Annotated in this window: 189 protein-coding genes, 1 tRNA gene, 2 pseudogenes and 1 riboswitch (2 of these 193 only partly in view); of the genes and pseudogenes, 105 read left to right on the top strand and 87 right to left on the bottom strand. The window is 70.9% G+C overall.

The features are described 5' to 3' along the window. Positions 1–563, top strand: the 3' portion of a protein-coding gene (locus tag M8C17_RS18325) for a S8 family serine peptidase (protein WP_252417713.1). The gene continues 3,166 nt to the left of window position 1, outside the view; the window shows 563 of its 3,729 coding nt (coding positions 3,167–3,729); its start codon lies off the left edge, out of view; it ends in the stop codon at positions 561–563. A 51-nt stretch (positions 564–614) separates the two neighbouring features. Here the strand turns inward: M8C17_RS18325 and M8C17_RS18320 are convergent, their stop codons facing one another. Beyond that, positions 615–1,634 (bottom strand): helix-turn-helix domain-containing protein, encoded by a 1,020-nt coding sequence (locus tag M8C17_RS18320; protein WP_252417712.1) that lies wholly within the window; start codon positions 1,632–1,634, stop codon positions 615–617. A 90-nt stretch (positions 1,635–1,724) separates the two neighbouring features. Here M8C17_RS18320 and recN point away from each other — a divergent pair, with 90 nt between their 5' ends. The 9 genes from recN to M8C17_RS18275 all read left to right on the top strand — a co-directional run bounded on the left by recN (position 1,725) and on the right by M8C17_RS18275 (position 14,517). After that, the gene (recN, locus tag M8C17_RS18315; RefSeq protein WP_252417711.1) at positions 1,725–3,482 is read left to right on the top strand and encodes a DNA repair protein RecN; all 1,758 of its coding nucleotides are present in this window, start codon (positions 1,725–1,727) and stop codon (positions 3,480–3,482) included. Between the two features lie 119 nt (positions 3,483–3,601). Beyond that, the gene (gene steA, locus M8C17_RS18310) at positions 3,602–4,780 is read left to right on the top strand and encodes a putative cytokinetic ring protein SteA (RefSeq protein ID WP_252417710.1); all 1,179 of its coding nucleotides are present in this window, start codon (positions 3,602–3,604) and stop codon (positions 4,778–4,780) included. A gap of 27 nt (positions 4,781–4,807) precedes the next feature. Beyond that, positions 4,808–5,749, top strand: coding sequence for a copper transporter (locus M8C17_RS18305; protein ID WP_252417709.1), 942 nt, complete (start codon positions 4,808–4,810; stop codon positions 5,747–5,749). 43 nt (positions 5,750–5,792) lie between these two features. After that, positions 5,793–6,659, top strand: a complete 867-nt coding sequence (locus M8C17_RS18300; protein WP_252417708.1) for a hypothetical protein — start codon at positions 5,793–5,795, stop codon at positions 6,657–6,659. A gap of 1 nt (position 6,660) precedes the next feature. Further along, positions 6,661–8,352: a murein biosynthesis integral membrane protein MurJ gene (gene murJ, locus M8C17_RS18295; RefSeq protein ID WP_252417707.1), complete on the top strand. Its 1,692-nt coding sequence runs from the start codon at positions 6,661–6,663 to the stop codon at positions 8,350–8,352. Next, entirely contained in the window at positions 8,349–9,524 is a 1,176-nt protein-coding gene (locus M8C17_RS18290) for a glycosyltransferase family 4 protein (protein WP_252417706.1), read from the top strand. Before murJ ends, M8C17_RS18290 begins: the two co-directional genes overlap by 4 nt. Beyond that, on the top strand, positions 9,524–11,920 hold the full coding sequence (locus tag M8C17_RS18285; RefSeq protein ID WP_252417705.1) for a hypothetical protein: 2,397 nt from the start codon (positions 9,524–9,526) through the stop codon (positions 11,918–11,920). The genes M8C17_RS18290 and M8C17_RS18285 overlap by 1 nt, the downstream gene beginning before the upstream one ends. Positions 11,921–12,083: 163 nt before the next feature. Beyond that, on the top strand, positions 12,084–13,835 hold the full coding sequence (locus M8C17_RS18280; RefSeq protein ID WP_252417704.1) for a CTP synthase: 1,752 nt from the start codon (positions 12,084–12,086) through the stop codon (positions 13,833–13,835). Positions 13,836–13,911: 76 nt separating this feature from the next. Beyond that, entirely contained in the window at positions 13,912–14,517 is a 606-nt protein-coding gene (locus M8C17_RS18275; protein ID WP_252417703.1) for an NUDIX hydrolase, read from the top strand. 89 nt (positions 14,518–14,606) lie between these two features. Here M8C17_RS18275 and M8C17_RS18270 read toward each other — a convergent pair whose 3' ends face one another. Then, a complete protein-coding gene (locus tag M8C17_RS18270; protein WP_252417702.1) occupies positions 14,607–14,864 on the bottom strand; it encodes a TM2 domain-containing protein in 258 nt (85 codons plus the stop codon). 293 nt (positions 14,865–15,157) lie between these two features. Between M8C17_RS18270 and ald the strand changes: the two genes are divergently transcribed. The 9 genes from ald (at position 15,158) to M8C17_RS18225 (ending at position 24,745) form a co-directional block, all read left to right on the top strand. Beyond that, complete coding sequence (gene ald, locus M8C17_RS18265; protein ID WP_252417701.1) at positions 15,158–16,273, top strand: alanine dehydrogenase; 1,116 nt, start codon at positions 15,158–15,160, stop codon at positions 16,271–16,273. Positions 16,274–16,293: 20 nt separating this feature from the next. Beyond that, positions 16,294–17,277 (top strand): site-specific tyrosine recombinase XerD, encoded by a 984-nt coding sequence (locus tag M8C17_RS18260; RefSeq protein WP_252417727.1) that lies wholly within the window; start codon positions 16,294–16,296, stop codon positions 17,275–17,277. Positions 17,278–17,458: 181 nt separating this feature from the next. Further along, a complete protein-coding gene (locus tag M8C17_RS18255) occupies positions 17,459–18,382 on the top strand; it encodes a ParA family protein (protein WP_088990243.1) in 924 nt (307 codons plus the stop codon). Between the two features lie 41 nt (positions 18,383–18,423). Then, positions 18,424–19,425 (top strand): ScpA family protein, encoded by a 1,002-nt coding sequence (locus tag M8C17_RS18250; RefSeq protein WP_252417700.1) that lies wholly within the window; start codon positions 18,424–18,426, stop codon positions 19,423–19,425. After that, a complete protein-coding gene (scpB, locus tag M8C17_RS18245) occupies positions 19,418–20,329 on the top strand; it encodes an SMC-Scp complex subunit ScpB (protein ID WP_252417699.1) in 912 nt (303 codons plus the stop codon). The genes M8C17_RS18250 and scpB overlap by 8 nt, the downstream gene beginning before the upstream one ends. Continuing rightward, positions 20,316–21,086, top strand: a complete 771-nt coding sequence (locus M8C17_RS18240; RefSeq protein ID WP_252417698.1) for a pseudouridine synthase — start codon at positions 20,316–20,318, stop codon at positions 21,084–21,086. The genes scpB and M8C17_RS18240 overlap by 14 nt, the downstream gene beginning before the upstream one ends. A 164-nt stretch (positions 21,087–21,250) precedes the next feature. Continuing rightward, on the top strand, positions 21,251–21,988 hold the full coding sequence (locus M8C17_RS18235) for a hypothetical protein (protein WP_252417697.1): 738 nt from the start codon (positions 21,251–21,253) through the stop codon (positions 21,986–21,988). Then, the gene (locus tag M8C17_RS18230) at positions 21,985–23,031 is read left to right on the top strand and encodes a Gfo/Idh/MocA family protein (RefSeq protein ID WP_252417696.1); all 1,047 of its coding nucleotides are present in this window, start codon (positions 21,985–21,987) and stop codon (positions 23,029–23,031) included. The genes M8C17_RS18235 and M8C17_RS18230 overlap by 4 nt, the downstream gene beginning before the upstream one ends. Then, positions 23,012–24,745: a DegT/DnrJ/EryC1/StrS family aminotransferase gene (locus tag M8C17_RS18225; RefSeq protein ID WP_252417695.1), complete on the top strand. Its 1,734-nt coding sequence runs from the start codon at positions 23,012–23,014 to the stop codon at positions 24,743–24,745. Before M8C17_RS18230 ends, M8C17_RS18225 begins: the two co-directional genes overlap by 20 nt. Here M8C17_RS18225 and M8C17_RS18220 read toward each other — a convergent pair. Next, the gene (locus tag M8C17_RS18220; protein ID WP_252417694.1) at positions 24,742–25,422 is read right to left on the bottom strand and encodes a hypothetical protein; all 681 of its coding nucleotides are present in this window, start codon (positions 25,420–25,422) and stop codon (positions 24,742–24,744) included. The genes M8C17_RS18225 and M8C17_RS18220 overlap by 4 nt on opposite strands. Before the next feature lie 58 nt (positions 25,423–25,480). After that, positions 25,481–26,044, bottom strand: coding sequence for an AAA family ATPase (locus M8C17_RS18215; protein WP_252417693.1), 564 nt, complete (start codon positions 26,042–26,044; stop codon positions 25,481–25,483). A 249-nt stretch (positions 26,045–26,293) separates the two neighbouring features. On the opposite strand from M8C17_RS18215, the gene der reads away from it, so the two are divergent. Then, on the top strand, positions 26,294–27,697 hold the full coding sequence (gene der, locus M8C17_RS18210) for a ribosome biogenesis GTPase Der (protein WP_252417692.1): 1,404 nt from the start codon (positions 26,294–26,296) through the stop codon (positions 27,695–27,697). A gap of 198 nt (positions 27,698–27,895) precedes the next feature. Then, positions 27,896–27,969: transfer RNA gene (locus tag M8C17_RS18205), tRNA-Pro, on the top strand. A gap of 448 nt (positions 27,970–28,417) precedes the next feature. Here the strand turns inward: M8C17_RS18205 and M8C17_RS18200 are convergent. The 3 genes from M8C17_RS18200 to M8C17_RS18190 all read right to left on the bottom strand — a co-directional run bounded on the left by M8C17_RS18200 (position 28,418) and on the right by M8C17_RS18190 (position 32,705). Beyond that, positions 28,418–29,110 carry a hypothetical protein gene (locus tag M8C17_RS18200; protein WP_252417691.1) on the bottom strand — a complete coding sequence of 231 codons (693 nt, stop codon included), beginning with the start codon at positions 29,108–29,110 and terminating at the stop codon, positions 28,418–28,420. Between the two features lie 192 nt (positions 29,111–29,302). Next, the gene (locus M8C17_RS18195; RefSeq protein WP_252417729.1) at positions 29,303–29,575 is read right to left on the bottom strand and encodes a hypothetical protein; all 273 of its coding nucleotides are present in this window, start codon (positions 29,573–29,575) and stop codon (positions 29,303–29,305) included. Positions 29,576–30,185: 610 nt separating this feature from the next. Continuing rightward, the gene (locus tag M8C17_RS18190; RefSeq protein WP_252417690.1) at positions 30,186–32,705 is read right to left on the bottom strand and encodes a S8 family serine peptidase; all 2,520 of its coding nucleotides are present in this window, start codon (positions 32,703–32,705) and stop codon (positions 30,186–30,188) included. 347 nt (positions 32,706–33,052) lie between these two features. Between M8C17_RS18190 and M8C17_RS18185 the strand changes: the two genes are divergently transcribed. After that, positions 33,053–33,220 (top strand): hypothetical protein, encoded by a 168-nt coding sequence (locus M8C17_RS18185; RefSeq protein WP_252417689.1) that lies wholly within the window; start codon positions 33,053–33,055, stop codon positions 33,218–33,220. 400 nt (positions 33,221–33,620) lie between these two features. Beyond that, entirely contained in the window at positions 33,621–36,053 is a 2,433-nt protein-coding gene (locus M8C17_RS18180; RefSeq protein ID WP_252417688.1) for a M14 family metallopeptidase, read from the top strand. 806 nt (positions 36,054–36,859) lie between these two features. On the opposite strand, the gene M8C17_RS31905 is transcribed toward M8C17_RS18180, so the two are convergent. Next, complete coding sequence (locus M8C17_RS31905; RefSeq protein WP_256482890.1) at positions 36,860–36,994, bottom strand: hypothetical protein; 135 nt, start codon at positions 36,992–36,994, stop codon at positions 36,860–36,862. Positions 36,995–38,268: 1,274 nt separating this feature from the next. Between M8C17_RS31905 and M8C17_RS18175 the strand changes: the two genes are divergently transcribed. Then, positions 38,269–39,312 carry a LacI family DNA-binding transcriptional regulator gene (locus M8C17_RS18175; RefSeq protein ID WP_252417687.1) on the top strand — a complete coding sequence of 348 codons (1,044 nt, stop codon included), beginning with the start codon at positions 38,269–38,271 and terminating at the stop codon, positions 39,310–39,312. Positions 39,313–39,355: 43 nt separating this feature from the next. Here M8C17_RS18175 and M8C17_RS18170 read toward each other — a convergent pair whose 3' ends face one another. After that, complete coding sequence (locus M8C17_RS18170) at positions 39,356–40,381, bottom strand: LacI family DNA-binding transcriptional regulator (RefSeq protein WP_374558620.1); 1,026 nt, start codon at positions 40,379–40,381, stop codon at positions 39,356–39,358. Positions 40,382–40,548: 167 nt separating this feature from the next. Then, positions 40,549–40,740 (bottom strand): hypothetical protein, encoded by a 192-nt coding sequence (locus M8C17_RS18165; RefSeq protein ID WP_252417685.1) that lies wholly within the window; start codon positions 40,738–40,740, stop codon positions 40,549–40,551. A 153-nt stretch (positions 40,741–40,893) separates the two neighbouring features. Here M8C17_RS18165 and M8C17_RS18160 point away from each other — a divergent pair, with 153 nt between their 5' ends. The 10 genes from M8C17_RS18160 to M8C17_RS18115 all read left to right on the top strand — a co-directional run bounded on the left by M8C17_RS18160 (position 40,894) and on the right by M8C17_RS18115 (position 60,636). Next, positions 40,894–42,135 carry a sugar ABC transporter substrate-binding protein gene (locus tag M8C17_RS18160; protein ID WP_252417684.1) on the top strand — a complete coding sequence of 414 codons (1,242 nt, stop codon included), beginning with the start codon at positions 40,894–40,896 and terminating at the stop codon, positions 42,133–42,135. A gap of 106 nt (positions 42,136–42,241) precedes the next feature. Beyond that, positions 42,242–43,159 (top strand): carbohydrate ABC transporter permease, encoded by a 918-nt coding sequence (locus M8C17_RS18155; protein WP_252417683.1) that lies wholly within the window; start codon positions 42,242–42,244, stop codon positions 43,157–43,159. Between the two features lie 5 nt (positions 43,160–43,164). Next, positions 43,165–44,076 (top strand): carbohydrate ABC transporter permease, encoded by a 912-nt coding sequence (locus M8C17_RS18150; protein WP_252417682.1) that lies wholly within the window; start codon positions 43,165–43,167, stop codon positions 44,074–44,076. 2 nt (positions 44,077–44,078) lie between these two features. Further along, the gene (locus tag M8C17_RS18145; RefSeq protein ID WP_252417681.1) at positions 44,079–46,001 is read left to right on the top strand and encodes a glycoside hydrolase family 127 protein; all 1,923 of its coding nucleotides are present in this window, start codon (positions 44,079–44,081) and stop codon (positions 45,999–46,001) included. Between the two features lie 94 nt (positions 46,002–46,095). Continuing rightward, positions 46,096–50,835, top strand: coding sequence for a discoidin domain-containing protein (locus M8C17_RS18140; RefSeq protein ID WP_252417680.1), 4,740 nt, complete (start codon positions 46,096–46,098; stop codon positions 50,833–50,835). 68 nt (positions 50,836–50,903) lie between these two features. Next, entirely contained in the window at positions 50,904–54,089 is a 3,186-nt protein-coding gene (locus M8C17_RS18135; RefSeq protein ID WP_308209452.1) for a family 43 glycosylhydrolase, read from the top strand. Positions 54,090–54,113: 24 nt separating this feature from the next. Beyond that, positions 54,114–54,746 (top strand): hypothetical protein, encoded by a 633-nt coding sequence (locus M8C17_RS18130; protein ID WP_252417679.1) that lies wholly within the window; start codon positions 54,114–54,116, stop codon positions 54,744–54,746. A 65-nt stretch (positions 54,747–54,811) separates the two neighbouring features. Next, positions 54,812–55,873, top strand: coding sequence for a DUF916 domain-containing protein (locus M8C17_RS18125; RefSeq protein ID WP_252417678.1), 1,062 nt, complete (start codon positions 54,812–54,814; stop codon positions 55,871–55,873). 26 nt (positions 55,874–55,899) lie between these two features. Then, complete coding sequence (locus tag M8C17_RS18120) at positions 55,900–59,298, top strand: beta-L-arabinofuranosidase domain-containing protein (protein WP_252417677.1); 3,399 nt, start codon at positions 55,900–55,902, stop codon at positions 59,296–59,298. Between the two features lie 309 nt (positions 59,299–59,607). Next, a complete protein-coding gene (locus M8C17_RS18115; RefSeq protein WP_252417676.1) occupies positions 59,608–60,636 on the top strand; it encodes a LacI family DNA-binding transcriptional regulator in 1,029 nt (342 codons plus the stop codon). A gap of 154 nt (positions 60,637–60,790) precedes the next feature. Here the strand turns inward: M8C17_RS18115 and M8C17_RS18110 are convergent, their stop codons facing one another. Beyond that, the gene (locus tag M8C17_RS18110) at positions 60,791–62,035 is read right to left on the bottom strand and encodes a sorbosone dehydrogenase family protein (RefSeq protein ID WP_252417675.1); all 1,245 of its coding nucleotides are present in this window, start codon (positions 62,033–62,035) and stop codon (positions 60,791–60,793) included. Between the two features lie 444 nt (positions 62,036–62,479). Here M8C17_RS18110 and M8C17_RS18105 point away from each other — a divergent pair, with 444 nt between their 5' ends. Then, entirely contained in the window at positions 62,480–63,061 is a 582-nt protein-coding gene (locus tag M8C17_RS18105) for a hypothetical protein (RefSeq protein WP_252417674.1), read from the top strand. A gap of 266 nt (positions 63,062–63,327) precedes the next feature. After that, a complete protein-coding gene (locus tag M8C17_RS18100) occupies positions 63,328–63,942 on the top strand; it encodes a lytic polysaccharide monooxygenase (RefSeq protein WP_252417673.1) in 615 nt (204 codons plus the stop codon). 107 nt (positions 63,943–64,049) lie between these two features. On the opposite strand, the gene M8C17_RS18095 is transcribed toward M8C17_RS18100, so the two are convergent. Beyond that, positions 64,050–66,233 (bottom strand): UvrD-helicase domain-containing protein, encoded by a 2,184-nt coding sequence (locus M8C17_RS18095; RefSeq protein WP_252417672.1) that lies wholly within the window; start codon positions 66,231–66,233, stop codon positions 64,050–64,052. A gap of 400 nt (positions 66,234–66,633) precedes the next feature. Between M8C17_RS18095 and M8C17_RS18090 the strand changes: the two genes are divergently transcribed. Next, positions 66,634–68,022 carry an alkaline phosphatase PhoX gene (locus M8C17_RS18090; protein WP_252417671.1) on the top strand — a complete coding sequence of 463 codons (1,389 nt, stop codon included), beginning with the start codon at positions 66,634–66,636 and terminating at the stop codon, positions 68,020–68,022. A gap of 72 nt (positions 68,023–68,094) precedes the next feature. Further along, positions 68,095–68,250 carry a hypothetical protein gene (locus tag M8C17_RS18085; RefSeq protein ID WP_252417670.1) on the top strand — a complete coding sequence of 52 codons (156 nt, stop codon included), beginning with the start codon at positions 68,095–68,097 and terminating at the stop codon, positions 68,248–68,250. Positions 68,251–68,386: 136 nt separating this feature from the next. Here the strand turns inward: M8C17_RS18085 and M8C17_RS18080 are convergent, their stop codons facing one another. Beyond that, entirely contained in the window at positions 68,387–68,959 is a 573-nt protein-coding gene (locus M8C17_RS18080; RefSeq protein ID WP_252417669.1) for a peptidoglycan-binding protein, read from the bottom strand. Positions 68,960–69,253: 294 nt separating this feature from the next. Between M8C17_RS18080 and M8C17_RS18075 the strand changes: the two genes are divergently transcribed. The 3 genes from M8C17_RS18075 (at position 69,254) to M8C17_RS18065 (ending at position 75,334) form a co-directional block, all read left to right on the top strand. Further along, complete coding sequence (locus M8C17_RS18075; protein WP_252417668.1) at positions 69,254–72,007, top strand: BTAD domain-containing putative transcriptional regulator; 2,754 nt, start codon at positions 69,254–69,256, stop codon at positions 72,005–72,007. 239 nt (positions 72,008–72,246) lie between these two features. Continuing rightward, a complete protein-coding gene (locus M8C17_RS32175) occupies positions 72,247–74,775 on the top strand; it encodes a PKD domain-containing protein (RefSeq protein ID WP_252417667.1) in 2,529 nt (842 codons plus the stop codon). A gap of 118 nt (positions 74,776–74,893) precedes the next feature. After that, positions 74,894–75,334, top strand: coding sequence for a hypothetical protein (locus M8C17_RS18065; RefSeq protein WP_252417666.1), 441 nt, complete (start codon positions 74,894–74,896; stop codon positions 75,332–75,334). Between the two features lie 40 nt (positions 75,335–75,374). Here M8C17_RS18065 and M8C17_RS18060 read toward each other — a convergent pair whose 3' ends face one another. Further along, positions 75,375–75,884: a DM13 domain-containing protein gene (locus M8C17_RS18060; protein WP_252417725.1), complete on the bottom strand. Its 510-nt coding sequence runs from the start codon at positions 75,882–75,884 to the stop codon at positions 75,375–75,377. A gap of 432 nt (positions 75,885–76,316) precedes the next feature. On the opposite strand from M8C17_RS18060, the gene M8C17_RS18055 reads away from it, so the two are divergent. After that, complete coding sequence (locus tag M8C17_RS18055) at positions 76,317–77,027, top strand: alpha/beta fold hydrolase (protein ID WP_252417665.1); 711 nt, start codon at positions 76,317–76,319, stop codon at positions 77,025–77,027. Here the strand turns inward: M8C17_RS18055 and M8C17_RS18050 are convergent. Then, complete coding sequence (locus M8C17_RS18050) at positions 76,993–78,027, bottom strand: hypothetical protein (protein ID WP_252417664.1); 1,035 nt, start codon at positions 78,025–78,027, stop codon at positions 76,993–76,995. The two genes, M8C17_RS18055 and M8C17_RS18050, sit on opposite strands and share 35 nt — an antisense overlap. A gap of 344 nt (positions 78,028–78,371) precedes the next feature. Between M8C17_RS18050 and M8C17_RS18045 the strand changes: the two genes are divergently transcribed. After that, positions 78,372–79,166: an MBL fold metallo-hydrolase gene (locus tag M8C17_RS18045; protein ID WP_252417663.1), complete on the top strand. Its 795-nt coding sequence runs from the start codon at positions 78,372–78,374 to the stop codon at positions 79,164–79,166. A 98-nt stretch (positions 79,167–79,264) separates the two neighbouring features. Here M8C17_RS18045 and M8C17_RS18040 read toward each other — a convergent pair whose 3' ends face one another. The 4 genes from M8C17_RS18040 to M8C17_RS18025 form a co-directional block, all read right to left on the bottom strand. After that, positions 79,265–80,455, bottom strand: coding sequence for an amidohydrolase family protein (locus tag M8C17_RS18040; RefSeq protein WP_252417662.1), 1,191 nt, complete (start codon positions 80,453–80,455; stop codon positions 79,265–79,267). A gap of 93 nt (positions 80,456–80,548) precedes the next feature. Further along, positions 80,549–81,190, bottom strand: a complete 642-nt coding sequence (locus tag M8C17_RS18035; RefSeq protein ID WP_252417661.1) for a GNAT family N-acetyltransferase — start codon at positions 81,188–81,190, stop codon at positions 80,549–80,551. An 87-nt stretch (positions 81,191–81,277) separates the two neighbouring features. Beyond that, positions 81,278–81,619, bottom strand: coding sequence for a hypothetical protein (locus M8C17_RS18030; RefSeq protein ID WP_252417660.1), 342 nt, complete (start codon positions 81,617–81,619; stop codon positions 81,278–81,280). Then, a complete protein-coding gene (locus tag M8C17_RS18025) occupies positions 81,616–82,140 on the bottom strand; it encodes a hypothetical protein (protein WP_252417659.1) in 525 nt (174 codons plus the stop codon). The genes M8C17_RS18030 and M8C17_RS18025 overlap by 4 nt, the downstream gene beginning before the upstream one ends. Positions 82,141–82,622: 482 nt before the next feature. Between M8C17_RS18025 and M8C17_RS18020 the strand changes: the two genes are divergently transcribed. Continuing rightward, positions 82,623–83,099: a hypothetical protein gene (locus M8C17_RS18020; protein WP_252417658.1), complete on the top strand. Its 477-nt coding sequence runs from the start codon at positions 82,623–82,625 to the stop codon at positions 83,097–83,099. Positions 83,100–83,216: 117 nt separating this feature from the next. Here M8C17_RS18020 and M8C17_RS18015 read toward each other — a convergent pair whose 3' ends face one another. Together M8C17_RS18015 and M8C17_RS18010 are read right to left on the bottom strand one after the other, a co-directional pair. Continuing rightward, positions 83,217–84,446, bottom strand: coding sequence for a serine protease (locus M8C17_RS18015; RefSeq protein WP_252417657.1), 1,230 nt, complete (start codon positions 84,444–84,446; stop codon positions 83,217–83,219). A 214-nt stretch (positions 84,447–84,660) separates the two neighbouring features. After that, positions 84,661–86,508: a glycoside hydrolase family 15 protein gene (locus M8C17_RS18010; RefSeq protein WP_252417656.1), complete on the bottom strand. Its 1,848-nt coding sequence runs from the start codon at positions 86,506–86,508 to the stop codon at positions 84,661–84,663. A 168-nt stretch (positions 86,509–86,676) separates the two neighbouring features. On the opposite strand from M8C17_RS18010, the gene M8C17_RS18005 reads away from it, so the two are divergent. The 3 genes from M8C17_RS18005 to M8C17_RS17995 all read left to right on the top strand — a co-directional run bounded on the left by M8C17_RS18005 (position 86,677) and on the right by M8C17_RS17995 (position 89,728). Then, on the top strand, positions 86,677–87,111 hold the full coding sequence (locus M8C17_RS18005) for a glutaredoxin domain-containing protein (RefSeq protein WP_252417655.1): 435 nt from the start codon (positions 86,677–86,679) through the stop codon (positions 87,109–87,111). A 164-nt stretch (positions 87,112–87,275) separates the two neighbouring features. Continuing rightward, entirely contained in the window at positions 87,276–88,715 is a 1,440-nt protein-coding gene (locus M8C17_RS18000; RefSeq protein ID WP_252417654.1) for an APC family permease, read from the top strand. Further along, positions 88,712–89,728, top strand: a complete 1,017-nt coding sequence (locus M8C17_RS17995; protein WP_252417653.1) for an acetamidase/formamidase family protein — start codon at positions 88,712–88,714, stop codon at positions 89,726–89,728. The genes M8C17_RS18000 and M8C17_RS17995 overlap by 4 nt, the downstream gene beginning before the upstream one ends. A 1-nt stretch (position 89,729) precedes the next feature. Here M8C17_RS17995 and M8C17_RS17990 read toward each other — a convergent pair whose 3' ends face one another. Then, positions 89,730–90,227, bottom strand: a complete 498-nt coding sequence (locus tag M8C17_RS17990; RefSeq protein ID WP_252417652.1) for a DUF1877 family protein — start codon at positions 90,225–90,227, stop codon at positions 89,730–89,732. A gap of 122 nt (positions 90,228–90,349) precedes the next feature. Here M8C17_RS17990 and M8C17_RS17985 point away from each other — a divergent pair, with 122 nt between their 5' ends. The 4 genes from M8C17_RS17985 to M8C17_RS17970 all read left to right on the top strand — a co-directional run bounded on the left by M8C17_RS17985 (position 90,350) and on the right by M8C17_RS17970 (position 94,566). After that, complete coding sequence (locus tag M8C17_RS17985) at positions 90,350–90,715, top strand: DNA polymerase ligase N-terminal domain-containing protein (protein ID WP_252417651.1); 366 nt, start codon at positions 90,350–90,352, stop codon at positions 90,713–90,715. A 498-nt stretch (positions 90,716–91,213) separates the two neighbouring features. After that, positions 91,214–91,924 carry a hypothetical protein gene (locus M8C17_RS17980; RefSeq protein ID WP_252417650.1) on the top strand — a complete coding sequence of 237 codons (711 nt, stop codon included), beginning with the start codon at positions 91,214–91,216 and terminating at the stop codon, positions 91,922–91,924. A 571-nt stretch (positions 91,925–92,495) separates the two neighbouring features. Then, on the top strand, positions 92,496–93,209 hold the full coding sequence (locus M8C17_RS17975) for an alpha/beta fold hydrolase (protein ID WP_252417649.1): 714 nt from the start codon (positions 92,496–92,498) through the stop codon (positions 93,207–93,209). 151 nt (positions 93,210–93,360) lie between these two features. Beyond that, a complete protein-coding gene (locus M8C17_RS17970; RefSeq protein ID WP_252417648.1) occupies positions 93,361–94,566 on the top strand; it encodes a MalY/PatB family protein in 1,206 nt (401 codons plus the stop codon). A 62-nt stretch (positions 94,567–94,628) separates the two neighbouring features. On the opposite strand, the gene M8C17_RS17965 is transcribed toward M8C17_RS17970, so the two are convergent. Together M8C17_RS17965 and M8C17_RS17960 are read right to left on the bottom strand one after the other, a co-directional pair. Continuing rightward, positions 94,629–94,859: a hypothetical protein gene (locus tag M8C17_RS17965; protein ID WP_252417647.1), complete on the bottom strand. Its 231-nt coding sequence runs from the start codon at positions 94,857–94,859 to the stop codon at positions 94,629–94,631. A 287-nt stretch (positions 94,860–95,146) separates the two neighbouring features. Then, a pseudogene (locus M8C17_RS17960) lies at positions 95,147–95,548 on the bottom strand (multiprotein-bridging factor 1 family protein); the annotation flags it as partial. Positions 95,549–95,951: 403 nt separating this feature from the next. Between M8C17_RS17960 and M8C17_RS17955 the strand changes: the two are divergent. From M8C17_RS17955 to M8C17_RS17925, 7 genes are all read left to right on the top strand, one after another. Beyond that, positions 95,952–96,770 carry an ABC transporter substrate-binding protein gene (locus M8C17_RS17955; protein WP_252417646.1) on the top strand — a complete coding sequence of 273 codons (819 nt, stop codon included), beginning with the start codon at positions 95,952–95,954 and terminating at the stop codon, positions 96,768–96,770. 79 nt (positions 96,771–96,849) lie between these two features. Beyond that, on the top strand, positions 96,850–97,644 hold the full coding sequence (locus M8C17_RS17950; protein ID WP_252417645.1) for an amino acid ABC transporter permease: 795 nt from the start codon (positions 96,850–96,852) through the stop codon (positions 97,642–97,644). 5 nt (positions 97,645–97,649) lie between these two features. Continuing rightward, a complete protein-coding gene (locus tag M8C17_RS17945; protein ID WP_252417644.1) occupies positions 97,650–98,489 on the top strand; it encodes an amino acid ABC transporter ATP-binding protein in 840 nt (279 codons plus the stop codon). 404 nt (positions 98,490–98,893) lie between these two features. After that, positions 98,894–99,898 carry a multicopper oxidase domain-containing protein gene (locus M8C17_RS17940; RefSeq protein ID WP_252417643.1) on the top strand — a complete coding sequence of 335 codons (1,005 nt, stop codon included), beginning with the start codon at positions 98,894–98,896 and terminating at the stop codon, positions 99,896–99,898. A 24-nt stretch (positions 99,899–99,922) separates the two neighbouring features. After that, the gene (locus M8C17_RS17935; RefSeq protein ID WP_252417642.1) at positions 99,923–103,858 is read left to right on the top strand and encodes a ThuA domain-containing protein; all 3,936 of its coding nucleotides are present in this window, start codon (positions 99,923–99,925) and stop codon (positions 103,856–103,858) included. 8 nt (positions 103,859–103,866) lie between these two features. Further along, the gene (locus M8C17_RS17930) at positions 103,867–105,393 is read left to right on the top strand and encodes an OmpL47-type beta-barrel domain-containing protein (protein ID WP_252417641.1); all 1,527 of its coding nucleotides are present in this window, start codon (positions 103,867–103,869) and stop codon (positions 105,391–105,393) included. 32 nt (positions 105,394–105,425) lie between these two features. Beyond that, the gene (locus tag M8C17_RS17925) at positions 105,426–106,406 is read left to right on the top strand and encodes a hypothetical protein (RefSeq protein ID WP_252417640.1); all 981 of its coding nucleotides are present in this window, start codon (positions 105,426–105,428) and stop codon (positions 106,404–106,406) included. Positions 106,407–106,488: 82 nt separating this feature from the next. Here the strand turns inward: M8C17_RS17925 and M8C17_RS17920 are convergent, their stop codons facing one another. Next, positions 106,489–106,854, bottom strand: a complete 366-nt coding sequence (locus tag M8C17_RS17920; RefSeq protein ID WP_252417639.1) for a hypothetical protein — start codon at positions 106,852–106,854, stop codon at positions 106,489–106,491. A 77-nt stretch (positions 106,855–106,931) separates the two neighbouring features. On the opposite strand from M8C17_RS17920, the gene M8C17_RS17915 reads away from it, so the two are divergent. Beyond that, positions 106,932–107,381, top strand: a complete 450-nt coding sequence (locus M8C17_RS17915; protein WP_252417638.1) for a DUF4878 domain-containing protein — start codon at positions 106,932–106,934, stop codon at positions 107,379–107,381. A gap of 35 nt (positions 107,382–107,416) precedes the next feature. Here M8C17_RS17915 and M8C17_RS17910 read toward each other — a convergent pair whose 3' ends face one another. Continuing rightward, positions 107,417–108,121: an SDR family oxidoreductase gene (locus M8C17_RS17910; RefSeq protein ID WP_252417637.1), complete on the bottom strand. Its 705-nt coding sequence runs from the start codon at positions 108,119–108,121 to the stop codon at positions 107,417–107,419. 110 nt (positions 108,122–108,231) lie between these two features. On the opposite strand from M8C17_RS17910, the gene M8C17_RS17905 reads away from it, so the two are divergent. Further along, positions 108,232–108,633 carry a MerR family transcriptional regulator gene (locus M8C17_RS17905; RefSeq protein ID WP_252417636.1) on the top strand — a complete coding sequence of 134 codons (402 nt, stop codon included), beginning with the start codon at positions 108,232–108,234 and terminating at the stop codon, positions 108,631–108,633. Positions 108,634–108,693: 60 nt separating this feature from the next. Beyond that, the gene (locus M8C17_RS17900) at positions 108,694–109,170 is read left to right on the top strand and encodes an SRPBCC family protein (RefSeq protein WP_252417635.1); all 477 of its coding nucleotides are present in this window, start codon (positions 108,694–108,696) and stop codon (positions 109,168–109,170) included. 95 nt (positions 109,171–109,265) lie between these two features. Here the strand turns inward: M8C17_RS17900 and M8C17_RS17895 are convergent, their stop codons facing one another. Beyond that, positions 109,266–109,976, bottom strand: coding sequence for a DUF4386 domain-containing protein (locus M8C17_RS17895; RefSeq protein ID WP_252417634.1), 711 nt, complete (start codon positions 109,974–109,976; stop codon positions 109,266–109,268). 111 nt (positions 109,977–110,087) lie between these two features. Here M8C17_RS17895 and M8C17_RS17890 point away from each other — a divergent pair, with 111 nt between their 5' ends. Next, positions 110,088–110,777: a TetR/AcrR family transcriptional regulator C-terminal domain-containing protein gene (locus M8C17_RS17890; RefSeq protein WP_252417633.1), complete on the top strand. Its 690-nt coding sequence runs from the start codon at positions 110,088–110,090 to the stop codon at positions 110,775–110,777. 79 nt (positions 110,778–110,856) lie between these two features. Here the strand turns inward: M8C17_RS17890 and M8C17_RS17885 are convergent, their stop codons facing one another. Next, positions 110,857–112,185 carry an alpha/beta hydrolase gene (locus M8C17_RS17885; RefSeq protein WP_252417632.1) on the bottom strand — a complete coding sequence of 443 codons (1,329 nt, stop codon included), beginning with the start codon at positions 112,183–112,185 and terminating at the stop codon, positions 110,857–110,859. Positions 112,186–112,442: 257 nt separating this feature from the next. Between M8C17_RS17885 and M8C17_RS17880 the strand changes: the two genes are divergently transcribed. Further along, entirely contained in the window at positions 112,443–113,819 is a 1,377-nt protein-coding gene (locus M8C17_RS17880; protein WP_252417631.1) for an NAD(P)/FAD-dependent oxidoreductase, read from the top strand. 50 nt (positions 113,820–113,869) lie between these two features. On the opposite strand, the gene M8C17_RS17875 is transcribed toward M8C17_RS17880, so the two are convergent. The 3 genes from M8C17_RS17875 to M8C17_RS17865 form a co-directional block, all read right to left on the bottom strand. Next, positions 113,870–114,346, bottom strand: coding sequence for a heme-degrading domain-containing protein (locus tag M8C17_RS17875; protein ID WP_252417630.1), 477 nt, complete (start codon positions 114,344–114,346; stop codon positions 113,870–113,872). 108 nt (positions 114,347–114,454) lie between these two features. Beyond that, a complete protein-coding gene (locus M8C17_RS17870) occupies positions 114,455–115,915 on the bottom strand; it encodes an SDR family NAD(P)-dependent oxidoreductase (protein WP_252417629.1) in 1,461 nt (486 codons plus the stop codon). 192 nt (positions 115,916–116,107) lie between these two features. After that, the gene (locus M8C17_RS17865; protein WP_252417724.1) at positions 116,108–116,770 is read right to left on the bottom strand and encodes a DUF2470 domain-containing protein; all 663 of its coding nucleotides are present in this window, start codon (positions 116,768–116,770) and stop codon (positions 116,108–116,110) included. A gap of 110 nt (positions 116,771–116,880) precedes the next feature. On the opposite strand from M8C17_RS17865, the gene rpsD reads away from it, so the two are divergent. Next, the gene (gene rpsD / locus M8C17_RS17860; RefSeq protein WP_252417628.1) at positions 116,881–117,489 is read left to right on the top strand and encodes a 30S ribosomal protein S4; all 609 of its coding nucleotides are present in this window, start codon (positions 116,881–116,883) and stop codon (positions 117,487–117,489) included. Between the two features lie 112 nt (positions 117,490–117,601). Here rpsD and M8C17_RS17855 read toward each other — a convergent pair whose 3' ends face one another. Next, the gene (locus M8C17_RS17855; RefSeq protein ID WP_252417627.1) at positions 117,602–119,956 is read right to left on the bottom strand and encodes an AbfB domain-containing protein; all 2,355 of its coding nucleotides are present in this window, start codon (positions 119,954–119,956) and stop codon (positions 117,602–117,604) included. A gap of 247 nt (positions 119,957–120,203) precedes the next feature. Here M8C17_RS17855 and M8C17_RS17850 point away from each other — a divergent pair, with 247 nt between their 5' ends. The 4 genes from M8C17_RS17850 to M8C17_RS17835 all read left to right on the top strand — a co-directional run bounded on the left by M8C17_RS17850 (position 120,204) and on the right by M8C17_RS17835 (position 124,599). Beyond that, a complete protein-coding gene (locus M8C17_RS17850) occupies positions 120,204–121,220 on the top strand; it encodes a LacI family DNA-binding transcriptional regulator (RefSeq protein ID WP_252417626.1) in 1,017 nt (338 codons plus the stop codon). Between the two features lie 88 nt (positions 121,221–121,308). After that, positions 121,309–122,049 carry an N-acetyltransferase gene (locus M8C17_RS17845; RefSeq protein ID WP_252417625.1) on the top strand — a complete coding sequence of 247 codons (741 nt, stop codon included), beginning with the start codon at positions 121,309–121,311 and terminating at the stop codon, positions 122,047–122,049. 193 nt (positions 122,050–122,242) lie between these two features. Further along, a complete protein-coding gene (locus tag M8C17_RS17840; RefSeq protein ID WP_252417624.1) occupies positions 122,243–123,037 on the top strand; it encodes a trypsin-like serine protease in 795 nt (264 codons plus the stop codon). A 131-nt stretch (positions 123,038–123,168) separates the two neighbouring features. Beyond that, complete coding sequence (locus M8C17_RS17835; RefSeq protein ID WP_252417623.1) at positions 123,169–124,599, top strand: NAD(P)/FAD-dependent oxidoreductase; 1,431 nt, start codon at positions 123,169–123,171, stop codon at positions 124,597–124,599. A gap of 14 nt (positions 124,600–124,613) precedes the next feature. Here M8C17_RS17835 and M8C17_RS17830 read toward each other — a convergent pair whose 3' ends face one another. Further along, positions 124,614–126,032, bottom strand: coding sequence for a WGR domain-containing protein (locus M8C17_RS17830; protein WP_252417622.1), 1,419 nt, complete (start codon positions 126,030–126,032; stop codon positions 124,614–124,616). A gap of 160 nt (positions 126,033–126,192) precedes the next feature. On the opposite strand from M8C17_RS17830, the gene M8C17_RS17825 reads away from it, so the two are divergent. The 3 genes from M8C17_RS17825 to M8C17_RS17815 all read left to right on the top strand — a co-directional run bounded on the left by M8C17_RS17825 (position 126,193) and on the right by M8C17_RS17815 (position 129,534). Then, positions 126,193–127,308, top strand: a complete 1,116-nt coding sequence (locus tag M8C17_RS17825) for a hypothetical protein (RefSeq protein ID WP_252417621.1) — start codon at positions 126,193–126,195, stop codon at positions 127,306–127,308. Between the two features lie 143 nt (positions 127,309–127,451). Continuing rightward, positions 127,452–127,670: a hypothetical protein gene (locus M8C17_RS17820; RefSeq protein ID WP_252417620.1), complete on the top strand. Its 219-nt coding sequence runs from the start codon at positions 127,452–127,454 to the stop codon at positions 127,668–127,670. Continuing rightward, a complete protein-coding gene (locus tag M8C17_RS17815) occupies positions 127,660–129,534 on the top strand; it encodes an HEXXH motif domain-containing protein (RefSeq protein ID WP_252417619.1) in 1,875 nt (624 codons plus the stop codon). The genes M8C17_RS17820 and M8C17_RS17815 overlap by 11 nt, the downstream gene beginning before the upstream one ends. A gap of 24 nt (positions 129,535–129,558) precedes the next feature. Here the strand turns inward: M8C17_RS17815 and fxsT are convergent, their stop codons facing one another. The 3 genes from fxsT to M8C17_RS17800 form a co-directional block, all read right to left on the bottom strand. Further along, positions 129,559–133,488 carry an FxSxx-COOH system tetratricopeptide repeat protein gene (gene fxsT, locus M8C17_RS17810; RefSeq protein ID WP_252417618.1) on the bottom strand — a complete coding sequence of 1,310 codons (3,930 nt, stop codon included), beginning with the start codon at positions 133,486–133,488 and terminating at the stop codon, positions 129,559–129,561. A 73-nt stretch (positions 133,489–133,561) separates the two neighbouring features. Then, positions 133,562–134,971, bottom strand: a complete 1,410-nt coding sequence (locus tag M8C17_RS17805) for a hypothetical protein (RefSeq protein WP_252417617.1) — start codon at positions 134,969–134,971, stop codon at positions 133,562–133,564. A 135-nt stretch (positions 134,972–135,106) separates the two neighbouring features. Then, positions 135,107–135,541 (bottom strand): hypothetical protein, encoded by a 435-nt coding sequence (locus tag M8C17_RS17800; protein ID WP_252417616.1) that lies wholly within the window; start codon positions 135,539–135,541, stop codon positions 135,107–135,109. Between the two features lie 287 nt (positions 135,542–135,828). Between M8C17_RS17800 and M8C17_RS17795 the strand changes: the two genes are divergently transcribed. Beyond that, positions 135,829–138,699, top strand: coding sequence for a glycosyl hydrolase (locus M8C17_RS17795; protein ID WP_252417615.1), 2,871 nt, complete (start codon positions 135,829–135,831; stop codon positions 138,697–138,699). Between the two features lie 65 nt (positions 138,700–138,764). Here M8C17_RS17795 and M8C17_RS17790 read toward each other — a convergent pair whose 3' ends face one another. Further along, on the bottom strand, positions 138,765–139,700 hold the full coding sequence (locus M8C17_RS17790; RefSeq protein ID WP_252417614.1) for an SDR family NAD(P)-dependent oxidoreductase: 936 nt from the start codon (positions 139,698–139,700) through the stop codon (positions 138,765–138,767). Between the two features lie 225 nt (positions 139,701–139,925). Between M8C17_RS17790 and M8C17_RS17785 the strand changes: the two genes are divergently transcribed. Continuing rightward, on the top strand, positions 139,926–140,048 hold the full coding sequence (locus tag M8C17_RS17785; RefSeq protein ID WP_074311439.1) for a ribosomal protein bL36: 123 nt from the start codon (positions 139,926–139,928) through the stop codon (positions 140,046–140,048). 5 nt (positions 140,049–140,053) lie between these two features. On the opposite strand, the gene M8C17_RS17780 is transcribed toward M8C17_RS17785, so the two are convergent. The 6 genes from M8C17_RS17780 to M8C17_RS17755 form a co-directional block, all read right to left on the bottom strand. Further along, a complete protein-coding gene (locus tag M8C17_RS17780; protein ID WP_252417613.1) occupies positions 140,054–140,623 on the bottom strand; it encodes a gluconokinase in 570 nt (189 codons plus the stop codon). After that, a complete protein-coding gene (gene manD, locus M8C17_RS17775) occupies positions 140,613–141,842 on the bottom strand; it encodes a D-mannonate dehydratase ManD (protein ID WP_252417612.1) in 1,230 nt (409 codons plus the stop codon). The genes M8C17_RS17780 and manD overlap by 11 nt, the downstream gene beginning before the upstream one ends. A gap of 53 nt (positions 141,843–141,895) precedes the next feature. Continuing rightward, positions 141,896–143,044: a galactonate dehydratase gene (dgoD, locus tag M8C17_RS17770; RefSeq protein WP_252417611.1), complete on the bottom strand. Its 1,149-nt coding sequence runs from the start codon at positions 143,042–143,044 to the stop codon at positions 141,896–141,898. A gap of 6 nt (positions 143,045–143,050) precedes the next feature. After that, positions 143,051–143,866, bottom strand: coding sequence for a carbohydrate ABC transporter permease (locus tag M8C17_RS17765; RefSeq protein WP_252417610.1), 816 nt, complete (start codon positions 143,864–143,866; stop codon positions 143,051–143,053). After that, entirely contained in the window at positions 143,863–144,810 is a 948-nt protein-coding gene (locus tag M8C17_RS17760) for a carbohydrate ABC transporter permease (protein ID WP_252417609.1), read from the bottom strand. The genes M8C17_RS17765 and M8C17_RS17760 overlap by 4 nt, the downstream gene beginning before the upstream one ends. A gap of 72 nt (positions 144,811–144,882) precedes the next feature. Beyond that, on the bottom strand, positions 144,883–146,121 hold the full coding sequence (locus M8C17_RS17755) for a sugar ABC transporter substrate-binding protein (protein WP_252417608.1): 1,239 nt from the start codon (positions 146,119–146,121) through the stop codon (positions 144,883–144,885). Between the two features lie 184 nt (positions 146,122–146,305). Here M8C17_RS17755 and M8C17_RS17750 point away from each other — a divergent pair, with 184 nt between their 5' ends. Both M8C17_RS17750 and M8C17_RS17745 read left to right on the top strand, forming a co-directional pair. Next, on the top strand, positions 146,306–147,070 hold the full coding sequence (locus tag M8C17_RS17750; protein WP_252417607.1) for a FadR/GntR family transcriptional regulator: 765 nt from the start codon (positions 146,306–146,308) through the stop codon (positions 147,068–147,070). Between the two features lie 58 nt (positions 147,071–147,128). Continuing rightward, the gene (locus M8C17_RS17745; RefSeq protein WP_252417606.1) at positions 147,129–147,854 is read left to right on the top strand and encodes an isocitrate lyase/phosphoenolpyruvate mutase family protein; all 726 of its coding nucleotides are present in this window, start codon (positions 147,129–147,131) and stop codon (positions 147,852–147,854) included. Between the two features lie 12 nt (positions 147,855–147,866). Here M8C17_RS17745 and M8C17_RS17740 read toward each other — a convergent pair whose 3' ends face one another. After that, entirely contained in the window at positions 147,867–148,757 is an 891-nt protein-coding gene (locus M8C17_RS17740; protein ID WP_252417605.1) for a DMT family transporter, read from the bottom strand. Positions 148,758–148,785: 28 nt separating this feature from the next. Here M8C17_RS17740 and M8C17_RS17735 point away from each other — a divergent pair, with 28 nt between their 5' ends. Beyond that, entirely contained in the window at positions 148,786–150,198 is a 1,413-nt protein-coding gene (locus M8C17_RS17735; RefSeq protein ID WP_252417604.1) for a PLP-dependent aminotransferase family protein, read from the top strand. Between the two features lie 55 nt (positions 150,199–150,253). On the opposite strand, the gene M8C17_RS17730 is transcribed toward M8C17_RS17735, so the two are convergent. Beyond that, positions 150,254–151,783 carry an MFS transporter gene (locus M8C17_RS17730; protein ID WP_252417603.1) on the bottom strand — a complete coding sequence of 510 codons (1,530 nt, stop codon included), beginning with the start codon at positions 151,781–151,783 and terminating at the stop codon, positions 150,254–150,256. 34 nt (positions 151,784–151,817) lie between these two features. Beyond that, positions 151,818–151,895 (bottom strand): annotated as a pseudogene (locus M8C17_RS17725) (DUF4440 domain-containing protein); the annotation flags it as partial. A gap of 111 nt (positions 151,896–152,006) precedes the next feature. Between M8C17_RS17725 and M8C17_RS17720 the strand changes: the two are divergent. The 4 genes from M8C17_RS17720 to M8C17_RS17705 all read left to right on the top strand — a co-directional run bounded on the left by M8C17_RS17720 (position 152,007) and on the right by M8C17_RS17705 (position 156,842). Continuing rightward, positions 152,007–152,474: a hypothetical protein gene (locus M8C17_RS17720; RefSeq protein WP_252417602.1), complete on the top strand. Its 468-nt coding sequence runs from the start codon at positions 152,007–152,009 to the stop codon at positions 152,472–152,474. A gap of 205 nt (positions 152,475–152,679) precedes the next feature. After that, positions 152,680–152,896: riboswitch (cobalamin riboswitch) on the top strand. Positions 152,897–153,095: 199 nt separating this feature from the next. Further along, positions 153,096–155,414 (top strand): ribonucleoside-diphosphate reductase subunit alpha, encoded by a 2,319-nt coding sequence (locus tag M8C17_RS17715; protein WP_252417723.1) that lies wholly within the window; start codon positions 153,096–153,098, stop codon positions 155,412–155,414. A 38-nt stretch (positions 155,415–155,452) separates the two neighbouring features. Further along, the gene (locus M8C17_RS17710; protein ID WP_252417722.1) at positions 155,453–156,448 is read left to right on the top strand and encodes a ribonucleotide-diphosphate reductase subunit beta; all 996 of its coding nucleotides are present in this window, start codon (positions 155,453–155,455) and stop codon (positions 156,446–156,448) included. A gap of 91 nt (positions 156,449–156,539) precedes the next feature. After that, positions 156,540–156,842 carry a GNAT family N-acetyltransferase gene (locus M8C17_RS17705; protein WP_252417601.1) on the top strand — a complete coding sequence of 101 codons (303 nt, stop codon included), beginning with the start codon at positions 156,540–156,542 and terminating at the stop codon, positions 156,840–156,842. 47 nt (positions 156,843–156,889) lie between these two features. On the opposite strand, the gene M8C17_RS17700 is transcribed toward M8C17_RS17705, so the two are convergent. Then, positions 156,890–157,501, bottom strand: a complete 612-nt coding sequence (locus M8C17_RS17700) for a dihydrofolate reductase family protein (protein ID WP_252417600.1) — start codon at positions 157,499–157,501, stop codon at positions 156,890–156,892. 266 nt (positions 157,502–157,767) lie between these two features. Here M8C17_RS17700 and pdxY point away from each other — a divergent pair, with 266 nt between their 5' ends. Next, positions 157,768–158,619 carry a pyridoxal kinase PdxY gene (gene pdxY / locus M8C17_RS17695; protein WP_252417599.1) on the top strand — a complete coding sequence of 284 codons (852 nt, stop codon included), beginning with the start codon at positions 157,768–157,770 and terminating at the stop codon, positions 158,617–158,619. A gap of 33 nt (positions 158,620–158,652) precedes the next feature. Here pdxY and M8C17_RS17690 read toward each other — a convergent pair whose 3' ends face one another. The 3 genes from M8C17_RS17690 to M8C17_RS17680 all read right to left on the bottom strand — a co-directional run bounded on the left by M8C17_RS17690 (position 158,653) and on the right by M8C17_RS17680 (position 161,674). Continuing rightward, positions 158,653–159,678, bottom strand: a complete 1,026-nt coding sequence (locus M8C17_RS17690; RefSeq protein WP_252417598.1) for a polysaccharide deacetylase family protein — start codon at positions 159,676–159,678, stop codon at positions 158,653–158,655. Positions 159,679–160,007: 329 nt separating this feature from the next. After that, positions 160,008–161,189, bottom strand: a complete 1,182-nt coding sequence (locus M8C17_RS17685) for a DUF418 domain-containing protein (RefSeq protein ID WP_252417597.1) — start codon at positions 161,187–161,189, stop codon at positions 160,008–160,010. Between the two features lie 152 nt (positions 161,190–161,341). Then, positions 161,342–161,674, bottom strand: coding sequence for a putative quinol monooxygenase (locus tag M8C17_RS17680; RefSeq protein ID WP_252417596.1), 333 nt, complete (start codon positions 161,672–161,674; stop codon positions 161,342–161,344). A 204-nt stretch (positions 161,675–161,878) separates the two neighbouring features. Here M8C17_RS17680 and M8C17_RS17675 point away from each other — a divergent pair, with 204 nt between their 5' ends. Then, positions 161,879–162,244 (top strand): hypothetical protein, encoded by a 366-nt coding sequence (locus tag M8C17_RS17675; protein WP_252417595.1) that lies wholly within the window; start codon positions 161,879–161,881, stop codon positions 162,242–162,244. Between the two features lie 107 nt (positions 162,245–162,351). Here the strand turns inward: M8C17_RS17675 and M8C17_RS17670 are convergent, their stop codons facing one another. Together M8C17_RS17670 and M8C17_RS17665 are read right to left on the bottom strand one after the other, a co-directional pair. Further along, positions 162,352–163,278: an acetamidase/formamidase family protein gene (locus M8C17_RS17670; protein WP_252417594.1), complete on the bottom strand. Its 927-nt coding sequence runs from the start codon at positions 163,276–163,278 to the stop codon at positions 162,352–162,354. A 44-nt stretch (positions 163,279–163,322) separates the two neighbouring features. Next, on the bottom strand, positions 163,323–164,078 hold the full coding sequence (locus M8C17_RS17665; protein WP_252417593.1) for an SDR family NAD(P)-dependent oxidoreductase: 756 nt from the start codon (positions 164,076–164,078) through the stop codon (positions 163,323–163,325). A 221-nt stretch (positions 164,079–164,299) separates the two neighbouring features. Here M8C17_RS17665 and M8C17_RS17660 point away from each other — a divergent pair, with 221 nt between their 5' ends. Both M8C17_RS17660 and M8C17_RS17655 read left to right on the top strand, forming a co-directional pair. Beyond that, positions 164,300–166,603, top strand: coding sequence for an LLM class flavin-dependent oxidoreductase (locus M8C17_RS17660; protein WP_252417592.1), 2,304 nt, complete (start codon positions 164,300–164,302; stop codon positions 166,601–166,603). Continuing rightward, entirely contained in the window at positions 166,593–167,672 is a 1,080-nt protein-coding gene (locus M8C17_RS17655; protein ID WP_252417591.1) for an LLM class flavin-dependent oxidoreductase, read from the top strand. The genes M8C17_RS17660 and M8C17_RS17655 overlap by 11 nt, the downstream gene beginning before the upstream one ends. A 90-nt stretch (positions 167,673–167,762) precedes the next feature. Here M8C17_RS17655 and M8C17_RS17650 read toward each other — a convergent pair whose 3' ends face one another. After that, the gene (locus tag M8C17_RS17650; protein ID WP_252417590.1) at positions 167,763–168,290 is read right to left on the bottom strand and encodes a MarR family winged helix-turn-helix transcriptional regulator; all 528 of its coding nucleotides are present in this window, start codon (positions 168,288–168,290) and stop codon (positions 167,763–167,765) included. Between the two features lie 197 nt (positions 168,291–168,487). On the opposite strand from M8C17_RS17650, the gene M8C17_RS17645 reads away from it, so the two are divergent. Then, entirely contained in the window at positions 168,488–170,863 is a 2,376-nt protein-coding gene (locus tag M8C17_RS17645) for an acylase (RefSeq protein ID WP_252417589.1), read from the top strand. A gap of 65 nt (positions 170,864–170,928) precedes the next feature. On the opposite strand, the gene M8C17_RS17640 is transcribed toward M8C17_RS17645, so the two are convergent. The 11 genes from M8C17_RS17640 to M8C17_RS17590 all read right to left on the bottom strand — a co-directional run bounded on the left by M8C17_RS17640 (position 170,929) and on the right by M8C17_RS17590 (position 182,994). Continuing rightward, positions 170,929–171,744: a bifunctional 2-polyprenyl-6-hydroxyphenol methylase/3-demethylubiquinol 3-O-methyltransferase UbiG gene (locus tag M8C17_RS17640; protein ID WP_252417588.1), complete on the bottom strand. Its 816-nt coding sequence runs from the start codon at positions 171,742–171,744 to the stop codon at positions 170,929–170,931. Positions 171,745–171,776: 32 nt separating this feature from the next. Then, complete coding sequence (locus tag M8C17_RS17635; protein ID WP_252417587.1) at positions 171,777–172,550, bottom strand: ABC transporter ATP-binding protein; 774 nt, start codon at positions 172,548–172,550, stop codon at positions 171,777–171,779. After that, positions 172,550–173,293: an ABC transporter ATP-binding protein gene (locus M8C17_RS17630; RefSeq protein ID WP_252417586.1), complete on the bottom strand. Its 744-nt coding sequence runs from the start codon at positions 173,291–173,293 to the stop codon at positions 172,550–172,552. Before M8C17_RS17630 ends, M8C17_RS17635 begins: the two co-directional genes overlap by 1 nt. Further along, entirely contained in the window at positions 173,290–174,318 is a 1,029-nt protein-coding gene (locus M8C17_RS17625) for a branched-chain amino acid ABC transporter permease (RefSeq protein ID WP_252417585.1), read from the bottom strand. Before M8C17_RS17625 ends, M8C17_RS17630 begins: the two co-directional genes overlap by 4 nt. Further along, entirely contained in the window at positions 174,315–175,211 is an 897-nt protein-coding gene (locus tag M8C17_RS17620; protein ID WP_252417584.1) for a branched-chain amino acid ABC transporter permease, read from the bottom strand. The genes M8C17_RS17625 and M8C17_RS17620 overlap by 4 nt, the downstream gene beginning before the upstream one ends. Continuing rightward, the gene (locus tag M8C17_RS17615) at positions 175,208–176,401 is read right to left on the bottom strand and encodes an ABC transporter substrate-binding protein (RefSeq protein WP_252417583.1); all 1,194 of its coding nucleotides are present in this window, start codon (positions 176,399–176,401) and stop codon (positions 175,208–175,210) included. The genes M8C17_RS17620 and M8C17_RS17615 overlap by 4 nt, the downstream gene beginning before the upstream one ends. A gap of 49 nt (positions 176,402–176,450) precedes the next feature. Continuing rightward, positions 176,451–176,855: a roadblock/LC7 domain-containing protein gene (locus tag M8C17_RS17610; protein WP_252417582.1), complete on the bottom strand. Its 405-nt coding sequence runs from the start codon at positions 176,853–176,855 to the stop codon at positions 176,451–176,453. Positions 176,856–176,872: 17 nt separating this feature from the next. Continuing rightward, positions 176,873–179,263: a nitrate- and nitrite sensing domain-containing protein gene (locus M8C17_RS17605; RefSeq protein WP_252417581.1), complete on the bottom strand. Its 2,391-nt coding sequence runs from the start codon at positions 179,261–179,263 to the stop codon at positions 176,873–176,875. Between the two features lie 253 nt (positions 179,264–179,516). Then, positions 179,517–179,996: a helix-turn-helix transcriptional regulator gene (locus M8C17_RS17600; RefSeq protein WP_252417580.1), complete on the bottom strand. Its 480-nt coding sequence runs from the start codon at positions 179,994–179,996 to the stop codon at positions 179,517–179,519. 257 nt (positions 179,997–180,253) lie between these two features. Beyond that, entirely contained in the window at positions 180,254–181,696 is a 1,443-nt protein-coding gene (locus tag M8C17_RS17595) for a cytochrome P450 (RefSeq protein ID WP_252417579.1), read from the bottom strand. A gap of 359 nt (positions 181,697–182,055) precedes the next feature. Next, positions 182,056–182,994 carry an SMP-30/gluconolactonase/LRE family protein gene (locus M8C17_RS17590; RefSeq protein ID WP_252417578.1) on the bottom strand — a complete coding sequence of 313 codons (939 nt, stop codon included), beginning with the start codon at positions 182,992–182,994 and terminating at the stop codon, positions 182,056–182,058. A gap of 232 nt (positions 182,995–183,226) precedes the next feature. Between M8C17_RS17590 and M8C17_RS17585 the strand changes: the two genes are divergently transcribed. Beyond that, positions 183,227–184,306 (top strand): glycoside hydrolase family 19 protein, encoded by a 1,080-nt coding sequence (locus tag M8C17_RS17585; protein ID WP_252417577.1) that lies wholly within the window; start codon positions 183,227–183,229, stop codon positions 184,304–184,306. Positions 184,307–184,436: 130 nt separating this feature from the next. Continuing rightward, complete coding sequence (locus M8C17_RS17580) at positions 184,437–186,101, top strand: glycoside hydrolase family 10 protein (protein WP_252417576.1); 1,665 nt, start codon at positions 184,437–184,439, stop codon at positions 186,099–186,101. A gap of 28 nt (positions 186,102–186,129) precedes the next feature. Here the strand turns inward: M8C17_RS17580 and M8C17_RS32170 are convergent, their stop codons facing one another. Next, on the bottom strand, positions 186,130–187,179 hold the full coding sequence (locus M8C17_RS32170; protein ID WP_252417575.1) for a zinc-dependent alcohol dehydrogenase family protein: 1,050 nt from the start codon (positions 187,177–187,179) through the stop codon (positions 186,130–186,132). Positions 187,180–187,270: 91 nt separating this feature from the next. On the opposite strand from M8C17_RS32170, the gene M8C17_RS17570 reads away from it, so the two are divergent. Then, the gene (locus M8C17_RS17570) at positions 187,271–190,450 is read left to right on the top strand and encodes a BTAD domain-containing putative transcriptional regulator (protein WP_252417574.1); all 3,180 of its coding nucleotides are present in this window, start codon (positions 187,271–187,273) and stop codon (positions 190,448–190,450) included. A 2-nt stretch (positions 190,451–190,452) separates the two neighbouring features. On the opposite strand, the gene M8C17_RS17565 is transcribed toward M8C17_RS17570, so the two are convergent. Together M8C17_RS17565 and M8C17_RS17560 are read right to left on the bottom strand one after the other, a co-directional pair. Further along, entirely contained in the window at positions 190,453–191,280 is an 828-nt protein-coding gene (locus M8C17_RS17565; protein ID WP_252417573.1) for an ABC transporter permease, read from the bottom strand. After that, positions 191,277–192,257 (bottom strand): ATP-binding cassette domain-containing protein, encoded by a 981-nt coding sequence (locus M8C17_RS17560; RefSeq protein WP_252417572.1) that lies wholly within the window; start codon positions 192,255–192,257, stop codon positions 191,277–191,279. Before M8C17_RS17560 ends, M8C17_RS17565 begins: the two co-directional genes overlap by 4 nt. 258 nt (positions 192,258–192,515) lie before the next feature. On the opposite strand from M8C17_RS17560, the gene M8C17_RS17555 reads away from it, so the two are divergent. The 3 genes from M8C17_RS17555 to M8C17_RS17545 all read left to right on the top strand — a co-directional run bounded on the left by M8C17_RS17555 (position 192,516) and on the right by M8C17_RS17545 (position 195,982). Further along, positions 192,516–193,496: an SRPBCC family protein gene (locus tag M8C17_RS17555; RefSeq protein WP_252417571.1), complete on the top strand. Its 981-nt coding sequence runs from the start codon at positions 192,516–192,518 to the stop codon at positions 193,494–193,496. Between the two features lie 7 nt (positions 193,497–193,503). Beyond that, positions 193,504–194,679 carry a zinc-dependent alcohol dehydrogenase gene (locus tag M8C17_RS17550; protein ID WP_252417570.1) on the top strand — a complete coding sequence of 392 codons (1,176 nt, stop codon included), beginning with the start codon at positions 193,504–193,506 and terminating at the stop codon, positions 194,677–194,679. 94 nt (positions 194,680–194,773) lie between these two features. Continuing rightward, complete coding sequence (locus M8C17_RS17545) at positions 194,774–195,982, top strand: low temperature requirement protein A (RefSeq protein ID WP_252417569.1); 1,209 nt, start codon at positions 194,774–194,776, stop codon at positions 195,980–195,982. A 48-nt stretch (positions 195,983–196,030) separates the two neighbouring features. Here M8C17_RS17545 and M8C17_RS32165 read toward each other — a convergent pair whose 3' ends face one another. From M8C17_RS32165 to M8C17_RS17515, 6 genes are all read right to left on the bottom strand, one after another. Further along, positions 196,031–196,765, bottom strand: coding sequence for a cellulose binding domain-containing protein (locus M8C17_RS32165; protein WP_252417568.1), 735 nt, complete (start codon positions 196,763–196,765; stop codon positions 196,031–196,033). Positions 196,766–196,836: 71 nt separating this feature from the next. Further along, positions 196,837–197,217, bottom strand: coding sequence for a DUF742 domain-containing protein (locus M8C17_RS17535; RefSeq protein WP_308209451.1), 381 nt, complete (start codon positions 197,215–197,217; stop codon positions 196,837–196,839). After that, a complete protein-coding gene (locus M8C17_RS17530; RefSeq protein WP_252417567.1) occupies positions 197,195–197,644 on the bottom strand; it encodes a roadblock/LC7 domain-containing protein in 450 nt (149 codons plus the stop codon). Before M8C17_RS17530 ends, M8C17_RS17535 begins: the two co-directional genes overlap by 23 nt. Beyond that, positions 197,641–199,650, bottom strand: coding sequence for a nitrate- and nitrite sensing domain-containing protein (locus M8C17_RS17525; RefSeq protein WP_252417566.1), 2,010 nt, complete (start codon positions 199,648–199,650; stop codon positions 197,641–197,643). The genes M8C17_RS17530 and M8C17_RS17525 overlap by 4 nt, the downstream gene beginning before the upstream one ends. A 40-nt stretch (positions 199,651–199,690) precedes the next feature. Then, positions 199,691–202,258 carry a LuxR C-terminal-related transcriptional regulator gene (locus M8C17_RS17520; RefSeq protein ID WP_252417565.1) on the bottom strand — a complete coding sequence of 856 codons (2,568 nt, stop codon included), beginning with the start codon at positions 202,256–202,258 and terminating at the stop codon, positions 199,691–199,693. A gap of 5 nt (positions 202,259–202,263) precedes the next feature. Beyond that, positions 202,264–203,529, bottom strand: a complete 1,266-nt coding sequence (locus M8C17_RS17515) for an Hsp70 family protein (RefSeq protein ID WP_252417564.1) — start codon at positions 203,527–203,529, stop codon at positions 202,264–202,266. A gap of 298 nt (positions 203,530–203,827) precedes the next feature. On the opposite strand from M8C17_RS17515, the gene M8C17_RS17510 reads away from it, so the two are divergent. From M8C17_RS17510 to M8C17_RS17500, 3 genes are all read left to right on the top strand, one after another. Further along, positions 203,828–204,718 carry an IniB N-terminal domain-containing protein gene (locus M8C17_RS17510; protein WP_252417563.1) on the top strand — a complete coding sequence of 297 codons (891 nt, stop codon included), beginning with the start codon at positions 203,828–203,830 and terminating at the stop codon, positions 204,716–204,718. Positions 204,719–204,833: 115 nt separating this feature from the next. Continuing rightward, positions 204,834–206,690 (top strand): dynamin family protein, encoded by a 1,857-nt coding sequence (locus M8C17_RS17505; RefSeq protein ID WP_252417720.1) that lies wholly within the window; start codon positions 204,834–204,836, stop codon positions 206,688–206,690. After that, on the top strand, positions 206,687–208,147 hold the full coding sequence (locus tag M8C17_RS17500; protein ID WP_252417562.1) for a GTP-binding protein: 1,461 nt from the start codon (positions 206,687–206,689) through the stop codon (positions 208,145–208,147). The genes M8C17_RS17505 and M8C17_RS17500 overlap by 4 nt, the downstream gene beginning before the upstream one ends. Positions 208,148–208,203: 56 nt before the next feature. Here the strand turns inward: M8C17_RS17500 and M8C17_RS17495 are convergent, their stop codons facing one another. From M8C17_RS17495 to M8C17_RS17485, 3 genes are all read right to left on the bottom strand, one after another. Next, positions 208,204–208,557 carry a TraR/DksA C4-type zinc finger protein gene (locus M8C17_RS17495; RefSeq protein ID WP_252417561.1) on the bottom strand — a complete coding sequence of 118 codons (354 nt, stop codon included), beginning with the start codon at positions 208,555–208,557 and terminating at the stop codon, positions 208,204–208,206. 50 nt (positions 208,558–208,607) lie between these two features. After that, the gene (locus M8C17_RS17490; RefSeq protein ID WP_252417560.1) at positions 208,608–209,048 is read right to left on the bottom strand and encodes a hypothetical protein; all 441 of its coding nucleotides are present in this window, start codon (positions 209,046–209,048) and stop codon (positions 208,608–208,610) included. A gap of 154 nt (positions 209,049–209,202) precedes the next feature. Further along, complete coding sequence (locus M8C17_RS17485) at positions 209,203–210,039, bottom strand: alpha/beta fold hydrolase (protein ID WP_252417559.1); 837 nt, start codon at positions 210,037–210,039, stop codon at positions 209,203–209,205. Positions 210,040–210,102: 63 nt separating this feature from the next. Here M8C17_RS17485 and M8C17_RS17480 point away from each other — a divergent pair, with 63 nt between their 5' ends. Further along, positions 210,103–210,804, top strand: a complete 702-nt coding sequence (locus M8C17_RS17480) for a TetR/AcrR family transcriptional regulator (RefSeq protein ID WP_252417558.1) — start codon at positions 210,103–210,105, stop codon at positions 210,802–210,804. 173 nt (positions 210,805–210,977) lie between these two features. Continuing rightward, on the top strand, positions 210,978–211,340 hold the full coding sequence (locus M8C17_RS17475) for a hypothetical protein (protein WP_252417557.1): 363 nt from the start codon (positions 210,978–210,980) through the stop codon (positions 211,338–211,340). A gap of 107 nt (positions 211,341–211,447) precedes the next feature. Here the strand turns inward: M8C17_RS17475 and M8C17_RS17470 are convergent, their stop codons facing one another. Continuing rightward, a complete protein-coding gene (locus M8C17_RS17470) occupies positions 211,448–212,305 on the bottom strand; it encodes an SDR family oxidoreductase (RefSeq protein WP_252417556.1) in 858 nt (285 codons plus the stop codon). 89 nt (positions 212,306–212,394) lie between these two features. On the opposite strand from M8C17_RS17470, the gene M8C17_RS17465 reads away from it, so the two are divergent. Then, the gene (locus tag M8C17_RS17465) at positions 212,395–212,799 is read left to right on the top strand and encodes a helix-turn-helix domain-containing protein (protein WP_252417555.1); all 405 of its coding nucleotides are present in this window, start codon (positions 212,395–212,397) and stop codon (positions 212,797–212,799) included. A 36-nt stretch (positions 212,800–212,835) separates the two neighbouring features. Here M8C17_RS17465 and M8C17_RS17460 read toward each other — a convergent pair whose 3' ends face one another. Then, complete coding sequence (locus M8C17_RS17460; protein ID WP_252417554.1) at positions 212,836–213,474, bottom strand: DUF6624 domain-containing protein; 639 nt, start codon at positions 213,472–213,474, stop codon at positions 212,836–212,838. Positions 213,475–213,553: 79 nt separating this feature from the next. After that, on the bottom strand, positions 213,554–214,516 hold the full coding sequence (locus tag M8C17_RS17455; protein ID WP_252417553.1) for a helix-turn-helix transcriptional regulator: 963 nt from the start codon (positions 214,514–214,516) through the stop codon (positions 213,554–213,556). A gap of 393 nt (positions 214,517–214,909) precedes the next feature. Between M8C17_RS17455 and M8C17_RS17450 the strand changes: the two genes are divergently transcribed. Then, positions 214,910–215,572 carry a hypothetical protein gene (locus tag M8C17_RS17450; RefSeq protein WP_252417552.1) on the top strand — a complete coding sequence of 221 codons (663 nt, stop codon included), beginning with the start codon at positions 214,910–214,912 and terminating at the stop codon, positions 215,570–215,572. A 294-nt stretch (positions 215,573–215,866) separates the two neighbouring features. Further along, positions 215,867–217,375, top strand: coding sequence for a phosphoesterase (locus M8C17_RS17445; protein ID WP_252417551.1), 1,509 nt, complete (start codon positions 215,867–215,869; stop codon positions 217,373–217,375). A 41-nt stretch (positions 217,376–217,416) separates the two neighbouring features. Here the strand turns inward: M8C17_RS17445 and M8C17_RS17440 are convergent, their stop codons facing one another. After that, a complete protein-coding gene (locus M8C17_RS17440) occupies positions 217,417–218,718 on the bottom strand; it encodes an MFS transporter (RefSeq protein WP_252417550.1) in 1,302 nt (433 codons plus the stop codon). A gap of 350 nt (positions 218,719–219,068) precedes the next feature. Here M8C17_RS17440 and M8C17_RS17435 point away from each other — a divergent pair, with 350 nt between their 5' ends. Beyond that, positions 219,069–220,118 carry an aldo/keto reductase gene (locus tag M8C17_RS17435; RefSeq protein WP_252417549.1) on the top strand — a complete coding sequence of 350 codons (1,050 nt, stop codon included), beginning with the start codon at positions 219,069–219,071 and terminating at the stop codon, positions 220,116–220,118. A 16-nt stretch (positions 220,119–220,134) separates the two neighbouring features. Here M8C17_RS17435 and M8C17_RS17430 read toward each other — a convergent pair whose 3' ends face one another. Continuing rightward, the gene (locus M8C17_RS17430; RefSeq protein ID WP_252417548.1) at positions 220,135–220,728 is read right to left on the bottom strand and encodes a MarR family winged helix-turn-helix transcriptional regulator; all 594 of its coding nucleotides are present in this window, start codon (positions 220,726–220,728) and stop codon (positions 220,135–220,137) included. Between the two features lie 114 nt (positions 220,729–220,842). Here M8C17_RS17430 and M8C17_RS17425 point away from each other — a divergent pair, with 114 nt between their 5' ends. The 3 genes from M8C17_RS17425 to M8C17_RS17415 all read left to right on the top strand — a co-directional run bounded on the left by M8C17_RS17425 (position 220,843) and on the right by M8C17_RS17415 (position 224,331). Then, positions 220,843–222,420, top strand: coding sequence for an LLM class flavin-dependent oxidoreductase (locus M8C17_RS17425; RefSeq protein ID WP_252417547.1), 1,578 nt, complete (start codon positions 220,843–220,845; stop codon positions 222,418–222,420). A gap of 61 nt (positions 222,421–222,481) precedes the next feature. Then, the gene (locus tag M8C17_RS17420; protein WP_252417546.1) at positions 222,482–223,078 is read left to right on the top strand and encodes a helix-turn-helix transcriptional regulator; all 597 of its coding nucleotides are present in this window, start codon (positions 222,482–222,484) and stop codon (positions 223,076–223,078) included. Then, positions 223,075–224,331, top strand: a complete 1,257-nt coding sequence (locus M8C17_RS17415; RefSeq protein WP_252417545.1) for an MFS transporter — start codon at positions 223,075–223,077, stop codon at positions 224,329–224,331. Before M8C17_RS17420 ends, M8C17_RS17415 begins: the two co-directional genes overlap by 4 nt. A 23-nt stretch (positions 224,332–224,354) precedes the next feature. Here M8C17_RS17415 and M8C17_RS17410 read toward each other — a convergent pair whose 3' ends face one another. From M8C17_RS17410 to M8C17_RS17395, 4 genes are all read right to left on the bottom strand, one after another. Continuing rightward, positions 224,355–225,050, bottom strand: a complete 696-nt coding sequence (locus tag M8C17_RS17410) for an alpha/beta fold hydrolase (RefSeq protein WP_252417544.1) — start codon at positions 225,048–225,050, stop codon at positions 224,355–224,357. A gap of 39 nt (positions 225,051–225,089) precedes the next feature. Beyond that, entirely contained in the window at positions 225,090–225,470 is a 381-nt protein-coding gene (locus tag M8C17_RS17405) for a VOC family protein (protein WP_252417543.1), read from the bottom strand. A gap of 73 nt (positions 225,471–225,543) precedes the next feature. After that, positions 225,544–226,581: a major royal jelly family protein gene (locus M8C17_RS17400; protein ID WP_252417542.1), complete on the bottom strand. Its 1,038-nt coding sequence runs from the start codon at positions 226,579–226,581 to the stop codon at positions 225,544–225,546. 130 nt (positions 226,582–226,711) lie between these two features. After that, on the bottom strand, positions 226,712–227,134 hold the full coding sequence (locus tag M8C17_RS17395) for an MmcQ/YjbR family DNA-binding protein (RefSeq protein WP_252417541.1): 423 nt from the start codon (positions 227,132–227,134) through the stop codon (positions 226,712–226,714). 132 nt (positions 227,135–227,266) lie between these two features. Here M8C17_RS17395 and M8C17_RS17390 point away from each other — a divergent pair, with 132 nt between their 5' ends. After that, positions 227,267–229,069 (top strand): acyl-CoA dehydrogenase, encoded by a 1,803-nt coding sequence (locus M8C17_RS17390; protein WP_252417540.1) that lies wholly within the window; start codon positions 227,267–227,269, stop codon positions 229,067–229,069. Between the two features lie 21 nt (positions 229,070–229,090). Here M8C17_RS17390 and M8C17_RS17385 read toward each other — a convergent pair whose 3' ends face one another. Both M8C17_RS17385 and M8C17_RS17380 read right to left on the bottom strand, forming a co-directional pair. Beyond that, on the bottom strand, positions 229,091–229,264 hold the full coding sequence (locus M8C17_RS17385) for a hypothetical protein (protein ID WP_252417539.1): 174 nt from the start codon (positions 229,262–229,264) through the stop codon (positions 229,091–229,093). A gap of 130 nt (positions 229,265–229,394) precedes the next feature. Beyond that, the gene (locus M8C17_RS17380) at positions 229,395–230,114 is read right to left on the bottom strand and encodes a spermidine synthase (protein WP_252417538.1); all 720 of its coding nucleotides are present in this window, start codon (positions 230,112–230,114) and stop codon (positions 229,395–229,397) included. A gap of 127 nt (positions 230,115–230,241) precedes the next feature. Between M8C17_RS17380 and eccB the strand changes: the two genes are divergently transcribed. Beyond that, positions 230,242–230,686, top strand: partial view of a type VII secretion protein EccB gene (eccB, locus tag M8C17_RS17375; RefSeq protein ID WP_252417537.1) — the beginning only. It continues 932 nt past the right edge of the window; only the first 445 of its 1,377 coding nucleotides appear in the window; its start codon is at positions 230,242–230,244; its stop codon lies beyond the right edge, outside the window.

The raw sequence follows: 230,686 nt of genomic DNA, 5'->3' as shown, positions 1-230,686 counted from the left end.
ACGGTCACTACGCCCCGGCCGGCGGTAGCGAGGAGCCGGACACCGTGCAGGCCCGGCTCAGCCGCGACGGGAAGCAGATCGCCGACCTCTCCGGCGGTTGGGCACCCGTGCCCACCACGGCGGAATCGGCCCGCTACCGGCTCGACCTGACCACGCAGCGGTCCTCGGAGGAGTGGCGCTACGCCACCCGTACCGACACGGCCTGGCAGTTCACCTCGGCCCGCCCGACCGGGGACGTCGCCCGGCCGCTGTCACTGCTGCAGGTGGACTACCAGGTCCCGGCGGACCTGCGCGGTGAGGTGTCCGGCCGTCGGCCGCACGGGCTGGGGCTGACGCTGCGGCAGCCCGCCGGCGTACCGGCGCCCACCGGCACCAGCCTGACGGTCGAGGTGTCGTTCGACGGCGGGAAGACCTGGCGGTCGACGCCGGTACGCGGCTCGGGGGCCCGGTTCACCGCCGAGGTGCCCGCCGGGCACGGCACGGTGTCGCTGCGGGTGCACGCCCGCGACCGGGCCGGCAACACCGTCGACCAGACCGTGCTCGACGCGTACGGCCTGCGCTGACCTGAGCGGGGCGGGGCGGCCGTGGGCCGTCCCGCCCCGATCGGCTCCAACTCAGATCCAGCCCCGCCGGGCGACCTGGAAGGCCAGCCCGGGCCGGGTGTCCACGCCGGCCGCGGCCATCAGCTCGGCGAGCCGTCGCTGCACGGTCCGCCGGCTCACCCCGAGCTGGGAGGCGATGGACTTGTCCGGTACGCCCGCCACGAACAGCGACAGCAGCCGCGCCTCGTCGGCGTCCGGCTGGTAGCCGTCGCCGGGGCGGTCGTCCGGGTCGGGCCGCCGGCCCTCGGCCAGCGGTACGGAGAGCGGGTCCTCCAGCCGCAGCCGGGTGGCCACCCGCCAGTGGCTCTCGAACAGGGCGAGCAGCGCGTCGAGCAGTTGACTGCGGCCGATCACGGCGGCGCTCGGCTCGCCGCCGTCGCGGTCGGGCACCAGCGGGCAGATCGCGGTGCGAGCGTCCACGATGGCCAGCCGGACCGGCAGCCGGTCCAGGACGCGGGCCTGCTCACCGGCGCCGACGCCCTTGGCCAGGTCGGCCAGCGCGCCCGGCTCCAGCAGCAGGTCCCGCTCGTAGATGGCCCGGTAGCTCACCCCGCGCGCCAGCGCGTCGAACTCCTCGACGTTCTCCGGGCCGGCCATGGCGAGGGGGTTCGCCCGGCAGAACCAGAGCACCTCGGTACGTGCCGCATTCTGCAGATCGCGCAACCGGTCCCGGAGCACCCGGGCACCGGTGATCACCTCGACCAGGTGGTCGACGTGGTGCCGGCGCAGCCCGTACCGGTACTCCTCGGCCAGTTGGGTGACCCGCCGCCGCGCGGCCTCCAGGTCCTCCTGGCGGCGCAGCAGCGTCGCACCGAGGGCGACGTCCGGGGCCGTCGGGCGCAGGGGAGCGTCCGGGTCGGTGTCGGTGGGCTGCACCAGGCCCTTGATCCGTAGGGCTTCGACCTGGGCCACGACCTGCTCGCGCGGCCGGTGCAGCCGGCGGACCAGCTCGTCGATCCGGGCCGTGGTGAGCTGGAGCAGGCAGCGGTAGAGCTCCTCCTCAGCCGGGCTCAGGCCGATCACGTCCAACACGGGGCAGAACTGTACGTCGGCCAGGTGGCGGGCGTACCGCGGCCCGGTCGGCTGGTCAACTGTCGGCCCTCGCGTCTACTGTCGGTTGCTGTGCTGGAAGAGCTGCGCATCACCGGACTGGGCGTCATCGAGGACACCACGCTGCCGTTGACCGGCGGCATGAACGTCATCACCGGCGAGACCGGTGCGGGCAAGACGATGGTCGTCACCGGCCTCGGCCTGCTCTTCGGCGGCCGGGCCGACGCCGGGCGGGTTCGCGCCCAACCCGGCCGTGCCGTGGTGGAGGGGCGGCTGCGCCTCGAAGGTCGCGTCGCGGACACGGTGCACGCGCGGATCATCGACGCCGGCGGCGAGCCCGACGACGACGGCTCGCTGCTGCTGAGCCGCACGGTGACGGTGGAGGGCCGGTCCCGCGCCCATCTCGGTGGCCGGAGCATGCCCGTGTCGATGCTCGGTGAGGTCGGCGAGCACGCGGTGGCCGTGCACGGCCAGTCCGACCAGCTGCGGCTGTTGCGCCCGGCCGAGCAGCGGGCCGCGCTGGACCGCTTCGCCGGCCCGGCGCACGAGAAGCTGCTCGACGCGCTGCGTGAGGCGTACACCGGGTGGCGGCGGGTGGTTGACGACCTGGCCGACCGGCGGCGCAACGCCCGCGAGCGCAACCAGGAGGCCGACCTGCTGCGGCTCGGCCTCGACGAGATCACCCGGGTCGATCCGCAGCCCGGCGAGGATGACGACCTGAAGGCCGAGGCGCAGCGGCTGGAGCACGCCGAGGGGCTGCGGACGGCCGCGCAACTGGCCCAGCAGTGCGTGGCCGGTGGCGCGGAGGTGACCGACGAGACGCCGGACGCGGCGGCGCTGCTCGGCACCGCCCGCCGCACGCTGGAGGCGCAGGCCGGCACCGACCCGGCGTTGGGCGAGCTGGCGGCCCGGCTGGAGGAGGCGGCCACCCTGGTCACCGACGTCTCCGCCGAGCTGTCGACGTACCTGGCGACGCTCGACGCGGACCCGGCCCGGTTGCAGCACCTCTACGAACGGCGGGCCGCGCTGCGCGGGCTGACCCGCAAGTACGCCGACGACGTCGACGGTGTGATCGCGTGGGCCGAGCGGGCCCGCACCCGACTGTCCGACCTGGACACCTCCGACGACCTGCTCGACGAGTTGGAGCGGGAGGGTCAGCGGCTGGCCGTCGAGGTGGCCGACCTTGCCGGTCGGGTGTCGTCGTCGCGGCAGGAGGCGGCGGTCCGCTTCGCCGACCAGGTCACCGTCGAGCTGGCCGGGCTGGCCATGCCGCACGCCCGGATCGAGGTGGCGGTGCTGCCCCGCCCGGTCGGTCGGTCGGAGCCGGCGCTGCCGGTCAACGGCGTCGAGGTGGGTGTCGCCCCGGACGGCGGCGACGAGGTGGAGCTGCGGTTGCTGGCCCACCCGGGCGCGCCGTCGCTGCCGTTGCAGCGGGGTGCCTCCGGCGGTGAGCTGTCCCGGGTGATGCTGGCCATCGAGGTGGTCTTCGCCGGCTCGGGTGGCCCGCCCACGCTGGTCTTCGACGAGGTCGACGCGGGCGTCGGCGGTCAGGCGGCGGTGGAGATCGGCCGGCGGCTGGCCCGGTTGGCCCGCAGCCACCAGGTGTTGGTCGTCACCCACCTGCCGCAGGTGGCCGCCTTCGCCGATCGCCACCTGGTGGTGGCGAAGGACACCGGTGGCGCGGTGACCACCAGCGGGGTGCGCGTGGTGGAGGACACCGAACGGGCCCGGGAGCTGGCGCGGATGCTCGCTGGTTTACCGGACTCCGATCTGGGTATCGCCCACGCCGAGGAGCTTCTCGCCGTGGCGGCGAAGGAAAGGCGCCCGTGACGCCGCGTATTGTGACGGCAAGCACACCGGCCTGTGCCGACGTGTGCTTCCCTGGGTAGGCGGCCCTGCTCAGGCATGTCGCGACAGAAAAGCCTGCCCCACATGCCAGGATGGTCACGATGCGTCTACCCACGTTGCGCCGGAACCGGAGCACGGAGCCGGGCAGAGTCCTCGGCACCGCGCGCCTCGATCGCCGGACAAAACGCCTGGTCGGCCGGCTGCGTCCGGGTGACATCGCGGTCATCGACCATGTCGATCTCGACCGGGTCGCGGCCGACTCGTTGGTCGCCGTCGGTGTCGCGGCGGTGCTCAACGCCAAGCCGTCGGTCTCCGGCCGGTACCCCAACCTCGGCCCCGAGGTGTTGATCGCCGCCGGCATCCCGCTCCTGGACGACCTCGGCGAGGGCGTCTTCGAGCAGATCCGCGAGGGCGACCAGGTCCGCATCGAGGGCAACACGGTCTTCGCCGGTGACGAGCCGGTGGCGCACGGCAGCCTGCAGGACGCCGAGTCGGTCGCCAAGGCGATGGCCGACGCCCGGGAGGGGCTCTCGGTCCAGTTGGAGGCGTTCGCCGCCAACACGATGGACTACCTGCGCCAGGAGCGCGACCTGCTGCTCGACGGCGTGGGCGTGCCGGACATCGAGACCCAGATGCAGGGTCGGCACTGCTTGATCGTGGTGCGGGGCTACGACTACAAGGCCGACCTGGACGTGCTGCGCCCGTACATCCGGGAGTTCAAGCCCGTGCTGATCGGCGTCGACGGCGGCGCCGACGCGCTGGTCGAGGCCGGGTACACCCCCGACATGATCATCGGCGACATGGATTCGGTCAGCGACGACGTGCTGCGGTGCGGCGCCGAGGTGATCGTGCACGCCTACCCGGACGGGCGGGCACCCGGCCTGCCCCGGGTCAACGGCCTCGGCGTCCCGGCGGTGACCTTCCCGGCGGCGGCGACCAGCGAGGACCTGGCCATGCTGCTGGCCGACGAGAAGGGCGCCTCGCTGCTGGTCGCGGTCGGCACCCACGCCACGCTGGTCGAGTTCCTGGACAAGGGTCGGGGCGGGATGGCCTCGACGTTCCTGACCCGGCTGAAGGTCGGCGGCAAACTCGTCGACGCCAAGGGCGTGAGCCGGCTCTACCGGCAGAGCATCTCCGGTTCGTCACTGCTGCTGCTGGTGCTCTCGGCGATCTCCGCGATGGCCTCCGCGGTGGCCGTGTCCACCGTCGGGAAGGCGTACCTGGGCGTGGTCGCCGAATGGTGGGACAATTTCGTGTTCCAGCTGTACCGGCTCTTCTAGTTTCCGACGGATCAAGAGGCTGCAAGCGTGATCAACTTCCGCTACCACGTGGTGTCCCTCACCGCCGTCTTCCTGGCCCTGGCGATCGGCCTGGTCGTCGGAACGGCTGCGCTCAACGGCCCCGTCGCCGACTCTCTCAAGGAGCAGGTCACCGGGCTGCGCAAGGACAACCAGCAGTGGCGCCAGACGGTCAACAACATGGAGAAGCAGCTCGGGCTGGAGGAGGAGTTCGCCGAGGAGATGTCCCAGGTCGTCCTGCCGGGCACCCTCACCGGGCGCCGGGTGCTGGTGCTGAGCCTGCCCAACGGCCGTGACCACACCGAGGGCGTGCTCAAGAAGCTCCAGCTCGCCGGGGCCACCCTCACCGGTCGGGTCGACCTGCAGGACAAGTTCATCAACCCGGACAACAACACCAACCTGCTGGAGCTGGCCGTCACCGCCGCCCGCCCGACCGCGCAGACCACCGGCCTGCCGGGCAACGGGCACGGCGTGGAGACCTCCAGCGCCCTGCTCGCCAGTGTCCTGCTGGACCGGGCGCAGGGCACCGCGCCGGTCAGCGACGCCGACCGGCGGGCGGTGCTCGCCGCGTACAACAACGCCGGCTACCTGACCACCGACGACAACAAGGTCACCGGGTCGGCCGAGGCCGTCGTGGTGGTCAGCGGTCAGCCGTACGTCGACAAGGACTCCGCGAAGCGCGACGAGTCGGTCGTCAAGATCGCCGAGCAGTTCGACCGGACCGGTTCGATCGTGGTCGGCGGCAACGGCTCGGCCGGCGGCAACGTGGTGGCCGTGGTCCGTGGTGACCCGGTGCTGTCCCAGACCATCTCCACCGTCGACAACGCCAACACGGTGCAGGGTCAACTGGTCACCACCCTCGCCCTGGTGCAGCAGCTCACCGAGAAGAAGGCCGGTCAGTACGGCGTCGGCGACAACGCCGCCTCGCTGCTGCCTAGACTGCCCCAGTGAGCGAACGACGTACCCCCGTGTCCGAAACCGACGAGGCAGCGGCGTGAGCGCGCTGGGCCGGCTGCTCATCGCCGGCGCCGGAGCCGCCGCGGCCCGCTACGCCCTGCGCGAGGTGCGCAGCGCCCCGGCCGGGCCCGCGCTGGAGCGCACCAACTTCCGCGGCCGGACGGTGACCCTGGCCGCCGGGCCGGCGCTCGCCGCCGGTGCGGCCGCCGCCGGTGCGTTCGGCGCCACCAGCGCCGCCTCCGGTGGTGCCGCCCTGGTCGCCGGCCTCGGCGCCGGCGGTGTCGGGCTGTACGACGACGTGGTCGGCGGCCGGCCGGAGCAGAAGGCGGCGAAGGGCTTCGCCGGCCACCTCGCCGCCCTGCGTGAGGGCCGGGTCACCGCCGGGCTGGTCAAGGTCGTCGGGGTGGGCGCCGCCGGGCTGGGCGCCGCCGCGCTGCTCGCCGCCGATCCCCGGGTCGCCGCGCACCCGCGCCGCCAGCGCCACCGCGCGTTCGGTCGCGGCGTCGACGTGCTGCTCGGCGCCGGGGTGATCGCCGGCACCGCCAACCTGCTCAACCTGCTCGACCTGCGGCCCGGCCGCGCCCTCAAGTCCGGGCTGCTGCTCGGCGCGCCACTGACCGGCGGCCCGCACGGCGGTATCGCCGCGGGCGCCGTCGGCGCCGCCGCGGGCCTGCTCCGCGACGACCTGGGCGAGGACGTGATGGTCGGCGACAGCGGCGCGAACGCGCTCGGCGCGCTGCTCGGCGTCGCGCTCGCCGCCCGGACCGGCCCGCTCGGCCGGGCGGGGCTGCTGGCCGTGCTCGCCGGTCTCACGGCCGCCAGCGAGAAGGTCAGCTTCACGGCGGTGATCCAGCAGACCCCGGGGCTGCGGGAGCTTGACGCACTGGGCCGGCGCGCCGACTGACGTGACCAGACCGGCACCCCTCGCCGGCGCCGGCCGGCTGGCCGGGGCAGCCGCGCTCATCGCCGTCCTCACCGTGTTCAGCCGGCTCGCCGGCTTCGGCCGTACCGCCGTGTTCACCTGGGTGGTGCAGCAGAGCGACCTCGGCGGCATGTACGTCATCGCGAACACGGTGCCGAACATCGTCTTCGAGATCGTCGCCGGTGGCGCTCTGGCCAGCCTGGTCGTACCGCTGCTGGCCGGTGCGGTCGCGGCCGGCGACCGGCGGGCGGTGGCGGCCACCACCGGCACCCTGCTCACCTGGACGGTGAGCCTGCTGGTGCCCCTCGCCGTGCTCGTCGTCCTGTTCGCCGACCCGATCATCTCGCTGATCAGCGAGGGACGCTCGGCGGCGGAACTCGCCGCCGGTGCCCGGATGCTGCGGGTGTTCGCCCCGCAGTTGCCTCTCTACGGAATCGGCATCGTGCTCACCGGCGTACTCCAGGCGCACCGCCGCTTCGCCTGGCCGGTGATCGCCCCGCTGCTGTCGAGCCTGACCGTGGTCGTCGTCTACCTGGCCTTCGGCGCCAGCGCGGGACGCGGCGCCAGCGTGGCGCAGGTCAGCCGCGGCGGCGAGTTGCTTCTCTCCGCCGGCACCACCCTCGGCGTGGTCGTGCTGTCCCTGTCGTTGCTGATCCCGCTGCGCCGGCTCCGGCTCCGGCCCCGGTTCGGGTACGCCTTCTCCGCCGACGCGCGGGGCCGGATCGGCGGGCTCGCCACAGCCGGCGCGGTGACGGTCGCGGCGCAGCAGGTCGCGCTCCTGGTGATCCTGAACCGCGTCTCCGGCGGCCCCACCGGCTCCCCGCAGGTGTTCAACCTGGCCCAGGCCATCTTCCTGCTGCCGTGGGCGGTCCTCGCCGTGCCGCTGGCGGTGGCCGCCTATCCCACCCTCGCCACCGCCTCCGCCGCGGGCGACGAGGCCGGCTACCGGCAGACCCTCTCCGCGACGGTGCGCGGCGTGCTGCTCTTCAGCTGCCTGGGCGTCGCGGCGCTGATCGGCACCGCCGGGCCGATCGCCGCCGTCTTCTACCCGGACAATCCCGCGTCCACCGCGGCGGCCATCACCGGGTTCGCCCCCGGCCTGCTCGGCTACGGCCTGTTCGCGGTCCTGTCGCGCGCGCTGTACGCCCGGGGCGACACCCGGTCGGCGACCGTGGCGATCACGCTCGGCTGGCTGGTGGTTCCGGCCGTGGCGCTGCCGCTGACGGCCCTGTTGCCCACCGCCGACCGGGTGCTCGCGGTGGCCGTCGCGAACTCGGTGGGCATGCTGGTGCTCGGGGCGCTGCTGGTCGTGGCGGTGCGTCGCGGCGCCGGGCGGGCGGCGCTGGCCGGCGCGGCCCGGGCCGGGGCGGCCGGCGTGCTGGCGGGGGCGCTCGCCGCGCTCGCCGGGGCCGGCGTCGTCCGGTGGCTCGACACGCCGGGTGGCGGCACCCCGACGATGGCGGCGGCACTCGGTCAGGGCATGCTGTCCGGAGTTCTGGTCGGGGCCGTCTTCCTCGCCGTGGTCTGGTTCGTCGACCGGCGGGACGTACGGCCACTGCTCGCCGGGGTGCTGCGGCGCCTGGGCCGGCGGGGGCCGGGGGACCGCGGTGGCGGGTCGACGCCGGGTGCGGTTCCACCGGAGCGGGGCGACGGGAAGGAGACGGTGGCCCGATGAGCGCGGGGAGTGAGCCAGCTCTGCCCACCGGGTGGTCGGGCAGCGTCGCGTTGCTGCTCGCCTCCAGCACCGGCGGGGTCGGCCAGCACGTCCGGTCGGTGGCTCGCGGTCTCGTCGCGGCCGGCGCCGACGTGCTGGTCTGCGGGCCGGCGGCGACGCAGGAGCAGTTCGACTTCACCGGCGTCGGCGCCCGCTTCCAGCCGGTCGAGATCCCGGCCAGCCCGACCCCGGCCGACGCGCGCGCGGTGCTCGCCCTGCGCCGGACGCTCGCCGCCGCCCGGGTCGACGTGGTGCACGCGCACGGGCTGCGTGCCGGGCTGGTCGCCGTGCTGGCTCGCCCGGCGGCGCCGTTGATCGTCACCTGGCACAACGCGGTGCTCGCGGGCGGGCTGCGGGGCGGGGTGTCCCGCCTGGCCGAGCGGGTGGTGGCCCGGGGCGCCCGGGTGGCCCTCGGCGCCTCCGCGGACCTGGTGGAGCGGGCTGCCGCCCTGGGAGCGGCCGATGCCCGGCTCGCCAACGTCGCCGCGCCGACGCTGCCCGCTCCGCGCCGACGTCCGGCTGCCGTGCGGGCCGAGTTCGGTGTCCGCCCGGATCAGCCGCTGATCGTCTCGGTCGGCCGGCTGCATCCGCAGAAGCGCTACGACGTCCTGATCGACGCCGCGGCCCGGTGGCGTACGCGTACGCCACCGCCGGTCGTGGTGATCGCCGGAAGCGGGCCGGCCTACCTGCCGCTGGCGGCCCGGACGTCCGCGGCCCGTGCCCCGGTGACCCTGCTGGGGCACCGTACCGACGTGGCCGACCTGCTCGCCGGCGCCGACCTCGCGGTGGTGACCAGCGACTGGGAGGCCCGGCAGCTCTTCGCCCAGGAGGCGCTGCGGGCCGGCGTACCCCTGGTGGCCACGGCGGTCGGCGGCCTGCCGGAGCTGGTCGGGGACGCCGCCACGTTGGTTCCGGCCGGCGACGTGGACGCGGTCGACGCGGCGGTGCGCGCGCTGCTGGACGACCCGGCGGCCCGCGCCGAGCTGGGTCGACGCGGCGCGGAGCGGGCGGCGACGTGGCCCACCGAGGCGGACACGGTCGCCGCGCTGGCCGCCCTCTACGCCGAGCTGGCCGCCGAACCTGCCGGTCCGGCGGCCCCGGACTCCGACGCCCCGATGACGGGACACCGGTGATGCTGCGCCGACTCGCCCCCGCCCTGTTGACCGTGCTCGTGGTGGCGCTGGGCATCACCGCGCTGGCCGCCCGCCCTCCACAGGGCACCCCGCAGCGCACCGCCGACTTCGTGGTGCTCGCCGGGATCGCCGGGCTGCGCTGGGAGGACGTCGATCCGCAGAGCACCCCGACGCTGTGGCGGATGGCCCAGGACGGGTCGATCGGTTCGCTGTCGGTGCGGTCCGCGCACCGGCCCACCTGCCCGGTGGATGGTTGGCTGACCGTGGGCGCGGGCAGCTTCGCCGCGTGGAACGGCAGCCGGCCCGCCGGTGGCTGCCCGGCGGCGGGCGTGGCCGTGGAGCAACCGGACGGCATCGGCGCGAACCTGCCCGACCAGGAGAGCGTGGTCCAGTACAACCAGCAGCGGCTGCCCTGGGGCACGATGCCCGGGTCGCTGGCGGAGTCGGTGCGCTGCTCGGTCGCGGTCGGCCCGGGCGCGGCCGTCGCGGCGGCACGCCCGTTCGGCCGGGTCGACCGGTACGCCTCGGCGCTGCCCGCCGATCCGCGCGCGCTGCTCGGCTCGTGCGTGCTGAGCATCGTCGACCTGGGCACGGTCGACGGGACCGACCCGGCCGTCCGCGCCGAGGCCGCCCGCGTGGCGGACGCCCAGCTGGCCCGGGTGCTGGCCGCCCGGCCGCCGAGGTCGCTGGTGCTGGTCGCCGGGATCTCCGACACCGCCCAGCCGTCCCGGCTGCACGTGGCGGTCGCCGACGGGCCGGGCTGGGAGCGGGGTTGGTTGACCTCGGCCAGCACCGGGCGGGACGGTTACCTGCAACTTGTCGACCTCGCACCGACCGCCCTGGCAGCGCTGGGCCGGCCGATGCCGGAGCGGCTCTTCCTGGGCCGGCCGGCGGTGAGCACCGACGGCCGGCCCGCCGACCTGGCGGTGGCGATCAACGCCCCGGCGGACGCCGACCGGGAGGCGGCCGCCCAGCGGACGGTCTCCGGCGGGTTCTTCACCCTGCTCGCCGGGGTGCAGGTGCTGCTGGCCCTCGCGGTGCTGCCGCTGCTGCGTCGGGCCCGCCCGCACGCCGGCCCGAGCGGGCCGACGCCGGTGTCCGCGCGGGTCGTGTCGGTGGTGGAGCTGCTGCTGGTGGCGGCGGCGTTGACCGTGCCGGCCGCGCTGCTCGCCGACGCGGTGCCCTGGTGGCGGGGCGAGCACCCCGGTTGGATCTTCGCCGGCGTCACGGCGTTGCTGGTCGCGGCGGGCACCGCGGCGGTCCGGTTCGCCCCCGGGTACGGCAACACCCTCGGCCCGTTGGGCGCGGTGGCCGGCCTCACGACCCTCGTCGTCGGGCTGGACGTGCTCACCGGGGCGCGTCTGCAGCTCAACGGCGTGGTGGGCTACTCGGCGTTGCAGGGTGGCCGGTACGCGGGCCTGAGCACGGTCGGGCTGGGAGTGTTCCTGGCCGGCGCGCTGTTGAGCGGCGGCTGGCTCGCCCAGCGGGTGCACCGTGGCTGGCGGCCGGCGGTGATGGTGGCCGTGGGTGGGCTGGCCGTGGTGGTGGTCGGCAGCCCGTACCTGGGCGCCGACCCGGTCGGCGCGATCGCGCTCACGGCCGGGCTGAGCGTGGCCGCGGTGATCAGCGCCGGCGGCTGGTTGACGATCAGCCGGCTGGCCTGGGCCACCATGGCCGCCCTGGCGGTCGGCATCGGCTTCGCCGTGGTGGACCTGCGGCGTCCGGCTGCGGAACGGGGCAGCCTGGGTCGGTTCCTGTCCGCCGTCGGTGACGGCACCGGCGGGTTCACCGTGCACCGCTCCAGCACCGAGAACTTCGAGACGTTGGTGAACAGCCCGCTGACCGTGCTGGCCCTGGTCGGCGGGCTGCTGGTGTGGTTCGCCCTGTTGCAGCCGTGGGGCGGGCTGATGCGGCTGTTCGGCATCTACCCGGCCGTCCGGGCCGCACTGGCCGGCACCGCGGTCGCCGCGGTGCTCGGTGGCGTGCTCGACGGTGCGGCGCTGGACGTCGCCGGCACCGCCACCGCGTTGGTGGTGCCGATGGCGGCGCTGGCCTCGCTGCGGGTGCTCGGGCACGCCGCCGACCGCACCCGCCCGGCCGGGGGGCGCTCCCGGGACGACGGCGCCGACGACGGCTCCGGCGGCGCCGGTCCGGCCGGTGGTGGCGACGGCCCCACCGGCGGTGGTGGACCCCTGGGCGCGGGACATCCCCGCCCGATCAGCGGGCCGCCGGCCGGCCGGTCGGTGTCGGCGCCCGGCGCTCCCGCCGACCGGACGCCCGGCGGCGCGGCCGCCGACGAATCGGCGGAGCCGACCCCGGGCGGGCCGACGCCGGACGCCGTGGCGGGACTGCCCCGTCAGGTCACCCGGGCATCGACCGAGGTTTCCGCGCCCTGAGCGCCGGGCGTCGTCGTGCTGGCCCGTTGGTGTCGCACCGGGGGTGCGGCCTGCGACGACCCTCACGAGAGGTGTTACCGTGGAATCCCGTGGATCGCGTGATCACTTTGCTGATCAAGCACGGCGGTCTGCATGACCGCGACAGACGACACGGGAGCAGGCCTTGGCCCCATCAGCACGGACGACCAGGCACATTTTCGTCACCGGGGGCGTCGCCTCCTCGCTGGGTAAGGGCCTCACCGCCTCCAGCCTCGGAAACCTTCTGACCGCGCGCGGGCTGCGCGTCGTGATGCAGAAGCTCGACCCCTACCTCAACGTCGACCCCGGAACGATGAACCCGTTCCAGCACGGCGAGGTCTTCGTCACCGAGGACGGCGCCGAGACCGACCTCGACGTCGGGCACTACGAGCGGTTCCTGGACCGGGCGTTGTCCGGTAAGGCGAACGTCACCACCGGCCAGATCTACTCCGACGTGATCGCCAAGGAGCGGCGCGGCGAGTACCTGGGCGACACCGTCCAGGTCATCCCGCACATCACCAACGAGATCAAGTCGCGGATCCTCTCCATGGGCGACCCGGACGACGACGGCCACGTTCCCGACGTGGTGATCACCGAGGTCGGCGGCACGGTCGGCGACATCGAGTCGCTGCCGTTCCTGGAGGCGATCCGCCAGGTCCGCCACGACCTGGGCCGCGACAACTGCTTCTACCTGCACGTCTCGCTGGTGCCCTACCTGGCGCCGTCCGGTGAGCTGAAGACCAAGCCCACCCAGCACTCGGTGGCGCAGCTGCGCAACATCGGTATCCAGCCCGACGCCATCGTGCTGCGCTGCGACCGGGAGATCCCGGAGAAGCTCAAGGAGAAGCTGTCGCTCTACTGCGACGTCGACGCCGAGGCGGTCGTCGCCGCGCCGGACGCGCCGAGCATCTACGACATCCCGAAGGTCCTGCACCGCGAGGGCCTGGACGCGTACGTGGTGCGCCGGCTCGGGCTCTCCTTCCGGGACGTGGACTGGACCAGCTGGGACGACCTGCTGGAGCGGGTGCACCGGCCCCGGCACACGGTGACCGTCGCGGTGGTCGGCAAGTACGTCGACCTGCCCGACGCGTACCTGTCGGTGAGTGAGGCGATCCGGGCGGCCGGCTTCGGCCACCGGGCCCGGGTGCAGCTGCGCTGGGTGCCCAGCGACGAGTGCGTCACCCCGGCCGGTGCCGCGGCGGCTCTGGCCGGCGTGGACGGCATCCTCATCCCGGGCGGGTTCGGGGTGCGCGGCATCGAGGGCAAGATCGGCACCGCCCGGTACGCCCGGGAGAACGGCATCCCGCTGCTCGGCCTCTGCCTGGGCCTGCAGTGCATGACCATCGACGTGGCCCGCCACCTGGCCGGCCTGGACGGCGCCAACTCCCTGGAGTTCGACGAGCGGGCCGCGCACCCGGTCATCGCCACGATGGCCGACCAGGAGGACATCGTCGCCGGCAAGGGCGACCTGGGCGGCACCATGCGGCTCGGGGCGTACCCGGCGACGCTGACCGAGGGCTCGATCGTCGCCGAGGCGTACGGCAGCACCGACATCAGCGAGCGGCACCGCCACCGCTACGAGGTCAACAACGCCTACCGGGACGCGCTGACCAAGGCCGGCCTGCACATCTCCGGCACCTCGCCGGACGGCCGGCTGGTGGAGTTCATCGAGCTGGACAGGGATCTGCACCCGTTCTTCGTGGCCACCCAGGCGCACCCGGAGCTGAAGAGCCGCCCCACCCGCCCGCACCCGCTGTTCGCGTCGTTCGTCAAGGCCGCCGTGGCGTACTCGCAGGCCGACCAGTTGCCGGTCGACCTGGACGCGGCGACGGAGGCCCCGTCGACGCGCAGGGCCGCCCGCAACGGCGCCGCGACGAAGGCGGCGTCCGCGTCGTGAGCGAGCGGAGCGAGCGAAGCATCGAGCGCAGCAGCGTGGCGCCTCGCGCCGCCGCGGAGCGTAGCGAGGCGGCGGCGTGAGCGCGGTCGAGCATCGCTACGAGGTGCGCTCCAGCGAGGAGCGCTACCGTGGCCGGATCTTCGACGTGGTCACCGAGGAGGTGACCATGCCGGGCGGCGGGACGGCGCGCCGCGACCTCGTCCGGCACGTCGGGGCAGTGGCGGTGGTGGCGCTCGACGACGCCGGCCAGGTGGTGCTGATCCGGCAGTACCGGCACCCGGTCGGGCGGCACCTGTGGGAGCTGCCGGCCGGGTTGATGGACGTCTCCGGTGAGGAGTTGCCGGCCGCCGCGTTGCGGGAGCTGGCCGAGGAGGCCGATCTCACCGCCGGCAGCATCGACGTGCTGGTCGACCTGCACAGCTCGCCCGGGTTCACCAACGAGCTGGTCCGGGTCTACCTGGCCCGCGACCTGGCCGACGTGCCGGCCGGCGAGCGCCACGAACGCCACGACGAGGAGGCGGACCTCCAGGTCGTCCGCGTCGACCTGGACGAGGCGGTCGCCATGGTCCTGGCCGGGGAGATCACCAACGCCTCCGCGGTGGCCGGGCTGCTGGCCGCCGCCCGCGCCCGGGACACCGGCTGGTCGGCGCTGCGCCGGGCGGACGCGCCGCTGCCACGCTGAGAGTCACCGCCGGTCCAGCCGGCACAGGGGTACGAGAGAAGGGGCCCCGCGGTCAGCCGCGGGGCCCCTTCGCCGTTGGTCCGGGTGGATCAGTCGCGCAGCGGTCGACCCTGCGCGTCCGTGCCGCCGTTCACCAGGATGAGGATGCCGTCGATGACGCCCCAGAGCGCGCCGACACCGCACGTCACGATGCTCACCACGAGCTGGAGCACAGCGATCTTGGTGTGTCCGGTGTAGAACCGACCGGCGCCGAAGGTGCCGAGCAGGATGCCGAGGATGCCCGCGACGACCTTGCTCTTGTCGGAGTAACCCGGGGCGTACCCCGGCTGGTAAGGAGGAGTGGTCATGGGCCGACACACTAGTGATCCACTCGCCCGCTGTCCGCACCGGTACCCGCCAGATGGGACGATAATGGGCGAACAATGTCCTGTCGGCTGAGGTTGCCTCCCACTGCCGGCCCGGTCGACAGCCCTGACACTCCGTCAGGACAGCCGGGCACCGGATGGCACTGTGCTGGCTCGCGGCGGCGCCGGGCGCGCCTAGACTGCCGCCGGCGGGACCGGTGGACCGCGGTGGCAATGGGGCCGTCGTGGCACCGAGCAGTCGGGGGAGAGCAGCCCCGAAGAGAGGTGTCTGCATCGTGAAGGTCGGAATCCCACGCGAGGTCAAGAACCACGAGTACCGCGTGGCGATCACGCCGGCGGGCGTCAACGAGTTCACCCGCGGTGGTCACCAGGTCTTCGTCGAGTCCGGCGCCGGTGTCGGCTCCAGCATCAGTGACGAGGAGTTCGCCGCGGCGGGCGCCAAGATCCTGGCCACCGCCGACGAGGTGTGGGAGACCGCCGAGCTGGTGCTCAAGGTCAAGGAGCCGATCGCCGAGGAGTACCACCGGATGCGCGAGGGGCAGGTGCTCTTCACCTACCTGCACCTGGCCGCCTCGAAGGTCTGCACCGACGCGCTGATCGACCGCAAGGTCACCGCCATCGCGTACGAGACCGTCGAACTGCCCGACCGGTCCCTGCCGCTGCTCGCCCCGATGTCCGAGGTTGCCGGCCGGCTCGCCCCGCAGGTGGGCGCCTTCTACATGATGCGCACCGGCGGTGGGCGCGGCGTGCTGCCCGGCGGCGTCTCCGGCGTGTACGCGGCCAAGACCGTGGTCATCGGCGCGGGCGTCTCCGGCATGAACGCCGCCGCCATCGCGCTGGGCCTCCAGTCGGAGGTGCTGCTGCTGGACAAGAACGTCGCCCGGCTGCGCCAGGCCGACGCCATCTACCGCGGCCACCTGCAGACCGTCGCGTCCAACGCGTACGAGATCGAGCGGGCGGTGCTCGACGCCGACCTGGTCATCGGCGCCGTACTGGTGCCCGGTGCCAAGGCGCCGACCCTGATCTCCAACGAGCTGGTCTCCCGTATGAAGCCGGGCAGCGTGCTCGTCGACATCGCCATCGACCAGGGCGGCTGCTTCGAGGACTCGCGCCCGACCACGCACGCCGAACCGGTCTACAAGGTCCACGAGTCGATCTTCTACTGCGTGGCGAACATGCCCGGCGCCGTGCCGAACACCAGCACCTACGCGCTGACCAACGTCACCCTGCCGTACGCGCTGGAGCTGGCCAACCACGGCTGGCGCGAGGCGCTGCGTCGCGACCCGGCGCTGGCGCTGGGCCTGAACACCCACGACGGCCAGGTCACCTACGGCCCGGTCGCCGAGGCGCACGGCATGGGCGTGCTTCCGCTGGCCGACGCGCTGGCCTGAGCGGTGGCGGCCTGACCGGCATCCCGGCCCCGGCCGGCGCGGACGTACAGCCCGCGCCGGCCCTGCGCCGTGCCGTGCGCGGCTACCTCGACCACCTCACGGTCGAGCGGGGCCTGTCCGCGAACACCCTCGCCTCGTACCGCCGGGATCTGGAGCGGTACCTCGCGACCCTCGCCGATGCCGGCGTCGTCGACCTGGCGTCGGTCGGCGCCGGCGTCGTCGAGTCGCACCTGGCCCGGTTGCGCGCCGGCGACGACACGCACCCCCCGCTGGCGGTCTCCTCCGCCGCCCGCGCGGCCAGCGCGGTGCGCGGCCTGCACCGTTTCGCGCTGCGCGAAGGGCTGTCCGGCGCCGACCCGAGCCGCGAGGTCCGCCCGCCCACCCCGCCGCGCCGGCTGCCCCGGGCGTTGCCGGTCGACGACGTGGTCCGGCTGCTGGAGACCGCCGGCCCGGTCACCGCGACCGGCGAGGGCGCGCCGCTCGCGCTGCGCGACCGGGCGCTGCTGGAGTTCCTGTACGGCACCGGCGCGCGGATCTCCGAGGCGGTCGGCGCCGCCGTGGACGACCTCGACACCGACGAGGGCACCGTGCTGCTGCGCGGCAAGGGCGGCCGGGTGCGGCTGGTGCCGATCGGCGGGTACGCCGTCGAGGCGGTGCGCGCCTACCTGGTCCGAGCCCGACCGGGGCTGGCCGCCGCCGGCCGGGGCACCCCGGCGGTCTTCCTCAACGCGCGCGGCGGCGGGCTGACCCGGCAGGGCGCCTGGGCCATCCTGCGTCGCGGCGCCGCCCGGGCCGGGCTGCCGGTCGACGGGCCGGCCGCGGTCTCCCCGCACACCCTGCGCCACTCCTACGCCACCCACCTGCTGGACGGCGGCGCCGACGTGCGGGTGGTCCAGGAACTGCTCGGTCACGCCTCGGTGACCACCACCCAGGTCTACACGCTGGTGACCGTCGAGCGGTTGCGCGAGGTGTACGCCACCGCCCACCCACGCGCCCGCGGCTGAGCCCCCGTCGCGGTCGGCCCCGACACGCCGGGCCGGTGCCGAACCCCCTGCTGGTCGGTGGCGTACAGTCGGCATCGGCGCGGACCTCCTGGGGCGAGAAGACCGGGGTGCGCAGCGGCGCCGCGAAGGACGTCGGACGGCTCCGACGCCGGGTGGGTCGTCGGGAGGGGGCAACGAGGACATGGCTGGCAACGGTGACCGTGCCGAGACCTGGACGTCGGAGCTCCGCGAGCAGCAGGCCACGCTCGGCGCGGACCTGGGTCCGGCGGATCCGGCGGCCTACACGATGCGCAAGCCCATTCCCGAGCCGATGCCCACCGATCGGCACGGTCCGGCACGCATCATCGCGATGGCCAACCAGAAGGGCGGCGTCGGCAAGACCACCACCACCATCAACCTGGGTGCGGCGCTGGCCGAGTACGGCCGCAAGGTGCTGCTGGTCGACTTCGACCCGCAGGGCGCGCTCTCGGTGGGGCTGGGGGTCAACCCGCACAACCTCGACCTGTCCGTCTACAACCTGCTCATGCAGGACGACGTGACCGCCGAGGACGTCCTCATCAAGACCGACGTGGCGGGCCTGCACCTGCTGCCGGCCAACATCGACCTCTCCGCCGCCGAGATCCAGCTCGTCAACGAGGTGGCCCGGGAGATGGCCCTGGCCCGGGTGCTGCGCTCGGTCCGCAAGGAGTACGACTACATCCTGATCGACTGCCAGCCCTCACTCGGCCTGCTGGCGATCAACGCGCTGACCGTCGCTCACGGTGTGCTCATCCCGCTCGAGTGCGAGTTCTTCAGCCTGCGGGGTGTGGCGCTGCTGCTGGACACCATCGACAAGGTGCGCGAGCGCCTCAACTTCGACCTGGAGCTCGAGGGCATCCTCGCCACCATGTACGACAGCCGCACCACGCACTGCCGTCAGGTGCTCCAGCGGGTGGTGGAGGCGTTCGGCGACAAGGTCTACCAGACGGTCATCACCAAGACGGTGAAGTTCCCCGAGTCCACCGTGGCCGGTGCGCCGATCACCACGATGGACCCGGCGTCCTCCGGGGCGCGCAACTACCGTCAGCTGGCCCGCGAGGTGATCGCCGCCCAGTCGGAGCGGTAGCCGGAACACCCGGTGTCCGCCTCGTGCACTACGGTCGTCCGGTGACCGCGCCACCCCTCGACCCGCCGGCCGGGCCGCACGAGGCCACCGCCCCGGCGGTCGCCGCCGAGGTCGACGGCGTGCTGCCCGCTCCCGAGGCTCCCGAGACGTCCGGTTTCACCGTCCGGCTGGCGAACTTCACCGGCCCGTTCGACCTGCTGCTGCAACTGATCGGCAAGCACAAGCTCGACGTCACCGAGGTGGCCCTGCACAAGGTCACCGACGAGTTCATCGCCTACATCCGCGCCATGGGCGACAAGTGGGACCTGGACGAGGCCAGCGAGTTCCTCCTGATCGCCGCCACCCTGCTCGACCTGAAGGCGGCCCGGCTGCTGCCCGCCGCCGAGGTGGAGGACGAGGCGGACCTCGCCCTGCTGGAGGCGCGGGACCTGCTCTTCGCCCGGCTGTTGCAGTACAAGGCGTACAAGGAGGCGGCGGCGCACATCGCCGAGCTGGAGGCGGTCGGCGGTCGGCGCTACCCGCGGGCGGTGAGCCTGGAGCCCCGGTACGCCGAGGCGCTGCCCGACCTGGTGCTCGGCATCGGCCCGCAGCGACTGCTGAAACTGGCCGTGAAGGCGATGATCCCGAAGCCGGTGCCGGAGGTCTCCATCGCCCACGTGCACATGGTCCGGGTCAGCGTCCGGGAGCACGCGGCGATCCTCGCCGCCCGGCTGCGCCGCGCCGGCACGGCGACCTTCTCGCTGCTGTGCGCCGACTGCGAAGCCACCCTGGAGGTGGTCGCCCGCTTCCTCGCGCTGCTGGAGCTCTATCGGGAGGGCCTGGTGGCCTTCGTGCAGGAGCAGGCCCTGGAGGAGTTGACCGTGCGCTGGACCGGCCCGGCCGACGGCGACACCGAACTGCACGTCGACGAGTACGCCGGCACCCCGGCCGAGCCGGAATCGGCGCCTGGGCCGGAGGCTGTGCCCGAGCCGGCGGCTGTGTCGGCGGGGCCGGCTGAGCGCCCGGACGGGACGGAAACGACGGAGGGTGAGCGGGATGAGTGACGAGGAACGCCGGGACTCCCTGGCTGATCAGGCCGCCGCCTGGGTTCCGCCGTGGGAGCGCCCCCGCCCACCCGCTCCCACCGCCTCCGAGGTCGTCGAGACCGCTCCCGGAGTCGACGGGGGGCCGGATTCTGCCAAGATCGCGGGCGAGCCGAGCGAGCCGAGCGAGCCGAGCGAGCCGAGCGAGCCGGACGACGTCGAGCCGGGCGCGGGCGCGGGCGAGCCGGCTGAGGGCGAGCCGGGCGCCGTCGAGGCGGGCGCGGAGGGTGCGGGGGAGGGCGGGGGCGGGGACGTACCCCGTCGGCAGGCTGTGGGGCGGCGGAGGGCGCCGGTCGAGCCGGAGCCCGCGCCGGTGCTCTCCGACGCCGAGCTGCGCGGAGCGCTGGAGGCGATCCTGCTGGTGGTCGACGAGCCGGTGAGCGAGCTGGTCCTGGCCCAGGTGCTGGAGCAGCCGGCCGAGCGGGTCGGGCCGATGCTCGACGAGATCGCCGCCGGCTACACGGCCGCAGGGCACGGGTTCGAGCTGCGCCGGGCGGCTGGCGGCTGGCGGCTGTACACCCGGCCGGAATACGCGACCTATGTCGAACGGTTCGTGTTGGACGGGCAGTCCGTACGGCTGACCCAGGCGGCGTTGGAGACCCTCGCCGTGGTCGCCTACAAGCAGCCGGTAACCCGTTCGCGCATCTCGGCCATCCGGGGTGTGAACTGCGATGGGGTCATCCGTACGCTGGTTACGCGCGGCCTTGTCGAGGAGTGCGGCACCGAAACGGACAGCGGGGCGTTCCTCTACCGGACCACCACGCTTTTCCTGGAGAAGCTCGGGCTGAACACCGTCGACGAGCTGCCGCCCCTCGCACCCTTCCTGCCCGACGACGTAGAAGAGCTTGCTGATGCGACCCGATAACCGTTCCCCCAAACCCGACGCCCCCGTCTACGAGGGTGCCGAGCGCCTGCAGAAGGTGCTCGCCGCCGCCGGCGTGGGTTCCCGGCGTGCCTGCGAGGACCTGATCTTCCGCCGCCGGGTCACCGTGGACGGCCGGGTGGCCAAGCTCGGCGACAAGGTCGACCCGGCCACCGCCGTGATCCACGTGGACGGCGAGCGCCTCCAGGTCGACACCCGCCTGGTGTACGTGGCGATGAACAAGCCGCGCGGGGTGGTCACCACCATGGCGGACGACAAGGGCCGCAACGAGCTGGCCGAATTCATCGGCAACCGGGTGGAGCAGCGCGTCTACCACGTCGGGCGGCTCGACGCGGACAGCGAGGGCCTGCTGCTGCTCACCAACGACGGCACCCTCGCGCACAAGCTCATGCACCCCTCGTACGAGGTGCTGAAGACGTACCTCGCCGAGGTGGTCGGGCCGATCCCGCGCAACCTGGGCAAGCGCCTGCTGGCCGGCGTCGAGCTGGAGGACGGGCCGGTCAAGGTCGACTCGTTCAAGGTGGTCGACACCCTGGGCAAGAGCGCCCAGGTGGAGCTGAGCCTGCACGAGGGGCGCAAACACATCGTCCGGCGGTTGCTGGCCGAGGTCGGACACCCGGTCACCCGGCTGGTGCGTACCTCGATCGGGCCCATCCGGCTCGGTGACCTGCGCACCGGGCGGATCCGGCGGTTGACCAACGCCGAGGTCGCCGCCCTGTTCAACGCCGTGGGGGACTGACCCCGGCCCGTACCTGCCGCCGTCCACCGACCGTCGTCGTCGGGAGCCGGGTTCGACCGGGTCGCCGTCCCGATCGTCCTTTCTTGCTGTCAGTTCCGGCGGTTCCGCGCCCAGCGGGGGCCGGATAGAGTTTCGCGAATGCGAGCGACGAGACAGGCGCGGCGGTGAGATTCCGCCGGATGGTGGGCGCGTTCCGCCGTGGGCAGCACGTCGAGCTGGCCGTGGTGCTGCTGGTGAGCCTGGGCGCCGTGTTGGCGTCACTGTTCGGTTGGGCGGACGACAAGCTGATCACCGCCCTCACGGTGACCGGGATCGGTGCGCTGGGTCTCGCGCTGCTGGGGTTGCGGTTCGAGCTCACCGACATGGTCGCCGACCTGCGCAGGGCGGCGGCCGGGGCGCGGTTTCAACAGGAGCCTCCCTACGAACTGCCCGCGCTCCTCGCGGGCAGCTCGGTGGTGGTGCTCGCGGGTGTGGACCTGGCCCGGACCTTCAGCAACTACGAGTCGCACCTGACGGCCTTCGTGAAGGCCGGCAAGGAACTGCGGGTCATGCTGTACGACCCGGACGGGCCGGCGGTCGACTACGCGGTGATGCGGTCCAAGCGGCCCTTCCTGAAGGATCGGCAGCGCGGGTTGATCAATGACGGCGCGGCGGACTTCCGTCAGCTCATGGCCATTCCGCAGGCCCGGGCGGAGGTCCGGTTCTCGCCCGCGCCGTTCCCCTTCGGGGTGGTGGCGGCGGACTACCGCACCGACAACGGCCTGATCTGCCTCAAGTACTACACGTACCGCCTGGAGAACTACGACAAGCCCTGGCTCCGGGTCACCGCCGCGGACGGCCGGTGGTATCGCCAGTTCGGCGACGAGGTCGACGCGTTGTGGAACGACGCCCGACCCGCGTGAGTGTTCGCGGCCGGTCGGCCTTCCGCCGGGTCGGCGAGCCGAACCCGAGGCGGGGCTGCCTGCTGGTCGGTCTCGGAGACCGGTCGCAGCGGGTTCTGCTGCCCGCGCTGGCCCGGTGCGGCATCGGGGTGGTGGACGTGGTGGACACGTCGCCGCAACGGCTGGACGCGTTCCGGGCCGCGCAGGCGGCCGGGTGGGTCGCGCCGGAGGCCCGCTTCCTGCCCGGCCTCCCGGCCGTCGCCGAACGGTACGACTTCGCCCTGGTCGCCGTGCCGCACGGCGCGCACGAGCGGACCACCCGCCATCTCACCCAGCTCGGCTGCCCGGTCCTGAAGGAGAAGCCGTACGCCCGCGACCTGTCGCACGCTCGCCGGCTGTACCGGGACGCCGCTGACCTGCTGCACCCCCTGGTCGACCGACCGTTCCTGCCCGTCTTCCGTTTGCTCGCCCGCCTGCTGCCCCGGCTCGGCCCCGCGGTCCGCTACCGGGCCCGATACTGGCGGCCGTCGGCGTCGTACCGGCAGACCTGGCGCAACGACCCGGAGATGGCCGGCGACGGCGTGATCTCCGACATGGGCTACCACTGCCTGGATCTGGTCCTGCGGCTGCTCGGCAGGCCGACTCTGCTCACGGTCACCGACATCGCACGCCGCCCGGGCTACCTGGTCGACGAGCAGGTCCGGCTCGGTTGCGTGCACCGCGACGGGAGCCGGGGAACCATGGAGATCTCCAGGCTGGCCGAGGTGGCGGATGAGCGGTACATCTTCGTGGGCAACGGCGCCGTGATCCGCGCCGGGTTGTCGTACCTGCAGATGCGGCTGCCCGGCGGTGCCAGCCGGAGCTGGCGGTTCTCCTACGATCCCGTCTCGGCGGCCTCCCACACCATCGGCAGCGCGGTGGCCGACCTGGCCTCGCGCCGCCGGGCCAGGTGGGAGAACCGCCACGGCCTGCGGGTGATGGCCGCGATCGCTGACGCGTACCGCACGGACGCGGTGGGGCAGCTGGTGAGAGAGGACGAACCTGGTGTCTCCCGAAACGCCTGAGCCGACGCCCACCGGGCCGGAGGCCTGGCCGCCGATCGACGACGAGGTCCGGGCGGCCGTGCTGCGCCAGCTCGACGAGTCGGTGTCCATCTACGACCGGTCCGGCGTCCTCAAGGACTTCGAGGAACGGTTCCGGCGTCTGCCCGGGTCCCGGTACGCCCTGCTCACCTCGTCGGGAACGGCGGCACTGCACAGCGCGTACTACGCCCTGGAGATCGGGCCCGGCGACGAGGTGCTCTGCCCCGCGTACACCTTCTTCGCCACCGCTCTGCCGCTGTTCCAGCTCGGGGCCGTGCCCGTGCTGGTCGACTCGACCGTCGCCGGCCTCCTGGATCTCGACCTCGCGGAACGGCTGCTCACCCCGCGGACCCGGGCGATGGTCATCACCCACATGTGGGGCTATCCGCAGCCGGTCCGCCTGTACCGGGAGTTCTGTGACCGGCACGGGATCGCGCTGGTCGAGGACTGCTCGCACGCCCATGGCGCGTCCGTGGCCGGAGAACCCGTCGGTGGCCTGGCCGACGTCGCGGCCTGGAGCCTGCAGGGCAACAAGATCGTGTCCGCCGGCGAGGGCGGTGTGCTCTGCACCGACGACCAGGAGATCTACGTCCGGGCCAACCTGCTGGGGCACTTCAACCGTCGGTCGATCAACGAAATACCGCCGGACCATCCCCTGCACCGGTACGCCGACACCGGCCTGGGCCTGAAGTACCGCGCCCACCCACTGGGCGTCGCCATGGCCGCCGTCTACCTCGACCGGCTGCCACGCTGGCTGGTCGCCAAGCAGCGCCACGTCGAGCGGTTCCTGGAGGCGCTCGGGCCGGTGGACGCGATCTCGCCGCTGCTGCCGCCGTCGCCCGAGGTCCGATGCTCCTACTACGCGCTGCCCCTGGTGGTGCACCGACCGCCGGCCGACGTGCGGCGGCTGGTCGCGTACGTGCGGGAGGCCGGCTACCAGGAGCTGACCGGCGCGGGCACCTTCGGCAGCCTCTCCCACTGGCACCTCTTCCAGCACCCCCGGTCCCCGGTCACCGACAAGCCGGGTGTCAGCCTGCGACGGCCGGTCCCCGTGGCGGAACACCTCCAGTCGGCGGTGGTGCGGGTCCCGGTGCCCGTGGGGGAGGACCCGGGCACGGCCGAGCGTTTCCGGGCGCTGGGTGCGTGTCTGGCGCGCGCCCTGAGCGAACTCGACATGGCGGACGCCGATCCGGCCCGGCATCCCGTCTCCGTCTCCGTCTCCGCCGCCGTGGCCGCGGCCGCCGCCGACCAGATCGAGCGCTTCGTGGTCGGGGCCGTCGTACCTCGCCTGGTGGACGGCGACACGGAGGTGCTGCTGGCCAAGCGGCGTCCCGACGACTTCATGGGTGGCTTCGAGGAGATCGTCGGTGGCGAGGTGGAGCCGGGGGAGACCCTGCTCGACGCCCTGTCCCGGGAGGTCTTCGAGGAGACCGGCCTGCGCGTCCGCGCCGCCTCGGAGATCTTCGCCATCTTCGACTACGTCGACTCCGACGGTCGGCTCGCCCGACAGTTCAACTTCGCGGTCGACGTCGAACCCACGGCCGTCCCCGTGCTGAGCTCCGAGCACGTGAGCATCCGCTGGGTGGGGCTGGCCGGCCTGGCCGCGTCGCAGTGCAGCACCGACGTCAAGCGGGTGCTGCAACGGTGGTTCGCGTACCGCGAGGTGGGGCTGGCGGCGCCCCGGCTGGTCCTCTAAAGCGACGGGCCGTCGAGTGCCGCCATGATGGTCTCCAGCACCGCGTCCACGACCTCGCCGACCGGCCGCGACGAATCCACGAAGACGAACCCGCCGCGCCGCCGCGGGTCACTCAGCAACTGCTGGTACGCCCGCTCCCGCCGCCGCAGCACGGGCAGGTCCCCGGGGTCGTAGTCGGCCCGTGCCCGCAACCGGTCAACGCGTACCGCCTCCGGTGCGTGCAGCCAGATCCTGACGTCCGCCGGGTCGGGGAGGGTGCGCACGACACCGTCGATCATTTCGCAGGCCACCCGGTCGTCCAGCCCGTACTCGTCGGCCAGCGCGACGTGCTGGCACGCCACCACGCTCTCGTGCCACCGGTCCTTGAGCACGACCGCGTGCGTACGGGCCGCCGCAGGCACCGCGTACTCGACCGCGTACGCGAGGTCGGCCACGACGGAGAACACCTGCGTCCACGCCGACGGGACGTTGGCCGGGTCACGCAGGAAGCGGTCGGTGGAGAGCCGGGTCATCAGATAGCTGCCGAGCGGTGAGCTGGTGAACTCCGGCACCACCGTGGCGGACACCGACCGGGCCGACAGCATCGCGGCGCACCGCTGCACCACCGTGGTCTTGCCGGCGCCCTCCAGGCCCTCGACCGCCACCACGAGTGCCGGACCCCGGGGGTGTCGCGTCACCGGAGTCCCGTTTCCACCGGCCCATCACACCACGCGGCGCGCTGGTTGTCGGCGACGGTCAGCGGGACATGGGCACGTCGGTGAGGCCCACCCGGTCCAGGCGCTCGGCGAGGACGTCGACGCTGTCATCGTTGACGACGTGCCAGTCGGCCAGCACGATCGGCGTGGCCTTGTCCAGGGTGCTGATCTCGCGGAGGTCACGCGAGGTGATCTCCTCGGGCGTCAGCGGCCGGTGGGCACGCTTGCCCAGTCGCTCCTCGCGCATCTCACGCGGGGCGTGCACGGCGAGGGTGCGCAGCGTGTCCGGGAAGCGCTCGGTCAGGTACTCGTACTCGGCGTAGCTGTACAGGCCGTCGATGATGACCAGCGGCTGCTCGGTCAGCTGCTTGCCGATGTCGTCGGCGGCGAGCTGGGCGACAGCGCTCATACCGTGCAGGCGGCGCACTTCTTCCCGGACGGTGCGTTCGGTCTGTTCGTTGACGGGGAGACCACGACGTCGCACCTCACCCACGATCACGCCGCCGAAGTAGACGACGGGAGCACCGGTCGCCTTCTGCACCATGGCGACGACCGTCGACTTCCCGGTGCCCGCCAGCCCGACTACCGCCAGAATCCCGTTCATTGCCATCCGTCCGGTCTCCCACCGGCCGGTGGGAAGATGAGTAGAGGTCACCCGTTGAAAAGCCTACGTGGCGCCGCCGACGTGAGCTTGGCAGGGACCTCGGGCGTTCGCGAATGCGGACAGTAGCATTGACGGATCAAGTGTACCGGCACGGCGGCGACGGACGCGGTCGTGCTTCTCAGCTCCGGAGCGGGAACGGCGACGTGTCGCCGTCCGCTTCGCGAACTGCTGATCCGATCTGGGAGTGGCATGACCGACAGTGACGGATGGGTCGAGCTGCGCGAGCCCGACATCGACTCCGAGGATCCGTCCGGCCCGCAGCCGGTGGTGGCCGTGGTCGGCCGCCCCAATGTGGGTAAGTCCACGCTGGTCAACCGGATCATCGGCCGCCGGCAGGCGGTCGTCGAGGACATCCCCGGCGTGACCCGGGACCGGGTGCCGTACGACGCGCAGTGGAACGGCCGGGCGTTCACCGTGGTGGACACCGGCGGTTGGGAACCGGACGCGAAGGACCGCGCCGCCGCCATCGCGGCGCAGGCCGAGACCGCGGTCGTCACCGCCGACGTGGTGCTCTTCGTCGTCGACGCGATGGTGGGCTCCACCGACGTGGACGAGGCCGCCGTGAAGATGCTGCGGCGCAGCGCCAAGCCGGTGATCCTGGTGGCGAACAAGGCCGACAACACCTCCATCGAGATGGAGGCCACCTCGCTCTGGTCGCTCGGCCTCGGCGAGCCGTTCCCCGTCTCCGCACTGCACGGGCGAGGCTCCGGCGACCTGCTGGACGCCATCCTCGCCGCGCTGCCGGAGGCACCGGCGATCGTCGAGAACCGGCCGCGCGGGCCGCGTCGGGTCGCGCTGGTCGGCCGGCCGAACGTCGGCAAGTCCAGCCTGCTCAACCGGTTCTCCGGCGAGGAACGCGCCGTCGTCGACGCGGTCGCCGGCACCACCGTCGACCCGGTGGACAGCCTGGTCGAGATCGGCGGTCAGACCTGGCAACTGGTGGACACGGCCGGGCTGCGCAAGCGGGTCGGTCAAGCCAGCGGCACCGAGTACTACGCCAGCCTCCGCACGGCGGCGGCCATCGAGGCCGCCGAGGTGGCCGTGGTGCTGCTGGACTCCAGCGAACCCATCAGCGAGCAGGACCAGCGGATCCTGTCGATGGTGACCGAGACCGGCCGGGCGCTGGTCATCGCGTTCAACAAGTGGGACCTGGTCGACGCCGACCGCCGGTACTACCTGGACAAGGAGATCGAGCGCGAACTGCGCCGCATCCCCTGGGCCATCCGGCTGAACCTGTCGGCGATGACCGGCCGCGCGGTGGACAAGCTCGCCCCGGCCCTGAACAAGGCACTGGCCAGCTGGGAGACGCGCGTGCCGACCGCGCACCTCAACCAGTGGCTCACCGCGCTGGTGCAGGCCACCCCGCACCCCGTGCGCGGTGGACGCGCGCCGCGGATCCTGTTCGCCACCCAGGCCGGAGTGGCGCCGCCGCGGTTCGTGCTCTTCACCACCGGCCCGCTCGACGCCGGCTACCAGCGCTTCGTCGAGCGCAAGCTCCGTGAGGAGTTCGGGTACGAGGGCAGCCCGATCGAGATCTCGGTCCGCCCCCGCAAGAAGCTCGGCCCCGGCGGCCGAGGCAAGGCACACGGCTGATCTGTCTGCTCGAAAATGCCGGATGGGCGGGTGCCCATCCGGCATTTTCCGCGCCCAATCTTCTCCCCTATCCTCCTAGGACGCCGTAGGGGTTGTGCGGTGGTTCGGCCGTGCCGCGACTCGGGTGGGGCCTGTGCGGACGACGGGGGGCTGCTGCGCTAAGCTGTACCGGCTGTCGCGGGGGAGACCACGCGAGGGCGGGACGTGGCGCAGCTTGGTAGCGCACTTGACTGGGGGTCAAGGGGTCGTCGGTTCGAATCCGGCCGTCCCGACGCAGGTCAGAGGGCTGATCCGGAAATCGGGTCGGCCCTTCGCCGTTTTGGGGACCAAGATCAGTCAAGTTGGAGTTGGCCTGGCGCTGCTTGACCGTCGGTCAAGCTTCAGTGACCAGCGCTTTGATTGCCAGAATTCTTCTCTTGCTATATCAAGGCGGCCCGCAAGCGGGCCGTGCCGCCAGGCCCCGGCCTCGCTGGCGACCTCCGGCCGGCATCGGCCGGGCCGGCCACGCTGACGAACGACCATGACCACGAAGACCTCGGGGCTCTGCCCCGAACCCCGGCCCTACTCAGAGATCAGCCGGGAGCCGATCTGCTCGGCGAGGAGATCAGCGACGTGACCGTGGTCCGCTGCGTCGTTTCTGCTCCTGAGCCCTATGGCGTTTGCAGAGGTCCCAGACAACCCGGGCCCACTGCGAGTCACGAGCATGTGCGTTGGCTGCAGCTAGCACCGGGAGCGTAGGTGGTTGTCTCGGTACCACGAGCAGACCTTTGTCACACCGGGCACCTCCGCCAGGTGTCGCCGGAGCCGCTCCTGCCCGTCTGCGGGAAGGTTGGAGCGGAATTGGATGGTGATGGTGGGGCCTTCATCGTCGCCCGCAGCGTCGACGCGCACGCCACCTTCCACGCCATAGCCGGTGGTGGCACGTTGGACGACGCGTTCAAACGTCGGCTCAGTCACCGTTAACCCGGAACTGGTGTGGACAATGAACCCAACCGGCGGGGACGTCAGCGCCGGGTAGATTCCCCCGGCCAGCGCCACGCCTGCAACGAGTGCCAGCAACACGCCGACGAGCACCGACACACGTGCCCGCCGCGGTGCCCGGCCCGGATCCGCGACCGCAGCCAAGAAAATCAGGGCGGCCGGGAAGAGCATCACGAGGGATACGCCCACGACCGCCAGGCAAAGCACCAGGACTCCAGCTGCCAGGCAGGCGTATTCGAAAGGTTTACGACGCACAGTGAACAGGGGGATCGCTGTAATCACGGCCGGAAGCCACCCCACCCAAACGCCTGATACGTTGCCCTGCGCGAGGTGCGACCAGCCAGCGGCAAATGTGGAGGTTAGGAGCGCGGCCACGGCCAAGGCGCGAGGCCACGCATGTACCTTTTCCGTCGTCAGGTTCTGCCTGTTCACAGGAGGCATTGTGTCCTTCAAAGGTCATCAGGCCAAGGTTGCCAGCCGAACGACGCCCTGCCTCGGGAACCGGGACCGGAGCCAGAGAGCTGATCCAGTCACGACGTGCCGGTGAGGCTGGGGCAACGGCTGGCAGCAACGGCGCAGGACGGGGCGGAACCGGGGAGCACCGGTGAACGCACAGAGCCAGCGCTAGTTGTAGTGCCCAGCAGCGTTGTTGACGCGGCTGATGGGTGGCTTGCCGCCGAGTGAGGTGTGGTTGCGATGGTGGTTGGGCGGTTTCCAGGAGTCGTCGCAACGGAAATAGCGCTGTATAGGCGGACTGGGATGGTCACGGCCGCCGAGGTAGGCGCCAGCCTGCAGCAGGAGAATGGCCTGCGGAAGGGACCCGTCCTCGTCGACCTCGATGGGGGTGGTGCGGCCGTCGACGGGTCCGCCGATCAGCCATGCCTCTATCGCGGGCATCAGTGATCCACCGGAAGCCCGGCGTCCGGCGGCAGCCCGGCTGCCGCCATGAGTGCGACAGCCCCGACCTCGAGGCCGGTGACGCTAGCGAGGTAGCGCAGTGGCGTAGGCGTTGCCGTGCGATACGTCCGGCCGTGCTCGCCCCTGCTCATGGCTGCCCCCCATCCTTCGGCGAATCGATTGGACGTGGCGTTGTCCCTCCGGGTTACTCAGCAGGACGCAGCTCGCGATATCAAGCCTCGCAGCTCATCTATGGACAGCTCAGATGCTCGTACCGAAGGGACGATCACGCTGAGCTTCTGGATCATGTGTCCGCTGGCGACGATCCGGCACATGGGGTGCCGGCGGATTGTCCCTTCACGCGCCCATACCTGGTGGCCATCGAGCTACTGGATGGCCGGTCCGTCGTCGGCGTGCAGGCACCCCGGGCGTAGAGGTAGTCGTCGCCGTCGCGGGAGGACTCGAGCAACATCCGTGCCTGTACGCTCGTCCACGAGCTGCCCTTGCGCTTGCGCAGTGGTGGCAGCTTCGTTACCGCAGCCACGTTGGGCGAAGGCCTGGCCAGCCAGGCTCAGGCGAACCTGAGCCTGGCTGTCCAGGCCACGTGAGGCTAGACGCCGCCGGACCCTGCCCCGGGCAGCGTCCGCACGACGGTCAGCGTCACATCGCCGTCCTTGTAGGACACCCTGAACATGTGGTGGCCCGCGTTCAGGATCCGCCGTTCCGGCAGGGAACGGAAGTTGCCCTTGATCGAGTCGCCGCTCATGATCGTCAGTACCGTGCCCGGAGTGAGGGGTGCGCGAACGTCCAGGGCGAGTTCGCCGTCCAGCACCAGGTCACCCGTGGCCCGCACGCTCGTGTAGTTGTGGTCCCCGGAGATGGTGATGGCGAGGCGACCCCCTCGGCTGACGGTCACGTCGCTGCCGACGTTCAGGACGTTGCCGGGTGCGACGTCGGTGAGGGTGATGGACGCCGCGGACGCCGCTTCCCGGGACGACAGACCGGGCTGCAGCACGCCGCTGTCGACGTCGATGCTGCCTGCCACGAAACCGCTGCCGCCGAGCGTGCCGCCCTTGACGTCGATCGAGCTTGCGTGCGAGCCGGTGATCGAGAGCTTACCGCCTTGAACCGTCGTGCCGCCCGCGTAGGTGTCGTCGCCCGTCATGATCAGCGTCCCGGGGCCTTGCTTGGTCAGAGAAGCCGTGTAGAGGTTGTTGTCGATGTTGTTCTGAATGTAGGCTGCGCGCTCGTCCATCCATTCCTTGCGCCACTTGACGGCGTCTTCATAGGTGACCTTGTCGTACAACTCAGGATGGCCGTTAGTGATAGCTTGGATGTAAGGATCAGCCAAAATGCCCTGAAGCATGAAGGCCTGTTCGTTAAGCGTGCCGTCCGGGTTCAGCACGTTGGGGCTGAATTCACCGGCGTAGGCAATGCCTTGCTTCTTGTAGCCCGCCAGCCACTCCAGATCTTCCCTTTCCCTTTCCTTGATCGCGATCTGGCTGATGTCGTTCGACCAGACGTCCAGGGGCGTTTTGTCCATGTTGTAGGTCATGGGGCTCAGGAGTTGGCCGGGGCCGTACATGCCCTTGGCCAGATCGGGAATGCCCCAGCCCCAGCGTTGGTCCGGAAGACCGTCGGGAGCGGTCCAGGCGATGGATGCCCCGGAGGGGGAGGTTTGCCCGGTGCCGAGGAATCTCACGCCGTCGGACATCTTGTTGTTCGCCGTGGTGAACATCAGCTCACGCACCTGCTTGGCGTCCATGTTCGGATAGCGGGAGAGCAGAACCCCCATCACCGCTGTCGCAACGGGCGTTGCCGGTGACGTGCCATTTGAGTTTGAATAGTTGGTGTCACCACCGCTGTTCGTGGTCCGAACGCTGTTTGAAGGGGTAGACACGGTCCACCATTTGGCGAGCCCCGCCTCGTTGTACCCGAACTGCTTTGTGTATTCGGGATTGGCCGCAGTGGGCGGTTGCACCCCGCCGACGGATACCCACTGCTTCTCCGCCAAGGGATTGAAGAATGGATACGCGGGGCGAAAATACGGGTTACTCCAGTCGTTGTTGCCGGCCGACCTTACGTTGACGGTACCGCTGTCCTTGATAGCCTCCCAGATGGCATCCATGAACGAGCGTCCGGGGTGGTTCGGATTGTATTGAATGCCGCCTTCCGAGTAGCTCTTCTTGAAGAGGAAATACTGGTACTCCAGATCCTTCAGGTGCTCGTTGGGGATAATGGTCGCCATTGCCGTGGCGCTGGTGCTGTCTTTGCCACGCAGTTGGTAAGCGTTGGCGAGGTTGCCATTGACTCCGAGGTCGTTTCCAAAGCCGTCAAAGCGGGTTCTGTCGATAGTCTGGACGTAGGAGCCCCAACTGCTGTTGATGACCTGGGCGCCTGCGTCGACCAGGGCCTTATTGGCTGTATGCCAGTACACGTAATCGTGGAAGGGGCCGTGGGACTGGGTATCGGAACCGCCGGTCTTGGCGACATACATCTTCGATCCAAAGGCGATGCCGTGCTGGTCTTTACCATCGCGGATGCCGGAGGTAACCCCAAGCATGCCGGTCCCGTGCCCGTAGTCACTTGTTCTCGCCTGATCACCGGCCAGAGTGAACGGCTCGCCCGCAGTAAACGGGTTCGCCGGGGTTGCTGCGTTTCGATACCCGAAGCCGGACGTGCCGTAGACACCCTCTGCTCTCACCGAAGCAATCAGCTCGGTCTGAAATGCTTCGTGTGAAGCCCTGTAGCCCGAATCCATCATGCCCAGCGTGACGCCCTGCCCGCGGTATCCTAGGGCGTAGGCGGTGGACGCGTTTACCGCGACGAGCTGCCATGGGGAGTTGACCGCTGTGCCAGGAGTAGAAGGATTATGGCCGGTATAGTAACCATATTCCGGCGTTTCCCAACTGGCTTTAGCGGCATCTAGTTCCCCTGGACTCCTGGCGACAAAGCCGGGGTCTTCCGGGTACGCCGGCCCGCCGCCCGTCTGGCCAGGGGTCGATGTCGGACCGGTCTTGGACGATGCCGAGGCGAACCCGGCCGGAAAGAACGCGATGCCTACTCCGGCAGCAAGGGTGCCTCCCAGTCGCCGCAGGAACTGCCGCCGACTCGTGAACCTCATGCTCATCTCCGGCTCCTTCCCGATGGGTCAATATCTCTAATGGACCGGGGCGGCCTGCTACATCCCGGGCTCGTGATCTACACGCGCTGGTCGAGACAAAATAAGGAAACCCGGCCACGTCAGAACGGCGAACTGGAACTCTCCCGCGCGTGGCCTCCCGATATGATCACCAATTAGACTGCGGCAGAAGTGCCTCGTCAAGAGGGCAATTTCTATCCCCCAGAAGCGGTTTGAGCGACCGCCTACATCGATGTGCGTTACTGTTATGGGCCGGGCTATGGGTCCTCGCGGGGCCGGATGAGTGACGGTCCTGGTCGAGACTCGGCCGGTGTTGAGCTGGGGTCCCCACGTTGGTGCTCGCCACCGCACACGCCCTGCTGCACACCTTCTGGCTGGCCGGCTGGACCGCGGTCACCGGCGCAACCGCACGGCTGCTGCGCACCCCACGCGTGCGCCGTACCCTCGACCGGCTCACCGGCGCCGTCCTCATCGGCCTCGGCGTCCGCTCCGCGGTGACCTGACCCGAGACAGCAGGCGGTCCGTCGACGCCTTCTGGGCTCAGGAAGGCTTGGCGCGGGACCTGCCCCACCTACCCGACCTCTTCGGCGTGACCGCCCGAGAGTCAACGGGCCCAGCAGAGGATTGACAGTTCACGTTGTGACAGCTGAGGATTGCCTCAGTCCACCAACTGTCACCGGAGAGCCTCCGTCACCCTCGTTCGACGCCTCGCATTTCGGCGATGCGGGTCCTGTCGAGGCGATGGAGCCGGACGACGTCACCTTCCCCTTTCTCAGCGTGTCGCGCGCTCGGTTGCCGCAACGACCGCACGCGACCCAACGGATGGAGCCGCGTACCCCGGGCGTGCCCCTCGGCCATCTCCTACGGCCATCAGGCCGAGTAGCCAGAAGGGCAGACATCACCATGCCGAAATCCCTACCCGCGCGGTGGCGACGCCGCCTCCCGGTCCCGGCGGCGCTGGCCGCCGCCATGGCCGTCGTGCTGCTGATCAGCCCGGCCTCGGCGACCGCGCCGGACGCCGGCGCACCGGCCGATTCCGGCCCGGTCGCCGGTGAGTCGGCGAACGTCGTGGAGGTGCTGCTCGCCGACACCGCGGAGCTGGACGCGCTGGTCGCCACCGGCGTGGACCTCGACCACCATGTCGAACGCGTAGAGAACGGCGTGGTCGCGCACGCGGTGATCACGCCGAGCGAAGCCGCCCGGCTGACCGCGGCCGGCTTCACCCTCGGCGACGTGCTGCATCGCCCCGAAGACGCCCGGGCCCGGGTCGAGGAGCGCGAGTCGACCATCGCCGCGCACCTCGCCGAGAACCGGGAGTTCGCCACCGCCGCGGCCGACCCGACCGCTCCGGACGTCTCCGACATCAAGATCATCCGCGCGGACTACTACACCTCCGGGACCAGTCAGGTCCTCTCCGTCGAGGCGAAGTGGGCGCAGGGCCAGACAGCCAGCAACACGCTCACCGTCGAGCGGGACAGTGGGCCGGGCACCGCAATCGGCTCCGGCGGCACGCAGACCATCTCCCGCTTCGTCGACGCCGGCGTCTACCTCTACCACCGTGGCGCCTCGGCGGTGACCAGCCGGCCGGACCGTATCCGGATCACCAGCCCCACCGGGGACGTGGCCGAGGTCAAGGTGCAGGAGTGGCTGCCCACGCCGGAGACCAGCCCGGAGGGGCCGGGCTACCAGAAGGACTTCGTCACCAGCTACCTCACCCCGACGGAGCTGTACGCGCGGATCCACCAGCTCGCCGCCGAGTTCCCCAACCTGGCCGAGATCGTCGAGCTGCCGTACAAGACCAACGGCTACCGGCGGCACGCCCAGGCCGTCCTCGGCAGCGCCAACGCCAGCCGGGTCGCGGTGGACTCCCTGGCCTGGGGGCATCAGGGTGGCAACGACATCTCGGTGGAGCTGGTGAACCCGGGCGCCGGCAACGCGGCGCTGGCGGTGACCGTGAGCGGTAAGGCCATCCGGGTGGCCCTCGGTACCGACGGCGCGGGCGCGGTGACCAGCACCGCCGCCGAGGTCGTCGCGGCGCTCAACGCCGCGGCCGGGTCGCTGGTCAAGGCGTACACCTATCGCGGCAGCCCGGGCGGCGGCGCGGTCGCGCCGGCGGCGCGGACCCTGCTCACCGACGACCTGAGTGCGCCGGCCTCCGTCTCCCGCGATCCGCAGCCGGTGTACGCGATCCGGATCGGCAAGGTTCGGGACGGTTCGAAGCCCGGGGTGCTCGCCTACGCGCAGGAGCACGCGCGGGAGTGGGTGCCGCCGCTGGTCACCGTCGAAACCGCCGAGCGGTTGCTGCGCAACTACGCGCACGACGGGCAGACCAAGCAGCTGCTGAACAACCTGGACATCTGGATCGCTCCGTCGGTCAACCCGGACGGCGGCCACTACTCCTTCTACGACTTCAACTCCCAGCGCAAGAACATGACCAACCACTGCCCGTCGACCGGGGCCGCAGACTTCCTCGGCCGGGACTCGTGGGGCGTCGACAACAACCGCAACTACACCGAGTACAGCCTCTTCGACGGGTACTCGGGCGCGTCGAGCAGCTGCACCAGCGGCACCTATGCCGGGCCGAGCGAGCTCTCCGAGCCGGAGAACCGCAACGTCGACTGGCTGGCTGCCCGCCCCAACATCAAGTTTTCGATGAACCTGCACTCCTCCGGGAACTACTTCATGTGGTCGCCTGGCGCGTACGCCCTGCCGGACCGGACCTCGGCGCCGCGGCCGACGCTGGCCGAGGAGTCGGCCTTCTGGGGCGCGTCCTCGCGGATCCTGACCGCCATCAAGCAGCACCGGAACATGGCGGTCACCCCGGCCCGCACGGGCCCGATCTCCGACGTGCTCTACTCGGCGGCGGGCAACTCCGGCGACATGCTCTGGTACAAGTACGGCATCTACGCCTGGAACTTCGAGGTCGGCACGTCCTTCCAACCGGACTGGGAGGAGGCGCACTCCGAGGCGATGGAGTTCTCCAATGGCCTGGTCGAGCTGATGCGGGTGGCCCGGGACTTCGCCAAGGACCGGACCCGCCCGGGAAGCACCCTCACGGTCGCCCCCAGCTCGACACCGGGCATGGTGAACGCGACCTTCAGCGTCTCCGAGCCCGCCTCGGTCTTCTACACCCTCGACGGCGCTACGCCGACGTACTCGTCGACGCTCTACGGCTCGGCGGGCATCCGCGAGGGCGGAGAGACCCTGACGATCCCGGCCGGCACCCGGATCAACTGGTTCTCGGTCGACTCGGCCGGCAACGTCGAGAACAACTACACCCCGGACGGCAGCGGCAAGAACTACCGCAAGGGCCAGGCGGTCCTGCCGACCAGCTGACGAATCACGGCAGACAGGAACGGCCGCGGCGCTGCTGGGCGCCGCGGCCGTCACCGCTCAACCCAGGAATCCGGCCATCGTCTTCACGAACCACTCCGGATCGTCGAGCCACGGATAGTGCCCGGCGCCCGGGCTGCGCCGCCAACTCGGCCCGCGGGAACAGGCCGGCGTACTCGGCGGCGCGCTTCGGCGGGAGCCCGATGTCGTACTCGCCGGCGAGCAGCAAGACCGGTGCCTGAATGTGACCGAGGGCGGACCTGACAGCCTCCGGGGTCGACGGCCCCGGCCGAGTAGTAGACGGCCGCGGCGTCGTCGTTGCGCTGCCCCGCCTCCCCGGCACCCGGGCACGGCGGTCGGCGTCCCACCGGCCGTGGGTGAACGGTGTGATCGCCTCCCAGTCGGCGGCGGTGGGCTGGCCCGACCAGATGCGTTCGAAGGCGGCGAAGGCCGCCGGGAACCAGGGCTCTGCCCGTCGGAGCTCGGCCGCTCACCACCACGGTCAACGACGTCGACCCTCGTCCTGCCCCGACTACCGGGACGGTGGCTGCGGCATGAACGTCACGGCGCCGTGCCCGAGAGGGCCCAGCCGGCACCGAGGACGAGATCATCACACGCGCGGCGCAGCGGTTCATGGCTCCTCGCGCTCACGCCCGTACCGTGCAGGTCCGCGCCGGGCACCCTGTCCTCTGTGCACCACGCGAGCGGCCCTGCCGCAGCTCTACGGCCTCAACGGCAGGTGGGGATCCGACGATTGTCAGCCCCCACCTTCACCGCCGCATTCGGACAATTCCGCGATGCTGCCGGTGTCAGCGCCCGGTGGACACGATGTTTGAGGAACGTCCGTTCTGCTCATCGCGCTTCAGGCGCTTTGCAGTCTGCTTCTCCTTGATCGTCTTACCCTTTTTCTTGGCGTTCGCCTTGGTCGTCGAGTCCTTGGACATGATCGAACCTCCTGAAGCAGGTCGGTGAACGTGCAGCGTGTTACTCGCCTGATCGCGGCGTGCAGGTGACGGAAGGCCCGCGCGGCGTGCGCGAAGTCTTCACTGCACGCCGACCCTACGCTGTTCCAGCTCTTGCCGACGTTGGGAAGTGCATCGCCGGTGGTGGGGCGATGGTTCGTGTCGCCCCACCGATACGAACCCCATTCCTGCGGTAGGCGGGTCGAGATGGGTAGGCGCACGTCGTTCTCTTGAGTGACGCTCGCTAGGTCCCATGGCGGCTGTGGGGTACGCGGGAATCCGGCGCCGCTCTGTCGGGATGGCTACGTTCGGTAACAAGGGTCGTCAGTTCGAATCCGGCCGTCCCGACCGGTGCCCGATGTAGCGGCAGCTGGCAATATCTGCAGCGCTTGACGCGGAATCAAGAAACCAAATGCCGCTCCATCCGGGACGCAGATGAGGCGGCAGGTCAGAGCGATCTACAGCGCGCACGCCGACGGCCAACCATCCGCGCGGTTATCGCCAACAAAGATCATCCGTTACCGGATGTTACCGCCGTTACCTGAGAAGATATTCATCTCCCCAGGTCAAGTTCGAGCCCTCGATGCGCGGATATCCGCCCAATCACCCGGGTGGTCACGGCTGCGAGCTGGCATGGTGAGCACCACCTGGACCTCGGTTACCTGCGGGCGCTCCAGCCCTGCGGATCTGGCGAGCTGTCCGCGGCGATCGCGGCGAGATCACCGTGGACTGACGGCACGAGGACGACGTCGAGGTCAGTTTTTACTGCCGGCTCGGCTGTCCGGTCTACGTTACGAGGTGATCAGTCCCAGTAGGCGTCGCGCTCCGTGCAGGCTATCCGATGCTGGGATGCTGGAGATCAAGGCGACCTACTGAGGATCCACGGCCCGGCAGCGACAGGCCCGCCCGCCGCTGCCGGGACGTCAATCCCGTACTGCGCTGTCGATCACCGAGACGGTGTGTCCATGGTGGTGCCGGTGCCGAAACCGCGTCGGTGCCGTACCGACCATTTGCTGCAGATCTCCTGACAGCCATTGCCGAAACCGTTTTCGGCATTCATTGTCAAAGACCAGGCGGCCGGGGGCTGATCGAGGTGCACGGAAGGACCACCTGTCGCCAAGGGCACACGTCGAGACCTCCTGACGAGGGGATGCAGGGTGATCGAAGACGACGGACCTGACGGGCGATCACTCCCGTCCACCCCGGCACGGCGCGACGAAGCCGAAGGGGCGACCAGACATCCCGACCGATCGATCATGCGCGACGTCGCGGAGTTGGCAAAAGTGTCCTCGCAGACGGTTTCCCGCGTCATCAACGGGCACCCGCACGTCGCTGACCGGACCCGGCAACGGGTCCTGGACGCGATGAGCAGGCTGAACTACCAACGAAATCCGGCGGCCCGGGCGCTGGTCACCCGCCGATCCGGCACGCTCGGCATCATCGGCTACGAGAGCCCGCTCTACGGGCCGACCTCGATGCTGTACGCGATCGAGGGCGCGGCCCGCGCCGCGGGCTACTTCGTCAGCGTCGCCAGCGTGCGCGACCTGGACCACCGGTCGGTGCTCGACGCGGTCGACTGGCTGCGCCGGCATTCGGTCGAAGGAATCATCGCCATCGCGCCCAAGCCCACAATGGCCAACGCGTTCGCCGAGGCGTCCTCCGGCCTGGCCTCGGTGACTGCGGGCGGCGGCTGCAGTCCGGCGGTTCCGAGCGCCCAGATCGACAACGTCGAAGGCGCGCGGCTCGCCACCCGCCACCTGCTCGAATTGGGGCACACCACCGTTCACCACGTCGCCGGCCCGGATGACTGGCCGGAGGCGGCTGAGCGGGTCGACGGCTGGCGCGACGCGCTCCGAGCCGCCGGTGCGCCGGTGCCTGCGGTGCTGCCCGGTGACTGGAGCGCCGCCACGGGATACGAGCAGGGTGAGTGCCTGGCCCGCGATCCGTCCGTCACCGCCATCTTCTGCGCGAGCGATCAACTCGCCCTCGGCGTGCTGCGGGCGCTTCACGAGGCGGGCCGCCGGGTGCCGGACGACGTCAGCGTGGTGGGCTTCGACGGCACCTCCGACGGTGCCCATTTCCTGCCGCCACTGACGTCGGTGCGGCAGGACTTCGCCGAGCTGGGCCGGCGCAGTCTACGGCTGTTGTTGGCGCAGCTCGACCGGCCCGCGCACGGGCCGCTGCGCCGGCGGGACGTGCTCGTGCCCGAGTTGGTCATCCGGCGCAGTGCGGTGGCACCGTGCGATCGTGACCGGCCGGCTGCGGAACTGACGCGATCCGGCCTGACACACAGCGCCTGACCTGACGGATCTCCGCATCGCCGGCCCGGCGGTCCCGGCCGTCTCAGCGGCGGGGCAGTGCCGGCCCGGTGGACTCGCGTACCACCAGGCGGCCCTGTTGGCGGATGACACCAACGCCGGCGTTGCCGTCCAGTGCCGCGATGAGGTGCTGCACCGCGGTTGCGCCGAGCTGCTCGAGATTGAGATCCACTGTGGTCAGCGGCGGCCGGCAGTCCTCGGCGAAGAACTCCCAGTTGTCGTAGCCGACGATCGCCACGTCGTCCGGGATCCGGCGGCCGAGATCGCGCAGCGTGTCGGCGACCCCGGCGGCCACCTGGTCGTTGCCACAGAAGATCGCGTCCACGTCCGGCCTGGCCGCCAGCAGCAGCCGTGCCGCGTGCCGGCCCCACCGCTGGGACCACTCGCCGAACAGCGGATCGCCGGCCGGAGACAGGCCCGCCTCGGCGAGCACCGTTCGCAGACCGGCGGCCCGGTCCCGGGCAGCACGGTAGCTGTCCGGCCCGGTGATGTGTCCGATTCGGCGTCGGCCGTGCGACACCAGGTGTTCTGCGGCGAGTCGGGCACCGCCCTCGTCGTCGGCGACGATCGACAGGTCGCGCGGGTCCGTCGACTCGGCGTAGGCGTAGACCACCGGAACCGGGATCTGCTGGGTCAACGAGGGGCTCACCTCGTTGCTGTCTCCAACCACGATGAATCCGTCGACCTGGCGTGCCAGCAGGGTGCGGATGTAGTGCTGACGGCGGATGGCGTCGCCCCGGGCGTCGCAGAGCAACACAGACATCTGCCCGTTGCCCAGGGCGTTCTCCGCACCGAGCAGGATGGACATGGCGAACCTGCCGCCGAGTTCGTCGGTCAGCAGTCCCACCGTGCGGGTGCGTCCCGAGATCAGCCCGGCGGCCAGGGCGTTGGGCTGGAAGGAGAGCTCGGCGGCGGCGCGCAGCACCCGTTCCCTGGTGGACGGCGCGACTTCGGCCCGACCGTTGAGTGCTTTGGACGCCGTGGCCACGGAGACGCCGGCGTGGCCCGCCACATCACTCAGCGTCACTGACTGCGATCGTCGCCGTCCCACCCGAAAGCCTTTCGCAACATTTCAGAGCAACGGCAATCGCCCGCCAGCCCTGCGGTTTCGGCCAGCGTAGTGCGCAGACAGGTTCAGGCGAAAGAGCGAGAGGCGACCGAAACGGGTTCGGGTTTTACCCGCGCGACATCTTGCCGAAACCGTTTTCGTGGGACACCCTAGCGGCGGAACGTGATGCGCACCACCTCGGCCACGACGGTGACGATGTGCCGCACGAGCCGCATGCCGAGACCGGCGAGAGGCGGAGAGGCGATGACGACATGGCAGGCATCGCCCGTCACGGCGGCGCGAGCAGCATCCACGTCACGGGCGGATTCGACCCGGCAGGCGGTTGACGGCGACGTCACCACCCCAGCCGTCCGCATGCAGCAGCAATCCGGAGATCACATCTCGTCTTGCGGGGGCCGCCCAGCGGTTCCCTCCGAACGATGAACCCCGTGGGAGGAATCATGAGGAAGACCCTGGGCAGGCGGACTGCCCTCCGTTCGTTAGCCGGAGTTCTCGTGGCCGCGCTGACCGTGGGCGCGGCCGCGTGTAGCAGCGACGACGGCGGCACCAGCGCGGCCGAGGCCGGCCCCAACGGCGTCGACGACGGCAGCGAACTCACCCTGTGGACCCGCGCGCCGCTGGAGAAGCAGGCGAAGCTCCTCGTCGACGCGTACAACGCCGGTCACAAGAACAAGGTCAAGCTGACCGTCGTTCCCAACGACGACTACGTCGCGAAGGTCGGCGCGGCAGCGGGCTCGGACGGTCTTCCGGATCTTTTCGCCGCCGACATCGTCTACGTGCCGAACTGGGTGCAGCAGGGTCTCTTCCAGGACCTCAGCGCCAACATCGACGGCCTCAGCTTCAAGGACTCCATCAACAAGGGGCACCTCTCGGCCGGCACCGTGGACGGCAAGGAGCACGTCCTGCCCTTCGTGCTGGACCTGTCGATGTTGTTCTGGAACAAGCAGTTGTTCAAGGAGGCCGGGCTGGACCCGGAGAAGGCCCCGGCGACGCTCGAGGAGTACGCCGCCGCCGCCAAGGCGGTCCAGGCGTCGAAGAAGGACGGCGTCTACGGCACGGCGGCCGGCCTGAACTGCGGCGGGTGTCTGGTCTTCACCTGGTTCCCCTCCATCTGGGCCGCTGGCGGAGAGGTGCTGAGCGAGGACGGCAAGGAGTCCAAGCTCGCCGACGACACCGCCCAGAAGGTCTACAGCACCTGGAACGACCTGTGGAAGTCCGGAGCCGTGCTGCCGGCCTCGGCCGGTGAGACGGGCCCGACCTGGACCGCCCCGTTCACCGAGGGCAAGGTCGGTCTGATGCTCTACCCGGCGACGCTGCTCTCCTCGACCCCGTTCGACGTCGGTGTGGCCCCGATCCCCGGCCCCACCGGCGGTGGGTCCACCTTCGTCGGCGGGGACGGCCTCGGCGTGTCGAAGGACTCGAAGAAGGCGGCTCAGGCCTGGAACTTCCTGAGCTGGATGATGTCCGAGGACGCCCAGGTCGGGGTGCTGGCGAAGAACAAGGACGTGGTGTCCCGCGCCGACCTCGCGAACAACAAGTACGCCGCCGAGGACCCGCGGCTGGTCACCATCAACGAGGCGGCCGGCAAGGGCGACACCCCCGTCGCGCTGAACTTCCAGCAGGCGTTCAACGCGCCGAACAGCCCGTGGCTGACCCTCGTTCGTAACCGCGTGCTGAACGGCAGCGGCGACCTGCAGAAGGACAACGGCGAGATCACCGCAGTGCTCAAGCAGTAGGGCCCACCGCGGGTGTGTGCCGACGCACGGCTTCCGGCACACACCCCGGCGGAACGACCCGCAGACGTCAACGATCGCCAGCCGCCGACCGATCGAGAGGGTTCCCATGAGAGTCACCGCACCGTCTCGCCCGCCCAGCGCGGCGACGCGGGGCCGTGCCCGGCCACGCGGCCGTCAGGCCCTGCTGGGCTGGCTCTACGCGACACCGACCGCGGTGTTCGTCGTGGCGCTCTTCGCCGTACCGCTGCTGCTCGTCATCAGGATGTCGGTGTCGAGATGGCCGCTGCTCACCGGCAACCAGGGGATCAACGCTCCCGACAACTTCGTGAAGGCGGTCAACCACCGGTTCTTCACCGACTCGGTGGTGTTCACCGTCAAGTACACCGTGCTCGCGACCGTGCTGCTCCTGGCCCTCGGCCTGGGGCTGGCCCTGCTCGTGCAGGAGTCGAGCCGGTGGAACAACCTGCTCCGCGCGTCGTTCCTGATTCCCAGTGCGCTTGGTCTGGCGTCGGCGTCCCTGCTGTTCTACGTGCTCTACTCGCCGTACGCGAGCCCTCTGGCGCCCGTGCTGGATCGGCTCGGCATCACCTTCCTCGGTTCACCGACCGCGGCGCTCATCTCGACGACCTTCCTCATCGTGTGGCGCTACGCCGGCTTCTACATGGTGCTCATGCTGGTCGGCCTCCAGGGCATACCGGCGGACGTGTACGAGGCCGCCCGCGCGGACGGCGCCAGCCGGTGGCAGACCTTCCGGAAGATCACCCTGCCGCTGCTGCGTCCGACCCTGGCGCTGACGACCGTGCTCTGCGTGACCGGTTCGCTGCTCGCCTTCGAGCAGTTCTACATCCTGACGAAGGGCGGTCCGGACAACAGCACGATCACCGTCGTCCAGCTCATCTACATGGTGGCGTTCCAGGGTCAGAACGACCTTGGTGTGGCGGCGGCGCTCTCCCTCATCGTGCTGCTGGCCCTGGTCCTCATCAACGCGCTGCAACTGCGCGCCTTCCGGTCCGAGGAGAGCTGACGCCGATGGTCGCCGTATCCCGTTCCCACATCGCTGACGGCGGGGCCCCGCCATCCGTCGAGGGGCCAACTCGCCGCAACAGACCCAGGGGCGTCACCATCGGCGGCATCGCGCTGCGCACACCGTACTGGGTGTTCTCCGGATCGGTCGGGCTGATTTTCCTGGCTCCGCTGCTCTGGACGGCGGTCGCCTCGGTCGGCCCGCGGGCCGGCACGAACCAGGTGGACGGCTGGGGCTTCGGCAACTACGAGACGCTGGCGAACTACCAGGCAGGCATCTGGCGCTACCTCGCCAACACGGCGTTCGTCGCCCTGCTCGCGGTCGCGCTGACGCTGCTGATCTCCCTCCTCGGTGGTTACGCGTTCGCCCGGTTCCGCTTCCCCGGCAAGAACATCCTGTTCCTGGTCACGCTCGCCATCCTGATGGTCCCGTACGCGACGTTGCTGATCCCGCTCTACGTGCTGCTCAACCAGGTGGGGCTACAGAACTCCCTCGTCGGCGTCGCGCTGGTGCTGACGATGTTCCAGCTCCCATTCTCGACCTTCCTGATGCGCATCTCCTTCGAGGCGGTGCCACGCGAGTTGGACGAGGCCGCGATGGTCGACGGCTGCTCGACATTCAGCGCGCTGTGGCGGGTGCTGTTGCCCGCGGTGAAGCCGGGCCTCATCACCGTGGGGCTGTTCGCGTTCCTCACCGCGTGGAACGACTTCATGGCGCCGCTGATCCTCATCAACGACACCGAGCGCATGACCCTCCCGCTCGCTGTGTCCAATCTGCGGGGCCAGGTCCAGGGTGTCGTCGACTACGGGGCGACCGAAGCGGGCGTCGTCGTGCTCGCCCTTCCGTGCATCGTTCTGTTCCTGCTGCTCCAACGACACTACGTGCGCGGCTTCATGTCCGGCGCGATGAAAGGATGACCATGAGCGGCACCGTACCTGCGGCCGCCCCCGTCCTGCCGATCCGTGGCCGGCTCCGGCCGCTCGGGCTGGACCAGGTCCGGATCACGGGGGGATTCTGGGCCGAGCGTCAATCGATCAACGGCGTCGCGACTCTCCCGCACATCGAGCACTGGATCGAGCGGGAAGGCTGGATCGGCAACTTCGACCTCGCTGTGCGGGGCGACCTGTCACGCGATCGCCGTGGTCGCGAGTTCTCCGACTCGGAGATCTACAAGTTCCTCGAGGCGATGGCGTGGGAGATCGGCCGGACCGGCGATGCGGAACTCGAGTCGAGGTTCCGCGCCGTCGTGCGGCGGGTGGCTGCGGCGCAGGAGGCCGACGGCTACCTCAACACGAGATTCGGCCGTCCGGGGCAGGCCCCCCGCTGGTCCGACCTCGAATGGGGTCACGAGCTCTACTGCGTCGGTCATCTCCTCCAGGCCGCGGTCGCCCGCGCCCGAACGCGTCCGGGCGCGGACGACGGCCTGTTCGAGGTCGCCCGCCGTGCCGCCGACAACGTGTGCGAGACGTTCGGGCCGGACGGCATCGACGGCCTCTGTGGACACCCGGGGATCGAGACGGCGCTTGTGGAGTTCGCCCGGGTCACCGGCGATGACCGCTACCTGAGCCAGGCGGCTCTCTTCGTCGACCGCCGGGGCCACGGCCGGCTCAGCGATGTGGAGTTCGGCCGGGAGTACTTCCAGGACGAGCTTCCCGTCCGGGAGGCGACGGTCCTGCGGGGGCACGCGGTACGGGCAAACTACCTCGCTGCCGGCGCCGCCGACGTCGCCGTCGACCTGAAGGACACCAGCCTGCTGGACGCGGTGCGCAACCAGTGGAGCAACGGGGTGGCCCGGCGCACGTACGTCACCGGCGGGCAGGGCTCCCGGCACCAGGACGAGGCGTTCGGCGAGGACTGGGTGCTGCCGCCCGACCGCGCGTACTCGGAGACCTGCGCCGGGGTCGGCTCGGTGATGCTCGCGTGGCGGCTGCTGCTCGCCGACGGCGACGCCCGCTACGCCGACCTCATCGAGCGGACGCTGTTCAACGTGGTGTCGACCTCGCCGTCGGCCGACGGGCGGAGTTTCTTCTACACGAACACGCTGCACCGCCGCGAGCTGGGCACCCTCCCCGACGCCGACCGGCCCAGCCTGCGCGCGGCGGCCTCCCTGCGGGCGCCGTGGTTCGAGGTCTCCTGCTGCCCGACGAACGTCGCCCGCACCCTGGCCAGCCTGACGGCGTACGTCGCGACGTCCGACGACGAGGGTGTCCAGCTGCACCAGTACCTGCCCGGGACCATCGAGCACCGGTTCGCAGACGGGCGTGATCTTCGTGTGAGCGTGGCGACCGACTACCCGCACGGCGGGCAGATTCGGGTCCGGATCGAGAGCGACGACGACCAGCCCTGGTCGCTGACGGTGCGGGTGCCCGGCTGGGCGGCCGAGGGTGCGACGTTGACCATCGCCGGAGACACCCGGCCGGTCGGGCCGGGTTTCGTCACCGAGCGCCGGACGTGGCGCCGCGGCGACGAGGTCGTCCTGTCCCTGCCGATGGCGCCGCGGTTCACCCACCCGGACGCGCGCATCGACGCGGTCCGTGGCTGCGTCGCGGTGGAGCACGGCCCCGTCGTGCTCGCCCTGGAGTCGGTGGACGTGCCCGGCGTCGAGACGGTCGACGAGCTCCGCGTCGACACCAGCCGACCGCCCCGCCTCGTGAATGGCCGGGTCACCGTGCGCTGCAGGCGCGTCCACCCGCGAGACCACGACTGGCCCTACCGGACCGACGCGGTCGAGTCGGCGCCGACGGTCGGCGAGGGCCTCGACGAGGTGCCGCTGGTGGCGTACCACGACTGGGCCAACCGAGGGCCCTCGACCATGCGCGTCTGGCTCCCGACAGTGCGCTGACCACATGTCACAGGCCGAGAGGCTCTCTGATGTTAGCGCTAACTTCTACACCCGCCTCACCCGTTCAGCCGCACCGACGACAAGGAGGAACGACATGATCCATAGACGAGTGAGGAGGGTGCCCCTCTGGGCCGCCCTGGCTGCGCTGGTGGTGGGAGGGGCGGTCGGCGTACCGTCCCCGGCCAATGCCGCCAGCCCGATCCTGCCGGGCAACGAGGGTGACGTCGGCGTCTACACCAACGGGCAGAACCATGCCATGGAGATCGGCGACCCGGCGTACAGCAACGTCGGCGACGTCGCCAACCAGCTCAAGCCCGGTGTGCCGTTCACCGCGGGGAACATGCACCAGTCGATCTTCGAGAAGGATCTGGCCGCCGGCGGCACGGACTACTACCTCGACCGGGTGCTGGGGGTCCCCGGAACACTAGGGTCGGCGGTGCTGATGACCCGGGGCCGCTCCCTCTACATGCGCGGCGCGAGCAACAACAACTTCACCAGCATGGGCTTCGCCGGCAGCGCGTACGTCGGTGGCCCCAACAACCTCGGCAACCTGTACACCGTCACGGTGCCCGGGCAGACCGTCACCGAGGTCAACGCCAACCGCTTCAACGCGCCGAGCCACGCGAGGACCCGGTACACGATCGGGAGCACCGGGGTCACCGCCGACCAGACCAAGTTCATCACCGAGGACAACGTCGCCGTCACCGCCATCGACTTCGGCAACCCCGGTGACGCGCCGGCCACCTTCACCGTCCGCGCCGCGTCTCCGCTGGCCACCCAGGCCGGGCCGGGCGCGGCCACGCTGACCGGCACGCGCACCATCACCAGCGGCTCCAACAACGGGCTCGTCGACACCGCGTGGGACTCGGTCAGGGTCGACCTCACCGGTGCCGGCTTCAGTCGTACCGGAGCCAACCTCGACCGCGAGATCACCGTGCCGGCCGGCGGCACGGTGTCGCTGTCGGTGGTCGGCGCCGTCTCCTCGGCGACGCTGCCGAAGACGGTGCAGAGCTACCAGGAGTACGCCGCGATGTCGCCGGCCACGGCAGTGCGCACCGGCATCACCGCGTTCAACCGCCGTTGGGCGCAGGACGTGCCCTACATCGACGTGCCCGACCCCGCCTTGGAGAAGGCCATCGTCTACCGCTGGTGGGGCGAGCGGTACAACACGCTCGACGCCAACGCACCCGGTCACGTCTACCAGTACCCCACGACGATCGAGGGGGTGAACCTCTACCAGAACGCCGTCGCGCTGACCCAGCCGATGCACCTGCAGGACACCAAGTGGCTGCGCACGCCCTACCTGCCGTACGGCCAGGTCCTCAACATCGGCGAGCTGTCCGGCTCCTCGGCGTTCCTGGACAGCCCGGGGCACACGAGCTGGAACAACCACTACTCGCAGTACCTCGGCACCGCCGGGCTCGAGGCCTACAACGTGCACGGCGGCGGCAGGGAGATCGCTCGGAAGTTCGCCCGCTACTTCGAGGGCGACGGCGTCGGCCAGCTGGAGCACTACGACGGCAACGGCGACAACCTCATCGCCTACGACACCAACTACATGCCGGGCAACGACGCCGACGCGATCACCTTCGGCTACCCGAAGGCCAACGCCGGGGCACCCGGCGCGCGCACCATCGAGCGCCCCGAGTCGGCGTACGTGTGGGGCGCGTTCGACGCCGCCCGCCAGCTCTACCAGATCGCCGGCGCCGACCAGGGCAAGGTCGACGAGATGGCCGGCGGCGCCAACGACATCCGCGCGGCGATCCTCGATCGGCTGTGGAGCCCCGACATGCGGATGTTCCTCGCCGGCACGTCGCACGGCGCCACCAGCGCGGCCACCGCCAACGGCCGGCCCAACCCGCTGCCCGCGTCGGCCCGCGACCTGATCCCGGCCCGGGAGTCCAATCTCTACGACGTCTACGCCGAGAACCTCATCCCGTTCGACCAGTGGCAGAACTACGTCGACGGGTTCCGGTTCCTGACCTACGGCGACAACTTCCCGATCTTCCCGTTCTACACCGCCAACCAGTACGACCGGACGGCCTACGGGATCGGCGGCTCCAACAACTTCTCCAACATCAACTTCACCGTGCAGTACCGCGGTGTCCGCTCGGCGTTGCGCCACTACGACCCGGAGCAGAAGTACATCACCCCGGCGTACGCCAAGCGGCTGCTGGACTGGATGGCCTGGAGCATCTACCCGAACGCGGACCTGCGCGCCCCGAACCAGGCGGAGTACTACTCCAACTGGGACCCGACCGCGAAGACCTACAACCGCAACAACCCGAACCACGTGATGCTCGGCAACATGAACTACATCTTCGTCGAGGACATGGCCGGCCTCCAGCCGCGCTCCGACGACAAGATCGAGCTGTCGCCGATCCAGTTCGGCTACGACCACTTCATGGCCAACAACCTGCGCTACCACGGTCAGGACGTCACCATCGTCTGGGACCCCGACGGCAGCAACTACGGCCTGGGCGCCGGCTACAGCCTGTTCCTCAACGGCGAGAAGAAGGTGAGCACCGACAAGCTCGGCAAGCTCACCTACGACCCGCGTACCAACCAGGTCCAGGCCGAGGACGGCCTGACCGTCACGTTCACCGCGACGACCGGTGCCAACATGCCGAGCGCGGTCGACACCCCGATCGAGGACACCCGCGTCGTCGAGTACCTGAAGACGGCCGGCATCGACCTCACCGAGGATGCGCCGAACCTGGCGGCGGGCGCCAACCTCAGCTCGTCGTACACCCAGCAGGGCGTGCGGCCGACGCCGTGGCGGCAGTTCCACACGCCCGGCTGGAGCACCACGTCGATGAACCACACACCCGGCGCCATCAAGGAGACCGAGCGGCCGGTGTCGCTCGCGGCCGTGACCGACGGCGTCACCGCCAACGAGCCGTACTGGGGCAACTACGGGACCACCGACAAGAACGGCTACATCGAGCTCGACCTCGGGTCGGCCAGATCCTTCGACAACGTGAAGGTGTACGCGGTCAGCGACCGCCAGGCCGGTGGCTACCGCGAACCCGCGCGCTGGTGGGTGCAGGTGCCCGACGGTAACGGCGGCTGGAAGGAGGTACCGGGCCAGTTCAAGAACCCGACCGTCCCGACGGCGAAGTTCAACGAGGCGCTGTTCCACACCGTCACCTCGAACAAGCTGCGCATCGCGTTCACGAACAACCCGACCTTCTACACGGCGATCTCAGAGATCCAGGTGTTCGACTCTGGGCGTGACGTACCGGAGGTGTCCAACCAGGCGCCCGTGGTCACCGCCGCGCGCGACGGTGCGGCGGACGGCAACCTGTCCACCCGACTCGTCGGCACGGCATCCGACGACGGCATCCCGTACGACAGCGAGCTGACGTACGGCTGGGAGACCGTCTCGGCCCCGTCCGGAGCCGGCGTCATCTTCTCCGACCCGAAGGCACTGACCACGCGGGTGACCGGCACGGTCGAGGGTGACTACGTGTTCCGGCTCTTCGCCAGCGACGGTGAGAAGCGGTCCGAGGCGACCGTGGCGGTGACGCTCGCCAAACGGGAGGTGGTCGCGGAGTTCGGCTCCTCGGCGACGATCAGCACCAGCGGCACCGCGTCGTGGGAGAACCACCAGCGGGTCAAGGAGAGCACCACCCCGACCAGCTCGAACCCGGGGGCCGGAAACGGCTGGGGCAACTGGGGTCAGCCGCAGAACGGCACCAGCCCGGAGCGGGCGGCGTGGATCCAGTACCGGTGGACGGCGCCGGTACGGCTGTCCTCGACCGACATCTACTGGTACGACGACAACGGCGGCACCCGTCGGCCCACGGGCACGACGTACGCGATCGAGAGCTCAGCGGACGGCACCACCTGGACGCCGGTCACCCTCACCGGGGACTCGACGTACGCGAACGGGCTCGCCACCAACACCTACAACCACTTCGACTTCCAACCGGTCACGACCAGCTATCTGCGCATCCGCATCTGGGGCCTCATGGGCAGCGGCGCGGGCACCGGCGTGCTGCGCTGGCGTGCCAACGGCGAGACCGTCGACTCGGTGCGCTCGCCCGTGCTCATCCGGACGACCGTGGGCGAGGTGCCCGCCCTGCCGGGCACGCTCGACGCGGTCTACGCCAGCGGCGCCCGCGGCGGCGTCGCGTTCAACTGGCAGGAGATCACGCCGGCGATGGTCGCGGAGACCAACGTCGAGCCGTTCGTGGTCTACGGCACGAACGACGCGTACGGCCTCATCACCGAGGCCCGTGTCTACGTGCGGCCCGAAACGGCGCCGGGCGGCATCTCGATCCAGGGTGCCGAGACGTTCGAGCGGTCCGTCGACGTGGGGGAGCTGCCGCACCTGCCGGACAGGGTGGAGGTCTCCTACAACGACGGGTCCCGGGACAACCAGGCCATCGGCGTCGACTGGGAGTTCGACGAGGACATCGTCGACACCCCCGGTCGCTACACCATCATCGGCAACCTGATCCTGCCCGACTACGTCAGCCAGGCCGGCGCCACGCGAACCACGCTGACCCTCATCGTGGGTGACCCGCCGGAGACCCCGACGTGGGACGTCGAGGTGCAGGCGCGCACGCAGTGTGTCGGCACCCGCGCCTACGTCTCGGTCAACGCGCGCAACGCCGAGGACGTGCCGCTCAGCATCGAGCTGATCACGCCGTACGGGTCCCGCACGGTGTCCAGCGTCGCCCCCGGCAAGTCCGCGTACCAGGCGTTCACCACGCGCGCCGAGTCGGTGCCGGCCGGGGTCGCGACGGTGAAGGCCACCGGCAGCGTGGACGGCCAGCCAGTGACGGTGGCGTTCGAGGCGCCGTTCGGCGCGCTCGCCTGCGGCTGACCCTTCGTGGTGGCGGCGTCGCACCGGCGCCGCCACCACCTCCGGACAACAGTGAGGAGATCGACACCGTGAACACCACCATGGTGCGCGGCGCCGCCCCACCAACCCGCAGGCCGGCGCGCCGGGTCCGCAGGGCGCTCGCCGCGACGGCGGTCGCCGGGCTCGTCGCCGCCGGCCTGGTCGGGGTCGCCGCGCCCGCCTACGCGGCCGACTCGTACACCTTCACCAACACCGTCAACCCGATCCTCGGTGACGGTAGCTACTACTCGGCCGACCCGGCGCCGGTCGTCGTGCCGGCCGGCGCTCCCGGCAACGACACCGGCCAGGACCAGCTCTACATCTACACCGGCCACGACCAGGCCGGACCGTCCACCAACGACTTCATCATGAACGAGTGGGGCGCTTTCCGCACCGCGGACGTCCAGGCCGGCCAGTGGACCCACTATCCGTCGCTGATGCGCCCGGAACAGGTCTTCGCCTGGGCGACGCCCGGGCGCGCGTACGCGGGCCAGGTCGTCCGGGGCGTGGACGGGCGCTACTACTGGTACGTACCGATCAACGAACGGGACAGCCCGGCGTCCGACAAGTTCGCGATCGGCGTGGCCGTCTCGGACAGCCCCACCGGCCCGTGGACCGACCACGCGGGTGGGCCGATCATCTCCCAACGCGTACCGACGGCCAACACCATCCACAACATCGACCCGACGATCCTCATCGACGGCACGGCACCGAACCAGCGGGTGTACCTCTGGTGGGGCTCGTTCAGCCAGCTGCGGATGATCGAGCTCCAGCAGGACATGAAGACGCCGGTCACCACCCAGCGCTCGGTCACCGGCCTGACCGGCTTCTTCGAGGCGGCCTGGGCCTTCAAACGCAACGGCACCTACTACATGGCGTACGCCGGGAACAACGCCGGCCCGACCTCGCCGTGCACCCCGGCGAACTACCACGCCTGCATCGCGTACGCGACGGCGTCGTCGCCGGAGGGACCGTGGACCTACCGGGGCACCATGCTCCGGCCGGTCTCCTCGACGACGAGCCACCCGGGCATCCTGGAGTTCAACGGCAGGTGGTACATGGCGTACCACACCGCCGACGCCGTGGGCGGCGGCCACTTCCGCCGGTCGGTCGCGATCGACCCGGTGGAGTGGGACGACACGCAGAGCCCGCCGAGGCTGAAGCTCGTGACACCGACGCCGGTCAAGGGGCCCGACCGGACCCCGCGGGCGAACATCGCCCAGGCGGCCAGGGTCACCGTCTCCAACGAGCCGGTGCCCACGCAGTACTGGGTGAAGGCGCTCAACGACGAGATCGTCCGGTCGAACCCTCTGCCACCGGACATGTGGGGGACGTGGACGGGCAACAACCCGCCCCAGCAGTGGGTGCAGTACACGTGGGACCAGCCGATGCGGATCTCCGGGTCGCAGGTCGACTTCTGGAACGACCAGCCGCAGGGCACCGGCACGGGCGTCGCCGCCCCCGCCCGCTGGCGCATCCAGTACTGGAATCTCGACAGCGGTCAATGGGCCGACGTGCCGAACCCGAGCGGCTTCCCAACCAGCACACAGGGCTGGCAGGACACCACGTTCGACCCGGTGACCACGACCCAGGTGCGGGCCGTGTTCGACGCGTCCACCAACGGCAGCACCTACTCCGCGGTGGCAGTGGAGGAGTGGAAGGTCCTCGCCGCACAGCCGGAGTCCGTCACCGCACCGGGAATGACGGTGGAGGTGGGGGAGACCCAACTGCCCGACAGTCTCCCGGTGGCGTTCGGCGCCGAGACGCTGCGGCTGCCGGTCTTCTGGGACCCGGTCACGCCCGAGAACGTCGCGACGCCCGGGACGTTCACGATCGGGGGCAGCGTCCTCGGCTACGCCGCCGGTCGCGTCTCCGCGCAGGTCAGGGTCATCTCGCCGGAGGACACCGAGGGCGACGAGACCCCGCCGACGCTGACGCTCACGCCCAGCGGCAGCGCCGGCGGTGCCGGCTGGTTCCGGTCGGCGGTGCGGGTGCGCGTCGCCGGTGTCGACGACCGTGGCGGTCGGCTGACCATCGAGTCGCGGGTGGACGACGACCAGCCGGTCGTCACGAGCGCCGTGCGGTCCGTCGACGTGACCGTCTCCGGCGACGGTCAGCACAGCGTCCGGGCGACCGCGACCGACCGTGCGGGCAACGCCTCGTCGCCCGCGACCCTTCCGGTACCCATCGACGCGACGGCACCGGTCAGCACGGCCACCGTGGACAGTGCCACCCGGGCGGTCACGGTGACCGCGAGCGACGCGACCTCCGGCGTCGCCCGCGTCGAGTACGCCATCGGCACCGGCGCGTGGACCGCCTACAGCGGCGCCATCGCGGCGCCCGACTCGAACCGGCACACCGTGTCGTTCCGCGCGCTCGACGTGGCGGGAAACCTGGAGACCGCGAAGACCGCCACCATCCCGGCGGACCTGTCCGGGCCGCTCGCCGGCAACATCGGGCCCATCGCGACCCCGACCGCCTCGTACACGGCGGGCTGGAACAGCGTCACCGCCCTCAACGACGGCGCCGACCCGTCCAACCCGAGCCAGGCGCAACTCTGGGGCACCTGGTCCGGCACTCGCCCGGCGACCCAGTGGGTCCAGTACGACTGGGCGCGACCGGTGCGCATCACCGGCACGGAGCTCAAGTTCTGGCGGGACTCCAACCGCGGCACCGGCGACGGCGTCGCCGAACCCGACGGGTGGGTGCTGCAGTACTGGGACGGGGCGACCTCGGCCTGGCGCGACGTGACCGGCGCATCCGCGTACGGCACGAGCACCACCGCGTTCAACACCGTCACCTTCGATCCGGTCACCACGGCGCGGGTGCGGGCGACGATCCGGGCCAACGGGAACGGCACCACCTACTCCGCGGTCGCGATCACGGAGTGGCGGGTGGTCGCCGACGACCCGGGAGTCCAACCCGCGTTGCCTATCACGGTCAGCGTGCAGGCGAGGTGTGTCGGCGGCAGGGCGTACGTCGCCGTGCAGGCGCGCAACGACCACGACGCGCCGGTGGACATCGTCCTGGAGACGGCGTACGGCCAGCGGTCCGTCGCCGACGTCGCGCCCGGTGCTAACGCCTACCAGTCGTTCGCCACCCGGGCGGTATCGATCCCGGCCGGCTCGGCGACCGTCCGGGCCACCGGACCCAGCAACGGTACGGACGTGACGGTCGTCCGCACCGCAGACCACGCCGGCGCCGATTGTGCCGGCGATCCCCCTCAGGCCCCGTAACCACTAGCGACGATGGAGCAGCACATGAAAACAGGAAACCGTAGGCGGTTGCTCGCGGCCGGTGCCGCGGGTGCGGTGCTGGTCGGGACGGTGGCATTGCAGGCACCGGTCCAAGCCGAGCCCGGCGACAGCACCGACGTGCGGGTGACGGTCGACATCGAGGAGATCGCCGAACCCGGCGTACTCGCCATGTCGATCGCCGGCGACTCGGTCGCGCTGTCCGAGGACGGCTCGACGCTGCTGGTCCGTCAGTTCGTCGGCAGCCTGCCGACGGTGACGGTGACCGATACCCGTACGGCGGAGGAGGTGCCCGACAACAGCGCCTGGGCCGTGCTGGGTAGCGCCACCGACTTCGTCGGCGGCGCCGGTCAGACGCCGATCAGCGCCGGGCATCTCGGCTGGAAGCCGCGCCTGATCGACGGCGGCGACACCGGCCTTGTCACCGAAGGCGAGGAGGTGGTGACCGTCCTCGACGAGCCGACCCAGCCCGGCAACAACGTGGGCCTGGTCGACCAGGAGCTGCTGGTGTCGACGTTCGACTCCGAGGCGGTCACCGGCGACGCGTACTCGGTAGACGCCGACCTGTACCTGCGCACCCCGGCGGACGTCGCCGCCGGCTCGTACACCTCGACGTTGACCCTCTCCCTGTTCGAGTGACACACGGGTGGGGGTCGCAGCGACGCGGCCCCCACCCGTCATATCCCTCCGTCGAAGGACCCGCGATGATCCGGACCTCGCTGCGGACGCCGCTGCGACTGCTCGCCGTGCTGGCCGCGGTGTTCGTCGCCGTGCCGATCGCACCCGCCGCCGCGGCGGCGCAACCGACGTCTCCGACGCTGACCTGGGCGGTCCAGCCGGCCGACCAACAGGGCCCGGACGGCCGCCGGTGGGTCGAGCGCACGCTCGACCCGGGTCAGGTGGTGACCGAGCACCTGGCCGTGCGGAACTTCAGCGACGGCGCGGTGGTCTTCGCGCTGAAGGCGGCCGACGGCTACCTCACCGACAAGGGCCGCTTCAACATGCTTCCGTCGAATCAGCAGTCGGCGGACGGCGGCACCTGGATCAGGGTGCAGCAGACGGTCAACGTCGGACCCCACCAGACGAAGGTGGTGCCGTTCACCATCACGGCGCCCCGCGACGCCACGCCAGGGGACCACCCGGCCGGCATCGCGGCGGCGGTCACCAGCGCCGGAGGCACGGTCGCCGTCGAGAGCCGGGTCGGGTTCCGGGTCATGCTGCGGGCCAGCGGCACGGTCGCCGCGTCCCTGGCGATCAGCGGCCTCACCGCCCGGTACGAGCGCTCCTGGAACCCGTTCTCGGCCGGCACGGTCCACCTCAGGTACACCGCGACGAACGACGGCAACGTCGCGGTGGCCGCCACCGGCCGGACGTCCGCCGCCGGCCCGCTCGGCCTGGTCGCACGGCGCACCTCGACGAACGTCGAGGAGACACTTCCTGGCGGCAGCCGCGCCGTCGAGGCTCGCCTCGACGGCGTCTGGTCGGTGGGACGACTCGGCACCCGCGTCGACCTCACCCCGGCCATCCTCGGTGGTGACCCCGCCGGCGCCCAGATCGAGCCCGCCACCGCCACCGTGACGATCTGGGCGCTGCCGTGGCCGCAGCTGGCCCTGGCTGCCGTCCTCGCCGTCCTGGCCCTCGCCATCCGGAGCACCCTGCGCCGACGCCGGCGGCGACTCGCGCAGCTTATCGCCGACGCCCGGGACGAAGGCCGGGCGGAAGCCCGGACCCCGGCTCTCGCCGGCGACGCGCCACAAACTTCCTGATCCCCCGCGTGAAAGGACGATCCGCAATGGTTCTCTCCGACGAGATGCCCGTCAGTCGACGTCAGGTACTTCAGGCGTCCGCCATCGGTGTCACCGCGGTGGCCACCGCGGGTGCGCTCCCCGCGACCGCCGCCCACGCCGCCACCGAGGCGCCAGCCGGCCCGACTCCACTCAACGTGACCCCGGCCGACCCCGGCCCTGGCGGCACCGCCCCGGTTCGGCCGTTCCAGCTGCGCGACGTGACGCTGGGCGACGGCCTGCTCCAGGAGAAGCGCGACCGCATGAAGAGCTACCTCCGGCAGCTCGACGAGCGGCGCTTCCTCGTGTTGTTCAACAACCAGGCCGGCCGACCGAACCCGGCGGGCGTCTCCGTCCCCGGGGGCTGGGAGGACGGTGGGCTGCTCAGCGGCCACTGGGCCGGCCACTTCATGACGGCCCTGGCGCAGGGGTACGCCGACCACGGCGAGCCGATCTTCAAGAGCAAGCTCGACTGGATGGTCGACGAACTCGCGGCGTGCCAGGCCGCGATCACCGCGCGGATGGGCGGGGGCGACCCGGGTGGTGAGGAGCCGGAGGAACCGCAGATCGGCCGGGTGCCGGGTCGCTTCGGAAGCGGCCTCCGCCTGAACGGCCCCAGTCGGGCGCAGCACGTGGCCCTACCCCAGGAGGCGATCAGCCAGCTCGCCGACTTCACCATCGCCACCTGGGTGAATCTCGCCTCCACCCAGAACTGGAGCCGGCTGTTCGACTTCGGTCAGAACACCACGGTCAACATGTTCCTGACCCCGCGCGCCGGTGTCACCGGCAACGTGCCGCGGTTCGCGATCACGGTCAGTGGTAGCGGTGGCGAACAACGGATCGACGGTACCGCCGCGTTGCCGACCAACCAGTGGGTGCACCTCGCCGTCACCCTCACCCAGCGCACCGGCACCCTCTACGTGAACGGTCAACAGGCCGGCCAGAACACGGCCATGACCCTCAGCCCGGCCGACCTCGGAAACCCGGGAAACCGGTGGATCGGGCGCTCCCAGTACGGCGACGCGTACCTGGACGCGACCGTCGACGAGTTCCACATCTTCGACCGGGCACTGAGCCAGCAGGAGATCCAGTCGCTGCTGGACTCGGCGGCCGGGAGCACCAGCGGCGGGTCGATCGCCTGGTACCGCTTCGAGGAGGAGGACGGCTCCACGATCAGGGACGCCTCGCCCAACGGCCGCGACGGCGGCATCGTGGCCAGCCAGAGCGGCGGGGGAGCCCTCTGGGTCCCGACCCATCCCGGCTACCTGGGCGCGATCCCCGAGGACGCGGTACTCCGACTCGGCCCGCCACGGTGGGCCGTCTACGGCGGTGACCTGAGCACCAACACCTGGGCGCCGTGGTACACGCAGCACAAGATCATGCGTGGGCTGCTCGACGCGTACTACCACACCGACAACCAGAAGGCCCTCGACGTGGTCGTTCGGATGGCCGAGTGGGCGCACCTCGCACTGACCATCGGGGACAAGAACCACCCCGCGTACACGGGCCCGATCACCCGGGACAACCTGAACTACATGTGGGACCTCTACATCGCCGGCGAGACCGGCGGCGCGAACGAGGTGTTCCCCGAGATCTACGCGCTCACCGGCGACGCGAAGCACCTGGACACCGCCAAGCGCTTCGACAACCGGGAGTCGCTCTTCGACGCCTGCGTCGAGAACCGCGACATCCTCGTCACGACGCCACAGACCCGGCCCGGTCGTCGCCGTCCGGACCGGCTGCACGCCAACTCGCACGTGCCGCAGTTCATCGGCTACCTGCGCGTCTACGAGCACAGCGGCGAGCAGGACTACCTCCAGGCCGCCAAGAACTTCTTCGGCATGGTCGTACCGCACCGCACCTACGCCAACGGGGGAACGGGCGGCAACTACCCGGGCTCCAACAACAACACCGAGCTGTTCCAGAACCGGGACAACATCGCGAACTCGATTGCCCAGGGCGGTGCCGAGACCTGCACCACCTACAACCTGATCAAGCTGGCTCGTAACCTGTTCTTCCACGAGCCCGATCCGGCGTACATGGACTACTACGAGCGCGGCCTGATCAACCAGATCGCCGGTTCGCGGGCGGACAGCACCAATGTCAGCAGCCCACAGGTCACCTACTTCCAGCCGCTGACCCCGGGAGCCACCCGCAGCTACGGCAACACCGGCACCTGCTGCGGCGGGACCGGCATGGAGAACCACACCAAATACCAGGAGACGATCTACTTCAAGTCCGCCGACGGTGGAGCGCTCTGGGTCAACCTGTACGTGTCGTCGACGCTGACCTGGGCCGAGAAGGGCTTCACCATCACCCAGCAGACCGCGTATCCACGCCAGGACCGCACCAGGCTGACCGTGCAGGGCAGTGGCCCGCTCGCCATCAAGCTGCGGGTGCCGGCCTGGGTGCGGAAGGGCTTCTTCGTCACGATCAACGGTGCCGCTCAGGACGTCACTGCCACGCCCGGCAGCTACCTGACCCTGAGCCGGTCCTGGAACTCCGGCGACACCATCGAGATCCGGATGCCATTCAGCATCCGGATCGAGCGGGCGCTGGACCGCCCCGACACACAGTCGATCTTCTGGGGTCCGGTCCTCATGCAGGTCCTCGGGAACCCGGGCGTCGGGAACTACCGGGAACTCTCGCTGTACCGGCACCTCAAGCGCGACGGCGACTACTCCCGCGCGGCGATCACCCACACGAGCACCACGGCGGCGGGTGACCACCTCTTCACCACGCACGGCTTCACCCTGCGGCCGTACTACATCGGTGACACCCAGCCCGCCTCGTCGTACTTCCGGCGGGTCGAGCCGACCGTCGTGTTCGGCTCGGTCGACACCGGCGTGCCCAACCGCAGGCGCAATGACGGCCTGCCGAACTACGACATCCCGGTGACCGGGATCCCCTCACCCGGCACCGACGGTCCCACCTTCCTCGACCTGGTGTGGGACCGGGCGCCCTTCGCCAACCACGGACAGTTCGTCTCGACCGTCACGCAGACCGCCGAGGCCTTCGTCACGGCGGGCGCCTTCACCGCCGCGGAGAAGGATCTCGTCGTCTCGTACGCCGCCAGCTCGAACAGGGAACTCGAGCCGCCACCCACGTGGAACGTCGAGGTGCGGGCCCACACGCGGTTCATCGGCGCCAACGCCCACGTCTCCGTCACCGCCCACAACTCCGACAACGTGCCGCTCACCATCGAGCTGAGCACGCCGTACGGCTCGCGGACGGTGGCCGATGTCGCCCCGGGCAAGGCCGTCTACCAGGCGTTCAACGCTCGCGGGACGTCGGTGCCGGCAGGTACCGCGACCGTCAGGGTCACCGGGACGGTGGACGGTGGGTCGGCGACCGTCCAGATCGAGACGCCGTACGAGGCGCTCGACGGCAACCAGCCGAGGCCGTAGCCCGGACATCGGGTGGCGGGGTCCGGCTCGACCCCGCCACCCGACCGGCTCCGCCGACGTGGCGTTTCGGCCGAGATTTCGGGAGGGGACCTGCAGGGTGCATTCCTGACACTTGCCGCAAGTACTCGCCGGTGTAGTGTTCCGCCCAGGTGAGAGCTTCGACGGGAGAATGCGGTGCCCGAACCCTCACCGAAACATCGTCGAAAAGGCACTGAAGATCCTCGTCCGCCTGGGTGCTCGTCACGGCACTCCGGAGGCGGCCTGTCGCCGCGTACCACGCCTGTGCCGGTCGCCGGGAGGGAGCACCACATGGCCAACGAGCCTGGGATCCCCACCAACCGCACGCCCACGCTCACCGATGTCGCCAAGCTCGCGGGGGTGTCCGTCGCGACCGCCTCCAAGGCGATCAATGGGCGTAGCGAGGTGCGGGCGACCACCAGAGTCCGGGTGCTGGAGGCAGCCGAGCTGCTCTCCTTCGCGCCGAACGCCCTCGCCCGTGGCTTGCTCAGTGGCCGCACCGGGACCGTGGGCCTCCTGACGAGCGACCTCGAGGGGCGCTTCTCGATTCCCATCCTGATGGGGGCGGAGGACGCCTTCGGGGCCGGCCAGGTGTCGGTCTTCCTGTGCGACGCGCGCGGTGACGCGATTCGGGAAAAGCATCACGTCCGTGCGCTGCTGTCGCGCCGGGTGGACGGTCTGATCGTGGTGGGCTCCCGCACCGACGCCCGTCCACCGTTGGCCGGCAACATTTCCGTCCCGGTGGTCTACGTCTACGCCCCCTCCTCGGATCCAGCCGACGTCTCGATCACCGTCGACAACGTGGGAGGCGGTCAGCTCGCCATCGAGCACCTGCTGGCCTGCGGTCGGCGCAACATCGCCCACATCACCGGAGACGCTGGGTTCCAGGCGGCGCGGGATCGTGCCGAGGGCGCAGCGGCGGCGCTCGCCGCTGCCGGCCTGAGCATGGTTGGCGGGCGACCGTACTTCGGGTCGTGGGACGAGTCCTGGGGGCGGGCCGCAGCGCACATGGTCGTCGAGCACCATTCCGAGGTCGACGCGATCTTCTGCGGCAGCGACCAGATCGCCCGGGGTGTCCTGGATGCGCTGCGCGACCTCGGACGGGACGTGCCTGGTACGACCTCCGTGATCGGCTTCGACAACTGGGAGGCGATCTCCGCACACTCGAGGCCCCGCCTGACCAGCATCGACATGAACCTCAAACGACTCGGTGCCATGGCGGGCCAACGGCTCTTCGAAGCCATCGACGGCGGTGCGCCGACATCGGAGGAGTTCCCGAGCCGAGTCGTGATGCGCGAGTCGACCCTGTCGGTCGGCTGAGGTCCTTCGTACCCGGCTGAGCCCGTCCTCGGTGAAGCGGCATCGTGGTCTCTTGATTCCCCGACAAGCGCTGCAGATGTTGCCAGCTGGGGACGGCCGGTCGGATGCGGCCGTCCCCAGGGGTACTGCGGATGCGGAGGGATTGCCCCGAGGTTCAGCGGTTCGCCGGCCCGCCGTTGGAGGCTGGCTGGACCCGTTCGAACCGCACCCGGCTCAGCCATCCCGGGAGGTCACTGAGCACGTACAGCTCGCCGTGCACGTCCCTGTCGATCGCGGTCGGCTGGGTGGGGAAGTTGCCGATCGTGGCGGACTCGTAGCCGCCCGTGGGTTTGGGGCGCACGGCGAACGCGAGGGTCGAGCAGTAGTCACTCGCGATGTACGTCCCCCACGCCTCCGGGGTGGCGGACCCTCGGTACACCACGCCGCCGGTCACCGAGCAGTTCTCCGTGAGGTAATGCTCGTACTCGAAGACCGGGTCGGTGTACCGCACGCCCGACCGGCATTGCTCCGGGTCGAAGACCGGCGTGCCCTCTCGGCAGGACCAGCCGAGGTTCGCCCCACGCTGCGACGGGCGGATGTGGTTGATCTCCTCGACCAGGCCCTGGCCGACATCACCGATCCACAGTGAGCCGTCGACCGGGTCGATGGAGAACCGCCACGGGTTGCGCAGCCCGTAGACCCAGATCTCCGGCCGGGCGCCCGCCACGCGGACGAACGGGTTGTCGAAGGGCACGCAGTAGGGCTTCCCCCCGCAGGTGCGGTTGACGTCGATCCGCACGATCTTGCCGAGCAGGGTGCCGAGGTTCTGACCGGACTTGAACGGGTCGTTCGCGTGGCCGCCGTCGCCGAGGGACCAGTAGAGGTAGCCGTCGCGGCCGAATGCCACCTGTCCGCCGTTGTGGTTGCCGTACTCGGCGTGCTCCTGGGTGAGCAGCACCTGCAGCCGCCCGGGAGCGTCGATGGGCACTCGCGCCAGGGTCAGCGCGCCGGCCGGGAGGCTCGTGTAGGCCACGTAGAGGATCCCGGTCCGCGCGAAGTTCGGCGCAGGCGTGATGCCGAGGAGGCCGCGCTCGTTGTCCGAGGTGTCGATCCGGGCGGTCAGGTCGAGCACCGGATCGGGCGCCAAGCCGGTGTCGGGGTGGTAGGCGCGGACGGTGCCGTTCTTCTCCGCGATCAGCATCCGGCCGTCCGGCAGCCCGGCCATCGCGATCGGACGCTGCAGACCGAAAGCCACCTGTTCGGTTACCACGGTCAGCTCAGCGAGTGGCACCGCGCGGGTGTGGGATGTGCCGGCCGCGGCGGTGCCGGCCACCGGCGCCGGTGGTAACAGGAACGCAGACAGGACCAGAACGAGCAGCCCGGCCAGGATGGTGGCCGGGCGCCAACGCTGTCGCGACATGGTCAGCTCCTCGAGCAGGTGAGTGGACGCGGGGTGGGAGCGTTCCCACGATACATCGATCCTAGCCAATATCAAACGCGCGGCCTCTGGTGGTGCCGACAGGGTGGCCGGGCCGGGATGCACTGAGGATCGTCGATGTTGCCAGAGTGGATCCGGACGTGTTGGAATGGCTGACATCGCCGCAGCGCGGGGGCAACCGTGCTGGGAACGGCCAGCACGGGAGCATCGCAGTCCGGCAGCGCGCCGCTTTGGCGGACGCTCGCATGCCGCATCGCCGGGCCATCTCTGTGACGACGGGCGTTCTGCCGGGCAGGCATCCTCGCCCGCCGTCCGTATCCCCTGGTATGTGTCCCCGACGGTCGACGCGCTCGACGTCTGACACCTCGGGGGCGTCCGATGCGGTCTGGCAGCGCACCAGGACCGGCGATGAGGTGAGAAGCGATCATGATTTCCCGAGAGAGTTTCGCGGGTTGGTACCGAAACCGCTTCGTGTGGGTGGCGGTGATCCTGCTGGCGGTGTCGGCCGGCACGGTCGTACTGGTCAACCGGGCCAGCCCGGAGGCAGAGCCGGCGGATCTGCAAGGGCAGATCATGACCCGGATGCGTACCACGCTCGAACAGGCGGACCCGGGGCAGCACAACCACGCCGGACACGGTGTCCAGCAGGCGGCCGCCGAGGAGAAGAAGCCGCCAGTGATCTGCGGGGTCCGCGTCTACGGCTACGAGCCGGCCGAGGTCACCGCGCTCGCCGACGTGCGGACGGTCTACGGCTTCCACCTCTGCGGGGTCGCCGAGCAGAAGCGCCCCTGGGACGTGGCGGTCAAGCTGGCCGGACCTGTGATCATGGATATGTCCACCGAGCCTCCCGGCATCCAGGTGGTCGAGGCGACCGCCGACGTCAGGTTCGTCGACCGGCTGCGGGAGATGTTCCCGGACAGGTACGAGGAGTTGGCGCTCAAGGAGGCGCTGACCGAGTCGGAGATGGCCGACCAGCGCCGCCGGTACGACGTCGCAGCCGGGCTTTGACCCGGCCGGGCGGCCTGGCGGGGCGGTCGTACCCGCACCTGCGAAACCAGGGGCTGGACATCTCCTCCACCGGGCGATCCCGGTCAGCTTGATCCACATCAGGCTTTAAATAGATCAAAGTTGATATTTAGGCTCATAGATGTAACAGTTGGTTTGGGAGCGTTCCCACGCTGATCTTCAGTACCTAGAACGGAGGATGAACAGTGCGTTCACACAAGTCCGATCAATCCGACGGACGATCCCGGTCAGTCCGTCAGTCCCTCCGAGTGCTCGTCGTGCTCTTCGCCATGGTGGTCGGTACGCTGCCCTGGACCGGCGCGGCCCAGGCCCACGGCACCATCATCAACCCGGCGAGTCGCGCCTATCAGTGCTGGAAGACCTGGGGCAACCAACACACGAACCCGGCCATGCAGCAACAAGACCCCATGTGCTGGCGGGCGTTCCAGGCCAACCCCGACACCATGTGGAACTGGATGAGCCAGCTGCGGGACGGCCTCGCCGGCCAGTACGAAGCCCGTACCCCGGACGGACAGCTCTGCAGCAACGCCCTCTCCAGGAACGACACGGTGAACCAGCCCGGAGCATGGAAGGCGACCACCGTCAGCCGCAACTTGACGGTCCATCTGTACGACCAGGCCAGCCACGGTGCTGACTTCCTCCGGGTCTATGTCACCAAGCCGGGATTCAACCCGACCACCCAGCGAGTCGGGTGGGGCAACCTCGACCTGATCACGACGACCGGGCGGTACGCGCCAGCACAGAACATCTCGTTCAACGTCTCGATCCCTGGACGCACCGGAAACCACGTCCTGTTCGTGCTCTGGAAGGCGTCACACCTGGACCAGACCTACATGTGGTGCAGCGACATCAACATCACCTGATCGGCAAGACCGACAGCCGCGGCACTACTCCGGCCCAGGGCGTTGCGCCCTGGGCCGGATTGTTCGTCCGGTGGTGCCCTACCTGGGGGGCCGAATAACCTCCGAGGCTATGGCGATCGCTGCGTGAGGATCAGCTGTCCGAGTTCCTGGGTGCAGCGGGTGAGCGCGACGTAGAGGCCGTTCCAGCCGCGCGGTTCAGCGGCGATGCCCTGGGGGTCGACGAGTAGCGTCGCGTCCCATTCCAATCCCTTCGACTGGGACGCGGTGAGCACCGGCACATCGCTCAGCACGGCCAGGAGTTCGGCGATGCGGTCGGCGGGGGCGACGACGCCGACCGTGCCACCATGCCACCGTCGCTGTAGTTGTCGCACAGCCTGGGCGGCGGCGCCGGCGAGCTCGGCGGACGTGATCGTGAGTTCCCAGGGGCGGATGCCGGAGGAGCGCACCGCCCGTGGCGGCGCGTTGCGGCTGCCAGCCTTCTTCAGGACCGGTTCGGTGAGGTCCATGACCTCACGCGGGGTCCGGTAGCAGATGGTCAACTCCGCGGCGGTCCAGCGGTCTCCGAAAGCAGCCCGCACCGCTTGTGCCCAACTGGTTTGCCGGTGCGCTGCCTCCGCCTGGTCGATGTCGCCGACCGCGGTGATGGAGCGACTGGGACAGCGCCGTAGGACCATCTGCCACTGCATCTCGGACAGCTCTTGCGCCTCGTCGATGACGACGTGGCCGTACACCCAGCCGCGCTGCCGGCGAGCGAGGTCGGCGACGAACTCGCCCTGCGGTTGCAGGGCTTCGACCTCGCCTAGTTGGTCGGCGAGGGCGTCGAGCAGGGGGATGTCGCTCGATGCCCACGGGGTGGGCTCGGCCGAGACGGCGGTGATCTCGTCCGGGGACAGCTGCGGGGCGAACCGGGCCAGCAGGGTGCGGTCGGTCAGGAAATCACACAGCAGCGTCTCGGCGTCGAGGGTGGGCCACCATGCCTCGATGAACCGGGCGATGGTGGCGTTCTCGGCGATCCGAGAACGGAGCTGTTCGATCTCCTCCTCGGAGAGCAGTCCGTCGATGTCACTGCCGGTGGGCGTCGTGCCGGGGTGGTGGTCATGCCGCATGTCCTTGTCGACGCGGGCCAGGATGTCCTCGAAGCCCTCCTCCATCTCGTTCATCAGCGCCTCGCGCTGCTCGACGACGGCGTCGGCAAGGAGGTGGTGCAGCTGCTCGGTGAACGCCGCGCGGGCGCGGTGGTACGGGCGTCCCTGCACCGCCGAGGCGAGCGCCTGCGCCACTGTCGGGGCTGTGATGACGTAGAACTCGCCCTCCCAGCGCAGCTTCAGCTCACGGGGCCGGGGGAGTAGCGACGTGACGTAGTTTTCGAGCGCGGGCTGCCAGAGGGCGCGGCCCTTGATTTCGGCGAGAGGCCGGCTCTCGTCGCGGCCGACGTGGATCTCTGGCAGCAGAGTGTCGCAGGTCGCCGAGACGACGGCGGTCTCACCGAGCGCGGGTAGCACCTGGGCGATGTATTGGAGGAACCGCGGCGAGGGGCCGAGGACCAGGACCGCTTGGTCGGCCATCTGTCGGTGGGCGAACAGCAGATAGGCCACGCGGTGCAGAGCAACCACGGTCTTGCCGGTGCCGGGACCGCCCTGAACGATCAGCGGGCCGGTCGCCTCGGCCCGGATGATGTTGTCCTGTTCGCGTTGCAGGGTGGAGATCGCCGTCGACATGCGGCCGGTGCGCCGCTGGTCGAGGGCGGCCAGGAGAGCGCCTTCACCGACGAGTTCCGCCGTTAGGGTCCCGTCCAGTGGCTCGTCGTCCACGCCGACGACGGTCGATCCCGTTGTGCGGATGTGACGGCGCCGTGCCTGGCCCTGTGGGTCGACAGCCGTCGCGGTGTAGAAGGGCCGAGCTGCGGGAGCGCGCCAGTCCACCAGCAGCGGCTCACTGTCCTCGCCGTCGTTGCGAAGACCGACACGGCCTACGTGTCGCACGCTGCCATCAAGGCCGTCGAGGCGGCCGAAGACCAGCCCTTCCCGTGCTCGCCGTAGTTCTTCGTACTGCTGGCGGAGCATGCGCTGCCGCGCCTGTTCCAACGCGTCCAGGGCCTCTGACGAAAGCTCGGCCTGTAGGTGGTCGGCCAGCCTGTCGCGCCGGGCCGTGGCCAAGTCGAGAAACTCCTGTTCCTCGGCGACCGCGGATCGGCGTGCGACGTCCTCTGCGCTGGACGTCGACGGTTCGCCGTCCGGTGTTACTTCGCCGACGCGAGCAGTGCCGTTGTCCAGAGCAGAATCCCGACGCATTCGCAATCCTTGTACTGGTGTTCCCCCCGACCCGGATGGGCCGGGCGTATTCCGGCGGCAAGCATAGAGTTCGTTTCTCCTCGTCGGCCAGGAAAACCGCTGCCAGAGATCGGAATCTCAATGCCTTGCAGTTCCGGGTCGCCTGTGGCCTCACCTATCTTGATTTCCTATTGACTGTTCAGTCCTTATCTGATCTGCGGCTGGCTCGCGGACGCGGCTGCCCGGCTGCCGCATCTCGTGCCAAACCCTCTGGTTCGCCGGTGACGTCGCCGATGCATCGGTCTCGATCAACTCGATCGATGCCTTGACGGGTGAGGCGGGATGTGACGTAGTGGTTCGAGCGGTTCAGGTCGATATCGGCCCGGGCCGCGACGGGCCCCGACGTCCAGGAGGTTTGTCCGTGTCTTTGTCTCGCCGCCAGTTTCTGTCCCGCTCAGCCGGAGCCGGTCTCGCCGTGGCTGTGGCCGGTTCGGTCGACGCCCTGTTCACCGCGGCACCCGCGCTGGGGGTGTCCGGCCCGGATCTCGGGTACGGCCCGCTCGTGCCTGACCCGGCCGGCATGCTCGACCTGCCGGTGGGCTTCCGCTACACGGTGCTGTCCCGCGAAGGCGCCGTCCGGCCGGACGGCGGCATCGTGCCGAGCCGGTTCGACGGCATGGGTGCCTTCGCCGACAGGGCGCGCGGCACCCGCCTGGTCCGCAACCACGAGTGCTCCCCGACCGCGACGATCAGGGTCGTGGCTCCGCCGGAACGCACGTACGACCCGGCCGCCGGGGGCGGGACCAGCACGATCATCGTCAGAGCATCACGACGCGCCGTCTCGGAGCACGTCAGCCTGGGCGGCACGGCCATCAACTGTTCCGGCGGCCCAACCCCGTGGCGCACCTGGCTGACCTGTGAGGAGACCGAAGACAAGGCCGGTACCCGCGGGTACACGAAGGACCACGGGTTCATCTTCGAGGTCGACCCGTACGACGATGCTCGCAACACCGACCCGACACCGCTGACCGCAATGGGCAGGTTCCAGCACGAGGCAGTCGCGGTCGACCCGCGCACCGGCATCGTCTACGAGACCGAGGACGCGTTCGTGGCACCGCTGGGCAGCTTCTACCGCTTCCTACCGAACCGGCCGCTCTGCGGTCACGGAAGCCTGCGGGCGGGCGGTGTGCTGCAGGCTCTGCACGTCCCGGACCTGCCGGATCTGTCCGTGGTGACCGAGGCGGGCGCGTCGTTCTCCGGCATCGAGTGGCTTGACGTGCCGGACCCCCTGGCGACGACGGAGTCGGTCCGTGCACAGGATTACCGCAAGCCGATCACCGGTGGGTACAAGATCGAGGGCGCCTGGTGGGGGGAGAGGGACGGCTGCGCCTACTTCGTCTCGTCATTCGCCCGGCGTGAGCTGGGCTCGGCCCGCGACCACGACGGCCAGGTCTGGCGGTATGACACCCGCGCCAACACCTTGCGTCTGGAAACCATCTTCACCCGTCCGACGCCGGCGCCGGAGAACCCAGAGTTCGACGCTCCGGACAACATCTGCATGTCCCCGTACGGGGGCCTGATGATGTGCGAGGACGGAATCGGCGACCAGCACATCCTCGGTACGACCGCCGACGGCGAGGTGTTCGTCTTTGCCCACAACCGTGTCAACGTCGGCACGGCGGAGGACCCGGCGTACGGCGAGTTGGCCGGCGCGACGTTCTCCGCCGATGGCCGGACCATGTTCTTCAACGTCTACAACCCGGGCATCACGTACGCCGTCACCGGCCCCTGGAACCGTCGCCAGGGCTGACGGCACTCTGGTGCCCGGCCCGGGATGGGTGGCCCTGAGATTCCGGGGTACCTGTAGCCCATGGACTCGAGCATGGAGAACTGGCAAACGATCGCCGGCAGGCACTGCCAGTGCGATGACGATCCTCGCCGGTGCCGCGACTGTCAGGCGTACTGGCCCTGCACGTACCGACTGCGCGCCGACCACGAGTTGAGCGACGGGCCGGCACTTCTCGACCTGGCCCGCTGACAACCCCTCCGTGTCAGCGAGGCAGCTCAATTATTTCCGGGCGGACGGGTGGTTGCGTCGGAATCCGGACGTCGCCGGGCCAGCGGGCCCGCCAACCTCGCGACGTCCGGATTGCCGTGGCCGAGGTTAGGCGAGGTCAGCAGGTGCGGGAGTTGTACGCGGCCCAGTAAGGGCCGCTGCCCTGAGGCGGGTAGAACCGGTAGTTCCCGTCGGGCGAACGCTGCAACACGAAATCGTGCGAGCTGTACGGGCTCCTGGAACCCGTGACCCCGTCATACACCACATACAGCCACCCGTTCTGGTTGTCGTGCTGCGCGAGCCTGTCGCCAGCCTTCGTCCAGCTGTTCCGACCGGCAGAGCCGTCCGCGACGAGGCCCTTGTCGCGCTGGAAATTCTTCGTTGCGGCATCGGTCTGGTCGCCGAAGACGCCGTCGACCCCCGACGAGGGCAGGTATCCATTCGCCCACAGAATGGTCTGCCACAGACAGGCGACGTTCGAGTTGCGGTGCGTGGCGACGTTGACGACGCCCTCGTCATCGAAGTCGTCAGGTACCACGCCGCTGCCATGGACGTACGCCCTGCCGGTGTAGGAGCCGCTGGCCGCGGCCGGCGTGGCGATAGCGACGTTGAAGCCGATGGCCAACACCGCACCGACGGCGGGTACAGCAGCTCTACGGAGCACGCGACGAACGGAGTGGAGCGAGGACATGCATCTCCTTTAGTGGAAATCGTTCGGGGCGAGGATGGTGAAACGAAACCAGGACCATCGCATCTCAGCGCATCCAGGCTCTCCGATGGGACAGTGTGGACGGTAGAAAGGTACGGTGGGGCCCGTACAACCGGCGCACAACTGGTGTACACACCACCCACGCCCGCTCCCGTCATCCGGGCGCGGCGCACCTGATGACAGATGGCAGCGCCCAGATGTGAGGTGCCTGTGCGTTTCGACCTCCTTGGCCCGCTCCAGGTGTACCGCGAAGGCCGGCCGGTTCCGCTGGGCTCGGTGAAGCAGCGCCTCCTGTTGGCCACCCTGCTGCTGCGCCCGAACGAGGTCGTCGGCACCAACGAGTTGGCCGCAACGCTGTGGGGCGAGGAACAGCCGGCGTCGGCTGCGGCGAACCTGCGCACCTACGTGCGCGGGCTGCGGCAGTCGCTGGGCGGCGGGGAGCCCTGGGAGGGGATAACCACTGCGGCCGGCGGCTACCTGCTGCGGGTGGAGCCAGGCGAGCGGGACCTGGACCTGTTCGACGCCGCGGCGGCGCGGGGCCGCGAGGCCCTCGCCGCAACAGATGTGAACCGGGCCCAGGCGGAGCTCTCCGCCGCGGTGGGCCTGTGGCGTGGGGCCTCGCTGTCTGACCTGCCGCTGCGTCCGGCGCTGGCCCGGCGGGTGGCGCAGCTGGAGGAGCGCCGACTGCTCGCCGAGGAGGACTACGCCGAGGCGATGCTGGCGCTCGGCGCGCCGGCCGACGTGGTGCGCCGGCTGCGCGCCCTGCTCGACCGGCACCCGCTGCGGCAGCGGGCGTGGGGTCAGCTGATGGTGGGCCTGTATCGCATCGGCGACGTGGCCGGCGCACTGGATGCCTTCCGGCAGGCTCGGCAGGTGCTGGCGGAGGAGACCGGCCTCGATCCCACGCCGGAGCTCACCACGTTGTACGACGACATCCTGCATCACCGCCCGGGACTGGCAGCGCAACCGCCAACCGTGCCGGACGGGCCGCTGCCGGGCACCGCACCGGGGCCCCTCATCCAGCGCCCCGAACAGCTACCACGTGCCGTGCCGGAGTTCGTCGGCCGCGGCGCCGAGCTGGCCAGCCTCGACGCGCTCCTGGAGCGTGGGGGCCAGGGGCCGACGACGGTGGTCATCTCTGCGGTGTCCGGCATGGCAGGAGTCGGCAAGACCGCCCTGGCGCTGCACTGGGCGCACCGGGTGGCCGACCGCTTTCCCGACGGCCAGCTGTATGTGAACCTTCGCGGGTACGACGAAGCCGGCGCGGTGTCCCCGCCCGATGCCCGGTCCGGCTTCCTCGAAGCGCTCGGCGTGCCCCACGCCCGGATACCCTCCGACATCGAAGCCCGGACGGGGCTCTACCGCAGCCTGCTGGCCTCCCGCCGGATGCTCGTGGTGCTCGACAACGCTCGCGACTCCGCCCAGGTTCGCGCCCTGCTGCCCGGTGCCGGCGGCTGCATGGTCGTGGTCACCAGCCGCGACCGGCTCGGCGGCCTGATCGCCGCCGAGTGCGCCGAGCCGATGACGCTGGACGTGCTCACGGCGGAGGAGTCGATGAGCCTGCTCGCCGGCCGGCTCGGCGCCAGCCGGCTCGCCTCCGAGCGCGCTGCGGTGGCCGACATCGTCGAAGCCGCAGGCCGGCTCCCGCTGGCGCTGTCGATAGTGGCGGCGCGCGTCGCCACCCATCCCACGTTTTCGCTCGGCGCCATCGCCGCCGAACTGCACTCGGCCGAGGCGAGGCTGGACGCGTTGGCCGACGGCGACGTCCGTCGCGTCTTCTCCTGGTCGTACCTGGCTCTGGGGCAGGACGCGGCCCGGCTGTTCACCCTGCTGGGGCTGCATCCGGGCCCGGACCTGACCGCCGCCGCGGCTGCGGCGCTAGCCGGCATGTCGACCGCGGCCGTCACGCCGCGACTGCGAGAGCTGACCCGGCTGCATCTGCTGGCCGAGCACACCCCCGGCCGGTACGCCTTCCACGATCTTCTGCGGGCCTACGCGGCCGAACTCGCCGAGTCCTCGGAGCGCGCCGACGAACGCGTGGCAGCCCGACATCGGCTGTACGACCACTACCTGCACGGCGCCTACCCGGCCGCGCTGCTGCTCCAGCCGCAGTGGCCCCCGATCGAGCCGGTGCCGCCGCTGCCCGTACCCGCCAGGCGGCCGGTGACCGATCACGACGGCGCCCTCGGGTGGTTCACGGCGGAGCACCGGGTGCTGGTCCGGGTGGTCCGGCAGGCCGCCGAGAACGGCTTCGAAGCGTACGCCTGGCAGATCGCCTGGGCGCTGAACACCTTCCTGGCACCGCGCGGCCTGTGGCAGGACCAGCTCACCACCCAACGGGTCGCGCTGGCCGCCGCGGAGAAAGTTGACGACCTCGCTGGTCAGGCCGCCGCCAACAGGCTGCTCTCTCGCGCACTGACCCGACTCGGCGACCACGACGCCGCCGAGTACCGGCTGAAGCGCGCACTCGAGCTACACGAACGCCTCGGCGATGCGACTGGTCAGGCGCAGACGCTGCACAACTACTGCGAACTCTGCTACCTGAACGGGCGGCTCGACGAGGCGCTCGCACACGGTCGCGAGGCGCTGCGGCTCTACCGGTTGGCCGGTAACCGCTCGGGGGAAGCCCGGACGCTCAACGCGATCGGTTGGCTGCTGGCCACCACCGGCGACTACGCCCAGGCCATCGAGAGCTGCAGCGAAGCGCTCGTCCACCAACGGCAGAGCGGCGACCGCAACGGCCAGGCCGCGACGCTGGACAGCCTCGGCTTCGCCTACGACCGCCTCGGTGAACGCGACCGCGCGGCCGACTGCTACGAGCAGGCGATCCAACTCTTCCGCGACTCCGTCGACCGCTATCACGAGGCCGAGACCCTGATCCGGCTCGGGGACACCCGGGAAGGGATGGGCGACCGGACCGCTGCGACTGCCGCCTGGCGCCAGGCCGTGCGGATCTACGAGGACGTGGGTGACCCAGCGGCCGAGGAGGCACGCCGCCGCCTCGAACGCCTGGTTCCGGGTAACCATTGAACACGGTGAGCGGCACAATCAGATGCTCCGAGAAGTTCACCCATAAACGGCGGTAAATAGACGGCAACGTCAGCGCGGGGCAAAAGCTCGTTAAGGGCCGCGCTACCCTCCCCTCCACATGGGATTGCCGCGCGAGTGCAATAGCGCCAGCGGGGCCCCGAATCGGAGGGTGGAAATTGCTGATATACCAGAATTTCAGACGCCGCTTGCTGGCTGCGGCTCTCACGGCAACTCTCGGGGTGACCGCGCTCGTCGCCACGCCGGCAGCCGCGGCGGCCGACCCCTCCGCGACGGAGCCGTCGGCGGCCGGCGAAACGTTCACGATTCAGCCCTTCTACGCGCCGATCGAGGCCGACGGCGATGCAGTGCCGCAGGCCGCGCGGACGTCGCTCGCGCCGGCGGAGGAGCGCGAGCCCACCGCGGAGGACGCTCGCGACGTGGCGGAGCGCCAGGGCGACAAGTCGTTCTCCGGCGCCGGGCAGGGCACGGCACTGGCCCCGAGCGGGGCGCGGCGCCCGCCGGCCGTCCCTGACGAGAGCTACCTCGACCCCTGCTGGGACAGCGACAACGGGCGTGGTGAGTACGGCCGCGTCTACAACCGCTTCGCCTGGTGCCAGCGTGGTCGGATCGGCGGCGAGGTGCGCGACGAGGACGACGACGTGGTCGGGACGGTCAGCATCATCTTCCGGGCCGCGGCGTACGGGCGGGACGACGGCAACCGCGACGTGCGGGTCTTCCTGCGCACCGAACCCGGGTCGGCGGACTATCAGGCATTCTTCCCGTGGGACGAGGCGTCGCTGCGCAGCGCGATCATGCACCTGTGGGTCGACTGCGACAACTTCCTCGACGGATGCTCCGCAGGGGGTGCGACGGCGGGCAAGACGATGGACGAGTGGGACAGGGATGGGAGCTGGCACTCGTGGACGGTGGCCTCCGCGAATGCCGGCGACGGTCTCGACAAGGTGAAGCGACACCTGTGGCACTTCAAGTCCAGGGTCTTCTCCAGCGTGTTGCCGGGCGTGCCTGCGAAGAAGATTGCCCAGTCGCACACCATGCGGTGCGACTCGGCGTCGGTCGGTTTCGCCCTCAGTCGGTCCAAGGCGTGCGTCTTCGACGACGTCATCCCGCATCTGCAGTATTCGGCCATCAGCGCCAAGCACGGTGAGGTGGCTCGGCACATCCAGTGCGCACTGGATCCCGGCTGCACGTCGTGGCCCCTGAAGGATGGCAAACAGGTCCCGGGCAAGTTCGTCGACAACCGCGACGCGCCCGGTCTGCACCGGATCACCGAGAAGGTGCCGAGCCACCCCGACGGCGTCACCTACTACTCCCGGAACAGCTACCAGAAGGACCAGGCCTGCCAACAGGGCACGCCGTACTTCGCGCTGGGTCTGCCGGCGCACTTGTACAAGCCTCCTGCGCAGCAGTGCGACGAGTTTCCGTTCGCCTCCACTCGGGAGGGCGCTGGCGTTGGTGACTGGAACTTCTCCGTCCTCGGTGTGACGGCGGCGGTCAACGGCTGCGCCGGGAGGGAGTTGCAGCGGTACTACCGCGACGACCGGATCCTGGTGTGGCAGCCGGGCGTCCCCACCGCCGCGGAGGACGAGTTCTTCGTGCACATCACCGACGCACCGGACACCGGAGACCCGGCAGCCTGCGAGGAGGACCCGGACGAGGGGGGCGATCCCGACCAACCCCCGACAGTCAACGCGGGGCAGGACGTCAGCGGCGACGAGGGTTCGGTAATCACCCTCAGCGGCAGCGCGTCCGACGCGGAGACCACTCCGACGACGGGCTGGACGTACGCGCCGGGGCCGGGCACCGACCCGGGCGCCGCCTGCTCCTTCACCGCCGAGGGCAGCACCACCACCGGCATCACCTGTACTGATGACGGCACCTACACGGTGACGCTGTCGGCAAACGACGGCGTCAACGGTTCGGTCAGCGACAGCGCGACGGTCACGGTGCACAACGTGGCACCTGCGGTCGGGGGACCGCAGCCGGCCACGATGACGGTGGCCCCCACGGCCACGTCGTCCGCCGGTATCGTCACGCCCACGCCGTGGCAGGTGTTCCGGGTCGGGCAGTCGGTCAAGCTGACCGCCAACTTCACCGACCCTGGCCTCAACGACACCCACGTGTGCTCGGCCAACTGGGACGACGGCACCTCGCAGACGTTCACCTCACGCGGACGGCAGTGCGTACGCGAGCACACCTACACCGCGCCGGGGATGTACACGATCAGCACCGGTGTCGCCGACGACGACGACGGCATCGCCGACGCGGCCAGCGTTATGGTGATCGTGTATGACCCGGAGGGCGGTTTCAGTACTCAGGGTGGCTTCCTCGATTCGCCGGCCGGTGCTCTCACCGGCGCCCCAAACGTGGCGGGCAAATTGACCTTCACGTTCAACCCGAAGTACCTGCCCGGTGAGGCCGGTCCCGTACCGGGCGGCGGCAAGGTGTCGGCATCGCTGCAGGGAGCCTCGTTCGACCTCGATTCGACCGCGCTGGAATGGCTTGTCGTCACCCTCGAGGACAAGGTCGCGGTGAAGGGCACCGGCACCGTCAACGGCGTACCCGGATACGGCTTCGTCGCGTACGGCTTCGACGACCCCGATGCCTCCCGGCTCGTCGTCTGGCCGCTGTCGGCCGGACAGTATCCGCAGGACACGGTGCTCTACGACAACCGTGGCACTGCGGGGTACGACCTCGATATGAGCGACCCTCAACCGCTGGCTGGGGGATCACTCCAGGTGCACCAGTAGTGTCGGTTGGGTGCCCGTGACGGACCCGTCCCGGGCAGCCCATCGATGCAGTGACGCGCCGACGACCGTGCCCGCCTCCACTGTGGGGCGGGCACGGTCACCCCAGAGAGGACACCTGATGCCCCGACGGCTGACTCGCCTGGAGACCGAGGTGCTCGTCTTTCGGCGCATGATCGTGCTGCTGGACGACGAGGGCGACTACGAGGCGTCCGGCCAGGAATGGCTGTCGGTCTCCCCGAACTGCGTCGTCGCGTTCAGCGCCGGTGCCACCGACCATTTCGCCAGTGTCACTCTGGAGATCTGGGACGGGCCGCCGCCCCCGCTCGACGGGTGGGAGAGCAGCCAGGCGGGACGCGTCCGACTGGACAGCGGCTACCTGCAGGTTCAGCCAACCGACACGCATGTTCTCCGGATCGGGCCAGCAGGCCGGTACGAGGTGCGGGCGTACAGTGCCGGGCGGTCCCGAATCGCTGCCCTGACGCCACGATCGGGCATCGAGGAACTACGCGGCGTGGAGTCGTTCCTGTTCCAGTTCTGGCCGGCCGAGCTGTCCAGCTGAACGGCACCTGGATTCTGGCGTCTGGAATCGGGCGGCGTGGTCAGGTGGTCGTGAGTTCGGCGGCCCCGAAGGAGACCGCGAATCGCTTGCACCAGATGGAGACGCTGCGAAATTCTTGCGGGTCAACCGATGCCGCCAGCTCGTACACCTGGTCGCCCCGATTGCCCTTGAGCCTTGCCAGCTCGACCCATTCGCCGTCATCGAACACGCGCCAGCCGGCCGTGCCTCGGGTCACCGGCTGGTCGGTCAGCCACACCCGCAGGTCCGGACCGTTCGACGTCTCCAGGTCTCGAATGACGAGCTGGTGGCGCCCGTCGGCGAGCCGGACGATCTCGGCACTGCCGGTCGTCTTGTGCTCGTGGGTGACGAACTCGCCGGCGGCCAGGATCTCGTTCCCTGCTGGTGCGGCGGCCGAGGCCGCGTGGGGCGGGGTCGCGGACGCCGGAGTGGTGGTGGCCGGTGTCGTCCCGGTGGGGGGAAGTGCGTCGTCGACGTATGTATCGGTGAACAGCTTCCACGGCTGGAACCAGTAGGCAGCCACAATCGCCATGACGACAGCGGAGGCGAGACCGGCCCGCACCAACCGTGACCGGAAGATCCTTTTTCTCACCCCCGCAGCGTACGACCACCGCAGCCGTCGAGCTGGCCGCGAACTCTTTCGGAACCCTTACGGCGTGCGCCACCGCTCCCACCGGCACGTCCGGCTCTTGGCCTGCCCTGTGGTACGGCCCGGGCCGCCGGCCGGACCTGGTACAGCCGGCTTTCCAGATCTCGCAGACAGAATTCTGATCCGCTCTGAATACTGGATGCTGCACCGCTCCCACGGTCGGGATTGCGGGCCCGTACGCGGCCGCCAACGAAACGCCCTGTCGAAACATCCTCGTCGTCCGGTTTGCGCTATCACGTCCAGCGGATAGCGGGGCCTCTCGAAAGGAATGCCGAGATGAACGCCGCTTCTGACATGTCTGCCCAGGAGGCAGGGATGCCGACCGTCGTGCTCGTCCACGGGGCATTCGCCGACTCGTCGAGTTGGAATGGGGTGATCGCTCACCTCAAGCGTCGGGGTTACCCGGTCATTGCCGTCGCGAATCCACTGCGCGGCGTGCAGAAGGATGCCGCTTACGTTCGATCTGTTGTGGACACCGTCTCCGGCCCGGTCGTGATGGCCGCTCATTCGTACGGCGGATCAGTAATGACCGAGGCTGCGGATGGTGCCTCCAACGTGAAGGCTCTGGTGTACGTCGCCAGCGTGAGCCCGGACGTCGGCGAAAGCGTGGCCCAGTTGACCACCAAGTTCCCGGGAAGCGCGCTCCTCACGTCCGTCAAGATGGTGCCTTTCCCCCTCGACGAGGGTGGCACGGCCATGGAGCAGTACATCTATCAGGACAAGTTCCCGGCGGTGTTCGCCGCCGACGTCGACCTCGAAACCGCTGAGCTGATGGCGGTAACGCAGCGGCCGCCCACCGAAGCCGCCCAGACGGAGAGTGTGACCAAGGCCGCCTGGAAGACGATCCCGTCCTGGACCCTGATCACCACCCAGGACATGGGGGTTCCGCCGGACCTGCAGCGCTTCATGGCCAAGAGGGCCGGGTCCACGACGGTCGAGATCGACGCGTCCCACGCCGTGGCAGTCTCTCAACCCGGCCCGGTCGCAGACCTCATCGACACCGCCGCCCGCGCCACCGTCCGCTAGGTGCGGTACCCGGCCGGCACGCGTCTCCGAGCGAGACCTCGGTGTTCGTGGCTCGCTCCTGACGAGGCCGGGTGGTGATGGCGTAGCCGGTGGTGGTGACGCCCAGTGCCACTCCCCAGCCGAGGAACACCAGCAGGGTGGCGCTCACCGCCCACCCCTCCCGCACATCCGACCAGTGCGTGTCGCCGGTGAGCACCTGCCTCACGAGCACCGCGGCGCTCAAGACGCTGTAGGTAACCAGCGTGAGCGCCACCACCCCGGCGGGGGTCACCGCTAGGAGCCGGGGGACCCGGCGCCCCCGCAGTCCCGGCACCCAGCGTGGGAACTTCTGCCCCCAGCGCTGTATCAACCCGAGAACGAGCAGGCCGGCGAGCGGCGGGACGAGGGTGATCGCCACGCCGGTCCAGGTCGAGAGGTTCCGGTGGATGTCATCCAGTTCCCGCTGGGAGATTCCGAACGGAACGCCGAGCACCCACAGCCCGTGCGGCACGGCCCAGCCGACCACCGGCAGGGCGACCGCCACGTACGCCCAGCGGCGGGTCCACCGCGGCACCGGCTGGTATCCGGCCTCCCGCGCTCCGCGCTGCGGAGCGCAGGCGTTGGCGAGCCCGGCGAACAGGAGACCGCCGGCCGCCAGCGCGAGCCGTGCGCCGAGGTCGCGCCAGTCCGAGGGGCGTCCCGCCAACGCCGCAGGGATCTCGAAGAGCAGGTGTAGCGGGAACGCGAGGACCAGGAGCAGCGCGGCCGCCGCCCAACTGCCGACGGCCGGGTAGCGGCCGGGGAACCGGACCGCGTACACGACCAGCACCGCGAGGGCGGCACCGACCCCCACCGCTCCCCACCCCGCCCAGAACGGCAGTGTCCCGACCTGGTTCGCGCCGCATCCGCCCGTCGGGTCGACCAGATTGGTGCGGTCGCAGGCGGTGTACCCCCACCGGCCACCCGCGATCCAGTACGCCCGCAACGTCAGCTCGGCGACGACGAACACGACGCAGGCCACCGCCCAAGGCCGGACCCGAGGAGCGGCAGCTTGTCGGGGGGAACGAGCCGGAAGACCTGACATGCCAACCCCCTGCGGATCGTCCTGACGCCGTGCCGGATTCGTGGCCGTGCGTTCCGGGACCCGCGTGCGCCCTAGCCGTTGCCTCGCCGTCATCGCTTGACCATCTCGACCACGGCCGGGGTCACCCGGGACTGACAGAACGAGGCTTGCGGGTCATGGAGCAATGCTCCGTGCCGACTGTCGGGGCTGTCCTCCCGGTAGAGGGGGGAGGCGCTCCCTCTACCGGGGGAGTGCAGACCTGGAATGGGCCCAGTTGTATCGGGTTGGAGGGGCGGTCCGGTGTGAGCGAGGACGTTGTCGAGCAGGTGGGTGTGGACATGGTCGACTGGTATGCGCAGGCCGACATGGGTGGTGGCGTCATCCGGATTTCGGAACCGCACGTCAACGAGCTGGTGTCGGCGAACTTCTGGTGGTTGCGCGGCAACGATCGTGACATCGTGGTCGACGCCGGGCTCGGTGTCGTCGCGTTGCGGGAGGCGATTCCGGTCCTGTTCGAGCGGGATCCGATGGTCCTGCTCACCCACGCGCACCTGGATCATGTCGGTGGGGCGCCCGAGTTCGGTGACCGGGCAGCCCATCCCGCCGAGGCGGAGCTCCTGGCGGTGGGGATACCGGCGAGCCTCTACGGCGCGGAGCTTTACGACAGACTCGGGATCGACGCGGCGGGAGAACCGGTCCCGGAGCTCATGATCGACGCTGTGCCCGCTCCCGGCTACGACCCGGGTACCTACCGGGTCGAACCGATGACCCTGAACCGCCTGCTCGACGACGGCGACCGAATCGACCTGGGTGGGCGAGTACTGACTGTGCTGCACCTTCCCGGCCACACACCGGGAAGCGTCGCCGTGCTGGAGGAGCGCACGGGTACCTTGTATTCCGGCGATGTCATCTACGACGGTGCCTTGATCGACAACCTGCCGAACTCCGACGTGGCTGCCTACCGGCGAAGCATGGAGTTCCTCGCCGACCTCGACGTGTCCGTCGTCCATCCCGGCCATGGGCACAGCTTCGACAGGACACGCCTTCGCCAGTTGGCCGAGACCTACCTGCGCAGGAAAGCCCAGGTTGGGCGGTAGCCGTAGGCGGCATCAGGCGCACCACGATGGCTGTCCCGTGCCTGCCTCCGACCTCGGTCTGTGTCTGTCAGGTGCTTCTGACAGACCCTCGGAATCAATCATCTGGTCACCGGATCGCCGGCGCGGTACACGGCGAGCGGGCGGCGCAGTACGGTGATGTCGCTCGTCGGGTCGCCGTTCACGACCAGCAGGTCGGCGTCGAATCCGGGGCGGACCCGCCCCTTGCTCCGCCCGAGGCCGCACACCTCGGCGCCGACCGAGGTGGCCGCGGCGAGGGCCGCGGTGGCGGGGACGCCGCACGCGACGTACTCGATGAGCGTCTCTGGCAGGATCCCGTGCGGCTTCGCCGGGCCGAGGCCCGCGTCCGAGCCGGCCACCAGGCGGACCCCGGCCCGGTGCAGGGTGGTAACGCCGTCGCGCAGCGTCGCCTCGCTGAGCCCGAGCCGCGCCGCCATCGCCACCACCTCCGGTGGCGTGACCACGGCAGGCTCGGTGCCGAGCGTCGCACAGACCGCCACCCCGGACGTGGCCAGGCGGTCCGCGAGCTCGTCGGGGACGCGGGCGCCGGTCGCGCTCACGCACGTGCAGTGTTCGATGCCGTCGACACCGACGCGCAGCGCCTGCTCGACCGCGCTGAGCGCGTGCGCGTGCGCGGTCACCGGCAGGCCCAGGTCGTGTGCTCGGGTCAGCGCGGCGGTCAGCTCCTGGTCGGTGAACTGAGGCCGGGTGGTGTCGGTGCCGGGGGTGAACACCCCACCGCTGGCCATGACCTTCACCAGGTCGGCGCCGGCCTCCGCGCGCAGCCGCACGGCCTCGCGGACTCCGTCGACGCCGCTCGCCTCACCCCCCATCGACCAGCAGTGCCCGCCGACGCTGGTGACCGGCGCGCCCGACGCCACCACCGTTGGCAGATCGTCGCGCACCTCCCGGTCCCGCCACCGGAGCACGGCGCCGCGCAGGTCGCCCAGGTCCCGAACCGTCGTGACGCCGGCTGCCAGGTGCGAGCGCAGTGACGCCTCGATGACCGCGTCGAGATCCGGCTCGGGACGCTCGGCGAGCCGGCCGAGAGCGTCGGGCCCAGCGTCGGCGCACAGGTGCACGTGCGCATCGATCAAGCCGGGCAGCACGGTGCCGTCCGGTTCCTCGCGCACCGGCCAGCCCTCCGGCACCTCGGCCCGACCCCGGCGCACCTCGACGATGCGCCCGTCGTCCAGCAGGAGCAGCACCCCGCCGCCCACCAGCCGCTCGCCGTCGAACATCCGCGCCGCCCGGACAGCAAGTCTCGTCATCGACCCTCCCCGTCACGTTGAGCCGTTTCGGCCAGACTCTCAGCTGACGGTGCTCCCGCACACGGGGCTCCGTCAGCCTTGACAATGAAATGCCTACGTCTCGAGAAGCAGGGCTTCGGCTCCCACCGGTCGAAACCCGGCCGCCTGGAAGGCGCGCACACTGCGCGCGTTGCCGGCGGCCTGTTGTGCCCAGACCGGCTGTCCGGCGGGGACGAGATGCCGGGCTGCTGTCGCCAGTGCCCGCCCCAGGCCCCGGTGGCGACATCCCTCGTCGACCTCGATCGCCGTCTCCCAGCGACCTGCTACGCCTCGGCCGAGAACGACCACTCCGCCGTCGGCCGCCCAGACGCGGACGTCATCACGGCGCTTACGTGCCCTGGCTTCGCGGGGATGACCGGCGTTCACAACCTCGTTCAGCTTCAGAGGGGGCGCACCCGGAAGAGGGCTCGCGACTGTCAGGAGGTCGATGGTGTCCGTGGACCGCCGCGTGCGGTCGAGCAGCGCAGTCAAGAAGCGTGGATTCATCGCGGCGGCCAGGCCGTCGCAGTCGAGAGTGGCCAGCGTGCGGCGTACCCACCTGGGGTCTTCGTCGATGAACACCACCGAGTGCCCGGTGAATGCGATCACTCCGGCGTCGCGGTGGCTTGGCTGCAGTACGACGGTGGTCCCGCCGTCCGCCGGCGGGAAGCGCCCGTGTGCTGCCGCGTCCAGGATGTCGGCCAACGTGCTGCCCATGGTTGTCTCTCCTCTTGGGACTCACCGGGTGCTGCAGGCGGGAGTTCCTTGCAGCGGGTGAACGTCCACGTTTGCGGCCAGTCAGCGTCAGTGTGCCGGCGGTGGCGCCGAAGCTCGCGCGCACTCGGGTCTGGTCAGGCTGAGGTACGAGGTGGCGGCGACCAACAGGCCCAGGCCCCACAGGGTGTAGGCCGGCAGCACGACGGCCAGGAACCACGTCGCCCCGCTCACGTTGTTGCCGGTGGCCCAGGCGGTCATGCCGCCGATGCCGAAGTACGTGGTGAGGCCGGCACCCACGAAGAACCCCGGGCCAGCCACCAGCCAGCGCGGCACCCGTCGGCCGGCGAGCGGAAGCACCCACCCGGGCCAGATGCGACCCCAGCGGTGCACCAGTGCCAGCGGCAGCAGCGTGCCCGCGAGGAGCATCATGACGATAAACGTGCCACGCACGCGACGACCGCCAGGTATCCGGCGACGTACGCCCAGGACGGCGAGGGATCGTCTCGCCGCTCGGCCGAACGGCCATGAACGCGACCGCAGCTCTGGCAGGCGTCACGTGCCCGCCGTTGCTCGGCAAGGGCGATGGCGATCGTCACCGCCCCGCCGATGGCACCACCCCCCTGTGCCGACAAGGTCACCCAGTCCGTCGCACTGAGATCCATCCCGAACAGGCCACCGAGGATCATCAAGAGACTCAGCGGAAACATGAACGAGTACAGGATCATCGACGCGCCGGACATCCAGCCGACTGCGGCCAGCGTCCATCGAACCCCGCTGCTCCAGTCTCGTTCGGCACCCGCCCTGATCAGCAGGATCGCAGCCGCCGACAGCATCGCGGGCGCCACCGGAAGCCAGCCCTCCGGAAAGAGGGATTCGCCGGGCTCGGCGAACCGTGGCGCGCCCCGGACGGCCCACCAGCCATGGGCAACCGCGTACGTCGCGACCCACACCGCGGCGACCGCTGGCCCCCACCCTCTCCAGATCCTCTCGGGCTCTCCCTCCACCGAAGGACGGCGGTGGCGCGGCCGGCCGACGTGCGACCTCGAGATAGCGCGCACGGCCCGGAGCACGGTGACGAGCGCGATGGATCGATATCCGGGCCATCGAAGCCGGAACCCGTCAACCACACAGACCACCATGGACCGATGATCGCTGGCGATGGAAGGTCTCTCCTCCCCGCCACAGGGGAGTGCACTGCCACTGCCGGGGGATTGGCGGTCCTCGGCGGTCGCACTCCCGCGTCGGTCGACCCGTCAGGCAGGCCGTTGCAGCGCTTTCCCGCGCTTGAGACGGCGGACTGGCCGAGTTGACCCCGATGAGTAGGTCCCCACGGTCCCCCTGAGCGAGGGAATCAGGTGGCTCTCCCGGGGGAGGTCGGTCGCGGGCGCTCCGGGAAAGGTGATGGGCATTCGACGATTGGAGGGAGGGAGCCATGAGCCTCACCCATGCCCGCCCGTCCCGCTGGGCGGTTGCCGCCGCCTACGCCGTGCCGCTCTGTGTTCTACCGTCAGCAATCTGGCGTTTGACCGGAGCTACGGGCAGCACTGTCGGCTGGTATCTGACCACCCTGTCCGTGCTGTCCATGGCCCTCGCCATCCTGACACTCGGGCTCGTTCACCAGTGGGGCCAGCGTCTTCCTCGCTGGCTCGGCGGCAGACCAATTCCGCCTCGCGCCGTGACACGGCTGGCGATCAGTGGCGGCCTACTGCTCGTGGCCATCTGCGCCTACTTCCTCCTGAACCAGGCGTTCCACTTCGTCGATCGGGGTTGGAGCCCGGCCGCGATGCAGGACGCGGTCGTGCACGAGCGGCCGGGCTGGGACACCTTGCGGTACTACGTTCCACTGCTCGCCTGGGGCCCGCTGTTGATTGCCGTCGGCCTTGACCATCGCAGGCGCGCCTTGCGGTGAAGGCGACCAGAGTGACGGCTTCGGGCGGCCGCGGTCGTCGAGGGCGAGCGGCGAGGATGCCGATGGGCCGCCAAGGCGCACATCGCGCCTCGGCGGCCCATCGGTTCGGTTGTCGCCTCAGCCGTTGTCGATCAGGCTGGCGATCTCGTTGTAGATCAGGTGCGCCTTCGCGCCCTGGTTGGACGGGCAACCGCCCAGGTGGTGCAGGGCGATCACACGGTGGCTGGCGTTCAGCACCGGCGAACCCGAGTTGCCGCCGGAGGTGTCGCAGCTGTAGCTGATGTTCCAGGTGTTGTAGTTCGCGTTCCGGACGGTGCAGGTCGCGCCGTTCTGGGTGTCCTCGTAGATCGACAGGCGCTTCGGGCTGCCGTCGCCGTGCCCGGGGACGTACATCCGGGTGCCGTTGCTGGTGGCGGTGGTCGCCAGGTACAGCGTGCCGAATCCCTGGATGGAGGCGAAGTTGTTGACCGAGAACAGGGCGTAGTCCAGCTCGCCGGAGCCGCCGCTGCTCACCTTGTAGAGGGTCGCGCCGCTGACCTTGGTACCGGCACCGGGGTTCCCGCCGCCGCAGGTGGCGCACTGGTAGTTGAACTGCATCTCGCTGCCGCTGACGGCGGACTGCGTGGAGAAGCAGTGCTTGTTCGTCAGCATCCGGTTGGTGTTGCCGACCCGCCAGGTGGTGCACATTCCACCGCCGCTGATCAGCAGCCGCGCAACCGCCCTGCCGCGGGCGTACTCGGTGGGGTGGCTGTTCTGGTAGCAGACCACGTCCCGTCTGGCGTCGGTGCTGCACACGGACTGGATGGAGAAGTTGTGCTGGGTGACCTCCGTGCGGTCGTATCCGCGCCAGAACCGGTCGATGGTGGCCGCGCTGCCACGTGCGGGGCGGCTGCTGTGCAGCGTCACCACGGCGGTGTCACCCTCCACCGACATGGCCCAGAAACCCGGCTGTCCGTCGGTGGTGTAGTCCGAACCGGTCGCCCGGTTCAGGTGGCGGTCGTACCGGTAGCTCTCCTTGCCGTCGCGGCTCGACACCGTGACGTAGTCGCCCTGGCCCAGACGCAGCGAGCTGAAGTGGACCTTGACGTAGGTGGCACCGGGGTGCTGAATGATCTGAGTCCTGCCGTCACTGGCGTAGGACAGCGAGCTGTCGACGGTGCGGAGTTCACCGACCGTGGTCACACCCTCGGCCGAGAATTGGTTCGATTCCGGTGCCCGCTCGGATTGCGGGGCGAGAGGCTGAGCCGAGTACGCCTCGGCGGCGGGTACCGACAGCAGGCTCAGCCCGAGTGTGCAGGCAGCGAGCGCGACCGCCCCCGTTCGTAGGCGGCGCAGGGCATGTTTCATCTGTCGCTCCTCCCCAGGAACCAGCACCGATACGTGCTTCAGCCTTCATACCGGAGATCGCTCATCACATGCAAGCTCATCAATGTGATAGCTATCTGCCGCGTCGCTGCCCACGCCTCACTTCCATGGGATGCGCCCCGATGTGTGGCAAATGAGCTGCCTGCTCGCCGGCCCGGTCCGATCCAGGTCGCAACCGTCCCGGGCTGAGGCCGCTCTACCGGCGGCGCCGGGCGTCGGCCTCGGCGTCGAGCAGGTCGTTCAGTGCCAGTGCCGAGTTGATCAGGGAGAGGTGACTGAACGCCTGCGGGTAGTTGCCGATCTGCTCCCCGGTCGAGGCGATCTCCTCGGCGTACAGGCCGAGGTGGTTGCTGAAGGTGAACATCTTCTCGAAGGTGAGCCGGGCGTCGTCCAGCCGACCGGAGCGGGCCAGCGCCTCGACGTACCAGAACGTGCACATGTTGAAGGTGCCCTCGTGCCCGGGAAGACCGTCGGGGGAGTGGACCGGGTCGTACCGGTGGACCAGGCTGTCGGAGACCAGCTCGCGCTCGATCGCCTTCAGGGTGGACTGCCAGAGGGGGTCGCTCGGCGTCACGAAGCCGACCGCCGGCATGGCGAGCAGGGCTGCGTCCAGCACGTTCTCGTCGTACGCCTGCACGAAGCTGCCGCGTGCGTGGTGGTATCCGCGGGCCATGACCTGGTTGTAGATCCTGTTGCGTTGCTCCGACCAGCAGGTGAGGTCGCCGGGGCGGCCGGTGCGGGTGGCGAGGCGGATGGCCCGGTCCAGCGCGACCCAGGACATCACCCGGCCGAAGGTGTAGTTGCGGGGGTGGTGGCGGCTCTCCCAGATGCCGGCGTCGGGCTGGTCCCAGTGCTGGCAGAGCCAGTCCACGAGTCGGACGGTGCTCTTCCACACCTGGTGCGAGACGCGGATGCCCTGTTCGTCGGCGAGATGCATGGCGTACAGGGCCTCGCCGTGGATGTCGAGTTGGAGCTGGTCGGCGGCGCCGTTGCCGATCCGCACCGGTCGGGAGCCCCGGTAGCCCTCCAGGTGGTCGAGAATCTCCTCGTGCAGGTCGGAGGAGCCGTCCACCCGATACATGATCTTCAGCGGGTCCTGGTGGTCACCGGCCTCGCGGATCCGCTCGTCCAGCCAGTCCATGTATCGGCTGACCTCCTCGGTGAAGCCGAGGCCGAGCAGCGCGTGCACCGAGAACGACGTGTCGCGTACCCAGGTGTAGCGGTAGTCCCAGTTGCGGGTGCCGCCGACCAGTTCGGGCAGCGCGGCGGTGGGGGCGGCGATCATCGCGCCGGTCGGCGCGTACGTCATGAGCTTCAGCGTGATGGCCGAGCGCTCGACCATCTCCCGCCACCGCCCGGTGTATCGGGAACGCTCGACCCAGCGTCGCCAGTAGTCCCGGGTCCACTCGAACATCCCCTGGACCTCTCCCGGCGGGATGACCCGTGGCTCCGTGCCAACCGTCTCCAGGACCACCCCGCCGGTGTCGCCCTCGTTCAGCGTGCCGTACGCGACGAGGTCGCCGTCCTCCAGGCGGACGTCGCCTCCCTGCGACATGAGCTGCCGCACCGGGTCGACCGGGTTGAAGGTCAGCGCCGCTGACCGGCTGCGGAAGACGTACCCGTTACGGTGGCGCTCCAGTTGGTGCTCATCCCGGGCGTAGTTGAACCGGGGCCGGCACTCGACCCGGAACCGCATGCTGCCCCGGACCATGTTGACCATGCGGACCAGGCGGTGCGAGTCAGTGGCCCGTTCGCCGGTGACCGGCATGAAGTCCATCACCTCGGCGACGCCGTCCGCGCTGATGAACCGGGTGATCAGGATCGGAGTGCCCGGCAGGTAGAGCTGCTTGGTGACGTACCGGACGTCGTGCGGGGCGATGCGGAAGTAGCCACCCCGCTCGCGGTCCAGCAGCGCGGCGAAGATGCTCGGCGAGTCGAAGCGCGGCGCGCAGAACCAGTCGATCGTTCCGTCGCACGTCACCAGCGCGGCGGTCTGCAGGTCACCGATGAGCCCGTGATCCTCGATCGCCGGATAGCTCTCCACGTCGCCTCCCGGTCTCGACAGCCTCCTGCGCAGTAACCTAAGGGAGGAATTGTCAAGTTTTGGCCGATTCATGGTGCGCCACCCTCTCGCGCCCTGGCGCGCCCCGGCCAGCCCAGAGGGTGCGGGCCGATGATGCGGGAGACCGCCCGCGCCCGGTAAGGTCCCCGCGTGCTGCGGCGGTGGACCCTGACGATCCTGATGGCGGCGTGCGGCGTGCTGGTCTTCGTGGCGCAACTGGCTGCCGGTCTGCCCGTCGTCGGCAGCGTCGAGTTGCTGATCTTCTTGGCGCTGGCACTGCTGCTGTCGCCGTGGGCCTTCCCCCGCTCGGTGGACGCCGCCGAGGCGCAGCGGGCCAGCGCGGCCGACGGCCGGCCGATCGTGTACTGGCGCCCCGGCTGTCGTTACTGCCTCCAGCTCCGGTTCTCCCTTGGCCGGCTCGCCCGGCGGGCGCACTGGGTGGACATCTGGCACGACCCGGCGGGTGCTGCCGCCGTCCGGGCGGTAGCCGGTGGCAACGAGACCGTGCCCACCGTCGTGCTCGGCGGTCAGGCTGTCGTGAACCCCGACCGGGCCTGGCTTCGCGAGCAGCTCCGCTCGTCCTGAGCACGCACGTCACCCGGCGAGCACCGACGGACGGCGCCGCCTGTACCCGGAGCTCGACTTTCCTGGGTCGCGAATTCGCGATGTTCTCAATCCAGGCACGCAGACCTAGCTGATCGTCGATGTCTGGACTAACGTGCGGCCTCACCAGATCAAGGAGGCGTGCCGTGACTCAACCTCCCGACCCGTCCGAGACAGTCGCCCAGGTCGAACGGTTCGGCTACCGGCAGGAACTGACCCGGACCCTCAGCTTCACCGATCTGCTCATCTACGGACTGATCTTCATGGTGCCGATCGCCCCCTTCGGCATCTTCGGCAGCGTGTACGCCGGCTCCGGCGGCATGGTCGCGCTGGCCTACATCATCGGCATGGTGGCGATGATGTTCACCGCCCTGTCGTACGCGCAGATGGTCCGCGCGTTCCCCATGGCCGGCTCCGTCTACAGCTACGCCGGTCGCGGCATCGCACCCCCCGTCGGCTTCCTCGCCGGCTGGGTGATCCTGCTCGACTACGTCCTCGTGCCCGGTCTGCTCTACCTGGTGGCCAGCGTGGCCATGCACTCCCTCGTGCCCGGCGTGCCGGTGTGGGCGTGGCTGGCGGCCTTCGTCGTGCTCAACACCGTCGTCAACTACTTCGGCATCCGGATGACCGCCCGGGTCAACCGGGTGATGCTCGCCGCCGAGCTGGTCATCCTCGTGATCTTCCTGGTCGTCGGCGTGATCGCGCTGGCGCAGGGCAAGGGTGCGGGCTTCTCGCTCCGGCCACTGTTCGACGCGGACACCTTCTCCTGGCCGCTGGTCTTCGGCGCGGTGTCGATCGCGGTGCTCTCCTTCCTCGGCTTCGACGGGATCTCCATGCTGGCCGAGGAGAGCCGCGAGGAGGCCCGGCAGATCGGCCGGGCGATGGTCGCGGCGCTGCTGCTGGCCGGTGCCCTGTTCGTCGTGCAGACGTGGGTCGCGGCCCTGCTGGTGCCGGACGCGCCCGACCTGCTCGACAACGGCGACCCCGAGGGAACCGCGTTCTACGACGCGGCCCGGGCGGCCGGCGGGGGCTGGCTGGCCGGGCTGACCGCCCTGGCCACCGCGATCGCCTGGGGCTTCGCCAACTCCCTGGTCGCGCAGGCCGCGACCTCCCGACTGCTGTACGCGATGGCCCGCGACCGGCAGATGCCGCGCTTCCTCGCCCGGATCAACCCGAAACACAAGGTGCCGGCCCACGCCACCCTGCTGGTCGCCGCGATCTCCCTGGCGCTCGGCCTCTACATGGCAAGCCGGGACGACGGCATCTCGCTGCTGTCCACACTGGTCAACTTCGGTGCCATGACGGCTTTCCTCGCGCTGCACGTCTCCGTCGTGACCCACTACGTCGTGCGCAACGGCAGCCGGGACTGGTTGCGACACCTGGTGGTGCCGGTGATCGGGTTCCTGATCCTGCTCTACGTCGTGATCAACGCCAGGGTCGCCGCCCAGGTGCTCGGCTTCGTCTGGCTGGGCGTCGGGCTGCTGGTCCTGCTGGCCTTCTACCTGACGGGCCGGCGTCCCGAGCTGCCCGCCCTCGTCGACGTCGCCCACGACAGCACCGAGCAGCCAGTGAAGGAGCCGCAGTGAACACGGACGTGGTGAAGTACCGGCCGGAGCCGGACGAACTCTCCTACACCTTCGGCGGGCGCGAGGCGGTGCTCCGGGTGCGACCGGGCACGATCCTCGAGCTGTACACCGAGGACTGCTTCGGCGGCCGCGTCCGGAGCACCGACGACCTGCCGTCGCAGGTCTGCCAGTTCCCGTACCTCAACCCGGTGACCGGGCCGATCCACGTCGAGGGAGCCGAGCCCGGGGACACCCTCGCCGTGCACTTCATCTCCATCGAGCCGGCCCGGGACTGGGCCGTGTCCACCACCTTCCCGCACTTCGGCGCGCTCACCGGCACCCACACCACGGCGACCCTGCAACCCCCACTCGACGAGGTGGTCTGGCGGTACGACGTCGATGTCGCCGCGGGCACGGCGACGTACCGGGCACGCCGGGGCGACTACACGGTGGCGCTGCCCCTGGATCCGATGCACGGCACCGCGGGGGTCGCACCCGGTGCTTTCGAGGCGCGGATGACGATCACCCCGGACGCGCACGGCGGCAACATGGACACCCCGGAGCTGCGGGCCGGAGTCACCGCGTACTTCGGCGTGAACGTGTCGGGAGCGCTCTTCGCACTCGGTGACGGGCACTGCCGGCAGGGTCATGGCGAGGTGTGCGGCACCGGCATCGAGGCGGCCATGAACACCACGGTCGTGGTGGACGTCGTCAAGGGGGTCGGCACCCCGTGGCCGCGGCTGGAGTCAGACGACGCACTGATGTCCACCGGCTCGGCCCGCCCACTGGAGGACGCCTACCGGATCAGCCAGCACGACCTGGTCACCTGGACCGCCGAGCTGGTCGGGCTGGACCAGCTCGACGCGTACCAGCTGGTCAGCCAGGCCGGTGAGGCTCCGGTCGGCAACGTGTGCGACCCGAACTACACGATGGTGGCGAAGGTGGACAAGCGCTATCTGGGCGGGGTCGGCGGGTACGAGGGGGTGCACGCCCGGCTGCGTGAGACGGCCCGCCACTATCTGACCCACCGCTGACCTAATACCAGAAGGCCTTGACCACGGCGTCTCCCGCTCGCGCCGCCCGCTGGTAGAAGGCACGCAGGGCGTTGTGATGACCGAGGTAGATGTTCCTGGCCGCGTTCTCGTCCTCCCATCCGGTGTACGGCGCGGAGAGGCTCCTTTCTGCGATGCGCCAGCGGTCGTCGAAGGAAAGGGTCCGGAGGAAGTCGGCGGTCCTCCGAACTTCAGCCGGGTCGAGGATGACGATCGGTGGTTCGTCTACAGCCGGGCTGTGTAGGTGACGCCCACCGAAGATCGGCAGGTTGTTGGCTGTGTTCGTGCCGTCGCCGTCGTCCACGGCCATGGTGTAGAGCTCGTGGACGTGGCCGAAGACCTTGTCAATGGAATCGGCGATGCCAGCCGCGTACTCCTCCTGGTGCGCACTCCAGGCGGCAGACATGAAGGCAAGCAGCGACGGGAAGTCCTCTGGGACCTGGTTGGTGGCGGTGGCCCGCAGGTGCATGTGGAAGCTCACCGAACTGCTACTCCTTGTCCTGCCGACCGTGCGAACCCGCGAGTACGAGCGTCGGCCTTGGTGGTGAATCGAGGGCCGATCATGGCGCGGAATGTGCCCCGTCGCCTTCTGCGGCGTCGACAATGGTAAGAGTGCCCCCCGCCTTCGTCCTGCACCACCACCGCAAACCACGTCCGCATTTCGACCTGCGGCTCGAGGAGGGTGGTGTGCTGCGCTCGTGGGCGGTGCCTCGCGGCCTGCCGGACAGTCCCAGCGACAACCGGCTCGCGATCGCCGTGCCCGACCACCACCTCGATCACCTCACCTACGAGGACGCCGACAAGTCGATCGCCGACATCGGCACGTGGGAGGAGCACGACCGCACCGAACGCCGGATGCTGTTCACGTTGCACGGCCGCACCGGCCGCCGGCGATACGCGCTCATCCGCACCGGCGAGGGGTGGCTGCTCCACCTGACGAAAGAGCAGCCTCCGGACGAGCGCAGATAGCAGTTCCCGAGGTCCGTCCGTCCCCGTGAGCGACGTGCCGGGCCAGGCTTGACCTCCTGTGCGACAGCTGCGTTACACGACGGGGATCTCCACCGGACGCGGCAACCGACTTGAGGGTACGGATTCCGCCAATGCGCGATGGCCTACCGTGGGGCTCGGTCAGGCCTCGGCCTTGCCGCCGGGGCTTGCTGGCGTGATCGCAGGTGGGACGGGGCTGAGGGACGTGTGGGTTCCGGTTGGGTCGAAGGACCTGGTCCGAAGATTGTCGGAAGGAATGCTGCAGTGACCGACGGGCGCCTCGGCAGGATGCTCGACCTGGGTGCGCGGAGATGGTGGCGTCTGGTCGGCCGTCGAGTGGACCTGGACGGCGACCAGCGCTGGTTGAATGCGCCTACCTGTGGTTCCGGGCCTGTTGGGGCTTCCTGGCTAGCGGCTGAGGCGCAGCGGATCGGCGGTTCCGTCCGCGAGGATGTCGCGGACGGCGGATTGTTGCCCTCCATGTCGGTTCTCGACGGCACAGGGTTTCAAGCTGCCGGCCTCGACCGGACGGTCCGTCACTTTTACGAGCACACCGCGTGCTGGCGGATGGAGGTCTGGGCGCAGTGGTCGGCACTGTTCCAGCCGGGCGGCGAGTTGGTCAGTCGACTCTTCGGCCGCCGGGTCCAGCAGCTCGCCCTGCCTACCCGGCCGCTCGACGTCGCCCACGGCATGGACTCGCGCGTCGTGCACCTCGTCGACGCCAACGGCAAGCAGCACGCCGCCGGCTGGCTGCGGACCCTGTCCGCCACGGGCGAGTACGTCTACAGCGGCTGCTACTCGGCCCGACTGCTGCCCCGCTCCGACCAGCCCAGCGTGCACGTGGCGTTCCCGCTGGAGTCCGGCAATGTACAGGTCTTCCTGCGTCCCAGCGTCCAGCCCGACGGTTCGTTGGTGCTGTCCTCGTCTCCCGGCCCCTTTGGCGGCGACGGCGCCTACGTCGTGGTCCGGGATGGCAACGGCGGAGCCCACGCCGCCCGCGTCCCTATCCACGAGCGTTTCCACGTCTACCTGGACCACCGCGGCGTGTTGCGCACCGACCATGAGTTGTGGCTCTACCGCGCGCTCGTGCTGCGCCTGCACTACCGGCTGGAGCCGGTCGGTCAGCTCATGAGTCGGCGGCGGCTCGGGCCTGACGTGCCCGCCGGCGACGGCCGTAGGCTTCCGTCATGAGGCGCAGCCTGACTGAGATCGCCGCCGAAGTGGGCCGGCTATTCCCCGCTGCTCGCCGAGTCGGTTCGTCGAAAGCCGACCCCACTGACCCTGTGGATGGCCAACCGCCTCCAGAACGCCTGCCCGTCCAACTCGCGCAGATGGCTTGAACTGCTGAGACTGGCGGCTGACCATCCGGCGGCATCGGCCGATGCCCGGGCAGAGGCCCTGGATTTCCTCGGACATCAAGCCACAGGCTCGTAGGACCGACGATATCCCGCCGGTCACGCCCGTCTAGAGCGAGAGCAATAACGGGACACGACGTCGGCGACGGCCGGCCGTCCAGTCCCACCACCGGTATCAGGACACGCTTGTCGGTTGATCTAGGAAGTGCGGGTCTTCCTGCTGCGTCATTCGTAGCCGCTGGCCCTGACGAGGGCTTCGGCGAAGGCCTTCCAGGTGGGTTGGTCGGGGAGGGCTTCACCGTGGTTGGGCGTAGAGGCTCTGACGTTTCACCCTCGCGTGACGGGTATTCACGCGTGCCGGCGCGGCCGGCGGCTGAACAGTGTCACGGAGCAAGGGAGTGCGTGTCATGTCCGATTCGCAGCCCACCATCGTCCTCGTGCACGGCGCGTTCGCCGAGTCGGCGAGCTGGAACGGTGTGATCGAGCGGCTGGGCGCCGCGTACAACGTGGTGGCCGCCGCCAACCCGCTGCGGAGCGTCGCAGGCGACGCCTCCTACGTGCGGGACGTGATGCGCGGGATCGGCGGCCCGGTCATCCTCGTCGGTCATTCGTACGGCGGCATGGTGATCACCCAGGCCGCGGCTGACGAATCGTCGGTGCGGGCACTCGTGTACGTCAACGCCCTCTGCCCGGACACCGGCGAGTCGGCGCTGTCACTGTCGGCGAAATTCCCCGGCAGCACGCTCGCCGACACGCTGGTGCAGTACCCGGTGTCGACCGGTGGCAACGAGGTGGCGATCGGCCAGGACGCCTACCACACGCAGTTCGCCGCGGACGTGCCGGCCGACCTTGCCGCGCTCATGGCGCGGACCCAGCGACCGATCACCGAACAGGCACTGAACGACGGACTCTCCGGCGACCCCGCGTGGCGATTGCTGCCCAGCTGGTTCGTGTTCGGGGACGCCGACAACAACATCCCGGTCGCCGCGCACCGGTTCATGGCCGAGCGGGCCGACCCGCGGGGCCAGCGCGAGGTCGCTGGCGGCTCGCACGCGATGGCGGTGTCCCGGCCGAGCGAGGTCGCTGAGACGATCATCGAGGCGGTCCGGGGCGTGAGCTGACGTTCCGGGCGAACACTCCATCACTGAGCGCACGTACCAGCAGGCCAATCGGGGCCGGTGCGGCAGCCGTGATCTCGACCGGCTGTCGAGGTCCACCCGGGCGGAGACCTGGGTCGGCGTGGGCCGGGATGGACCGGAATAGGCTTCAGCCATGAGTGGTGTGCTCAGTGGTGCCCGGAGCGCGGTGAACCCCCTTCGCCAGCTCACGATCGACCAGCTTCGGCAACGGACGAGCCTCAAGTGGCGGGAGTACCCCGAGGACGTACTGCCGCTCTGGGTGGCGGAGATGGACGTGCCGTTGGCCGAGCCGGTCGCGCGGGCGATCACCGACGCCGTCGCGCGCGGCGACACCGGCTACACCGCCGGTACGGCGTACCCGCAGGCGCTGGCGGAGTTCGCCCGGCGGCGGTGGGGTTGGGACGGGCTGGCCGTGGAGCGCACCGCGTTGGTGCCCGACGTGATGCACGGCGTCGTCGAGGCGCTGCGGCTGGTCACCGAGCCGGGGGACGCGGTGGTCGTCAACTGCCCGGTCTACCCGCCGTTCTACGAGTTCGTGGCGCACGCCGGCCGCCGGATCCTCGAGGCGCCGCTCGGCGAGGACCTGCGGATCGACCTCGGCACACTGGAGGACGCGTTCCGGCGGGCTCGGGCCGGTGGGCGGCCAGCGGCGTACCTGCTGTGCAGCCCGCACAACCCGACCGGCGTCATACACACCGCCGACGAATTGGCCGCCGTCGCCAGCCTGGCCGAGCGGCACGGGGTCCGGGTGGTGGCCGACGAGATCCATGCTCCGGTGGTGGCCGGCGGAGCGCGGTTCGTGCCGTACCTCTCGGTGCCCGGCGCGGAGAACGGCCTGTCGCTGATGTCCGCCTCGAAGGGGTGGAACCTGGCCGGCCTGCGCGGTGCGCTCCTCATCGCCGGCCCGGCCGCGGCCGGGGACCTCGCCCGTGTTCCGTTCGAGGCCAGCGTCAGCACCAGCCACCTCGGCGTGATCGCCCACACCGCCGCCTTCCGGGACGGCGGCGAGTGGCTCGACGCCGTGTTGACCGGCCTGGACGACAACCGTCGGCTCCTCGCCGCGCTGCTCGCCGAGCACCTGCCAGCCGTCCGTTACCGTCCCGGTCAGGCCACGTATCTCGCCTGGCTCGACTGCCGCGCCCTGGACCTCGGCGACGACCCCGCCACCGTGTTCCTCGACCGCGGTCGGGTGGCGCTCAACTCCGGCTCGGCCTTCGGCACCGGCGGCGACGGCCACGTCCGGCTGAACCTGGCCACCGCACCGGAGCTGATCACCGAGGCGGTACGCCGAATGGCCACCGCCGTCGCCGGGTCGGCGAAGCCCCTGTTGCCGAAGTGACCACGGCCGTCGTGTCGGCGGTGCCCACCGCTGTCACTGACCGGCTGCGGGTGTCGACGGCCTCAGCGGGCGGCTGTCACCGACCGGTTGGCCCCGGCGCCCTCGCCCGCGGGCGACGCGAACGTGGTCCCCGCACCGAAGGCGCCTTCCTGCAACCCAAGGCTTCCGCTGTCCGCGTGGTCGCCGGCCGTACGCCGCTTGGCCCTGATGACCGCCCCCGCGAACGCCGCCGCGGTCACCACCATCGCCGCCGCCTGCCACATCTGCCGTCTCCTGTTCGGCCGACGCCTCATGCCGATCGCCTCCTCGTTCTCGTGGTCACTCGTGGTCTTTATCGTCTGGAACCGGAGCGGTGGCGAGGGAGTAATCGGCCGGATTGACACGATCGTGCTCGGCGGCGGCAGGGCTCTCCGGGCCGGGGTCCCAGCCGGTCCGTTCCGCTGGGCGGAAGGCGGCAGGACCGCACGGTGGCAACGCTCGCGGGTTACCGACGCGACCCTCTCGCCCGTGGAACGGAAGGAGGGGCGTCACCGGCGCCGGCGGTGCCCGGCGGCGTCGACGACACGGTCGCCTCGACCGGGACGTCCCGTCGGGCGAGGTGGCGCAGGAGACCTCGGATGTGATGCTTGTCCGCCGGCGAGACCGTGTCGTCGAGCAACCGTTGGCGGATGGCGCCCAGGTCGGCGTCGACCTCCGTCAGTGTCCGGGGGTCGGGCGGGACGGCGGTGGCGTTCGGCATCGCCAGCGGGCGGATCGCGGCTGCGATGGGGAGCCCCAGGGTGGTGCACAGGCTGCGTACCTTGGCCAGCTCGGGGTATTGCTGCCAGTCGCCGGCGAGCCAGCGGAACAGCGTCGAGCGGCTGACGCCGGTGTGTCGCGCGATGTCGCCGACGCTCCAACCGCGCTCCTTACGGGCGTCGGTGACCGCCTGGCGGACGAACCGCGCGAAAGCCTGTTGGGGCGTTGGGGGACTGGTGTCCATCCTCAGACGTGTCTTCCCTCGGTCTGGTGGTGCCTCGGCCTGCGGCGCTCGATGGTCAGATCTGATCACCCATCCCGGTGTTCCGACGGCGTGGACGTGGTGCCGACGTGATCGTCTCCCAGCTTTCGGCGTCGCGCTCGGTTGGCCGGCGAGGATCCCTACTCGTTCGAGACCCGTCGGTTACTCAACTGCCTCGCTGGAGAGGGGTGGTCCCGCCGCCGCCGCTGGCTGTCTGGTTGCTGGCCGGATGTCGGGTTTGCTGGCCGTGATCGTGGCGCTCGGGCCCGATGAGGCGACGTGATCTGGGTGCAGCCGGTGGATTCAGGTACCGTCGCCTGTCACACCGTCTTTGCACCAACCTGGCTGCCCGTCGCAGGGGGAGCCGAACCGGAGGGACACAGCCGTGAGGTTCCGTAGCGCAGTCCGCAAGGCCGGCCTCGTCGTGGCGATCGCCGCCCTGGCGGCGAGTGCGGGATGTGCCAAGAAGGATGACAGCGAGGTCCAGGCGAGCGGGGTCAAGCTGGTCCAGGCGGGCAAGCTGACCGTCTGCACCCACCTGCCCTACCCGCCGTTCCAGTCCAAGGACGCCAGCGGCAAGGTCACCGGGTTCGACGTCGAGGTGATGGACCTGGTCGCCAAGGAGTTGGGCGTCGAGCAGACGATCGTCGACACCCCGTTCGAGGGCATCAAGTCGGGTCAGGATCTGAACACCGGCAAGTGCGACGCGGCCGCTGCCGGCATGACGATCACCGAGGAACGGCAGAAGGTGATGAACTTCTCCGACCCGTACTTCGACGCGACCCAGGCGATGTTGGTCAAGACCGGCAAGCCGTACAAGGCCCTCGACGACCTCCGGGGCAAGAAGCTCGGCGTCCAGGCGGCCACGACCGGGCGTGACTACGCCCGGAAGTTCGAGAAGGAGAAGGGCCTGCAGCTCGTCGAGTTCGAGGATCTCGCCGCCCTGCAGCAGGCCGTCTCCAACGGCCAGGTCGAGGCGGGCATCAACGACCTGCCGGTCTGGACCGAGTACCTCAAGAAGAACCCGGGCGGGTTCGAGGTGGCTGCCGAGTTCGACACCGGCGAGCAGTACGGGTTCTCGGTGAAGAAGGACGGCAACCCGGAGCTGCTCAAGAAGATCAACGAGGTGCTGGCCAAGGCCAAGCAGGACGGCTCGTACGACGCGATCTACGAGAAGTGGATCGGCAAGCGGCCCAGCGCGTGATCGAAGCTCATGGCAGGAGGGCGCGCGGCTCGCGCGCCCTCCTCGTAGGTAACTCCCGGGAAGGCAAGGAGCGACGACAGTGAAGCTGCGGCGCCGCCAGCGAGAGCGGCTGTCCCTCTGGCTCCAGTACCTGGCCTTCATCGCCATCATCGCCGTGGTGTTCCTCGCCGCGGACTGGGGCAGGTTGAAGGACGCCTTCTTCCGCGTCGACATCATCGAGTCGATGTTCCCGACGATCATCACCGTCGCGCTGCGCAACACGGTGCTCTACACGCTGGGCGCGTTCGCCTTCGGTCTCGTGTTCGGCACCATCCTCGCGCTGATGCGGCTGTCCCGGGTGGCTCCGTATCGCTGGGTGGCCACGGCGTACATCGAGCTGTTCCGGGGTCTGCCGGCGCTGCTGGTGCTCTTCCTCGTCGGGTACGGCATTCCCATCGCCTTCCCCGAGCGGGAGATCCCGGGCGGCGTCTTCGGTTCGATCGCGATCGGTCTCGGGTTGACCGCCGCCGCGTACATGGCCGAGACCATCCGGGCCGGCATCCAGGCCGTGCCGAAGGGGCAGATGGAGGCGGCGCGCACCCTCGGCATGTCGCACTTCACGGCCATGCGCACGATCGTCATCCCGCAGGCGTTCCGGATCGTGATCCCGCCGCTGACGAACGAACTCATCCTGCTCACCAAGGATTCGTCGCTGGCGTACGTGCTGGGTGTGACGGCGCAGACCATCGAGGTCACCAAGTTCGGCCGGGACATGCTGAACGACCGGGTGAACGCCACCCCGCTGCTGGTGGCCGGCCTCGCGTACCTGATCATCACCCTGCCCCTGTCCCAGGTGGTACGACGCCTCGAACTCCGATACGCCAAGGCTCGGTGACCCGCATGACGACGACTCCGTCCCGCCCCGCCGTCGAGATCCGCGACCTGCACAAGTCCTTCGGGCCGCTCGAGGTCCTCAAGGGCATCGACTTCGAGGTCGCCCAGGGCGAGGTGGTGTGCGTCATCGGACCGTCCGGGTCGGGCAAGTCGACGCTGCTGCGGTGCGTCGACCTGCTGGAGGAGCCGACGGCCGGCAGGATCTGGGTGAACGGCGTCGAGATGACCGACCCGGATGTCGAGATCGACGCGGTGCGCCGCGGCATCGGCATGGTCTTCCAGTCGTTCAACCTGTTCCCGCATCTGACCGTGCTGAACAACCTCACCATCGCCCAGCGTCGCGTGTTGCGGCGGGGCCGTGCCGAGGCCGAGCGGATCGCGCGGGCCAACCTGGAGCGCGTGGGCCTGACCGACAAGGCCGACGCGTTCCCGGCGCAGCTCTCCGGGGGTCAGCAGCAGCGGGCGGCGATCGCCCGCTCGCTGTCGATGGAGCCCAAGCTGATGCTCTTCGACGAGCCGACCTCGGCGCTCGACCCGGAACTGGTCGGCGACGTGCTCACCGTCATGCGCAAGCTGGCCGAGGACGGCATGACGATGATGGTGGTCACCCACGAGATGGCGTTCGCCCGCGACGTCGCCGACCGGGTGGTGTTCATGGACGGCGGCGTGGTCGTCGAGCAGGGACCACCGCAGGAGGTGCTGGGCGCGCCGCGGCACGAGCGGACCCGTTCGTTCCTGTCCCGGGTGCTCGACCCGACCCACGTCGCGCAGCTCGGTCTGCCCGAGCAGTCTCCGGAGCCTCCGGAGTCGCCGCGCCTGCCGACCGACGAGCGCCACAACCTCTGACAGCCGACGTACGTCTGTCCGCCGGGCTGCCCCGGCGGGCCAACCCCGCGCGCCCGTGACGAGGTCCGCGGTCGTCCGCGGCAGCAACCGTCGATGTGCAACCGTCACCCTGAACGGGCTCCGGCGTCAGGGGTCGGAGGTGGCGGGTTGGCCGGGCTGACCTGGGCATCGATGTGTGGCAGGCTCATGATCGATCGAGAGCCGCCGTGATGTCCCGGTAAACTTCTTGCAATCAGGACTGTACTTTCGTCGATGGATTACATAAGTTGCTGTTATCCATCGAAAGTTCTGAGTCTTCCGAGCAAAGTCCGCGACAAGGTCCACACGGTCGTGCTGCCGCCCCTCATGCTCGGCGGTCGCTGCACCGTGCCCGCGTCACGGCTTCGCCCGGTGAACGGAGTCCCATGGACGACCAACCCGTCGGCTCCCACCGTCCCCTGTCCCGCAGATCGCTGATCGCCACCGGAGCCCTCGCCGCCGGAGCCCTGGGGGCGTCCGCCCCCGCGATCGGCGCCGCGTTCGGCGGCAGCCCGGCCCGCGCGGCCGCCGGCGTCACGAAGAAGGTCACCATCTACGCCGAGCAGCTGCCCGGCGGGCTGTTCGGGTACGGTCTGGCGCCCGGCCAGGCCACGGTGCCGGGGCCGTTGCTGGAGATGTACGAGGGGGACACCCTCGAGATCACCCTGGTCAACACCACCGACCAGCGGCTGTCCATCCATCCGCACGGGGTGGACTACAGCACCGACTCGGACGGCAGCCCGCTCAACGCCTCGTTCAACAATCCCGGTGAGACCCGCACCTACGTGTGGCGCTCGCGGGAGATGTTCCTCGCGTCCGGCCGGCGGTTCATGCCGGGCAGTGCCGGCTACTGGCACTACCACGACCACGCGATGGGCACCGACCACGGCACCGGCGGTGTCGCGAAGGGACTGTACGGGGCGCTGATCGTCCGGCGCCGCGGCGACATCCTGCCGGAGAAGCAGTTCACCGTCGTGTTCAACGACATGATGATCAACAACCGGATGGCCCCGAACACCCCGATGTTCGAGGCGAACCTGGGCCAGCGGGTGGAGTGGATCGCCATCGGGCACGGCGGCACCTTCCACACCTTCCACCTGCACGCGCACCGCTGGGCGGACAACCGCACGGGGATGCTCGAGAGCACGGCCGACCCGAGCCTCGTGATCGACAACAAGGACCTCAATCCGGGCAGCTCGTTCGGCTTCCAGGTGCTCGCCGGAGAGGGCGTCGGGCCCGGCGCATGGATGTACCACTGCCACGTGCAGTCGCACTCCGATGGCGGCATGGCCGGAATCTTCCTGGTACGCAACGCCGACGGCAGCATGCCGCCGGGCGCCGAAGAGGCCATCCACCGGTTCCAGGGCCACACACACACGCATGGCAGCTGACCGAAACCGAGAGTGGGGACGGGGATGACAGGAACAGTACGACGAGCACTAGCCGCGGTAGCGGCCATCGCTTTGTTGATGCCGGCAACGGCGGCGGCAGCGGCACCGGAGGCGGTAGCCGCACCGCAAGCGGCTCAGGAGGCCAGGGCAGCCGTCCTCGTCTTCCACGGGCCGGTAGCCGAGCAGCAGGACCCTGTTTTGCGCGCCGTGGAGGCAATCAAAGATCTTGGCGCGGTTCATGACATCGATGTCACGGCTACCACGAACCCCGCCGTTTTCACGGCCGCCGGGCTCGCGCCGTACCGCAGCGTGGTCTTCCTCTCCGCGACCGGTGCCGCGCTCAACCGTGACCAGGAAGCGGCGCTGCAGAGCTACATGAAGGCCGGCGGCGGCTTCGTCGGCATCGCCGACGCCGCCCGCGCGCAGGTCGACTCGGCCTGGTTCACCGGCCTGATCGGCACCCGCCCGGCCGGCGCCATCCCGGTGGCCGAGCCGGTCGCCCGGGTGACCGCCAGCGGTGAGAACGCGCCGAACGAGACCAAGGAGAAGCTGACCGACGGCGACTCCGGCACCAAGTGGCTCGTCCGCACCCCGACGGCCTGGGTGGCCTACGAGCTGAGCGCACCCAAGCGCATCACCGGCTACGCGCTGACGTCGGCCAACGACTCCTCCGGCCGTGACCCGAAGGACTGGACCCTGCAGGGCTCCACGGACGGCCAGAACTGGTCCGATGTGGACCGGCGGACCGGCCAGACCTTTCCGGAGCGCTTCCAGACCCGGCGGTTCGACATCGCCACGCCGCAGGAGTTCAAGCACTTCCGCCTGAACATCACCGCGAACAGCGGCGAGCCGCTGACCCAGCTCGCCGACCTGCGTCTGTTCACCGGCAGCACCACCGCGCCGGAGCCGCCCGCGGTGAACCGGGCGGTCGTCAACATTCTGGACCGGAAGCACCCGGCCACGGCGTCGCTGCCGATGACGCTCACCCGCTCGGACCGCTGGGAGAACTGGGACCCGAACCCGATCGGTGCCGTGCACACCCTCGCCCAGGTCGAGGAGCGCCACTACAACCCGGGGCCGGGCGCCAACGGCCCGTTCCACCCGGTGTCCTGGTGCCGGGACTACGACGGCGGCCGGTCGTTCTACACCGGCATGGGCCACACCGAGGGCAGCTACGGCGAGGAGGCGTTCCGCACGCACCTGGCCGGGGCGCTCAAGTGGACGACCGGCCTTCAGCGCGGTGACTGCCAGGCGACGATCGCCGCGAACTACAAGGTGGAGCGACTCACCGCGGCCAACCAGACCGGGCAGCTGGACCAGATCGGCGAGCCGCACGGGCTCACCATCGCGCCGGACAACACGGTGTTCTACGTCGGCAAGGCGGCCTGCCCGAGCGGCCCGATCGCGGACTGGAACAACCCCGACGTCGGCCTGGGCTGCGGCACCATCCACTCGTGGGACCCGCGCACCAAGCAGGCCAAGCTGCTCACCACCCTGGAGGTGATGGGTAACCGGGGCAGCGGCTCCGAGCTGGTGAAGAACGAGGAGGGCCTGCTCGGCATCGTGCCCGACCCTAAGTTCGCCGAGAACGGCTGGCTCTACGTCTACTGGATGCCGCACGACTCGATCGACCGGGTGAAGCGGGTCGGGCAGCGAACCGTCTCCCGGTTCACCTACGACCGTGCGACCCAGACGATCGACCAGGCCACCCGTAAGGATCTGCTGCAGTTCCCGGTGCAGATCCACAGCTGCTGCCACGCCGGCGGCGGCATGGCGTTCGACGCCAAGGGCAACCTCTACGTGGGCTCCGGCGACAACAACTCGTCCGAGGGATCGCAGGGCTACTCCGGCAACAACTGGACCCAGGAGTACCAGGGGATCTCGTTCCAGGACGCCCGCCGCACCTCGGGCAACACCAACGACCTGGCCGGTAAGATCATCCGGATCCACCCGGAGGCGGACGGCACGTACACCATCCCGGAGGGCAACCTGTTCCCGCCGGGCACGGAGAAGACCCGGCCGGAGATCTACGTGATGGGCGTGCGCAACATCGCCCGCCTGCAGGTCGACCCGGAGCACCAGTGGCTGACCGCGGGTTGGGTCGGCCCGGACGCCTCGTCGCCGAGCCCGACGCTGGGCCCGGCGAAGTACGAGACCGCGACCATCATCACCTCGGCGGGCAACCAGGGCTGGCCGTACTGCATGGGCAACCGGCAGCCGTACCGGGACCGCAGCACCACCGACGCGACCGTGCTGACCGGCTGGTACGACTGCGACAACCTGAAGAACGAGTCGCCGCGTAACACCGGTCTGGTGGACATCCCGGCGGCCCGGGACAACATGATCTGGTACTCGCCGGACGGCGGCGGACCGGTGTTCCCGAAGCGGGCGGACGGCAGTGGCCTGCCGACCTACGTCGCGGCCGACGCCACCTACACCCAGCCCTACCTGCGCGGCGGCGGCCAGGCCATCATGTCCGGCCCGACCTACCACCGCGACCTCGTCGACACCAACAGCGGCGTGGCCTGGCCGGAGTACTGGGACGAGAAGTGGTTCATCGGCGACCAGTCGAACGCGAACAACCGTGTCGCTGTCACGGTCGACCCGGCCGGCGTGCCCACCGCTGCGCCGCCGGTGTACGCCGAGTCGCTGCGGGCCATCATCCCCGGCGGCAACGGCGACACCCGCCTGCAGAGCTGGATGGACGCCAAGTTCGGCCCGGACGGTGCGCTCTACCTGCTGGACTACGGAGGCGGGTTCTTCAGCCTGCACCCCAACCAGAAGCTGATCCGCATCACCTACACCGGTGGCGCGCCCACCCCGGCGCCGGCCGCGACCTCGGTCGCCGTGCAGAACAAGCCGCTGACCATCGCCTTCAACGGCTCTCGCTCCGGTGGCGTCAGCTACCGGTGGGAGTTCGGCGACGGCGCCACGTCGACCGAGGCGAACCCTCGGCACACGTACGCCCGGGTCGGCACCTACACCGCGAAGCTGACCGTCACGTACGCCGACGGTGAGACGGCGACGGTGCAGACCACGGTCACGGTGGGCTGTGCGGTGCCCGACAGCCGGGACACCGTGTGGCTCGGCGACACCGACACGAAGGTGCCCAGCCGTACGGTCGGGCAGGGCTGCACCATCAATGACCTGATCGACGACGAGAGCACGTGGGGCGACCACAACAGCTTCGTCCGGCACGTGACGGCGGTGACCGACACGCTCCAGCGCGACGGTCTGCTCTCCGCCCGCGAAGCCGGCACGCTGACCCGCCTGGCTGCCGCGTCCGACATCGGCCGGGACGGCCGCACCGGGTACGAGCCGCTCTTCGACGGCACCGCTGAGTCGCTGCTCGGCTGGCAGCAGGCACCATCGGGATCGTTCGGCATCCAGCCGGACGGCTCACTGAGGTCCAGCGGCGGCCTGGGCATGCTCTGGCACACCAAGGAGTTCGGCGACTTCTCGCTGAAGTTGCAGTTCCGCGACATCGCGCCAGGGACCGGACGGGCCAACAGCGGCGTCTTCACCCGGTTCCCGGACCCACGGATCCCGCTGGAGCAACGCCCGCCGGGCAGCTGCGGCACGGTCGGATCGGCCCGGACCTCACCGGCGTGGGTGGCGATCTTCTGCGGGCACGAGATCCAGATCTACGACGGCGAGACCGGCGAGCCGCAGAAGACGGGCTCGGTCTACAACTTCGACTCCGTGCCACTCGCCCAGGCCGGTGTCACTCCGAAGGAGCAGTGGAACGACTACGAGATCCGCGTCGTCGGGCAGCACTACACGATGATCCGCAACGGCGTGGTGATCAACGAGTTCGACAACACGCCGGGCAAGCAGTCGTCCCGCGCGGGCGACCCGCCAACCGATCTGCGGCAGTTCCTCCGCGGCTTCATCGGGCTGCAGAACCACGGCGACAACGACCTGATCGAGTTCCGCAACATCCGTGCGCGGGAACTCTAGGAGAAACGATGACCCGACGATTAATGGCCGCGCTGTCGGCGCTCCTGCTCACCGTCCTTCCCCTGGTCGCGACGCCCGCCTCCGCCGCGCCCAACGCCCAGGCGCAGGTGTTGACCTGGACCGCCGACGACAGCATCACCCGCTACAAGTCCGCACCCGCCCAGGCGGTGGCCGGCGAAACCACGATCATCTGGGAGAACAGCTCGGCCACCGGTAACACCACCGGGATGCCGCACACGCTGACCTTCGACACCACCACCGACGGCTACAACCACGACGTCACGCTGAACATCCTGGCCAACCCGTTCGACGTGAACAACGGCCGGCACCAGGCGACCGTGACCCTGACCCCGGGCAGGTACCGCTACTTCTGCTCCATCCCGGGCCACAGCCAGATGGTCGGTGAACTGGTCGTCACCGACGGCGGGGGAGGCAGCGACACAACCCCGCCGACGGTGACGGGCGCCGTCACGGGCGACCGCGACGGGGACGGCAACTACATCGGCGCGGCCACGGTGACCGTCACGGCCACCGACGCCGGGTCGGGTGTGGACACCGTCGAGTACCAGGTCGACGACACCAGCTTCCAGCCGTACACGCAGCCGGTGCAGGTGACCGCGATCGGTGACCACTCGGTGCAGTTCCGCGCCACCGACGAGGCCGGCAACGTCAGTGCGGTCGGCTCGGTGTCGTTCCGGGTCGTCGAGCCGAGCCAGGAGGACACCACCCCGCCGGTGGTGACGGCCGCCCTGGCCGGCGACCAGGACGGCGACGGCAACTACATCGGTACGGCCACCGCCACGCTGGCCGCCACCGACGCGGAGTCCGGCGTCGCCACGGTCGAGTACTCGCTGGACGGGGGCGCCTTCACCCCGTACACCCAGCCGATCGTGGTCGACGCCGTCGGCATGCACATGCTGCACTACCGGGCGACCGACGTCGCGGGGAACACGTCGGCGGAGCAGATGGCCCACTTCACCGTCGTGCCCCCGCCCGTCGAGGACACCACCCCGCCCGCGGTGTCCGCCACGGTCACCGGTGAGCGGGACGCAGCCGGCGGATACGTCGGGGCCGCGACCGTGACCGTCACGGCGACCGACGACGGCTCCGGTGTGGCGAAGATCGAGTACGCGCTCGACACCGGCGCCTGGACGACGTACACCGCCCCGGTCTCCGTCCGCGCCGTCGGCGCCCACACCGTGCGGTACCGGGCAACCGACACCGCCGGGAACACCGCCACCGAGCAGTCGGCGACGTTCACCGTGGTGGCCGACGGCACCGACGCCTGCCCCGGGTCGGACACCCGGGGAACGGTGATCATCGACGGTGACGACACCGGTGTGGCCAACGTCGACACCGGCAACGGCTGCACCATCAACGATCTGATCGCCGAGAACGCCGACTATCCGGGGCACGCCGAATTCGTCCGGCACGTCGAGACGGTCACCACCGCGCTCGTGACCGGCGGAACGCTGAACCAGCGCCAGCAGGGCGCCATCGTCCGGGCCGCGGCCCGATCGGACGTCGGCGCATGAGTCACCGAATCTCATCGACAGGGAGTACAGCGATGCCCAGACGTACCCTCGCCAAGCTGGCGACCGTGACCGCCGTCGTCGCCTCCTCGGTGCTGGCGGTGGCACCCAGCGCACACGCTGACCTGGTCACCTACTGCATCGGCACCGGCGGTGCCGTGACCGTGCCCAACGACCTGTACGTGCCGGCCGGCGAGTCCTGCGCGCTCACCGGCACCACCATCACCGGCAACGTCAGCGTCGCCGCCGGCGGCAACCTCGTGGTCAGCGGCGGCACCATCAGCGGCGAGGTACGCATCGCCACGGACGGCTACCTGGACGCCACCAACACGACGGTCGGTGGCCAGGTGGTGCTGGCCGCCGGCGGGTACGGCGCGTTCCTGAACGGCGCCCGGACCGGCAACGTGACGGTGCGGCCGAAGGGCACCTCGACGATCGACAGCTTCCTGTTCGTGGAGGAGTCGACGATCGTCGGGACCGTCACCGCCGGCGCCGGTGAGGTCCGGCTCGACCGCGGCACCCAGGTCGAGCGCAACCTCAACACCACCGGCACCTACTACACCGACGTCCACGACTCGTTCGTCGACGGCACCCTGTCGGTGCTGAACAGCGCCACCGGCAGTGTCGTGTGTGGCAGCGCGGTCCGGGGCCAGGCCACGTTCGCCGGCAACCTCGGCGCCGTGCAGCTCGGCCCCAACGGCACCCTCGACAGTTGCGCCTCCGGCGGCTACTGGGGCCGGGACGTCAGCATCACCAGCACCACGGGGGGTGTCACGGTCGACGACAACATCATCGACGGCAAGCTGACCGTGACGTCCAACAACCCGGCCGCCCAGGTGGCCGCGAACAACCGGATCCGTGGCGGCGTGATCGGTGACCAGGCGGCGGCCAGCACCAACCGGTCGGCTCAGGTCGCGTCGGCTCCGGAGCGGGAGGGCGCCGGGGACGAGCGGGCGGAGACCCGTCGTACCTCGGCCGTGCAGGAGGCCACCGCAGCCGGCGCCGCCCGGCTGTAACTGATCAGCACCCGTCGACACCGGGCCGGACGTCACGAGACGTCCGGCCCGGCCGACGGGCGGCACATGAGTCAGGCGTCACCTACGTGCAGTTGTTCCGGGCCTTGCGCAAGAAGGCCTCCCGCGACACGATCTTCGTCCTGTCGTGGCCGCGCCCGGTGAGCGGTTCGACATCCACGGCCAGGCCTGACTCCGCCGCCGTGAGGTCGCGAATCTCCTTGACCTCCCAACCCTCCGGCGGCTGACCGAACAGGGGGACCTCCACGACCTCGTTCGTCGGCATGCCGCTGACGCCCCACGTGATCAGCGGTCGTTCACTCGCGTCGTTGCGGTTGTCGTTCCTGAACACGCTCAATTGGGAGAACGTGTCGTCGCACGTGACGAGAACGCCCGTCGGCTGGATGCAGCCTGCCAAGGTGGCATCACGCTGCGATCCCTCGATGGTCACGATCGGGGTAGGGGGATGGGCGCCGCCGCCGGGCGGCACTCCGTGGTGGCTTGCCTGCCGTCCCTACGATCCGGGCCATGACGTACGAGCCGATGCTTGTGCCCGACCGGAAACCCAACCGAACGACCCGTACGGTTCTGATCGTTGTTGCCGCGGTGCTGGCGGTCTGTTGTGTGGTGGGTGTCGGCGGCGGGTTCTGGCTCTTCCGCACCGTCAACACGGCAGTCGGGCCGGCTCGTGAAGCCACCGGCGCGTACCTGGACGACGTGCAGGCCGGCAATTACCAGGGCGCCTACGGCCGGCTGTGCGAGAGGGTGCGCGACGGCATGCCGCAGGAGGAGTTCACGCGGGTCCAGTCCGCGCAACTGAAGATCAGCAGCTACAAGATCACCGGTGTGTCCGTCTCCAACTACAACGGCCGGGTCAGCGGTGTTGTCACCGTCCAACTGGTCCAGGTGGCGGGCGGGCGGTTCACGCAGACGATTCCGCTGACCAAGGAACGCGGCGAGTGGCGCGTCTGCCAGTGAGTGTCCACCGGCCCGACGTGCGGCGAGCCGCGCCGTCAGCTGACGGCGCTGCCGTAGAAGGCGCCGGGGTCCGCGGCCAGAGACGCCTTGACGTGGGCGCTCCACTCGTCGGCGACGACCTCGAGCTTGCCTGCCTCGATTCCGTCGAGTGCGGCGCGGACAACCTCGGCGGGGTCGATCTTGTCGCCGTCGTAGTCGGCCATCATGTCGGTGTCGGCGCTGCCCAGGTGCAGCCCGGTGACGAGGGTGCCCTGGCCGGCCAGTTCGATCCGGACACCGTTGGTCAGGCTCCACTCGGCTGCCTTCGCCGTGCCGTAGGCGTTGGCTCCGTCGTAGGAGAACCATGACATCGCGGACAGGACGTTGAGGATTCCGCCGCCGCCGTTGGCGGCCAGCACCGGCGCGAACGCCCGCACCATGCCGAGCGTTCCGTAGAAGTGCGTGTCCATCTCCAACCGGATCTTGTCCAGGTCGCCGGTCACGAGGTTGGTCCCGGTGGAGATCCCGGCGTTGTTGATCAACAGGGTGACGTCGGAAGCGGCGGCTGCCGCCTCCGCGACCGACCGCGGGTCGGTGATGTCCAGCCGGAGCTTCTCGACGCCGGGGAGGTCGATGCGCTCCGGGTGGCGGGCCGTGGCGTACACCGTGGTCGCGCCGCGCTCCAGCAACTGTCGGGCGAAGTGCCGGCCGATGCCACGGTTGGCGCCGGTGACCAGCGCGATCGAACCGGAGATCTGCATGACTGCCTCCAGGGCGGTTTCGGTGGTTCGGTACGCGGGCTACGCTAGAACCTGACGTTGACGTGAGGGGCAAGCCCTGTGCCCGACGTCACCCAGCAGAGGGAGGGGCCGTGCGAATCGGTGAACTCGCCACCCGGACCGGCGTGTCCGTGCGCGCCCTGCGCTACTACGAGGAGCAGGCACTCCTGATCCCCGCCCGCAGCAGCGGCGGCCAGCGCCACTACGACGAGGGCGCGGTCGAGCGGGTCCACCTGATCCAGATGTTGTACGCCGCCGGCCTGTCCAGCAGGACGATCCTGGACCTCCTGCCCTGCGTCGACGCGAAGGTCAACACCCCGGAGTCCCGCGCCATGCTGACGGCCGAACGCGCGCGTATCGAGCGGCAGATAACCCAACTCACCCAGGCCAGGGACCGGCTCGACGCCGTCATCGCCCTCAGCGAGAGCCCGGCCAGTGGGTGCACCAGGTCGGACACCACCGCACCCGTGCCGACGGTATCTGCCCGAGGGTGAGAAGGCCTACGGCCGATCCGAGGGCCGCGCCGCCGGTGACGGCGGGCCTATCGTGGTCGCATGATGGTGCGGACGCGCTGGACGATGCCCCACCCACCGGACGTGTTGTGGCCCGCGCTCTGCGACTCGCGCCTTGAGCTGCAGCCCCGGTGTCCGGTCTTCTACCTGGGCACGCCCCGGCCGACGACGTGCCGGCTGCCCGATGGCCCGGGCGAGGTGGGCGCGGCGCGGCAGTGCGTCTCGGAGCAGGGTGTGGTGCGGCAGCGGATCACCCTCTGGGAGCCACCGAGCCGACTGGCGTTCCACATGGAGTCGACCGACCTCTACTTCCACCGGTTCGTCGACCAGCTCGGGGATCTGTTCGAGCTGGAGCAGGCGGGAGCCGGCACGAGGATCACCCGGACGAGCACGGTGACGGTCCGCGGTCTCGGCCGTGTCGCATTGGAGCCGGCGCTCTGGGTCGGGCTGAAGTCGGTACACCGCTTCGTGTTCCGGAACTGGCAGAAGATGGCGTTGTCGCCCCCCGCCGAGGTGTGACGCTCCCGCACTGGAGGCTTTGCCCCGTCGAGGCAACCGATGCCGCGCCCTCTCTCATGGCGCGAGCGCTCTCGGCCGTGTCCGGGCCTCGGGACTCAGGCGGTCAGTGGCGTGGCCTCCGGTTGCCGGTCGGCTGGTGTCTGGTCGAGTACATGGTGGCGGACGCCGCGCGTCAGCAGGTAGCCGACCATCCAGAACTCGCCGATGGTCGCGGGAACGACCAGGGCGTCAGCGACGCCCTGTGCGTCCGGGACGAGGTATCCGATGAATGCGCTGAGCAGGTAACCGATGCCGCCGGCGACGAGGACCCAGCCCAGCGGGCGGGGCATCCAGTTCGAGCGGAGCACGCAAAGTCCCATGGGAATGAGCCACAGCCCGAAGAACAGACCTCCGACGCCCCACAGGTTGCCGCTGGTCAGATAGAGGAGCTGGACGGTTGCCGCCGGGTCCCCGACGGGATCGAGCGCGATGTCGAGGGCCGTGGCGAGCAGTGCTGCGCTGACGAGGACCACGATCGCGTTGATGAGGCCGAACGCGGCGATGGCGCCGGCGGCGAGCCGGTCGGCGGTCCGGAACAGCCGGTAGAACCATACGGCGGCGAGGGCCTGGGTCACGACGACGAGCAGCTCGACGGCGACGCCGACGCGCGCGAGTGTTTCGTGCTGGACCAGACTGGCGAGCGTCGCGCTGGGGTCGTCGGCATTGAAGAGCTGCGACCGGATGAGCAGAAAGCCGAGACCCCCGGTGATGGCGAGGGCGAGGTAGAGCAGTCCGGTCATGCGGGCGGTACGGATCAGCGCGGGCATCGTGGCTCCTTGGGGCCGTACCGGCTCGTGGAGGTGGTGGAACTCCGACCACGACCTTACGTTGTAAGGTAACCATACGATGTAAGGTGCTGGCAAGAGGTGGGGGGACAGGTGGCAGCGAAGGCAGTCCGGCAACCGCTCAGTCGCGAGCGCGTACTGGCAGCGGCGGTCGCACTGGCGGACGCTGAGGGGATTCACGCGTTGACGATGCGTCGCCTCGCCGCCGATCTCGGCGTCGAGGCCATGTCGCTCTACCATCACCTGCCCGGCAAGGAGGCCCTCCTCGACGGCGTCGTGGAGACCGTGTTCGCCGAGATCGATGCGGCTGTTGGTCCCATCTCCACAAACGATGGCGATGAAGACTGGCGAGGGCGGTTGCGCAGGCAGTTCCTCGCCGCGCGTCGGATCATGCTGCGTCACCCGTGGATGCCCGGATTGTTGGGCTCGCGCCGGACCGTTCCCGTCGGCATGTACGCGTATTACGACGGGATCGTGGGCACCCTGGTCGATGCCGGCTTCTCACACCGCCTCGCGCACCGGGCGTTGCACGCGTTCGGTAGTTTGCCTCTCGGGTTCGTGCAGGAGATCTTCAGTCCGGCGTCGGCGGGCGGGAGCATGGACGCCGAGGCCGCGGAGGCGGACCTGGCCGCGATGGCCGAGGCGCTACCGCACCTGACGGCCATGATGGCAACCGAGATCCACGATGTCACCGACCCCATGCTCGGGTGGTGCGACAGCCAGACCGAGTTCGAGTTCACGCTCAACTTGCTCCTGGACGGGCTGGAACGCCTCCGCGCCTGAGGGCGAAACACGGGCGGCTGCGGCGAGCCCGCCTCGTTAGGCGAACTCGCCGCTCCGCACGGTCGACAGGTGGCGCCGATCAGAAGTCGTCGACGTTCACCGTCACGCGATGCTCGCTGGACTTCCAGTTCGGCACGTTGATCACATCGAGCCCGCCACCGCGTTGACCGACCGCGATCCGTACCAGGCCGAGGTGTGCCGGCGTGGCAGGGATGAACACGTCCATGCCGGTGATGAAGGTCTGGCTGAAGAACTCCGGCAGCGGCGCGGTCAGGTCGGTGACACCGTCACTGCCGTCGTCGAAGGCGAAGAGCGCGATCGTCCGCTTGACGCGGGGGGTGTTCGCCGGGTTCAGGACGTCCCTGCCGTTGATCCACAGGTTGTCGCCGGCATCGCCCTGGTCGCCCCACCACTCCTTCTGCCGTTGGATCGTCAGCGCCGTGTGCTGGTCGCTGGTGTCGACCAGCGCGCCGAGCCCCTCGCCCGGCCGGCTGGTCGTCAGGCGTACGAAGGAGTCGGACCGCAGGAACGGCTGGAAGTAGAAGTGGTGCGTGGCCGCGCCGGCGCGCACGATCGCGAACTCGTACCGGGCGGTGGCGAGCACCGGGAACGGGCCGAACGAGCCGTCGCCGCTCAGGGGCACCCGATGCGCGGGCCGGCTCGACAGCCGCCCGCCGGTCAGGGAGTTGACCGGGTAGACCTCCAGCGTCGCGTCGGTGACGCCGACGTTGCTGGGGAAGAGCACGGCGCGACCGGAGACCCGAGCGGTGCCGAACAGTTGCGGAACGATCCGCGTCGTCCGGGGAGGGCGGCCCTGGAAGAACTGGAAGATCTCGCGGAACGACTCCGGCGACGACACGGTCTGCGTGTGGGACTGGTCGGGGAGGTACACGTTGGTCGCGCCCGCGACTGCCCGGGCCGGGTCGCCCTCGCCCCAGATCGCGAGCGTGGGCACACCACCCGGTGGTGACGCCGCGGTGCGCCCGTCCAGGTTGACGTAGTGCGCGACGCGCGCGGCGCGCGCCGGTGAGCTGGCGAGGTAGCCCTGCATGACGAAGGTGCCCAGCGAGTGCGCGAGCAGGTCCACCCTGTCCGCGCCGGTCGCCGCCAGCAGCCGTGAGATCCGCGCGTCCATCTCCGCGTACACCTGCGGGAGGATCGTGGCGACGTTCGGCGAGTCGTACTCGTGCGCCTCGATGATGTCGGTGGGGTAGCCGTTGCTGGCCAGGCGCTTGGCCTGGGACTGGAACTGCGACGCCGATCCGGCACTGCCGTGCACGAAGATCACCGGGCGGTACGACGCGCCGGTTGCGGCCCTGGCGGCCTGCGGAACGGCGGTGACGGACAGTCCGGCGGCGAGCGCGAGCCCGGCCGTCAGGGAGAGCAGTCTCCGGCGGGACGTGTGCATCGGTCCTCCACCTCGGTCGAGAAAGTATCTGCACTGGGAGCGCAAGTATCGTCGCAGGGGGATGGTCAGCGGTCCATACCCGAGCGGCGACCGCGATGGGATTGCCACCGCCGACCGGCCGGCCTGGGCACGGTGCGCCACCTGTGCAACGATCGTCGGGCGTCATCCCGAACGGCCGTCCACCGGGGCTTGTCCGCGCACCAGTCGCTGGCAGGCACGGCAGAGGGCGCCTCACCTCGTACCCCTTGGAGAGCACGATGTCCCTCTCCCCGGCTCGGGTCTTCGCCGCGCTGAACGCCGTGCGGCCTCCCGACCAGGCGCTCCCGATCCTCGGCAAGGCCGTGGTGGTCGGCGGCAGTGTCGCCGGCATGCTGGCCGCGCGGGCCCTGTCCGCCCACGCGGAGAGCGTCGTCATCATCGAGCGGGACGACCTGCAGACGACCGGCGGGCGGCCCGGCGTGCCACAGGGGACGCAACTGCACGCGCTGCTGCCCGGCGGCTTCCTCCAACTCGAGCACCTGTTTCCGGGTTTCCGGGAGCAGGCGCTGGCCCGGGGGGCGGTCGAGGCCCCGCCCGCGGCCAGGCGGAACTACCTCGACGGCCGCCTGAAGGTCGTCGTGCCCGACGACGCCGACAGTCTGGCGGGCAGCCGACCCCTCCTGGAGGGCCTGATCCGTGACCAGGTCCTTCGACTGCCCAACGTCAAGGTGGTCACCGCCCGCGCCACGGGTCTGGTGTTCGACGGCGACGAGGTCACCGGGGTCCGCTGCGACGTCGACGGGGTGACCGGCGTCGAGAGGGGCGACCTCGTGGTGGACGCCATGGGGCGTTCGAGCAGGCTGTCGGAGTGGCTGGAGCAGTCCGGTTGGGACCGACCCGCCACGCGGCGGATGACCGTGCACCTGAACTACGCCACCGCCCTGTTCCGTCGCAACGAGGCGAACCCCGCCTCGACGGTCGTCCTGGCCCTGCACAGTCCGAAGATGTCGTCGGACGTGGCCGGCGCGGCATTCTTCGCGATCGAGGGCGGCCGGTGGATGGCCATGATGGCCGGTTACGGGGACAACCGCCCGGGGCGCACCGCCGAGGACTTCGTGCGTCGCCTGCGCGATCAGTTCCCGCCGGAGTTCGGCGAGGTCGCCGGCAACGAGATGCTCGGCGACGTCCAGACCTACCGCCACGCCGACAGTCGGCGGCGGGACTTCCACGCGTTGAAGCGGTTCCCGGCCCGGCTCGTCAGCGTCGGTGATGCCGTCGCGTCGTTCAACCCGGTGTACGGGCAGGGAATCACCGCGGCGGCCCTGCACGCGGCGTGCCTGGCGATGTACCTGGGGTCGAACCCGGACCTGAGCGTGCCGGCGCGCCGGTACCTCGCCCTGCAGAAGGTCGTGGTGGACGCCGCCTGGTCGTTGTCGACCTCAGCCGACCTCGCGCTGCCCCACGTGGACGGGCCCTACCCGCGCGGCTACCGGCTTTCCAGCTGGGCCAGCCGGCAGATCGTCGCGGCCACGGTCACCGACGTGACGATCGCGCGGCGGTTCAACGAGGTCGTCTCCCTGCGGGAGCACCCGCGTTCCCTGGCCACACCTGGCGTGATCCTGGGCGCCCTGCGCGCCAACCGGCGAGCGCGCTGACCGGGCTGTCGGCGACGACAGCCCGGCCGGACCGGGTGACGGTAGCGAGGCTAACGCGGGAGCTTGCGAAGGACGTCGACGACGAAGCGGTGGTCGTCGAGCTGCGGCAGACCGGAGACACCGACCCAACCCACCACGCCGGTGCCGCGGACGCGCAGCGGCACCGCGCCCCCGGCGGCCGCGTACCGCGAGGCCGGCAGGCCGTACCTCTCCGTCAGGGTCACCTGCTTGTCGTGGCACAGTCGGGCCATGTACAGCGACGAGTGCTCGAACCGCATCACCACGCGTCCCTTGCGCCGCAGCCACCCGTCGTTGTCCAGCGTCGAACCGGGCAGGCCGCAGTGGAACAGCTGACGTCCGGCGCGCCACACACCCACCGAGACGGGAAGCCGCTGCTCGCCCGCGGCGGTGACGGCCAGCATCCCCAACCCGTACGCGTCCGTCTCCGACAGGCCCGGCAGCTCCAGCTCGATCTCCTCGCGCTCCAGCTCGTCCAGCGTCGGCCATGAGTCCTGGTCAGTTGGCATGCGTACCTTCTCCTCGTCGAGTTGGCGGACGGCCCCGCGTGCGGGTGGGGCGTACCCGGTGATTGTCACAAAAACCGCTGCGTGCGCCGTGGCCGGCGGGAACGCCGATCACCAGGCGCAGGGCGCGTAGTCCTTCAGGAAGCAGCCGTAGAGGTCCTCGCCCTGTTCGCCGCGGACGATCGGGTCGTACACCCGGGCGGCGCCGTCGACGAGATCCAGCGGAGCGTGGAAGCCCTCGTCGGCCAGCCGCATCTTCGTCGGGTGGGGCCGCTCATCGGTGATCCAGCCGGTGTCGACGCTGGTCATGAGGATGCCGTCGGTCAGCATCTCCTGGGCACTGGTCCGGGTCAGCATGTTCAGCGCGGCCTTGGCCATGTTGGTGTGCGGGTGCCCCGGCCCTTTGTAGCCGCGCCCGAACTGGCCCTCCATCGCCGACACGTTCACCACGTACTTACGGCGGGCCTTCGCGGCGGCCATCGCCGGTCGTAGCCGGCTGACCAGCACGAACGGCGCGGTGACGTTGCACAGCTGCACTTCGAGCAGCTCCACCGGGTCGACCTCGTGCACCCGCTGGACCCAGCTGTTGACCGAGTCGAGGTCGGGCACCAGCCCGCCGGCGTCGATGGCGGTGGACGCCGCGATCCGTTCCGGCGACGCGGAGCCGCTGGTCAACGCCAGCGCGGTGAGCGCGTGCGGGGTGAGCGCGGTCGACTGCGGGCCGGCGGTCAGGCTGCCCGCCGGTGTGCCCTGGCCCCCCGGCTTGGCGAACGTGATCAGCTCCGGCAACGGGCCGTCCGGCAGGGCCGCGGCCTCCGCGGCGACGAGCTGCGAGTACGCCCCGGGCGAGCGTCGGACGGTCTGCGCCGCGTTGTTGATCAGGATGTCGAGTGGTCCCTGGCTGCTGACCGAGTCGGCGAGGGCGATCACCTGGGCGGGGTCGCGCAGGTCGATCCCGACGATCCGCAGACGGTGCAGCCAGTCCGCGCTGTCGGGCATCGCGGCGAACCGGCGGACCGCGTCGTGCGGGAACCGTGTGGTCACGGTGGTGTGCGCTCCGTCGCGCAGCAGCCGCAGCGCGATGTACATGCCGATCTTCGCCCGGCCGCCGGTGAGCAGTGCGCGCCGCCCGGTCAGGTCGGTGCGGGCGTCCCGGCGCTGCCGGTTCAGCGCCGCGCAGGACGGGCAGAGCTGGTGGTAGAAGGCGTCCACCTCGCGGTAGCGCTGCTTGCAGACGTAGCAGCCGCGCGGATTGTGCAGAACGCCGGCCGTGGCACCCGCGGTGGGGGAGGCGAGCGGGATGCCCTGGGTCTCGTCGTCGATGCGGCCGGGGGCACCGGTGGCGGTGGCCGCCGTCACGGCGCGGTCGGCCGAGGCGATGGCGTCCCGCCGCTCCTCGCGTCGCCGCTGCTTGATCACCTTGTAGAGCTTCGCGGTGGCCCGCTGCACCCGGACGACGTCCGGATGGTCCGGAGGCAGGGCCTCCAACGCCTCGAAGACGCTGAGGCAGGTCTCCAGCCGGTTCCGGTCAATGCCGTTCTGACCGTTTTCGGGAATGTTGTCCACCGTCATGCGTCTCTGTCTCGTCCCGTTCCTGCGCCGGATCCGGCCGGCTCACCTCACGTCCGACCAGGAACTGTACGCACCGTACGGCGCCCGACGCATCTCGCGTGCGCTGGTCAGGCTGCGGCGCTGGACGACGACACGAGGCGGCCGGGCCCGCTCTGCCTCACCTCAGGGCTGGTCCGCGCCGGTTTTCGATCATCAGCGGGCGCGCGGAGGTCGGCAGCGGCGGGCCTGCCTGAGCAGTGCCTCGATCTGCGCGCCGAGTTGGTCCGGATGGCGCACCGGGGCCGGAAACCTCAGTCGGATGTCCCGGTCGCCGTTCACCAGTTCGAGTCGGAGCACGAGGCCGTGACGGTCCAGCCGCAGCGGACGGACCATGCGGACACCGTGCAGCCGGTGGGGGTCCACCAGTCGGCACAGTCGTTCGACCGTGTGCGGGTGGTGGTGGTCGAGGTGACACAACAGCTCGGCTTCGGTGGCGGCGAGCGGGTCGGGCCGGGCGGTGACGAAGTCGATCGGGTCGATCGTGGTGGTGCCTTCGGTGGTGCTCAGCTCGGCGGTGGCGAGGTCGAGGACGGTTACCAGTTGGCCCTCCTCGGCGTCCCGGTCGATGGAGGCCGGGCTCAGCCAGCCGGTGAGCGTGCCGCGTGCCCGGACCCGGTCGCGTACCGGGGTGGGGGCCAGGTCGGTCACTTCGATCATCGCGACCGTCTCCCGCTGGTGCGCGATGTCCCGCGCCATGTGGCTGCCCGCCGGCAGCTCGACCCGTACCCGTCCGTCGCCGGTCACGGAGTGGCGGCCGGCGATGTCCGCCCGGTAGCCGGGCGTGCGCAGGCCCAGGGACTGGGCGGCGACGAGCATCGACCGGAGCCGGCTCGCCGGGCTGTCTGTCGCGTCCGTCGTGGTCAGCTGGTTGCTCAACCTGAACACCTCCTAATAAGGTTAGGCTTACCTTAGTTGAGAGGTGAAGGATGAATCAGACCCGCCCCAAGGTCAAGCGCTCCCGCGCGTTGGGCATCGCCCTGACCCCGAAGTGTGTGCGGTACTTCGAGCGCCGTCCGTTCCCGCCGGGTCAGCACGGCCGTGCCCGCCGTACCACCAGTGACTACAAGGTCCGGCTGCTGGAGAAGCAGCGCCTGAAGGCGCAGTACGACCTGCACGAGGGCCAGCTGCGCAGCGCGTTCGACCGGGCCGCACGCCGGCCGGGCAAGACCGGTGAGGAGCTGATCGTCGATCTGGAGACCCGGCTCGACGCGCTGGTGCTGCGGTCGGGCTTCGCTCGCACGATCTACCAGGCCCGCCAGGTCGTCACCCACCAGCACGTCACGGTGAACGGCCGTCGGCTGGACCGGCCGTCGGCACGGCTGCGTCCCGGCGACGTCATCGCCGTGGCGGACCGTAGCCGGGGCAAGGCTCCGTTCGTCGTGGCGGCGGCCGGAGCGCACGTCCCGGAGCGTCCCGCGCCGTATCTCGACGTCAACCTGTCGGACCTGACCGCCCGCCTGGTCCGGGTTCCGCTGCGGGCGGAGGTTCCGGTGGTCTGCGACGAGCAGCTCGTCGTCGAGTACTACTCGCGCTGAACGGTCGGACCGGGCCGACGAACTGGGGTCGCCATCGCGGGGAGTTCCGGTCCGGCCGGAACTCCCCGCGGCGTCCTGTCGTACGGCGACGTCGCCTCGACCTCCTGACCGGTCAGGGTGCCCAGGGGGCCGCGATGTTCCAGGTGCTGTCCGCGGCCCACAACGTCGGCGTGTTGTACGCGTCGCCGCCGGCGCCGTTGCTGAGCCAGACCTCCGAGTTGTAGTGCCGCAGGTACCTGCCCCGGAAGTTGTGCGACTCCAGCGACACGCCCGTGCCGGTCAGTCCGACCCGGGCGCACCAGGTGGCGTCGGCGTGGGTGAGCGCGGAACCGTCGTTCGGCGAGTTGCGGACCCGGGAGTTCTGGTGGCGTAGGTACTGCCCGGGAAAGTTGACCGACTCGAACGAGTAGCAGGCGGCGTCGGCCAGGCCGGGACGGATGGTGTACGTGGCGTCGGCCTTCAGCACGCCGGAGCTGGCGGCGTCGACCACCTCGGTGTAGGCCAGGCTGTCCTGGTGGCGCAGGTACCGGTTGGTGTGACCGGGAGTGGTCACCTGCAACGACCGGCGGGTGTTGAGCGGCAGGGCGACGGGCGCGGAGCTGCCGATGGTCTTCGAGGCGTTGATGACGGCGGTGTTGGCGGCGCGGACCCGCGCCTGGTCCATCTTGACCACCTGCCGGTCGTAGGTGAGGAAGCCGTTCAGCTCGCCCTCCAGGTCGGTGATCTCGGTGTAGATCGAGGCGCTGAGCCCCTTGCCGAGCATCAGGTTCTGGGTGCCCTGCACCAGGCCCACGTACCGGTCGGTGAGCGCGGTCGAGCTGGTCTGCCACTCGTAGGCGAAGAACTGCCCGCTCGGGCTGTACTCGTGGCCCGGCGTGTGCAGGCCCAGGCCGCCGAACTCGCCGAGCACCGCGATCCGGCTGCTCGACGGCGCAGGGGAGTCCGGCCCGAGGTAGACGTGCCAGTCGTCGATGTCGCCGTTGCCCGGGTCGCCGAGGGACTGGCAGCAGTTGTGGCCGCTGTGCGGGTTGACCAGACGGGTCGGGTCCTGGTTCTTGATGTTCTGCGCGACCCGGCGGGTGTCGGCCAGGGCCCGCTCACCCCAACCCTCGTTGTACGGGGTGTAGGCGACGACGGCGGGGGAGCTGCTGTGCTCGTCGACGATCTCGCGTGCCTCCGTCTCGAACTGTGCCTGCTGGGCGTCCGTGGGGTTGATGTCCTGCGCGGTCATCGACGGGATGTCCTGCCAGACCAGCAGGCCGAGCCGGTCGGCGTGGTAGAACCAGCGCTGCGGTTCGACCTTGATGTGCTTGCGCACCATGTTGAAGCCGAGGTCCTTGTGCTTCTGCAGGTCGAAGGCGAGGGCGGCGTCGGTCGGCGCGGTGTAGAGCCCGTCCGGCCAGTAGCCCTGGTCGAGGGTGCCGACCTGGAACACGAACTGGCCGTTGAGCTTGGGGCGCAGCACCCCGTTCACCAGGCCGGTGGTGATCTCGCGCATGCCGAAGTAGTGCGTGGTCCGGTCGACGGCGACGCCGCCCGCGTTGCGCAGGGTGATCCGGAGGTTGTAGAGGAACGGGTCGTCGGGTGACCAGCGGCGGGCGTTGGGCACCGGCACGCTGAAGTCGGTGAAGCCGCCGGTGGCGGAGCCGACGACGGTGCTTCCGTTGAGGGCCTCGGCGAGCACGCTGTGGCCGGTGACGGTGCCCCGGGTGAAGACCCGGAGCCGAAGGGTGTTGTTGGCCAGGTTCGGGTAGACGTCCACACTGCTGATCGAGGCCGCCGGCACCGGCTCCATCCACACCGTCTGCCAGATGCCCGAGCTGGGGGTGTAGAAGATCCCGCCAGGTGTCTTGGTCTGCTTGCCGATGACCGGCAGGCTGCCGTTCTGTCGGGTGTCGGTGGGGTCCCAGACCTTGACGACGATCTCGTTCGTTCCGGCGGTGAGCTGCGGGGTCACGTCGAAGCTGAAGGCGTCGTAGCCGCCGGTGTGGGCACCGACGCGGACGCCGTTGACCCAGACGGTGCTCTGCCAGTCGACCGCGCCGAAGTGCAGCAGTGTCCGGCGACCCGACCAGTTCGCCGGGACGGTGACGGTACGCCGGTAGAAGAGGTAGTTGCGGTTGTCGTTGGCGGCCCGCTGGATGCCGGACAGTGCGCTCTCCACCGGGAACGGCACGTTGACCCGCTCGGGCAGGTTGGTGTTGAACTGCGGGGCGTCGTCGGTGGCGGACTGGCGTAGCTGCCACTCGCCGTTGAGGTTGAGCCAGTCCGGCCGGGTCATCTGCGGTCGCGGGTACTCCGGCAGTGGCGTGCCGGCCAACGCCTGACTGGTCCACGGCGTGGTCAGTGGCGGCGTCTTGGGCGGTGCGGCGTGTGCCGGCGGTGCCGGCGCGGCGAGGACGCCGGCGACCAGCGCGAGAATGAGCAGCAGCGGCAGGGCGGGGCGGATGGGGCCGTGACGTGTCATGCCGTCTCCGTGGGTCGAGTCGCCGCGGGCGGTGCAGCTGGCCCGGAGCGCGTTGGCGGTGGGCATCGGGCGGTCACTCGACGAGGGGACGGACGTCATCGATGGATGTCGGTGGTCTTCCATCGATGAGCAATGGCCGTAACATTGACATCCATCACCACCCGTATAACGTTATAGAGGTACGGCGGACGTCCCGTCAATCCTTGTTCATCAATGTCTGCGCCGGGGCGCCCGGAAGGGTCGGTGGATGGGCGTCAGCCTGAAGGACATCGCCGAGCGGGCCGGCGTCTCGCTGGCCACGGTCTCCAACGTCGTGAACGGGTACCGGCCGGTGGGGGAGCGGACGCGGCAGCGGGTGCAGCAGGCGATCGACGAACTCGGGTACACCCCCAACCTGGGCGCCCGGCATCTCCGCAGGGGCCGTACCGGCCTGATCGCCCTGGCCATCCCGGAGCTGAACAACCCCTACTTCGCCGAACTGGCCGAGATCGCCATCCGGGAGGCCGCCGGGCTCGGCTACACGCTGGTCATGGAGAACACCGCCGCGGACCGCGAGGCGGAGTTGCTGCTCCTCGACGGCTCCCATCGGCACACCATCGACGGCCTGATCTTCAGTCCGGTGCGGATCGGCCGGGACGAAGTGCTGGCCCGCAGCGCCGACACCCCGCTCGTACTGATCGGTGAGGGTGTCTACGACGTGCCGCACGACCACATCGCCATCGACAACGTCGCCGCGAGTCACGCGGCGATCCAGCACCTGGTGGCGATCGGCCGCCGCCGGATCGCGTTCATCGGAGCGGCGCCCGGAGCCGACAGGCAGTCGGCGCACCTGCGCATGCGCGGCTACCGGGAGGCCCTGGCCGCGGCCGGCCTGCCGTTCCGCCCGCAGTTGGTGGCCCGGACCGACGAGTTCGGCCGGCTCGACGGCAGGAGAGCGATGCGCGACCTGCTCGCTCTCGGCGAACCCCCGGACGCGGTGTTCGGCTACAACGACCTGATCGGCATCGGCGCGCTCCGGGCGTTGGCGGAGGCCGGTTGTCGGGTGCCGGAGGACGTGGCGGTGATCGGCATCGACGACATCGAGGAGGGACGCTTCAGCACGCCGACCCTCACCACGATCGCCCCGGACAAGGAGGAGATCGGTCGTCTCGCCGTGCGCCGCCTCGTCGCCCGGATCGAGGGCGCCGAGGTCGCGGCACCGCTGACCGTGCAGACGCCGTTCCGCCTCGTCCGTCGGGAGAGCACCGGCACGCCGGGCGCGTGACGACCAGGAGGTTCCCCCGGCCGGCGGAGGGAAGAGGGGGGAGGAAACCCGGGTGCCACCGCCGGAGCGATCCGCTATCGTCCGGCAGATGGATCTTGAGTTCGTGACGGTCGCACAGCGACCCGAACTGGCGCCACTGCTCGACGACTTCGACGGCGCCTGGCCGGAGTTCATGACCTGTGATCCGATGGCATCGCTGTACTACGCGCTCGCCGACAAGCTGTACCCGGAGTTCGTGCTCCTCGCCGTCGACCCCGGTGAGCCGGACCGGGCGGTGGCGCGGGCCTACAGCGTTCCGCTGTCCTGGACGGAGGAACGGCTGCCGCCCGGGGGATGGGACCGGATCGTGCAGCGGGCGACGATCAACCGCCTCGCCGGTACGCCGACGAACATCGTCTCCGCGTTGGAGATCTGCATCCGTCCCGAGGCCCGCGGCCTGGGCCTGTCCGCCAGGATGCTCGACGCGATGCGCGACAACACCCGCAGGCTCGGCTACGGCACGCTGGTCGCGCCGGTACGCCCCAGCGCCAAGCACGAGGTTCCCGACGAACCGATGGACCGGTACGCCTTCCGTGTCCGCGACGACGGCCTGCCGGTCGACCCGTGGCTGCGTACGCACGTACGTGCCGGCGGGGAGATCGAGTCGGTGGCCCCCCGGTCGATGACCATCCCGGGCACGCTGCGGGAGTGGCGAAGCTGGACCGGTCTGCCGTTCGACCGCACCGGCCCGGTGCACGTGCCGGGTGCGCTCGTCCCGGTCTGGTGCGACGTCGAGCATGACCACGGCGTCTACGTCGAACCGAACGTGTGGGTTCGCCACCAGCTCTGAGCTGCGCTCCTCTCTGTCCGGTCGCAGGTTGTCGGCAGACGCCCAGCGGATCGCCGGACCGTTGCCGGAATCCATAGCGCCGGAAGTAGGACCCAGAGAGGATGTCCTCCGCAATCCATTGATCTCAATATGATGGCCGCAATCTCGAATCAGGTGCGCTCACGAGGCGTGCCTTCCTGATGCGGAGGAATGCATGGTTCGCTGGCGTACCCTCACTGGCCTGTTGGCCGCCGCCCTGGTCGCGGTGACCGCGGGCAGCCTGGCTCTCGCGGCTCCGGCCGCCGCGGCCGACGACCCCATGACGCCGAACGTCGTCGGTGGCACCCGCGCCGCCCAGGGCGAGTTCCCGTTCATGGTGCGGCTCTCGATGGGGTGCGGCGGGGCCCTGTACAGCGCCCGGCTGGTGCTCACCGCGGCGCACTGCGTCGGTGCCACCGGCACCAACACCAGCATCACCGCGACGCTCGGGACGGTCGACCTCCAGTCGTCGAGCCGCATCACCGTCCGGTCGAACTACGTCTACCGGGCTCCCGGCTACAACGGCAGCGGCCGGGACTGGGCCCTGATCCGGCTGGCCACCCCCGTCACCGGGCTGAGCACCCTGAAGATCGCCAACACGACCGCCTACGACAGTGGCACCTTCACCGTCGCGGGCTGGGGTGCCGCCCGCGAGGGTGGCGCGCAGCAGCGGTACCTGCTGAAGGCGACCGTCCCGTTCGTCAGCGACTCCACCTGCAACTCCTACTACGGCGGCGAAATCATCCCCGCCGAGGAGATCTGCGCCGGCTACGCCAGCGGCGGTGTGGACACCTGCCAGGGCGACTCGGGTGGCCCGATGTTCCGCCGCGACGCCAACAACGCCTGGATCCAGGTCGGCATCGTCAGCTGGGGCAACGGCTGCGCCCGACCCAACTACCCGGGTGTTTACACCCAGGTCAGCTACTTCGCCTCGACGATCGCCTCAGCCGCCGCCAGCCTCGGCGGCTGACCGTACGACCGAGCGGGCGGCCCGGCCGGCGACGGCCCGGGCCGCCCGTGTGCGTTCTGGGCAATGACTGCGGTGGATCTGGTGGCTACGGTCGTGGGTGAGGTTTCCCGACCACCCCGAGGAGCGATCGCATGCCACCCTCCCCGTCCCGGATCTTCGCGGAGATAGCGACAGCCGACAGGCCGGCCGAGACCACAGTGGTCATGCGGCGTGCGGTCGTGCTCGGTGGCAGCATCGCCGGGTTGATGGCGGCCCGGGTGCTCAGCGACCACGCCGAAGAGGTGCTGATCATCGAGCGGGACCCGTCCGAGGCGGATGGCGATCCGCGGCCCGGTGTGCCGCAGGGCAGCCAGGTGCACGCGTTGCTGCCGGCCGGTCAGGTCCAGTTGGAGCGCTGGTTTCCCGGCATCGTCGACGAGGCGCTCGCGCTCGGCGCCCCGCCTCCGCCGAGGGACGAGGGCGCCGCGAAGATCTTCGTGAACGGGGTGCTGGGGCTGCCACCGGCGCCCTCCGGCAGCGGACCGGCGCTGATCACCACGCGACCGTTCCTGGAGGCGCTGGTCCGGCGGCGGACCCTCGCCGTCGACACCATCCGGATGGTGTACGGCCGGGCCGACGGCCTGGTCTTCACCGACGGCCGCGTGACCGGCGCCCGGTACGTGCCCGACGGCGGCACGGAGCCGGTCGCCGAACCGGCCGACCTGGTGGTCGACGCGATGGGGCGGTCGAGCCGGCTGAGCGACTGGCTGGCGGACAACGGGTGGCCGCGCCCGCCCATGCAGCGGATGCCGATCAAGCTGAACTACGCGACCGCGCTCTACAAGCAGGACGAGAAGGTCAGCGACGCCTGGGTGGTGGTCTACCACACCATGGCCGGCAAGGGCCGTACCGCGCGGATCGGTGGGATCAACTCCGTCGAGGGGGACCGCTGGATCATGTTGGTGGCCGGCTACGACGAGGACCGGCCCAGCCGCGACGTCGCCGACTTCACCGCCCGCTGCCGTGAGCACTATCCGCCGATGTTCGGCGACATCGCCGAGCACGGGCAGATGATCGGCGGGGTGGTCACGTACCACCAGGCCGACAGTCGACGCCGGGACTTCCACCGGCTCGACCGGATGCCCGCCGGTCTGGTCGCCGCCGGGGACGCGGTCGCCTCCTTCAACCCGGTGTACGGCCAGGGCATGACCTCCGCGACGCTGCACGCCTCCTGCCTGTCCGCGTACCTCCGGTCGGACCCGAAGCTGGACGAGCCGGCGCGGGGCTACTTCGACCAGGTCGCAGTCGTCGTCGACGCCGCCTGGCGTATCTCCACCTCCGCCGACATCGAACTCCCACACGTCGACGGCCCGTACCCGCCCGGCTACAAGGTCACGAAGTGGTTCGGTGACCTGCTTTTCCGGGCCTCGCTGACGGATCCGGTGCTCAGCGCCCGGCTGAACCGGGTCACCACCATGCTCGACCACCCGGCGACGCTGAGCCACCCCGGCACCCTGCTCCGGGCCCTCCGGCTGGGCCTGTTCCGGAGGCGCTCCGCCACCGCCTCCACGGACAGCCCCTAGCTGCGAAGGGCCCCTCAGCGCAGCCGGCGGATGTCGCCGTACGCCCGGTAGAACCCACCGCGGCCGGACTCGCGGACCTCCGTCACCAGGTAGCGGGCACCCGGCTCCCGGATGCCCTTGGGGAACTGCACGGACCAGTCCCGTCGGTAGCCGTCGGAGAGCACCTGGACCCGCAGCCGCCCCCGGTCGTCCAGGCACTGCACCACCACGCCCGCGCCGGCGTCGCTGGTCACCTCGACCAGCATCGGCTCCACGGTGCGGGGTGCCTGGCGGGGCGCCTTGACGTCCAGCACCTCCGGCACGTCCCCGACCTGGGCCGCCCGGATCGCCGGCTCGCTGGCGTCGATGCACGCCAGGTGGCCGCCGGTGGTGACGACGTAGAGCCGACCGTCGCGGTACTGCATGGAGTACGCCGAGCCGCAACCGGTGCCGAGCTTCCACAGCCGGGTGCCCGCCGCGTCAAAGCAGTAGATCGAGGACTGGCTGTCACCGGCGAAGACGTACCGGCCGCCCTCGGCCGTGGCGCACGAGAAGACCGGGGCGTCGCACCGGTAGCTGCGCTCGACCCGACCGTCCTTCGCCAGCCGCACCACCTCGCGGGTGCCCGTGCCGGCGAACACGCTGCCCGGCTCCTGCCATCCGAAGAGCACCGAGCCGGTCCTGGTGTGCCAGAGTTCGCGGCCGGTACGCCAGTCGTAGCCGGTCACGCCCTGCGAATGGCCGTGGTAGAGCGCGTCGGTGTCGCACCGCACCATCCAGGCGGAGCGCCCCCGCCCCGGGCGGCGCCAGAGGAACTCGTCCTCGTGGTCGATGGCGGCGATCCCACCGTCGGCGTCCGAGACGCCCAGAACGCCGTCGTGAATGTCCAGCCAGTAGATGTCGATCTCCGGCGCGATCGCGTACGCCACCCGGGGCATCTTGCCGGAGAGGTCGTAGACGTTGCCGTCGTCGCAGCCGGCGTAGATCCAGGCGTCGTCGGCGACGATGCATTTCACGCCGTCGGGGAGGCGGACCTGGCTGCGCACCTGGGCGTCGTGGCCGAGGGTGGTGATCACCCCGTGCTCGTTGCCCACCATGCAGTGCTGCCCGTCGACGAAGATGCCGAAGGCGGGGGCACCGGAGTCGTAGCGCCACAGCACCGGTGCGGTGTGGGCGGTCGAGCGGGTGCTGACGATCTGGCGGCGGGAGACGGTGCGCTTCTGTCGAACCCCGGGGACGGCCGGGGCGTACCCCTTGCGGACCTTCTCCCCGATCTTCTTCGCTGCGGCGGCACGGGCGCGGGCGTTGTCCGGATAGGCGCTCGCCTTGGTCTGCCCCTGGTCGCCGATCCGGCCGTAGCGCACGGTCAGCGTGGCGTCCTCGACAACGACCTCGTAGAACTTGTGCGCACCGTCCACTTCGGACAGTTCGAGGTAGGTCGTCTCCTGGGACATGGGGGCCTCCGAGGGGGTCAGCGACCGGCCCGACGTGGCCGGCGCGGCGACAGTGCCCACACGCTAACCGTCGCCTCCGACAAGATCGGTTGCCGCTGGCGCCGCCTGCGCCGCTGCCTGGTGCCTTGCCAGCGCACCTCCGGAACGGGATGGTGACCGGATGCCGCACGATCCCCGCGATGCCCACGTCGTCATCGTCGGCATCGACCGCTACGAGGCGGGGAGCGAGTGGAGCCTGGTCGGGCCGGTCGACGACGCCGTCCGGTTCGCCACCAGGTTCGTGGCGCGGGGGGTGCCACCGGAGCAGATGACCGTGCTGCTGGCGCCCGACCCCGGTTCGGACGTCGTCCCGCCGGGCGTCGTCGTGCGGCCCGCCGACCGCGGGACCGTACGGGACGTGCTGCTGCGCGAGCTGCCCACCCGACGCGGATCCACCCTCTACGTGATCTGGGGTGGCCACGGCTACGTCGACACCGGTCGTCATCGGCGGCTCTACTACTCCGACGCCACCGCCACCGATGCCGGCGCCCTCGACCTCGATTCCATGCTCGTGACGTTCGCCTCCGACCTCGTCCCGGCGTTCAACCGACAGTTGTGGATCGTCGACGCCTGCCAGGTGCGCGAGCGCCCCGAGGCGGGGCGCTCGACCGGCAACGAGACTTTCCCCAGCGGAGTCCCCGTCGAAGGCCGGACGCAGGACGTGGTGTTCGCCGCTGGTCTCGGTCAGGCCGCTGCCAACCTGCGGGTCCGACGTACCGGCCTGTTCAGCCGGGAGATCCTGCGACTGGTCGAGTCCGGCGACACGGACTGGCTCGGGGACCCGGGTCGGTTGGTGACCACGCTACGAGAGCGGTTCGCCGAGTTGCGGGCGAGTGGTCTCACCGGGCAGACGCCGACGTACCTCTGGTACCGCAACGGGCTGGGCGACGAGGGTCTCGTTCTCGGCAGGCCCGAGGCGGGGCCGCCGGTGCGGGTGGCTGCCGCGTCACCGTCACCCACCGTGATGGCCCCTCTCGTGGACGCGTTGCTGGAGATACCCGAGTTCCGGCGGCCCGCCGAGCGTGAGGAGATCCTGTCCCTCCTGCGCGGCCAGGTGTACGCGGCGATCCGGCGGCACAACGGGGCACGGCTCGACACCATCAGCGTCGTACGGACCTGTCTGCGGTATCCGGGCGCACTGTCCGAACTCGTCGAGGCGGTCCGCTTCTTCGCCACCGACGACGCGGCGATGGCCGGCGTCGAGACCGGGGCCGCCCGGCTGGTGCCGTACACGTGATCGCGCGCCGCCGGCACCCCGCACCGCAGACTGGCACGGAATCCGGGTTGTCGTACCCGTTGCTCCATGTGACGCTTTCGTTGCGCTGCAAACATGAGAGATGATGGTTTTATCGACTGTCATCGTCGGAAGGGTTGCCGTACATGGAGGAAGGCCTCGCTGATATCGAGTCTGAGTTGCTCGATCTGTCAACGGTCGACGTCGCGTCCCTGCGATCCGTCGACCTCACCGGCATGACTGCGGCGATCTCGCGGGTGCGCGCGATCATTGCCGATACGGGGGGCAGCATCAGCGGCTACAACGGCTCCTCCCCGAGCCGGAGGCGGCCCACCGGGCCGGATTCGGAGGAACATGGCGTCTGATCCCGTGCCGTTAGGGCCGACGTACCTCGAACCCGAGCACTTTCACGCCCTGGCGTCCGGTGGGGGAGCCGAACGGACCGTCGAGGCGCTCTGGAGGTCCGAGCGCAGTTGGCGGCTGATCGTGCTGCGGGTCCTCCTGGACAGCTGCGCCACCCGGCCCGATGCCGCCGGTCCGCTCGCGCCCGTCGCTGACGCCTGGCAGCTTCTGGTCCAGGCGCACGGTGCCGCTCCGGACGTCACCGAAGACGTCCTGGCCCGGCCACAGGTCGGCATCTGGGCCGCGCACACCCTGCGTCGGCTGCGAGACGACTCCGACCTTCTCGTGCCGTTGTGGCTGGACGTCGGATACCTGCACGCGTTGGCCGCGGCGAGCGCTGTCCGCGCGGGCCTCTCCTTCGACCTCGACATCCCGGTGCGCGACGGCGCGGCGGTGCTACCCACCGTGGGCTCCGCCTCGATCGCGTCGGCCGTCCCGGTCGTCCGCGTGCGGGCCCGGGACGGACAGGTCGACCTGGTGACCGGCGGACGGACCGTCCGGTGCGTGGCCGGTGATCCGGACTGGCATGAGCCGATCATCGTCGAGGCCGCTGCGGACGGCGTCGGCCTCCGGGTCGAACTGCTCGATCGTGACGTGTACCGGGACCTGCGAGGCCCCTCGTCGCCCCAGCCGCTGTCGGCACCCGAGATCGCCCGCTGGCGTGCGTGTCTCGCGCAGGCCTGGGAGCTGCTGGTCAGCGAGCAGCGCGGCACGGCCCTGGCGATCGCCGGGATCCTGCGGACCGTGGCACCGCTGCCACGCCGGGACCGGTTCCGCCAACTGTCCGCGTCCGGAGCCGAGGCCTTCGGCGGCGTCCTGCTCTCCGAGCCGGACGACGCGGCACAGTTGGCCGTGACCCTGGTGCACGAGTCGCAGCACCACAAGCTCGGCGCGTTGTCTCACCTGCTCGCCCTCTCCGAGAGCGGCGGCCCGATCCGCTACTACGCCCCGTGGCGCGACGACCCCAGGCCACTTGCCGGCGTCCTTCAGGGCGCGTACGCGTTCGCCGGCATCACCCGGTTCTGGCGGGTTCACCGACACCACGCGCCGCCCACCGACCGCCCCGCCGCGGACTTCGAGTTCGCGCTGTGGCGGCGGCAGACCCTCGGCGTCCTGCGGCTCATGGCGGCGTCCGGCCGCTTGACCACGCACGGCCAGCGGTTCGTCGAGACGCTGCACGCGGAACTGGAGACGTGTCAGGAAGACGCGGTGCCTGTCGCCGCGCTCGATGCGGCGCACGCCGTCGCCCTCGATCACCGCGCAATGTGGCGGGGCCACAACGTGTGCCTCGACCCGGCCGACCGGGATGCGCTGGCGGTGGCCTGGCAGCGCCGCGACCCGGCAGCGGAGGCTGTCCTCGCCATCGACGGCCGGAAGGTGCTGGTGGCGCCTCCGGAGGGTCTGCTCGACGCGAGGGCTGTGCTGCGCAGATACCTGCTGGTCGACCCGGACGAGTTTGGTCGACTGTGCGCCTCGCCCGAGGAGGTGGGCGCCAGGGTCGCGGGCGCCACCCCGGCCGACCTCACACTGGTGGCCGGCGACGTGGAGCGGGCGCGTGCCGGCTACCTCGGTGAACTGAGACAGGACCCGTCGAGCGTGCACGGCTGGGTGGGTCTCGGCCTCACCCAGATCGACCGTCCCGCCGACCCGGCGACCCGCGCCCTGCTGTGCCGTCCGGAACTCGTCCTGGCCGTCGTCCACGGGCTCCGGTCGCGGGGCCACGCAACGGTGGCGCTGGATCCCATCGAGCTGGCCGACTGGGTCGGCCGCGGCGTGCCGGACCAGGAACTCGACACGTTCGACCCGGCGGGCTGGCTGGCTGTGTGACCCGCCGGGTCGGACGTGGTGCCGCTACAACGGAAGCGGGTCGATGTCGCAGTTGGCCCGTACGCCGGCACCGATCGCCGCGACGGCCGGGTGTCGTACGCCGAGGGTCTGCCGCAGTTGCTCGAGGCCCTTGTCGAACAGCATGCCCGCCTCCGCCTCCCGTCCCAGGCCCCGAAGGTCCATGGCGAGGTTGAGAGCACACACGAGCGTGGTGGGGTGGCTGCTGCCGAGGACCTGACGGCAGGTCGCGAGGGTGGCCAGGTCGAGGGCGTGAGCCTCCTCGTAGTCGCCGAGCTCGTAGTGATCGCTCGCCAGGTTGATCCGGGAAGCCATCACCAGGGCATGCGACTCGCCGAGCCGGTTGGTCAGCCGTTGCAGCGCCGTCTGGTCGAGCTCCCGGGCCTGTTCGCACTCGCCCAGCAGCCGAAGTGTCACCGCCAGGTCCACCTGAGCGCCCGCGGTGTGCGGGTGCTGCTCGCCGTACAGCCGGCGCAGACCCTCCACCGCGACCTCCGCAGCCTCCCGCGCGGCACGTAGGTCGCCCGTCAGCCGCTGGTCGATGGAGAACGTCAGCGTGGCGAGCACGGTGTCCGGGTGGCTGTCGCCGTAGCGGGTACGGAAGCGGCGGAGCACGTCGCTGGACAGGTCCAGGGCGTCGTGGTGGTGACCGGCCTTGCGCCGGAAGCTCGCCAGCATGTGGCTCTGCCGGAGAAGATCCGGGTGGTCGTCGTACTTCAGCATCCGACGGGCCGTCGCGACGACGTTCTCCTGGTTGGCGTGCGCCGCGACGTAGTCACCGAGTTCACGGCGGTCGAGGTTGATGCCGCCGAAGGTGCTGAGGCTGTCGGGGTGGTCGGTGCCGTAGATCTGCACCAGCCGCTGATAGGTCTGTTCGTCGAGTTGGAGAGCTCGCCCGAAGAGGCCGGACAGTCGCATGCTCACCGCGAGGTTGTGTGCGGCGCGCAGAGTGAACGGCTCCTCCTCGCCGAAGTTCTGCTTGGCCCGCTCGTAGACGATGAGCGAGCGATCCAGCGCACCGGTGAAGTCACCGGCGACCCGGTGGTCGGCGGCCACGGCACCGGTGGCGTCCAGGGTCTCCTCCTGGTCGTCGCCGCGGGTCTGCCGGTACAACTCCAGCGTCCGGGCGTTGAGTGCTGCCGCGGCGGCGTAGTCACCGACGACGAAGTGCATGAAACCAAGCCAGCTCGCCATCCGGAGGCTGTCCGGGTCGGCGCCGTCGGCGGTGGAGGTCCAGGCCGTCCACGCCCGCTGCGAGAGGTCACGGGCACCGAGGTGGTCACCCCACCGCCACAGGTACTTCGCCTCGTTCAGCACCATGTCCCGCACGAGTTCGTTGGAGCACCGCTCGGCCTCCGAGGCGATGATGTGCGGATACAACTCGGCGTACCGCGGCCAGTGGTCGGCGTCGTCCGGCTGGTCGGGGTCGTTGCCGGCGAGCAGCAGGTGGGCACCGTGGCGCATCGCCTCCCGATCGTCCGGGTCCATCTGGTTGATCAACACGCGCTGGACGAGACGGTGCATCTGGAACGAGTTCGTCCGGTGGTCGATCCTGGCCAGCGACAGTCGACCGATCGTACGGATCGCCCGGTTGAGGCGGATCGGGTTGCGGACGAGGGGATCCAGGTCGGGGTGGATGCGAAGTGCGCGCGGCTTCGACAGCAGCACCTTGCCGATCGGTTCGGGAGCGAAGTACGAACACACCTGCAACAGCCGTAGTGCCGAGCTGTCCTGGTCACGTAGCCAGTTGAGAGACACGTTCCACGCGGCCGCGACGAGGGCGGGGTAATCCTGCGTCGCCGTACCGTCGTCGAGCACCGGGCGGCTGGCGTCCAGGAGTTCGAGGTACTCGTCGGCGGGCATCCTCGTCTCGGCGCGCCAGGCCGCCGCCTGTTCGATGGCCAACGGAAGGTCGCCCAGGGCCGCGGCGAGCCGGTCGGCGTCGTTGACGGCCAGGTCCGGGCCTCGACGGCGGAGCAGTTCGATGCTCTCCTGCCGGTCGAAGACGTCGACCGGAAGGCTGCTCGCGATCTCGCGCCACGCACCATTGCGCGAGGTGACCACGATGCTCCCCGGGCCGCCCGTCGGGAAGAACCGCTCGACGTCGTCCGGGTCCTCGGCGTTGTCGAAGATCAGCAACCAGTTCGTGTGCGGACGGCCGATTCGCAGCGCCTCCAGCACCGCCGGCACGGCCGTGTTGGCCGTCGACGGCACCGGCAGGTTCAAGCGCACCGCCAGCTCCACCAGCGCGGACTGGATCTGGGCCGGGCGTTCGGCCGGGATCCACCAGATGAGGTCGAAGTCCTGCTGATGGAGATAGACGTACTCGATGACGAGCTGGGACTTGCCGACCCCGCCGGCGCCGTGCACCGCCTCCGGCAGGACGGCGGTGGTGCCGGCGCGCAGGCGCTGGTGCAGGGAGTCGAGCAGATCGCGCCGGCCGGTGAAGTTCGTGTTCCGCAGCGGAAGGTTGCCGACGATCGCCGGTGCCTGTCCGTCGAGTCGATGCGCGGTCTCCAGGTCGTGGATCCGCAGCGTGCCGGGGATGACGTCCGAATCGGTGGCCAATGTGTCAGGCGTGGTGGTGCCGAACGAGACCCCCGGGCCCGGCGATTTCACTCTGTCAGACATTCCGGACTCCATGGTCCTGTGAGCGGTAACGGAAGATGGCGGCACGACTCGACGTACCTGCCGTGGAATGGGCGACCCGAGTGCCTGGCCGAGCCGCGTGGCCGCGCCAAGGTTCGGCCCGCCCAGTGAGAGGTGAACAGCCAACTCGACCCGCAGGTACGGCTCGGCGGCCGGAGTGACGCGCCCGAACGACGCGTTCCGCGGATCTTTGATGCGAAGTGTCAGATTGCGCACGGCCTCGACGTCGTGCGCGAGTTCGTATTCCACGACGTGCTGGACCTCGATGGTGCGGTCGCGGTACCCGAGCGTGAGGAGACGCTCGCGGACGCCGTGGACGAACTCGTACCTGATGCGGGTGTCACTCGTGGTCGCGCCCCCGTGCAGGACGGGGCGCACCAGGTCGCTCGTCAGCACCTCGGTCAACTGCGCCGGCCCCGACCGGACCACCGTCTTGAGCAGGGCGCGCACCACCCGGGCGTTGAGCGGAGCGGCCGCCAGCCGGGTCGCCAGCGTGAACGACGCGGGTGACACGGTGGCCCGGAATCGGGCGACAAGATCGTGGGCGCTGAGCGAGTGCCTCAACCGGGAAGCGGTCGAGCCGTCCGGCGGCAGGAGCAGCGCGGGCAGCCGCACGTCGTCCGGCGCGGGGTCGGCCAGCAGCCGGCTCCACCGGTGCAGCCAGTCAGTGCCGCGCTCGATGACCGGTACCGCCGTCAACAGGGCGTCGTTCTGCTCGCCCGGCGGGCGCAGGTCCAGACCGCTCACCCGCCACGACCACCCAGTGGTCGTCGCACCGGAGCCGCCCGGGCTCCAGGCCACCTCGGTCGTCTCCATCCGTCGTTCGCGCCAGTGCTGCTGGGGCAGCACGTTGACGACGGCGACCATCATGCGGGCCGCCCAGGAGGCGAGGACGGGTTGGACGAGCCCGCCGAGCCAGGCTTCGGAACCACCGTGGGTCAACAGGAAGACGACGCGCTGCCCGGCCGGGTCGACCAGATCCGCGGGTGCGGCGGGGTCACCGTCCGGCCCGCCGGTCACCCAGAGCCTGCCATCGCCGACCCCCATCCGCCTGACGTCGACCGAACGGAAGACGCTCTGGGCGCGCAGCACCGCCACGAAGGTGGATATCTCGTCGGCCCAGAACTCCATCACCGGGTCGTCGTCGACGACCACGACGAGTTCCCGGCTGTGGCCCGTGGGCCTGAGCGGCGACCCGTCGGCCTGTCGGCCGGGGGCGGAGGTCAGCGGCGTCGACTGGCTCATCAGCGACCCGAACCGGGCCACGGTGGCCGGATGCCACGGCACCCGCCGGCAGTGCTTACGTCCAGCCGGCGCGTACGCCAGCCGGCGCTTCCCGTCGTCGCGTGGCCGTTGCCGCTCATGCAGGGACCTTTCGCCTGTCGCCGTCGGCGTGGACCGCCCCCACTGGCTGCCGGTCCGGATCGTCGAACAAGAGCACGAAGCCGTGCCCGATGTGCTGGTCGAGCCCCTTGGGGTCCTCACTCCACGCCTGCTGCCGCAATTGCGCGGCACGGTTCGGAAGTTCCGTCACCTCGGAGCCCGACGCGTGGTCGCCAAGCATCGACGAAACAGTCTTACATAGATCCACTGTGGATGAAGATCCACGGTGCCACACGATCGCCGGGACGCCGGAGCGCAACCCGACGAGCAATTGCCGCTCGCCGACGCTGTCGGAGGTCGGGGTCTCGCTGAGCACCAGCGCCACGACGGCGGTCTCGCGTTTGAGAATCGCCTCGAGCTGAACGTCGGCATGCTGCTGCGCCGCGCAGTGGACCAGCTTTCGCTCGCCGACGCGGTCGGCCAGACCTCGCCAACGACTCCGCCAGACCCGGTGCCACTGACTGGCGCGGAGGCGCTCGAGGCTCCTGATCACCAGGGGATACTCCGTGGTCAGGGGACTCGGCATCGGTGAATCGAGTTCCTTGCGCCAGGTGTCGACCGGTTCGTTGATCAGCTGCCAGGGCAGGACGAACTCGATCGTCACCGCCCCGGCGAGCTTCGCCCAGCGGCGCTCGGTCTCGTTGACGACCTGGTCGACGGCCGCCTCGAGCTCCCCGTACGGGACGTGTCGGTCCTCGCCGCGGATCGGTTGCCACACCGGAGACGCCCACTGATACCAGTGCGACATGATGTAGGTGTCGTCGTCGCCGCCGTACTTCTCGAACTGGATCACCAGGTAGGCGGTGCCGGTGGGAGACGGAGGGCTCGGCGTGGAAGCCACGACCTGATCCGTCATTCCCCAGTCCTTGGCGAGCTGCGCGGTGAGATGGTTCATCCGGGACAGCGACGCCTGCGGTACGGCCGGCGCGATCCTGTCGAGCAGTGAGAGCCAGGGTGGCACCGCGCCGTGCGAGTTCGCCGACGCGAGATGGGCGAAGAGATGCCAGGCGGTCTCGCACCACGGCGGTGCGGGGGTCGCGCGGGCCTCCGTGACGAACCGTCGCAGCTCCGCGGTCGCCTCAAGGGTGGACAACAGGCTGCGGAGCCAGGAGATGTCGTAGTCGGCGAGGAGTTCCACCGCCTGCCACTCGTCGGCCAGTAGCAGGAGCGCGATGGTCTGTGTGCTGCCCGGCTCGAGCAGCTCCAGGCATTCGGCGAGGCAGCGCAGGCCACCTGGCCGGTCCACGCACACCGTCACCAGATCGACGATCTGGGGTCGCAGCACGACCAGCTCCCGGTAACCCAGCGCGCCGCCCAGCGCATGCCCCAGCTCCTGAAGCAGCAACTGTCGGCTGTTGGGGTCGCGGACCACCGCCGACGCCTCCATGACGGTGGCGATCTGCCCGACGAGTCGGCGACGTTCCTCCGCTATGGACGGCGGATGGCGCCGCGGGGCCTCACGCACGAGCCCCAACTGATCGCTCGCCGGCGCGACTCCGAGGTGACGCTGTGGCCGGCGTCATCAGGACGGCTCCGAGCTGAAAGGGTCGAGCTTCTCCAGCGCCTCCACGACGTCGGCCGCTTCTCCGGTCACCTCGGCACGCCGCCGTTGGGTGCCGTCGTCGAAGACCGCGACCACCCTGACCTGTCCGCCACGACGACGGAGCAGCGACTGTAGGGCGTACCAGCCGGCGGACGATCCGATTCCCACGCCGATCTGGACCAGGGCGTCGGTCACCAGCCCTCGGGACGAGACGAAGTCGCATTCGGCGGCGGGATGCCAGGTGTCGGCCGACAGCCCCGCGGTCTGCAGATGCTGAATCAGGTCCGGGATGGACTCGTCGTAGATCGGTACGCCGTCGTCGTCGGCGAGCGGCAGGAAGGTCACGTCGGCGCCGGGTCGGGGGCCGGGATCGCGGTGGCTGTCCGTGGCGACAATCGAGACCTTTGGTGACATGCGCCAATGGTATTGGTGGCGGCGGCGGCCATGGCATCCCCGAAGTGTCGCCAACTTGACAGATCGGGGTGGCGTCCACAGTGGGCCTCGCCTGGCGGCCGCCTCTCCGCTGGACGGTTGTTCGAATCGCGACATCAGTGTGGAACCCCCTGGAAACATTGACGAAGGTCTCGGTGCTCGATTACCGTGCCGATCGAGAGAGCGCTCTCTCACCTAACCTTCTCCTCAATTACGACGAAACGCGTCGGGGCCGGCCAGCCGGCGTTCTGGCGCGCGATGGAGGCACCATGAAACCTCCCGTCCCACACCGTCGATGGGCACTGGCCGCCACCACCGCCCTGGCCGTGGCCGTCAGCGGCCTCACGATCGCCGTCACCCGCCCGGCGGAGGCCGCCCCCGTCGGCGCCGGCAGCTACACCACCACCCCCGTCGGTGCGCTTCCCAGCGGCTGTGGCCAGATGTCGAGCAACCCCCGGCAGTTCGCCACCGCCAACGCTCCGGCCGGTGCGATACCCACCAACGACTGGTGGTCCTCACTGCTGTGGAAGCGCACCGACTGCTCCTTCAGCGAGCCCCTGCACGCCCATCCGATCTCGTACGACACCTTCGGTGACGGCCTCGGCTTCTCCGCCAACTCCACCCCCGCCATCAGCGGCACCTCGACCGGCGTCGGGGAGTACCACTACCCGTACGTCCAGGACATCCGGGTCGGTGTGGCCGGGCTCGCCGCGCCACAGGTCAAGGTCGACGGCTGGACCGACTGGACGGTCAGCCCGCACTGGAGCGACGGGGCGCGGACGATGCGCGCCACCATCGGTCACGGCCTGCCCTTCGCGTACTTCCAGACCACCGGCGGCGACGCGGTGATCAGCACGAGCGGCACCGCCGACGTCTGGTCCAACAGCGGCGCCACCATCGGCTTCCGGGTCAACGGCCACGACTACGTCGCGTACGCGCCCAGCGGCGCCAGCTGGACGGCCGGCGCCGGCCGCATCTCCTCCACCCTGGCCGGTCGGGGCTACTTCTCCGTCGCCCTCCTGCCGCCGACCGCGACCACGGCGGAGCGCGCCGAGCTGGCCGCGACCTACGGCCGGTACGCGCACGCCCACGTCACCGGCACCCGGGTCTCGTACGCCTACGACCCCGCGACCAGCGGCCTGACCACCACGTACGCGTTCACCACGACCGCCCGGGAGGGGACCGCCACGCAGACCGTGGTGAGTCTCTACCCGCACCAGTGGAAGTCGCTGACCGGCTCCACCCCGATCACCCCGACGTACCCGTCGGCGCGTGGCCGGATGAAGGCGCTCACCGGCGTCAACCAGTTCCGCACCTCCATGAAGTTCCAGGGCGTCCTGCCGGAACTGCCGGCCGTCGGCGACGGCAGCGGCGCCGATCTGGCGACGCTCAACGGCCACCTGGCCGCCGCTCGGGCGAACCCGATGGACCAGCGCGGCGCCGACACGTACTGGACGGGCAAGGGACTCGGCCGGGCGGCCCGACTCGCCGAGGTGGCCGACCTGGTCAACGACACCGCGACGCGGGACAGCGCGCTGAACGCGATCCGCGCCACGCTCACCGACTGGTTCACGGCGTCGACCGGCAAGACCTCGAAGGTCTTCTACTACAACGCCAACTGGGGCACGCTGATCGGCTACCCGGCGTCGTACGGCTCCGACCAGGAACTCAACGACCACCACTTCCACTACGGCTACTACATCGCGGCCGCCGCGACGCTGGCCAAGTTCGACCCGGCCTGGGCCGCCAAGAGCCGCTACGGCGGCATGGTGGACCTGCTGATCCGGGACGCCAACAACTACCGCCGCGACGACACCCAGTTCCCCTACCTGCGCGACTTCGACATCTACGCCGGGCACGACTGGGCGTCCGGGCACGGCTCGTTCGGGTCCGGCAACAACCAGGAGTCCTCGTCGGAGGGGATGAACTTCGCCAACGCCCTGATCCAGTGGGGTCAGGTGACCGGTGACACCGCCGTCCGGGACGCCGGCATCTTCCTCTACACCACCCAGGCCGCGGCCATCCAGGAGTACTGGTTCGACTCCAGCGACCAGAACTTCCCCGCCGCCTTCGGGCACTCGACGGTCGGCATGGTCTGGGGTGACGGCGGCGCGTACGCCACCTGGTTCAGCGGCGAGCCGGAGATGATCCAGGGCATCAACCTGCTGCCGATCACCGGTGGCCACCTCTACCTGGGCAACAACCCGGCGTACGTGCGGACCAACTACGCCGAACTGGTCCGCAACAACGGCGGGCAGCCGACGGTGTGGCAGGACATCCTCTGGCAGTTCCAGGCCCTCGGCGACGCCCCCGCGGCGCTGGCGAACCTCCGCGCGAACCCCGGTTACACACCCGAGGAGGGGGAGAGCCGCGCACACACCTTCCACTGGATCCGCAACCTCGCGGCGCTGGGCACCGTCGACACGACGGTGACCGCCAACCACCCGCTGACGGCGGTCTTCTCACGCAACGGGGCCCGCACCTACGTGGCGTCGAACCCGACCGCGACGCCGGTCACGGTGACCTTCTCCAACGGCACCACGCTCAATGTGGCAGCCGGACGGACGGCCACCACCGGTGCGTACACCTGGAGTGGCGGCAACGCCTCGGGCGGTGTACCGCCCACCGACCCGCCGCCCACCGACCCGCCGCCGACGGATCCGCCCCCGAACCCGGGCACCCCGACGCGGTACCTGCTGCCCGGGGGAGGGCTGGGCGCCGCCGGCGGCGCGGCCACGACCACGGTCGCGGCGGCCAACGGAAACCACGACGGTACGCCGACCAACCCGCAGGTCTTCACGGCGACCGGCCTGAACCTCGCCTACTCCGGCGGACAGACCGCGTTCGACCTGTTCCTGGATGCCGGCACGGCAGTCGGCAACGGGGTGCAGGTGCGGGTCTCCTACGACCTGACCGGCAACGGCAGTTGGGAGAGGGTGGAGACCTCGCGCTACTTCGCCACCGACCCGGTTCCCGGCTATGAGCACTACACGCAGAACACCGGCCTGGCCTCGGCCACCGGCACGTTGGGTGCGCTGAGCAACGGCACGGTCCGTGTCGAGGTCTGGTCGGCGATCGGCAACAACCCGAGCACCCTGGGCATCGGCAACCAGTCGGTGCTGCGGCTCCCGTACTCCTGACCCACCACCGCGACGCCGCCGCCGGTCGAGACGAGGCCGGCGGCGGCGTCGCGGCGTAGGTGCGGTCAGGCGCGCTGGGCGTCGGCGAGCATGTCGAGCGAGACCTGCCACAGTCGCTCGGCTGCCGCGGGGTCCATCGCGTGGTCGGCGACTCCGCTCAGCGGGGTCTCGGGGGTGTGGCGCCCGGCCTGGTTGCAGTCCTCGAAGTACCGGCCGCCGACGCCCTCCAGTTGCGGCCAGGCCGCGAGCAGCACGGAGGTGGCGGCCCCCTGCTCCCGGGTCTTGAAGTCGTACGCCGGAAGGTTCGCGTAGTCCTCTTCGGTGAGGTGGCGCCCCAGGTTGGTGGTGACCGCGCCGGGGTTGGCCGCGTTGACGGTGATGCCGTCGCCGGCCCAGCGCCTGTTCGCCTCGACGGCGAACAGCGCGGTGGCCGTCTTCGACTCGCCGTACGCCAGGAGACGGTCGTAGGGGCGTTCGTGGAAGTTGATGTCCTCGAAGACGATCGGCGCCTGCACGTGTGCGATGGAGCTGAGGGACACCACGCGGGCCCGGCCGGCCGCCGCGAGCGCCCGGTGCAGTCCGGTGGTGAGCGCGAAGTGGCCGAGGTGGTTGGTCGCGAACTGCAGCTCCCAGCCCTCCGCAGTCCGCATCTCCGGGGTCGCCGACACCCCGGCGTTGTTGACCAGGATGTGCAGAGGGCCTTCCCAGGCGGTGACGAAGGCGGCGACCGACCTCTGGTCGGAGAGGTCCAGAGGGGCTACCCGGACCAGTTGGCCCGTGGTGCCCTGGATGTCCGCCGCGGTCCGCTCGCCGGCCTCCACATCCCTGACGGCCAGGGTGACCTCGGCACCCGCGGACGCGAGCGCCCGGGCCGTCTCGACGCCGATGCCCGATGAGGCGCCGGTGACGACAGCACGCCGCCCGGTGAGGTCGACACCGCCCACGACGTCCTCGGCGGTGGATCGGGCGTTGAAAGGCGTGGTGACGCGATCTGATGGCATTGTCGGGTTCCTTTGATGTCGTCGTTGCCGTCCGGCGGTGACAACCGGGTCTGAGACTGGCCGGCTCCCGCAACGATCGTGCGCGGCGGCCCTGCGAAGCGTCCAACACACGCTTCCTGCCGTAGCCACATTCTGTTCCTGTGACCACCCTGACCGCTCGGGAATGAGCGGTGGTCCCTCGGGTACGCGAGCGAATCGGGATACGACCAGGAGAGGGTGGCCGAAATGAAGGTCAGAAACTCGCTGCGTGGGTTGAAGAACAAGATGAACTCGATCGTGGTCCGCCGCCGGGGCAGGACGTTCGTCATCAACAAGAGCGACCGGCGCCAGAAGGCCCGACAGGGCTGAGACCGCTACATGGCGAGCGCGTCGCGGCGCAGGAGACCGAGACGGTCCACCGCGGCCGACACGAGCGCGTCCGGGGACAGCGAGACGTCGAGGACCAGCCCCGGCTCGTCCGGCTCGAACCGTTCCAGGATGGCCAGCTGGGAGTCCAGAAGGCTCGCCGGCATGTAGTGCCCGGCGCGCTGGGCCATCCGCTCGCGGATGACCTCCGCCGTCCCGTCCAGGTGCAGGAAATCCACGGTGGGTGGTCCCTGCCGGAGCACGTCCCGGTAGGAGCGCTTCAACGCCGAGCAGGCCAGCACCGTCGAGACGCCTTCGGCGTCCCGGTCGGCCATCCAGGCGGCGAGGGCGCGGAGCCAGGGCCAGCGGGCGTCGTCGTCGAGGGGTACGCCCGACCGCATCCTCGCCACACTGGCCTCGGAGTGGAACTCGTCGGCCTCGGCGAACGTCAGGCCGGTCAGGTCGCTGATCCCCCTGGCCACGGTTGTCTTCCCCGCCCCGGACACGCCCATCACGACGACGTGCCGGGGCAGGCGCCGGCGGGTGGACGGGGGAGCGGCACGGCGCTCACCAGTCATGGACGGTCCCGTCCTTGAGGCGGTTGAACGGGAGGTAGGCCGGCACGTACGGGAACCGCTCGGCGGCCTCCTCGTCGAGCTCGACGCCCAGCCCCGGCTGCTCACCCGGATGGAGGTAGCCGTCGGCGAACGTGAAGGACTGCCGGAACACCTCGTTGGTCAGGGCGCCGTGCCGCATGTACTCCTGGATGCCGAAGTTGTGGATGGCCAGGTCGAGGTGCAGGGCGGCGGCCATGCCGACCGGTGAGATGTCGGTCGGGCCGTGGATGCCGGACTTGATCTGGTACTGCGCGGCGAAGTCGAGCAGCCGACGCATCGCGGTGATGCCCCCGGTGTGGGTGACGGCGGACCGCACATAGTCGATCAACTGCTCCCGGATGAGCGTCTGGTAGTCCCACACCGTGTTGAAGACCTCGCCGATCGCCAGCGGCGTGGTGGTGTGCTGGCGTACCAGCCGCAGCGCCTCCTGGTTCTCCGCCGGAGTGCAGTCCTCCAGCCAGAACAGGTCGTACGGTTCGAGATCCTTGCCGAGCCGCGCCGCCTGGATCGGGGTCATCCGGTGGTGGCCGTCGTGCAGCAGCGGAAGCTCGGGCCCGAACTCGTTGCGTACCGCCTCGAAGACGCCGGGCAGGTGACGCATGTAGGAGCGGGTGTCCCAGTCCTCCTCGGCCGGCAGTGGGGTGCGCTGCGCCGGTTCGTAGTCGTACCGCTTGCCGTCGGCGCTGGGCTGGGCCGCCACCCCGTAGACGGCGTTGATGCCCGGAACGGAGGTCTGGACCCGGATCGACCGGAAACCGAGGTCGAGGTGGCTCCGGATCGAGTCGAACAGCTCGGGCATGTCCCGGCCCGAGGCGTGGCCGTAGGCCATGATGCCGGTCCGCGACGCGCCACCGAGCAGTTGGTAGAGCGGCATGCCGGCGGCCTTGGCCTTGATGTCCCACAGTGCGACGTCCACGGCCGCGATGGCCGCCATGGTCACCGGCCCGCGCCGCCAGTACGCCGAGCGGTACAGGAACTGCCAGGTGTCCTCGATGCGGTGCGAGTCCCGCCCGATCAGCAGCGGGACGACGTGGTCGCGCAGGTACGAGGCGACCGACAGCTCCCGCCCGTTGAGAGTGCCGTCGCCCAGGCCGGTGAGCCCGTCATCGGTGGTGATCTTCAGGGTGACGAAGTTGCGGTCAGGGCTGGAGACGATGACGTCCGCTGCGACGATCTTCACGAGCTGCCTTTCTCGGGTGCCGGCTGGCCGGGTTGGTCGGGCGTGGCTTCCGGTCACCACTCCGCGTACGAGCCGTCGGGGTGCCGGAAGGTGGGGCTGCGCCAGGCGTGCCCGCGCTTGTCCGCCGCCCGTACCGCCTGTTCGTCGATCTCGATGCCGAGCCCGGGTGCGGTGAGCCGCTCGATGTGCCCGTCGACGAAGATCAGCGGCGTGGTGTCGAGGACGTAGTCCAGCACCTCGACGCCCAGGTTGTAGTGGATGCCGATGCTCTGTTCCTGGATCAGGTAGTTGGGCGTGGCGAAGCCGATCTGCAGGCACGCCGCGAGGGCGAGCGGCCCGAGCGGGCAGTGCGGGGCGAGCTGCACGTCGTAGACCTCGGCGAGCGCCGCGATCCGGCGTACCTCGGAGATCCCGCCGGCGTGCGACAGGTCCGGTTGCGCGACCGCGATGCCGGCCTGGAAGACGGGCAGGAACTCCTGCCGGCTGTAGAGCCGCTCCCCGGTCGAGACGGGCGTGGTCGTGGACCGCACGAAGTCGCCGATGAGGTGGGAGTTCTCCGGGACGACCGGCTCCTCGAGGAAGAGCGGCCGGTACGGCTCCAGCAGCGGGGCGACGCGGCGGGCGTTGGCCAGGGTGAACCGGCCGTGGAAGTCGACGGCGACGTCCCGCTCGTCGCCCAGCACCTCCCGCGCGGCGGCGACCCGCTGGACCACACCGTCCAGTTCGGCGACCGACGCGATCGGGCTCATCCGCCCGGACGCGTTCATCTTGACCGCGGTCAACCCGGCCGCCACCTGCTCGGCGATGTGGTCGCGGACCTCGTTGGGCTCGTCACCGCCGACCCAGCCGTAGACCCGGATCCGGTCCCGGACGGGGCCGCCGAGCAGTTGGTGCACGGGCGCTCCGTACCGCTTGCCGGCGATGTCCCACAGCGCCTGGTCCAGGCCGGACACGGCGCTGGCCAGGATGGGACCGCCCCGGTAGAAGGAGCCCTTCGTCATGGTCTGCCAGTGGTCCTCGATCCGCAGCGCGTCCCGGCCGATCAGCAGCTCACTGAGCTGCTCGACGGCGGTCCGGACGGTTTCGGAGCGGCCCTCGCAGGTCGCCTCGCCCCAGCCGACGATCCCCGATTCGGTCTCGACGCGGACGAAGAGCCAGCGCGGGGCGACCAGGAAGGTCTCGACGCGTGCGACGGTCGTCACGACGGCCTAGCCCTTCGTCGCACCGGCGGTGAGGCCGGAGACGACGTACTTCTGCACGAACAGGGCGATCAGCATGATCGGCAGGGTGACGACGCTGGCCGCCGCCATCAGGCCGCCCCAGTCGATGCTGGCGTAGCCGACGAAGTCGAAGATCGCGACGGGCAGGGTCTTGGTGTCGGCGCCGGAGAGCACGAGCGCGAACATGAAGTTGTTCCAGCTGAAGATGAACGACAGGATCCCGGCGGTGGCCACACCCGGTATCGACAGCGGCAGCGTGATCTTGCGGAACGCGCCGATGTGGGTCAGCCCGTCCACGAGCGCCGCCTCCTCGAGTTCGAGGGGGAGGCTGTCGAAGTAGCCCATCATGATGTAGACCACCAGCGGCAGCGACACGAACATGTGGCTGAGGATGAGCACGGTGAACCCGCCGACCATCTTCAGGTTGGAGAAGACGTAGTACCAGGGCACCAGCAGGGAGACGCCGGGGATGACCCGCGCCATCAGCACCACGAGCGCGGACTTCTTCATGTTGAAGCGGCTCATCGAGTAGGCCGCCGGTATGCCGAGGACGAGGGAGAGCGCCGTCGCCGCGAAGGCCACCCAGAGGCTGTTGCCGATGAACTGGACGTAGTTGGCCTGCTCCAGGACGTTGGCGTAGTTGTCCAGGGTGGGCGAGAAGACGAGAGCCTTGCCCGTGTCGTAGATGTCGACGTTCGTCTTGAACGACGCGGCGACCATCCAGAGCAGCGGTGCGAGCAGCGCGATCACCACGATGGTGAGCGCCACGACGCGGAACACCCGGTAGGCGGGGCGGGACCTCATCGCTGCGCCTCCTTCCTGCGGGACGTCAGGGCCCACATCGACCCGATGATGATCAGGAAGAAGATGATGAGGACCGTCGATGAGATGCCGTACTCGTTGTAGTCGAAGCTCAGGCCGTAGGCGTACACGTTGAGCGTCTCGACCTCGTGGAAGGAGCCGCCGCCGCGACCCTTCGTGGCGTAGAGGATGTCGAAGGTCTTCAGCGCGTCGATGCCGCGCAGCAGGATCGCGACGATCACGGTCGGCATCACCAGCGGCAGGGTGACGTGCCGGAACCGCTGCCAGGCGCTGGCGCCGTCGATGCGCGCCGCCTCCTGAGGCTCGTCGGAGAGTGAGGTCAGGCCGGCGAGGAGGATCAGCACCACCATCGGGGTCCACTGCCAGACGTCGATGAAGATCGTCGTGGGCAGCGCGGAGTGCTGGCCGGCCAGCCACGGCTGGGGTCCGATGCCGATCCAGCCGAGGGCCTGGTTCGCCAGACCGATGTTCGGGTCGAAGATGAGCCGCCACATCATGCCGACCGCGACCGGGGTGGCGACCAACGGCATCAGGATGGCGACCCGGACCCACTTCTGACCCCGGAACGGTCGCCACAGCAGCAGCGCGACCGCCATGCCGAGCACCACCTCGAACAGCAGTGCCACGACGGTGAACGCGGCGGTCCGGGCGACGGCGGGCCAGAACCGGTCGGTGTCCGACAGCACCTCGACGTAGTTCTGGAAGCCCACGAACTCGGACTCGGCCCGGACCGAGCCCTCGGCGTCGGTGAGGCTGAGATATCCGGTCCACGCCAACGGGAAGATGATCAGCGCGGCGACGAACACCATGGCCGGTGCCGCGAAGAGCCACTTGCGATGGTCGTTGGCCCAGCGGGCCCACGCCGGCGTGTCCGGCGTCTCCGAGGTGCCACGGGGCGGTCTGGTGGGGGTGGTCACTGCTGTCATGGGGTCTCCCGGGGTGGGCGGGCCGGGCGGGGGTGGAGCGGCGACGCGGCCGCGCCACCCCCGCCGTCGGGCCTACTTGGCCTCGTCGTCCAGGAACTTCTGGAACGCCGCGTTGGCGGTGTCGGCCGCGGCCGCCGGGTCCTTGCCGGCGATGGCGTCGACGATCGGCTGGCCGACGATCTCCCGGGCCTGGGCCACCTTGTTGACCAGCGGGCGGTCGTGCCCCACGCCGTCCTTGGTGCTGGCCGCGATGGCCTCGACGAGGTCCTTCGGGTACGTCGCGGTGCCCTCCGGGTTGGCCCACACCGAGGTACGCGCGCCCGGCACGCCGGACTTCTGCTGCGCGAGCGTCTGCTCCTTGCTGGTCGCCCACTCGACGAACTTCCAGGCGTTGCTCTGGTTCTCGGAGCTGTCGTTGATGCCCAGCGCCCAGGAGGGGATGTTGTACGGCTTCGATCCGGCGGGGCCGGCCGGGAAGGGCGCGAAGCCGACGGTGTCGGAGACCTTCGACTTGGCCGGGTCGGTGGCGTTCTTGTAGAGCGAGTTGGCCTCGGTGTAGAAGGCCGCCTTGCCCTGGGTGAAGATGGCCATCGCCTCGGGCCAGCTCATGTCGGTGCTGACGTTCGCGGGGCCGTGGTCCTTGAGGAGCCCGCCGTAGTAGGCGTACGCCTGCTTGGCCTGCTCGCTGTTGACGGTGGCCTTGCCGCTGCTGTCGACGAAGTCACCGCCGAAGCTGTAGAGGAAGCTGGAGAACTGGGTGACCGCCGGCGACTTGCCGGTACGGGCCACGAAGCCGGCGATGCTCGGGTCGGCAGCCTTGATCTTGGCTGCGGCCGTCTTCAGCTCGTCGAGGGTCTTCGGCGGGGCGGTCAGACCGGCCTTGGACAGCAGGTCCTTGCGGTAGTAGAGGACCTCCTGCTCGGTGATGATCGGGACACCGACGGCCTTGTCCTCGTACGAGGTGGCCTCCACCGGGCCGGCCTGGAAGTCGCTGAAGTCCCAGTCCTTGTTGGACTTCACCTCGTCGGACAGGTCGGCGAGGTACTTGTTCTTGGCGAACAGCTTCCCCTCCTGCAGAGGGCGGTACATCATCACGTCGAGGTCGCTGGAGCCCGCGTTCAGCTTCACGTTGTACTGGTCGGAGAGCTGGTCCTCGCCGAGCTGGGTGATCTCGACCTTGAGCCCGGTCTGCTTCTCGAACTCGGGCAGGGCCTGCTTGATGTTCTCGGTCCACACGTGGTTCGCCAGCGTCACCCGTACGGTCGTCGACGCGGCGCTGTCCTCGTCGCCGCCGCACGCCGACAGGCCCATGGCGGCTACCACGGCCAGAGAAGTTCCCAATATCGATCGACGTCGCACGCCCATCTCTCCTTCTGTCGTGGTCGCCGCCGGGGGTAGGGCGGAACCTCACGTTTACATCCGCTTAACGTCCGGATGCTAGGCCGATAAAGCGGATTTATTCAAGAGGTGATCTTCAACTGATATGCTCCAACGTGTGGAACCGTCCTCATCGGGGGTTGCAGCCGTCCAGAAGAAGGCCCCTGCCGAGGCCGGGCTGCACGCACAAGTTCTCGACCACCTCGGCACCGCCATCTGCGGCGGCCACCTGGCGCCCGGCTCGGTGCTCAACATCGACGAGCTGGTCGACCGGTACGGAGTGTCGCGTTCGGTCGTCCGCGAGGTCCTGCGGGTGCTCGCCGCCATGGGGTTCATCGAGACCCGCCGCCGGGTCGGGGTGCTGATCCGGCCGGCGCACAACTGGAACGTCTTCGACCCGCAGGTGATCCGCTGGCGACTCGCGTCAGCAGGGCGGATGGCGCAGATGCGCTCGATCACCGAGTTGCGGACCGCCGTCGAACCGCACGCCGCCTGGCTGGCCGCCAACCGGGTCAACCACGACGAGGCGAGCGATCTCGTCGGCCTGGCGGCCAAGATGTGGGCCGCCGGAAAGGCCGGGGACGAGGAGCGCTTCCTCCGGCTCGACATCGAGTTCCACCGGCGGGTGCTGGCCGCCTCCGGTAACGAGATGTTCGTCAAGCTGCAGGAGTTGGTGGCGGAGGTGCTCACCGGCCGCCACCACTACGACCTGATGCCGCACTACCCGCACGAGCAGGCCCTCCAGCTGCACGCCGACGTGGCGCAGGCGATCCAGCGGCGCGACGGCGACCGCGCCCGCGCCGCGATGGTCCAGATCATGGAGCAGGCGTTCGGCGAGATGAAGTCGATGTGGGAGCAGACCGGCGAGCCCGGTCAGGGCTGACCTGGCCCGGGACGCGCGCCTGAACCGATACCATCACCCCTCCGGATCCCCTCGGGAGATGAGTTCGATGACCGCCGCCACCTTCCGTGCCCTGCACCACGGCCGCCCCGCCGGCGACCCCCTCGTCCTGCCCGGCCCGTGGGACGCGGCCAGCGCCCGGGCCTTCGCCGACGCCGGCTTCCCGGCGCTCGCCACCCCGAGCGCCGGAGTCGCCGCCTCGCTGGGTTACGAGGACGGCGCCACCCCGCCCGACGAGATGTTCGCCGCGGTGGCGAGGATCGTCCGGGCCGTCCCCGTTCCGGTGTCCGCCGACATCGAGGGCGGCTACGGCCTCGCTCCCCGAGAGTTGGTCGCACGGCTCCTGGAGACCGGTGCCGTCGGCTGCAATCTGGAGGACTCCGAGGGCCACGCCACGCTCAAGGACCCGCAGCGGCACGCGGACTGGCTGGCCGAGGTGCGGGCCGAGGCGGGCGACGCTCTCTTCATCAACGCGCGCGTCGACACGTTCCTGTTCGGCACCGGTGACCCGGCCGACGCCGTGGCACGCGCCCGCCTGTACGTGGCCGCCGGCGCCGACTGCGTCTACCCGCTCATGGCGCCGGCGGAGGTGTTCCCGGTGTTCCGGGAGGGCGTCGAGGGGCCGGTCAACATGGCTGCCGGACCGGACAGGGAGTCGGTGGCCGGGCTGGCACGGCTGGGCGCCACGCGCATCACCTTCGGTCCGGGGATGCAGCGGTACGCGACGAAGGCGATCAGCGACCTCGCGGTGAAGCTGCGCTCCTGAGTCCGGTGAGTGTCACCGACCGAGCCGTACGCGGACGGCGGCCCCGGCGCACAGGATGACGACGAGGCCGCCGACCACCGTGGCCCAGCCGATGTGCTCACCCAGGAGCAGACCGGCCCAGGCGATGCTCATGACGGGCTGGACGAGTTGCACCTGGCTGACCTGAGCCAGCGGGCCGATCGCCAGCCCGTGATACCAGGCGAAGAAGCCGAGGAACATGCTGACAACGCCGAGGTAGGCGAAGGCCGTCCACTGTGCCGGAGTCCCCGTCGGGGTCTGCCCGGCCACGGACACCACCGTCAGGGCCACCATGAGCGGGGAGCACAGCACGAGCGCCCAGGAGACGGTCTGCCAGGCGCCCAGCTCCCGAGCGATCAGGCCGCCCTCGGCGTACCCGACGGCGGCGGACGCCACCGCGCCGAAGAGCAGCAGGTCGGCCCAGTGCAGCCGACCCAGGCCGCCCCACTGGGCGGATGCGAAGGCCGACGCGGCGAAGGCGCCGACGCCGGCGGCGACCCAGAACCCGACGGGTGGGCGCTCGTGCCCGCGGATGACCGCCAGCACGGCGGTCGCGGCGGGCAGCATGGCGATGACGACGGCACCGTGGCTGGCCGGCGCGCTCGTGAGGGCGTACGAGGTCAGTAGCGGGAACCCGACGACGACGCCACCGCCGACCACGGCAAGGCGTGGCCACTGCGCGCCCCGAGGCAGCCGCTGGCGGGTGACGGCCAGTGCGACGACGGCCAGCGCCGCCGCTACGACCGCTCGGGCGGAGCCGATGAACAGCGGCGAGAGACCTCCCACCGCCACCCGGGTCAGCGGGACGGTGAAGGAGAAGGCGACCACTCCCAGCAGGCCCCACCACAGCCCCGAGGGGCCGGTAGCCGGTACCGGGGCATCCACAATCGCAGTAGCGCTACTCTGATCTCTCATGGATGACAGTAGCAGCTCGCGAATCGCCGCCGCTCTGCGTGAGTGGGTGGCCGCCGCCACGCCGGGTGCCCGGCTGCCGTCCACCCGCGAGCTGGTCGCCCGCTACCAGGCGAGCCCGGTGACGGTGCAGCAGGCGCTACGCACCCTCACCGCCCAGGGGCTCATCGAGAGCCGCCCCGGGGTCGGCACGTTCGTCCGGGCCGCCCGCACCGTGCGACCGGCCGACCACGGCTGGCAGACCGCCGCCCTACGCTCACCTCCCGCGCGCGTCCACGCGCTGTCCACGGCGTTGCGCAGCGCCCCCAACGACGTCATCGCCCTGCACGCCGGCTACCCGGATCGCGAGCTTCTCCCGGAGCGTCTGGTCCGTTCGGCCCTGACGCGCGCGGCGCGTACCGACGCCGCCCTGACCCGGCCACCCGCGGCGGGCCTGCCGGAGCTGCAGTCCTGGTTCGCCGCCGAACTCGGCGCCGCGACCCGGGCCGGGATCACGCCGCCCACGCCCGGCGACGTCGTCGTCCTTCCCGGCAGCCAGAGCGGGCTGAGCTCGATCTTCCGCACCCTGGCGGGGGCCGGGCAGCCCCTGCTGATGGAGTCCCCGACCTACTGGGGAGCGATCCTGGCCGCACGGCAGGCCGGCGTCCTCGTCGTGCCGGTACCCACCGGCCCGACCGGCCCGGACCCTGCCGAGGTGGCCCGCGCCTTCCGGGAGTCGGCCGCGCGGGTGTTCTACGCGCAACCGAACTACGCCAACCCCACCGGAGCGCAGTGGCCGGCGGCGCTGCGTGAGCAGGTGCTGGCGGTCGTGCGCGAGCACGGCGCGTTCCTCGTGGAGGACGACTGGGCCCACGACTTCGGCATCACCTGCACCCCGACTCCCGTCGCGGCCCACGACGACGGCGGCCACGTCGTCTACCTGCGCTCACTCACCAAGAGCGTCTCGCCGGCCGTCCGCGTCGCCGCCGTCATCGCGCGCGGACCGGCACGCGAACGGCTCCTGGCCGACCGCGGAGCCGAGTCGATGTACGTCAGCGGCCTCCTGCAGGCCGCGGCGCTCGACGTGGTGACCCAACCCGCCTGGCAGACGCACCTCCGTGACCTGCGGCAGCAGCTCGGCACACGGCGGGACCTTCTCGTCGCGGCCCTGCGCGAGCACGCCGCGGCGGCGGACGTCGAGATGGTGCCGGCAGGAGGGCTGAACCTCTGGGTACGCCTCCCCGAGGGAACGGACGTCCACCAGCTCGCGTACGACTGCGAGAGGGCCGGGCTCATCATCGCCCCCGGAAACGAGTGGTTCCCGGCGGAACCCACCGGCCCGTTCGTACGCCTCAACTACGCCGGGCCGAATCCCACGGCCTTCCCCGCCGGAGCGCGCGTCCTCGGCCGGGCACTCACGAACCACCCCGCCTGACCAGGGGCTCGTCGACCGGGCTCATCGACGCTCGGGGGACAGTGCGTCGGCACCGTCAGCGTGCCGCGCCTTCGGTGACGGGTGGACGCTCCGCCGGAGTAGCGGTGCGTGGGCCGGCGGGTCGCATGAGGACGGCCACGAGCAGGCCGGCGATGACGCCGACGGCTCCAGCCACGGCGAAGGTCGCCTGGACGCCGGCCACCCCGGCGGCGTGCGCCGCGCTGTCCAGCACCTGCCGTCCGGCTGCCGGGGCGGCACGCAGCAGGCCGGGTGTCTGCCCGCCGGCGATGGCGTGCGCGACGTGCGTCGGATCCGGAATGCCCCGTCCGGCCAGGATGCTTTCCGCGCGGGCGGTGAAGACGCTGCCCAGCGCGGCGATGCCGAAGGCGAAACCGAGCTGGCGGGTGGTGTTGACCGCGCCGGCCGCCATGCCGCCCCGCTCCACGGGTACCAGGGACATGGAGACCGAGCCGAGGATGGGCGTCGCGAGACCGACGCCGACGCCGACGAGGGCGAGCCCCGGCAGCAGCGACGGCCACCCGGCCGCACCGTGCACGAGCGCCGCGGTGAGCAGGCTGCCGAGCCCGACGAACAGTAGCCCGGCGCCGATGACCAGGTCCGGCCGCCGACCGTGCAGCACCCGCCCCAGCACCGCCGAGACACCGAACGCGGTGACGGACAGCGGCAGACCGGTGAGCCCCGCGGCGAGCGGACTCATCCCCAACACGGACTGCAGCCAGATCGAGGTGTAGGTGAACGTGGTGAAGGCGGCGAACGTGAGCAACAGACCGGCGAGCAGCACCGCGACGAACGAGCGGTTGCGCAGCAGGGTGAGGTCGAACATGGCGTGTCGGGTGCGCGCCTCGATCACCACGAACCCGGCCAGCAGGAGCGCCGCCGCCACCAGCAGCGACCAGACAACGCGGCTGGACCACCCGTCCTCGTTGGCCCGGATGAGTGCGTAGGTCGCGCAGGCCGCGGCGGCGGTGAAACTCGCCATGCCGGGGACGTCGATCCGGCCCCGGACGGGCGTACGGGCCTCGGTGAGGGCCGTTCGACACAGCAGGATGGCGACGGCGCTGACCGGTAGGTTGACGAGGAAGATCCAGCGCCACGACGCGCCCTCGGTGAGCAGCCCGCCGAGGATCGGGCCCACCGCGGCCGAGGCGCCCGACACGGCACCCCACATGCCGTAGGCGCTTCCCCGGTCACGGCCGGCGTAGGCGCTGTTGAGCAGGGCAAACGTGGTCGCGAACATGGCCGCCGCGCCGACGCCCTGGATGGCGCGTGCGGCGATCAACACGCCCGAGTTCGGTGCGAGACCGCACATCAGCGACGAGACCGCGAAGAGCGCGAGCCCCACGACGTACACGCGGCGGTGTCCCACCCGGTCGCCGATCGAGCCGGCGCCGAGCACCAGTGCGCCCAGCGCGAGGGCGTACGCGTCGATGACCCACTGCAACGCGCCGAAGGACGCGCCCAGGTCGTCGACCATGTCGGGCAGGGCGACGATCACGATCGTGACGTCGATCAGGAGCATGAACGTACCCAGACAGACCGTCAGCAGTGGCAGCCACCTGCGCATCCTGGTACCTGCTCTCCTCCGGGCGGCTGCCCCAGCTGGTGGGCTCGAGCTCGGGCTGGTCGAACAGACGCAACCAGCTTCCGTCCGGCCGGTGACGGACAACCTGTGCGCGGCAGTGATTCGAACCAGTTCGAATCACTTGGTCGGCGATGCACGTGAATGTTGACTGTGCCGGTCCGGAAGCGCCCGCCGTGGGCGGGGCGCCGAGAGAACGGAGGCACCTTTGACCACCTCGCGACCGCGAATCCTGGCGATGCTCGCCGCGCTGGTCCTCCTCACCACCGGGACGGTGTTTCTCGCCGGTCCGCCGGCGCAGGCGGCGACCGGTACCTGTTCGGGTTCAAAGGTCGGTGGCTTCGACCTGTACGGGGACGTGGCCATCAACGGTTCGACGAGATACGGATATGTCGAGGTCTACTACAGCGGCGGCTACAACTGCGCACGGACCGTGTCGAGTCCGAACACCTGGGGCGTCAGCAAGGTCATGTCCGTCGAGCTGTGGGTCTGCTCGTCGGGCACCAGCAACTGCCGGCTCCTGGCGCCGGACGACCGGGACCACGGCACCTACCGGTACTACGCCGGTCCGGTGACCGCCTACGCCAGCGGAAAGTGCATCTGGGTCATCGGCAACATCTACTACCCGCCGACGGACTCCAACGCCGGGAACAACAAAACGGGTTGGTGCGGCTGACGTCCACGTCAGGACGCTCGACGTTCGCCTGACCGACGGGAGCGGGTCACCGCATCCGCACTGCCGCACGGTGCGCGCTGAGATCACTCCAGCGTGCACCGTGCGCCGTTCCGGCTGGTGAGCGCCCAGGAGGGCCGTCCAGGTGCGAGGCCCGACACACCCGGGACCGACATGTGGGGTGTGACAACGGAATCCCTCCCCATATATGGTGTCGAGCGCAGCTGGTTCGACCGCTCATCGCAGTGGCCGAGGCAAGAGGGAACCTGGTGGAAATCCGGGACTGCCCCGCAGCGGTGAGTGGGAACGACCGCCGTCATCAGCACTGGGCCGCGAAGCGGCCTGGGAAGCGACGGCCAGTAGGTGACCGGCGAGTCCGGTCGTGCCCGCAAGTCCGAAGACCTGCCAGCGCGCCGCACACCCGCACCCGGGTGGGCGGCGGTCCGAGGCCGCGTGGGACGGCTGACGCCACCTGACCCACGCCCGTCGGCGTGCCGTCCGCCGGTGTCCGCCTCCTCGTGTCCGAGGGCCATCAGGTCCCGAACTCGCGAGGAGTGAGTAGTGACGGTCACCCAGGCAGTCCCGGTCACCGCCGACCCGGCCCCGCCCGGTCGGCGGACGCAGATGCGTGTCCGCAAACGCGACGGCGCCACCGAACAGGTCGACGTGAACAAGATCGTCCGGGCGGTCGAGCGGTGGGCCGACGACCTCACCGACGTCGACCCGCTGCGGGTGGCGACCCGGACGATCAGCGGCCTGTACGACGGCGCGACGACGGCCGAACTGGACCGGCTGTCCATCCAGACCGCGGCCGAGATGATCGGAGAGGAACCGCAGTACTCCCGCCTCGCCGCCCGGCTGCTGGCCGGCTACGTCGACAAGGAGGTCCGCCGGCAGGGCATCACCTCGTTCAGCGCGGCGATCCGGACCGGCCACGCCGAGGGACTGATCGGAGACGACACCGCCGCCTTCGTCGCCGCCCACGCCCGTACCCTCGACGACGCCGTGGACGCGGGCGGCGACCGGCGGTTCGAGTACTTCGGCCTGCGCACGGTCTACGACCGGTATCTGCTGCGCCACCCGAGCAGTCGGCTGGTGCTGGAGACCCCGCAGTACTGGCTGCTGCGGGTGGCCTGCGGGTTGTCCCGTACGCCGGACGAGGCGGTCGGCTTCTACCGGCTGATGTCCAGCCTGGCCTACCTGCCCAGCTCGCCGACGCTGTTCAACTCCGGTACCCGGCACACCCAGATGTCCTCCTGCTACCTGGTCGACTCCCCGCGCGACGAGTTGGACTCGATCTACCAGCGGTACGCCCAGGTCGCCAACCTGTCCAAGTTCGCCGGTGGCATCGGCATCGCCTACTCCCGCGTCCGGTCCCGGGGTTCGCTGATCCGCGGCACGAACGGGCAGTCCAACGGGATCGTGCCGTGGCTGCGCACGCTGGACGCGAGCGTCGCCGCGGTCAACCAGGGCGGCCGGCGCAAGGGCGCGGCCTGCGTCTACCTGGAGCCGTGGCACCCGGACGTCGAGGAGTTCCTGCAACTGCGGGACAACACCGGCGAGGACGCCCGGCGCACCCACAACCTGAATCTGGCCAACTGGATCCCGGACGAGTTCATGCGCCGGGTCGAGGCCGACGAGATGTGGTCGCTGTTCGACCCGCACGAGGTGCCGGAACTGCCCGACCTGTGGGGGGAGCGGTTCGACGCCGCGTACCGGGCGGCCGAGGCGCAGGGCCGCCAGGTGCGGCAGGTCCCGGCACGGGAGCTGTACGGGAAGATGATGCGCACCCTGGCCCAGACCGGCAACGGGTGGATGACCTTCAAGGACGCGGCGAACCGGCTGTGCAACCAGACCGCCGAGCCGGGCAACGTGGTGCACCTGTCCAACCTCTGCACCGAGATCATCGAGGTGTCCAGCGACACCGAGACCGCCGTGTGCAACCTCGGCTCGGTGAACCTCGCCGCTCACCTCACCGACGGCGGCGTCGACTGGGAGCGGCTGCGCGCCACGGTCCGTACCGCCGTGACGTTCCTCGACCGGGTCATCGACATCAACTACTACCCGACCCCGCAGGCGGCGGCGAGCAACCCCCGCTGGCGACCGATCGGGCTCGGGCTGATGGGCCTGCAGGACGTGTTCTTCGCCCTGCGGCTGCCGTTCGACTCCCCGGCCGCGCGGGAGCTGTCCACCCGGATCAGCGAGGAGCTGTACCTGACCGCCCTGGAAACCTCCGCCGACCTGGCGCGCCGCTTCGGCGCGCATCCGGCGTACCCGCAGACCCGGGCCGCGCGGGGCCAGCTGCAGCCCGACCTGTGGGGTGTCGAGGGCACGCAGACCGCGCGGTGGGACGCGCTGCGGAAGCGGGTCGAGACGGACGGACTGCGGAACTCGCTGCTGGTGGCGGTCGCCCCGACCGCCACCATCGCCTCGATCGCCGGCTGTTACGAGTGCGTGGAGCCGCAGGTGTCGAACCTGTTCAAGCGCGAGACCCTGTCGGGGGAGTTCCTCCAGGTCAACACCGCTCTGGTACGCGAGCTGAAGGCCCGTGGCCTGTGGACCGAACAGATCAGGTCGGCGATCAGGCGCGCCGAGGGGTCGGTGCAGGACATCGCTGAGCTGCCGGGCGCCGTCCGGGAGCTGTTCCGTACCGCGTGGGAGCTGCCGCAGCGGGCGCTGATCGACCTGGCCGCCGCCCGCGCACCGTTCATCGACCAGTCGCAGTCGCTGAACCTGTTCCTGGCCTCGCCGACCATCGGCAAGCTCTCCTCGATGTACCTGTACGCCTGGAAGGCCGGGCTGAAGACCACCTACTACCTGCGCTCCCGCCCCGCCACCCGGATCCAGCAGGCCACCGTCGCCCTCACCGCACCCACGGCGACCGACACGGAGGCGCTGGCCTGCTCGCTGGAGAACCCCGAGTCGTGCGAGGCCTGCCAGTGACCGCCGCCAACACCACCACCGACACGAGGACCACGCACATGCTGCTCGACCCCGGGATGGACCTCACCCTCCGCCCGATGCGGTACCCGCACTTCTTCGACCGGTTCCGTGACGCCATCCGCAACACCTGGACCGTCGAGGAGGTCGACCTGCACGCCGACCTCGCCGACCTCGACAAGCTCTCGCCGGCCGAGCGGCACCTGGTCGGCCGCCTGGTGGCCTTCTTCGCCACCGGCGACACCATCGTCGCCAACAACCTCGTGCTCAACCTCTACCAGCACGTCAACAGCCCCGAGGGCCGCCTCTACCTGTCCCGGCAGCTGTTCGAGGAGGCGGTGCACGTCCAGTTCTACCTCAACCTGCTCGACACGTACGTGCCCGACGAGGCCGAGCGCTTCGACGCCTTCGCGGCCATCGAGAACATCCCCTCGATCCGTCGTAAGGCCGAGTTCTGCTTCCGGTGGATCGACTCCCTGAACGACCTGCGGGAGCTGCGGTCCCGCGAGGACCGGCGGACGTTCCTGCTCAACCTGATCTGCTTCGCCGCCTGCATCGAGGGGTTGTTCTTCTACGGCGCGTTCGCCTACGTCTACTTCCTGCGCTCGCGGGGGCTGCTCCACGGCCTGGCCTCCGGCACCAACTGGGTGTTCCGCGACGAATCCATGCACATGGCCTTCGCCTTCGACGTCGTGGACACCGTGCGTCGCGAGGAACCCGACCTGTTCGACGACGACCTCGCCGACCAGGTCCGCCTGATGCTCACCGAGGCCGTCGAGTGTGAGGTCCAGTTCGCCGAGGACCTGCTCGGCCACGGTGTGCCGGGACTGACCCTGACCGACATGCGGGAGTACCTCCAGCACGTCGCCGACCGGCGCCTGGCCCAGCTCGGCATCGCCCCGCACTACGGGTCGGTCAACCCGTTCGCCTTCATGGAGTTGCAGGACGTGCAGGAGTTGTCCAACTTCTTCGAGCGGCGGGTGTCGGCGTACCAGGTCGGGATCACCGGCGCCGTCGCCTTCGACGACGACTTCTAGCCCCGAAGCCCCGGTCCGCGACCACGGCGGGCCGGGGCTTCGGCCCACCCACCGGGCCGGGGGTCGACCGGCAGCGTGATTGGATGGTCAGGTGCAGTTCACCGTGACAGACGCGCCGACGCGGGAGCGGTTCGAGGCGCGCGACGAGGCGGGCGTGGTCGCCGGGCTGGTCACCTACCAGTTGACCGGCAACATCATCGTCTACACCCACACCGAGGTTGATCCGGCGTTCGAGGGCAGGGGCGTCGGCTCGACCCTGGCTCGTGCCGTGATGGACGACGCGCGGGCCAGGGGCCGGACCGTCGTCCCGATCTGCCCGTTCCTCGCCGAGTGGCTGGTCAAGCACCCGGAGTACGAGGGCATCGTGGCCCGGTCGACCCGCAAGGTCAAATAGCTCCCCGCCCGGGCAGGCAGGCATGGCCAGCCTGCCCGGGCGAGTGGTCAGACCGACTCCGGAACGGCGGACGTGCGGCTGTAGGTGAGGAAGATCGCCCCGCTGTCCAGCACGGTGTGGTCGCTGAGGTGCCAGGTACGGGGCTCGAAGGCGGCGTCGCGCCCGAACAGCGGAATGCCCGCTCCGATGGTCAACGGAGCCAGCTTGACGATCAGCTGATCGATCTCGGCGTACAGGGCGCCGGCCAGGGCTCCGCCGCCGATCACCCAGATGTCCTTGCCGTCCTGCCGCTTCAGGTCACGTACGGTGCCGATCGGGTCGCCGGACAGGACCTGGACCGCCCCGTCCGGGCTTCCGGACAGCGTGCGCGAGAACACGAGGTGGCGCAGGTGGGGATAGGCGTCGGTGACGCCGGCCTTCAGCCCGATCTCGTAGGAGTGACGCCCCTCCAGCACGGTGTCGAACCGGGTGCCCTCGGCCGTGACGCCGAGCGCCTGCCTGGCCGGGCCCGGCAGGGTCTCCGGGTACTCGGCGACCAGGTGGCGCAGGTAGTCCTCGGGGATCGGCCAGAAGCCGCCGGGGCCGGTGGGGTCGGCGCCGTCCGGGCCGGCGATGAAGCCGTCCAGGGTGGCGGCGATGTAGTAGACGAGCTTGCGCAACGACGATCTCCTTGCTCGGGTGCACCTCGGGTTTCAAGGTCAGCTTCGTACCGTGCCACAAGCTCCGGCTGATCGAGAAGAGGCCCGGTGGAGGTCTCGCGCACCGTGCCGGGACCGAATTCGTCCGGGCGTTCGCCCGCGCTCGGCTGCGCACCCTGCCGGACGGTCCCGCCACCGCGGTGGGGGAGAGCGGGGCCGGAGTGGGTCATCCGACAGAAACGGTGGGCCGCACGTGCGGCACCAGCGGGTACCGCCATGATGAGCTGGTGAAGATCCTGTCCATCCAGTCGTCGGTCGCCTACGGCTACGTCGGCAACTCGGCGGCCGCCTTCCCCCTGCAGCGGCTCGGCCACGAGGTCTGGCCGGTCCTGACGGTCCACTTCTCCAACCACACCGGGTACGGCGCGTGGCGCGGGCCGCTGCTCGCACCGACCGACGTGGCCGAGGTGATCGCGGGCATCGCGGACCGCGGGGTCCTCGGCAGTGCCGACGCGGTGCTGTCGGGCTACCAGGGTGACCCGGCGATGGGCGCGGTGATCCTCGACGCGGTGGACACGGTCAAGGCGGCCAACCCGGACGCGGTGTACTGCTGCGACCCGGTGATGGGCGACATTGGCCGGGGGATGTTCGTCCGGGCGGGCATTCCGGAGTTCATGCGGGACATCGTCGTCCCACGGGCGGACATCATCACCCCGAACCATTTCGAGCTGGACTTCCTCGCCGGCCGTACGACGAACTCGCTGACGGAGGTGTTGGAGGCGGTCGACGTGGTGCGCGAGACGGGACCCCGGCACGTCCTGGTCACCAGCGTGCTCCACGGCGACGTGCCGGCGGGCTCGCTGGAGGTGGTGGCCGTCTCGGACGAGGGCGCCTGGGCGGTCACCACACCGCTGCTACCGATCAACCCGAACGGCGGAGGGGACGTCACCGCGGCGCTGTACCTGGCGCATCTGCGGACGACGGGCTCGCCCGCGACGGCGCTGGAGCGCACCATCGCCTCCGTATTCGCCGTCCTGGAGGCGACCCTCGCGGCGGGCACCCGGGAGATCCAGCTGATCGCGGCCCAGGACGCGATCGCCGAACCGCCAGCCAGCTTCACCGCCCGCCGCCTACGCTGACGCACGTCCCACCGTGCGGGTGGCGACCCTGGGTCAGCCGGCGGTGCAGGAGCGGATCTGTGGCCGGGCGGCGCTGTTGCCGTTGAACATCGTGGTGAAGCCGAAGGTGTTGCCGCTGCCGTTGGAGCGCATGGTCAGGACTCTGCCGCTGCTGTCCCAGTTGGCGCTGCCGTTCCAGGTGGTGGTGACGCTCTGCGGCGCGGTGACGGCCACGACCACCGTCCAGGTGTTGGCGCCGCTGACCGTCACCGACGTGTTGTACCGGTCACCCCAGACGTTGGTGGTCGTCGCCGTCGCGGTGCAGCTTCCGGACGGGGGTGGCGGGGTGCCACCGCCGGGCGGCGGGTTCGTGCCGTCGGGCGCGACCGCGCGGCCGGTGGACGGCGAGATCATGCCCGGGCAGAGATTGCGGCCGGCGAGGTTCGCGACGATCTGCGGAATCGCGTCGCGGGTGTTCTGGATGCCGTCGTGCATGAGGATGACCTGACCGGCCTGGAGGCGGCCGGCGTTGGACACGATCTGGCTGACGCTGGCGCCGTTCCAGTCCTGGGAATCCACGTCCCAGATGACCTGCCGCATGCCGAGTGACGAGGCGACGGACTGCAGCGTCGAGTTGGTCTCCCCGTACGGTGGCCGGAACAGTTGGGGCCGGCTGCCCGTGGCGGACTGGATCGCCGTGCTCGTCTGGGACAGGTCGGACTGCATCTGAGCCTGAGTCATCGAGGTCATGTGGGCGTGGTTCCAGCTGTGGTTGCCGACCCACATGCCGGCGGCCACCTGCGCCTGCGCCGCCGCCCGGTTGTTCTGGACGTTCTGCCCGACGTTGAACATCGTGGCCCGTACGCCGTTGTTGCGCAGCACGGTCAGCAGGGCGCTGGTGCTGCCGGTCGGCCCGTCGTCGAAGGTGAGCCCGACGTAGCCGTTGCAGGTGGCGGCGCTCGACGGGGTCGCGGTGGCCGCGACGACGACGCCGCAGGTCGCAACGGCGGTGGCCAGCACGGACAGCGCCGCGCGCAGTCGCCCGGACCGCATGACGCTGCCGGCGGAGACGTTGCTCATCTGGTGCCCCTTCCACGGGCCCGGACACGCTCGGTGCCCGGACAGCAAAGGCCGGACCGGTGGGTGCGTCGCGGGTACGTCGGTCGCATCGACCTGAGTGGATCGGAGTATTGCAGCGGGAATTCGAACAGGTCAACAACTTCCGGAAACGTGCGACCTCGATATCCGATCGCCATGGTGGCCTGGTCCGTCGGTCGATCTGCCCGGCAGGACATTGACCAGGTGGAATGCCTCTCGGGATGAGCGCGAGCGGCGCTGCCCTTCCGCAACTTTTTCCGGAAATCGTTGACGCTCAGGTGTGGCGGTATCGATAGTCCCGCCATCGACGGTCACCGTCTCATCGCGGGTCGTTCCCGGTTGGTCCAGGCCCGGAGGACCCATTCCGCGGGGCCGTACCGGAACCGGCGCAACCACCACGCGCTGGCGGCGAGCTGCACGGCGAAGAGCGCCAGCGCGACCAGCAGGACCTGTGCGGGTGGTGTGTGCCCGGCGAGGCCGACTCCGACGCCGGTGAAGATGACGACGCAGGCCAGGGACTGGCCCAGGTAGTTGGTCAGCGCCATCCGTCCCACCGGCGCCAGGACGTCGGCAACCCGGCGTCGCCGGTGAAAGAGGCGGAGCATCGTGGCGGCGTAGGCGGCGGCGAGGAACGGGGCGGTGATGACGCTGAGCATCAGGCCGGTCAGGTTGCTGGTGCCGCCGCCGACGGCGAAGAGCGTCGCACCGGCCAGTCCGACCGGATAGCCGACCGCCTCGATCCTGCGCAGCAGCGGCAGGTGGGCGGGGACCTCGGCGAGCATCCGTTGCTTTCCGGCCGCGAGCCCGACGAGGAACGCGGAGAACGCCAGCGGTCCCTGGACGGCGAGCCCGCCGAGCGCGGCGGGCAGCGACCGCAGGTGCTCGACCACGACGTCGCCGAGACCGCCCTGGAGTGCCGCCGTGGAGCGAGCGCCGGCCTCGACCGCGGCGGCGGAGTCCGGCACGAGGGTCGCGCCGAGCACCGCGGCCACTCCGATGAGGAAGGCGACGGCGCCGACGACGCAGGCCGCCGCCGTCAGGGCCGTGCGGGGGCTCATCCGTCGCGCGGCGAGCAGGAGGAGCCCGAGCAGCGCGTACGCGGTGAGGATGTCGCCCTGGAACAGCAGGACCGCGTGGACGATCCCGAGGAGGAACAGCCCCGACAGCCGCCGCAGGAACCGCGGCAGGAACGGAACACCACGTCGGGCCGCCGACTCGATCTGCAAGGTGAAGCTGTAGCCGAACAGGAACGAGAACAGCAGGTACGCCTTCATCGCGAACAGCAGTTCGACCAGCGTGGAGATCATCCGGTCGAACCAGTTGTCGGCGGGGTCGGCCACCAGATGGAACGCGTATCCCGAGGCGAAGAAGGCGATGTTCACGAGCAGGATGAGGAGCAGGGCCACGCCTCGCAGCGCGTCGATGTCGTTGATCCGCGAATTGGACGCTGAATGTGGACGGTCGGCTCGCCGTTCCCCCGTTGACGACTGCATTCTTCGACGCTATTCAACCTCGCCGGTGTGTCGATATCCCGCAGCCCGGACGGTCGCGAGTAGGGCCGTCCCTACCGACCACCGCCGGCGATCCCCGCGGCGGTACGGGCGTCCCGGGATGCGTTAAAGGTCACCCGCCACCTCGGAGGAGGTCAGCGCCCCTCGGGGACGGCCATCTCGCCGAGCAGAGACCAGTCCTGCTGCGGCACGGTCGCGTTCACGATGCGAGGCGTCTCGGCCAGGTACGGCGGCAGGGTCTCCTGGGCCGCACGGAAATGGGCGGACTGCACGTGGGCCCCGCCGGCCTCGTCGTCGCGAAACGCCTCGACCAACACGTACTCCGTCGGGTCGTCCAGGCTGCGGGACCAGTCGAACCACAGGCAGCCCGGCTCGGCCCTGGTCGCCTCGGTGAAGTCGGCGGCGATCTGCGGCCAGCGGTCGGCGTGCGCGGGCAGGACGCGGAACTTCGCGGTAATGAAGATCATGGCCACCAGGCTACCGCCAGGGCGGTGGCGGGACGGCAGGCAGCGGTGGGGTCGCGGCCGGCACCCGCGTCGGTGAGCGGCAGAGCCGAGCCACCCCAGTTCGGGTTTGTTCGGGACTGTTCGAGGTGCTTCCGGCATCCGGGGCCGCTGGTCAGGATTGGGCCGGAGCCGGGGTGCTCCACAGTCGACGGCAGGGAGACACCGATGAAGTTGCTCAAGACACTGGCCATCTCGGGTGCGGTGGCCGCCGCGCTCGTGATGGGTACGGCGGCGCCGGCGAGTGCCGACGCGTACTCGTACAACGGATACGGATCGGCAAATTTCGAGAGCGCCGGCGACTACATCACCCTCACCCACTACACCTACGACCCCTATCCTGGCCACTACGCCTCCTACGCCGAGTGGTACACCAACTACGGCCGGACCGGGTTCTGCGGCGACAACATCGGCGGTCGGCTCGGCTGCAACGAGGACGTGGCGGAGAACCGGTACATCACCATCCGGGTCTGCACCCGGTATGGCGTGTTCAACCAGGTCGACTGCGGCGACTGGGCGACCTCCCGCACCTGACCTCGGCAGCCGGAGCGCTGCCGACGGGATCGGGACAGCCGCACCTGCGTCCGACGGGTGCGGCTGTCCCCGTGCGACGGGAGTCGTCACGGTGGCGCCGCGTCGGTTCAGCGCAGCGCGTCGTCGCGGAGCACCGCGTGCGCGCCGACGGTCTGGTTGACGATCTGCGTCACCCGTACGTCGACGGCGACGCTGGCCAGCGCCACGGCGTCCGGGCGGCTCACGCCGTGCAGCCGTTGCATCAGGGTCAGCATCGAGTTCAGGGCCATGTACGTGGCGTCGTCGAGGGACGCGCCGACGCCGAGGGTCAGCCAGGCGTCCGCGGTGCGCGCCACCGGGCCGGTGAGCGGGAAGTCGTCCCGGACGTCGAAGGTCAGCGTGACCTCGTCCATCGGGCACTCGATCGCGGTGCCGCCGACCTCGCCGTCTCCCTGCGCGGCGTGCCCGTCGCCGACCGAGAAGAGTGCTCCGTCGACCGGGATCGGCAGCAGCAGGGTGCTGCCGGCGGTCAGGTCCTTGCAGTCCAGGTTGCCGCCGTGCGGCCGGGGCGGCACCGTCGAGTGCCGGCCCGGCTCGGCGGGTGGCATGCCGAGCACCCCCATGAAGGGACGTAACGCGACGGTGTGGCCGTGCTGGTTGCGGCCGGTCATCGCCACCGGGTCGAGCGCCCAGGCGTGCACCACGCCGTCCGACTCGACGCCGTACCGCTGGTTGAAGTCGCTGGGCCAGCCGCCGGCCACGGTGGTTCCCCAGGTGGCCGGGACGATCGCGTCGACGCGTACCTCGAGGGTCTGGCCCGCGCGGGCGCCGCGGACCGCGACCGGACCGATCAGGGCGTGTCCGTGGTCGGGCTGGTACTGCGGTGCCCGGGGCCGTTCCCGGTTCGGCCCGGCGGTGTAGGGGCCGGCCGACCACCAGCAGTCCAGGGTGCGGTAGGTGACGGTGTCGCCGGGGTCGATGGTGAGCACCGGCGCGAAGTCGGGGGAGAAGTGGCCGTGCAGGGTCTCGTCGCCCGGGGTGAGGGTGTGTCGCATCTGCGCAGGCTAGTTGCCGTTCCCGGGGCTGGGGTAGACGGAACTCAGGGGCGCAGGCCGCCCGAGGCCAGGATGACCTCTCCGGTCAGCCACCGTGCCTCCGGACCGGCGAGGAATGTCACGACGCCAGCGATGTCGGAGGGTTGACCGAGTCGGGCGAGCGGGGTCTGGGCAATCAGTTCCTTGACGTACGGGCTGTCGACGAGCCCGTGCTCGTGCCCGCCCTCGGTCTCCGTTCCGCCAGGCGCCACGGCGTTCACCCGGATCTGCCGGGGGCCCAGCTCCTTGGCCAGTACGCGGGTGATGGCCTCGACGGCACTCTTCGTGGCGGTGTAGATCATCAGGTTCGGCTGGGACAGGTGCACGGCGGTCGAGCTGATGTTGACCACGCTTCCACCGTTGGGGCCGAAGCGCTTCACCGCCTCCCTGGTCGCCAGGATGACCCCGAGGACGTTCACGTCGAACTGGAACCGGTAGTCCCGTTCGGTGACGCTATCGAGCGCGCCGAACTCGTAGACACCCGCGTTGTTCACCAGGATGTCCACCGACCCGAACTCGGCGATCACCTGCTGGAACATGCTCTCCATGTCTGGTCCGCTGGTGACGTCACCGGCGATGGCGATCGCCCTGCCGCCCTGATTTTCGATGTCTGCTACCACCTGTGCCGCCCGGCGCGTGTCTCCCGGGTAGTAGTTGACCACCACGGTGGCGCCTGCTGCGGCGAGGTCCCTGGCGATGCCGGCTCCGATGCCCTGGGCGGCGCCCGTGACTACCGCGACCCGGCCGGTCAGTGTTCCCATGACGCCCTCACTTCCACGGTCAGCGGCCGGACGCGCCATGACGTAATGCTCTGCGTTCCGGCCGAACTGCTCATTTGCCTCAAGCATGCGACCAGATCGTTTGTCCGACAACTCATGTTGGGATCAACACACGTCTGAGGTCGGGAATGCGCTGGCCGGCAAATCAGTTGTCGATCAACGGATATGCAGGCCAGACGACCGAGATTGGTGGTACCAGCACAATGCCCGATTACGGACACGAACTCCTGTTCGGGACGTTTCTCACGCCCAGCGCGGCCGACCCGGATCGGGTCGTGACGCTCGCCGAGTTGACCGAGGCGGTCGGCTTGGACCTCACCACCTTCCAGGACCACCCGTACAACGCCGAATTCCTCGACACCTGGACCCTGCTGAGCTGGGTCGCGGCTCGTACCGAACGGCTGAGGGTCTCCGCGAACGTCCTGAACCTGCCGCTGCGTCCGCCGGCCGTCCTGGCCCGCGCCGCCGCGAGCCTGGACCGGCTGTCGCACGGCCGGTTCGAGCTGGGCCTCGGCGCCGGCGCGTTCTGGGACGGCGTCGAGGGCATGGGCGGCCGTCGGTTGACCGCGGGGCAGGGCGTCGACGCCCTGCGCGAGGCGATCGACGTGCTGCGCGGCGTCTGGGACGACGCGGCCCCCGGGCCGCTGCGCCGCGAGGGAACCTACTACCCGATCCCCGGCATGCAACGGGGCCCGGCGCCGGCCCACGAGATCGACATCTGGCTCGGCGCCTACCAGCCACGCATGCTCGCACTGACCGGCCAGCGGGCCAACGGCTGGTTGCCGACCCTGGAGTACCTGCGGTCGCCGGACCGGGTCACCGCCAACCGGCTCATCGACGAGGCGGCCGTCGAGGCCGGAAGGGACCCCCGCCAGATCCGTCGGCTGCTCAACGTCTTCACGGTCGACGTGTCGTCGCGTAACCGCGGCTTCCTGCAGGGGCCGGCCGAGCAGTGGGTCGACCAGCTCCTCCCACTCGTCCTGGAGGAAGGGTTCAGCGCCTTCCTGATCGGCCGCGACGATCCACGGCTCATCCAGACCCTCGGTGAGGAGATCGCTCCCGCGCTGCGGGAGGCCGTGGCCAGAGAGCGCGCGGGGAACGCACCGACCGGTCGGGTCCGGTCCGCCGTCAGCCTGGCAAAACGCCAGCCCGGCATCGACTACGACGCGCTGCCCGCGTCGCTCACCGGCAGGTCCGTCGAGCCCGGCGACCCGGACTACGAGCAGGTGCGCCACAGCCACAGCTGGCACGGGTCGCCGGCCCTGGTGATCCGCCCGCAGAGCGCCGCCGAGGTCGTCGACGCGGTCGTCTACGCGCGGACGCAGAACGTGCCGATGTCCGTGCGCAGTGGCGGGCACGGCATCAGCGGTCGGTCCACGAACGACGGTGGCGTGGTCATCGACATGTCCGCCATGAACAAGGTCGAGGTGCTCGACCGGGCCACCCGCCGGATCCGCCTGGAGCCGGGGGCCCGTTGGGGGCACGTCGCCCGGGCGCTCGCCCCGTACGGCCTGGCGATGAGCTCGGGAGACTACGGCGACGTGGGCGTCGGCGGCCTGGCCACCACCGCCGGCATCGGCTACCTGGTACGCAAATACGGCCTGACCATCGACCACATCGTCGCCGCGGAGATCGTCACCGCGGCCGGCAGCCTGCTGCGCGTCGACGAGCACCAGCACCCCGACCTGTTCTGGGCGATCCGTGGCGCCGGCGGCAACTTCGGCGTCGTCACCGCACTCGAACTCGAGGCGTACGAGGTCGGCGACGTCGCCTTCGCCCAACTCGTCGTCGACGCCACCGACACCGCCGACGTGCTCCGTCGGTGGGGTCGGCTCGTCGAGGACGCGCCGCGGGAGATCACGAGCTTCCTCGCCCTGTTCCCCGCCCGCCGGGGCAACCCGGTGACAGCGCAGGTCACCCTCGTCCACGCGGGAGACGACGTCGAGGCGGCGCAGTCCGCCCTGACCCCGTTCCTGGAGATCGGGCCGATCCTCGGCCAGCAGGCCCACCTCGTGCCGTACCCCGCGATCGTCGCGCCACCTGACGACCAGCATCGGGGTCAGGGGCTGTCCGACAGCCACAGCGGCCTGCTGCACCACATCACCCCGCAGGCGGCCGACGTCATGGCAGCCATGATCCGCTCCGGTGACGTGATGGTGATGCAGTTCCGCTCCGTCGGGGGAGCGGTCAACGACGTCGCCCGCGACGCGACCGCCTACGCACACCGGGATCAGAACTTCTCGGTGCTCGCCGCCACCGTCGCGGATCGCAGGCCCCAGCTCGACAAGCTCTGGGCCGATCTGTACGAGCACCTCGACGGCATGTACCTCAGCTTCGAGTCCGACACCAGTCCGGAACGGCTCCTGGACGCCTTTCCGGAGCCCACCCTCAGCCGGCTGCGCGCCATCAAGGCGACGTACGACCCGGACAACGTCTTCAACCGCAACTTCCCCATTCCGCCGGCGGATGTCCGGCGGACCGAAGAGGAGAACGACCATGCCGCTTGAGATCGGCCTGATCACGTTCGGCGAACTCACCGCCGATCCGGCCACCGGTCGGCTGCCCGAACCACGGCGGCACCTGCGCAGCCTCGTGGAGCTCGCCCAAGTCGCCGACCAGGGTGGACTGGACGTCATCGGCGTCGGGGAGCACCACCGCTCCGACTTCGTCGCCACGGCGCCCCCGATGGTGCTCGCGGCAATGGCCGAACACACCAGCCGGATCCGCCTCACCAGCGCGGTCACCGTCCTCAGCTCCGACGACCCTGTCCGGCTGTGGGAGCAGTTCGCCACCCTCGACCTGCTCTCCGGCGGTCGTGCCGAGATCATCGCCGGGCGCGGCTCGTACACCGATTCCTTCCCGCTCTTCGGCTACGACCTGGCCGACTACGCGGAGCTGTTCCGGGAGAAGCTCGACCTGCTGCTGCGGATCCGCGAGACCAACCCACTCACCTGGGCGGGTGGACGCTTCCGTCCGCCGTTGCACCGGGCCGACATCGCACCCCGGGCCCTCCAGGAGACGCTGCCGGTCTGGGTCGGGGTCGGAGGCAGCCCCACCTCGGCACTGGAGACCGGCGCCCGAGGGCTGCCCATGATGGTCGGCGTCCTGCTCGGCGCCGTCGGTGGACACTCCGGCAACGTCACGCTCTACCGACGAGCGGCCGAGCAGGCCGGGCGCGACCCGGCGACCCTGCGGGTCGGGGTGGCGGTGCAGGGCTATGTCGGCAGCAGCAGCCAGGAGGCACGCCGGACCATGTATCCGTACTTCACCGCCGGCTTCCGCGACAACAACCACCAGCGGGGCCAGGGATTCGTGCTCACCCCGGAGAAGTTCGCCTCCCACACCGGTCCACAGGGCGCCCTCGTCGTGGGCAGCGCGCAGGAGGTGATCGACAAGATCGCCGCCTACCACCAGACGTACGGCATCAGCCGGCTGCTCCTGCACATCGGCTTCGGGGGAATGCCCCAGGCCCAGCTCCTCGCGTCCGTGGAGCGCCTCGCCACCGAGGTCGCCCCGGTGCTCCGCAGGGAACTCGCCGTCCCGCCGATCAGCTACCCCGGGGCAGCCGCCGCCTGACCGGCCGGAGGGAATCGATTGCGACGCGGTCAGCCCGGCCGCCCGGGTTCGAGGCGGCCCAGCGGTCGCCCGAGCCTGGTCAGGCCCGCGTCAGCGCGCGGGCTGGTCCTCCGGGCGAAGGACGTCCGTCACGGCGGCGCAGGGGTCGGTACCGGGCCCGGCGGTGTGGATCGCCTCGGCGGCGCGTTCGGCGAAGTCGCGGAAGGTGGCGCGCTGCTTCTCGGGCAGACCGGCCAGCACATGGTCCTCGGCGTGCGCGACCCGCTTCTCGGCGTCGGCCAGCGTCTCCCGACCACGCTCGGTGGCGACGATGCGGCGCGCACGCCGGTCGCGCGGATCCAACTGCCGCTCGATGAGGCCGGCGTTCTCCAGGTCGTCGATCACGTAGGTCAGGACGCTGCGGTCGATCACCAGGCGGGACGCCAGGGCCGCCTGGGTCGGCACGTCCTCGTGGACGACCACGGCCAGGATGTGGTAGCCGCGGCTGCCGTGGGGCAGATCCTTCAGGGCCTCCTCGACGTACTCGTGCCAGCGGCGCAGCACCATGCCGAGCGACCAGCCGAAGTTGGAACCCCGCTCGCGGTCGGCCGGCAGCTCGCAGGGGTCGGTGGTGGACATGAAACCCACCGTAGCAGGCAGTATGTTGATCAACTTATCGGTTGTCGATCGACGTATCCGTCGACCACAGACCCACGTCGGGCCGGGTGATCGCCGTCCAGGGGTGTACGGGACGGCGTGGCAGCGACGAGAATGCCGACCAACGTGAATGTCCCTCTGGCAACGGCGTCCGGGGGGCGTGACGGGGGGAGGACGCGATGAAAGCAGCAACACGCCTCGGCGCGGCGGTGACCGCGCTGGGCCTGGTGGCAGCGGTGCTGAGCGCGCCGCCGGCCGGCGCCCACCAGCGCGACCGCGGTTACTCGGCCGAGATCCGCCGCGCGTCCTACGGCGTGCCCCACATCACCGCCACGAGCTTCGCCAACCTCGGCTTCGGTGTTGGCCACGTGCAGGCCGAGGACAACCTCTGCGTCATCGCCGAGAAGGTGGTGACGGTCAACGCCGAACGCTCCCGCTACTTCGGCGCGACCGGCCCGACCGACGCGAACGTGCGCAGTGACCTCTTCTTCCGCAAGGCCATCGACGACCGGACGGTGGAGCGCCTGCTCGACGGCCGCCGCGACGGCGTCCACGCACCGTCCAACGACGTCCGCGACCAGATCCGTGGCTTCGTCGCCGGCTACAACTCCTACCTGCGCCACACCGGTGCCGCGAAGCTCACCGACCCGGCATGCCGGGCCAGGCCGTGGGTGCGCCCGCTGACCGAGATGGACATCTGGCGCACCACCTGGGCCAGCATGATCCGGGCCGGTTCCCGGGCGCTGCTCGACGGGATCGTCGCCGCCGCCCCGCCCACCGCCACCGGCCCGGCGGCCGCCCAGGACGCACCCGGCGCGGCCGCCGTGCTCGCCTCCTCCGACGGTGCCCCCGCCGGGGTGGGCAGCAACGCGTACGGCCTCGGCGAGGCGGCGACCGCCAACCGGGGCGGCATGGTGCTGGCCAACCCGCACTTCCCGTGGGACGGCGCGGAACGCTTCTACCGGATGCACCTCAAGGTGCCCGGCCGCTACGACGTCGAGGGCGCCGCCCTGATCGGTGACCCGATCATCGAGATCGGCCACAACCGCACCCTCGCCTGGAGTCACACCGTCTCCACGGCACGCCGGTTCGTCTGGCACCGCCTCGCGCTGGTCCCCGGCGACCCCACCTCGTACTACCTGGACGGTCAGCCCCGAAAGATGACCACCCGCACGGTCACCGTGCAGGTGCCCGGCTCGAACGGCGGCACCGTACCGGTCAGCCGGACCTTCCACGACACCCACTTCGGGCCGGTCGTGGTGGTGCCTGGCACGTTCGACTGGAACAGCAGCGCCGCGTACGCCATCACCGACGTCAACGCCACCAACAACCGGGCCTTCGACGGCTGGCTGCAGATGGGCCGCGCCGAGACGGTCCGCGACCTGAAGCGGGTGCTCGACCGCTACCAGTTCCTGCCCTGGGTCAACGTGATCGCCGCCGACGCCCGCGGGGAGGCGCTCTACGCCGACCACTCGGTGGTGCCCCGGGTGACCGCCACCCTCGCCGCCGCCTGCATTCCGGCGCCGTTCCAGCCGCTCTACGCCAGCAGCGGCCAGGCCGTCCTGGACGGCTCCCGATCGGCCTGCGCGCTCGGCACCGACCCGGACGCCGCCGTGCCCGGCATCCTCGGCCCGGCGAACCTACCGGTCAGCTTCCGCACCGACTACGTCACCAACTCCAACGACAGTTACTGGCTGGCCAACCCGAAGGCGCCCCTGGAGGGCTACCCGCGCATCATCGGCGACGAACGCACCCCGCGCAGCCTGCGTACCCGTCTCGGCCTCGACCAGGTGCAGCAGCGCCTCGCCGGCACCGACGGGCTGCCCGGCCGGGGGTTCACCGCCGACCGGCTGTGGCGGACCGTCTTCGGCAACCGGGTGTACGGCGGTGAGCTGGTCCGCGACGACCTCGTCGCGCTCTGCACCGCCCAGCCCACGGGCACCGCCTCGAACGGCGCGACAGTCGACCTGCGCGCCGCCTGCACCGCACTGGCGCGCTGGGACCTGCACGTCGACCTGGACAGTCGCGGCGCGCACCTGTTCACCGAGTTCGTCCTGGCCAACGGGCTGCGCTTCGCCGACGCCTTCGCCGTCAGCGACCCGGTGCGTACACCGCGCCGGCTGGACACCGCCAACCCGGCGGTGCGCACGGCGCTCGCCGACGCCGTGCAACGTCTCGCCGGCATCCCGCTCGACGCCCGGCTCGGCACCGTTCAGACCGAGCCGCGCGGCGACCGGCGCATTCCGATCCACGGCGGACGCGCCGAGGCCGGTGTCTTCAACATGATCGTCAACAACCGGGTGCCCGGCGTCGGTTACCCGAAGGTGGTGCACGGCTCGTCCTTCGTGATGGCCGTCGAGCTGGGCCCGGACGGACCGTCCGGGCGGCAGATCCTCACCTACTCGCAGTCGACCAACCCGAACTCCCCCTGGTACGCCGACCAGACGGCGCTCTACTCCGGGAAGGGCTGGGACACGATCAAGTACACCGAGGCGCAGATCAAGGCGGACCCGAACCTGCGCACCTACCGCGTGGGGGAGGGCCGCCACCACTGATCCCCGGGTACGCGGACGGCCGGACTCCCCGCTGGGAGCCCGGCCGCTCCGCGCTACCGACGCGTCTACCTGCCCTCGTGGCCCGGCAGACGGCCCCGCGTCGAGACGAAGTGGTACGACATGACGGCGAACCCGGGGTCGCGGACCAGCCTTCGGAAGGCGTGGAGCTGGTTGGCGGACAGACCCGCCGCGAGCAGGTCCGGCTCCAACTGGCGGGAGTTCGTCTCGTAGAGCGACGTGCCGGTCGAACCGCCGACCCAGCTCTGCGAGTGGGTGATGGTGTCGACGTCGGTCAGACCGTTCAGGGCCATCTCGGTGTGCACGTCCTGCGCCCATCCCAGGTCGGCACCGTGCTCCTGCAGGACACCCATCATGGTGTCCATCACCTGCGCGAAGAGTTTCGCGGCGTCGTCGGTCGGGGCCGTCAACACCCGCAGCGGCGCCGTGCAGTCGAACTCCTCGACCACCAGCCACCCGCCGGGAGCCAACGCGCCGGCGAGCGTGCGGAGGACCCGCCGCCGGTCGGGCAGGTGCAGCAGCACCAGCCGGGCGTGGATGAGGTCGAACGCGTCACCGGGAGGGGCTTCGGTGCGGACGTCGTGCTGGCGTACGCGCAGGTTGCCCTCCGCGGTGAGGTGCGTGGGGTCGATGTCGGTGGCCAGCACGTGACCGTCGTCGCCGACGGCGCGGGCGATCCGCCGGGCCATCGAGCCACCACCGGCCCCGACCTCCCAGCAGCTCGCCCCCAGGCGCAGGACCGGGCGGGCCAGGCGGCGCATCGTGATCGGGTCGAGGAAGGACTCCAGCGCCTGCATCTGGGGGACGGCGTCCGGTGCGCCGTTGTCGAAGGTGTACGCGCCATCGCTGGTAGCGGTCGTCATCGGTGTCTACCTCTCTCAGAGGGTCGGATGACCTACGGGGTGTCGGCCCAGAGCCGAGGGGTGGGTCCCGTGGTGGGGGGTGTCGGGGCGGTGGCGGCGACGCTCAACATCGCCACCAGCGGGGCCGGATCGGCGCGGGCCTCGGACGTCGGCCGGTCGTAGACGACCCGGCCGTACTCCAGCACCGCCACCCGGTCGGCGATCTCGATCGCGTGTTGGAGCTGCTGCTCGACGAGCAGCACGGTCAACCCGTCGGCGGCCAGGCCACCGATGAGCTCACGGACCCGCGCCGCCAGGTCGGGGGAGAGGCCCTCGCACGGTTCGTCGAGCAGCAGAACCCGTGGTTGTCCGAGGAGCGCACGGGCTATCGCCAGCATCTGCTGCTCGCCGCCGGAGAGTTCGCAGCCGCGGTGACGCAGCCGCGCCGCCAGCCTGGGCAGCAGCTCGAGGATCCGGGCCACGGTCCACCCCTCGCCGCCGGGTGTCGCGGCCCGCCACGGCGCGGCCGCCAGGACGAGGTGCTCGGCCACGGTCAACCGGGAGAAGACCCGCCGGCCCTGCGGGACGAGACCGACCCCGGACTGGGCGATGCGGTGGGGTTGTCGGCCGGCCACGTGCACGCCGCCGATCTCGATGCGACCACTGGAGGCCCGCACCAGCCCGGCGATGGTGTGCACGAGTGTGCTCTTGCCCGCCCCGTTGCGACCCACCACGGCCTGGACGCTGCCCGGCTGCACCCGCAGGCTCACCTCGTGCAGCACGATGCCACCGGAGTAGCCGGCGCACAGCCGCTCCACGGACAACATCACGACACCCCGTCGGCGTAGGCCTGCCGCACCAGCGGCGAGGTACGGATCTCGTCCGGCGTCCCGGCGGCCAACGTCCGGCCGTCGCGGAGCACGGTGACCGTGTCGGAGAGGGCGTACACCAGGTCGAGTCGATGTTCGACCAGCAACACGGCGACCGCCCGGGGCAGCGCCCGGAGCAGGTCGACCAGCCGGCCGACCTCGGTGGCGGACAGCCCGGCTGCCGGTTCGTCGAGCAGCAGCAGGCGGGGGCGACCGGCAAGGGCCATCGCGATCTCCAACTGGCGTCGTTGCCCGTGTGCAAGGTGACCGGCGGGCACCGCCGCGACATCGGCCAGGCCCATCTGCTCCAGCAGGGAACCCGCGCGGTGTTGCGCGGTTCGGCGAGTTCCGCCGGGCCACCACCTGCGACGCCGGATGACCCGGGGCAGTGCGGCGACCACGACGTTCTCCGTCGCGGTGAGCGTCGGAAAGACCGCCGGTCGTTGGTGGATCCGGTTGATGCCCCGGCGTGCCCGCGCCGCGGGGCCGAGCCGGCCGACGTTGCGCCCGGCGAACCGCACCGAGCCGCGTTGCGGTTTCGTCGACCCGCCGATCACGTTGAGCAGGGTCGTCTTGCCGGCCCCGTTGGGACCGATGAGCGCGTGCCGCTGGCCGTCGTGGACGCACAGGTCGACGCCGGTCAGCGCCGCGAGCGAGCCGTAGCGGACGCTGACGTCCTGGGCTTGGAGGAGGCAGGTCATGCGCGTAGCTCCGGTACCGTCGCGTGGTCACGGGCCGGGGTGGCGTCCGGGCGGCTCGGCGGGACCGTCGGTGGCTGCGACCTGTCGCGTGGGCCCCGGACTCGTTTGACGCCACTGGGCAGCAGGTAGACCGTCGCCACGAACAGCACGCCCAGCACCAGCGGGGCATGGCCGGGCAGCACCCCGAACAGCCAGTCGCGGACGGCGATGACGAGCGCGGCGCCCACCAGGGCGCCGCCGACCGAGGCGGTGCCGCCGATGACGACACCGAGCAGCAGCAGGGCGGAGGTGTCGAAGCCGAAATCGGCGGGGGAGATGTACTGCTGGGCGACGACCAGCAGTGAGCCGGCGGCGCCGGCTATCGCCCCGGCGAGGATGTGGGCGCCCGACAGGTACAACGGCACCCGGTGTCCGCTGGCCCGCAGCCGTGTCTCGTCGTCGCGGCCGGCACGCAGCACCAGCCCCACCCGGGTACGCAACAGCAGCAGGACCGCGCCGACCAGTGTGGCCACGACCACCAGGGTGTACAGGTAACGCGCCTGGTCGGAAGCCAGGGCCGGCAGACCCCAGAACGGGCGGACCGCGGCAATGCCGGCCAACCCGTCCGTGCCTCCGGTCACCGACCGCCACCGCCCGAGGACGGTCACGACCAGTTCGCAGATGGCCAGGGTGATCATCAGGACGATCACGCCCCGGGCGGGGACGACGAGCGGCACGGTCAGCGCCGCCAGCACCGCCCCGGCCCCCGCGGCGACGACGAGCTGCACGACGCCGACGTCGGAGATCTGGCTGCCGACCACGGCGCACGCGTACGCCCCGGCCGCGTACGGTGCGGTCTGGCCGAGCGTGGGCATGCCGGCGACGCCGGTGAGCAGTGCCACGCTCACCCCGACCAGGGCCAGCGCCAGCGTCCGGGCCAGGATCGCGGCGGTGTAGTCGTCGACCACCCAGGGCGCCACGACCAGGCCCACCAGGACGAGTGCGGCGACGCTACGCCGTACCCGGCGGATCACCTCGTCCATCATGTCGCCCTCCACGAGGTCGCCAGGCCGCGCGCCCGCGCGGCGAGGACGGCTGCCATGGCGGCGAACAGCAGGAACGGTGCGGCCGACGGCAGCAGTGCCACGCCCAGGGTCTGGATCTCCCCGATCGCGAGCGCGGCGAGCAGAGTGCCCGCCATGGAGCCGAGGCCACCGAGCACGACGACCACCAGCGACAGCAACAGCACCGTGTCGGCGGTGTCCGCGCCGGGGCCGATGATGGGCGCGCCCAGGACCCCCGCCGCGCCGGCCAGCGCGCCGGCGGCGGCGAGCACACCGGCCCGGATCCGCCCAGGACTCACACCCATGCAGGCGACCATCTCCGGGTCGTCGACGGCGGCCCGGACCAGCATTCCCGCCCGGGTACGCCGTACCGTCAGGTAGAGCGCGGTGGCGATCACGGCGGCCACCACGATGAAGACCAGCCGGTAGGCGGCGTAGCGGTGGCCGGCCACGACGACCGACCCGTCCAGGGCGGCTGGCACCCGCACCTGGGGGTCGTCGGGTCCGAAACCGGCGACGAGCAGGCTGCCGCCGGCCAGCGCCACCCCGAAGGTCAGCAGCGCCTGGGTGAGGTGGTTGCCCGTGGCGACCGGGGTGAGCAGGCCGGCGAGCAGCACACCCGCCGCGGCCGCGGCGAGCACACCGACCGCCAGCGCCAGCGCCAGGCTCAGCCAGCCGCCGTCGAGCAGGGCGGCGGCGGTGTACCCGCCGATCGCGTAGAGCGTGCCGTGCGCCAGGTTGAGGATGTTGGCGACGCCGAAGCAGAAGACCAGGCCCGCCGCGGCGACGAAGACGAGCAGCCCGTAGGCGACTCCGTCCAGCGCCGGGATGATGTACGGGTCGATCCGGTTCGCGCCGGCCGCCACCGCGATCACCGGCCGATGGTCGCGAGGTCACCCACGACGGTGTTGGACAGGGCGCGACCGTCCTGGCGGACCTGTCGCAGGTACCACTTCTGCACGGGGGAGTGGGTGGTGGTGGAGAACTGCCAGGTGCCGCGCGGACTGGCGATCTGCCCGAGCTGACCGATGGCCGTGTTGATGGCCTCCGGGGTGGGGTCACTCCCGGCGGCTGCGATGGCCCGGTCCAGCACCGCCGCGGCGTCGTAGGAGGCCAGCGCGTACGTCGTCGGGGAGCCGTCGTGCTTGGCCTTCCACGCCGCGACGAAGGCACGGTTCTCGGCGTTGTCGAGGTCGGGGGAGTAGTTGAGCACCGAGAAGATGTCCCGGGCGGCCTCGCCCTGTGCGTTGAGCACGCCGCCCTCGGTGAGGAACCCGGCCGCGTACAGCGGGATGTCCTTGATCTCGGACTGGGCGTACTGCTTGACGAAGTCGACGGCGGCGCTGCCGGCGTAGAACGTGTAGACCGCCTGGGCGCCCGAGGCCTTGATCCTGGCGAAGTACGGGGTGAAGTTGGTGGTGGCCGGGAACGGGGTGAAGGTGGTCTTGCCGTCGGGGTTCGCGAGCTTCCCGTCGATCTTGGCGAACGCGTCGGTGAAGCCGCGCAACTCGTCCCAGCCGCCCTGGTAGTCCGGGCCGATCGCGTACACCGAGCCCTTCACGTTGTCCCGCACGTGCTGGGCGATCGCCGCCCCGGGCTCGTCGGAGAGGTACGAGGTGTGCCAGACGCGGGAGACGTCCTTGAGCTCCGGCCGGCCGTTGGAGCCGACGAGCGGCACCTTTGTCTCGTTGAGCAGCGGGTAGACCCCGGCGACGGAGCCACCACCGACGATGCCGGTGAGCGCGACCACGCGGTCCTGCTTGAGTAGCTTCGTCGCGGCCGGCACCGCCGTCTGGGCCCCGTTGCCCTCGTCGGCGACGACGAGGTCGACCTGTCGGCCGCCGAGCTTCCCGTCGTGGGTGGCCAGGTAGAGCTCGAAGCCGTCGCGGATGTCCTTGCCGACGGCCTGGTACGTGCCGGACAGCGACGCCAGCAGGCCGATCTTGATCGAACCGCTCGCGCTCGGGCCGGACTCGTCGCCGGCGCAGGCCGTGCCGGTGGACAGCACGAGCGCGAGCAGTGTTGCGGTGAGGGCACGGCTGCGCCGAGGGGTGGTGAACGACATGTCTTCTCCAGGGGAAGGGATGGATCTCCGGCGAGGGGGTGCCGGGATGTCAGCGACTGCGGGCGAGCGCCGCTCGGGCCGCGGGGGTGAGCGCGTCCCCGATCCGGTTGGCCAGCTCGGTCATCTCGTAGGAGACCTTGCCGACGTCGCACTCCGGCGCGGCGAGCACCAACAGCGAGGCGCCGTCGTTGAAGGCCATCGAGAACATGAACCCGCCTTCGAGCTGGGTGACGTTGGAGATCACCGCGCCGGCGTCGAAGAAGGCCGCCGCGCCCCGCAGCAGGCTGACCAGGCCGCTGCCCGTCGCGGCGAGTTGGTCGGCCCGGTCCGGCGGCAGATCGCGGGTGGTGGCCACCATCAGGCCGTCGGCGGAGATGGCGATCGCATGGCTGACCTCGGTCGCGCGCTCGGCGAAGCTGTCCAGCAGCCAGCCGAGGTCCTGTTGGTCGCTCACGTGCTCTCCCTGTCGGATCATTTCTTGCCGAGGTTGATCGGGGTCCGTCGGCGGGACGCCACGCCGCGCGCGTAGGCGGCCATGGCGGTGGCCACCTGGGCCGGATCGCGGTATTCGGACCGTTGCTGCTGCTGGGGCACGGTGACGCCGCCGGGCACGAGGTGCCGCTGGGGCTGTCGTTTGGGCAGACCGGAGTTGGTGGTCGCGGCGACCTCGGGAGCGTGCGCCTGGGCGGCGGTACGCCAGGCGTCGTCGGCCGGGCTCGACCACTCGCGGCCGTCGTGACCGTCGACGACGTCGGTGTGGAACCAGTGGTTGACCTCTTCGAAGATGAGCAGCTCCTCGGTGGGGGCCTCACCCCGGTCCGCAGGCGTGGGTGCCGGCCGGAACACCGGCGCCGCCGGCAGGGTCCGCTCGGCCGGCGGCCGCCCGGCCGTGGGCTCGGGGTGCGACCGGTACGGCGGCGGGGGGCCGGGTGTCCGGGCCGCCCGCCGCGACAGCCGGCCGGGGGCGAGCAGGTACTCCTCCGGTGGCAGGGACCGGATTATCGCCGCGGGTAGCGTCGCCTCGGCGAGGGTGCCGCGCCGGGGGCCGCGTCGAAGTTGGACGCTGGCGCCGAGTCGGGCCGCGAGCTGACCCACGACGACCAGCCCCATCGCCCGTACGGCGGCGACGTCGATCGCCGGTGGACGGGCCAGCAGGTCGTTGAGCTGCTGCAGCCGCTGCGGGGGCAGTCCGACGCCCTCGTCGCTGATCTGGACGATGACCCGGTCGCCGAGGCTGCGCCCGGTCACCCAGGTCTCGCTTCCCGGCGGCGAGTACGCCGTCGCGTTGTCCATGAGTTCGGCGAGCAGGTGCACGACCTCGTCGACGGCCTTGGCCGCGACGGCGACGTCCCCGTCGATCATGCCGAGCCGGATCCGCGCGTAGTGCTCGATCTGGGACAGCGCCGCCTGGAGCACCTGTTGCAGCGGTACGTCGTGCTGGCGTACCCGGCCGACGCCGACGCCGCCGAGCACCAGCAGGCTGGCGTTGATCCGCCCCATCCGGGTCGCCAGGTTGTCCAGCGTGTACAGCTGGTGGAGCCGGTCGGGGTCGGTCTCGTCCCGTTCGACCCGGTCGACCTGGGCCAGGACGGCGTCGACCAGTCGCTGCTCGCGGCGGCTCAGGTGGATGAAGATGTCGGCGGTGTTGGCGCGCATGACGGCCTGCTCGGCGGCCGTGCGCACGGCGGCCTGGTGCACGGCGCTGAACGCCTGGCCCAGCTCGCCGATCTCGTCGTCGCTGGACGGTTCGAGGGCGGTGGTGGACTGCTGGCGGGCCAGCTCCTGCGGGTCGACGGCCGAGCTGTCCGGGTGCTGGAGTCGGGCCACCACGGCGGGGAGCTGCTCGAAGGCGACGGCGTTGGCCGCGTCGCGCAGCCGACGCAGTCGACGGGTGATCTGCCGGGCGACGGCCCAGGTCACCAGCGCGGTCAACAGCAGCGCCAGGAGGACGCCGATCGCCTCGGCCACGGCTCGGCGGCGCTGGTCGTCGTGCGCGGCCCGGACGTCGTCGAGCACCGCGGCGTCGACCCGCCCCCGCAGGTCGGCCAGGCGGGCGGAGCGCTCCTGGGTCGTGGTCACCCACGCGGTGGTCTCCAGCTGCAGCCGGGTCCCCGGCTGCGCACGGGACACCTCGTCCTGCATCCGTTGCAGGGTGAGTGCCTCCTTGCCGGTGCCGACCTGCTCCCACCAGAGGCTCCATTCGGCGGGGGCCAGGGCCAGGAACGACAGGCTCGTCTCGGTGTAACTGGTGCGCGCGGCGGTGATGTCCTGCTGCATGGCGGGGGTCAGCTCGCCGGCTGCGACCGCGCGGAGCACGGCCACCTGCTGCTGGCCGATCGCCTCGGCCGTCTTCGACAGCGCCGCCGAGGCGCGGATCCCGTCGGCGAGCTGGGCGTTGACCACGCCGTGCGAGACGTTCTCCCGGAAGTTGATCAGGTCGGCGATCGCGATGCGGTAGCTGAAGGTCATCGCGGACACCGATGCGTGAGCCGCCGTACGCACCTGGGTGCGCAGCGGGGCGAGGTCGTTCAGCGCCGTGTCGATGCGGCGCAGGAGGGCGCGGCTGGTGTCGGCGTCGGCGGGCACCCGGTCGCGCTGCCGGCGGTAGCGGGCGACCGCGTCGTCGGTGGCGGCCATCTCCGCGCCGAAGGCGTCCTGCTGCTCCGGGGCGGCGTAGGTGAGCAGGTCGGCGGCGGCGATGCGCTCGCGTTGCAGCCGGTAGGCCAGGTCACCAGCCTCGGCGCCGAGGCGCGCCAGGACCTCCAGGTCGCTGGCGCGGGTCGTCTGGCGCGCGCTCTCGGTCAGCGCGAGACCGGCGAACCCGATGACGGCGACCAGCGGGGCAGCGACGATGAGGCGCATCCGGCCGGCAATCTTCCAACCGCGTCGCCGGGTCGGGTAGGGTCGGGCCGCGTGGGACTTCGTGCTCGACGCCAAGATTGACTCCCACGACTCGTCGACGACGGTCTATTTGCACGTTGCCGAATGCAAGTCCCATTCCGCCGGAACCCGAGCCCAGAGACCAGACCTGGCCGTGGTACAAACTGCCCGTACCAGCATCTGTACCCAGAGTCAGCAGCCGCTGGCGCGACGGGGATGATCCGGGTCGGCGACGTCAGCGCTGGTCGTCGAGGGGTTCGGCCGTCGGGCGCCGGCCGTTGTCGTCGGAGTCGGGCGGGCCGTTGAGCACCTGGCCGATCAGCTCCCGCAACTCGTCGATGGCGTCCACCATGGCACCCGGGTCGCGAGCGTCACGCCGACCACGCTGGCGCGGCACCTGCGGACCCAGCGGCACGGGCTCGGGAGAGCGGGGGCCGCGGCGGCCGTCCGCCGCCAACTGCTCGGCCGCGACCTGCGGCCACAGTGCCGCCAGCCGGCCGCCGGTGTCGAGCACGTCGTCGCAGCGCACCGCGAACTCGTGACTCCCGAAGCGACGACCCGACTCCACGGCGGCGACCGTCTCCCGGCTGAACCGCACCAGATCCGCCAGGGCCCGCTGGGTCAGGCCCCGCCGGATACGGCAACTGCGCAGTTCCCACCGGAACCGCTGGCTGGCCGCGGAGTCAGTGACGTTCGACGGGGGCGTGTGCTCCATGTGCTCACCTTCGTGGCGCCAGCGAATCAGCGGCAGGCATTAACTCGAGGCCGACCGATGGGCTGAAAATTCATAGAGGCAATTCTTAACCCAGGATCCGATGGGTGTGAAGACGTTGACCGACATGGATTGACGAGCAATGCGCGGCGGGTGGCCTCCGGTGCCGCGGTGGGCCGGGCGTGGAGCGTTCGGCAGGACCAGCCCCACGCGCGATCCGAGCGCAGGCCAGCCACGGCCGCCGTGTGGACGGCTCGCGGTCACTGTCGGGCGGCGTGCACCTCGGCGCCCGCCGCTTCCGGTGTCATCTGATCGTCGGCCGGTGCCATGATATCGATTATCGCGGGCAGCGTGTGGTGTGCGCGGAACGCAACATTCGGCTTGTATGAACGATGTTGCCCCGGTGTTAGCCGGAGGCCGGGAATGGCCGCCGCGAGCCGGGTGAGGGCGATCCCGGCCTCGAGTCGTGCCAATGCCGCGCCGATACAGAAATGTGGCCCGTGGCCGAAGGCCAGGTGATCCGCCACGTCGCCACGGTGCGGGTCGAACCGATCCGGGTGGGCGAAGACCGCGGGGTCACGGTTCGCCGCTCCGATCAACAGCAGGCAGCGCGCCCCCGCCGGTATGGTGACCGTTCCCAGAGTGACGTCGCGGGTGGTCACCCGGAGCCAGCCGTCGATCGCGGGTGCGAACCGCAGGGTCTCGGCCACGAACGCGTGGACGGACCCGGGGTCGGCGGCGAGCGCGCGCCACCGCTGCGGCTCGGAGAGCGCCTGGTCGAGGGCGTGGGCGAGCAGCCCGGCCGTGGTCTCGTGACCGGCGACCAGGAGGTTGAAGGCCATGCTCGCCACTTCCGCCACGGTCAGCACGGCGTCGTCGTCGTCGCGGTACGCCAGTGCCCGGCTGATGAAGTCGTCGCCGTGGTCACCGCTGTCGATCCGCTGCTGGACCAGCTCCTGGCAGTAGTGCCAGAACTCCAGCAGGCCCTGTGCCAGGCGCACCTGCTCGGCCGGGTCCGGCTGCCCCCAGACGAGGGCGATCTGGCCGTCCGCCCACCTGCGGATCCGGTCGATGTCGGCGTCGGGTACCCCGAGAATGTCCAGGACGACCAGCAGGGGAAGTTCGGTGGCGAACTCCGGGAGGAGGTCCACCTGTTCGCCGTGCTGGCCGACCAGCCGGGACACCAGTTGGTCGACCCTGCGACGGACGATGGGGCCGTAGTCGGCCTCGGCGCGGTCGGGCGTGTTCGCGAAGGTGGCCCGCAGGGCCCGGCGTGTGCGTGGGTGCACCGGCGGGTCCGCGGCGGCCGTGGTGGGTGGCGCGTCGATCTGCATGACGACCGTCATCGCCTCCGGGCAGACCTCGTAGACCGGGGCCAGCGTGAGCGCGTTGCCGAACGTCGCGGGGTCGGCGAGGGCGCGCCGCACATGCCCGTGCCGACTGATCAACCACAGCCCGAGGTCCTCGGCGTAGTGCACTCCGTCGGGATCGTCGAGAATGCGCCGCCACACACTGGCCGGATCGGTGAGATATGCCCCGGTGAATGGACTCAACCGCATGTAGGGCCTCCTGAAACACCGCAAAAAACCGGCAGCACCCGCATTGGACACACCAGCCTGTTGGGGCTGACAATGGCGCGCATCTGCCTCTGGCTCTTCACGGTGCGCCGACTTACCTGACAAGTCAAGATTGGTGTCCGTCAATTAATCAATGCCGATTATTGCGTGGTGCAACGGACGCGACAACCTGAGCTACCTGCAAGTTGCGGCTCGGTCCTTGCTGGTTTCAGGCTAGCGGAAGCAGGCCGGACGGCACTGAGCGCCACACCGGTCATGATGTGGTGCGCGCGTGGCGGCGACGACGAAAGCAGCCGCCGACGCGGTTCCATTTGCTGCCGCGCGCCATGCAGGCTGTCGGGTCGAAAGGAAACATTCTCGACCCGCGTCGCCCCTTCGCCGTGCCGCGTTCGGTGGCTCTGCGCGTCGGCGGTGATGAGCGGGGTCGAACCTGTCGGCCGGCCGGCCGAGGGGGTACGCGCGGTGCGCGTACCCCCTCGGCTTGATCAGCGGGTGCGGACCGCGACGGCCGTGTACGGCGTGGTCGGGGTCGCCGGAGTCGTGAAGCGGGCGTTGGGCAGGTAGAGCCGGCCCAGCGCCTTGGCCACCGTCGTGGGCACGTCGAAGTTCGCGTCCGTGATGGTGCCGGTGAGCGTTCCGGCGGTGCCGGCGCGGTTCAGCGTGACCACCGCGACCAGGTTGAGGCGGTTCTGCACGACGTAGAGGGTGCGGCCGAGCAGCAGCAGCCCGTCGCCGTTGGTGAAGGTGTGGCCGGGCACGTCCACCATGGTGGTCGCGCCGGTCGCCGGGTCGACCCGGAACAGCGTGCCGGTGGCGGACTGGACGACGATGAGGGCCCTGCCGTCCGGCGTGGTGACGATGCCGTTGAGGTTCACACCCGTGCCGACCTGCTGGTACGCGCCGGTCAGCGGGATGGTGGTGAAGCCGTCGGCGGGCGGCAGTGCGCCTCCGCGGCCGAGCGGCACCCGGTAGAGCACCGGTCGGTTGGAGTCGGTGAAGTAGGCGGCGTCGCGGGTGAGGACGACGTCGTTGACGAACGTCGGGGCGGTGGCGAACTGGTAGCGCGCCAGCACCTCGCCGGTGCGGGCGTCGAGCACGCGAGCGTCGCCGGCCGTGCCGCCGGAGACGAACAGCCGGCCGCGCGGGTCGACCTTGAGGCCGAGGGACGGGGTGCCGGTGGGCGCACCGATCGTCCTGCCCGCGCCGGTGACCAGGTCGACGCGGTAGATGGCGCCGTTGGCGCGGGAGCCGAAGTACGCGTACCGGCCGGCGGTGGCGATGCCCTCCGGCTGGAACCCGTCCGGCAGGGCGAGGACGGTGGGCGGCCGGCCCCCGGCGTGCGCCTGCGCGGGCGCGACGGCGACGGAGGTCAGGAGAGAGGCGGTCAGGGCGACACCGAGTGCGGTCCTGAGGGGTCGGTTCACTGTGCTCCTTCCGGGCGGGCAGGCGGCACGAGCGAAAGCGCCTGCCACGATCTCTGGGGCCAGGACCCTCCCCACTGTACGGCGGCGGCCGGCGGCCCGCCCGGCCGTGAGGCTGGGTGCCACCTCCATCTCGCGGCTAATAGTAAAGGTTCTGAACAGAAGATGTTACAGTCACTCCTGTCTATGCGACGTCGAGCCCTCGGCCTGTCGTATCCCGGAAAGGAGTGATCACATGACGAGACTGCGCGCCCTGGTCGCGCTCGCGGCACTGGCTGTCGCCAGCGGACTGATGGCCATCATCCCGTCGACCGCCGCCTCGGCTGCGGCCTGTGCGGCACCGTGGCAGTCCTCGGCCGTCTACACGGGAGGCGCGCAGGTCTCCCACAACGGCCGCAACTATCAGGCACAGTGGTGGACCCAGAGCGAGGCGCCCCCCGGCACCACCGGCGTCTGGCAGGACCTCGGCGCCTGCGGAGGCACCACCACCCCGCCGCCGTCGGGAAGCTGCACCCACCCGAACTGGGTCGCCGGCACGTGGTACTCCACCGGGGCCATCGTGCGATACACCAACGGCCTGTACTACATCGCCGAGCACGACAATCCCGGGTACGACCCCATCATCAGCACCTGGTACTGGGAGCCGTACAGCTGCGGCGGCCAACCGCCCACCAGCCCGCCGCCCACCAACCCCGGCGGCTTCGTGGTGAGCGAGGCCCAGTTCAACCAGATGTTCCCGGGCCGCAACTCCTTCTACACGTACTCCGGGCTGGTCACCGCCCTGAGCGCCTACTCGGCGTTCACCAGGACGGGCAGTGCCACCGTCCAGCGCCAGGAGGCCGCGGCCTTCCTGGCGAACGTGAGTCACGAGACCGGCGGACTCGTCCACATCGTGGAGCAGAACACCGCGAACTACCCGCACTACTGCGACCCCGGCCAGCCCTACGGCTGTCCCGCCGGGCAGGCCGCCTACTACGGGCGCGGGCCGATCCAGCTCAGCTGGAACTTCAACTACAACGCCGCCGGGAACGCCCTCGGGCTGCCCCTGCTGACCAACCCCTGGCTGGTGCAGACCGACGCCGCGGTGGCCTGGAAGACCGCCATCTGGTACTGGATGACCCAGAACGGGCCGGGCACCATGACCGCCCACAACGCGATGGTCACCGGCGCCGGGTTCGGCCAGACCATCCGCAGCATCAACGGCTCGATCGAGTGCAACGGCGGCAACCCCGCCCAGGTGCAGAGCCGCGTCACCAAGTACCAGCAGTTCGTCGGCATCCTCGGCGTGCCCGCCGGAGCCAACCTCTACTGCTGACCCGTCGCTCGGCCTCGACACCCCGCATCGGGTGTCGAGGCCCGGCACGCGGCGGCTGCCGGCTTAGCTGACCGTTAAGTAACGGCCCAAATGGTTTCGTCCGGCCGGCAACACTGGGCAGACTGGGCCGATGCCCGCCGCCGCTCCGCCCGCTGCCCCCGCTCACCGACGTCGTACCCAGGTGCTGGGGGCGGTGGTGGTCGCGGTCGCCATGGTGGTCGCGGTCGGGGCCTGGTCGCTGCGGGACCGGACCGCTGGCGAGGACGGCGCACCGCAGCGGAGCGACGCCGCCGCCGGCGCGACACCCGGCGTCGGGCCGGCGGGCGGCACCCCCGCCTGTGCGGGCCGGCCGGCCCAGGCTGCCCGCGAGCTGCGCGGCATGTGGATCACGACGGTGAACAACATCGACTGGCCGAGTCGGAAGGGGCTGCCGGCCGAGACGGTGCGGGCGGAATTCCGCGGATGGCTGGACCTGGCCGTGCGACACAACCACAACGCGGTCTTCGTGCACGTACGACCGAGCGGGGACGCGCTCTGGCCGTCCACCTACGCGCCCTGGTCGGAGTGGCTGACCGGACGGCGCGACGGCCGTGACCCGGGCTGGGACCCGATGGAGTTCATGGTCGCCGAGGCGCACGCCCGCAACCTGGAGTTCCACGCCTGGTTCAACCCGTACCGGGGCGGACAGCCGGCCACGGTCGGCGGTCCCGGCCCCAAGCTGGACCAGCTCGCGCCCACACACCCGCTGCGGCGGCACCGCGACTGGGTCGTGACCTATCCCAGCGCCGACCGACCCGGCAGCCGCCTCTACTTCAACCCGGGCATCCCCGAGGCGCGCGCCTTCGTCGAGGACTCGATGCTGGAGGCCGTCCAGCGGTACGACGTCGACGGGGTGCACTTCGACGACTTCTTCTACCCGTACCCCGAGGCCGGGCAGGACTTTCCCGACGGCGCGGCGTTCGCCCGGTACGGCCGGGGGTTCGCCGACAAGCACGCCTGGCGGCGGGACAACGTGAACACGCTGGTCCGGGAGATGAGCGAGCGGATCAAGGCGATCAAGCCGTGGGTGAAGTTCGGGATCAGCCCGTTCGGCATCTGGCGCAACGCGCGCACCGACCCGACCGGCTCCGCCACCGGGGGCCTGCAGAGCTACGACGACATCTACGCCGACACCCGACTGTGGGTACGGAAGCAGTGGCTGGACTACGTCGTGCCGCAGCTCTACTGGCACATCGGGTTCGACAGGGCCGACTACGCCAAGCTCCTGCCGTGGTGGGCGGCCACGGTGAAGGGCACCCGGGTGCAGCTCTACATCGGGCAGGCCGACTACCGGGTGGGTGAGCGCGGCGCGTGGCGCGACCCGGCCGAGCTGGACCGCCAACTCGCCCTCAACCGCCGGTACGGGGTGAGCGGGAGCGTGCACTTCAGCGCCCGGCAGGTACGGGCGGACAAACTCGGTGCGGTCAGCCGGTACAGCGCCGCCCACTACGCCACCCCGGCGCTGCCACCCACGATGGCGCAGCTACCAGCGGCACCTCCGGCCGCGCCGGTGGTCACCGAACTGCGCCGGACGGACGACGGCGGGGTGATGCTGACCTGGCGTGGCGAGGGGGCCACGAGTTTCGCCGTCTACCGGGTGGACGGCGACACCGCCCGGCTCGTCGGCACCGCCCGAGGTGGGAGTTGGGTCGACCGCACCGCGCCGGCCGACGGGCCGCTCTCCTACTGCGTGTCGGCACTGGATCGCAGCGGGAACGAGGGCCGACTCAGCGCGGCCACGTCCGCATCCCCGTAGACGGTCCCCGTTGTGGGGGTACGTCCTCTCACCGAGGGTGGATGAGGCACATCCCGCCGTGACCGGGGCGGTCCATCGTGGCCAGCGCGTGGGGCACCGCGTCGAGGCCGATGGTGCGGGTGATCAGCTCGGCGGGGCGCAGCACGCCCGCGGTGACCAGCCGTAGAAGCTCCGGGTAGGCGTGCGCGGCCATCCCGTGGCTGCCCCGCAGCTCCAGCTCGTACGCGATGACGAGGTCCATCGGCAGAGCGGGGCGGCCCTGGACGGCGGGAAGAAGGCCGACCTGGACGTGCCGGCCCCGCCGGCGCAGGCACTCCACGGAGGCGATGCAGGTGGCGTGACTGCCCAGTGCGTCGAGTGACAGGTGCGCTCCGCCGCCGGTCGCCTCCCGAACGGCGGCGGCGACCGCGCCCGGGTCGGTGAGGGTGCTGCCGTCCAGGCAGACCGTGGCCCCGAAGCTCCGGGCCAGGTCGAGCGCGGCGGGGGCGATGTCGACCGCCACGACCTGCGCGCCGCAGGCCGCAGCGATCATCACCGCGGAGAGTCCCACGCCGCCGCAGCCGTGCACCGCCACCCACTCACCGGCGGCGACCCGCCCCTGGCTCACCACGGCGCGGAACGCCGTGGCGAATCGACAGCCGAGGGCTGCCGCGGCCGGGTGGCCCAGCTCGTCGGGGAGCCGGACCAGGTTGACGTCGGCGTCGTGCACCGACACGTACTCGGCGAACGACCCCCAGTGGGTGAAGCCCGGCTGTGTCTGGCGCTCGCAGACCTGCTGGTCGCCTGCGAGGCAGGCGGGGCACTGCCCACAGGCGCAGACGAAGGGCGCGGTGACCCGGTCGCCGCGCCGCCAGCCGCGTACGCCGGCGCCGACCTCGGCGACGACTCCGGCGAACTCGTGCCCGGGGACGTGCGGAGGGCGGACGTCCGGGTCGTGCCCCTGCCAGCCGTGCCAGTCGCTGCGGCACAACCCGGTCGCCTCGACACGGATGACAGCACCACCGGGCGGCGGCACCGGGTCCGGTACGTCGCGGACCTCGGGTCGGACACCGAACTGGTCAAAGATCACGGCACGCACGAACTGATCCTCACACGCGCGGTACCGGTGCGGGTGACGACCACGAGCGGGTGCCCGGCGACCCCGTGTGCGGGTGGGGGATGCTGGGTTCGTGCAGATCACGATCCTCGGCCCGCTCGCCGTCGACGGCCGGCCGGTTCGGGGTGAGCGACTCGCGGCGGTGCTCCGCGCGCTCGTCGACGCGCGCGGACGGGCGGTCTCCACCACGCTGCTCGTGGACGCCGTGTGGGACGGCGCGCCGCCGGACGACACGACCGGTGCCGTCCAGGCGCTCGTGTCCCGGGTACGCCGTCTGGGGCTGCCCGTGGTCGCCGTGCCGGCGGGATACCGCCTTCCCGCCGAGGCGGTCACCGTCGACGCGGTCGAAGCGCGGGCGCTCGTCGAGCGGGCGCGCGCCGCCCTCGCGGCCGGTGACGCCCCTGCCGCCCGCAGCTCGGCCGATCAGGCCCGTGCCCTGTTCCCCGAGGTCCCGGAGCTGGCCGCCGCCGAGGACACGCGGCTGTTCGCGGACGTCGCCGCGCTGCGCGCGCAGGCGGCACTCGCCGGTGCGGGGTCCTACGACGAGGCTGACCTGCGTCGGCTCGTCGCGCGTACGCCGCCGGACGAGCCGTCGGCCGCCCTGCTCGTCCGGGTCCTCGCCGCCCAGGGCCGGGACGCGGAGGCGCTCGAGGTGGTCGAGCGGCTGCGCGCCGAACTGGCCGACCGGTACGGCACCGACCCGTCGCCGGTGATCACACAGGTCCACCTGGCGCTGCTGCGCGGCGAGCTCACGACCCCCGCCGTGGTGCGTCCGCCCCGGCAGCCGCCGCGGAGCGCCCTGCCCGCCGCGTGGCGCCGGCCGATGACCGCCCTCGTCGGTCGGGAGCGGGACGTCGAGAGCGTGGACGAGGCGCTCACCGCGGCACCCCTGGTGACCGTCGTGGCGACCGGCGGCGCGGGCAAGACCCGACTCGCCGCCGAGGTGGCGCGGCGCGCGGCGGCAGCCGGGCAGGCGGTACGGGTGATCGAACTCGCCGGTCTGCGCTCACCCGACGAGGTGCTGCCCACCGTGCTCACCGCACTCGGTGGGGCGGACACGTCGGCGACCGGCGGCAACCTCGGCCTCGAACGGCGGGTGCTCAGCCCCGAGGAACGGTTACGCGCCGTGGCACCGGACCTCGACGGGCTGATCGTGCTGGACAACTGCGAGCACGTACTCGACGCGGTGGCCACCGTCGTCGCGGACCTGATCGCGGTGGCCCCGCCGGAGGTCGCGGTCCTCGCGACGAGCCGGGCCCCGCTCGGCCTGGCCGGCGAACTGGTCCACCGGCTCACCGTCCTGCCGGACGCCGACGCCCTCGGGCTCGTCGAGGCCCGCGCGAAGGCCGGCGGCGCGGTGCCGACCTGGGACACCACACGGGCGCTCGCCCTGTGCCACCGGCTCGACAACCTGCCGCTGGCTCTCGAACTCGCCGCCGCGCGGCTGCGGCACATGCCGATCGACGACGTGCTCGCCGGGCTGACCGACCGGTTCGCGCTGCTCGACGACGCCCTGCGGGGCCTGCCGGAGCGGCACGCCAGCCTGTGGGCGATGGTCGACTGGAGCCGGGAACTCCTCGCGCCCGACGACCGCGAGCTGCTCCAGCGGATCGCGGTCATCCCCGGTCCGTTCGGCGCGGACCTCGCCGCCGCTGTCGCGCGGACCCCGGACGTACGACGTGGCCTCGCCACGCTCGTCGAACAGTCCCTGCTGACCCTCGTCGAAGGGGACGGCCCGCCCCGCTACCGGATGCTCGAAACCGTCCGCGAGTACGGCGAAGCTCGCCTCGACGCCGCCGGTGGCCGTGATCCGGCCATGGCCGGCCTGGTCGGTTGGGCCCGGGAGCAGGCCGCCGCGCTCGCCGCCCGCTTCGTCGGCCCCGGACAGGTCGAGGCGTTCGACCGCTGCGTCGCCGAGCAGGACAACCTGGTGGCCGGCCTGCGCTGGGCGCTCGGGCACGACGACGAGCCGGCCGCGATCGACGTCGCCACCGCGCTGCTCCACGTCTGGACGGTGCGCGGCCTGCACCTCGAGGTCGTCGGGTGGGCGCGCGGCCTGTTGCACGCCGAGGAGGCGGAGAGGCGGCGACGCTCGGCGATCCTGCGCGGCCGGGCGGCCGGGCGGCCACTGCCCGACGCCAACCGGCTCGCATGGACCTGCCTCGTGATCGGGGTCAACGCCGGCATCGGCGGCGAGCTGCGGCTCGCCGCCCTCGCCCGGCGGGCACTCCGAACGGTTCTCGCCGAACGGCCCGACGAGGTGTCGTCCCGGCTGACCGCTCTCGCGACGGCGTTGCCCAGCTTCGACGCGTCCGACCCGGAGGAGAGCATGAAGGCCGCCGGCGAGATGATCGCGCACCCGGACCCGTACGTGCAGGGGCTCGGCCTCTTCGCCCGCGCCGCCATCCGCGAGAACGGCGGCATGACGGAGGCGTCGATCACCGACGCCGAACAGGCGTACCGGCGCTTCGAGATGGCCGGTGACCACTGGGGCATGGCGATGGCCGCAGGCGGAGCCGGGCAGTTCTTCAGCCTGCGTGGGGACTCCCGCTCGGCCGAGTGGCTGGCGCGCAGCGTCCACCACATGGACCTGGTCGGTGCGACGCAGGACGCCCGGTCGATCCGGGTGCTGCTGGACGTGCAACTCGCCCTGGCCGGCGACGCGGAAGCGGAGCGGCGGCTGCGCGAGACGGCGGCACCCGGCCAGGCCGAGGAGGTGGACACCGGGCAGGCGCGCCTCGGGCTGGCCCACCTCGCCTGGCAGCGCGAGCGGTACGACGAGGCGCTCGCCCACGCCGACGGGGTGATCCGGACCCTGGCCGGCTGGGTCGGGCCGCCGCCGCAACCGCGCGTCCTGCTCCGGGTCGCGGTGGCGGTCCTCTACCTGCGGATGGAGCAGCGGCGGCCGACCTCGGTCGCCGACGCCGAGGCCCGCGCCGCCGCGTTGCTGATGCTCGCCCGGGACGACGCGCTGTCGTCGAAGGACCTGCCGGTGATCGGGACATGGGCACTGGGCGGTGCCGAGTTCGCGGCGCACCGGGACGACGCGGCGACGGCTCGGGAACTGGCCGTGCTCGGGACGCGGATCGGCACCAGCGTCGGGGCCCTCTTCCCACCCGGGCCTGGCGAACGGCTCGACGCCGCCCTCGGGGACGAGGAGCAGCGTGAGCCGTTGCTGGCCGTGTGGCGCGAGCGGCCGGTCGCCGCCACCGTCGCCCGGATCCGCGAGCTGATGGACGACCTGCTCGCCTAGGGTCAGATCTTCCGGCGGTACGCGCGCAGCGCCAGCGGCATGAACACCACCACGAAGCCGGCACACCAGGCGAGCGTCCACCACACGTGCGAGCCGACCGGTGTGCCGAGGAACAGCCCGCGTACCGCTGCCACCAGGTGGGTCATCGGGTTGACGTCCACGAACGCCCGCATCCAGCCCGGCAGGGTTTCGGCGCTGACGAACACGTTCGACGCGAAGCTCAGCGGCATGATCAGCGCGAACATCAGGCCCTGCACGGCACCCGGGGTCCGCACCTTCATCGAGACGAAGACCGGCAGCCAGCTCAGGCAGAGCGCGAACAGCACCGCGAGCAGGCAGCCGGCGATCGCCCGGAGCGGGTCGGACTCGATCCGGAAGCCGAGCAGGTAGCCGATCGCGAGGGTCGAGACCGTGACGATCACGTACCGGACGACGTCGCCCAGGACCGCGCCGACCAGTGGCGCCGAGCGGGGGACGGGCAGCGACCGGAACCGGTCGAAGATCCCCTTGGCGATGTCGGTGTTGAGGTTGACGCCGATGGCGATGGCGCCGGTGGCGATGGTCTGCGCCAGGATTCCGGGCAGCAGGAACTGCAGGTAGTCATGCGTGGAACCGGCGACGGCGCCGCCGAAGATGTACACGAAGATGATGAGGAACAGCACCGGCTGCAGCGTGACGTCGATGAGCGCCTCGGGCGTACGCCAGGTCTTGATGAGGCTGCGCCTGGCCAGCGCCAGCGAGTGCCGGACCAGCCGGAACGGTCGCGGGTTGGGGACGGCCGTGGAGAGCACGGAGCTCGTCCGGGGTGGGGTGCCGACCAGGGTGCTCATGCCGCGACCTCCGTGAGGCTGGTGGTGTCGTCGTCGGATGCCGTACGCCCGGTGAGGGTGAAGAACACCTCGTCGAGGCTCGGCAGGTGCAGGGAGAGTTCGGTGACCGAGATGCCGGCGGCGGCGAACCGCGCGACAGTCTCGGTCAGGGCCGCGTCGTCACTGACCGGCACCGCGAGCACGCCCTTGCGGATCTCGTCGGCCTGCGCGCCGGAGCCGACCTCGGACAGGATCGCCGCGATCCGGGAAAGGTGCGCCGGGTCGGACGGCCGGACCTCCAGCGTCTGGCCCCCGACCACCCGCTTGAGGCCCTCCGGCGTGTCGTACGCGATGACCCGGCCGTGGTCGATCACCGTGATCGCGTCCGCCAGCGCGTCGGCCTCCTCCAGGTACTGCGTGGTGAGCAGGACCGTCGAGCCGTTCGTGACCAGCGACCGGACGACGTCCCACATGTCCTCGCGCTTGGCCGGGTCCAGCCCGGTCGTCGGCTCGTCCAGGAAGATCACGTCCGGTGAGCCCACGAGGCTGGCGGCCAGGTCCAGCCGCCGCCGCATACCGCCGGAGTAGGTCTTGGCCTGCCGGTCGGCGGCGGCGGTCAGGTCGAACCAGTCGAGCAGCTCGGCGGCCCGCCGTCGAGAGCCGGTGCGCCCCAGCTCCAGCAGGGTGCCGAACAGCTCCAGGTTCTGCCGCCCGGTCAGATCCTCGTCGACCGAGGCGTACTGGCCGGTGAGGCCGATGCTCCGCCGGACCCGCTCGGCGTCGCGCACGACGTCGAAGCCGCCGATCCGGGCCGTGCCGGCGTCCGGGCTCAGGAGCGTGGAGAGGATGCGCACGGCGGTGGTCTTGCCGGCGCCGTTGGGCCCGAGCACCCCGAGCACCGTCCCCCTGGGCACGGCGAGGTCCACGCCCTGAAGCGCCCTCGTCTTCCCGAAGTTCTTCACGAGGCCCTCGGCCTCGATCACCAGGTCAGCTGTCATGCCGTACAGCGTGCGCGGGTCGCCTGACACCGCCCCGACACGACACCGACACCGGCACCGACACCGGCACGACACGCCCGCGGGCGGTGGAGAGCGCCGCGGCGGATTGTCGATCGCCCGGGGTCATCTTCCCAGTCAGCCGGCGGGGACGGCCTCCGGCTGATCTGCTGGTGAGGTGCGGGCCGGTACCCCCTCAGCGGCTCGACGTCAGGCGACGGCCCCGGACACGGCGCGGCCGTCACGGCAGAAGGGGTGATCATGGCAAGAACCACGATGGGTGTCCGCTCGGTGACGGACAGCCTGGGCATCGAGCGGGCCGGTCGGGACCGTGGATCGGAGGGACTCGCCCGGTTCCTGGGCTGGGTCAGCCTCGGGCTGGGAGTGGCCACCCTCGCGCGCCGGGAGCAGGTCAGCCGACTGTGCGGGGTCGACGACTCGCCCACCGCGCGGCAGGTCCTCGCGGTGGCCGGGGTACGGGAGCTGGGCCACGCCGCCGCGCTGTTGATTCCCCGGCGGGCGGGCTGGGGAGCGTGGAGCAGGGTCGCGGGCGACGTGCTCGACCTCGCCGCCGCCGGTCAGGCGATGAAGGATCGGTGTGGCGAACGGCGCCAGCGCCTGACGTACACGACCTGGGCGTTGGCCGGAATCACCGCGCTGGACCTGTACACGGCGGTGCGGACCACCCGGGGACGACGCCTGCGGGAGGCGAACCGGGTGTACGCGTCGGTGACGATCAACCGCAGTGCCGCGGACGCCTACCGGTTCTGGCACGACTTCGAGAACCTGCCGCGCTTCATGTCCCACCTCCAGTCCGTCCGGACGACCGGTGACCGGCGGTCGCGCTGGACGGCGAAGGCACCGGCCGGGCGCAGCGTCAGCTGGGACGCGGAGATCGTTGACGACCGCCCCGGTCAGCTCATCTCCTGGCGGTCGGTCGGCGGCGCCCGGGTTCCCAACTCGGGATCGGTGCGCTTCATCCCCGTCGCCGGCGGTCGCGGCACCGAGGTACGCATCGAGCTCGGCTACCGGGCGCCCGGCGGCGTCCTCGGCACCAGGGCCGCCAAGCTGTTCGGCGAGAACCCGCAGCAGCAGGTCTGCGACGACCTGCGCAGGTTCAAGCAGGTGATCGAGACCGGTGAGATCACCCGCTCTGACGGCAGCCCGGACGGCAGCAACGTCCAGCAACAGGTGAAGCAGCGCCCGGCTCAGCCGCTGGCGACCCGCGGGTCCGGAAGGTAGGACGACCATGAGAGCCAACTGCTGGATCGCGCCCAACAAGGTAGCGGTCAAGAACGTGCCCGACCCGCAGATCCTCAACCCGCGCGACGCCGTCGTGCGGATCACCTCGACCGCGATCTGCGGCTCCGACCTGCACCTTCTGCACGGCTACATCCCGGCGATGAAGAAGGGGGACGTGCTCGGTCACGAGTTCATGGGCGAGGTCGTGGAGTTGGGCCCGGGCGTACGGGACGGCCTGCGCATCGGTGACCGGGTGGTGGTGGCCTTCCCGATCGCGTGCGGCAACTGCGCCTCCTGCGAGCGCGGCCTCTACTCGATCTGCGAGAACTCCAACCCCAACGCGGCGATAGCGGAGAAGGTCATGGGCCACTCGCCCGCCGGCATCTTCGGCTACTCGCACCTGCTCGGCGGCTACGCGGGCGGCCAGGCGCAGTACGCCCGGGTGCCCTACGCCGACGTCGGCACCATCAAGATCGGGGACGACCTGCCGGACGAGAAGGTGCTGTTCCTGTCCGACGTGCTGCCCACCGGCTACATGGCCGCCGAGATGTGCGACATCAAACGCGGCGACACCATCGCGATCTGGGGTGCCGGGCCGGTCGGCCAGTTCGCGGCCGCCAGCGCCCTCCTGCTCGGCGCGGAACGGGTCATCGTCATCGACCGGTTCCCCTACCGCCTGCGGATCGCCCGCGAGAACACCGGCGCGGAGACCATCAACTACGAGCAGACCGACGTGCTGGACGCGCTGCGGGAGATGACGGCCGGACGCGGGCCGGACGCCTGCATCGACGCCGTCGGCATGGAGGGACACCACGCGTCGGCCGCACTGCACGCGTACGACAGGGCCAAGCAGGCGACGAAGGTGGAGACCGACCGTCCGCACGCGCTGCGGGAGGCGGTGTTGAGCTGCCGCAACGGTGGCACCATCTCGGCGATAGGCGCCTACGGCGGCTTCATCGACAAGTTCCCGATGGGCTCGTTCATGAACCGCTCGCTGACCATGCGGTCCGGGCAGGCGCACGTGCAGCGCTACATGCGGCCGCTCCTGGAGCGGATCCGCAAGGGCGAGATCGACCCGAGCTTCATCATCACCCACACCATGCGGCTGGACGACGCTCCGCACGGCTTCGACATCTTCAAGAACAAGCAGGACGAATGCCTGAAGGTGGTGCTCAAGCCGTAACGGCGGGAGGTGGGCGTCGGGACGGGCGCGGCGGGTCCCAGCTGAGGTGGCCCGCCGCCCCGCACACCCCGCGCGCGACGCACCTTCCACGCCGATGACCGCGTCCGGTGACCGGGGGCTGCTGCGCAGCGCGGCCAGCCCCGAACGGGCCACCTTCCTGGAGCTCTTTCTCGACCTGGTCTTCGTCTTCGCGCTCACCCGCATCTCGGCGCGGTTGATCGCGGACTTCACCGGCGGGCAGCGAGGCGTACCCGCCGGCATCGGTCAGGCCCTGCTGCTCTTCCTGGCGCTGTGGGCGCTCTGGTCACTGACGGTCTGGTCGACCAGTTGGCTGGAGCCGGAGACGCCGATAGTCCAGACCGTCGTCATCATGACGTTGGTCGGCGCCATGGTGATGGCCGTCGCGGTGCCCGACGGCTTCGGCGAGCGGGCCCCTCTCTTCGCCGTCACGTTCGTGACCCTCCAGATCGGCCGGGTGGTGTATTTCCACCTCGTCGGACACGGCCAACCGAATTCGCGGCAAACCATACGGGTCCTGTTCTGGCTCTGCATGAGCGCGCCGCTCTGGACCGTTGGCGGGCTGGTCCAGGAGGGCACGATCCGCGGGCCGCTCTGGACCGTCGCGGTGCTCGTCGACTACACCGGACTGCTCCTCGGGTGGCCGACCCCCCGGCTCGGTGCGCAACGGCTCGGCGCCGGCAGGCTGGCGGCCGGGCACCTGGCCGAGCGGTACCAACAGTTTCTCCTCATCGCGCTCGGCGAGGCGATCTTCGTCATCGGGCTCACCTTCAGCGGCAGCGGGTTCCACGCCGAGCAGACACTCGGTTTCGCGCTGGCGCTGGCGCTGGCCAGCACCGTCCTGCTCTGGCGGATCTACTTCCACCGGGCGGGACGGGTGCTGGGCGAGGCCATCAGCCGCTCCCGGAACGCCGCTCGACTCGCCACCGAGATGGCGTTCGCCCACCTGATCATGATCGCCGGGATCGTGCTGACCGGCGTGGGATTCGAGCTGTTCATCACCGAGCCGCTCACGGACCTCCCCGGGACCTGGCTCATCGCCATCTTCGGTGGTCCCGCACTCTTCCTCGCCGGCCGATCGGTCGTCGAGTTCCAGGTCTTCGGCCGCGTCTCCCGATCCCGGACAGGCGGCCTGCTGGCCCTCGGGCTGCTGGTGCCGGCAGCGCTTCCCCTGCCGCCGCTCGCCGCTGGTGCGGCCACCACCATCGTGCTGCTCGGCATCGCCATCGCGGACTGGCGACGCTCACCGCGCGGATCGGACGAAGAACCGGCCCCGCCGTTCTAGGGCGGTCCGTCGCGCTGGGGACGATCAGAAGGTGGTGGGGGAGGCCGGTCAGTCCGGCAGGCCGGCGCATGCGGCGCCGTTGACGGTGCACGCCGTGGGGGCGGAGCCGACCGTCGAGCCGTTCACCCGGAACGTCACCCGGACCGAGGCGCTGCCGGGCACCTGCCCGGCGCTGCCGTCCGGGACGAACGTCCACACGGCACCGTCCTGGCTGGCCCGCGCGCCCTCGACCGAGCTGACGCGCAGCGAATCCCGGGGCAGGGTGACGACCAGTGTCCACTCTGTCACCGGCACCGGTCCGGGATTGCTGATCGTCACGGCGGCACCGTAGCTGAGCAGGGCGTTCTCCGCGATGGCGAAGTCGGCGCGCAGGGGCGCCGGTATGGGGGAGGCCGTCGAGGCCGTCGACGGCGGCGGTGCGTGCGTGCTGGCCGACGGTTCGGCGGTGGGCGTGGCCGGCGGGGGAGTGGGCCTGGTCGGGCTCGTGGCCGCCGGTCTCGCCTGCGCCCGGGGCGTACCGGCCGGTGGCGTGCTCACCTGGTCGGTGGACGGTGACGGGTCGAGGGTCACCGGTGCCAGCCGTTCCGGCGTGCGCAGCACACCGACGACGGAGACCGCCGTCGCGACCAGCACCCCGAGCGCCGCGATCACGGCCACCCAGGTGGCCCGTGAGCCGTCGCCGCGACCGGTGAACGCCCGCTTGACGGCCGAGGCGATGGCCACGACCCGGTCCAGCAGAATGATCGCCGCGGTACGCCGTGGCTGGGGCGGTGTTGCCGGCACTACCTGTCTCCCCTTCAGTTCGTCCCGGACGCGCGCCTGCGACCTCCCGGGTCGCCTCGGCACCCGCCCGCTTACAGCGCGCGAAGCCCGACGAGGATCGCCTTGAGCAGATCCTCGGACGGCAGCTCCGACAGCGTCGGCGGTTCGTGCGTCTCGATCAGCCCAGCGGTGAGCAGGTCGCCGAGGAGGACCCGGACGGTGCCCAGGGGCAGATCCAGCTCGGCGGCGACCTCAGCCACCGACACTGGATGGTGACACAGCTCCACGATCCGCGCCTGTTCGGGGAAGAGCGGTGCGCGAGGCGTCACCGCCCGCCGGGCGACGACCAGCGAGATCAGGTCGAACCGCCCGCGCTCGGGCGCGGTGCGCCCACCGGTCATCGTGTACGGGCGGGCGACCGGGCCGGCGTCGTCGTCGTACCACGCCTCGTCAGCCGCGCCGGTGGTGTACACCAGAATCCCCGCTCATCGCCGAGGAGGCCGGTTCCAGGCGGACGGGCAGGTGTCGCTCGGCCTGCCCCACGAAAAGCGCCACCTCGTACGCCATGTCGCCGACCTCGGCGTCGTCCCCGGCGATCCGGACGGTGAGGATGGTCCCGTTCCGGATGGTGGCGACGAACAGGAACGCCCGCGACATCTGTACCACGATCTGACGCAGCTCGCCCGCGTCGCACGTCCGGGTGGTGGCCTGCCCCAGCGCCAGCAGGCCGGCGACCACACCGGAGATCTGCTCGGCCAGCTTCGCCCCGACGTGCCGGGAGGCGCCGAGCGGCAGACCGTCCGGGGAGAGGACCACAGCGAGCTCCGCGCCGTGCACCCGGTCGACCAGGCGGTCCAGGGCGCCGGTCAGGCTGTCGCTGGTGACCACTGCATGCGTCATCGATGTCTCCTTGTTGCTCTGGCGACCGGCAGCTCGACGGTCTCGGGGCCGGCGCTGCCGGCGTGGGGGCCGCTCGGCCCGGCTTGGCGGATCCGCGTCGGCAGCTCGCCGTGGCCGCCCGGGTCGGTCGCGCCGACGCCGTCCAGGTCCGGCGGGTAGGCGGGGGCGGGAGCCGACGTGGCCGCTCCGTCGCCGGTGCCGGGCCGTCCACCGCCGACGGCGCCGGTCGCCGTGACCAGGCCGGCCGGGAGCAGCACGATCGCGGCCGTCCCGCCGCGCTTGCTGGGACGCAGCGAGATCCGGGCGCCACAGCGGGCGGCGAGCACGGCGGCGGTGTACAGCCCCACCGGGCCGACGGGTGGTCCGTCCGGTGGTGGGTTGCCGAGCAGGTGGTTCGCCTCGGCCAGCGCGGTCGCGTCGAGGCCCGGTCCGTCGTCGACGACCACGATCGCGCAACCCTGCGGCCGGTGCTCCCCGGCGACACGGACGGTGGTCTCCGTCGACGAGAAGACGAGGGCGTTCTCGATCAGCTCCGCCAGCAGGTGGATGACGTCCGTGACGGCGGGACCCGCGAGCGACCACGGCCAGTGCGGCGCGATCAGAACCCGGTGGTAGTCCGGCACCTCGGCGACCGCGCCGCGCGCGATGTCGAGCAGTGGCACGGGGCGCCGCCACCGGCGGGCGGGCGTCGCGCCGCCGAGGGTGACCAGCTTCTCCACGTTGCGCCGGACGCGCGTGGTGAGGTGGTCGAGTTGGAACAGCTCGTCGGCCTCCTCGGCGGCCCGTTCCCGCCGCTGCATCCCGTCCAGCAGATTGAGCTGGTCGCGGAGCAGGACCTGGTTGCGTCGGGTCACCCGCAGGAACAGGTCCTGGGTGCGCTCCGCCGCCGTGGGACCCGGGGTCGGGACCGGGCCGACGTCCTCCGCGAGGCCGGGGTGGGTCAACGCGGTGCCGGTCGGGCCGGCCGGCGGCTGCCACCGGTCGGGGTCGGTGCCCGACCGGGCCAGCTCGCCGGTCAGCCGCCGGATCGTGCCGGCCCAGCTCAACAGGACCGCGATCACCGCGATGAGACCGAGCCCCACCACCGCGCCGGTACGCGCGACGATCACGGCCGCACCCGGCGTGGCGCGCTCGACACTGCTGCGGGCGGTGGCCGTCACCAGCTCGTGCAGGGCGCCGAGGGCGGCGTCCGCCGCGGCCCGCCAGTCGGGCATGGTGATCCCGCTCAGGGGGTCGGTGCCGCCGGTGCGCAGCAGTCTGTCCTCCAGGGCGAGCAGGCCCTCGAACCGGGGGTCCATCGTGAGTCCCTGCTCTCCGGGGCCGTCGATCGCCAGCCCGGCGGTCGCCTCGGCGCGTGCGTACCGCTGGTTGTTGACCAGCTCGGCCAGGCGACGCCGCTCGTCGGCACTGATCTGGTTGCCGGCCAGGGCGGCGCTGACCAGGGTGTCCTCCCGGGCGAGCAGCTCGCGGGCACGCGCCAACGCGATCACCGCGCGGGTGTCGGCCGCCAGCTCGCTCTCGTACGCGCCCCACTCCGGGCCGTAGACACCGAACGCCACGGTGACGAGCTGGTCGTAGCCGTCGGTCGCCTCGGCGCCGTCGAGTTGCTCGGCGTCCACCCTGGACCGGATGGCGCCCAGGCCGTTCAGTCGCCGGACCAGCGCGTCGGCCCGGTCGCGGACCGTTCCGGCGGTGAGCAGCCGCAGATCGGTGCCCTCGGTGAACGCGCGCACCTCGGCCGCCGCCCGGTCGGTCCCCTGGCGTGCGCCGTCCAGCGCCGTCCCCGCCCGCTCGCCCTGAGCGATCGTCTCGGCGGTGAGCCGGCGTTCGGCCTGGAGGCTCAGGATCAGCCGGTCGATCGGTTGGCCCAGGGTGTCCGCCAGAGCCCGTACCCGGAGCAGGTCGGCGGCGTCCTGGCCGGTCAGGTAGGCCGCGTACGACCAGAGTGTGACCAGCACGGCTGCCAGCGCGACGAGCCTGATCCGGATGGGCCGGTCCTCGGTCACGTTCCGCTCCGCTCGGTCCACCGGTGTCCACCGGGTCGTCTCATCGGGCCGACCGTCGCGGCCACGGCTGCCCGGCCGCGTTGCTGGCGCGGTCGGCGACGACGGTGCGCAGCAGAGCCAGCAGCTCCGCGCGGTTGGCGCAGTTCAGGCGGTTGCGCATCCGGGCCACATGGTGTTCCACCGTCTTGGCCGAGATGAAGAGCCGGTCGCCGATCTCCCGGTACGTCAGCCCGGCCAGCACCAACTCGGCCACCTCGTACTCGCGGTCGCTGAGCCCCTGCTGGGCGGGACCGGCGATGGCGTCGGCGACCTGGGGGGCGCCCTCGCCGGCCGGCGGCCGCTGCCCGCCGTTGGCGCCCGCCGGCCGGCCCTGGAGCACCCGGGCGCACTCCAGCAGCGTGGTCATCGCCCGCCGGTCCGAGGTCCGGATCGCGGCCTGCCCGGCGAGGCGGGCGCCGTCCCAGCACAGCCCGGTGTCGTGCAGACCTCGGGCGGCGGCCTCCACCCGGACCGGGTCGACCACGCCCCGGAGCACCTCCACCCAGCTCTCGGCGGCCGCGGCGACCACGGCCGCGTACCTGCTGTGGCCCGCGGCGGCCAGCAGGGCGGCGACGTGTTCGTCGGCGACAGAGGGCTCGTCGGTCAGGATCGCCGCGTGCAGCCCACTCCAGTGCAGCGGGACGCTCCACAGTGCCGGCTCGCCGAGCCGGCCGAGCAGCGACCGGCCCTCCCGCAGGTACGGATCGAGCCGGGCCAGGTCACCCAGCCGGGCGCCCGCGATGGCGAGCTCGCCCAGCGGCAGCAGCGTGAACAGGTCGACGGGGTGCCGGACCACCGCCTCCAACGCCTGCCCCCAGCCACGCTTGAGCGCGCCGAGGTCGCTGTTGCGCCGGCCGATGCCCATCCGCAGCGCGGCGGCGAAGAGCAAATCACGTGACTCCAACGGCCGGCCGTCGACCGTCACCGCGGCGAGGTGCTCGGCCGCGGCGTGCGTCTGGCCCCGGACCATCAGGATCCAGGCCTGCAGCAGCCGGTGGCGGCGGGCCATCAGGGGGCCGCCGACACCGGCCACCAGGGCCCGGTGCAGCACCCGCTCGGCGATCTCCAGCTCGCCACAGTGCACCGCCGTCAGGGCGGCCAGCGCCGCCGGGCTGTCCGGCAGGAGTGCCGCCCGCCCGGCCGGCTCCAGCAGCGCGGCGGCCTGCACGAGGGCGGAGAGCGCGGCCGTCGGTGGGCCGGTGACGCTCTCGCGTACCCCGTCGGCCATCAGCCGGGCGGCGCTGGCGTGCAGCGTCGGCGGTTCGCCGGCCGGTTCGCCGGCCGCGGGCTCGGCGGCGGCGGTCAGGTCGCCGGAGGCGAGCCCGCCGACGGTGGCGAACGCCACCGACGACGCGGTGCCCGACCAGCGGTACAGCTCCACGCTGCGCCCGACGTGCCCCCGGTGCGCCAGGGCGGTCGCGGCCACCATGGCAGCCTCGGTGCGGTCGATCGGCGCGGCCGTCATCAGCAGCCGGTCCGCCACCCGCAGGGCGTCGTCGAGGTTGCCGGCGAGCGCGGCGGCGAGCGCCTGCCGGGCGCTCGCCGGCAGGCCGGCAGCCGTGGCGGCGGCGAACAGTTCGGCGGCGAAGGCCGGCTCCTCGGCCAGCGCCTCCTCGGCGGCGGCCGCCAGGGTCGGGGCCGGGCAGTCGCCGAGCACACCGGCCGCGAGCAGCGAGCGGACCAGCGGCAGCACCGCGCCGCCCCGCGCGAGCTGAAGCTCGGTGAGCCTGCGCCAGACCGCGGCGCGATCGTTGGCCGGGCTGAGCGTGGTGACGGCCCGCCGCACGATCGGCGCGAGCCGGCCGTCGGCGCCGAGCAGCCCGGCCGCCCTGGTCAGGGCGATCAGTTCGTCGACGGCCTCCGGCTCGCGGCCCAGCAGCGCGCCGAGCATGCTCACCGGCAGCGGCACGCCCGCCGCGACGGCGAGCATCAGGCGTCGGACGTCGGAGGGCAGGACCTCCAGGTCCGGCCCGAACTCCAGGACGACCGACCGGGGCGGCTCGACGGGGCTGCCGTGCGGCACGCGCAGTCCACGGGCCAGCCGCTCGACGTCCCGGGGCACACCGCCGGTCTGCGCCTGTACGAAGTCCACCAGGTCACTCCGCCGACCCAGCTCGGGCGCGGCGTCGAGGTAGGCCGCCGTCTGCTCCCGGGTGAACGGGGTGAGCAGGACGGCCTGCCCGTCCCGGCGCAGGGTGTCGGCCAGCTCCATGAGGGCCGCCGACCGGGGCCACGGGCGGTGGGCGACCACGACGCGGTGCCGGCGGGTGGACACCAGGCGCAGCAGCTCCCCGAGCCGTGCGTCGTCGAGCAGGTGCGCGTCGTCGACCAGCAGCAGCGCGTCGGGGGCGACCGGGTCGCCGGGCTCGGGAGCGCCGGTGCGTACGGGGATCCCGGCGTGCTGGTGGACCCGCGCCAGTTCCGCGAGCAGTGCGGACTTGCCGTGGCCGCCCGGCCCCACCAGGCCGACGGTGAGTGGGCCGGTCGGGTCCTCCGAGACCGTGTCCAGCAGGGCCTTCGGCCCCTTGCCGAGGACCAGTCTGGATTCGGCGACATCATTCATGATCATTGTGGTCATCCTTCGCGTCCCCGGCTGAGAGACAGCGCCAGGCGGGACGCCTTCGGCAGGTCGAGTGGCAGGATCCGGACCGGGGGTCGGGGTGGCGGATCGCCCGGGACGGTGGTGTCGTGGTGGGGGCGGCGCGGCGCCGGAAGGGGTGCCCGGCCGGCGCCGCTGACCGGCGCCGCTTCGCGTACCGGCTCCGGACGGCGGGGACGCGGCGACACCACCTGGCAGGCCGCCCGCGCCGCACCGGTGGCGGCGGTCAGCTGCGAATCCGGCTCCACCTCGACGGGGACCGGAAGGGCCGCGCTGATCAGCTCGGTGACGAGCGGGATGCGGGTGGAGCCGCCGGCGAGCAGGACGCCGTCGAGCTGCGCCGGCTTCAGCCCGGCACCGCGCACGGTCCGGAGCAGGAGGTCGACGGTGGCCTGCACCGTCGGGCGGATCATGTCCTCGAACTGGGCACGGGTCACCGGAATCCGCGCCGGGCCGGTCGGCAGGGTCAGCACCACGTCGGCCGTCAGGTCGACGGTCAGCTCACGCTTGACCCGGTCACACTGCGACAGGAGCCCGCGCAGGGCGGCGTTGGTGTCGCGGCGTGCGGTGGTGGCCAGCTCCCGGGCCAGCACCGTTCGTACGTGCCCGGCCAGCGCCTCGTCGAAGTCGGCCCCGCCGATCGGGTCGAGGCCCTGGGGGGTGCCGAAGCTCTCGTACGTGCCCCGCGGGGTGCGCCGCACCAGCGCCGCCTCGAAGCTGTTGCCACCCAGCGCGTAGACAGCGGCCGTGCTGCCCCCGAACCCGTGCGCCGCGTGGCTCTCGGCCACCGTGACCGTGTGGGGCAGCAGCGTCACGTTGCGCAGGCCGAGGTCGAACAGCGCCCGGTGCAGCAACTCCCGCCGGTACGGTCGCCAGCTCGCCGGGTGGCTGAGCACGACCGCCTCGGCCGGGCCGCCCTCCAGCTCGTACACCCGCTCGACCACCCACGTCGCCAGCTCGGCGGTGAGCGTCTGCGGTGCGCACGGCTCGCCGCCGAGCAGCAGCGGCACGTCGTCGCCGATGCGGCGGACGAAGTCGCGCGTGGTGCGGCTGCCGTCGTCGGTCGTGGGCTCGCCGATGTGCAGGGAACCGTCCGTCGACAGGTACAACACCGAGGGTACGAGGGGTGTGCCGGCGTTCAGCGGCACCGCCTCGGGGCGCGTCCAGGTCGTACCCTGTCGCCGTGCGACGGCGGCGGCCGTGTTGGTGTTTCCGATGTCTATCCCCAGGACGTACGGCATCCGTCTCTTCTCTCCCCGTGAGGTGGCTGGCCGATGGCGATGGCGTCGGTGCTGCCCGACGACCCACCCCCGGCGAACCCCGCGGGCTCCTACGTTCGTACCAGAGATCGCCTCCCGCTCGGGACCCTAATCTGACCGGGACGGTTTCCCCCAGTCCCCCTAACGTAGGAGGTCCCCGGAGGCCCTAACGCGGCGGCACCGGATGCGGGTGCAGCCCCGATGCCCACGGCCGCTCCCCGCAATAACGTCACTGTCGACGAACGACGGTCGCCGACGCCAATCCGAGGAGAACCGGCACATGGACTCGAACCAGACCCTTCACGACTTCGTGCTCGACCTGCTGACCAACCCTGACGCGCGGTCGGCGTTCGACCTCGACCCGGAGGGTGCCCTGAACGCCGCGGGGCTCACCGACATCACCGCCGCCGACGTGCAGGACGTGGTTCCGCTCGTGGTCGACTACGCCCCGGGGCAGGGCCTCGCGCCGCTGGCCCCCGTCGGGCAGCTCGGGTTCGACCCGCTGGTCACCGACGCCACCGACGTGGTCGGTCAGCTGCAGAGCGTGGCGCAGCAGATCAGCATCACCAGCTCTCCCACCGGCCTGGACGTCAAGGCCGGCGTGCTGGGCGCCATCGCGGTCGACCCGGCGACCGTCGCCGCCGGGGTCACCGTGCTGCCCGGGATCGGCCTGGGTGTCGGTCCGAGCGGCCTCGACACCGACCTGACCGGCGTCAGCGACGTGGCCCACACCCTCGACGCCGACGTGGTGGCGCCGGTGGACGGCATCGTCGACCCGGTGATCGGTGATGTCACCGGCACGGTCGGCAACCCGGTCGGCGTGCTCGGCACCGGCGACCCGAGCCTGCTCGGCGGCGACCTGACCGGTGGTCTCATCTCCGGCACCACCGGTCAGCTCGACGGTGTCGTCGGCTCCCTCGGCGTCGACGACACCCTGGGCGGTCTGGGCCTGGGTCACGGTGGCGGTGTCGGCGGCGTGGTCCCGCCGCTCGACGTGCCGTCCGTCGTCGGTGGCGTGACGCACCAGGTGGACGGGCTCGTCCCCGGTGTCACCGGCACCGTCGGCGACGTGACCGGTGGGGTCACCGACGGTGTGCTCGGCGACTCGCACGACGGGGGGCACGCCTCGTCCGACAACGGACTGCTGGGCATCACCGGCGGTCTGCTCTGACGGGGATTCCCGGTAGGAGCGGAGGGCCGGATCGTCTCGGGCGATCCGGCCCTCTCGGGTTCCACAACCGGTCCCTCTTGATAATTGAGCCGAAATCCGCACACTTGGTGCGGTGATGGCCGGGATCTGGTTGGACGTGCTGGACGAAATCGCCCGGACGTGCACCACACACGGACGAGGCGACCTGCTGCAGACGGTGCGGCAGCGGCGTGCCCAACTGCTGGACCCGAAGCTCCGCGTCCTGGTCATCGGCGAGCCGAACCAGGGCAAGAGCCAGCTGATCAACGCGATCATCAACGCGCCGGCCTGCCCGGTCGGCGACGGCCGCACCACCGTCCTGCCGACGGTGGTGCAGCACGCCGCCGCCCCCAGCGCGGCCGTTGTCCAGGCGCCGCCTCCGGCCCCGGGCCGGCCCACCGGCGCCGCACCCGCGTCGATCGTCGAGCGAACCCCGGTGGCGCTCAACCAGGTCGCGGCGGGGGTGGCCGGCACGGTCGGGCGTCGGCCCGGTGGCGGCCCGGCGTACGTCGAGATCGGGCTGCCCCGTGCCCTGCTCGGTGGCGGACTGGTGCTGGTGGACACTCCCGGCACCGACGAGATCGCCACGCTCGGCAGTGCCGCACCGATCGCCGCTCCCACCCGCGCGGACACCGTGCTGCTGGTCTCCGACTCCACCCGGGAACTCTCGGTCACCGAGCTGAACATGCTGCTGCACGTCCTGCGCTCGCATCCGAACGTGGTCGTGGTGCAGAGCAAGACCGATCTCGTGGCTGACTGGCGTGCGGTGGCCGAGCGGAACCGACAGCACCTGGCCGAGGCCGGAGCTCCGGTGCCGCTGATCCCGGTCTCGGCGGCGCTGCGGCTGCGCGCCGCCGCGTCCGACGACCGCGCCCTCAACGCCGAGTCCGGTTTTCCCGCGCTGATCGCCCGGTTGCAGCGGGACCTGGCCGGCAAGTCCGACCAGCTGGCCAGGGCCTCGGTGCAGGGGGTGGCCCGGACGGTGGTGGAGCAGCTGGCCGCGCCGCTCCGCGCCGAGCTGGCGACCCAGGAGGCCGAGGAGCAGTCCGGGCCGATCTCCCGGCTGCACGCGGCCCAGCGTGAGGTCGACGAGCTGCGCCGCTGCTCCACCCGGTGGCAGAACACCCTCAACGACGAGATGGCGGACCTGCTCTCCGACATCGAGTACGACCTGCGCGACCGGACCCGCCAGATCCTGCGCACGGTGGACGAGGCGTTCGACACGGCCGATCCGTTGGTCGCCTGGGACACCTTCCAGGACTGGCTGGAGCGGAGCCTGGTGGAGGCGGCCGAGGCGAACCACGAATGGCTGATCCAGCGCTGCGACTGGATCGCCCGCCGGGTGGCCGCCAACTTCGCCCGGTACGGCTACGACGTGCTGCCGCCCTGGTCGATGACGATGCCGGAGGACTTCGGCGACCGGCTACCAGAGTTGGAACGGCCGAGGATCGACCGGTTCACCACCGGTCAGAAGCTGTTCACCGGCATGAAGGGCTCGTACGGCGGCATGCTGATGTTCGGTCTGGCGACGACGCTGGCCGGAATGCCGATGATCAACCCGGTCTCGGTCGGCATCGGTGCGCTCTTCGGCGGCAAGAGCATCCGCGACGAGAGCAAGCAGTTGCTCCGCCGTCGCCAGTCGACGGTCAAGACGGCGATCCAGCGGCACGTCGACGACTTCTTCGTCCGGATGATCCGTGACTGCCGGGACGCCACCCGCCAGGTGCAGCGGATGCTGCGGGACCACTTCACCGGGTTGACCGAGGAGTTGCAGGAGGCCATCGTCCAGTCGTTCCGTAGCGCGAAGCAGGAGGCCGACACCGATGTCGCCCTGCGCGAGCAGCGGCAGCGCGAGATCCGACTGAAGATGACCCGGTTGGCCGCGCTCTACGAGCAGGCCCAGCAGTTGAGCGGCGCCCGTTCCGCCCCGGTGCTGCTGGAGCCCCGGCCGTGACCGTCGGGATGAGGCTGGACGAGGCGGCGTGGGGGTTGCTGCACCAGGCCATCGACGTCTACCAGGGCAACCCCCGAGCCCTGGGGGAGTTGCGGCACCAGGTGGCCCGGCTGGAGCAACCGCTGCGGATCGCGGTCGCCGGCCCCTGGCGTTCCGGCAAGTCGACGGTGCTGAACGCGCTGATGGGCGAGGAGGTCGCGCCGGTCGAGGGCGCCGACGGCGTCTTCACCTGGTACGAGGACGGCGCCCAGCCCCGCGCCACCGCCTATCCGGCCGGTCAGCCTCCGCAGGAGCTGACGGTGCTCAAGTCGGCGACCGGGATGCGGGTGGATCTCGGCTGGCGGGCGGGGGAGGTGCGCGACATCGTGGTGCAGTGGCCGACCCGGGCACTGCGGCAGGTCACGCTGATCGACACCCCGGCGGTCACCGAGACCGGCGAGCAGGGCCACCCGCCGGTCATGGAGCGTGTGCTGCGGGACTCGGACGCGGTGTTGTACCTGACCCGCGACGGCCGTGACAGCGATCTGCGGGTGCTGGAGTCCAGTAGGGAGAGTGCCGTCGGCCAGGCCGCCCCGGTGAACGTGATCATGGTGCTGTCCCGGGCGGACGAGACCGGCGGCGGCCGCATCGACGGGCTGCTCACCGCCCGCCAGCTGGCCCGACGGCACCACCGGGATCCGCGGGTGAGTGCGCTCTGCGTGAACGTGGTGGCGTGCAGTGGGGCCATCGGCCTGGCGGGCCGGGTGCTCGGCGAGTCCGACTTCGCGGCGCTGGCGATGCTGGCCGGGGTGGCCCGACCGGAGTTGGAGGCCCACCTGCTCTCGGCCGACCGCTTCCTCCGGGGCGAGCTGCCGGTACGGCTGGAACCCGAGGTCCGCGCCGAACTGCTGGATCGGTTCGGGCTCTTCGGGATCCGGTTGGCGACCACCCTGGTCCGCTCCGGTTTCGACAGCCGGGTGAAGCTCTCCGCCGAACTCATCCGGCGCAGCGGTCTGACCGAGCTGCGTGAGGCGGTGACGCGCTGCTTCATCGACCGCCGGGACACCCTCAAGGCCCGGTCGGCGCTGGCCGCCGTGGAGGCCCTGCTGCGGGCCGAGCCCACGCGTGGCGCCGACGAGCTGGTCGGCGCGATCGAGCAGATCCTCGCCGGTGCGCACGAGTTCCGGGAGCTACGCCTGCTGGTGGCACTGCGGAACTCCCGGCTGGGGCTCGACGCCGAGCTGGTCGCCGAGGCGCAGCGGCTGATCGGGGGCGACGGGGTCGGGCTGGCCGCCCGGCTGGGTGTCGAGCACGAGGCGACGGTGCAGCGGCTCTGGGAGGTCGCCGCCGATGCGCAGTGGCGGTGGCGGGACCGGGCGGAGGATCCCCTGCTTCCGTTGGCTCAGCGGCGCGGAGCGCAGGTCGTCGTCCGCAGCTGTGAGGGGATGCTCGCCGAGCTGGCCGCGGGCGGTCGGTGACGTCGACGCCGCACCCGGCGACGGTCCGGCCGGTGGCTGCTGCGGCTGACGCGGTGTCACCTTCGGCCGGCGCAGGCCACACACGTACGGGCGGAGGGGCGGGCGACCAGCCGCTCAGCGGGAATCGGCCGTGAGCACCGCTCGCACACGCCGTACGTGCCGGCATCGACCCGTTGCAACGCGACGTCCAATTCGGCGAGGCGCCGGCGTGCCGCGTCCAGGACGGCCGTGAGCTGTGCCCGCTCGAACGCGATCGTGCTGCCCTCGGGGTCGTGCTCGTCATCGGCGTTGGACGACCGGGACGCCTCGAAGAGGCTCCGCAGATCGCCGTCCAGGGCTGTCGCCTGAGCCGCGGTTTCGTCGCGTAGCCGTAGCAGTGCCGCGCGGATCGAGCTGTCGTCCCTGTTCATGACCGTTCAACGGTACCGTGGTCATCCCGGCGGGCCGAGGTGTCGCCGGTCTACATGAAGTTGCGGGTGTGCAGAGCGGAGAGCGCGGCCGCCTCGTCGGCTCGGAAGCCCAGCCGTACCAGCCGGCGCTGCCGACCCTGGTCCATCGCGTGCTGCAGCTCCTGCACCCGGTCGAAGCCGGCGGACACGTCATCGGGGTGCCAGCCGCCCGCCGCGAGCACGACGAGCGCGTCGAAGACGTCCGCGTTGAGGCCGGCGGTGTCGATGAGCACGTCGTGGCGGCGGTGGATGGCGGCGCGCAGACGGTCGCGCAGCCGCGGGTCCACCGTGGCCTGGTGCTCCAGGTGCGCCATGCCGAACACCACGTGCCGGCGTTCGTCCTGCATGGCCAGCCAGCAGATCCGGCGGGTCACCGGGTCCGGGGCGTTCCGCTTCAGGAACGAGAGCAGGTCCACGAAACTGCGCTGGGCAGGTGCGGGTGCTCCACTCACCAGCCGACCGACTCGGTGGTGTGTTCCGGAGCCGCTGGGCGGGCCCACCGGTGGCCGTCGTGATGGCGCTGCGCGGGGCGTTCGGGCATGTCCGTCAGCCTAGCCAAGATCAATAATCGGGACCGGCCCCGCGCACCGTGCGCCAGATGGCCCGTCAGGTGCGGGGCGCGCGCTCCGGCGTCACCGGGGCCGTGAAGAAGTCGACGAGCGGCTCGACCATCCTCGGGTACGCCCGGTTGATGGCGTCGTGCCCGCTGCGGGGGATCGTCACCGTCCTGGCTCGGGGCAACGCGCGGGCCAACGCCTCGTTGGCGTCGACGTAGTAGGGCGGGCCGTCGGTGCCGCAGGCCAGGAGCACCTCGGCGGTCACTGCCTCCCACTGGCTGGCCGGGCCGTCGTGCGCCAGGATCAGAGCGGTCTCATCCAGCGTCATCGGCAGCAACTCGCCCATCGTGCGCCCGATCGGGGTACGCATGAACGCGCGGATGATGGCGACCCGCACGCCGAGGGGGAGCCTCACCGCCGCCATCTGCGGGTTGATGCCGGCGGCGGTGACGGCGAGGCCCCGGGCGATGTCGCCGCGACGCAGCGCCTCGCGGGCGGGCTCCAGCCACGCGGACGGCCAGCCGCCGTCGACGGAGATCGCGGCGTCATAGAGGGCGAGCCGTTCGATTGGCAGCCGGAGCGCGCTTTGGAGCGCGATGAAGCCGCCGGAGCTGTGGCCGATGACGTTGCCGGAGCCGGTGTGCTCCAGCACCGTGGCCAGGTCGTCGATCTCCTGGTCGAGCGTGTAGGGCGTCGACCTGGGTGGGGCGTCGGCCCGCCCCCGCCGGTTGTAGAGGTGCACGGTGAACCGGTCGGCGAGGGCCGTGGCCAACCGACGGTAGACGTCGATGGTGACCCCGCCGCCGTGCACCACGACGATGCCGGGTCCGCTGCCCGTGGAGTGCACCGCGATGCTGGCGCCGTCCCGTGCCGTGATCCGCTCCATGATCGGTCCGCCCTTCCGCGACGACATAAACTGCGAACGACGTTTGCAGTTTACAGTAGATCGGTGAGCGACGCACCCAGGAAGTCCGGTGGTGGTGACACCGACCGGCAGCCCATCTGGACCAGGCCCGAACGCGGCAGCCGAGGTCCCGCTCCCGCGCACAGCCGCGACGCCATCGTGGCGGCGGCCGTCGCGCTTGCCGACGCCCAGGGACTGGCCGCCGTGTCGATGCGTGCCGTCGCCACCGCGCTCGGCACCGGCGCCGGATCGCTCTACCGGTACCTGTCCTCACGGGACGACCTCCTGGACCTGATGGCCGACCGGGTCGTGGGGGAGCTGCGGCCCTACCCGCAGGCGGAGGGCGACTGGCTGGACGCCATGCTGCTGCTGGCCCGCCGGCAGTTGGCGCTGCACCGGAGCCACCCGTGGCTGCTCGATCTCAGTCACCGGACGTCCGGCATCGGCCCCGAGAGCCTGGCCTGGTTCGACAACTGCATCCGGATCCTGGAGCCCGTCGACTGCGCCGTCACCGTCAAGTTCGAGGCGATCGCGATGATGACCGGCGTGGTGAGCCTCTTCGCCCGGAGCGAGGCCGCCGCCGGGTCGTTCAGCCTCGCCGGCGCCGATCTGGCCGCGTACCCGCACCTGGTCTCGGCGTTCAGTCGGCCCTCCGCGCCCGCGCCCCGGGCGGATCTCTTCGAGCGGACCCTGCGCAGCCTGCTGACCGGGTTGCTCCTCACCGAGCCTCGGGACGCTGCCCGCTGACAACGGCGCGGGGTGCGCCACCAGCCGACGCTGTTGGGGCGTTCGCCTGCCCGACGTGGCGCCGGTTGTCTAGGTTTCGGTGGTGAGCCCTCCCGGGGGGTGATCTGGTCCATCGGGCCGTACGCGACGGCCGACGATGACGGCGAATTGCCGTGCGTGAGGGGTGTGTGGCCGTGTCAGACTCTGATCTTCCGAGCCTGCGGGAACGGGCCGCGAAGGGTGACCGGGACGCGGTCGACCAGCTCGTCGAGCTGGCCGGTGAGCGGGGTGACCTGGCCGAGCTGCGTCAGCTCGCCGAGGCCGGCAACGCCGACGCGGCGGCTCAGCTCGTCGAGCTGGCCAGTGAGCGTGGCGACATGGACGAGCTGCGGCGCCTGTCCGACCGGGGCGACCGGGACGCCACCGATCAGCTGGTCGAGCTGGCGGCCGAGCGGGTGGACCTCGCCGAGCTTCGACGGCTCGCCGACGGCGGCAACCGGGACGCGGCCGACGTCCTGGCCGAGCTGACCGACGAGGACGACGACGAGACGGAGTAGTGGACCGGGGTGTCTCCGGCAGGTGTCGACCGTGGGGGCTGCCGGAGCGCGGGCGGGCGACGGGTACGCACCCGTCGCCCGCCCGGCGTGTTCGTGGACGGAGCCGGTCAGGCGTGGGCGGCCCGGATGGCGTCGCGCAGCGGTGTGCTCGGGCGGCCGATCAGCCGGCTGAGGTCGTCGCTGTCGGTCACCAGCTCGCCGATGGCGATGGAGGTGTCGAGAGCGGCGACGAACCCGGCGGTGCCCGCGTCGAGCCCGACGTTCTCCAGGGCCGAGGCCAGCTCGGAGGCCGACAGGTCCTCGTGGACGACCGTGGTGCCGGTGACCTCCGTGACGGCGGCGGCCAGCTCGTCGAAGGTGAAGGCCGTCCCACCCAGCTCGTAGACGGCGTTGCCGTCCTCCTCGCGGGTCAGCGCCGCGACGGCTGCGGCGGCGTAGTCGGCCCGGGTGGCGGCCGAGATCTTGCTGCCGCCGGTGGCACCGCGGATCGTGCCGCTCTGCAGGTACTGCGGCAGCTGGTCGGTGTAGTTCTCCGTGTACCAGCTGTTGCGCAGGATCGTGTACGGCAGACCCGAGGCGGCGATGACCTGCTCGGTCGCCTTGTGCTCCGGCGCCAGGGGGTTCGTGGTGGTGTCCGCGCGCAGGATGCTCGTGTAGATCAGGCGCTCGACCCCGGCCAGCTTTGCCGCGTCGACGACCGCGGTGTGCTGGGCCACGCGCTGGCCGGGAGTGTCGCCGGAGATGAGCAGCAGGCGGCGTACGCCGGCCACCGCGCCGGGCAGCGTCGAGGGGTCGTCGTAGGTGGCCTTGCGGACCTCGACGCCGCGTGTGGCGAAGTCGGCCGCCTTCTCCGGGGTGCGGACGATGGCGGCGATCTCGGTGGCGGGTACGCCGGCGTCGAGCAGTTGCTCGATCACCAGGCGGCCCAGGCGGCCGGTGGCGCCGGTGACGGCATAGGTGGGCATGGAGACCTCCGGTGCAACGATGGCAAATCAGTAGGCACTTACTAATCTACAGTACATGCTAACCCGTAACCGTGCGGTAGGCTGGTGGGGTGAGCGACGTGCCGTCCCAGGACCCGGCGGGGCCTACCCAGGAACTGGTCAGCGATGTCTTCGCGCGGGGGTGCACCTCCCGCGCGGCCTTCGAGGACGTCACCTCGAAGTGGGCCTCGCTGGCCCTGCTGGCGCTGGGCGAGGGGCGGTACCGGTTCAACGCGCTGCGTCGGCGCATCGACGGGGTCAGCGAGCGGATGCTCTCCCAGACCCTGCAGACCCTCGAGCGCGACGGCATGCTGACCCGCGAGGTCCTCACGGCGATCCCGCCCCGCGTCGAATATTCGCTGACCCCCCTCGGCGCTCGGGTCGCCGAGCAGTTGCGCGGCCTCGCCGACCTGCTGGAGAGCTCGGTGCCGGAGCTGCAGACCGCCCGCGACGCCCACGAGCGCGACCGGGCCTAGCCCTCGTCGGCGCCTCCGCCAGCCGCCGCGAGCTGCCTAGTTGGCGTCCTGCGCGCAGATCGTGGTCATCTCGGCCAGGTAGCTGGCCAGCGTCGGCAGACCGGCCTGGGCTCTGCGCAGCTCGACACCCGACTCGTCCCTGATCGGAGTCGCCGGAACGGGACCGTCCGGCCCGCAGCCGACCTGCGTCCCGTACACCTGGGGCTCGCCCTTCGCGACCGCGACCCGGTCCTCCAGGTACGCGAGGTTGCCCGGCGAGGCCTGGCCGGCCGCCACGGCGTCGCGCAGCAGGACGATCGCCTGCTGCTGGAAGGCGGGATCGAAGTCGGAGTGCTGGGCGATCGCCCAGGCGGCGTTCTCGCCGTCCCGGCCGACGAGGCCGAACGTCGGCCAGCCGTGGGCACGAATGATGTCCTTCAGCCGGGCCGTACGCGCCTGGTCGGTCTCGGTCTGCGGCGTGCCGTTGCGGTCGGCCTGGTCGCGTGCCAACATCGCGACCAGCTCGTCGTGCAGCGCCTTGTTGAAGGCGGCGGGGGAGCGGGTCACCGGCGGCGGTGTGGTGACGGGCGGCGGTGTGGTGACCGGCGGCGCGGTGGCGGCCGGCTCGGCCGGGTCGGTGCAGGCCGACAGAGCCAGCACGGCGGCCAGCGGCAGGACCCGGAGCGAACGTCTCATTCGGCCTCCCGCCGCCGATTCTCGCCGGGCCTCCGCCCTGCCACAAGCGCCGAGTGCGCCGACCGGAGGCGACCCACGGTCAGGCGTTGAGCGTCTCGCGGGGCGGCACCCCGTAGCTGGCGTGGTAGCGGGCGGTGAACCGGCTGTGGTTGGCGAATCCCCACCGACTGGCGATCGCCGACACGGTGTCCCGGCGAGGGTCGGCCCGCACCAGGTCGTGGTGGGCCCGATCGAGCCGGATCCGGCGCAGGTACGCCATCGGGGTCGTGCCGAGATGACGGCGGAAGGCGAGTTGCACCGCCCGCAGGGACACGGCGGCGGCGTTGGCGATGTCGGTCGCGCTGATGTCCTGGTCGGCGTGCTCGTCCATGAAGGTGATCGCCCGACGCAACGTGGCGGTGCCGGCGTCGCGCCGGTCCTGAACGGTCGGTTCGGTGACCGCCGTGTTGGGAAAGACCGTGAGAGCCGCCGCGGCGAGCATCCGCGCGGCGTTGCCGATGACCAGCGGTTGGGCGCTGCTGATCGGGTTGGTCAGCACGACGTCGCTGACGTAGCGGGTGGTGTTCCGCCACTGCCGGGCGAGAGCGGCAGTGGCGGGACCGAGGTCGGTGAACCGGATCTGACCGGGTCGGCGAGCCGGTGCGGCGGTGGCGACCTGCGCCAGCACCGCCAGGTCGAGTACGCAGAGTTCCACCCCGCCGGGTTGCCAGGACACCTCGAACGGTCGGTTGGGCCTGGTGGTGAGGAAGACGTCGCCGGGGCCGAACCGGTGGACCGAGCCATCGGCGGCGCGTTCGAGCTGGGCGGTGCGGTTGCGGCAGATGACCAGAGCGTCGATACCGCCGACGCCGACGTCGAGGTGCCCGGTCTGGCCGATGGCCGCGATAGCGAACGATCCGGCGTCGACGCGCTGGTGGGCGAGTCGGTAGCCGCCGTCCCCGCCGCGGATGCGCACGTCCGTTTCGTACGTCCGGGCCAGGAAGTGGTGGATGGCCGCCGGATCTCGGCTCTCGAACCCCCGGGTCTGCACTGGTGAGGTCATCCGCTGTCTCCGTCTGGGGAAGGCGCGGCCGGGTGGTGGACCGGGCCGGCAGCACTCGTTTGACCGGTTGTCGGAGAGAGAGTGGAGCGTCGCGAGCGGGACGGCGGCGACCGGTTGCGGCATAGTCGGGTATGAGCTGAGTGTCGGCAATTCCCACAAACACAATAACTATTCATGGGAATTCCACCACACGATGGCGCTGGTCGTCGGTCTGTCCTTCCACTTCGGTGTGTCGGTTCGTCGACTTCGCTTTTTGACCACCCCTCGGGGGTTCCTGCGTTAACTGTGCTAGCCATGCAGGTTGCACCGGCGGAATCTTGTTCACTATTCCTCGGGCGTCGCAGGGCGGCCGGGGTCGCCGCCGGGAGACCGGCCATCGAATGGGGGTGACCATTGGACGGTTCCGATCCTGAGCACGTCGTCCGACTGGCCGTGGCCGAGGCGCTGGCGCGGGCGGCCGACCGGGACAGCGGTGGGCTTGGTGGGGGCGAGACACTGGCGAATCTCGAGGTCGCGCTGCGCGAGGTGCTGCGCCGCGCGCTCGACGACCGGGTTCCACTGACCACGCCCGACTTCGTCGACCTCTGCCGTGACCTGCGCCTGAACCGGGACTCGTTCGACCTGCTGGGGCACTACCTGATGACGGCGCTGCTGGCCCACCACGTGGGTCCGGACGCGCTGATCCGCGTCGGCGTGCTCCTCGGCACCGTCCGCCGGTACCTGCCCACCGCCCTGCCCCCCGGGCGCCGCAACGGACGCCCCGTGCCGCGGCGACGCGACGTGCGCGCGGACAACAGCGTCGTGGGCCGGTACCACCGGACGAGGTTGCCCGAGCACCTGCCCAACCCACCGAGTTGGACCTGCACCGGCTGCGGCCGCGACTGGCCCTGCGCCACCAAGCAGAGCCAACTCCTCGCCGAGTTCGGCGGTGCGTGCGCCGCCCTCGCCGTGTACCTCGGCTCCTGCCTCGTCGCCGCGGCCCAGGACCTGCCGACCCTGCCGCTGCCCCGGGTCCGGAACCGATTCCTGGGCTGGCTGCCCCGCGCCCGCACCTAGTGCCCCGTGCCCCGCGCCCGACAAGGATTGCTCGGCGGTCCACACCAGGCAGGAGGGCATCCGCACCGGGACCGCCGCCGTCCTGGCTGGCCTGCTGCTCGCGGCGCTGCCCACCGCTCCGGTGACCGCCGCCCGGCCTGCGGCGAGCTGATCCTGCCGCTCGCCGGCCGGGCCGCTCGGCAGTCCGGAGCGGGTGTTCATCGTGCGCCCGCGCCCCGTACAGCGACCGTTCACGGGCTTCTTTGAGGCTTCTCGATCGAAAGAGCATTCGCTTGATCGAGGAGAGGCTCACACGTGGGAGACAAGCAACCCGAAGAGACCGAGCGCGCGCTGCTGTCGCGGCGCAAGCTGGTCAAGTACGCGGGCGTCGGCGCGACGCTCGCCGCGGCCAGCCCGCTGGTGGGCGGCGGCGCGGCGTGGGCCGACGAGGAGCGCAGGCCCGGCGACGACACGAGCGACCGGGGCGGCTCGAAGAACCGGGCGTGGCGTGCGGGTGACCACCACATCCACTCCGAGTACAGCGGCGACTTCGACACCACCAAGTCCCCGGTGGTGTTCCACAAGGGCGCCGACGCGGTCTACCCGATCGTCACCAACGCCATCATGGCGAAGAACTTCGGCCTGAGCTGGGCGATGTGCACCGACCACGGTGGACCGACCCACTCGAAGGTCAACATCGAGCAGGCGTACCCCGATCTGCTGCGCTCGCGCAAGCTGGTCCCCGAGGTGCTCCAGTTCTGGGGCATGGAGTTCGACACGCCGGCGCTGGACCACCACACGCTGATGATCCCCCGCCACGACGACGAGGCGAAGCAGCTCTTCGAGCTGGAGAGTCGGTTCGCCAAGTACGACGCGTTCCCCACCGACCCGGCGCGGGACACCGAGGCCAAGATGGTGGAGTTCCTCAAGGTCGCCCGGGGGATGCCGCTCAAGCCGCTGGTGATCGCCCACCACACGTCCCGCTCGGCGCCCGGCCTGGGCGTCTACGGCCAGGACACGCCACGGGAGTTCCGTAACGGCAACAACGCCGCTCCGGACGTCTACATCGGCTTCGAGGGCGCGCCCGGTCACCAGGCGGGTCCGCTCAACGGCGGCAAGCGTGGCGGGTACGGCAACCACCCCACGTACGGCGGCTTCGACCAGATGACGGCGCGGGTCGGTGGGCTCTGGGACTCGCTGCTCGGTGAGGGACGCCGCTGGTGGATCACGGCGACGTCGGACTCGCACGTGCACTGGACGCGTGGCGGCTCGGACTTCTGGCCGGGCGAGTACAGCAAGACCTACGTGCACGCCCGCCAGGACTACGGCGACATCATGGACGGCCTGCGCAACGGCCGGATCTGGGTCACCACCGGTGACCTGGTCCGCAGCCTCGACGTCACCGCCAGCTCCCAGGGCCGGACCGCCGAGGTGGGTGAGACCATCACGGTCAGCCGCCGCGGCCGCACCGACGTCGAGATCGAGATCAGGTTCCGTCCGCTGAACGGCGCGAACGCCAACGGTGACCGCCCCGAGGTCCGCCGGGTCGACCTGATCGTCGGCCAGATCACCGGTCCGAGCACCAACCCGGATGCCGACACCAACCCCACCACCAAGGTGGTGGCGCGGTTCGGCCCGCGGGACTGGCGCCGGCAGGGCGAGGACCACGTCATCCGGCACACGCTGCGCAACGTCGAGGCCGACACCTACGCGCGGGTCCGGGGCACCAGCACGGACGAGGCCGAGCCGCTCGCCGACGGGCTGGAGAGCCCGTGGGACGACCTGTGGTTCTACTCGAACCCGGTGTTCGTGCACGTGCGCTGACCCGGCGCACCGGCGCGGGTCCGCCGACCCGGCCCGGCCTCCTACGGCCGGACGGTGGCGGTGGACCCGCGCCGCGTCCGGCGGGTGCCGGTCTCCAGCGCCGGTGTCAGGTCGGCGAGGTCGCGGGCCCGGCGCAACGGGGACAGCAGCAGCGGCAGTGGCGCCAGGGTCAGCCCGGCGCCGACGAGGAGCAGGGTGGCGCGTACGCCGAGCGCGCCACCGAGGGCCCCGCCGAGCAGGCCCCCGAGCGGGAGCGCGCCCATGACCAGGAACCGCATGCTGGCGTTGACCCGGCACAGGAACTCGCTCGGCACGATCGCTTGCCGGTAGCTGACCTGGGTGATGCCGTAGACGACCTGGCCGACACCGCCGCCGACCATGCCGGCGACGAAGAAGCCGGTGCGCCAGCCCGGTCCGGTCAGCGGGATGAGCAGGTTGAACGGGCCGGTCACGGCCAGCGCCAGCCAGATGATCCGGGCCGAGCCGACGCGCCGCGCGAGTCGGGCCGCCACGGCGGCGCCGAGCAGGGCCGCGACGGGGGCGGCGGACAGCAGCATTCCGGCGGTGCCGGGGCGCAGGCCGACGGTGTCGATCAGGAACAGCACGATCAGCGCGGTCGCGGCAGTGAACAGCAGGTTGGACACGGCGCTGGTCGCGGCGATCGCCCGCAGGACCGGGTTGGCCAGCACGAAACGGAGCCCGTCGCGGGCCTCCCGCACCATCCCGGCCCGCCCGACCCGGGTCGGGCCGCGCTCGGTCGTCCGGATCCGCGCCAGGCAGACGGCGCTGACCAGGAAGCTCGCCGCGTCGACCAGCAGTGTGTTGGTCGCGCCCACCAGCTGGGTGAGCCACCCGCCGATGCTGGGCGCGGTGACCTGCCCGGACGAGCGGACCAGCTCCACCGCCGAGTTGCCGCGCAGCAGGTCGCGCCGGTCCAGCAGGGTGGGCAGGTACGACTGGTGGCCGATGTCGAAGAGCACCCGCATCACGGCCAGCACCCCGGCCGCCGTCATCAGCAGCGGCAGGCTGAGCTGCGACACCGCGGCGGCGACCGTGACGGTGAGCAGCGCCGCGGCCCGGACCAGGTCGGTGGCGATCAGCACCGGCCGCAGCCGCCGACGGTCCAGCCAGACGCCGGCCGGCACACCGACCAGCAAGAAGGCGCCGTTCTGCACGGCCACCAGGGCGCCGAGCTGCCACGCGGTGGCGTCCAGGAGGAGCACGGCGATCAGCGGGAAGGCGATCGCGGTGACGTCGGTGCCGAGCTGGGTGACCGTCTGACCGGCGATCAGGAGCCGGAAGTCCGTGGATCGCCACGGTGCGTCCCGCGTTCGATCTGCCATCCACGCCCCCCGAGCATGCCGTGGTTCCCGATGCCGACCCGCGGGCGGCGGCACCGGATCAGGGCGCCGTCGGTCTCGCACGGGAAGCTGTGCTGGGGGAGAAAACGCAGGCCGGAGTGGGGAGGGGGTGCGTTCGGGGATCGGGCGCCGGTGGGGCGGGCGCCTCGGTCCGAGGCTAACCCAGGGACACGGGACCGGGTCGCCGTACCGGATTCCAGGCCAGCGCAGAGCCGGGCCCGCCGGCCCGACCTGTGCCCGCTTGACCTCGAGTGCGCTCGAATGCCTAGGTTCGCCGCACCGGCCACGCCGCCCCGGTCCGTGCGGCGAAGAGCACCCCTCGGAGGGCACCCATGCGCTACCGCGTCCTTGGCGGCACCGGCATCCAGGTCAGCGTCCACTGTCTGGGCACCATGATGTTCGGCGCGGTGGGCAACCCCGACCACGACGACTGCGTCCGCATCGTGCACGCCGCCCTGGACGCCGGGATCAACATGGTCGACACGGCCGACATGTACTCGGCTGGGGAGTCCGAGGTGATCGTCGGGAAGGCGCTGCGCGGCAGGCGGGACGACGTGGTGCTGGCCACCAAGGTCCACTTCCCGATGGGCGAGGGCCCCAACCGCGGCGGCAACTCCCGGCGCTGGATCGTCCGGGAGGTCGAGGAGAGCCTGCGCCGGCTGGGCACCGACTGGATCGACCTCTACCAGGTGCACCGGCCGGACCACACCACCGACATCGAGGAGACGCTGGGCGCGCTCACCGACCTGGTGCGGGCCGGCAAGATCCGCGCCTTCGGCTGCTCGACGTTCCCCGCCGACGAGATCGTGCAGGCGTACCACGTGGCCGACCGGCGGGCGCTGGGTCGGTTCCGCACCGAGCAGCCGCCGTACTCGATCATGGCCCGGGGGATCGAGACGTCGGTGCTGCCGGTCTGCCAGCGTCTCGGCATGGGGGTGCTGGTCTGGAGCCCGCTCGCCTCCGGGTTCCTCTCCGGCCGGTACCGGGCCGGCCGACCGGTCGATCTGAGCGCCGGTCGACCCGCCCTCACCCCGGCCCGTTTCGACCCCGCGCTGCCGGGCAACGCCGCCAAGTACGCCGCCGTCGACCAGCTCGTCGCCCTCGCCGAGGAGATCGGCTGCACCCTGCCCGAGCTGGCAGTGGCGTTCACGGTTGCGCACCCGGGCGTCACGTCGGCCATCATCGGCCCGCGCACCATGGAGCAGCTCGACGGGCTGCTGGCGGGTGCGGCGCTCACCCTCGACGACGCGGTGCTCGACCGGATCGACGAGATCGTCGCGCCCGGAACGAACCTCTACCAGCCTGATGGAGCCTGGTCACCGACGGTGCTCACCGATCCGGCGCTGCGCCGTCGTCCACTGTCGCAGCGGGCGGCCGCCTGACCAGGCCGCTGGCAGATCAACCGCGACGGCGGGTGCGGGCGGTCGGCGTCCGCCCCGCGGGTGCGGACGCCGCCGACGCGCTCGGCGATGGACCGGGTGGGGTCGGGTCGGGCCGGACCTGCGCGACCACCTCGCAGAGATCCCGCAGGGGGTCGACGGCCTGGGCGGAGCAGGCGACCCGCTGAAGCAGGGCCCGCAGCGTCGTCGACTCGGCCGGCGAGAGCGCACCCAGCAGGTGTGACTCGACCTGCCGCAGCGACCGCCGTCGCTGCTCCCACGCGGCACGGCCGGTGTCGGTGACGTCGACCAGTCGGCTCCGCCGGTCGGCCGGGTCTGCCCGACGGGCGACCAACCCGGGTCGTTCCAGGTCGTCGATGACGTAGGTGAGCACCGTGCGGTCCATGCCGAGTTCCTCGGCGATCGCACCCTGGTTGCGGGTCGGCCCGTTGACCGCGGCGGTGAGCACCTGGTAGCCGCGGGGGCCACCGGGAAAGTCGGCGAGCGCGTGCTCGGCAGCCCGGACGTAGCCACGGAAGACGATGCCGAGCATCCAGCCGAGATCCTCGTCGAGGGGATCGGGCCGGTTGCGCGCGTCGCTGGCACCCGTCATGTCTTGACAATAGCGCAGTAGTGCAGACCTTGTTGGCGGAAGATGTTCTGTATGGCATAAGGTTTAGGTCATGATGCATCGTCCGAGGCGTCGCGCGACACGGGAGGCTTGCAGATGAGCGACTACGGCCACGACCTGGTCTTCGGATCGTTCACCACCCCCGGCAGTGACGATCCGGAACACACCGTCGGCCTCGCCGTCCTGGCCGAGCAGGTCGGCCTGGACCTGGTCACCTTCCAGGACCACCCCTACCAGCCGAAGTTCCTCGACACCTGGACGCTGCTGAGCTACGTCGCCGCGCGGACCACGCGGGTGCACCTCTCGGCGAACGTCACGAACCTGCCGCTGCGTCCGCCGGCGGTGCTCGCCCGCAGCGTGGCCAGCCTGGACCTGCTCAGCGGCGGCCGGGTCGAGCTGGGCCTCGGCGCCGGGGCGTTCTGGGACGCCATCGAGGCCATGGGTGGCCGGCGGCTGACCCCCGGGCAGGGCGTACGGGCGCTGGAGGAGGCCATCGACGTCATCCGCCAGGTCTGGGACGCCGAGACGCGCGGCGGCGTGCGTGTCGACGGCGAGTTCCACCGGGTGGTCGGCGCCAAGCGTGGCCCCGCCCCCGCGCACGCGGTGCCGATCTGGCTCGGCGCGTACAAGCCGCGGATGCTCGAACTCACCGGTCGCCGGGCCGACGGCTGGCTGCCCTCACTGGGCTACCTCCAGCCCGGCGACCTGGAAAAGGGCAACGGGATCATCGACGACGCCGCGCGACAGGCCGGCCGCTCGCCCGGCGACGTCCGTCGCCTGCTCAACATCTCGGGCAAGTTCGCCTCGGTGGGACGCGGCCCGCTGCACGGGCCAGCCGAGCAGTGGGCCCGGGAGTTGGCCGAGCTCGCGTTGGGTGCGGGCGTCAGCGTCTTCATCCTCGCCAGCGACGACCCCGACGACCTGCGCCGGTTCGCCGGCGAGGTGGCCCCCGCCGTCCGCGAGCTGGTCGCCGCCGAGCGCGACGGCGGCACCGCGCAGGACCGTACGCCGGTTACCGAGTCGGCGCCGGTTGTCGCCGCGCCGGCTCCGGCGGCACGCCCGAGTGTGACCGGCGGGGCGTTCGCCGTGGTGCCGACCCCCGATGACGGCCGGCGGCGCAGCAACCGCCAGGTCTGGGACGAGTCGACCCGGCCGACCGGCCCCGCGCCCGACCCGACGCGCACCTACACGCCGCACGAGCAGGCCACCGGTCAGCACCTGGTGCAGGTGCACGACGCCCTGCGCGCTGAGCTGGCCCAGATCCACGACCTGATCGAGCAGGTGGCCACCGGTGAGATCGACGCCGGCGCGGCGCGGTCCCACATCAACACGATGACCATGCGGCAGAACCGCTGGACGCTCGGCGTCTACTGCGAGTCCTACTGCCGCATCGTCACCACCCACCACACGATCGAGGACCAGTCGCTCTTCCCGCGGCTGCGCGAGCGCGACCCGCGCCTCAACCCGGTCGTCGACCGGCTGGAGCAGGAACACCACGCCATCCACGACGTGCTGGAGGGCGTCGACCGGGCCCTGGTCGCGTACGTCGGGGCGCCGGACGGGATGGCCGAGCTGCGCGCCGCGGTGGATCTGCTGAGCGACGCCCTGCTGTCCCACCTCAGCTACGAGGAGCGCGAGCTGGTGGAGCCGCTGGCGCGCTTGGGAGTGAGCTGACCGGGGCGCCCGGCGCGGTTCGGGGGTTGCCCTACGGAATCTGAGAGACTACTTTCGAGACATGTCTCTCAAGAACCCGTACGGGGATTTCGAGATCACCGAGCCGCAGGCTCTGCGGGCGCTGGCGCACCCGGTCCGGCTGGCCATCCTCGACCGCCTGCAGCGGCACGGCCCGGCCACCGCCACCGGGCTCTCGCCACACGTCGGCGCCACACCATCGGTGGTCAGCTGGCACCTGCGGCACCTCGCGACGTTCGGCCTGGTCGCCGACTGGGAGGGCGCCACCAGCAGGCGGGAACGCTGGTGGCAGGCGGCTGCCCGGGGTTTCCGCTTCACGCTTCCCGAGGACGCCGAGGGGCAGGCCGCCGCGCGCCAGCTGCGGGGCGAGATGTTCGCGCGGACCGCCGAGGCGCCGCAGCAGTGGCTGCTGAACGACGAGCCCCGGCTGGACGCCGAGTGGCGTGGGCTGGCCGGGGTGGCCGACACCCGGTTCGTGGCCACCGCCGACGAGCTGCGGCAACTGGAGACCGCGATCGAGGAGTTGCTCGCGCCGTACGTGCGGCGCAAGGACGACGAGTCGTCACCGGCCGGCGCGCAGCTCGTCCGGATGCTGCGCTACCTGCTGCCCGAGCCCGGCGACGAGCCCTCCGCGTCATGACCACCGTCACCAGCGCGCCCCCGCCGGCCCTGCACCGCGACAGCCGGTTCCGCACGTTCTGGATCGGCCAGACGATCTCCCAGTTCGGTGACCGGATCAGCGAACTGGCCCTGCCGCTGATCGCCGTCTCCCTGCTCGCCGCGACGCCGGCGCAGGTCAGCGTCCTCACGGCGCTGATCTGGCTACCCAACCTGCTGGGCCTGTTCCTGGGCGCGTGGGTGGACCAGCGCACCCACAAGCGCCGACTCCTCATCATCGCCGACCTGGTCCGGGCGGCGGTGCTGCTCAGCCTGCCGGTGGCCTACCTCCTCGGCGCGGTCACCCTCACCCAGCTCTACCTGGTGGCGCTGCTCACCGGCGCCGGGGCGGTGCTGTTCGCCATGGCGCACCAGGCGTTCTTCGTCGCGCTGGTGCCGCGCTCGGCGTACGTCGACGCGACCAGCAAGCTGAGCATGAGCCGCGCCGTCTCGTTCGTGGCCGGCCCGGCCGTCGGCGGTGGACTGGTCCAGGCGCTGACCGCGCCGGTCGCCGTCGTCGTCGACGCGGTGTCGTTCCTCGGCTCCGCGCTGCTGATCGGCCGCATTCCGGTGACCGAGACGCCTCCGCCGCCGCGACAGTCGTCCACCCTGGGCCTCGTCCGCGACGGTCTCGTGCTGGTGCTGCGCCACCCGGTGCTACGGGCCGCGCTCGGCTGCACCAGCACCGTCAACTTCTTCACCTTCATCTCCACCGCGTTGCTGGTGCTCTACGCCAGCCGAGACCTCGGCCTGTCGGCCGGTGCCATCGGCATCGCGTTCGGCGCTGGTGCGGTCGGCGGGCTGGCGGGTGCGGCGCTGGCGCCCCGGGTCTCCCGCGCCATCGGGCTGGGCCGCACCGCGATGATCGGCGTGGTCCTCTTTCCCGCGCCGCTGGCGCTGGCCGCGCTGGTGAGCGGCCCGACCTGGGCGAAGGTCGGCATGCTGGCCGCCATCGAGCTGGTCTCCAGCGTCGGGGTGATGCTGATGGACGTCAACCTGAACGCCCTCATCACGGCGGTCACCCCCGACGAGGCGCGGGGCCGTCGAGCCGGTGCGTACAGCGCCGTCAACTACGGCATCCGGCCGCTGGGCGCGCTGGTCGGCGGCGCGTTGGGCACCACCATCGGGGTACGACCGACGCTCGTCGTCGCTGGTCTCGGTGGCGTGCTCGCCGTGCTCTGGCTGCTCGCGTCGCCGGTACGCCACATCAGGACCCTCGACGACCCGGAGACCTGACCTCAGCCCACCCGTCGCGCGGGTCAGGTTGCCTCCGCCAGCAGCAGCCCGGCGAGTTCGGCGGGCTGGGAGATCATCGGCCAGTGGCCGGTGTCCATCGTGGCCAGTCGCCAGTGCTCGCTGGTCAGCAGCTTCGCCACGGTGTCGTTGGGCTCGGGACCGTCGAGCAGGCACTTGATGTACGTGGCCGGCAGCTCGCCGAGCGGGCGGGTCAGCACGGCCGGCTCGGTCACCGTGGCACCGGGGTGCGGGGTCGAGCCCTCGACCAGCCGGGCGACCTGCTCGTCGGTGAGACCCTGACCGTCGAAGTCGGACGGGCCGAGCGGCGGCCAGTAGCCGCCGTTGTCGGCGATCAACGCCTCCAGTGCCGCCGGGCCCTGCCACCAGCCGGACGCGAACGAGCCACCGTCGACCGGCACCTCCGAGTCGACGAAGACCACCCGGGTCAGCCGGTCGCCGATCCGCTCGGCGGCCTGACCCACCGTGATGCCCGAGTAGCTGTGCCCGACCAGCACCACGTCGCGCAGGTCGCGCCGCTCGATCTCACCGACGATGTCCTGCACGTGGGTCTGCTGCCCGGCCGGCACGCCCCGCTTCTCGGCGAGGCCGGAGAGGGTCAGCGGGTGGGTGCCGTGCCCGGCCGCGCGCAGTGGCGGCAGCACGTCGTCCCACGCCCACGAGCCCAGCCACGCCCCGGCCACCAGTACGAAATCAACCATGGCCGGGACCCTAGCGCCGGCCTGCGACACCCCGGCGGATCAGGGCCAGACTCGGGCCTGGGCGGCGAAGACCGCCGGTGGGCTCGCCACCGGGAGCACGCAGAGCAGGTGCCCCCCGGGTGCCCGCAGAATCCGGCACTCCAACCACTGCGACACCTCGGTCGCGCCCAGGTCGATCAGCCGTGCGGTCTCGGCCGCCACGTCGTCGGTCTCGATGTCGAGGTGAAAGCGCGGAGCGTCGTCGACTGCCTGGACCGCGGTGACCAGCCCGGGCAGCGCCTCGTGCAGGTCGATGAACTGTGGTTCCGCCGGATCGGACCGGGTGCTGACGCCCAGCGCCGCCGACCAGAAGCGCGCCGCCCGCGCGGCCTCCGCCGCGGGTGCGTCGATCAGCAGCGCGTACACGCGGCTCCGATGCATGCGACGCAGAATATCGTCGGACCGTGCGCCCGGGCGACCGCGGGACGACGCGTCCGCGTCCACTGGTAGCCGGTCACTGGTGGTCCAGTGTCGACGGCCCGGCTTCGACCGGCATCCGGTAGATCCGGACGGGGTAGTCGACGGCCGCCTGACCGCCGTTCAGGCCGGCGGTCAGGTGCAACTGGGCCGCCGGCAGCCAGAGCCGGGAGTCGGCGTCGATCCACATGGCGTCCACCCAGACCAGTCGCGGATCGGCGATGAGGGTGCGGATGCCGCCGTCCGGTGCCAGGGCGAGGACGCGCCGTCGCTCCACGTCGCTGAGGTAGATGGTGCCGGTGGCGTCGATCGCCGTACCGCCGGTGCTGGGCGTGTCGCACCACCGTTCGATTCGGCGGGCCAGCTCGTCGGCGGACACCGTCGGGTCGTCCAACCACCGGGTGCCGACCCGGGACATGCCGCCGGACGCCGGTTGGTAGTACAGCCACCGCCCGTCCGGTGACACCTCCAGCTGGTCGGCGTGCAACCGCACCTCGCCGCCGTCCGGGTCGCGCAGCGGCCGGCCGTCGGCGACCAGGCGCTCGCCCACCGTGCTCGGATGGCCGTCCAGGACCCGCCGGGCCTGCCCGGAGTCGAGGTCGAGCACGATCAGGCCGGGCGCCCCGGCGTCGGTGAGGTAACCGATGCCGTCGTGGAACCGGACATCATCGACGTAGCTGTCGGGGTGCACCGCCGCGTCGAGGTGATAGACGCGGTGCACCCGGTCGCCGTCCGGGTCGACCACGATGAGTCGAGCCCCGCCCGGCACCTGCCGGGCACCGATCGTCGGCGCGCCCGCATCGATGATCCACAGCCGGCCGTCCGGCCCGGCCCGTAATCCGTTGACCTGGACGAACGCGCCGTCCGGCCCCTGGCCTGCCCGATTCCACGCGGCATCCGGGTACGGGTTGCGGCGACCGTCCGGCAGCGCCTCGGTCACCTGCACGCCCGGCCGGTCCGCCGACGGGTAGCTCAGGAACACCCGACCCCGCAGGGTCGTCACGCCCGTGCACACCCGGTCCTCGGCGAGCGCCGGGCTCAGCCGCGGGTCCTCCTCGGTGGGCAGCGTGGACATCGCTGCGCTCCTCACCCGCCCGACGGCGTCCCGGTCTCCACCGGGCGGCCGACGGCCTCGGCCACCCGCCGCGCGGTATCCCCGGGCCGCGTCGGCCGAAACCGCCGACCGGGCCCGGCCGTCCGGCCGTTCAGGCGGGCGGCGGGCCGGGCTGGTCGACCAGGGCGGCGAGCCGTTTCGGGGCGAGCAGGCAGTAGCTCTCCGTGAGCAGCTCGGCGACCTCGTCCCACCCGGTGTCGTCGCCAACGACCATGCCCAGCACGGTCGGACCCCATTGCGGCTTGTAGAAGGGGCGCCCGCTGGCCACGAGCCCGGCGATCTCGTCGGGCGGCGACCGGAAGATCAGCAGGCAGGCCGGCTGGTCGAGCTCGGCGGCCCGCGCGTGGGCCACCTGACGGTCGGGGTCGACGGTGAGCACGTGGGCGAAGGTCCGCTTGCGGATGCGCCAGCGGGTGCCCACCCAGGCCGGCTCCTCGTAGCTCTCCGGCAGCCCGAGGCAGATCGGCCGCAGCCGGTCGAGGACCTCGGGCGGGACGTCTCCGGGTTCGGTCACGGTCCGCGACCCTAGTCGGCCGGTGTGACAGGTCACCGGTGGTGCGCACCCGGCGGATCCGCCAGGATGGGCCGGGGCGGCGGCGGGCCGGCGCCCCGGACCGACCCGCCCCCGTGCCCGATGAGGAGTGCCGTGCCGTCCACCCTGCTCTCCCGCCGCGACCTGGACTTCCTGCTGCACGACTGGTTGCAGGTGTCCCGGCTCGTCGAGCGTCCCCGCTACGCCGAGCACTCCCGGGAGACCTTCGACGACGCGCTGGACCTCGCCGAGCAGGTGGCCACCGAGCAGTTCGCCCCGCACAACCGGGCCACCGACCTCGCCGAGCCCACCTTCGACGGCCAGCGGGTGCGGCTCATCCCGCAGGTTCGCGCGGCGCTGGAGAGCTTCGCCGAGACCGGCCTGCTCACCGCCGGGCTGGACGCATCGGTCGGTGGCCTGCAGCTTCCGCACGTCGTCGCGGCGGCCTGCTTCACCTGGTTCCAGGCCGCCAACGTCGCTACCTCGGCGTACCCGTTCCTCACCCTGGGCAACGCCAACCTGCTCCTGGCGCACGGCAGCGCCGAGCAGGTCGACACCTACGTGCGGCCCATGCTGGAGGGCAGGTTCTTCGGCACCATGTGCCTGTCCGAGCCGCACGCGGGCAGTTCGCTGGCCGACATCACCACCCGCGCCGAGGCGCAGCCCGACGGCACGTACCGCCTCTTCGGCACCAAAATGTGGATCTCCGGTGGCGACCACGAGCTGGCGGAGAACATCGTCCACCTGGTGCTGGCGCGGATCCCCGGCGGCCCGCCCGGGGTGAAGGGCATCTCGTTGTTCATCGTGCCCAAGGTGCTGGTCGGGCCGGACGGGTCGCTCGGCGACCGCAACGACGTGGTGCTGGTCGGGCTCAACCACAAGATGGGCTTCCGGGGCACCACCAACACGCTGCTCAGCTTCGGCGACGGCGGGCACACCCCGGGCGGCCAGCCTGGCGCGGTGGGTCACCTGGTCGGCCCGCCGCACCAGGGGCTGGCCCAGATGTTCCACATGATGAACGAGGCCCGGATCGGGGTGGGGGCCGGCGCCACCGCACTGGGTTACACCGGCTACCTCAAGAGCCTGGCGTACGCGCGGGAGCGGCCGCAGGGCCGGCCGGTCGGCGCCAAGGACCCCGGTTCGCCGCAGGTGCCGATCATCGACCACCCCGACGTACGGCGGATGCTGCTGGCGCAGAAGAGCTACGTGGAGGGGGCTCTGGCCCTGGTGCTCTACTGCGCGCGGCTGCTCGACGAGGAGAAGACCGCGCCGGCGGAGGCCGACCGCGAGCGGGCACACCTGCTGCTGGACGTGCTCACGCCGATCACCAAGAGCTGGCCGTCGCAGTGGTGCCTGGCCGCCAACGACCTGGCGATCCAGGTGCTCGGCGGGGCCGGCTACACCCGCGACCACGACGTGGAGCAGCACTACCGGGACAACCGGCTCAACCCGATCCACGAGGGCACCCACGGCATCCAGGCGCTGGACCTGCTGGGCCGCAAGATGACCATGCACGACGGCGCGGGCCTGCTCCTGCTGACCGACACGATCCGCGGCACCGTCACCCGGGCACGTCAGGCCGGCGGCGAGGCCGGCGAGCTGGCCGACCGGCTGGCGGACGCGGTGGACCGGGTCGTGACCGTCACCCGGCGACTCTGGGCCGACGGTGACCCGGTCCTCGCGCTGGCGAACGCCAGCGTCTACCTGGAGGCGGTCGGGCACGTCGTCATCGCGTGGATGTGGCTGGAGCAGGTGCTGGCCCTGCCGCCGCAGGGGTCGGCAGAGGCGTTCCACGCCGGCAAGCGGCAGGCCGCCCGCTACTTCTTCACCGTCGAGTTGCCGCGCACCGGCCCGCAACTCGACCTGCTGGACAGCCGGGACCGGACCACGCTGGAGATGCGCGCGGACTGGTTCTGAGCGGGCCGTTCCCGCCCGGCCTCACCGTCGCCCGTGGTGGCTCATCGCCTGCCGTCCCTTGACCACGCCCAGCACGATCACCACCACCAGCGCGATCAACCCGATGATGATGAGCCAGCGGACCGCCTCGAGGAGCAGCCCGAGCAGGATCAGCACACCGGCGACCACGCCGACGACCCAGAGCAAGGCACGCATCTCGACCTCCCGTCACCGGCCGCGCACCGAGCGGCGACCCCGGGCCCACCTTCCCGCTCCGGCGGACACCATGCCCGAACGGCGCGAGGAGCCGCACCCGGCGCAGGTCGCGTGCGAGACGCGCGGCGATTCAGCTCGCGGTGCGGGCGACGTAGACGGTGTTGGCGGACTGACCACCGGTCAGCGGGTTGGCGAACGGCACGACATGTGCCTCCGCGGTCGCGAACACCTCGGTGAGCGCCGCGGTGAACCCGGTGTCCGGCGGATCGTCCGACCAGAGCGCGAAGATCCCGTCCGGGCGGAGCAGGGCGGCCAGCCGGCGCAGCCCGGCCGGCGCGTAGAAGGCGGCGTGACTGGGGTGCAGGACGTTGCGCGGTGAGTGGTCGACGTCGAGCAGGACGGCGTCGAACCGCCGCCCGGGCACCTCGGCGTCGAAACCGACGTCGCCGGCCACCGCCGCGAAGAAGTCGGCCCGCACGAACCGGGTACGCGGGTCCTCGGCGAGCCCCGCCGCGAACGGCAGCAGCCCTCGGCGGTGCCAGTCGATCACGTCCTCGATCGCCTCCACCACGAGCAGCGACCGCACCCTCGGGTCGTCCAGCGCGGCGCAGGCGGTGTAGCCCAGCCCGAGCCCGCCGACCACCACGTCGAGCGTGTCACCGGTCAGTCCGGCCAGGCCCAACCGGGCCAGCTCGATCTCCGCGACCGGAAAGAGGCTGGACATCAGGAACTCGTCGTCGAGCTTGACCTCGTACACCTCGACCTGGAGTGCCGGGTCCCGGCGCCGGCGCAGGCTGATCGCACCGATCGGGGTCTCCCGCCAGGCCAGCTCCTCGAAACGCGCGCCCACGGGTGCCCTCTCGCCGCCGGATTCGTCCCCGGATGGTACCGGTCGGGACCCTCGCCGCCACGCAGGGTCCACGGGACATCGACGCACCGCATATCCTGTGGCCGGCCGATCCACCGGAAGGGACCTCATGCCGTCGCGGCAGGACCAGCTGCACTCCTACCAGTTCAGCGTCCAGCGGGCGGTCGCCGCCCTGGTGATGCGGGAGACCGACCCGGCCCAGTCGCCGTTTCGGCGGTTGGCCGGCGCCGGCCTGGCGAGCGTCCTGGTCGCGGCGATCGGGCTGGGCGGCTCCGCGCTCTACGGCCTGTTCGCCGGTGGGGGCAGCGGTTGGCGCGACGCGGGCGCGGTGATCGTGGAGAAGGAGTCCGGCGCCCGGTTCGTCTACCGCGAGCAGAAGCTGCACCCGGTGCTCAACTACGCCTCGGCGCTGCTGATCGTGGGCGCGGACCGGTCGAAGACCGTGCTCGTCTCCCGGCGCTCGATCGACGGGGTGCCGCGCGGCCTGCCGCTGGGCATCGCCGACGCGCCGGACTCACTGCCCGCCCCGAGCCGGCTGGCCACCGCGGCGTGGA

This window comes from Micromonospora sp. RHAY321, assembly GCF_023896955.1.
Lineage (GTDB): Bacteria > Actinomycetota > Actinomycetes > Mycobacteriales > Micromonosporaceae > Micromonospora.
Note: the sequence above shows the minus strand (reverse complement) of the source record. Positions and strands in the feature narration are given on the sequence as shown.

Coding starts and splice junctions, on each gene's coding strand:
- steA (WP_252417710.1), top strand. CDS start 3,602: ATGCGTCTACCCACGTTGCGCCGGAACCGGAGCACGGAGCCGGGCAGA.
- M8C17_RS18290 (WP_252417706.1), top strand. CDS start 8,349: ATGAGCGCGGGGAGTGAGCCAGCTCTGCCCACCGGGTGGTCGGGCAGC.
- M8C17_RS18285 (WP_252417705.1), top strand. CDS start 9,524: ATGCTGCGCCGACTCGCCCCCGCCCTGTTGACCGTGCTCGTGGTGGCG.
- M8C17_RS18270 (WP_252417702.1), bottom strand. CDS start 14,864: ATGACCACTCCTCCTTACCAGCCGGGGTACGCCCCGGGTTACTCCGAC.
- M8C17_RS18255 (WP_088990243.1), top strand. CDS start 17,459: ATGGCTGGCAACGGTGACCGTGCCGAGACCTGGACGTCGGAGCTCCGC.
- scpB (WP_252417699.1), top strand. CDS start 19,418: ATGAGTGACGAGGAACGCCGGGACTCCCTGGCTGATCAGGCCGCCGCC.
- M8C17_RS18240 (WP_252417698.1), top strand. CDS start 20,316: ATGCGACCCGATAACCGTTCCCCCAAACCCGACGCCCCCGTCTACGAG.
- M8C17_RS18215 (WP_252417693.1), bottom strand. CDS start 26,044: ATGAACGGGATTCTGGCGGTAGTCGGGCTGGCGGGCACCGGGAAGTCG.
- der (WP_252417692.1), top strand. CDS start 26,294: ATGACCGACAGTGACGGATGGGTCGAGCTGCGCGAGCCCGACATCGAC.
- M8C17_RS18195 (WP_252417729.1), bottom strand. CDS start 29,575: ATGCCCGCGATAGAGGCATGGCTGATCGGCGGACCCGTCGACGGCCGC.
- M8C17_RS18190 (WP_252417690.1), bottom strand. CDS start 32,705: ATGAGCATGAGGTTCACGAGTCGGCGGCAGTTCCTGCGGCGACTGGGA.
- M8C17_RS18180 (WP_252417688.1), top strand. CDS start 33,621: ATGCCGAAATCCCTACCCGCGCGGTGGCGACGCCGCCTCCCGGTCCCG.
- M8C17_RS31905 (WP_256482890.1), bottom strand. CDS start 36,994: ATGTCCAAGGACTCGACGACCAAGGCGAACGCCAAGAAAAAGGGTAAG.
- M8C17_RS18175 (WP_252417687.1), top strand. CDS start 38,269: ATGCGCGACGTCGCGGAGTTGGCAAAAGTGTCCTCGCAGACGGTTTCC.
- M8C17_RS18155 (WP_252417683.1), top strand. CDS start 42,242: ATGAGAGTCACCGCACCGTCTCGCCCGCCCAGCGCGGCGACGCGGGGC.
- M8C17_RS18150 (WP_252417682.1), top strand. CDS start 43,165: ATGGTCGCCGTATCCCGTTCCCACATCGCTGACGGCGGGGCCCCGCCA.
- M8C17_RS18145 (WP_252417681.1), top strand. CDS start 44,079: ATGAGCGGCACCGTACCTGCGGCCGCCCCCGTCCTGCCGATCCGTGGC.
- M8C17_RS18140 (WP_252417680.1), top strand. CDS start 46,096: ATGATCCATAGACGAGTGAGGAGGGTGCCCCTCTGGGCCGCCCTGGCT.
- M8C17_RS18130 (WP_252417679.1), top strand. CDS start 54,114: ATGAAAACAGGAAACCGTAGGCGGTTGCTCGCGGCCGGTGCCGCGGGT.
- M8C17_RS18125 (WP_252417678.1), top strand. CDS start 54,812: ATGATCCGGACCTCGCTGCGGACGCCGCTGCGACTGCTCGCCGTGCTG.
- M8C17_RS18120 (WP_252417677.1), top strand. CDS start 55,900: ATGGTTCTCTCCGACGAGATGCCCGTCAGTCGACGTCAGGTACTTCAG.
- M8C17_RS18115 (WP_252417676.1), top strand. CDS start 59,608: ATGGCCAACGAGCCTGGGATCCCCACCAACCGCACGCCCACGCTCACC.
- M8C17_RS18110 (WP_252417675.1), bottom strand. CDS start 62,035: ATGTCGCGACAGCGTTGGCGCCCGGCCACCATCCTGGCCGGGCTGCTC.
- M8C17_RS18105 (WP_252417674.1), top strand. CDS start 62,480: ATGATTTCCCGAGAGAGTTTCGCGGGTTGGTACCGAAACCGCTTCGTG.
- M8C17_RS18095 (WP_252417672.1), bottom strand. CDS start 66,233: ATGCGTCGGGATTCTGCTCTGGACAACGGCACTGCTCGCGTCGGCGAA.
- M8C17_RS18085 (WP_252417670.1), top strand. CDS start 68,095: ATGGAGAACTGGCAAACGATCGCCGGCAGGCACTGCCAGTGCGATGAC.
- M8C17_RS18080 (WP_252417669.1), bottom strand. CDS start 68,959: ATGTCCTCGCTCCACTCCGTTCGTCGCGTGCTCCGTAGAGCTGCTGTA.
- M8C17_RS18065 (WP_252417666.1), top strand. CDS start 74,894: ATGCCCCGACGGCTGACTCGCCTGGAGACCGAGGTGCTCGTCTTTCGG.
- M8C17_RS18060 (WP_252417725.1), bottom strand. CDS start 75,884: ATGGCGATTGTGGCTGCCTACTGGTTCCAGCCGTGGAAGCTGTTCACC.
- M8C17_RS18055 (WP_252417665.1), top strand. CDS start 76,317: ATGCCGACCGTCGTGCTCGTCCACGGGGCATTCGCCGACTCGTCGAGT.
- M8C17_RS18040 (WP_252417662.1), bottom strand. CDS start 80,455: ATGACGAGACTTGCTGTCCGGGCGGCGCGGATGTTCGACGGCGAGCGG.
- M8C17_RS18035 (WP_252417661.1), bottom strand. CDS start 81,190: ATGGGCAGCACGTTGGCCGACATCCTGGACGCGGCAGCACACGGGCGC.
- M8C17_RS18030 (WP_252417660.1), bottom strand. CDS start 81,619: ATGATGCTCCTCGCGGGCACGCTGCTGCCGCTGGCACTGGTGCACCGC.
- M8C17_RS18020 (WP_252417658.1), top strand. CDS start 82,623: ATGAGCCTCACCCATGCCCGCCCGTCCCGCTGGGCGGTTGCCGCCGCC.
- M8C17_RS18015 (WP_252417657.1), bottom strand. CDS start 84,446: ATGAAACATGCCCTGCGCCGCCTACGAACGGGGGCGGTCGCGCTCGCT.
- M8C17_RS17985 (WP_252417651.1), top strand. CDS start 90,350: ATGGTAAGAGTGCCCCCCGCCTTCGTCCTGCACCACCACCGCAAACCA.
- M8C17_RS17980 (WP_252417650.1), top strand. CDS start 91,214: ATGTCGGTTCTCGACGGCACAGGGTTTCAAGCTGCCGGCCTCGACCGG.
- M8C17_RS17975 (WP_252417649.1), top strand. CDS start 92,496: ATGTCCGATTCGCAGCCCACCATCGTCCTCGTGCACGGCGCGTTCGCC.
- M8C17_RS17970 (WP_252417648.1), top strand. CDS start 93,361: ATGAGTGGTGTGCTCAGTGGTGCCCGGAGCGCGGTGAACCCCCTTCGC.
- M8C17_RS17965 (WP_252417647.1), bottom strand. CDS start 94,859: ATGAGGCGTCGGCCGAACAGGAGACGGCAGATGTGGCAGGCGGCGGCG.
- M8C17_RS17945 (WP_252417644.1), top strand. CDS start 97,650: ATGACGACGACTCCGTCCCGCCCCGCCGTCGAGATCCGCGACCTGCAC.
- M8C17_RS17940 (WP_252417643.1), top strand. CDS start 98,894: ATGGACGACCAACCCGTCGGCTCCCACCGTCCCCTGTCCCGCAGATCG.
- M8C17_RS17935 (WP_252417642.1), top strand. CDS start 99,923: ATGACAGGAACAGTACGACGAGCACTAGCCGCGGTAGCGGCCATCGCT.
- M8C17_RS17930 (WP_252417641.1), top strand. CDS start 103,867: ATGACCCGACGATTAATGGCCGCGCTGTCGGCGCTCCTGCTCACCGTC.
- M8C17_RS17925 (WP_252417640.1), top strand. CDS start 105,426: ATGCCCAGACGTACCCTCGCCAAGCTGGCGACCGTGACCGCCGTCGTC.
- M8C17_RS17915 (WP_252417638.1), top strand. CDS start 106,932: ATGACGTACGAGCCGATGCTTGTGCCCGACCGGAAACCCAACCGAACG.
- M8C17_RS17910 (WP_252417637.1), bottom strand. CDS start 108,121: ATGCAGATCTCCGGTTCGATCGCGCTGGTCACCGGCGCCAACCGTGGC.
- M8C17_RS17900 (WP_252417635.1), top strand. CDS start 108,694: ATGATGGTGCGGACGCGCTGGACGATGCCCCACCCACCGGACGTGTTG.
- M8C17_RS17895 (WP_252417634.1), bottom strand. CDS start 109,976: ATGCCCGCGCTGATCCGTACCGCCCGCATGACCGGACTGCTCTACCTC.
- M8C17_RS17885 (WP_252417632.1), bottom strand. CDS start 112,185: ATGCACACGTCCCGCCGGAGACTGCTCTCCCTGACGGCCGGGCTCGCG.
- M8C17_RS17880 (WP_252417631.1), top strand. CDS start 112,443: ATGTCCCTCTCCCCGGCTCGGGTCTTCGCCGCGCTGAACGCCGTGCGG.
- M8C17_RS17875 (WP_252417630.1), bottom strand. CDS start 114,346: ATGCCAACTGACCAGGACTCATGGCCGACGCTGGACGAGCTGGAGCGC.
- M8C17_RS17870 (WP_252417629.1), bottom strand. CDS start 115,915: ATGACGGTGGACAACATTCCCGAAAACGGTCAGAACGGCATTGACCGG.
- M8C17_RS17865 (WP_252417724.1), bottom strand. CDS start 116,770: ATGCTCGTCGCCGCCCAGTCCCTGGGCCTGCGCACGCCCGGCTACCGG.
- rpsD (WP_252417628.1), top strand. CDS start 116,881: ATGAATCAGACCCGCCCCAAGGTCAAGCGCTCCCGCGCGTTGGGCATC.
- M8C17_RS17855 (WP_252417627.1), bottom strand. CDS start 119,956: ATGACACGTCACGGCCCCATCCGCCCCGCCCTGCCGCTGCTGCTCATT.
- M8C17_RS17850 (WP_252417626.1), top strand. CDS start 120,204: ATGGGCGTCAGCCTGAAGGACATCGCCGAGCGGGCCGGCGTCTCGCTG.
- M8C17_RS17845 (WP_252417625.1), top strand. CDS start 121,309: ATGGATCTTGAGTTCGTGACGGTCGCACAGCGACCCGAACTGGCGCCA.
- M8C17_RS17840 (WP_252417624.1), top strand. CDS start 122,243: ATGGTTCGCTGGCGTACCCTCACTGGCCTGTTGGCCGCCGCCCTGGTC.
- M8C17_RS17835 (WP_252417623.1), top strand. CDS start 123,169: ATGCCACCCTCCCCGTCCCGGATCTTCGCGGAGATAGCGACAGCCGAC.
- M8C17_RS17830 (WP_252417622.1), bottom strand. CDS start 126,032: ATGTCCCAGGAGACGACCTACCTCGAACTGTCCGAAGTGGACGGTGCG.
- M8C17_RS17825 (WP_252417621.1), top strand. CDS start 126,193: ATGCCGCACGATCCCCGCGATGCCCACGTCGTCATCGTCGGCATCGAC.
- M8C17_RS17820 (WP_252417620.1), top strand. CDS start 127,452: ATGGAGGAAGGCCTCGCTGATATCGAGTCTGAGTTGCTCGATCTGTCA.
- M8C17_RS17815 (WP_252417619.1), top strand. CDS start 127,660: ATGGCGTCTGATCCCGTGCCGTTAGGGCCGACGTACCTCGAACCCGAG.
- M8C17_RS17805 (WP_252417617.1), bottom strand. CDS start 134,971: ATGGAGGCGTCGGCGGTGGTCCGCGACCCCAACAGCCGACAGTTGCTG.
- M8C17_RS17800 (WP_252417616.1), bottom strand. CDS start 135,541: ATGTCACCAAAGGTCTCGATTGTCGCCACGGACAGCCACCGCGATCCC.
- M8C17_RS17795 (WP_252417615.1), top strand. CDS start 135,829: ATGAAACCTCCCGTCCCACACCGTCGATGGGCACTGGCCGCCACCACC.
- M8C17_RS17790 (WP_252417614.1), bottom strand. CDS start 139,700: ATGCCATCAGATCGCGTCACCACGCCTTTCAACGCCCGATCCACCGCC.
- M8C17_RS17785 (WP_074311439.1), top strand. CDS start 139,926: ATGAAGGTCAGAAACTCGCTGCGTGGGTTGAAGAACAAGATGAACTCG.
- M8C17_RS17780 (WP_252417613.1), bottom strand. CDS start 140,623: ATGACTGGTGAGCGCCGTGCCGCTCCCCCGTCCACCCGCCGGCGCCTG.
- M8C17_RS17765 (WP_252417610.1), bottom strand. CDS start 143,866: ATGAGGTCCCGCCCCGCCTACCGGGTGTTCCGCGTCGTGGCGCTCACC.
- M8C17_RS17760 (WP_252417609.1), bottom strand. CDS start 144,810: ATGACAGCAGTGACCACCCCCACCAGACCGCCCCGTGGCACCTCGGAG.
- M8C17_RS17755 (WP_252417608.1), bottom strand. CDS start 146,121: ATGGGCCTGTCGGCGTGCGGCGGCGACGAGGACAGCGCCGCGTCGACG.
- M8C17_RS17745 (WP_252417606.1), top strand. CDS start 147,129: ATGAGTTCGATGACCGCCGCCACCTTCCGTGCCCTGCACCACGGCCGC.
- M8C17_RS17735 (WP_252417604.1), top strand. CDS start 148,786: ATGGATGACAGTAGCAGCTCGCGAATCGCCGCCGCTCTGCGTGAGTGG.
- M8C17_RS17730 (WP_252417603.1), bottom strand. CDS start 151,783: ATGCGCAGGTGGCTGCCACTGCTGACGGTCTGTCTGGGTACGTTCATG.
- M8C17_RS17715 (WP_252417723.1), top strand. CDS start 153,096: ATGCGTGTCCGCAAACGCGACGGCGCCACCGAACAGGTCGACGTGAAC.
- M8C17_RS17710 (WP_252417722.1), top strand. CDS start 155,453: ATGCTGCTCGACCCCGGGATGGACCTCACCCTCCGCCCGATGCGGTAC.
- M8C17_RS17690 (WP_252417598.1), bottom strand. CDS start 159,678: ATGAGCAACGTCTCCGCCGGCAGCGTCATGCGGTCCGGGCGACTGCGC.
- M8C17_RS17685 (WP_252417597.1), bottom strand. CDS start 161,189: ATGCAGTCGTCAACGGGGGAACGGCGAGCCGACCGTCCACATTCAGCG.
- M8C17_RS17680 (WP_252417596.1), bottom strand. CDS start 161,674: ATGATCTTCATTACCGCGAAGTTCCGCGTCCTGCCCGCGCACGCCGAC.
- M8C17_RS17675 (WP_252417595.1), top strand. CDS start 161,879: ATGAAGTTGCTCAAGACACTGGCCATCTCGGGTGCGGTGGCCGCCGCG.
- M8C17_RS17670 (WP_252417594.1), bottom strand. CDS start 163,278: ATGCGACACACCCTCACCCCGGGCGACGAGACCCTGCACGGCCACTTC.
- M8C17_RS17665 (WP_252417593.1), bottom strand. CDS start 164,078: ATGGGAACACTGACCGGCCGGGTCGCGGTAGTCACGGGCGCCGCCCAG.
- M8C17_RS17660 (WP_252417592.1), top strand. CDS start 164,300: ATGCCCGATTACGGACACGAACTCCTGTTCGGGACGTTTCTCACGCCC.
- M8C17_RS17655 (WP_252417591.1), top strand. CDS start 166,593: ATGCCGCTTGAGATCGGCCTGATCACGTTCGGCGAACTCACCGCCGAT.
- M8C17_RS17650 (WP_252417590.1), bottom strand. CDS start 168,290: ATGTCCACCACCGACCCCTGCGAGCTGCCGGCCGACCGCGAGCGGGGT.
- M8C17_RS17645 (WP_252417589.1), top strand. CDS start 168,488: ATGAAAGCAGCAACACGCCTCGGCGCGGCGGTGACCGCGCTGGGCCTG.
- M8C17_RS17640 (WP_252417588.1), bottom strand. CDS start 171,744: ATGACGACCGCTACCAGCGATGGCGCGTACACCTTCGACAACGGCGCA.
- M8C17_RS17635 (WP_252417587.1), bottom strand. CDS start 172,550: ATGTTGTCCGTGGAGCGGCTGTGCGCCGGCTACTCCGGTGGCATCGTG.
- M8C17_RS17630 (WP_252417586.1), bottom strand. CDS start 173,293: ATGACCTGCCTCCTCCAAGCCCAGGACGTCAGCGTCCGCTACGGCTCG.
- M8C17_RS17625 (WP_252417585.1), bottom strand. CDS start 174,318: ATGATGGACGAGGTGATCCGCCGGGTACGGCGTAGCGTCGCCGCACTC.
- M8C17_RS17615 (WP_252417583.1), bottom strand. CDS start 176,401: ATGTCGTTCACCACCCCTCGGCGCAGCCGTGCCCTCACCGCAACACTG.
- M8C17_RS17605 (WP_252417581.1), bottom strand. CDS start 179,263: ATGCGCCTCATCGTCGCTGCCCCGCTGGTCGCCGTCATCGGGTTCGCC.
- M8C17_RS17600 (WP_252417580.1), bottom strand. CDS start 179,996: ATGGAGCACACGCCCCCGTCGAACGTCACTGACTCCGCGGCCAGCCAG.
- M8C17_RS17585 (WP_252417577.1), top strand. CDS start 183,227: ATGACGAGACTGCGCGCCCTGGTCGCGCTCGCGGCACTGGCTGTCGCC.
- M8C17_RS17580 (WP_252417576.1), top strand. CDS start 184,437: ATGCCCGCCGCCGCTCCGCCCGCTGCCCCCGCTCACCGACGTCGTACC.
- M8C17_RS17565 (WP_252417573.1), bottom strand. CDS start 191,280: ATGAGCACCCTGGTCGGCACCCCACCCCGGACGAGCTCCGTGCTCTCC.
- M8C17_RS17560 (WP_252417572.1), bottom strand. CDS start 192,257: ATGACAGCTGACCTGGTGATCGAGGCCGAGGGCCTCGTGAAGAACTTC.
- M8C17_RS17555 (WP_252417571.1), top strand. CDS start 192,516: ATGGCAAGAACCACGATGGGTGTCCGCTCGGTGACGGACAGCCTGGGC.
- M8C17_RS17550 (WP_252417570.1), top strand. CDS start 193,504: ATGAGAGCCAACTGCTGGATCGCGCCCAACAAGGTAGCGGTCAAGAAC.
- M8C17_RS17545 (WP_252417569.1), top strand. CDS start 194,774: ATGACCGCGTCCGGTGACCGGGGGCTGCTGCGCAGCGCGGCCAGCCCC.
- M8C17_RS17530 (WP_252417567.1), bottom strand. CDS start 197,644: ATGACGCATGCAGTGGTCACCAGCGACAGCCTGACCGGCGCCCTGGAC.
- M8C17_RS17520 (WP_252417565.1), bottom strand. CDS start 202,258: ATGATCATGAATGATGTCGCCGAATCCAGACTGGTCCTCGGCAAGGGG.
- M8C17_RS17515 (WP_252417564.1), bottom strand. CDS start 203,529: ATGCCGTACGTCCTGGGGATAGACATCGGAAACACCAACACGGCCGCC.
- M8C17_RS17510 (WP_252417563.1), top strand. CDS start 203,828: ATGGACTCGAACCAGACCCTTCACGACTTCGTGCTCGACCTGCTGACC.
- M8C17_RS17505 (WP_252417720.1), top strand. CDS start 204,834: ATGGCCGGGATCTGGTTGGACGTGCTGGACGAAATCGCCCGGACGTGC.
- M8C17_RS17495 (WP_252417561.1), bottom strand. CDS start 208,557: ATGAACAGGGACGACAGCTCGATCCGCGCGGCACTGCTACGGCTACGC.
- M8C17_RS17485 (WP_252417559.1), bottom strand. CDS start 210,039: ATGGAGCGGATCACGGCACGGGACGGCGCCAGCATCGCGGTGCACTCC.
- M8C17_RS17470 (WP_252417556.1), bottom strand. CDS start 212,305: ATGCCCACCTATGCCGTCACCGGCGCCACCGGCCGCCTGGGCCGCCTG.
- M8C17_RS17460 (WP_252417554.1), bottom strand. CDS start 213,474: ATGAGACGTTCGCTCCGGGTCCTGCCGCTGGCCGCCGTGCTGGCTCTG.
- M8C17_RS17455 (WP_252417553.1), bottom strand. CDS start 214,516: ATGACCTCACCAGTGCAGACCCGGGGGTTCGAGAGCCGAGATCCGGCG.
- M8C17_RS17440 (WP_252417550.1), bottom strand. CDS start 218,718: ATGGCAGATCGAACGCGGGACGCACCGTGGCGATCCACGGACTTCCGG.
- M8C17_RS17435 (WP_252417549.1), top strand. CDS start 219,069: ATGCGCTACCGCGTCCTTGGCGGCACCGGCATCCAGGTCAGCGTCCAC.
- M8C17_RS17430 (WP_252417548.1), bottom strand. CDS start 220,728: ATGACGGGTGCCAGCGACGCGCGCAACCGGCCCGATCCCCTCGACGAG.
- M8C17_RS17425 (WP_252417547.1), top strand. CDS start 220,843: ATGAGCGACTACGGCCACGACCTGGTCTTCGGATCGTTCACCACCCCC.
- M8C17_RS17420 (WP_252417546.1), top strand. CDS start 222,482: ATGTCTCTCAAGAACCCGTACGGGGATTTCGAGATCACCGAGCCGCAG.
- M8C17_RS17415 (WP_252417545.1), top strand. CDS start 223,075: ATGACCACCGTCACCAGCGCGCCCCCGCCGGCCCTGCACCGCGACAGC.
- M8C17_RS17410 (WP_252417544.1), bottom strand. CDS start 225,050: ATGGTTGATTTCGTACTGGTGGCCGGGGCGTGGCTGGGCTCGTGGGCG.
- M8C17_RS17405 (WP_252417543.1), bottom strand. CDS start 225,470: ATGCATCGGAGCCGCGTGTACGCGCTGCTGATCGACGCACCCGCGGCG.
- M8C17_RS17400 (WP_252417542.1), bottom strand. CDS start 226,581: ATGTCCACGCTGCCCACCGAGGAGGACCCGCGGCTGAGCCCGGCGCTC.
- M8C17_RS17385 (WP_252417539.1), bottom strand. CDS start 229,264: ATGCGTGCCTTGCTCTGGGTCGTCGGCGTGGTCGCCGGTGTGCTGATC.